General features: G+C 46.8%; 198 protein-coding genes (1 of these 198 cut by a window edge). 166 read left to right on the top strand and 32 right to left on the bottom strand.

Annotation, left to right across the window (positions count from 1 at the left end; genetic code table 11):
* The 92 genes from fliF to AC3WRW_RS03110 form a co-directional block, all read left to right on the top strand.
* Window positions 1-162, top strand: the final stretch of a protein-coding gene (gene fliF / locus AC3WRW_RS03565) for a flagellar basal-body MS-ring/collar protein FliF (RefSeq protein ID WP_492544989.1). It extends 1,425 nt beyond the left edge of the window; the window shows 162 of its 1,587 coding nt (coding positions 1,426-1,587); the start codon falls outside the window, past its left edge; its stop codon occupies window positions 160-162.
* 12 nt (window positions 163-174) lie between these two features.
* A complete protein-coding gene (gene fliG, locus AC3WRW_RS03560; RefSeq protein ID WP_167056160.1) occupies window positions 175-1,191 on the top strand; it encodes a flagellar motor switch protein FliG in 1,017 nt (338 codons plus the stop codon).
* Entirely contained in the window at window positions 1,184-2,011 is an 828-nt protein-coding gene (locus AC3WRW_RS03555) for a FliH/SctL family protein (protein ID WP_492544988.1), read from the top strand. The genes fliG and AC3WRW_RS03555 overlap by 8 nt, the downstream gene beginning before the upstream one ends.
* Window positions 2,008-3,333 carry a flagellar protein export ATPase FliI gene (gene fliI / locus AC3WRW_RS03550; RefSeq protein WP_492544987.1) on the top strand — a complete coding sequence of 442 codons (1,326 nt, stop codon included), beginning with the start codon at window positions 2,008-2,010 and terminating at the stop codon, window positions 3,331-3,333. Before AC3WRW_RS03555 ends, fliI begins: the two co-directional genes overlap by 4 nt.
* Before the next feature lie 9 nt (window positions 3,334-3,342).
* On the top strand, window positions 3,343-3,786 hold the full coding sequence (gene fliJ / locus AC3WRW_RS03545; protein WP_492544986.1) for a flagellar export protein FliJ: 444 nt from the start codon (window positions 3,343-3,345) through the stop codon (window positions 3,784-3,786).
* A gap of 23 nt (window positions 3,787-3,809) precedes the next feature.
* On the top strand, window positions 3,810-4,724 hold the full coding sequence (locus AC3WRW_RS03540) for a MotE family protein (RefSeq protein WP_492544985.1): 915 nt from the start codon (window positions 3,810-3,812) through the stop codon (window positions 4,722-4,724).
* Window positions 4,725-4,773: 49 nt separating this feature from the next.
* Window positions 4,774-6,201 (top strand): flagellar hook-length control protein FliK, encoded by a 1,428-nt coding sequence (locus AC3WRW_RS03535; protein WP_492544984.1) that lies wholly within the window; start codon window positions 4,774-4,776, stop codon window positions 6,199-6,201.
* 34 nt (window positions 6,202-6,235) lie between these two features.
* On the top strand, window positions 6,236-6,679 hold the full coding sequence (locus tag AC3WRW_RS03530; RefSeq protein WP_492544983.1) for a flagellar hook capping FlgD N-terminal domain-containing protein: 444 nt from the start codon (window positions 6,236-6,238) through the stop codon (window positions 6,677-6,679).
* Window positions 6,676-7,065, top strand: coding sequence for a TIGR02530 family flagellar biosynthesis protein (locus tag AC3WRW_RS03525; RefSeq protein WP_492544982.1), 390 nt, complete (start codon window positions 6,676-6,678; stop codon window positions 7,063-7,065). The genes AC3WRW_RS03530 and AC3WRW_RS03525 overlap by 4 nt, the downstream gene beginning before the upstream one ends.
* A 91-nt stretch (window positions 7,066-7,156) precedes the next feature.
* A complete protein-coding gene (gene flgG, locus AC3WRW_RS03520; protein ID WP_492544981.1) occupies window positions 7,157-7,978 on the top strand; it encodes a flagellar basal body rod protein FlgG in 822 nt (273 codons plus the stop codon).
* A gap of 59 nt (window positions 7,979-8,037) precedes the next feature.
* On the top strand, window positions 8,038-8,259 hold the full coding sequence (locus AC3WRW_RS03515; protein WP_171685984.1) for a flagellar FlbD family protein: 222 nt from the start codon (window positions 8,038-8,040) through the stop codon (window positions 8,257-8,259).
* Window positions 8,260-8,745, top strand: a complete 486-nt coding sequence (locus AC3WRW_RS03510) for a flagellar basal body-associated FliL family protein (protein ID WP_492544980.1) — start codon at window positions 8,260-8,262, stop codon at window positions 8,743-8,745. It begins immediately after the preceding gene.
* Between the two features lie 36 nt (window positions 8,746-8,781).
* On the top strand, window positions 8,782-9,780 hold the full coding sequence (gene fliM / locus AC3WRW_RS03505) for a flagellar motor switch protein FliM (RefSeq protein ID WP_492544979.1): 999 nt from the start codon (window positions 8,782-8,784) through the stop codon (window positions 9,778-9,780).
* Window positions 9,770-11,056, top strand: a complete 1,287-nt coding sequence (gene fliY / locus AC3WRW_RS03500) for a flagellar motor switch phosphatase FliY (protein ID WP_492544978.1) — start codon at window positions 9,770-9,772, stop codon at window positions 11,054-11,056. Before fliM ends, fliY begins: the two co-directional genes overlap by 11 nt.
* A gap of 26 nt (window positions 11,057-11,082) precedes the next feature.
* The gene (locus tag AC3WRW_RS03495) at window positions 11,083-11,445 is read left to right on the top strand and encodes a response regulator (protein WP_126144987.1); all 363 of its coding nucleotides are present in this window, start codon (window positions 11,083-11,085) and stop codon (window positions 11,443-11,445) included.
* Between the two features lie 83 nt (window positions 11,446-11,528).
* Window positions 11,529-12,122 carry a flagellar biosynthetic protein FliO gene (locus AC3WRW_RS03490; RefSeq protein ID WP_492544977.1) on the top strand — a complete coding sequence of 198 codons (594 nt, stop codon included), beginning with the start codon at window positions 11,529-11,531 and terminating at the stop codon, window positions 12,120-12,122.
* Complete coding sequence (gene fliP / locus AC3WRW_RS03485) at window positions 12,119-12,892, top strand: flagellar type III secretion system pore protein FliP (RefSeq protein ID WP_492544976.1); 774 nt, start codon at window positions 12,119-12,121, stop codon at window positions 12,890-12,892. The genes AC3WRW_RS03490 and fliP overlap by 4 nt, the downstream gene beginning before the upstream one ends.
* A 26-nt stretch (window positions 12,893-12,918) precedes the next feature.
* Window positions 12,919-13,188 (top strand): flagellar biosynthesis protein FliQ, encoded by a 270-nt coding sequence (fliQ, locus tag AC3WRW_RS03480; RefSeq protein ID WP_127451055.1) that lies wholly within the window; start codon window positions 12,919-12,921, stop codon window positions 13,186-13,188.
* 12 nt (window positions 13,189-13,200) lie between these two features.
* Window positions 13,201-13,998: a flagellar biosynthetic protein FliR gene (fliR, locus tag AC3WRW_RS03475; RefSeq protein ID WP_492544975.1), complete on the top strand. Its 798-nt coding sequence runs from the start codon at window positions 13,201-13,203 to the stop codon at window positions 13,996-13,998.
* A 14-nt stretch (window positions 13,999-14,012) separates the two neighbouring features.
* The gene (flhB, locus tag AC3WRW_RS03470) at window positions 14,013-15,107 is read left to right on the top strand and encodes a flagellar biosynthesis protein FlhB (RefSeq protein WP_492544974.1); all 1,095 of its coding nucleotides are present in this window, start codon (window positions 14,013-14,015) and stop codon (window positions 15,105-15,107) included.
* A gap of 21 nt (window positions 15,108-15,128) precedes the next feature.
* Window positions 15,129-17,162, top strand: a complete 2,034-nt coding sequence (gene flhA, locus AC3WRW_RS03465) for a flagellar biosynthesis protein FlhA (protein ID WP_492544973.1) — start codon at window positions 15,129-15,131, stop codon at window positions 17,160-17,162.
* Window positions 17,159-18,469: a flagellar biosynthesis GTPase FlhF gene (gene flhF / locus AC3WRW_RS03460; protein ID WP_492544972.1), complete on the top strand. Its 1,311-nt coding sequence runs from the start codon at window positions 17,159-17,161 to the stop codon at window positions 18,467-18,469. Before flhA ends, flhF begins: the two co-directional genes overlap by 4 nt.
* The gene (locus tag AC3WRW_RS03455) at window positions 18,466-19,335 is read left to right on the top strand and encodes a MinD/ParA family protein (RefSeq protein ID WP_492544971.1); all 870 of its coding nucleotides are present in this window, start codon (window positions 18,466-18,468) and stop codon (window positions 19,333-19,335) included. The genes flhF and AC3WRW_RS03455 overlap by 4 nt, the downstream gene beginning before the upstream one ends.
* A gap of 48 nt (window positions 19,336-19,383) precedes the next feature.
* Window positions 19,384-20,496 (top strand): protein-glutamate methylesterase/protein-glutamine glutaminase, encoded by a 1,113-nt coding sequence (locus tag AC3WRW_RS03450; protein WP_492544970.1) that lies wholly within the window; start codon window positions 19,384-19,386, stop codon window positions 20,494-20,496.
* Between the two features lie 55 nt (window positions 20,497-20,551).
* Window positions 20,552-22,624: a chemotaxis protein CheA gene (locus AC3WRW_RS03445; protein WP_492544969.1), complete on the top strand. Its 2,073-nt coding sequence runs from the start codon at window positions 20,552-20,554 to the stop codon at window positions 22,622-22,624.
* A 26-nt stretch (window positions 22,625-22,650) separates the two neighbouring features.
* On the top strand, window positions 22,651-23,112 hold the full coding sequence (locus AC3WRW_RS03440) for a chemotaxis protein CheW (RefSeq protein ID WP_492544968.1): 462 nt from the start codon (window positions 22,651-22,653) through the stop codon (window positions 23,110-23,112).
* A 36-nt stretch (window positions 23,113-23,148) separates the two neighbouring features.
* Window positions 23,149-23,736: a chemotaxis protein CheC gene (locus AC3WRW_RS03435; protein ID WP_492545025.1), complete on the top strand. Its 588-nt coding sequence runs from the start codon at window positions 23,149-23,151 to the stop codon at window positions 23,734-23,736.
* Window positions 23,733-24,227 carry a chemotaxis protein CheD gene (locus tag AC3WRW_RS03430; RefSeq protein WP_171685971.1) on the top strand — a complete coding sequence of 165 codons (495 nt, stop codon included), beginning with the start codon at window positions 23,733-23,735 and terminating at the stop codon, window positions 24,225-24,227. The genes AC3WRW_RS03435 and AC3WRW_RS03430 overlap by 4 nt, the downstream gene beginning before the upstream one ends.
* Window positions 24,227-24,661 (top strand): hypothetical protein, encoded by a 435-nt coding sequence (locus AC3WRW_RS03425; protein WP_492544967.1) that lies wholly within the window; start codon window positions 24,227-24,229, stop codon window positions 24,659-24,661. The genes AC3WRW_RS03430 and AC3WRW_RS03425 overlap by 1 nt, the downstream gene beginning before the upstream one ends.
* 19 nt (window positions 24,662-24,680) lie before the next feature.
* Window positions 24,681-25,469: a FliA/WhiG family RNA polymerase sigma factor gene (locus AC3WRW_RS03420; RefSeq protein ID WP_492544966.1), complete on the top strand. Its 789-nt coding sequence runs from the start codon at window positions 24,681-24,683 to the stop codon at window positions 25,467-25,469.
* 32 nt (window positions 25,470-25,501) lie between these two features.
* Window positions 25,502-26,911: a flagellar assembly protein A gene (locus AC3WRW_RS03415; protein WP_492544965.1), complete on the top strand. Its 1,410-nt coding sequence runs from the start codon at window positions 25,502-25,504 to the stop codon at window positions 26,909-26,911.
* Window positions 26,912-26,929: 18 nt separating this feature from the next.
* Window positions 26,930-27,253, top strand: a complete 324-nt coding sequence (locus tag AC3WRW_RS03410; protein WP_492544964.1) for a hypothetical protein — start codon at window positions 26,930-26,932, stop codon at window positions 27,251-27,253.
* Between the two features lie 41 nt (window positions 27,254-27,294).
* Entirely contained in the window at window positions 27,295-27,873 is a 579-nt protein-coding gene (locus AC3WRW_RS03405) for a hypothetical protein (protein ID WP_492544963.1), read from the top strand.
* Entirely contained in the window at window positions 27,866-28,372 is a 507-nt protein-coding gene (locus AC3WRW_RS03400) for a hypothetical protein (protein WP_492544962.1), read from the top strand. The genes AC3WRW_RS03405 and AC3WRW_RS03400 overlap by 8 nt, the downstream gene beginning before the upstream one ends.
* Before the next feature lie 249 nt (window positions 28,373-28,621).
* Entirely contained in the window at window positions 28,622-29,320 is a 699-nt protein-coding gene (gene rpsB, locus AC3WRW_RS03395) for a 30S ribosomal protein S2 (protein ID WP_171685965.1), read from the top strand.
* A 105-nt stretch (window positions 29,321-29,425) separates the two neighbouring features.
* On the top strand, window positions 29,426-30,076 hold the full coding sequence (gene tsf, locus AC3WRW_RS03390) for a translation elongation factor Ts (RefSeq protein ID WP_492544961.1): 651 nt from the start codon (window positions 29,426-29,428) through the stop codon (window positions 30,074-30,076).
* Between the two features lie 87 nt (window positions 30,077-30,163).
* A complete protein-coding gene (gene pyrH / locus AC3WRW_RS03385; protein ID WP_127451020.1) occupies window positions 30,164-30,889 on the top strand; it encodes a UMP kinase in 726 nt (241 codons plus the stop codon).
* A 3-nt stretch (window positions 30,890-30,892) separates the two neighbouring features.
* The gene (frr, locus tag AC3WRW_RS03380; RefSeq protein WP_492544960.1) at window positions 30,893-31,447 is read left to right on the top strand and encodes a ribosome recycling factor; all 555 of its coding nucleotides are present in this window, start codon (window positions 30,893-30,895) and stop codon (window positions 31,445-31,447) included.
* Window positions 31,448-31,568: 121 nt separating this feature from the next.
* Window positions 31,569-32,285, top strand: coding sequence for an undecaprenyl pyrophosphate synthase (uppS, locus tag AC3WRW_RS03375; protein WP_492545024.1), 717 nt, complete (start codon window positions 31,569-31,571; stop codon window positions 32,283-32,285).
* An 80-nt stretch (window positions 32,286-32,365) separates the two neighbouring features.
* The gene (locus AC3WRW_RS03370) at window positions 32,366-33,160 is read left to right on the top strand and encodes a phosphatidate cytidylyltransferase (RefSeq protein ID WP_492544959.1); all 795 of its coding nucleotides are present in this window, start codon (window positions 32,366-32,368) and stop codon (window positions 33,158-33,160) included.
* A 24-nt stretch (window positions 33,161-33,184) separates the two neighbouring features.
* Window positions 33,185-34,330 (top strand): 1-deoxy-D-xylulose-5-phosphate reductoisomerase, encoded by a 1,146-nt coding sequence (locus tag AC3WRW_RS03365; protein ID WP_492544958.1) that lies wholly within the window; start codon window positions 33,185-33,187, stop codon window positions 34,328-34,330.
* Window positions 34,331-34,502: 172 nt separating this feature from the next.
* Window positions 34,503-35,762 carry an RIP metalloprotease RseP gene (gene rseP, locus AC3WRW_RS03360; protein ID WP_492544957.1) on the top strand — a complete coding sequence of 420 codons (1,260 nt, stop codon included), beginning with the start codon at window positions 34,503-34,505 and terminating at the stop codon, window positions 35,760-35,762.
* A gap of 22 nt (window positions 35,763-35,784) precedes the next feature.
* Entirely contained in the window at window positions 35,785-37,233 is a 1,449-nt protein-coding gene (proS, locus tag AC3WRW_RS03355; RefSeq protein ID WP_171685960.1) for a proline--tRNA ligase, read from the top strand.
* 68 nt (window positions 37,234-37,301) lie between these two features.
* Complete coding sequence (locus tag AC3WRW_RS03350; protein WP_492544956.1) at window positions 37,302-41,609, top strand: PolC-type DNA polymerase III; 4,308 nt, start codon at window positions 37,302-37,304, stop codon at window positions 41,607-41,609.
* Window positions 41,610-41,827: 218 nt separating this feature from the next.
* Window positions 41,828-42,292, top strand: coding sequence for a ribosome maturation factor RimP (gene rimP, locus AC3WRW_RS03345; protein WP_492544955.1), 465 nt, complete (start codon window positions 41,828-41,830; stop codon window positions 42,290-42,292).
* 36 nt (window positions 42,293-42,328) lie between these two features.
* Window positions 42,329-43,426 carry a transcription termination factor NusA gene (nusA, locus tag AC3WRW_RS03340; protein WP_167056260.1) on the top strand — a complete coding sequence of 366 codons (1,098 nt, stop codon included), beginning with the start codon at window positions 42,329-42,331 and terminating at the stop codon, window positions 43,424-43,426.
* A 30-nt stretch (window positions 43,427-43,456) separates the two neighbouring features.
* The gene (gene rnpM / locus AC3WRW_RS03335) at window positions 43,457-43,771 is read left to right on the top strand and encodes an RNase P modulator RnpM (protein WP_492544954.1); all 315 of its coding nucleotides are present in this window, start codon (window positions 43,457-43,459) and stop codon (window positions 43,769-43,771) included.
* Window positions 43,761-44,090: a L7Ae/L30e/S12e/Gadd45 family ribosomal protein gene (locus AC3WRW_RS03330; protein WP_492544953.1), complete on the top strand. Its 330-nt coding sequence runs from the start codon at window positions 43,761-43,763 to the stop codon at window positions 44,088-44,090. The genes rnpM and AC3WRW_RS03330 overlap by 11 nt, the downstream gene beginning before the upstream one ends.
* Complete coding sequence (gene infB / locus AC3WRW_RS03325; RefSeq protein WP_492544952.1) at window positions 44,080-46,992, top strand: translation initiation factor IF-2; 2,913 nt, start codon at window positions 44,080-44,082, stop codon at window positions 46,990-46,992. The genes AC3WRW_RS03330 and infB overlap by 11 nt, the downstream gene beginning before the upstream one ends.
* Before the next feature lie 6 nt (window positions 46,993-46,998).
* Window positions 46,999-47,358, top strand: coding sequence for a 30S ribosome-binding factor RbfA (gene rbfA / locus AC3WRW_RS03320; protein WP_492544951.1), 360 nt, complete (start codon window positions 46,999-47,001; stop codon window positions 47,356-47,358).
* On the top strand, window positions 47,355-48,356 hold the full coding sequence (locus AC3WRW_RS03315; RefSeq protein WP_492544950.1) for a DHH family phosphoesterase: 1,002 nt from the start codon (window positions 47,355-47,357) through the stop codon (window positions 48,354-48,356). The genes rbfA and AC3WRW_RS03315 overlap by 4 nt, the downstream gene beginning before the upstream one ends.
* Window positions 48,353-49,267: a tRNA pseudouridine(55) synthase TruB gene (gene truB / locus AC3WRW_RS03310; protein ID WP_492544949.1), complete on the top strand. Its 915-nt coding sequence runs from the start codon at window positions 48,353-48,355 to the stop codon at window positions 49,265-49,267. The genes AC3WRW_RS03315 and truB overlap by 4 nt, the downstream gene beginning before the upstream one ends.
* Before the next feature lie 49 nt (window positions 49,268-49,316).
* Complete coding sequence (locus AC3WRW_RS03305; RefSeq protein WP_492544948.1) at window positions 49,317-50,264, top strand: bifunctional riboflavin kinase/FAD synthetase; 948 nt, start codon at window positions 49,317-49,319, stop codon at window positions 50,262-50,264.
* 154 nt (window positions 50,265-50,418) lie between these two features.
* Complete coding sequence (gene rpsO / locus AC3WRW_RS03300; RefSeq protein WP_029195252.1) at window positions 50,419-50,688, top strand: 30S ribosomal protein S15; 270 nt, start codon at window positions 50,419-50,421, stop codon at window positions 50,686-50,688.
* A gap of 262 nt (window positions 50,689-50,950) precedes the next feature.
* A complete protein-coding gene (pnp, locus tag AC3WRW_RS03295) occupies window positions 50,951-53,053 on the top strand; it encodes a polyribonucleotide nucleotidyltransferase (protein WP_492544947.1) in 2,103 nt (700 codons plus the stop codon).
* A 164-nt stretch (window positions 53,054-53,217) separates the two neighbouring features.
* A complete protein-coding gene (locus tag AC3WRW_RS03290; protein WP_492544946.1) occupies window positions 53,218-54,246 on the top strand; it encodes a polysaccharide deacetylase family protein in 1,029 nt (342 codons plus the stop codon).
* A 107-nt stretch (window positions 54,247-54,353) separates the two neighbouring features.
* Entirely contained in the window at window positions 54,354-55,610 is a 1,257-nt protein-coding gene (locus tag AC3WRW_RS03285) for a M16 family metallopeptidase (RefSeq protein WP_492544945.1), read from the top strand.
* Window positions 55,597-56,052, top strand: coding sequence for a dUTP diphosphatase (gene dut / locus AC3WRW_RS03280; RefSeq protein WP_492544943.1), 456 nt, complete (start codon window positions 55,597-55,599; stop codon window positions 56,050-56,052). The genes AC3WRW_RS03285 and dut overlap by 14 nt, the downstream gene beginning before the upstream one ends.
* Window positions 56,053-56,176: 124 nt before the next feature.
* Complete coding sequence (dpsA, locus tag AC3WRW_RS03275) at window positions 56,177-57,076, top strand: dipicolinate synthase subunit DpsA (protein WP_492544941.1); 900 nt, start codon at window positions 56,177-56,179, stop codon at window positions 57,074-57,076.
* Window positions 57,073-57,666 (top strand): dipicolinate synthase subunit B, encoded by a 594-nt coding sequence (locus AC3WRW_RS03270; protein WP_171685947.1) that lies wholly within the window; start codon window positions 57,073-57,075, stop codon window positions 57,664-57,666. The genes dpsA and AC3WRW_RS03270 overlap by 4 nt, the downstream gene beginning before the upstream one ends.
* Before the next feature lie 33 nt (window positions 57,667-57,699).
* On the top strand, window positions 57,700-58,737 hold the full coding sequence (locus tag AC3WRW_RS03265) for an aspartate-semialdehyde dehydrogenase (protein ID WP_492544939.1): 1,038 nt from the start codon (window positions 57,700-57,702) through the stop codon (window positions 58,735-58,737).
* Between the two features lie 43 nt (window positions 58,738-58,780).
* The gene (gene dapG, locus AC3WRW_RS03260) at window positions 58,781-59,998 is read left to right on the top strand and encodes an aspartate kinase (RefSeq protein ID WP_492544937.1); all 1,218 of its coding nucleotides are present in this window, start codon (window positions 58,781-58,783) and stop codon (window positions 59,996-59,998) included.
* Between the two features lie 26 nt (window positions 59,999-60,024).
* Window positions 60,025-60,888, top strand: coding sequence for a 4-hydroxy-tetrahydrodipicolinate synthase (gene dapA / locus AC3WRW_RS03255; protein WP_171685944.1), 864 nt, complete (start codon window positions 60,025-60,027; stop codon window positions 60,886-60,888).
* Window positions 60,889-61,056: 168 nt separating this feature from the next.
* Window positions 61,057-62,733, top strand: coding sequence for a ribonuclease J (locus tag AC3WRW_RS03250; RefSeq protein ID WP_492544935.1), 1,677 nt, complete (start codon window positions 61,057-61,059; stop codon window positions 62,731-62,733).
* A 180-nt stretch (window positions 62,734-62,913) separates the two neighbouring features.
* A complete protein-coding gene (locus tag AC3WRW_RS03245; protein ID WP_492544933.1) occupies window positions 62,914-63,648 on the top strand; it encodes a ClpP family protease in 735 nt (244 codons plus the stop codon).
* The gene (locus AC3WRW_RS03240) at window positions 63,645-63,881 is read left to right on the top strand and encodes a YlzJ-like family protein (RefSeq protein ID WP_171685941.1); all 237 of its coding nucleotides are present in this window, start codon (window positions 63,645-63,647) and stop codon (window positions 63,879-63,881) included. Before AC3WRW_RS03245 ends, AC3WRW_RS03240 begins: the two co-directional genes overlap by 4 nt.
* A gap of 64 nt (window positions 63,882-63,945) precedes the next feature.
* Window positions 63,946-66,513 carry a DNA translocase FtsK gene (locus AC3WRW_RS03235; protein WP_492544931.1) on the top strand — a complete coding sequence of 856 codons (2,568 nt, stop codon included), beginning with the start codon at window positions 63,946-63,948 and terminating at the stop codon, window positions 66,511-66,513.
* 133 nt (window positions 66,514-66,646) lie between these two features.
* Window positions 66,647-67,441 carry a spore cortex-lytic enzyme gene (sleB, locus tag AC3WRW_RS03230; protein ID WP_492544929.1) on the top strand — a complete coding sequence of 265 codons (795 nt, stop codon included), beginning with the start codon at window positions 66,647-66,649 and terminating at the stop codon, window positions 67,439-67,441.
* Between the two features lie 100 nt (window positions 67,442-67,541).
* Window positions 67,542-68,822: an EF-P 5-aminopentanol modification-associated protein YfmF gene (gene yfmF / locus AC3WRW_RS03225; protein ID WP_492544927.1), complete on the top strand. Its 1,281-nt coding sequence runs from the start codon at window positions 67,542-67,544 to the stop codon at window positions 68,820-68,822.
* 3 nt (window positions 68,823-68,825) lie between these two features.
* A complete protein-coding gene (gene yfmH, locus AC3WRW_RS03220) occupies window positions 68,826-70,115 on the top strand; it encodes an EF-P 5-aminopentanol modification-associated protein YfmH (RefSeq protein WP_492544925.1) in 1,290 nt (429 codons plus the stop codon).
* Window positions 70,112-70,867: an elongation factor P 5-aminopentanone reductase gene (gene ymfI, locus AC3WRW_RS03215; protein ID WP_492544923.1), complete on the top strand. Its 756-nt coding sequence runs from the start codon at window positions 70,112-70,114 to the stop codon at window positions 70,865-70,867. The genes yfmH and ymfI overlap by 4 nt, the downstream gene beginning before the upstream one ends.
* A gap of 97 nt (window positions 70,868-70,964) precedes the next feature.
* Window positions 70,965-71,216, top strand: a complete 252-nt coding sequence (locus AC3WRW_RS03210; RefSeq protein WP_492544921.1) for a DUF3243 domain-containing protein — start codon at window positions 70,965-70,967, stop codon at window positions 71,214-71,216.
* 91 nt (window positions 71,217-71,307) lie between these two features.
* Window positions 71,308-72,159, top strand: coding sequence for a hypothetical protein (locus tag AC3WRW_RS03205; RefSeq protein ID WP_492544919.1), 852 nt, complete (start codon window positions 71,308-71,310; stop codon window positions 72,157-72,159).
* Between the two features lie 120 nt (window positions 72,160-72,279).
* Window positions 72,280-73,023: a DUF3388 domain-containing protein gene (locus AC3WRW_RS03200; RefSeq protein WP_379171917.1), complete on the top strand. Its 744-nt coding sequence runs from the start codon at window positions 72,280-72,282 to the stop codon at window positions 73,021-73,023.
* Between the two features lie 49 nt (window positions 73,024-73,072).
* Window positions 73,073-73,945 carry a helix-turn-helix domain-containing protein gene (locus tag AC3WRW_RS03195; RefSeq protein WP_492544917.1) on the top strand — a complete coding sequence of 291 codons (873 nt, stop codon included), beginning with the start codon at window positions 73,073-73,075 and terminating at the stop codon, window positions 73,943-73,945.
* A 144-nt stretch (window positions 73,946-74,089) separates the two neighbouring features.
* Entirely contained in the window at window positions 74,090-74,581 is a 492-nt protein-coding gene (locus tag AC3WRW_RS03190; RefSeq protein ID WP_492544915.1) for a YajQ family cyclic di-GMP-binding protein, read from the top strand.
* 126 nt (window positions 74,582-74,707) lie between these two features.
* Complete coding sequence (gene rimO, locus AC3WRW_RS03185; RefSeq protein ID WP_492544913.1) at window positions 74,708-76,036, top strand: 30S ribosomal protein S12 methylthiotransferase RimO; 1,329 nt, start codon at window positions 74,708-74,710, stop codon at window positions 76,034-76,036.
* Window positions 76,033-76,620, top strand: coding sequence for a CDP-diacylglycerol--glycerol-3-phosphate 3-phosphatidyltransferase (pgsA, locus tag AC3WRW_RS03180; RefSeq protein ID WP_492544911.1), 588 nt, complete (start codon window positions 76,033-76,035; stop codon window positions 76,618-76,620). Before rimO ends, pgsA begins: the two co-directional genes overlap by 4 nt.
* Window positions 76,621-76,662: 42 nt before the next feature.
* Window positions 76,663-77,913, top strand: a complete 1,251-nt coding sequence (locus AC3WRW_RS03175) for a competence/damage-inducible protein A (RefSeq protein WP_492544909.1) — start codon at window positions 76,663-76,665, stop codon at window positions 77,911-77,913.
* 169 nt (window positions 77,914-78,082) lie between these two features.
* Window positions 78,083-79,129, top strand: a complete 1,047-nt coding sequence (gene recA, locus AC3WRW_RS03170; protein ID WP_492544907.1) for a recombinase RecA — start codon at window positions 78,083-78,085, stop codon at window positions 79,127-79,129.
* Window positions 79,130-79,207: 78 nt separating this feature from the next.
* Window positions 79,208-79,897 carry a regulatory protein RecX gene (locus AC3WRW_RS03165; RefSeq protein ID WP_492544905.1) on the top strand — a complete coding sequence of 230 codons (690 nt, stop codon included), beginning with the start codon at window positions 79,208-79,210 and terminating at the stop codon, window positions 79,895-79,897.
* Window positions 79,898-80,286: 389 nt separating this feature from the next.
* Complete coding sequence (gene rny / locus AC3WRW_RS03160; protein ID WP_171685927.1) at window positions 80,287-81,828, top strand: ribonuclease Y; 1,542 nt, start codon at window positions 80,287-80,289, stop codon at window positions 81,826-81,828.
* Between the two features lie 171 nt (window positions 81,829-81,999).
* Window positions 82,000-82,794: a TIGR00282 family metallophosphoesterase gene (locus AC3WRW_RS03155; RefSeq protein WP_492544903.1), complete on the top strand. Its 795-nt coding sequence runs from the start codon at window positions 82,000-82,002 to the stop codon at window positions 82,792-82,794.
* Window positions 82,795-82,908: 114 nt separating this feature from the next.
* A complete protein-coding gene (locus AC3WRW_RS03150; RefSeq protein WP_028558349.1) occupies window positions 82,909-83,169 on the top strand; it encodes a stage V sporulation protein S in 261 nt (86 codons plus the stop codon).
* Between the two features lie 124 nt (window positions 83,170-83,293).
* The gene (locus AC3WRW_RS03145) at window positions 83,294-84,235 is read left to right on the top strand and encodes a dipeptidase (RefSeq protein ID WP_492544901.1); all 942 of its coding nucleotides are present in this window, start codon (window positions 83,294-83,296) and stop codon (window positions 84,233-84,235) included.
* A gap of 204 nt (window positions 84,236-84,439) precedes the next feature.
* Window positions 84,440-86,188 carry a 2-oxoacid:acceptor oxidoreductase subunit alpha gene (locus tag AC3WRW_RS03140; protein ID WP_492544899.1) on the top strand — a complete coding sequence of 583 codons (1,749 nt, stop codon included), beginning with the start codon at window positions 84,440-84,442 and terminating at the stop codon, window positions 86,186-86,188.
* Window positions 86,176-87,042: a 2-oxoacid:ferredoxin oxidoreductase subunit beta gene (locus AC3WRW_RS03135; protein WP_171685923.1), complete on the top strand. Its 867-nt coding sequence runs from the start codon at window positions 86,176-86,178 to the stop codon at window positions 87,040-87,042. Before AC3WRW_RS03140 ends, AC3WRW_RS03135 begins: the two co-directional genes overlap by 13 nt.
* Before the next feature lie 94 nt (window positions 87,043-87,136).
* Entirely contained in the window at window positions 87,137-87,706 is a 570-nt protein-coding gene (gene pduL / locus AC3WRW_RS03130; protein ID WP_171685922.1) for a phosphate propanoyltransferase, read from the top strand.
* Window positions 87,707-87,839: 133 nt separating this feature from the next.
* On the top strand, window positions 87,840-89,321 hold the full coding sequence (miaB, locus tag AC3WRW_RS03125; RefSeq protein ID WP_492544897.1) for a tRNA (N6-isopentenyl adenosine(37)-C2)-methylthiotransferase MiaB: 1,482 nt from the start codon (window positions 87,840-87,842) through the stop codon (window positions 89,319-89,321).
* A 34-nt stretch (window positions 89,322-89,355) separates the two neighbouring features.
* Window positions 89,356-89,820 carry a YlbF/YmcA family competence regulator gene (locus AC3WRW_RS03120; protein ID WP_492544895.1) on the top strand — a complete coding sequence of 155 codons (465 nt, stop codon included), beginning with the start codon at window positions 89,356-89,358 and terminating at the stop codon, window positions 89,818-89,820.
* Window positions 89,821-89,919: 99 nt separating this feature from the next.
* Entirely contained in the window at window positions 89,920-90,654 is a 735-nt protein-coding gene (locus AC3WRW_RS03115; protein ID WP_492544893.1) for a phosphonate ABC transporter ATP-binding protein, read from the top strand.
* Window positions 90,651-91,136, top strand: a complete 486-nt coding sequence (locus tag AC3WRW_RS03110) for a low molecular weight protein-tyrosine-phosphatase (RefSeq protein WP_492544891.1) — start codon at window positions 90,651-90,653, stop codon at window positions 91,134-91,136. The genes AC3WRW_RS03115 and AC3WRW_RS03110 overlap by 4 nt, the downstream gene beginning before the upstream one ends.
* 62 nt (window positions 91,137-91,198) lie before the next feature.
* Here the strand turns inward: AC3WRW_RS03110 and AC3WRW_RS03105 are convergent, their stop codons facing one another.
* Together AC3WRW_RS03105 and AC3WRW_RS03100 are read right to left on the bottom strand one after the other, a co-directional pair.
* Window positions 91,199-91,597: a hypothetical protein gene (locus tag AC3WRW_RS03105; RefSeq protein ID WP_492544890.1), complete on the bottom strand. Its 399-nt coding sequence runs from the start codon at window positions 91,595-91,597 to the stop codon at window positions 91,199-91,201.
* A gap of 89 nt (window positions 91,598-91,686) precedes the next feature.
* The gene (locus AC3WRW_RS03100; RefSeq protein WP_492544888.1) at window positions 91,687-92,934 is read right to left on the bottom strand and encodes an ATP-binding protein; all 1,248 of its coding nucleotides are present in this window, start codon (window positions 92,932-92,934) and stop codon (window positions 91,687-91,689) included.
* 213 nt (window positions 92,935-93,147) lie between these two features.
* Here AC3WRW_RS03100 and AC3WRW_RS03095 point away from each other — a divergent pair, with 213 nt between their 5' ends.
* The 10 genes from AC3WRW_RS03095 to mgrA all read left to right on the top strand — a co-directional run bounded on the left by AC3WRW_RS03095 (window position 93,148) and on the right by mgrA (window position 103,593).
* Window positions 93,148-93,327 (top strand): hypothetical protein, encoded by a 180-nt coding sequence (locus tag AC3WRW_RS03095; protein WP_492544886.1) that lies wholly within the window; start codon window positions 93,148-93,150, stop codon window positions 93,325-93,327.
* A gap of 115 nt (window positions 93,328-93,442) precedes the next feature.
* Window positions 93,443-94,453 carry a 2-oxoacid:acceptor oxidoreductase family protein gene (locus AC3WRW_RS03090; RefSeq protein WP_492544884.1) on the top strand — a complete coding sequence of 337 codons (1,011 nt, stop codon included), beginning with the start codon at window positions 93,443-93,445 and terminating at the stop codon, window positions 94,451-94,453.
* Window positions 94,454-94,487: 34 nt separating this feature from the next.
* Window positions 94,488-96,791 carry a thiamine pyrophosphate-dependent enzyme gene (locus AC3WRW_RS03085; protein ID WP_492544882.1) on the top strand — a complete coding sequence of 768 codons (2,304 nt, stop codon included), beginning with the start codon at window positions 94,488-94,490 and terminating at the stop codon, window positions 96,789-96,791.
* A gap of 69 nt (window positions 96,792-96,860) precedes the next feature.
* Window positions 96,861-97,154, top strand: a complete 294-nt coding sequence (locus AC3WRW_RS03080) for a hypothetical protein (protein ID WP_492544881.1) — start codon at window positions 96,861-96,863, stop codon at window positions 97,152-97,154.
* Window positions 97,155-97,303: 149 nt separating this feature from the next.
* Window positions 97,304-98,257, top strand: coding sequence for a C40 family peptidase (locus AC3WRW_RS03075; protein ID WP_492544879.1), 954 nt, complete (start codon window positions 97,304-97,306; stop codon window positions 98,255-98,257).
* Between the two features lie 108 nt (window positions 98,258-98,365).
* Window positions 98,366-98,959, top strand: coding sequence for a ribonuclease H-like YkuK family protein (locus tag AC3WRW_RS03070; protein ID WP_492544878.1), 594 nt, complete (start codon window positions 98,366-98,368; stop codon window positions 98,957-98,959).
* 166 nt (window positions 98,960-99,125) lie between these two features.
* Window positions 99,126-99,632 carry an ADP-heptose synthase gene (locus AC3WRW_RS03065; protein ID WP_492544876.1) on the top strand — a complete coding sequence of 169 codons (507 nt, stop codon included), beginning with the start codon at window positions 99,126-99,128 and terminating at the stop codon, window positions 99,630-99,632.
* A 22-nt stretch (window positions 99,633-99,654) separates the two neighbouring features.
* On the top strand, window positions 99,655-100,698 hold the full coding sequence (locus AC3WRW_RS03060) for a phosphotransferase (RefSeq protein ID WP_492544875.1): 1,044 nt from the start codon (window positions 99,655-99,657) through the stop codon (window positions 100,696-100,698).
* 974 nt (window positions 100,699-101,672) lie between these two features.
* Window positions 101,673-102,224, top strand: coding sequence for an Rpn family recombination-promoting nuclease/putative transposase (locus AC3WRW_RS03055; protein ID WP_492545023.1), 552 nt, complete (start codon window positions 101,673-101,675; stop codon window positions 102,222-102,224).
* Between the two features lie 379 nt (window positions 102,225-102,603).
* Entirely contained in the window at window positions 102,604-103,593 is a 990-nt protein-coding gene (gene mgrA, locus AC3WRW_RS03050) for an L-glyceraldehyde 3-phosphate reductase (RefSeq protein ID WP_492544873.1), read from the top strand.
* Window positions 103,594-103,596: 3 nt separating this feature from the next.
* Here mgrA and xerS read toward each other — a convergent pair whose 3' ends face one another.
* Entirely contained in the window at window positions 103,597-104,679 is a 1,083-nt protein-coding gene (gene xerS / locus AC3WRW_RS03045) for a tyrosine recombinase XerS (protein ID WP_492544871.1), read from the bottom strand.
* A gap of 148 nt (window positions 104,680-104,827) precedes the next feature.
* Between xerS and AC3WRW_RS03040 the strand changes: the two genes are divergently transcribed.
* The 5 genes from AC3WRW_RS03040 to AC3WRW_RS03020 all read left to right on the top strand — a co-directional run bounded on the left by AC3WRW_RS03040 (window position 104,828) and on the right by AC3WRW_RS03020 (window position 108,585).
* Window positions 104,828-105,085: a hypothetical protein gene (locus AC3WRW_RS03040; protein WP_492544870.1), complete on the top strand. Its 258-nt coding sequence runs from the start codon at window positions 104,828-104,830 to the stop codon at window positions 105,083-105,085.
* Between the two features lie 225 nt (window positions 105,086-105,310).
* Window positions 105,311-106,333, top strand: a complete 1,023-nt coding sequence (locus tag AC3WRW_RS03035; protein ID WP_492545022.1) for an ABC transporter ATP-binding protein — start codon at window positions 105,311-105,313, stop codon at window positions 106,331-106,333.
* Entirely contained in the window at window positions 106,308-107,111 is an 804-nt protein-coding gene (locus AC3WRW_RS03030) for an ABC transporter permease (RefSeq protein ID WP_492544868.1), read from the top strand. The genes AC3WRW_RS03035 and AC3WRW_RS03030 overlap by 26 nt, the downstream gene beginning before the upstream one ends.
* Window positions 107,095-107,937, top strand: coding sequence for an ABC transporter permease (locus tag AC3WRW_RS03025; protein WP_492544866.1), 843 nt, complete (start codon window positions 107,095-107,097; stop codon window positions 107,935-107,937). Before AC3WRW_RS03030 ends, AC3WRW_RS03025 begins: the two co-directional genes overlap by 17 nt.
* 75 nt (window positions 107,938-108,012) lie before the next feature.
* A complete protein-coding gene (locus AC3WRW_RS03020) occupies window positions 108,013-108,585 on the top strand; it encodes a DUF3892 domain-containing protein (protein WP_492544864.1) in 573 nt (190 codons plus the stop codon).
* A 74-nt stretch (window positions 108,586-108,659) separates the two neighbouring features.
* Here the strand turns inward: AC3WRW_RS03020 and AC3WRW_RS03015 are convergent, their stop codons facing one another.
* Window positions 108,660-109,097: a hypothetical protein gene (locus AC3WRW_RS03015; protein WP_492544862.1), complete on the bottom strand. Its 438-nt coding sequence runs from the start codon at window positions 109,095-109,097 to the stop codon at window positions 108,660-108,662.
* 249 nt (window positions 109,098-109,346) lie between these two features.
* Between AC3WRW_RS03015 and AC3WRW_RS03010 the strand changes: the two genes are divergently transcribed.
* From AC3WRW_RS03010 to AC3WRW_RS02985, 6 genes are all read left to right on the top strand, one after another.
* Entirely contained in the window at window positions 109,347-111,653 is a 2,307-nt protein-coding gene (locus tag AC3WRW_RS03010; RefSeq protein WP_492544860.1) for a glycoside hydrolase family 95 protein, read from the top strand.
* Window positions 111,654-111,677: 24 nt separating this feature from the next.
* The gene (locus tag AC3WRW_RS03005; protein WP_492544858.1) at window positions 111,678-112,715 is read left to right on the top strand and encodes a glycoside hydrolase family protein; all 1,038 of its coding nucleotides are present in this window, start codon (window positions 111,678-111,680) and stop codon (window positions 112,713-112,715) included.
* 82 nt (window positions 112,716-112,797) lie between these two features.
* On the top strand, window positions 112,798-113,973 hold the full coding sequence (locus tag AC3WRW_RS03000) for an FAD-dependent oxidoreductase (RefSeq protein ID WP_492544857.1): 1,176 nt from the start codon (window positions 112,798-112,800) through the stop codon (window positions 113,971-113,973).
* A gap of 100 nt (window positions 113,974-114,073) precedes the next feature.
* The gene (locus tag AC3WRW_RS02995; protein ID WP_492544855.1) at window positions 114,074-114,769 is read left to right on the top strand and encodes a response regulator transcription factor; all 696 of its coding nucleotides are present in this window, start codon (window positions 114,074-114,076) and stop codon (window positions 114,767-114,769) included.
* Window positions 114,762-115,847 (top strand): sensor histidine kinase, encoded by a 1,086-nt coding sequence (locus tag AC3WRW_RS02990; protein ID WP_492544853.1) that lies wholly within the window; start codon window positions 114,762-114,764, stop codon window positions 115,845-115,847. The genes AC3WRW_RS02995 and AC3WRW_RS02990 overlap by 8 nt, the downstream gene beginning before the upstream one ends.
* A 94-nt stretch (window positions 115,848-115,941) precedes the next feature.
* Window positions 115,942-116,802 (top strand): M15 family metallopeptidase, encoded by an 861-nt coding sequence (locus AC3WRW_RS02985; protein ID WP_492544851.1) that lies wholly within the window; start codon window positions 115,942-115,944, stop codon window positions 116,800-116,802.
* On the opposite strand, the gene AC3WRW_RS02980 is transcribed toward AC3WRW_RS02985, so the two are convergent.
* Complete coding sequence (locus AC3WRW_RS02980; protein WP_492544849.1) at window positions 116,783-118,018, bottom strand: MFS transporter; 1,236 nt, start codon at window positions 118,016-118,018, stop codon at window positions 116,783-116,785. The genes AC3WRW_RS02985 and AC3WRW_RS02980 overlap by 20 nt on opposite strands.
* Before the next feature lie 168 nt (window positions 118,019-118,186).
* On the opposite strand from AC3WRW_RS02980, the gene AC3WRW_RS02975 reads away from it, so the two are divergent.
* Window positions 118,187-120,646, top strand: a complete 2,460-nt coding sequence (locus tag AC3WRW_RS02975) for a S9 family peptidase (RefSeq protein WP_492544847.1) — start codon at window positions 118,187-118,189, stop codon at window positions 120,644-120,646.
* Between the two features lie 156 nt (window positions 120,647-120,802).
* Window positions 120,803-122,293 (top strand): protein adenylyltransferase SelO, encoded by a 1,491-nt coding sequence (locus AC3WRW_RS02970; protein ID WP_492544845.1) that lies wholly within the window; start codon window positions 120,803-120,805, stop codon window positions 122,291-122,293.
* A 253-nt stretch (window positions 122,294-122,546) separates the two neighbouring features.
* Here AC3WRW_RS02970 and AC3WRW_RS02965 read toward each other — a convergent pair whose 3' ends face one another.
* Window positions 122,547-124,037, bottom strand: coding sequence for an MFS transporter (locus AC3WRW_RS02965; protein ID WP_492544843.1), 1,491 nt, complete (start codon window positions 124,035-124,037; stop codon window positions 122,547-122,549).
* Window positions 124,038-124,273: 236 nt separating this feature from the next.
* Between AC3WRW_RS02965 and AC3WRW_RS02960 the strand changes: the two genes are divergently transcribed.
* Window positions 124,274-124,837, top strand: a complete 564-nt coding sequence (locus AC3WRW_RS02960; RefSeq protein ID WP_492544841.1) for a TetR/AcrR family transcriptional regulator — start codon at window positions 124,274-124,276, stop codon at window positions 124,835-124,837.
* A gap of 242 nt (window positions 124,838-125,079) precedes the next feature.
* On the opposite strand, the gene AC3WRW_RS02955 is transcribed toward AC3WRW_RS02960, so the two are convergent.
* Window positions 125,080-126,474, bottom strand: coding sequence for a response regulator (locus tag AC3WRW_RS02955; protein ID WP_492544839.1), 1,395 nt, complete (start codon window positions 126,472-126,474; stop codon window positions 125,080-125,082).
* Entirely contained in the window at window positions 126,471-128,261 is a 1,791-nt protein-coding gene (locus AC3WRW_RS02950; RefSeq protein ID WP_492544837.1) for a sensor histidine kinase, read from the bottom strand. The genes AC3WRW_RS02955 and AC3WRW_RS02950 overlap by 4 nt, the downstream gene beginning before the upstream one ends.
* 122 nt (window positions 128,262-128,383) lie before the next feature.
* On the opposite strand from AC3WRW_RS02950, the gene AC3WRW_RS02945 reads away from it, so the two are divergent.
* The 4 genes from AC3WRW_RS02945 (at window position 128,384) to AC3WRW_RS02930 (ending at window position 133,086) form a co-directional block, all read left to right on the top strand.
* A complete protein-coding gene (locus tag AC3WRW_RS02945; RefSeq protein ID WP_492544835.1) occupies window positions 128,384-129,289 on the top strand; it encodes an ABC transporter permease in 906 nt (301 codons plus the stop codon).
* Window positions 129,290-129,301: 12 nt separating this feature from the next.
* Window positions 129,302-130,237, top strand: a complete 936-nt coding sequence (locus AC3WRW_RS02940) for a carbohydrate ABC transporter permease (protein ID WP_492544833.1) — start codon at window positions 129,302-129,304, stop codon at window positions 130,235-130,237.
* A 100-nt stretch (window positions 130,238-130,337) separates the two neighbouring features.
* A complete protein-coding gene (locus tag AC3WRW_RS02935) occupies window positions 130,338-132,044 on the top strand; it encodes an ABC transporter substrate-binding protein (protein ID WP_492544831.1) in 1,707 nt (568 codons plus the stop codon).
* Window positions 132,016-133,086: an asparaginase gene (locus AC3WRW_RS02930; RefSeq protein ID WP_492544829.1), complete on the top strand. Its 1,071-nt coding sequence runs from the start codon at window positions 132,016-132,018 to the stop codon at window positions 133,084-133,086. Before AC3WRW_RS02935 ends, AC3WRW_RS02930 begins: the two co-directional genes overlap by 29 nt.
* A gap of 108 nt (window positions 133,087-133,194) precedes the next feature.
* Here AC3WRW_RS02930 and AC3WRW_RS02925 read toward each other — a convergent pair whose 3' ends face one another.
* Complete coding sequence (locus AC3WRW_RS02925) at window positions 133,195-133,848, bottom strand: DUF1796 family putative cysteine peptidase (RefSeq protein ID WP_492544827.1); 654 nt, start codon at window positions 133,846-133,848, stop codon at window positions 133,195-133,197.
* A gap of 158 nt (window positions 133,849-134,006) precedes the next feature.
* On the opposite strand from AC3WRW_RS02925, the gene AC3WRW_RS02920 reads away from it, so the two are divergent.
* The 15 genes from AC3WRW_RS02920 (at window position 134,007) to gcvPB (ending at window position 156,557) form a co-directional block, all read left to right on the top strand.
* Window positions 134,007-134,660, top strand: coding sequence for a M48 family metallopeptidase (locus AC3WRW_RS02920; RefSeq protein ID WP_492544825.1), 654 nt, complete (start codon window positions 134,007-134,009; stop codon window positions 134,658-134,660).
* A gap of 122 nt (window positions 134,661-134,782) precedes the next feature.
* On the top strand, window positions 134,783-135,265 hold the full coding sequence (locus tag AC3WRW_RS02915) for a CcdC protein domain-containing protein (protein WP_492544823.1): 483 nt from the start codon (window positions 134,783-134,785) through the stop codon (window positions 135,263-135,265).
* A 268-nt stretch (window positions 135,266-135,533) separates the two neighbouring features.
* Window positions 135,534-138,332 (top strand): family 43 glycosylhydrolase, encoded by a 2,799-nt coding sequence (locus AC3WRW_RS02910; RefSeq protein WP_492544821.1) that lies wholly within the window; start codon window positions 135,534-135,536, stop codon window positions 138,330-138,332.
* 128 nt (window positions 138,333-138,460) lie between these two features.
* Entirely contained in the window at window positions 138,461-139,684 is a 1,224-nt protein-coding gene (locus tag AC3WRW_RS02905; RefSeq protein WP_492544820.1) for an MFS transporter, read from the top strand.
* A 66-nt stretch (window positions 139,685-139,750) separates the two neighbouring features.
* Window positions 139,751-141,031: an L-cysteine desulfidase family protein gene (locus AC3WRW_RS02900; RefSeq protein ID WP_492544818.1), complete on the top strand. Its 1,281-nt coding sequence runs from the start codon at window positions 139,751-139,753 to the stop codon at window positions 141,029-141,031.
* A 406-nt stretch (window positions 141,032-141,437) separates the two neighbouring features.
* Window positions 141,438-143,150, top strand: coding sequence for an amylo-alpha-1,6-glucosidase (locus tag AC3WRW_RS02895; RefSeq protein WP_492544816.1), 1,713 nt, complete (start codon window positions 141,438-141,440; stop codon window positions 143,148-143,150).
* Window positions 143,151-143,368: 218 nt separating this feature from the next.
* Window positions 143,369-145,081, top strand: coding sequence for a sensor histidine kinase (locus AC3WRW_RS02890; RefSeq protein ID WP_492544814.1), 1,713 nt, complete (start codon window positions 143,369-143,371; stop codon window positions 145,079-145,081).
* Window positions 145,059-146,282, top strand: coding sequence for a response regulator transcription factor (locus tag AC3WRW_RS02885; RefSeq protein ID WP_492544812.1), 1,224 nt, complete (start codon window positions 145,059-145,061; stop codon window positions 146,280-146,282). Before AC3WRW_RS02890 ends, AC3WRW_RS02885 begins: the two co-directional genes overlap by 23 nt.
* A gap of 119 nt (window positions 146,283-146,401) precedes the next feature.
* Window positions 146,402-147,679: an ABC transporter substrate-binding protein gene (locus AC3WRW_RS02880; RefSeq protein WP_492544810.1), complete on the top strand. Its 1,278-nt coding sequence runs from the start codon at window positions 146,402-146,404 to the stop codon at window positions 147,677-147,679.
* A gap of 75 nt (window positions 147,680-147,754) precedes the next feature.
* A complete protein-coding gene (locus AC3WRW_RS02875; RefSeq protein ID WP_492545021.1) occupies window positions 147,755-148,708 on the top strand; it encodes a carbohydrate ABC transporter permease in 954 nt (317 codons plus the stop codon).
* Complete coding sequence (locus tag AC3WRW_RS02870) at window positions 148,705-149,517, top strand: carbohydrate ABC transporter permease (RefSeq protein ID WP_492544809.1); 813 nt, start codon at window positions 148,705-148,707, stop codon at window positions 149,515-149,517. Before AC3WRW_RS02875 ends, AC3WRW_RS02870 begins: the two co-directional genes overlap by 4 nt.
* Window positions 149,518-149,561: 44 nt before the next feature.
* Window positions 149,562-152,738 carry a beta-galactosidase, LacZ type gene (gene lacZ, locus AC3WRW_RS02865; RefSeq protein ID WP_492544807.1) on the top strand — a complete coding sequence of 1,059 codons (3,177 nt, stop codon included), beginning with the start codon at window positions 149,562-149,564 and terminating at the stop codon, window positions 152,736-152,738.
* Window positions 152,731-153,513, top strand: coding sequence for an SDR family NAD(P)-dependent oxidoreductase (locus tag AC3WRW_RS02860; RefSeq protein WP_492544805.1), 783 nt, complete (start codon window positions 152,731-152,733; stop codon window positions 153,511-153,513). The genes lacZ and AC3WRW_RS02860 overlap by 8 nt, the downstream gene beginning before the upstream one ends.
* 56 nt (window positions 153,514-153,569) lie before the next feature.
* A complete protein-coding gene (gene gcvPA / locus AC3WRW_RS02855; protein WP_492544803.1) occupies window positions 153,570-154,970 on the top strand; it encodes an aminomethyl-transferring glycine dehydrogenase subunit GcvPA in 1,401 nt (466 codons plus the stop codon).
* Window positions 154,971-154,997: 27 nt separating this feature from the next.
* Window positions 154,998-156,557: an aminomethyl-transferring glycine dehydrogenase subunit GcvPB gene (gene gcvPB / locus AC3WRW_RS02850; protein WP_492544802.1), complete on the top strand. Its 1,560-nt coding sequence runs from the start codon at window positions 154,998-155,000 to the stop codon at window positions 156,555-156,557.
* A gap of 59 nt (window positions 156,558-156,616) precedes the next feature.
* Here gcvPB and AC3WRW_RS02845 read toward each other — a convergent pair whose 3' ends face one another.
* From AC3WRW_RS02845 to AC3WRW_RS02820, 6 genes are all read right to left on the bottom strand, one after another.
* Complete coding sequence (locus AC3WRW_RS02845) at window positions 156,617-157,159, bottom strand: hypothetical protein (RefSeq protein ID WP_492544800.1); 543 nt, start codon at window positions 157,157-157,159, stop codon at window positions 156,617-156,619.
* A gap of 85 nt (window positions 157,160-157,244) precedes the next feature.
* Window positions 157,245-157,721, bottom strand: a complete 477-nt coding sequence (locus AC3WRW_RS02840) for a hypothetical protein (RefSeq protein ID WP_492544798.1) — start codon at window positions 157,719-157,721, stop codon at window positions 157,245-157,247.
* Between the two features lie 65 nt (window positions 157,722-157,786).
* On the bottom strand, window positions 157,787-159,745 hold the full coding sequence (gene shc / locus AC3WRW_RS02835; RefSeq protein ID WP_492544796.1) for a squalene--hopene cyclase: 1,959 nt from the start codon (window positions 159,743-159,745) through the stop codon (window positions 157,787-157,789).
* Window positions 159,746-159,858: 113 nt separating this feature from the next.
* Complete coding sequence (locus AC3WRW_RS02830) at window positions 159,859-160,080, bottom strand: PspC domain-containing protein (RefSeq protein WP_492544794.1); 222 nt, start codon at window positions 160,078-160,080, stop codon at window positions 159,859-159,861.
* Window positions 160,081-160,323: 243 nt separating this feature from the next.
* A complete protein-coding gene (locus AC3WRW_RS02825; protein ID WP_492544793.1) occupies window positions 160,324-161,598 on the bottom strand; it encodes an MFS transporter in 1,275 nt (424 codons plus the stop codon).
* Window positions 161,598-163,934: a tetratricopeptide repeat protein gene (locus AC3WRW_RS02820; protein WP_492544791.1), complete on the bottom strand. Its 2,337-nt coding sequence runs from the start codon at window positions 163,932-163,934 to the stop codon at window positions 161,598-161,600. Before AC3WRW_RS02820 ends, AC3WRW_RS02825 begins: the two co-directional genes overlap by 1 nt.
* A 334-nt stretch (window positions 163,935-164,268) precedes the next feature.
* Here AC3WRW_RS02820 and AC3WRW_RS02815 point away from each other — a divergent pair, with 334 nt between their 5' ends.
* The 10 genes from AC3WRW_RS02815 (at window position 164,269) to AC3WRW_RS02770 (ending at window position 176,596) form a co-directional block, all read left to right on the top strand.
* Entirely contained in the window at window positions 164,269-164,625 is a 357-nt protein-coding gene (locus AC3WRW_RS02815; protein ID WP_492544789.1) for a cupin domain-containing protein, read from the top strand.
* Between the two features lie 11 nt (window positions 164,626-164,636).
* Window positions 164,637-166,712, top strand: coding sequence for a S9 family peptidase (locus tag AC3WRW_RS02810; protein ID WP_492544787.1), 2,076 nt, complete (start codon window positions 164,637-164,639; stop codon window positions 166,710-166,712).
* Window positions 166,713-166,816: 104 nt separating this feature from the next.
* Window positions 166,817-167,722 (top strand): NUDIX hydrolase, encoded by a 906-nt coding sequence (locus AC3WRW_RS02805; protein WP_492544785.1) that lies wholly within the window; start codon window positions 166,817-166,819, stop codon window positions 167,720-167,722.
* 51 nt (window positions 167,723-167,773) lie between these two features.
* Entirely contained in the window at window positions 167,774-168,448 is a 675-nt protein-coding gene (locus AC3WRW_RS02800; RefSeq protein WP_492544784.1) for a DUF4386 domain-containing protein, read from the top strand.
* A 12-nt stretch (window positions 168,449-168,460) separates the two neighbouring features.
* A complete protein-coding gene (locus tag AC3WRW_RS02795) occupies window positions 168,461-169,441 on the top strand; it encodes an NAD(P)-dependent alcohol dehydrogenase (RefSeq protein WP_492544782.1) in 981 nt (326 codons plus the stop codon).
* A 2-nt stretch (window positions 169,442-169,443) separates the two neighbouring features.
* Window positions 169,444-169,944: an LURP-one-related/scramblase family protein gene (locus AC3WRW_RS02790; protein WP_492544780.1), complete on the top strand. Its 501-nt coding sequence runs from the start codon at window positions 169,444-169,446 to the stop codon at window positions 169,942-169,944.
* Window positions 169,898-170,806, top strand: a complete 909-nt coding sequence (locus AC3WRW_RS02785; protein WP_492544778.1) for a phosphotransferase family protein — start codon at window positions 169,898-169,900, stop codon at window positions 170,804-170,806. Before AC3WRW_RS02790 ends, AC3WRW_RS02785 begins: the two co-directional genes overlap by 47 nt.
* A 120-nt stretch (window positions 170,807-170,926) precedes the next feature.
* Complete coding sequence (locus tag AC3WRW_RS02780) at window positions 170,927-171,574, top strand: MBL fold metallo-hydrolase (protein ID WP_492544776.1); 648 nt, start codon at window positions 170,927-170,929, stop codon at window positions 171,572-171,574.
* Window positions 171,575-171,814: 240 nt separating this feature from the next.
* A complete protein-coding gene (locus AC3WRW_RS02775) occupies window positions 171,815-175,777 on the top strand; it encodes a PA14 domain-containing protein (RefSeq protein WP_492544774.1) in 3,963 nt (1,320 codons plus the stop codon).
* Window positions 175,778-175,960: 183 nt separating this feature from the next.
* The gene (locus AC3WRW_RS02770; protein ID WP_492544773.1) at window positions 175,961-176,596 is read left to right on the top strand and encodes an FMN-dependent NADH-azoreductase; all 636 of its coding nucleotides are present in this window, start codon (window positions 175,961-175,963) and stop codon (window positions 176,594-176,596) included.
* Window positions 176,597-176,664: 68 nt separating this feature from the next.
* Here AC3WRW_RS02770 and AC3WRW_RS02765 read toward each other — a convergent pair whose 3' ends face one another.
* Window positions 176,665-177,183, bottom strand: coding sequence for a hypothetical protein (locus AC3WRW_RS02765; RefSeq protein WP_492544771.1), 519 nt, complete (start codon window positions 177,181-177,183; stop codon window positions 176,665-176,667).
* 137 nt (window positions 177,184-177,320) lie between these two features.
* On the opposite strand from AC3WRW_RS02765, the gene AC3WRW_RS02760 reads away from it, so the two are divergent.
* The 14 genes from AC3WRW_RS02760 to AC3WRW_RS02695 all read left to right on the top strand — a co-directional run bounded on the left by AC3WRW_RS02760 (window position 177,321) and on the right by AC3WRW_RS02695 (window position 203,095).
* Window positions 177,321-178,799 (top strand): putative glycoside hydrolase, encoded by a 1,479-nt coding sequence (locus AC3WRW_RS02760; protein WP_492544769.1) that lies wholly within the window; start codon window positions 177,321-177,323, stop codon window positions 178,797-178,799.
* 285 nt (window positions 178,800-179,084) lie between these two features.
* Window positions 179,085-182,114 (top strand): sialidase domain-containing protein, encoded by a 3,030-nt coding sequence (locus AC3WRW_RS02755; RefSeq protein ID WP_492544767.1) that lies wholly within the window; start codon window positions 179,085-179,087, stop codon window positions 182,112-182,114.
* Window positions 182,115-182,247: 133 nt separating this feature from the next.
* Window positions 182,248-182,967 carry an MOSC domain-containing protein gene (locus AC3WRW_RS02750; RefSeq protein ID WP_492544765.1) on the top strand — a complete coding sequence of 240 codons (720 nt, stop codon included), beginning with the start codon at window positions 182,248-182,250 and terminating at the stop codon, window positions 182,965-182,967.
* Between the two features lie 75 nt (window positions 182,968-183,042).
* The gene (locus AC3WRW_RS02745; RefSeq protein WP_492544763.1) at window positions 183,043-183,639 is read left to right on the top strand and encodes a manganese efflux pump; all 597 of its coding nucleotides are present in this window, start codon (window positions 183,043-183,045) and stop codon (window positions 183,637-183,639) included.
* 132 nt (window positions 183,640-183,771) lie between these two features.
* The gene (locus AC3WRW_RS02740; RefSeq protein ID WP_492544761.1) at window positions 183,772-184,359 is read left to right on the top strand and encodes a TetR/AcrR family transcriptional regulator; all 588 of its coding nucleotides are present in this window, start codon (window positions 183,772-183,774) and stop codon (window positions 184,357-184,359) included.
* Between the two features lie 21 nt (window positions 184,360-184,380).
* A complete protein-coding gene (locus AC3WRW_RS02735) occupies window positions 184,381-184,722 on the top strand; it encodes a DMT family transporter (RefSeq protein ID WP_492544760.1) in 342 nt (113 codons plus the stop codon).
* The gene (locus AC3WRW_RS02730; RefSeq protein ID WP_492544758.1) at window positions 184,722-185,036 is read left to right on the top strand and encodes a DMT family transporter; all 315 of its coding nucleotides are present in this window, start codon (window positions 184,722-184,724) and stop codon (window positions 185,034-185,036) included. Before AC3WRW_RS02735 ends, AC3WRW_RS02730 begins: the two co-directional genes overlap by 1 nt.
* A gap of 265 nt (window positions 185,037-185,301) precedes the next feature.
* Complete coding sequence (locus tag AC3WRW_RS02725) at window positions 185,302-186,915, top strand: response regulator (RefSeq protein ID WP_492544756.1); 1,614 nt, start codon at window positions 185,302-185,304, stop codon at window positions 186,913-186,915.
* 52 nt (window positions 186,916-186,967) lie between these two features.
* The gene (locus AC3WRW_RS02720) at window positions 186,968-188,770 is read left to right on the top strand and encodes a cache domain-containing sensor histidine kinase (RefSeq protein WP_492544755.1); all 1,803 of its coding nucleotides are present in this window, start codon (window positions 186,968-186,970) and stop codon (window positions 188,768-188,770) included.
* Window positions 188,771-188,932: 162 nt separating this feature from the next.
* On the top strand, window positions 188,933-190,357 hold the full coding sequence (locus AC3WRW_RS02715) for an ABC transporter substrate-binding protein (RefSeq protein WP_492544753.1): 1,425 nt from the start codon (window positions 188,933-188,935) through the stop codon (window positions 190,355-190,357).
* Window positions 190,358-190,431: 74 nt separating this feature from the next.
* Window positions 190,432-191,403: a carbohydrate ABC transporter permease gene (locus AC3WRW_RS02710; protein WP_492544751.1), complete on the top strand. Its 972-nt coding sequence runs from the start codon at window positions 190,432-190,434 to the stop codon at window positions 191,401-191,403.
* A complete protein-coding gene (locus tag AC3WRW_RS02705) occupies window positions 191,400-192,233 on the top strand; it encodes a carbohydrate ABC transporter permease (protein WP_492544749.1) in 834 nt (277 codons plus the stop codon). The genes AC3WRW_RS02710 and AC3WRW_RS02705 overlap by 4 nt, the downstream gene beginning before the upstream one ends.
* 182 nt (window positions 192,234-192,415) lie before the next feature.
* A complete protein-coding gene (locus tag AC3WRW_RS02700; RefSeq protein ID WP_492544747.1) occupies window positions 192,416-198,406 on the top strand; it encodes an Ig-like domain-containing protein in 5,991 nt (1,996 codons plus the stop codon).
* Between the two features lie 99 nt (window positions 198,407-198,505).
* Window positions 198,506-203,095, top strand: coding sequence for an alpha-L-arabinofuranosidase family protein (locus AC3WRW_RS02695; protein ID WP_492544745.1), 4,590 nt, complete (start codon window positions 198,506-198,508; stop codon window positions 203,093-203,095).
* 110 nt (window positions 203,096-203,205) lie between these two features.
* On the opposite strand, the gene AC3WRW_RS02690 is transcribed toward AC3WRW_RS02695, so the two are convergent.
* Window positions 203,206-204,099, bottom strand: a complete 894-nt coding sequence (locus AC3WRW_RS02690) for an AraC family transcriptional regulator (protein ID WP_492544744.1) — start codon at window positions 204,097-204,099, stop codon at window positions 203,206-203,208.
* Window positions 204,100-204,242: 143 nt separating this feature from the next.
* On the opposite strand from AC3WRW_RS02690, the gene AC3WRW_RS02685 reads away from it, so the two are divergent.
* Window positions 204,243-206,204 (top strand): glycoside hydrolase family 127 protein, encoded by a 1,962-nt coding sequence (locus AC3WRW_RS02685; protein ID WP_492544742.1) that lies wholly within the window; start codon window positions 204,243-204,245, stop codon window positions 206,202-206,204.
* Window positions 206,205-206,284: 80 nt separating this feature from the next.
* Here AC3WRW_RS02685 and AC3WRW_RS02680 read toward each other — a convergent pair whose 3' ends face one another.
* The 7 genes from AC3WRW_RS02680 to AC3WRW_RS02650 all read right to left on the bottom strand — a co-directional run bounded on the left by AC3WRW_RS02680 (window position 206,285) and on the right by AC3WRW_RS02650 (window position 210,325).
* The gene (locus AC3WRW_RS02680; protein ID WP_492544740.1) at window positions 206,285-206,395 is read right to left on the bottom strand and encodes a YjcZ family sporulation protein; all 111 of its coding nucleotides are present in this window, start codon (window positions 206,393-206,395) and stop codon (window positions 206,285-206,287) included.
* A 48-nt stretch (window positions 206,396-206,443) separates the two neighbouring features.
* Window positions 206,444-206,554, bottom strand: coding sequence for a YjcZ family sporulation protein (locus AC3WRW_RS02675; RefSeq protein WP_492544739.1), 111 nt, complete (start codon window positions 206,552-206,554; stop codon window positions 206,444-206,446).
* A 48-nt stretch (window positions 206,555-206,602) separates the two neighbouring features.
* Window positions 206,603-206,713, bottom strand: a complete 111-nt coding sequence (locus tag AC3WRW_RS02670) for a YjcZ family sporulation protein (protein WP_216625613.1) — start codon at window positions 206,711-206,713, stop codon at window positions 206,603-206,605.
* A 50-nt stretch (window positions 206,714-206,763) separates the two neighbouring features.
* On the bottom strand, window positions 206,764-206,865 hold the full coding sequence (locus tag AC3WRW_RS02665; RefSeq protein ID WP_492544737.1) for a YjcZ family sporulation protein: 102 nt from the start codon (window positions 206,863-206,865) through the stop codon (window positions 206,764-206,766).
* Window positions 206,866-207,047: 182 nt separating this feature from the next.
* Window positions 207,048-208,388 (bottom strand): sugar phosphate nucleotidyltransferase, encoded by a 1,341-nt coding sequence (locus tag AC3WRW_RS02660; RefSeq protein ID WP_492544736.1) that lies wholly within the window; start codon window positions 208,386-208,388, stop codon window positions 207,048-207,050.
* A 33-nt stretch (window positions 208,389-208,421) separates the two neighbouring features.
* Window positions 208,422-209,534, bottom strand: a complete 1,113-nt coding sequence (locus AC3WRW_RS02655) for a glycosyltransferase (protein WP_492544734.1) — start codon at window positions 209,532-209,534, stop codon at window positions 208,422-208,424.
* Window positions 209,531-210,325 (bottom strand): DUF6492 family protein, encoded by a 795-nt coding sequence (locus tag AC3WRW_RS02650; protein ID WP_492544732.1) that lies wholly within the window; start codon window positions 210,323-210,325, stop codon window positions 209,531-209,533. Before AC3WRW_RS02650 ends, AC3WRW_RS02655 begins: the two co-directional genes overlap by 4 nt.
* A 190-nt stretch (window positions 210,326-210,515) precedes the next feature.
* Between AC3WRW_RS02650 and AC3WRW_RS02645 the strand changes: the two genes are divergently transcribed.
* Window positions 210,516-211,931, top strand: coding sequence for a glycoside hydrolase family 18 protein (locus AC3WRW_RS02645; protein WP_492544730.1), 1,416 nt, complete (start codon window positions 210,516-210,518; stop codon window positions 211,929-211,931).
* Between the two features lie 60 nt (window positions 211,932-211,991).
* On the opposite strand, the gene AC3WRW_RS02640 is transcribed toward AC3WRW_RS02645, so the two are convergent.
* The gene (locus AC3WRW_RS02640) at window positions 211,992-212,618 is read right to left on the bottom strand and encodes a C40 family peptidase (RefSeq protein WP_492544728.1); all 627 of its coding nucleotides are present in this window, start codon (window positions 212,616-212,618) and stop codon (window positions 211,992-211,994) included.
* A gap of 340 nt (window positions 212,619-212,958) precedes the next feature.
* Here AC3WRW_RS02640 and AC3WRW_RS02635 point away from each other — a divergent pair, with 340 nt between their 5' ends.
* The 5 genes from AC3WRW_RS02635 to AC3WRW_RS02615 all read left to right on the top strand — a co-directional run bounded on the left by AC3WRW_RS02635 (window position 212,959) and on the right by AC3WRW_RS02615 (window position 224,320).
* Window positions 212,959-214,140, top strand: a complete 1,182-nt coding sequence (locus tag AC3WRW_RS02635; protein ID WP_492544726.1) for a cohesin domain-containing protein — start codon at window positions 212,959-212,961, stop codon at window positions 214,138-214,140.
* A 453-nt stretch (window positions 214,141-214,593) separates the two neighbouring features.
* Window positions 214,594-219,978: a glycoside hydrolase family 2 TIM barrel-domain containing protein gene (locus tag AC3WRW_RS02630; RefSeq protein WP_492544724.1), complete on the top strand. Its 5,385-nt coding sequence runs from the start codon at window positions 214,594-214,596 to the stop codon at window positions 219,976-219,978.
* Window positions 219,979-220,173: 195 nt separating this feature from the next.
* A complete protein-coding gene (locus AC3WRW_RS02625) occupies window positions 220,174-221,277 on the top strand; it encodes a PRK06851 family protein (RefSeq protein WP_492545020.1) in 1,104 nt (367 codons plus the stop codon).
* A 194-nt stretch (window positions 221,278-221,471) separates the two neighbouring features.
* Window positions 221,472-223,067 carry a DUF5050 domain-containing protein gene (locus tag AC3WRW_RS02620; protein WP_492544722.1) on the top strand — a complete coding sequence of 532 codons (1,596 nt, stop codon included), beginning with the start codon at window positions 221,472-221,474 and terminating at the stop codon, window positions 223,065-223,067.
* A gap of 41 nt (window positions 223,068-223,108) precedes the next feature.
* The gene (locus AC3WRW_RS02615; RefSeq protein WP_492544720.1) at window positions 223,109-224,320 is read left to right on the top strand and encodes a macrolide family glycosyltransferase; all 1,212 of its coding nucleotides are present in this window, start codon (window positions 223,109-223,111) and stop codon (window positions 224,318-224,320) included.
* Window positions 224,321-224,401: 81 nt separating this feature from the next.
* On the opposite strand, the gene gerPC is transcribed toward AC3WRW_RS02615, so the two are convergent.
* The 7 genes from gerPC to AC3WRW_RS02580 all read right to left on the bottom strand — a co-directional run bounded on the left by gerPC (window position 224,402) and on the right by AC3WRW_RS02580 (window position 230,389).
* Window positions 224,402-224,773, bottom strand: a complete 372-nt coding sequence (gene gerPC, locus AC3WRW_RS02610; RefSeq protein ID WP_492544718.1) for a spore germination protein GerPC — start codon at window positions 224,771-224,773, stop codon at window positions 224,402-224,404.
* Window positions 224,774-224,821: 48 nt separating this feature from the next.
* Window positions 224,822-225,004, bottom strand: coding sequence for a hypothetical protein (locus AC3WRW_RS02605; RefSeq protein WP_492544716.1), 183 nt, complete (start codon window positions 225,002-225,004; stop codon window positions 224,822-224,824).
* A 13-nt stretch (window positions 225,005-225,017) separates the two neighbouring features.
* Window positions 225,018-225,236, bottom strand: a complete 219-nt coding sequence (locus AC3WRW_RS02600; RefSeq protein ID WP_492544714.1) for a spore germination protein — start codon at window positions 225,234-225,236, stop codon at window positions 225,018-225,020.
* Window positions 225,237-225,405: 169 nt separating this feature from the next.
* Window positions 225,406-226,464: a Ger(x)C family spore germination protein gene (locus AC3WRW_RS02595; RefSeq protein WP_492544712.1), complete on the bottom strand. Its 1,059-nt coding sequence runs from the start codon at window positions 226,462-226,464 to the stop codon at window positions 225,406-225,408.
* Window positions 226,464-227,528, bottom strand: a complete 1,065-nt coding sequence (locus tag AC3WRW_RS02590) for a GerAB/ArcD/ProY family transporter (RefSeq protein ID WP_492544710.1) — start codon at window positions 227,526-227,528, stop codon at window positions 226,464-226,466. The genes AC3WRW_RS02595 and AC3WRW_RS02590 overlap by 1 nt, the downstream gene beginning before the upstream one ends.
* Window positions 227,521-228,837 (bottom strand): spore germination protein, encoded by a 1,317-nt coding sequence (locus AC3WRW_RS02585; protein ID WP_492544708.1) that lies wholly within the window; start codon window positions 228,835-228,837, stop codon window positions 227,521-227,523. The genes AC3WRW_RS02590 and AC3WRW_RS02585 overlap by 8 nt, the downstream gene beginning before the upstream one ends.
* Window positions 228,838-228,964: 127 nt before the next feature.
* Window positions 228,965-230,389, bottom strand: a complete 1,425-nt coding sequence (locus AC3WRW_RS02580; protein WP_492544706.1) for a DNA/RNA non-specific endonuclease — start codon at window positions 230,387-230,389, stop codon at window positions 228,965-228,967.
* Window positions 230,390-230,686: the final 297 nt, after the last annotated feature.

The raw sequence follows: 230,686 nt of genomic DNA, 5'->3' as shown, positions 1-230,686 counted from the left end.
GATCAAGATCTGAACATGGCTGCCAGCAAAGCGGAGCTTCCAACGATCGATATTGAAAATGTAACAAATGACAATCAAGTACGTAAGCAGTTGGAAACACTTGCGAAAAAGCGACCAGAGGAGTTTGTTAATCTGCTTCGCACTTGGTTAGTAGACGAATAGAGGTGCGCTTGTATGGCCAAAGCTGCTCTAAACGGGTTAACCGGACGACAAAAGGCAGCCATTCTTTTAATCAGTTTAGGCCCTGAGGTGTCCGCTCAAATATTCAAGCATTTGCGTGAAGAAGAAATTGAGCAGTTAACACTAGAGATTGCGAATGTTAGGAAAGTGGATTCCTACGAGAAAGAATCAATCTTGTCTGAGTTTCATCAAATCTGCTTAGCGCAAGAGTTCATTTCTCAAGGCGGTATTGCTTACGCCAAAGATATTTTGGAGAAAGCGCTCGGTTCACAGAAAGCGCTCGATATCATAAATCGCTTGACAGCTACGCTGCAAGTAAGGCCGTTCGACTTTGCGAGAAAAGCAGACCCTGCTCAAATTCTCAACTTTATTCAAAATGAGAATTCGCAGACGATTGCACTTGTGTTGTCTTACTTACAAGCCGATCAGGCTTCAATTATCTTGTCTTCATTGCCGCAAGAGAAACAAGCGGACGTCGCCAAACGAATTGCACTGATGGACAGCACTTCACCGGAAGTCATTAGCCAAGTGGAACGTGTGCTTGAACAGAAGCTATCGTCTACGGTTACTCAGGATTATACAAATGCCGGAGGTATTGCATCTATCGTTCAAATCTTGAATGGTGTTGACAGGGGGACAGAGCGTACGATTCTCGATTCGTTGGAAATTCAAGATCCCGAACTTGCGGAAGAAATCAAGAAACGGATGTTTGTCTTCGAAGACATTGTCAATATTGACAATCGTTCCATTCAGCGCATCATTCGTGATATCGAGAATGCCGATCTGCAGCTTGCGCTTAAAGTTGCGAGTGAGGAAGTTCGTGATGTTCTATTCAAAAATATGTCCAAACGCATGGCCGAAACGTTCAAGGAAGAAATGGAATTTATGGGTCCGGTTCGTTTGCGTGACGTTGAGGAAGCTCAAACCAGAATTGTTGCTACAATCCGCCGCCTAGAGGAATCAGGTGAAATCATCATTGCACGTGGTGGAGGAGACGATATTATTGTCTAATGTCATTAAATCATTCGCTTATTACGCCTTGGATGATAAGAAATTGGTTGAATCGACCTTGCCTGCTCATCTTCTTCCTGAGGACCATGAGTCCGGCGATCAGCTTACTCCTGAACAACAGCAGGAATTAACGGAAGCAACGAGCATGAAGGATCAAATTCTTCAAGACGCGGAAGCTTTTGCTAATGAGCAGATTCATCAGGCTATGCAGGAATGCTCGGCACTTCGCGAACAGACGCATGAAGAAATCAATGCCTGGTGGGCAACGCGCCGTGCAGAAGATGAAGAGCATGTCGCCTTATCGAGACAGTCCGGCTTCGAAGAAGGCTACCAGCAAGGTATCGCTCAAGCTGAAGAAGTGCTTAGACAGGAATACAGTGAAATGCTAACGGAAGCCCAAAGTGTTTTAGATCAAGCCTATAAGCTGAAGCAGCAAATCATTCAAGAATCGGAACCTTTCTTGATAGAGCTTAGTACGTCAATCGCTGAGAAAGTGATCGGCAGGCAGTTAACTTTGAACCCCGAATGGGTGGTAGAGTTAATTCAGAGCGTTCTATCACGCAGAAGGGAAAAAGGAATCATTGCGCTGTGCGTTGCACCGTCACAATTTGCATATATACAAGATGCTCGTGAAGAGCTCCTTACTTCGATAGATTCACAGGCTGAACTGCAAATTATTCCGGATTCCACGGTACAAGACCGCGGATGTGTCATTCGTTCTTCTTTTGGCAGCATTGATGCCAGAATCGATACGCAGCTGAAAGAGATCAAATCCGCTCTTCAGCAGTTGGCTACTCAAAGCGAGGGAATAGGAACATGAACAGTGCGCTGCCAAAAGTTGATAAGTACAAAGAGCATCTGAATGCCATTGACCCCATTCGAGTTAACGGCAAAGTGACGCAAGTTATCGGTTTGACTGTGGAGTCAGAAGGTCCGGATGTAAGCATTGGCGATCTGTGCTATATCTATCCGCACAAATCCAATAAGCCATTGAAAGCCGAAGTCGTTGGTTTCCGCAGCAATAAAGTGATTTTGATGCCTCTTGGCGATTTGGATTCGATCGGACCTGGCTGTGATGTTGTTGGAACCGGAAAGCCGCTAACCGTTCAAGTTGGACACGAGCTGCTCGGTAAAGTGCTTGACGGTTTAGGACAGCCGTTGGACGGCTCGTTCCTGCCTTCCAGGATGGCTCAATATTCAACCAATAATGTGCCGGGCAATCCGCTTACGCGTCCTAGAGTGCTCAATCCAATCTCCGTAGGCGTGCGCTGTATCGATGGTTTGTTGACGATCGGCAAAGGTCAGCGTGTGGGCATTTTCGCCGGATCCGGTGTCGGAAAAAGTACCCTGATGGGAATGATTGCCCGCAATACATCAGCGGATGTTAATGTTATTGCCCTAATCGGTGAGCGGGGCAGAGAGGTCTTGGACTTTATCGAAAGAGATCTCGGTCCTGAAGGACTTGCAAGGTCTGTCGTCATCGTGGCCACGTCAGATCAGCCTGCGCTCATACGTATTAAAGGTGCGATGATTGCAACGAGTATTGCCGAGTATTTTCGAGATCGCGGCTTAAATGTGATGATGATGATGGATTCCGTCACCCGGTTCGCGATGGCACAGCGTGAAGTCGGCCTTGCGGTTGGGGAGCCACCGGCAACGCGTGGTTACACGCCATCGGTTTTTGCCATGCTTCCGCGATTATTGGAGCGTTCCGGCACGGGGCCTAAAGGATCGATTACGGCCTTTTATACCGTGCTTGTTGACGGCGATGACATGAATGAGCCGATTGCCGATGCGGTACGGGGGATTCTCGATGGACATATTGTCCTGAACCGCAGTATCGCCAATAAAGGTCACTATCCGGCCATCGATGTTCTATCCAGTGTAAGCCGTGTGATGAAAGAAATTGTCCCTACTGAACATATGGAAGCTGCTGATCATCTAAAGCGACTTCTCTCTACATATAAAGATTCGGAAGATCTAATTAATATTGGGGCGTACCAAAAAGGTTCTAATCCGAATATTGATGTTGCCATGGATCATATTGAAGCTATTTGGGATTTCACGAAGCAAAAAACAAGTGAAAAGCTGACGTACGAAGAAGCTCAAGAGCGATTGATTCACGAATTTTATAAGGGATGAGGGTCCTGAATGCATTTTCGTTATTCTTTCCAGCAAATTGTCGATTTGAAAAACAATGAACGCACACAGGCAGAATGGATTTTGTCTGAGGCAATGGGTCAATTAAGGAATGAAGAAACGAGTTTACGCGGCTTGTTTGAGCAAAAAGAGAGTCTTCACCAAGAAATGGTGACGGCCTCCAAAGATTCGGTCTCCATTGCCAAGATGTTAATGCTGCAGACTTATATGAATCATGTTGAGCGGCAGATTGCGCGCAAGCATCAGGATGTGCAGCAAGCGAAACATGTCGTGCTCAAAAAGCAGGAGCATCTTTCCGAAAAAATGATCGATGAAAAGGTTTGGACGAAAGCCAGAGAAAAGGCATACAGCCAATTTCAATCCTTTGTTGCAAAAAAAGAGCAAGACGCTCTGGATGAGATGGCAACAAACCGTTTCAAACGACTCTCGTATTGAGAAGGTAAAGGAGGAACTAGGAGATGGCCGATACAAGCATGGAAGGTGCATCTTATAGTGCGCTGGAACGGTTTCTGATATGGTTTGTCATCCCCTTTGTGTTTACGGCTGTCCTGCTCTTCGTGTTGTTGTCGATCTTTGATTATGACATCAAGAGCAGCATTCAGAAAGCATTGCATAACACACCGGTAATTGGGGCAATCGTTCCTGCGCCTAAGGAAAAAAGCGTTGTAAGCAGCTCAGGTACGCAGACGACTCCTGAACAAAACATCAAGACCAAAGATGATGAGATTACGAAGCTTAACGCCAAAGTGGCGGACCTTCAAGCGGCCTTGCAGAAAGCAGAATCGTCTGCTGAACAAAAGGACCAATCGCTCAAAGATGCAGGGGCGAAAATCACGGAACTTGAAGACAAGCTGAAAGACAAGACGCAAACCGAAGAAGAGTATACGAATCAGATTACTCAGCTGGCCAATATGTATGCCAAAATGACCCCGAGCAAAGCCGCTCCAATCATTGAAGCACTTACACCGAAAGAAATGGTGCTTGTCTTCTCCATGATGAAGCCGGATAACCGGGGAGCTATTCTTGAAAAAATGAACGCTGCGAAAGCGGCGGAAGCTTCCATGGGACTCAAAGATGTTGTTCCTGTCCGTGATAAGGAAATCGCTGCTTTGCAAGAAAGATTAGCAACGAATGGGGGAAGCGCAGCGAAAGCAACGACCGCTGTCAGCAAATCCGATTTAGGTCAAACTTTTGCCAATATGACTCCTAAGAGTGCTTCCAATGTGCTGATCGAGATGAACAAATCGAATCCTGACAAAGTGCTGGCTATTCTAAGCGGCATGGATAATGCTTCCCGTTCCAAAGTGATGTCGGCATTATCGGACGCGAATAAGGAAATCGCTGCTTCGATCTCAGCTAAACTTGTTCAGTAACGGGGATGGTTGTCACGAAGGGAGGTGAAATATAAAGGTGGATGTACAAATGCAAACAGCACCTGCGGCAGTTTCCGCTGCATCTTCGAACAATAAAGCGGCTGCGACAGGGGGAACGTCCAAAGACGGCTTTACCCAAGTTTTGGATGGACAGATGTCTCCGACTACTTCGTCGAAAGACGGTACGAGCGCATCGGATCCGGCCCTTTCGTTAAGCATGCTGCTCCAAATGCTTCAGAGTCTGGTGGCGCCGGTGCAGGCAACTGCGGCACAGGATGTGCAACCGGAGGAACAGCCGCTCGCTGAAGTTGTTTTAGACGCGATGAACAGCAATCCGGCACTAGCTCAACAGCTATTGCAAGATCCTAAGGTTCAGAAGTGGTTTGAAGACGCAGAGCAATTGCTGCAAACGCTTGGCGGAGCTCAATCGAATCCTGCTGCTTCCTTTCCGGGCGCTTTAAAGCTTCAAGCAACCGAGGTTACGAACTTGCAAGCACAGAATACGCTGCTTTCGCTTGTTTCTTTGTCCAAACAGCAGCCTGACAATCCGATCGTGAAATTCTTGAATCAAGATTTACAGAATGTCATCGAGCCATTATTGCCTGAATTGATGACGAACTTGAAGAATCTAGCTCAAGAAGGATCAACGGTTGTTGGTGCGCTAGAAGCCGCTGAGGGGCTGCTGAAAGGAAATAAAAAGGAAGCCGTGACTGCCGACAAGTTGATGAGTCATCATAAAGCAGGCAGCAAAAAAGCGACTGAACAGAACTTTGACATGAACGCAGTGACCGTTGTACAACCTGCCAAGTCAAAGCTTGAGCTTCTTGCAATGAGGAATGTTCTTCTTACGCCGAAGGTTGATTCCATTTCTGCATCGACGGATGCATTGCCAAATTTAGTCGATTTGCCGACTGAAACTGAATCCTCTGCGAATACGGTTGTGACGATTGCTGATCTGCAGAGAGCGCAGCAAGCTCCGACAGCCGTTGATAAAACGGCCATTCCGACGATGAATGCTTCTAATTTTGCTGAAGAGATGACAGAGCATGTGCTGAAGAACATGAAAATTACCTTGGCCGACGGTTTCTCCGAAGCCAAGCTGTCCCTGTTTCCCAAAAATTTAGGGCATGTTGATGTGAAAATATCGATGCATGACGGCCAATTGGTTGCCCTGTTTGCAGCCGATTCCTTAGCGGCAAAGCAAATGTTAGAAACTCAACTGCCGCAGCTGCGACAAGCTCTTCAAACGCAAGGTTTGCAAGTTGAGAAGCTGGAGGTTACTCAGAATCAAGACATGCAATCCAGTCTGTTCCAGGAACAACGCCAACAGCAAGCATTTGGTCAATCGCAACGTCAAAACAAGAACGAGTCTGGCGGCTACGATGTGGACGCGCTTGATTTCGAACAGCAAGTTGATTCTGCTGTACAAGCAAGACCTGCCGTCCATGGCAACAGTTCCATTGATGTAACAGCTTAAGTACAGTTTATGCGAAGCGGTTGGAGGTGAAAGTATGGCAGCAAATCCGATTGTAGGCAACGTTTCTGATTTAATAAATACCGGGAAAAATACAAAAACAAAAGAAAAAGACAACAATACATTAGGGAAAGATGATTTCCTGAAAATATTGATTACCCAGCTTCAGAATCAAGATCCGACACAGCCTTTGCAAGATAAAGAATTTATCGCCCAGATGGCGCAATTCACTTCCGTAGAGCAGTTGACGAATATGGCCGGTGAAATGAAGCTGATGCGGCAATCGCTTGGATTTGTTTCAGGCTTGATCGGGAAATCGATCACTTGGGATGAAGCGGACTCTACAGGAGCAACGGTTGAAAAGTCTGGCGTTGTTGATTCCATCTCGTTCAAAGAAGGTAATCAATATGCCAATGTGAAGGGAGCGGAAATCTCTCTGGACAAACTCAAGAAAATTGAGAATGTTGGAGAAGGCCAATGACAGAGAGAATATCCATAGGACAGTTGTATCCTAATGCGGTTTCTCCTGCGTCTGCGAGACGAACGCCTGTACAGCAGCCGGCATCTGTATCCGGCAACCCGACCTTTCAAAAACTTCTTCAGGAGCAGTTTGTTCGTTTCAGTCATCATGCAGAGGTCAGGCTGAAGGAGAGAGGTATTCAGCTAAAACCGGAGCAGCTGGATAAGCTTAGCCAGGCCATCGATAAGGTTGCGGCAAAGGGAGCTAAAGATGCGCTGATGGTTATTGGCGGGAATGCATTGATTGTCAATGTTCCTAACCGGACTGTTGTGACGGCGCTTGACGGAAACGCGATGAATGAACATGTTTTCACTCAGATAGACAGTGCAATGATTATTTCTTCTTAATCAGGCTCGACCGCGTAGGAAGCCTGGAGCTGTGGAACGATGGAAGCAGCTCATGAATGATGTATTTTAATCCGATTAGGAGGCTAGTAAGATGTTAAGATCTTTATACTCTGGTGTTTCAGGTATGCGTGGTTTCCAAACGAAATTAGATGTTATCGGCAATAATATCGCAAATGTAAACACGATCGGATTTAAAGGCAGCCGTGTTATGTTCAAAGACATTCTCAGCCAAACGGTTTCCGGCGTAAGCGCAGCCGATGAGAACCGTGGCGGGGTGAATGCCCAGCAAGTTGGTTTGGGTGTGAGTTTGGCTGCGATCGACACCGTACATACTGCAGGAAGTGCGATGACTACGAATGTAGTTACGGACTTGCGCATTAACGGAGATGGATTTTTCGCTGTGGGAACTACCGAACAAACGGATGCGCCTTATTTGACAAGATCGGGTAACTTTACGTTAGACGCTTCAAGAAATCTTGTTAATGCCGAAGGGCTTCATGTTATGGGAGCTGAAGGGGCAGGGCCGATCGTCATTCCGGAAGATATCGTTTCTTTCTCCATCTCCCAAAACGGTGATATCATGGGGATTGATTCGACAGGAGCGACAGTGGCAACCGGGCAAAAAATCGGTGTCGTTAAAGTCGTTAACCCTTCGGGACTTGAGAAAATTGGCGGCAATTTGTACCGGATGACGGCAAATGCCAACCCAGAGGGCGCTTTGGCCATAGTAGCCCCAGGGGATACGACAACGGGAACAGGGACTTTGATCTCCGGTCAGCTGGAGATGTCCAACGTAGATTTGACTGGTGAATTTACAGAGATGATTATTGCGCAGCGCGGGTTCCAAGCCAATTCCCGTATTATCACAACTTCAGACGAAGTGCTTCAAGAGGTTGTAAATCTTAAACGTTAATGTTGAATAAATGATAGAGGGGAGCCTGCCTCCCCTTATCCTGATGCAGGAGGAGAAAGATGATTTCTCTCACTCGTTTAAATGGTAAAGCCATTGTCCTTAATGCGATCTTGATTGAATTGATTGAAGAGACGCCAGACACCATGATTACATTGACTACAGGCAAAAAAATCACAGTTCTTGAAAAAGCAGAGGTTGTGGTAAGCTTAGTGCGGACCTACATGCAGGAAATTGGCTCGGTGCGAGCGACAATTATGTCAAAGGATGCGGAGGGTTCGTAATTGTTTAAGAACAAAATTTTCATTCTGATTGTTTCGATTTTAATTGCAATTACGTTGATTTTGACTGCGGCTTTTGTCTTATGGAATTTCATGGAGAAGAACAATCAATCCAGCGATCCCGCGGTGAAGGCGCAAGATGCTGTGGCAAGTGTGAAACCGACGAAGCCGCCTTCCGCCGAAACGGTTAAAGCCAACACGGCAATCATCAAAGATGTTTTGACCAATTTATCAGGCAGTCAGAACTTTATTAAAATCAGTTTCGCTTTTGAATTAGAGAACTCCAAGGGCAAGACCGAATTCGACAGCTTGTTGGACTCGGCCGTGAAGGGCACAATCGTACAAACACTTGGCGATCTCACAAAGGAACAAATTGAAGGAAGCAAAGGGTCGGATACTTTAATTTCAACGCTAATGAATAAATTAAACCCGCTGCTTCACGATGGCAAGATTAAACAAATTTGGATAACTGATAAAGTGCTTCAATAAATTCGCTATTGATTTTGCTAAAAGGAGGTGACTCTAATGGTTGATGTTTTGTCGCAAAATGAGATCGATGCCTTGTTAGCGGCATTGTCCTCTGGCGAAATGGATGCGGATGAACTTAAAAAAGAAGAGACAACGAAGAAAGTAAGAGCTTATGATTTCAAGAGAGCGGTTCGTTTCTCGAAAGACCATATTCGTAGTTTAACTAGGATTCACGAAAACTTTGCACGCTTTTTAACCACTTATTTTTCAGCTCAGCTTCGCACATTCGTACAAATTAATGTAGTTCAGGTTGAACAACTGCCTTACGATGAATTTATTCGTTCGATCCCGAAAATGACCATTTTGAACATCTTTGAAGCGGAGCCTTTAGAGGGTCGAATGGTGCTTGAGGTTCATCCCAATGTTGCATTTGCGATGTTAGACCGATTGTTGGGCGGGGCTGGGACAACACCTACGAAGATAAATGCTTTAACGGAGATTGAAACGATTGTGATGGAACGCATATTTAGCCGGGCGTTCGACAGCCTTCAAGAGGCTTGGAAAACAGTTATCGATATTCAGCCTAGATTAGAGGCACTGGAAACAAATCCACAGTTCATGCAAATTGTTTCTCCCAATGAAACAATCGCACTGATCTCACTGAGTACCAAAATTGGCGATACGACAGGGATGATTAATCTATGTATTCCCCATGTCGTCATTGAACCGATTATGCCTCGACTTTCTGTGCATCATTGGTTTGTTTCGCAGAAAAAGACGAGAGCACCTGAAGAAGTGGAAGCACTTCAATCCCGCTTGGAAAAAACCAAGCTACCTCTCATTGCAGAATTGGGTTCGTCGGAAATTTCAATTCGAGATTTTCTTGGCTTAACGGTCGGCGATGTTATCCCGCTGCAAAAATCCGTCGAAGATTCGCTTCAAGTCAAAGTGGGCGAGAAGCTGAAATATCTCGGAAGCCCTGGTACCTTAAAAGGAAAGATGGCTGTACAGATTACAGATATCGTAAATGAAGGAGAAGAAGATTATGACGAATAACAGAGATTATTTGTCCCAGGAAGAGATCGATGCTTTGTTGAGACAATCTTCGGAAGATAGTTCAGCCTCTTCTTTTCAAGGGCCTCCTCAAGTTGAAGATTATTTATCTTCATTAGAACAAGACGCACTTGGTGAAATTGGTAATATTACATTTGGCAGTGCAGCTACTGCACTTTCTACTTTGCTTGGTAAAAAAGTCGATATCACGACGCCGATGGTTTCCATTATCAGTAAAGAAGAGCTGCAAGAGCAGTTTCCAAAACCGCACGTAGCTGTGCATGTCAACTATGTGGATGGCTTCGACGGCATTAACTTGCTGGTGATCAAAACGCGCGATGCCCAAGTCATTGCTGACTTAATGATGGGTGGAGACGGTACAGGCGGCGATGAAACGCTGAGCGAAATTCATATTAGCGCCGTGCAAGAAGCGATGAATCAAATGATGGGATCTTCGGCGACGTCGATGTCTACCATATTTAATCGATTTGTCAATATCTCTCCTCCAGGAATCGACATATTAAATTTGTCGAAAGGAGAAGGAAAACTACCCGACGAGGACGTATTTATAAAGATATCGTTCCGACTCATTATTGGCGACCTTATTGATTCTAATATCATGCAGTTATTGCCTGTTCCTTTCGCCAAAGAAATGGTGTCGATCCTCATGGGTGGAGATTCCGATTCTTCGATGGAAGTTGCACCTGCTGCGCAAGCACCGGCGGCTTCATCTGTTCCTAAACAGGAAGTACATACACCGCCCCCTGCTGCTGCTCAACCTATGTATGAGCAACCTATGTATCAACAACAACAACAGCAGCCTGTGTATGAACAGCCGATGTACCAGCAGCCTATGCAGCCGCCAATGCAGCCACCGATGGGACAGCCGATGTATCCGCCGCAACAACCGATGTATGGGCAGCAACCTGCTGCGTACGGCGGGATGCCTAACCGCAATGTGAATGTGCAGCCCGTTCAGTTTGGGAATTTGCAAACAGGCGGATTAGGCCATGCGGAGGATACGAACCTAAATTTACTACTGGATATACCTCTTAAGGTAACTGTAGAATTAGGCAGAACGCACAAGGTGATTAAAGATATCTTGGAATTGTCCCAGGGATCGATTATCGAATTGGATAAGCTGGCAGGTGAGCCGGTAGACATCTTAGTGAATAATAAGCTGATTGCCAAGGGTGAAGTCGTTGTCATCGATGAAAACTTTGGAGTTCGAGTAACCGACATTGTCAACCAATGGGAACGAATTCAAAAGTTACAATAATTTAATTTTTTAGGGGGACTTTATTCATGGCTAACCGTATTTTGATTGTTGATGATGCTGCATTTATGAGAATGATGATTCGAGATATTTTAACGAAAAACGGTTACGAGGTTTGTGGAGAAGCGAATGACGGCGCACAAGCGATCGAGAAATACAAAGAGTTGAAACCGGACCTGATTACAATGGATATTACAATGCCGGAGATGGACGGAATTCAAGCACTAAAAGAAATTAAAAAAATCGAACCTAACGCAAAAGTGATCATGTGTTCCGCGATGGGTCAGCAAGCGATGGTTATTGATGCGATCCAAGCCGGCGCAAAGGACTTTATCGTTAAGCCTTTCCAAGCAGACCGCGTCATTGAAGCAATTAAAAAGACTCTGGGTTAAGCCGTCTTCTTCGGTCGAGTCTTGCATAAGCCGAAAGGGAAGTGACTATGAGAAGACTCCACTCGAAACGACTGCTAACAGGTATGCTAAGTTTAACGGCTTTGTTGTATACAAAGTCCGTGAGCTTTGCTGAAACAGAACCTGGACAAGGTCTTCCAGCATCGGATTACCCGACTGCCGATCCAACGGGAACGCTTGGCATGATTTTTAAAGTCATATTTTTCTTGATTTTAATTATTCTCCTTTTCTATGTACTTATTAGATACGTGGCTAAGAAAAATAAGGGAACAATGTTCGGGAACTCGATTCGTTCTTTAGGCGGCGTTCCCTTAGGCCAAAATAAATCGATCCAAATCGTTGAAATTGGCCATTCGCTCTTCGTCGTTGGTGTCGGAGATAACATCCAACTGTTGGATAAAATCGATGACGCCGATGAAGTAGCTTACATCTCTGAGTTGATGCTAGCTTCTCAGGATGATCGAATGGGGTTCGGAACTGTTAGCAAGTGGATTAGTAAGCTGCCGATGAAAAAGAAAGACATCGAAGAAGACGTAGAGATTACTTCAACGTTTCAGCAAGTATTTCATGATAAGCTGCAGCGTGTAACAAACCGTAACCGAAATGTGGAAGAGTGGCTTTCTGATCAAAAACAAAAAGATCGGTTGAATGATGAATGAAACGAAATAAATTAGTTCTTACACTTCTGATTGTGCTGGTTTCTGTGTTCCTGCTTTCTTTAACAGCATCAGCGGCCGAGGTCGATCCTAACAATCCGATTCCAGGATTGAATGTTAATATTGGGACCGGAGGGACTGCCGGAGGATCTTCCAATACCGTAACCCTTTTGCTTCTGCTAACGGTTTTGAGCCTTGCTCCATCGTTCCTGATTCTAATGACTAGTTTTACGCGTATTGTCATCGTACTTGGTTTCGTCCGTACATCGCTGGGGACCCAGCAGATGCCGCCAAATCAGGTTCTAATCGGACTCGCTCTGTTCTTAACCTTTTTTATTATGTCTCCTACTTTAGGGGAAGTGAATCAAGCGGCGCTTCAGCCCTACTTAAAGGGGGAAATTAATCAGACCCAGGCTTTTGAGAAAGCCGCACTGCCAATGAAGCAGTTTATGTTTAAACATACGCGTCAGAAGGATTTAAAGCTATTTCTAGATTACTCCAAAGCAAAGGCACCAACAGGCGTAGAAGATATTCCGATTACTTCCTTAGTTCCAGCTTATGCGATAAGTGAATTGAAATCTGCTTTCCAAATGGGTTTTATGATATTCATTCCGTTCCTGGTCATTGACATGGTCGTTTCGAGTACGTTGATGGCAATGGGAATGATGATGCTGCCGCCTGTTATGATTTCATTACCGTTTAAGATTCTACTTTTTATTCTGGTAGATGGCTGGTATCTTGTGGTGAGATCATTACTCCTAAGCTATGGTTGACGATCAAGATATCGGAGGTTTCCTGAATGGGTTCGGAATTTGTCATTCGAATTGCCGGTGAGGCTGTTTATACGGTGCTTAAAGCGAGCGCCCCTATGCTGGTAATTGGACTTGTTGTAGGTCTGATCATTAGTATTTTTCAAGCAACAACCCAGATCCAGGAGCAAACGTTGGCTTTTGTTCCGAAAATTGTGGCCGTACTGCTTTCCATCCTTATTTTCGGACCTTGGATCATGAATACGTTGGTTGACTTTACGTTTAATTTACTCAACAACCTTTACAAATTCGTTGGATAGGTTGTGAGCGCGATGACAATGGTTTTTCAGGCTATTCCTATTTTTTTGCTTATCTTTTGTCGAATTACATCATTCTTTGTCGTAGTACCGATTTTATCTTCAAAAAATGTTCCCATGATGTTCAAAATCGGTCTATCCGTATTCATCTCATTCCTGATTTTTGCGAGCATGGGGCTGGATAAGCCCATTCCCATGGATGGTGAATATGTTCTTTTGATTATTCGTGAAATGCTCATCGGCATTTTACTTGGTTTTCTCGCCTATATCTTTTTTACCGTTGTTCAAACAGCCGGCTCTTTTATGGATATGCAGATCGGGTTCAGTATGGCAAGCGTTATTGACCCCTTGACTGGGGCTTCAACGCCGATGCTAGGTAACCTTAAGTATATGATTGCCGTTTTGTTATTTCTTTCTTTCGACGGTCATCACTATCTTCTTAGAGCCATTATGGATAGCTACAAATGGGTGCCGCTGGACAACCAGTTGTTTACCCGCATTTACAACGGTCAAATTTCAGACTTTTTGTTCCACTCATTGACCAAAATGTTTTATCTTTCTTTTCAACTCGCTGCTCCAATCGTAGCAGCTCTTTTTTTGACAGATTTAGGGCTGGGGCTCTTAACGAGGGTGGCTCCGCAATTTAACATTTTCGTCATTGGCGCGCCGCTCAAAATGATTCTCGGTTTTTTCTTGCTCGTTGTTCTGTTCCCGGAATTAATCTCGCAATTTCAATATTTATTCTCAACCATTTTCGATAACATGGAGAAGTTGCTTGGGCTAATTAGCGGAACACAGCAACCGTCTCCTTAAGCAGGAGGAAAGCCGTGTCCCAACAACTGCGTTTACAACTTGATTTGCAATGGTTTGCTGGGGAGAAGACGGAGCCTGCAACGGCCAAGAAAAGGCAGGATGCACGCAAGAAAGGGCAAGTTGCCAAAAGCATGGACTTGCCCGCGGCGCTCATTCTACTCTTTACGTTCTTATCGTTCATCATGTTTGGCGGCTTCATGAAAGAAAAGATGATCAACATTTTCAGAAATGTGTATGAGAATCAGCTGACCATGGATGTTACCGCAGGCAACGTTCAGGTTCTTTTCGTAGACCTGCTTAAACAAGGGTTGTTTATTTTAGGGCCTATTTTTCTTCTTGTTGTTCTCATCGCTTTTATCGGGAACTATGCACAGATCGGATTTATGTTTATCGGCGAACCCTTGATGATGAAATTCAACAAGATAAACCCCTTAGAGGGATTTAAGCGAATTTTTTCTCTCCGCTCGGTCATGGATTTTTTGAAGTCTACCTTGAAAATGACCATTATCGGCTATGTCGTATATACGACTTTGATGGGGGAAAAAGCGAAGCTGCTCGGCTTGGGTCATACGCCATTGGAAAGCGCGTTCTCTTTTATCGCTACGGTTACGCTAAAGTTGGGCATTAAAATAGGCGCAGTTCTAATCGTTCTTGCCATTTTTGACTATATTTATCAAAAGTATGAATACGAGAAGAGTCTTAAAATGTCAAAGCAGGACATTAAAGACGAATATAAGAAGAGCGAAGGGGATCCACTTATCAAAGGGAAGATCCGGGCCAAGCAGCGTCAGATGGCGATGCAGCGGATGATGCAGGAAGTTCCCAAAGCGGATGTCATTATTACGAATCCAACCCACTTCGCTGTCGCTCTGAAATATGATTCCGCGAATATGCAAGCTCCAACCGTCATTGCGAAAGGCGCGGACTACGTTGCTTTGAAAATCAAAGAAGTTGCCAAGCAAAACGGTGTCATGACGATGGAAAATAAACCACTTGCTCGAGCGATCTTTGCACAGGTGGAAATCGGAGAGTCCATTCCAGCCGACCTGTTCCAGGCTGTCGCAGAAGTATTGGCGTATGTATATAAAATGAAGGGCAAGACGAATTAGTAAGAAGGGAGGTACAATCTTGTGAAAGTCAAGGATTTATTCGTTCTTATCGGTATAATTGGTATCGTTTTAATGATGATTGTACCTATTCCAATCCCTTTGTTGGACTTTCTTCTAATCATTAATATCTCAATAGCTTTAATGGTTATTTTGGTTGCTATGAATACGCAAGAAGCGCTGCAATTTTCTATTTTCCCATCCTTATTGCTGATTACGACTTTGTTTCGATTGGCACTTAACGTTTCTACTACGCGAAACATTTTGTCACATGCAGAAGCAGGTGACGTGGTCAGAACGTTCGGTTCTTTCGTCGCTCAAGGCAATATCGTCGTGGGATTTGTCGTGTTTCTTATCCTTGTCTTAGTTCAATTCATCGTAATTACCAAAGGTTCTGAGCGCGTTGCCGAAGTCGCAGCAAGATTTACGCTCGATGCGATGCCGGGTAAACAAATGAGTATCGATGCCGATTTAAACGCCGGTTTAATCAATGAAGTACAAGCCCGGGAGCGCAGACAAAAGATTGAACGCGAAGCAGACTTCTATGGCGCCATGGACGGAGCGAGCAAGTTCGTAAAAGGGGATGCCATTGCAGGGATCGTCATTCTCGTCATCAATTTGATTGGCGGCTTTATTATCGGGATGACGATGAAAGGTATGGATTTCTCGAAAGCCTTGCAAACCTTCTCAATCTTGACGATTGGGGACGGGTTGGTCTCGCAAATTCCAGCGCTGCTTATTTCCACGGCTGCCGGTATTATCGTAACCAGGGCATCGTCCGAGGGCAACTTAGGCCATGATGTTACGAAGCAATTAACAGCCCAGCCTAAACTCCTATACATAGTAGCAGGCACTTTAGTTATGTTAGGCATTTTTACGCCAATTCATTGGTTTACGACGTTCCCGATTGCAGGATTACTCGTTTTTGCAGGGTACAAGATGCAAAAGAATTTGGAACGGCAAGCGATCAAGGAAGAACAATTGGTGGAAGAACAGCAAATCGAGGAAGTTCGCAGTCCGGAAAGTGTGATCTCGCTCTTGCAAGTTGATCCGATCGAGTTTGAGTTTGGTTATGGTTTGATTCCGCTGGCAGATACGCAGCAAGGCGGAGACTTGCTTGACCGAATTATTCTAATTCGGCGTCAATGCGCGCTTGAATTGGGAGTCGTCGTACCGGTTATTCGGATTCGCGACAATATTCAGCTGCGTCCGAACGAGTATATCATCAAAATCAAAGGCAACACGGTTGCTCGAGGCGAACTACTTCTCAATCATTATCTGGCCATGAGTCCGGGGATTGATGACGACTCTATTGCAGGGATTGAAACAACGGAGCCTGCATTTGGTTTACCGGCCATCTGGATAGATGAAGTGACCAAAGAGAGAGCGGAGTTGTCAGGCTACACGGTTGTTGATCCTCCGTCTGTCGTAGCTACGCATTTAACGGAAATTATTAAGAAACATACGCACGAGCTTCTCGGACGTCAAGAAACGAAGGCGCTCATCGATAATGTGCGTGAATCCTATCCAGCGCTTGTTGATGATCTTATCCCTTCCGTTCTCTCCATTGGAGACGTTCAGAAAGTGTTGGCCAAACTGCTTAAAGAGAAAATTTCAGTACGCGATCTGGTCACGATCCTTGAGACGCTTGCTGATTATGGATCCTATACGAAGGATCCTGAAATCTTGACGGAATACGTCAGACAATCTTTATCCAGACAGATCACGCAGCAATTCACATCGTTAGGGGACTCCTTGAAGGTGATCACTGTAGGGCCGTCTGTAGAGAAAAAAATCGCTGATTCCGTGCAGCAGTCCGATCAAGGAAGTTATTTAGCGCTTGACCCTTCATCGTCGCAAATTATTTATCATCGCGTGAGCGAGCAAGTTTCCAAATTAATTCAATCCGGTCAGCAGCCTGTTATTTTAACGTCGCCGACGATTCGGATGTATTTGAGACAACTTCTTGAAAGAACGCTGCAGGATATCCCTGTATTATCGTATAGCGAATTAGAACCTAGCGTTGAAATTCAGAGCATGGGGGTAGTCAATCTATGAGAGTAAAAAGATATGTTGTCGATTCCATGCCTGATGCGTTGCAGAAGATTCGTACGGATTTAGGTAAGGATGCGGTTATTTTAAATACGAAAGAAATCCGTACGGGCGGATTTCTTGGCATGTTCGGCAAGAAAAAGATTGAAGTCATTGCCGCCATTGATAACGCGAATGCGAATTCAGCTCCGCAACCGACGAGGGCGGCTCCGCAGCTGCAGCCTCAGAAGCAGCCGGTGCTTTCTCAAGTTCAGGTTTCTAAGTCTGAGCAGCATCTTTCTGACTTTCCGGAAGTTCCGGACGTGCTGGCGGCAGTGGCGGCAGCGAAAGAACCTGTCGCCGCAAGATCCGCTGCAGAGGCGCAGCCAACATTTGCCCAACCGCAGATGACGTATACGCCAGCATCCGTTAATGCAGCGAGCAGACCCAGCTATCAAAAGGATGAGCACCTCATAGAGGAAATCAAACAGATGAAAGAAATGATGCGAAAGCTAACGCAGGCATCCGAGGAGTTCACGCTCCCCGAGCCTCTGCTTAAGCTGGAGCAGCGCTTATTCGATCAAGAGGTTGATCCAAAGCTGATTCGTCAAATTATGGACGAAACGGTTGCAGACTTTCAACTTGCCGATGAACCGATCACGGATGAAAACGCAGTTCAAATCGTCAGAGCTAAACTCGGACAAATGTTTCATTCAGAAGCCAGTAAGAAAATTTCACCGGCTACGCGCGTAGTTCATTTTGTCGGTCCGACCGGTGTCGGTAAAACGACAACCATTGCAAAGCTTGCCGCCGAACAGGTGCTCAAGTATCAACGCAAGGTTGGTTTCATTACTTCAGACACTTACCGGATTGCGGCTATTGAACAATTAAAAACGTATGCCACCATTTTGAACGTTCCGCTGGAAGTCGTCTTTTCGCCGCAAGATTTAATCAAAGCTTTTCAAAACCTAGAAGATTGCGACGTCATTTTCATGGATACAGCCGGTCGCAATTTCCGAAATGAAATGTATGTCTCAGAGCTTAATTCCCTTCTTAGAACACAAGGGAACAGTGAGACCATTCTAGTTCTCAGCTTAACGACGAAGTATCGAGATATGAGAGCGATAACGAACAATTTTAACAAATTCAAGCTGGATAAAGTCATTTTCACCAAAATGGATGAAACGGATTCTTACGGTGCGATTGTGAATATCGTTCACGAATTTTCGCTTCAAATTTCGTATGTGACCAACGGTCAAAACGTACCGGATGATATTACGGAATTGAACGAGTGGCAGATCATTGATTTGTTATTGGAGGAACCGAGAACATGAAGGATCAAGCAGAAGGGTTGCGGAACCTGGTTCAACTTCAGAATGATAAAGGCACAAAATCTACCAGGATTATTACCGTGACTAGTGGAAAGGGCGGCGTAGGGAAATCGAATGTTACGCTGAACTTTGCACTGGCGCTTCAATCCCAAGGTTACAAAGTTCTTGTCTTTGATGCTGATATCGGGCTGGCCAATATTGATGTGCTTATGGGCGTTTCATCTAAGTACAATTTGTATCACTTGTTGAAAAAGGAAAAGACCATCTGGGAAATTATTCAGAAGGGCTCGAACAATCTGGATTTTATCGCCGGCGGATCCGGTTTTAACGATTTGCTGCGATTAACGGAGGAAGAGCTGGATTATTTTGCCGAGCAGGTTATGCAGCTCAACGGATATGTGGACTTCATCATTTTTGACACGGGTGCCGGGCTTTCGAAAGAAACTTTGAAATTCATTCTTGCTGCGGAGGAAACATTCGTCGTCACGACGCCGGAGCCGACTTCCATCACCGATGCCTATGCGATTATCAAAATGGTTCATTCCATGGGACATGATGTTTCCTTCAAGTTAATCATTAACCGGGTAACGGATCGGAGAGAAGGCAAGCATACTGCCGACAAAATAGCTCTCGTTGCGAATCAATTCTTGGGCATTCAGATTCCTACCTTAGGTTTTGTGGAAGACGATTCGTCGGTTTCCAAAGCTGTCAAAAAGCAAGTGCCGTTTACGTTGGCTTTCCCTAACTCGCCTGCTGCCAAAAGTCTTCATTCACTCGTCGACGATTATATCAAAGGCTATCGAGTCATTTCGACACCTTCTTCCGGGGTCAAAGGCTTTTTGAATAAAATGATGAGACTTTTGAAATAGGATTTTCGCGAGTTATGTCGAATTAGGACATAAAGGGAGGGAAACAGCATGGCACAATATAACATACTAGTGGTAGACGACTCCGTCTTTATGCGAAGAATAATAAGCGATCTGATTTCAGAAAATCCTCAATATAACATTATTGGAACGGCTAAAAACGGTCAAGAAGCCATTGAACAAGTGAAGCTTCTGCGACCGGATGCCGTAACGATGGATGTAGAAATGCCCGTAATGAACGGATTGGATGCCTTGCAGCGCATTATGGCTGAGCAGCCAACGCCGGTCATTATGCTCAGCTCCCTAACCGAGGAAGGGGCAGTTGAAACGATTAAAGCGCTTGAATGGGGTGCTGTCGACTTTATTCGAAAGCCATCAGGTTCCATTTCTTTGGACTTATATAAAGTAAAGCAGCTTCTACATGAGAAACTGCAAATGGCTGTTCGAACCAAGCTGAGATCATTCCAACCCATTGGGCAGCCACCGTTGTTAACGAAAGGGAAACAAGCGCCGCTTGCCATGAATAAAACCGGCCTCTTCAGACAGCCGGATGTGCCGAAGACGACAACGGAAGGCTCGCTGTTTTTCGATCATATTGTTGGAATCGGGACTTCTACAGGAGGACCGCGGGCACTGCACCAAGTAATCTCGAATATCCCTGCAGGATTTCCGGCTCCCATCCTGATTGTTCAGCATATGCCGCCCAATTTCACGAAGTCTTTGGCGCAGCGTTTGAATGACGTCTCTCAGATCCAAGTTGTCGAGGCAGCGGAGGGGGACGTGCTCAAGACGGCAACTGCTTATGTAGCGCCGGGAGGCTGGCATATGATTGTACATAAAGAGGCAAACAGAACGTACAAAATTAGATTGACCAAAGACGAGCCGCGTTCCGGCCACCGCCCCTCTGTGGATGTCATGTTTGAGTCCCTGCTTTGTCTGAGTGAGTTGAAGAGACACGTTGTCTTGATGACGGGCATGGGAAGCGATGGAGCCAGAGGCATGCTTTCTTTAAGGCAATCCGGTATACAGACGACCATTGCCGAGTCAGAAGAAACTTGTGTTGTTTACGGGATGCCGAGAGCTGCTGTTGAGATGCAGGCTGCCATGCATGTGCTTCCTCAGCATAATATTGCTGCTCACTTAGCGCAATGTGTAACTCCTTAATTAATCGAATGCTGCAAGCAAGTTACTTGAAAGATTCTATTGGAGGTGTGTGGTTTTGGAACTTAGTCAATATTTATCCATGTTTATCGATGAGTCGAAAGAGCACTTGCAAGCTTTGAATGAGAACTTACTAAGTTTGGAAAGCAACCCTCAAGATATTAGCATCGTACATAATATTTTTCGTTCTGCACATACGCTGAAGGGGATGTCCGCAACCATGGGGTTCGAAGATATCGCATCCCTGACGCATGAGATGGAAAACGTTCTGGACATGGTTCGGAACAGTAAAATCGAAATGGACTCCTTTATTTTCGATTGTATCTTTAAAAGTTTGGATTCTTTGGAATCTATGGTTGAAGACATCATTCAAGGGGGCACGGGGAAGGCTGACGTTTCCTCGATCGTCGCCTCTCTTCGGTCGATTGTGACCGGCGAATACAAAACGGCTCAAGCGCCTGCGGTGACTGCGGTTAAGGAGCCGGTGAAAGGCATCGAAGTAGATGAATTTCAATTTTCGATCCTTCAACAATCGATTGAGGCGGGCTTCCTTGTTTTTTATATTGAAGTTAACGTGAATGAGAACTGTGTGCTGAAAGCCGCACGCGCCTATATGGTTTTCGATGCCTTAGAGAGAATGGGCGAGATCGTCAAAGCGACTCCGTCCGTGCAAGAAATCGAGCAAGAGAAATTCGACCGCTCGTTCTCGCTCTACTTCATCTCCAAAGTGGATCAAGCAACGCTGGAAAAAGAGATTTTAAATGTTTCGGAAATTGAATCGGCTGTCATTATTACGGTGGATTCAGAGTCATTGGCCGAACTGTCCCGTCCTCGCAGTGAAGTTGAGGCTGCCAGACAAGAAATCGCAGCTGCGATTGCGGCCGTTGAAGCGCCAGTTCCTGCCGCTGCTCCGGTGAGCGCGCCGAAAGCTGCGGAACCTGCTGCGGCGCCTAAGCCGGCTGCCGGCGGAGCGCCGGTAGCAAGCCGGACGATTCGCGTTGATATTGAGCGATTGGACGCGCTGATGAATCTTTTCAGCGAATTGCTGATTGACCGCGTGCGTTTGGAACAGCTGGCTAGCGAAGTCAAGCGCAACGATTTAACGGAAACTGTTGAGCACATGTCCAGAGTCAGCAGCGATTTGCAAAATATTGTTTTGAAACTTCGCATGGTGCCTGTGGATTCCGTTTTCAACCGGTTCCCGCGCATGATCAGAGATTTGGCCAAATCGCTGGATAAGAAAGTTGATTTGATCATTACCGGAGCGGACACCGAATTAGACCGCACCGTCATCGATGAAATTGGCGACCCGCTAGTCCATTTGCTTCGTAATGCTGTGGATCACGGCATTGAATCGATCAGCGACCGTGTGGCGGCAGGCAAAAGCGAGCATGGAACGATCCAGCTTCGCGCATTCCATAGCGGCAATCATGTATTTATTGAAATCGAAGAAGATGGCCGAGGTATTTATAGAGAAAAAGTATTGAAGACTGCGCTTAAAAATGGCCTGGTCACGGCCGAACAAGCTGCAAAGCTGACGGATAAAGAAGTTTACAACTTGCTTTTCGCCTCAGGCTTCAGTACGGCAGAGAAAATTTCAGATATCTCCGGGCGCGGTGTAGGTCTCGATGTCGTGAAAACGAAAATTCAAATGTTAGGCGGACATGTTCAAGTTGACTCGAAGCCTGGCGTGGGAAGCAAGTTTTCCGTTCAGCTGCCGCTTACGCTCTCGATTATTTCAGCGATGCTAGTGCGTCTGGGCAGTGAGAAATACGCGATTCCGTTATCCTCCATCGTGGAAACTTCCGCGATCCAGAAGCAGCAAATTCGCAGCATCCATGGCAACAAAATGATCGATTACCGCAAGTCCGTTATTCCTTTGGTCTCCTTAAGCACGTTGTTTGGGGTGCCGGATTTCAATGAGGATCTGGAAGAAGAAACCGAGATTGTCGTCGTCCGCAAAGGGGACAAGCAAGTTGCTTTGATGGTGGATGAATTTATCGGCCAGCAAGAAATTGTTCTCAAAACATTAGGCAAATATTTAACAGGCCTCTTTGCCATCTCAGGCGCGACGATTCTTGGCGATGGGCAAGTGGCATTGATTATTGACCCTAACGCGTTAATTAAATAATACATAATTCTAAGGAGGGTATTACAATGGGAGAAGAAAAAAAGGTAATCGTCTTCGCACTTGGATCGGAAGAGTACGGCGTGGAAGTCGAGAAAGTCAGAACGATTGAAAGAATGCAGCCTATGACGCGTGTTCCGAAAGCACCGGCATTTATTAAAGGCGTGATCAATCTTCGCGGCGTCGTCATTCCCATTATCGATCTTCGCTCGCGCTTCGGGCTGGAAGAGAAAGCTACTACTGATGCCACTCGCATCATCATCGTATCTGCCGGTGAATTTGAAGTTGGCTTAATCGTAGACTCAGCGAATGATGTTATTGATCTGGATACGGACAACATTGACAATCCACCGGAAATTGTCGGCGGAATCAAAGCGAAGTACCTGGATGGAATTGCGCGGATCGGCGAGGAACGGTTGCTTGTTCTGCTTAATTTAGAGCAGGTTCTGGACCGCAACGAAATTCAACAGTTAGAAAGATTAGAGGACTAGCTTGTGGACGTTTTTAATCAGTTGGCGGATTTTCAAATGGATGTGCTCAAAGAGGTTGGTAATATAGGCGCGGGGCATGCTGCTACCGCCCTGTCTACCTTATTGGATAAACCGATTGACATGCTTGTACCCAAAGTAAGAATGCTGCCTTTTGAAGAAATTTGCGAAAGTGTTGGCGGGGCCGAAACGGTAGTTCTGGCTATTTTCTTACGGGTAGAGGGTGACGCTCCTGGAAATATGTTTTTTATTCTCAACTTAGATGCCGCCAAAAATATGCTGAGGGATCTGATTGGGATAAAAATTGAAGACCAAGAAGAATACTCGGAGTTAGAGTTATCCGCTTTAAATGAAATTGGCAACATCCTTGCCGGCTCGTACTTGTCTTCTCTTGCTGATTTCACAAACTTGAACATGCAGCCGACTGTTCCAGCATTGGCAATTGATATGGCAGGCGCTATTTTAAGTTATGGTTTATTGCAATTTGGTCAAATGGGCGATCAAGCGCTGCTCATCGATACCAAATTTTTGGAAGGGGATAATGAAGTACAAGGACATTTCTTCCTAATTCCTGATCCGGAATCGTTTGGCAAAATATTTTCGGCATTAGGAGTCGAGTCTTCATGACGCAGGAAAATTTGATTAAAGTTGGCATGGCAGACCTGAATGTTGCTCACCTTACAGGTGTATTGAAAACGACGGGTTTAGGTTCATGTGTGGGTGTTACCCTTTATGATAGCCGGGTTAAAGTAGCCGGAATGGCGCATGTCATGCTCCCTTCTTCGGAAATTGCCCGTGAAGGATCCTTAAACATTGCGAAATACGCGGATACGGCGATTCCTGAGCTAATTTCCCGAATGGAGAAACTGGGAGCCGCCGTTAGCAGGCTTGAGGCTAAGCTGGCCGGCGGAGCACAAATGTTTGCTTTTGCAGGAAATAATGATACGATGAGAATTGGTCCGAGAAATGTTGAATCTTGTAAAGAAATGTTGAATACATACAAAATTCCGATTCGTGCAGAGGATACAGGAGCTAATTACGGTCGAACGATAGAATTTAATAGCGAAACCGGCATTCTGGTTATTCGAAGCGTGCAATTGGGAGTGAAGGAAATCTAATGATGATCGGAACTATTCGAATTAATGTCATTGTAGCAGGTTTGGCTTGTCTATTTACTTTTGGCTTATCAATTGGCAATAATTTGTTTCTAACTTCCTGTCTCAAAGGTGTATATAGCTTTCTTATTTTATTTGTTCTTACGTTTGGCTTTCGATGGGTGCTAGGTCTAATGATTGGGGCTGAACACGCGGCAGGTGGAGCACAACTTGGGAATTCGGATTCAACTTCATCCGTAGGTCAAACGTTAGATATGACGACACCGGACGAAGACGCGGAAACGCGAGAGCTGTTGAAAGCAAACTTAGGCAATACCTCTGCGGCGCCATCAGCCGAGATGCAATTTTCACCACTCAATCCACCTAAGCTAGTCACCAAGAATAATCTGGACCCTGAACAACTGGCGGGTGCCTTAAGGCGAATGTCTGAAGACTAAGGATGGTGATACGTAAATCATGATCGAACAAAAGCAATCGCAACTAGCGAATTACGACTTATGGATGCAGTGGAAGGAGCACGGCTGGATTCCCGCTAAACAGGCACTGATTGAGAGTTACTTGCCTTTAGTCGATTATGTTTCCGGTCGTCTTGCCATTGGACTGCCCAAAAGTGTTTCGAAAGAGGACCTGTCCAGCTATGGCGTGATGGGTCTTATTGATGCCGTTGAGAAATTTGACTATGCCCGAGGTCTGCAATTTGAGACCTATGCTTCATGGCGCATTCGCGGCTCTATCATCGACGGGCTAAGACAAGGAGATTGGGTTCCGCGTTCCGTGAGGGAAAAGGCCAAGAAAGTTGAAGATGCGTACCAAAAGCTTGAACAACAGTATTTGCGTTCCGTTACGGATGCTGAGATCAGCGACTATTTGCAAGTATCCGAGCAGGATTTCCAGCAAATGCTTCAGGATATTTCCATTACGACGGTGTGCTCCATTGATGATCCTATTCGGGAGGAAGATTCGGAAACGCGGCTTTCGCTGCTTGTCGATGAAAAGGCTAAAAACCCGGAGTTTCAGGTGAATGAATTCTTTCTGAAAGATTCACTTGCCAAAGCGATTGAGCGCTTGACAGAGAAAGAACGCACGGTGGTTTCGTTGTTTTATTTCGAGGAACTCTCCTTAAGTGAGATCGCAGAGGTCATGAGCTTATCTCCTTCGCGTATTTCGCAGCTGCATTCCAAAGCGATTCTTCGTTTGAAAGGCGTGCTTAGCCGGCTTAAGAATCAGTTATTTCAAGATAATTAATATAATTTGGTGAAGTTGAAGGGTGGGATTCCATGCTTGAGAGGAACATGCCTTTAGATTATTATATCCATATTTCCATCTCAGATGATAAACTGGCAGCCTATTTGTTAATTAGCAACATAGATGATAGCTTTAAAGTAACCATTGCTCAATTGGAAGAATTAGCTCAGAAAAATCATATCGTGCATGGTTTGAATCGCCAGCTGCTTGCTCAAATCGCAAGTAATCCGAAGCCTTTTTATAATCAGAAGCTGGTTATTGCCGAAGGGACGAAAGCGGAGCCAGGCGTAAACGGCTATATTACTTATATTTTTGATTTTGATGAAAATGATAAAAAACCTCTGGAGCTGGATGACGGCAGGGTCAATTATAAAGAAGTAGTTTCCCTACATAATGTAAAAAAAGGACAACCGATCGGTCAGCGCTATTTGGCTACCGAAGGCACGCCCGGGCGGGCGGTAACCGGTGAGACGATTTTTACGAAAGCAGGGAAAGAGGCGCGTTTCAAAATAGGCAAAAATGTCATTGCTGACGCTGAACAAATGGGGCTTTATTCATTAATCGATGGGATGGTTGTTCGCACAGACCGCGATAAGATCAATGTATTTCCCGTTTACGAAGTGAATGGAAATGTAGATTATAATATCGGAAATATCGATTTTATCGGGACTGTCGTTGTCCGTGGAAACGTTTTGCCCGGCTTTAAAATTCGCGCTGCGGGCGATATTCGCGTTACTGGCGGCGTCGAGGCCGCAGAACTTGAAGCGGATGGTTCAATCGAGATTAATGCCGGCATCGTCGGCCAAAATAAAGCGCATGTCAAGGCAGGTAAAAATGTAAAAAGCTCATTTATTCAGGATGCCACGGTTGAAGTCTCCGGTGAATTGAGAGTTTCACAAAGTATCATGCATTCCACGATCAGAGCCGGTAAAGCAGTGGACTGCAACGGTGCGAAAGGTCTCATTGTCGGAGGCGTCATCCAAGCCGGGGAGCGTGTAACCGCACGTACAATCGGGAATTCGATGTCGACGGCAACCGTAGTTGAAGTGGGCGTTCTGCCAGAACTGCGTAACGAAATGATTCATTTGCGAAATCAGCTCAGAGTTTATATGGAAAATATGGATAAGACCGATAAAGCGCTCACGCTGCTGGATTCATTAGCGGCTGCTGGGCAGCTTACGCCGGATAAGGTCGCGATGCGCGTTAAGCTGAATCATACGAGAAAACAAAGCATCGAAGAGCAGAACACGATTAAGGAACGCATTCTTGAGATTGAAAAATCGTTGGAAGACTCGGAAAAGGCGAAAATCGAAGTGTTGTCCACCATATACGGGGGCACCAAAATCGTGATTGGCCGTTATACCAAATTCATCAAAGATCCAACGAACCGTATGACATTCCGTCTAGTCGACGGCGATATTTCGATGAGCGCCACTGTGTAGTGAAGGAGAGGGTAAGCGATGAGTTTGAAGGCCATCGATTTACAGTTCGCTGTTCACAAGAACGATGAGGCAGGGATTCGGCAGAATCAACTGATGCAGAAACCGCGTCAGGATGAAACCATTTTAGAGAATCAAGCCGCTCAATCCACGGAAAAGGATCGGCACCGCAGCAGCAAGCTAGAAGAAAGCGCGCGTGCGGATATCAAGGATCATGGCGGACAGAAACAGCAAATGTCTGAGCGGAAGTCCAAAGGCGGGAAACTGTCGCACTCAAACTCATCTGAACCTGATCATCTGCCGGATCACCCCTACAAAGGGCATCATATTGATCTATCCTTATAAAGCATTATCTCATTAATAGAAAAAGGTGAACACAGGTGGCCATGCAGCCGTGGATGTATGTCGTACTTTTAGGCTTAGTCTTGATTGTCTACGCGCGTTTTCTGCCGAAGGAACAAGAAGCAGCCTCCGGGAAGATGAATGTCGTTCAGGAGATTGAGGAAACGATAGAGCACTTTGCAGCGGAAATGGATGAGCAGAATCAATCGCTGCTGAACTTGTTTTCGAAGACGAAACAAGATTACGAAGTTGAGCTTGCCAAACTGGCAAACAGGCTGGAAACTTTGGAGAAGCAAAAGCAGGAGCTTTCACAAGAGTTAACGAAAGTGCATGTTAATGAACAAGTGAATGCTGCTTCTATTGCTTCTATTAATCAAGCGTTTGGTCACCAAGCTTCCGCGGCTGCATCCCCTTCCTTGGACCCTGCTGCAGCTGTCGAGCCAATCGCCGCCAAAGAGCAGCTGTATACGGGATTGAGTATGAAAAGCAGATATGCCGAGCTTTTTTCTTTGCATGATCAAGGCAAAGGCGTTGAGGCGATCGCTAAGAAACTAGGGATGAATAAAGGTGAGGTCAGTTTGATCCTCCAGCTTTCCCAACAGGAGGAGCGGACCCGTGTTTAAAAATCGTTCGTATATGTTAGGAATCGGAACTGGCATCATTGCCGGGGCTCTGCTGCTTCAACTCATGTCCGTCAGGACAAGCGCACCCGGTCCAGCGAGCTTAGCTCTCGAAGAAATGGATCCGACCAAACTGAAAGAGGAAGCCGCCAAGTATTATCAAGTTTTCGATAAAAATGCGAAGATGTATACGCAGGCAGATTTGGATGCCGCCGTTCAAAAAAAGGTGAAAGAAGAAACGGATAAGCTGGCCGCAGCCAAGGCGCAAGAACCGCCTAAAGTTGAAACCGTAAATAGAACGGTTATTTATGTGCAGCCCAATCTTGACGCAACCGCTGTCGCCGAGCTGCTTGTGAAATCCGGCCTAATCACCGACCGTAAGGCGTTCGCAACAGAGCTTCAAAAGCAAGGCGGCAACACCAAGCTGCAGGTTGGCTTTCATGTTTTTGAAGGCCAAGTAGATATGCAACAAGTCGTAACCAATTTAATTACAGCTCAATAAAAAAGCGCACAAATGGATCTTTTCCCAAAGGTCTATTTTTTATTTTTTCGCTTCCAGACGCCCCGTTATAGGGCTTAATGTCGATCTCGACAAAAGGTTGCATAGGCATTTGAGTTGTGGTATATTTATTCACGGTGTTAAAAACTCACGCCAGTCAATTTGCATAATGGTGCTTACTTCGGTAAGTTTTATGCAAAGATGCGACAGGCGGCGGATACCAAATAAACCATTTTAGAGGAGGGATTGGGGATGGCAGTTATCTCCATGAAACAGCTTTTAGAAGCTGGCGTACATTTCGGTCACCAAACACGTCGTTGGAATCCGAAAATGGACAAGTACATTTTTACAGAAAGAAACGGAATTTACATTATCGACCTACAAAAAACGGTTAAGAAAGTTGAAGAAGCATACAACTTTGTTAAATCCGTATCTGAAGATAATGGCACAATCCTTTTCGTTGGAACTAAGAAACAAGCGCAAGATTCCGTTGCTGAAGAAGCAGAGCGTTGCGGAATGTTCTTCATCAACCAACGTTGGTTGGGTGGAACGCTTACTAACTTCCAAACGATTCAAAAACGTATTGACCGTTTGAAAACTCTTGAAAGATGGGAAGAGGACGGTACATTCGAAGTTCTTCCTAAGAAAGAAGTTATCATTCTCCGTAAAGAGAAAGAGCGTCTTGAGAAATTCTTGGGCGGAATCAAAAACATGAAATCTCTGCCTAGCGCACTATTCATTATCGATCCACGTAAAGAGCGTATTGCTGTTGCAGAAGCTCGTAAATTGGGTATCCCAATCGTTGGTATCGTTGATACGAACTGTGATCCAGACGAGATCGACTACGTGATCCCAGGTAACGATGATGCGATTCGTGCGGTTAAATTGCTTACAGCGAAAATCGCTGATGCAGTTATCGAAGCACACCAAGGCGAACAAACAACAGCTTAATTTATAGGAATGTGAAAAGGGTGGTTGGAAGGTGTAACAGCCTGTCACCACCCTTTTTTTAAAAAGTGCATTACATATTAAACCACTAACGGGAGGTTTCTTTCAATGGCAGTTACAGCAGCACAAGTGAAAGAATTACGTGAAAAAACAGGCGCGGGAATGTTGGATTGCAAAAAAGCGCTTGAAGAAGCAAATGGTGATTTGACGAAAGCAGCAGAACTGCTTCGCGAGAAAGGTCTTTCTGCTGCAGCGAACAAAGCTGGACGTATCGCTACAGAGGGTGCCGTTGAATCTTACATCCACGCTGGCGGTAAAGTTGGCGTACTTGTAGAAATCAACTGCGAAACTGACTTCGTTGGTAAAACAGATCAATTCAAATCTTTCTGCAGAGACATCGCTATGCACATCGCGGCAGCAAGCCCGACTTACGTGCGTCGTGAAGAAGTTCCGACAGAAGCTTTGGACAAAGAGAAAGAAATTCTTCGCAACCAAGCTTTGAACGAAGGCAAGCCTGAGAAAATCGTTGATAAAATGGTTGAAGGCCGCATCGGCAAATACTACGAAGAGTTCTGCTTGATGGAACAATCCTTCGTTAAAGATCCGGACAAAACAATCGAGCAACTGTTGAACGAGAAAATCGCTACAATCGGCGAGAACATCTCCATCCGTCGTTTCGTACGTTTTGCTCTTGGTGAAGGCCTTGAGAAAAAACAAGAGAACTTTGCAGAAGAAGTTATGTCGCAAGTTAAACTATAATAGCTATTTCAAAAAGATGGAACACTTGGTGTTCCTTCTTTTTTAGCCAAGAAGTTTGTTCATGCATGGAAACGGAGGTTATACAAGTTGGGTCAACCTTTTTACAAAAGAATAGTGCTCAAGTTGAGCGGGGAAGCTCTGGCAGGACAGCAAGGGTATGGCATTGATTCGGAAGTCATTACCTCCATTGCCCAACAAGTGAAAGACGTTGTAGAATTAAACGTGGAAGTCGCTATCGTTGTAGGTGGCGGTAACATCTGGCGCGGAATTGCCGGCAGTGAGAAAGGCATGGATCGCGCGACAGCGGACTACATGGGAATGCTTGCGACTGTTATGAATTCATTAGCTCTGCAGGATGCATTGGAAAATATCGATGTGCCTACAAGAGTACAGTCCTCCATTACGATGCAGCAAGTAGCCGAACCTTATATTCGCAGAAAAGCGATTCGTCATTTGGAAAAGGCGAGAGTCGTTATTTTTGCGGCAGGCACAGGGAATCCGTACTTCTCCACGGATACGACAGCGGCTTTAAGAGCGGCTGAAATTGAAGCGGAAGTTATTCTCATGGCCAAAAATAAAGTGGACGGCGTTTACTCCGCAGATCCATTCAAAGATCCGACAGCTAAGAAGTTCGAAACGTTGACCTATATGGAAGTCATTAGCAACAATCTAGGTGTCATGGACTCCACCGCATCTTCCCTATGTATGGATAACAACATCCCGTTGGTGGTGTTCAACATTACAGAAAAAGGGAATATTAAACGAGTGGTCCTTGGCGAGAAAATAGGGACTACAGTTAAAGGGAGTGTCTAATCGATGCCACAGGCAGTGAAAAAGAACGCAGAAGACCGGATGGATAAAGCCATCGGCGCACTGAAAAGAGACTTGACTTCGCTTCGCGCAGGTCGTGCAACACCTTCTTTATTGGATCGTATTCAAGTGGAATATTATGGAGCAATGACACCGGTGAATCAACTGGCGAATTTAACGACACCTGATTCACGTACTTTGCTTATTCAACCATGGGACAAAAGCTCCATGTCTTCAATCGAGAAAGCGATTATGAAATCTGATTTAGGCCTGACGCCATCCAATGATGGTTCCGTTATTCGTATTGTCATCCCGGCTCTTACGGAAGAGCGCCGTACGGATCTCGTCAAAATGACGAAGAAATTCGGCGAAGAAGCCAAAGTGGCTATCCGCAACATTCGCCGCGATGCCAATGATGAGATCAAAAAGCTTGAAAAAGCCGGGATCTCTGAAGATGAGTCCCGTAAGCATCAGGAGGATATCCAGAAGTTTACGGATAAATTCGTAGCTGAAGTTGAGAAAGTTTTGGCTGCTAAAGAAAAAGAAATCATGGAAGTATAAGATAGATATGCCCCCGGGTAGTCGCTGGGGGTTTTTCATCTTTCCCTAGTTGGGAGGAACAACAGTGCTCAAGCGATTAAAGCAATGGTTTGGAATAAAGGATCAGCCGGCTTCTGGCGTCATGCCAGAAATTGAAAGAGACAAAGTGCCTGCGCATGTCGCTATCATTATGGATGGGAATGGCCGTTGGGCGAAACAAAGAGGTTTGCCTCGTGTAGCGGGACATCATTCCGGCATGAAGAACGTAAAGAAAATTACGATGGCAGCCAATGAGATCGGTGTCAAAGTATTGACGATGTACGCTTTTTCTACTGAAAATTGGAAAAGACCGAAGGAAGAAGTCGAATTTTTGATGAAGCTTCCACAAGAGTTTTTCCCTTTGGAAATCGAAGAGCTGATCGAGAATAATGTCCGCATCCAAATGACGGGGTGGAAAGAAGGCCTGCCTGACTATACGTTGAATGCGATTGAGGGAGCCATCGAACGGACGAAAAATAATACAGGACTCATTCTGAACTTTGCCTTAAATTATGGTGGACGCAAGGAAATAATCGCCGGTGTGCAGGATATGATGCGGGATGTACAAAGCGGAAAGCTGCAGGCGGATGAGTTGGATGAAGCGCGCTTTTCATCGTATATGCTTACTTCAGATTTGCCGGATCCTGATTTGTTAATTCGTACGAGCGGTGAGTTGAGACTTAGCAATTTTCTGCTTTGGCAATTGGCTTACTCAGAGCTATGGTTTACTGAGGCTTATTGGCCGGAATTCACGGAATCCTTATTTATGCAGGCCATCGCTGAATACCAACGCCGCGGGAGAAGATACGGAGGGCTGTAAGCGATCCTTCTATTCTCCCGGACGGCGATGTCAAACGCATTGCTGCCGGATTTGAAGTTGTACATCTAGGAGGATTCAACTTGAAACAAAGGATCGTCACAGGGGTCGTTGCTGGGCTTGTTTTTATTTCGTTATTAGTATTGGGCGGTTATTGGTACGCAGGTCTAATCGTATTGCTCTCGATTCTGGGATACCGGGAGTATCTGCAAATGAACGGCTACGCGAAATATAAATTAACAAGCTTCGTTGGATTAATTGCACTATTGTATATGACAATACCATGGGAATTCGTCGGGATAACCGCGCCTATTTCTACAAGTGCGATGATTTGGTTGGTTATGTTCTTACTTCTATTCATAACGGTAGCTTCCAAAAATAAAATTACGATCGATCAAGTATCGGTCATTATGTTAGGCGTCGTATATATTGCATTTGGCTTCTATTATATGATTGCTGCGCGTTTAGCAGAGCACGGCTTGTTCTGGACAATCCTCGTCTTTGTTTGTATATGGGCTTCGGATTCAGGTGCTTACTTCGTCGGTTCCAAGCTAGGCAAACACCCGCTATGGCCGCAAATTAGTCCTAAGAAATCAATTGAAGGGGCAATTGGCGGCGTTATCATTTCTATGATCGCAGCGCTCGTATTCGCTTGGTTCGCCCCGGATTTACTTGGAATGGGCAAAGCATTGGCGCTCGGCTTCATGATTGCTGTTGTCGGACAAGTTGGCGATTTAATTCAGTCTGCTTACAAACGTGTCAAAGGCATTAAAGATACAGGGACATTGCTGCCTGGTCACGGCGGTGTGCTGGATCGGATGGACAGCTGGCTCATCGTGTTTCCATTCATTTATTTAATCGGAATTGTTCCAATGTAATTGTCGCAGGCGAGGTGGAAAAGGATGAAACGAATTGCCATATTAGGGTCAACAGGGTCTATCGGTACACAAACCTTAGATATCGTTCAACATGCCCCGGAGAAATTTCAAGTCGAAGCTTTATCCGGCGGTTATAATACAAAGTTATTAATCGAGCAAACGAAGCAGTTCAACCCGAAACTCGTATCTGTTGCTACGAAGGAGCTGGCAGACGAGGTTAAGAAGAACGTGTCGTCAACTACGAAGGTTCTATATGGCCAAGAAGGACTTGTTGAGGTTGCCGCTGCAACTGACGCTGATTTAGTTGTTACGGCATTAGTAGGCAGTCAGGGGCTAAAGCCCACGCTTGCGGCAATTGAAGCCGGCAAACAGATCGGACTTGCCAATAAAGAAACGCTGGTCAGTGCGGGACATATCGTAACGGCCGCAACCCGCAGGAAGGGCGTGGCGTTACTTCCGATTGACAGCGAGCATTCGGCGATTTTTCAATGTCTGAACGGTGAGAACGCTTCGCAAGTTTCGAAAATAACGCTGACGGCTTCCGGCGGTTCCTTCCGTGACCGGTCGCGTGAGGAGTTGGAGGGCGTTACGGTTGAACAAGCCTTGCAGCATCCGAATTGGTCGATGGGCGCTAAAATTACAATCGATTCAGCGACGATGGTGAATAAGGGACTTGAGGTGATCGAGGCCCACTGGCTGTTCAATCTTTCTTATGATCAAATTGATGTCCTGATTCATCCGGAAAGCGTTATTCATTCTTACGTTGAATTTGTGGACAACAGCATTATCGCTCAGCTGGGCAACCCGGACATGCGCGTGCCTATCCAGTATGCCTTGACGTATCCTGACCGGTACGCAACACCGACGAAACGGCTTGATTTGGCTTCTATCGGCAAGCTGCATTTCCGTGAGATGGATTATGACCGGTATCCGTGTCTGCGAATGGCGTTTGAGAGCGGCCGACAAGGCGGAACAACACCGACGGTGTATAATGCTGCGAATGAAATCGCAGTGGCCCGTTTCCTCAAAGGCGAGATTACGTTTCTACAAATTGAGCAAGTGATCGAAGCTGTTTTACAGAAGCATGAGTCAATCTCGAACCCTGAGCTGGATGTCATTCATGAGCAGGATTCGTGGGCCAGGTCTTTTGCGGCGTCTATTCGATTTTAACGTGTTGGGAGCTAAAGTCAGCGAGAGTGGCTCAGCTCTTTTTTTCTCTGGTTACAGGTACGTCTAATTCAATCCCCCGGCTCGTATACTGTGCTAAACGGGCACAGCTTGTATTCAGCGGTTCAATAATGGTAATCTAAGAACATGCTGTCCATGAAGGAGGAAATACGACTTGTCAGCCATAGAAGTTGGATTGAAGGTTATTTTGTTGTTTTTCGTTCTTGTCACGATCCATGAATGGGGTCATTTTTACTTTGCAAAACGCGCAGGCATCTTAGTTAGAGAGTTTGCCATCGGTTTTGGACCCAAGATTTTCTCATATAAAAAAGGGGAAACTCGCTATACGCTTCGTTTGCTGCCTATCGGCGGTTTTGTTCGGATGGCAGGCGAAGATCCGGAAATTGTTCAGGTGAATCCCGGACAAACCGTGGCCGTTAAATTAAATAAAAATAATGAAGTCACTTCTCTGTTTCTCGATCAATTAGACCGCCGCTCCAATGTGATTCTGGGCGTCGTGGAACAAATCGACTTAGAAAAAATACTTCAAATATCTCTTGATGTGGACGGAGAGAGAGTGACCTATCCGATTGACCGCGAGGCGATCATGGTCACCAAAGGGACTGAAACACAGATAGCGCCGTATGACCGGCAATTCGGTTCCAAAACGGTCGGACAACGCGCTCTTGCTATTGTGATGGGGCCGGTCATGAACTTCCTTTTAGCGATCGTGCTGTTCCTGATCGTAGTGATTATATCCGGCGTCTTCACGAATGTTAAGCTGGATTCCGTCATTGCGGGCAAGGCTGGAGAGAAGGCGGGTCTGCATAAAGGCGATATCATCATCTCCATCGATAATCAGCCGATCGGCGATGATCGTGAGAAGCTGGTGAACACCATTCAATCATCCGCCGGCAAACCGATGACGTGGGTGATCGATCGCGCAGGAAATCCACTGACGCTACAAGTAACACCGGAGATGGAAGGCGGCTCCGGCAAGCTGGGCGTTGTTATTTCAGGGGACCGTCGCAGTGCTACCTTTAATGAAGTCATCAAAGGTACCTACCAACAAGTGGTTGGAACAACGACGATGATTGTAACAGGGCTCAAGCAGCTCGTCACGCTGCAATTCAAACTCGATGATTTAGGCGGGCCGGTAAGAACAGCCCAAGTATCTGCTCAATTTGCCCAAATGGGAATCACCGTTTTTCTCTCTTGGACAGCCACGTTAAGCTTATACCTCGGGATATTTAACCTCCTGCCGATTCCGGCGCTGGATGGCAGCAGGCTTCTGTTCATGGGGCTGGAGGCGCTTCGCGGCAAACCGATCGACCCGAACCGTGAGAGCATGGTTCATTTCGTCGGGTTTGCACTGCTCATGCTGCTTATGGTGGCAGTAACGTATAATGATATTTTGCGATTAATAAAGGGATAGTTCTCATGATCTAGGAGGGTTTATGTCAAACGATAAACAGTTTGTTAAAGAGATAACGCCACAGGGAGAAGATTTCTCCCGTTGGTACATAGATGTGATCAAGAAAGCGGATCTCATGAGCTATTCGCCGGTTCGCGGCTGTATCGTGTTCAAGCCGGACGGCTATGAAATTTGGGAAAACATTCAACGCGAGCTGGACAGCAAATTCAAGGAAACCGGCCACCGCAATGCTTATTTCCCTCTATTTATCCCAGAAAGCTTTTTCCAGAAGGAAAAGGAGCACGTAGAGGGCTTTAATCCGGAATTGCCTTGGGTTACAGAAGCAGGCGGGGAAAAGCTGGAAGAACGATTGGCGATTCGTCCAACCTCCGAAACGATGATCGGGCATATGTACTCCGAGTGGATTAACTCTTACCGGGATTTGCCGCTGCTCATCAACCAATGGGCGAACGTGGTTCGTTGGGAGAAGCGCACGCTGCCATTCCTTCGCACGACGGAATTCCTATGGCAGGAAGGTCATACGGCTCATGAGGATGAAGCGGACGCACGCCGCGAAACGATGCAAATGCTAGACGTGTACCGTCAATTTGCGGAAGATTTCTTGGCGATTCCGGTTATCGTCGGCCAAAAGACGCCTTCCGAGAAATTTGCAGGCGCAATCGATACTTTCTCCATTGAGGCAATGATGAAGGATGGTAAAGCCGTGCAAGCGGGTACTTCTCACTACTTGGGGACGAATTTTGCCGTTGCTTTCGATATCAAATTCTTGGATCGCGAGAATCAGCATCAATTTGCGCACACCACCTCATGGGGCGTAAGCACTCGTTTGATCGGGGCGCTCATCATGGTTCATGGCGATGACCGCGGTTTGGTGCTGCCGCCGAAAGTGGCGCCGACACAAGTGATTATGATTCCGATCGGTCCTCCCAAAACGCGCGATCAAGTGATTGCCAAAGTGGACGAGCTGTACGCTGAGCTTAAGAAAGCCGGTGTCCGCGTGAAAGTGGACGATCGTGCGGACCAAAGCCCAGGCTGGAAATTTAATGAATACGAAATGCGCGGCGTGCCGATACGGGTTGAATTAGGGCCTCGCGATATGGAAAATGGACAAGTTGTGCTGGTATCCCGTGTAACCGGCGAAAAGAAAACCGTGCAGCAATCGAATTTTGTCGAAGAAGTGCAGAATTTACTTGCTGAGATTCATCAGCAGATGTATGATAAAGCAAAGCAGTTCCGAGATGAGCATTATATTGCGGTCGATACCATCGATGAATTCAAAACTTTCCTGGAGACTAAACGAGGTTTTGCGTTAGCCGGATGGTGCGGTTCCAATGCTTGTGAAGAACAAGTGAAGCAAGAAACAGGTGCGACAAGCCGGAATATTCCTTTCACACCGACAGAAACGAAATCAACATGTTTGGTTTGCGGCGATGCGGCTAAGCATACGGTCGTTTTCGGACGCAGCTATTAATTACAATCATAAGGGCAAATGGAGGCAAGTATTCCATTGCCCTTCGTATTTTTATGGGGAGGCTGTTCATGAGTAATTTGGCTGATAAACGGAATCGCTTTGAGCTTCTGATGCAGCAAGCGGAGATTCCAGCCGATGTCGTGTCATCATTTTTTACAGAAGGCTATATCGATCAAGTAGAAATAAGTCGGAAGAATCGCGACTGGACTTTTTATTTGGTGAAAAATGAATTGGTGCCTCAGAACATTTACCGCTCTTTTTGTAAAATGATTCAAGAGAAATTCGCGCAAATCGCGAAGATTCGGTTTATCTGGAAATTTGAAGGAGCGGAGCCGTCTGCTTTGGTGGACGAATACTGGAGCCTTTTCATGGAATGGCTGCAGCGCGAAGTGCCCTCCATCAACGGCTGGATGGCCAAAGCCAAGTATGATGTGCAAGGCCATTCCCTTTCCCTCATCATGCTGGATGCGATCGGACTGGAGCTCGCCAAGAAAAAAAATATCGACACGTTTATTCGGGACTTTTTTCATAACTATTTCCAAACGGAGTTAACGGTCAAATATGCGATAAGCGATTCCGCTGCAGTTGAAACCGAATACGAAAAGTTCGCCAAGCAGCGGGAGCAGAGCGAGAAGACGATTACGCAAGAAATCATGATGTCGATCGACGTGGAGGAAGAAGAATCTTCTTTACCGGACGATTTGAAGCTTGTCATGGGGTATGACATCAAGGAAGTGCCGACGCCGCTGAAGGATATTCAAGAAGAAGAGAAGAAAATCACGGTTCAAGGTACTGTATTCGGTCTGGAAGTCAAGGAATTAAGAAACGGAAATACGCTGTTTACTTTCAACTTGACGGATTTTACGGATTCGATGGCGATGAAAGTTTTTGCTAAAACCAAAGATGACGTTAAGATTCTAAGCTTGCTTCAGAACGGAACTTGGATCAGGGCCAGAGGGAAGGTTGAGTATGACCGGTTCATGCAGATTCCTGAGCTCGTCATGATTCCTAATGACTTGACCGAAGTGATGGCTCCTAAGGATCGGATGGATGATGCGGCGGAGAAGCGCGTTGAATTCCATTTGCATACGACGATGAGCACGATGGACGCTTTAACGCCTATCGATCACTATGTGAAAATGGCGGCAAAGTGGGGGCACAAAGCGATTGCGGTCACGGACCACAGCAACATTCAATGTTTTCCGGATGCCGGGAAAGCAGCCAAGAAACACGGGATCAAAGTGATTTATGGCGTAGAAGCCAACGTCGTGAATGACTCTGTGCCTATCGTCATGAATGCCAAGGATATGGACTTGAAGCAAGCGACATATGTGATTTTCGACGTGGAGACGACCGGTTTATCCGTCACGAATAACCGGATTATCGAGCTTGCCGGCGTTAAGATGCAGGATGGCAAAGAAATCGGCCGTTTTGCAACGTTCATCAACCCGCATGAGAAAATTCCATATAACATTCAGCAGTTGACGAATATTACGGATGAGATGGTCGTTGATGCGCCTGACATTGAAGAAGAGCTTCCGAAGTTTGTTGACTTCATTGGCGATTCTGTTCTTGTCGCTCATAATGCGCGCTTCGATATGGGATTTCTACAAGCCAATTTGAAACGCATGGGGCTGCCTGAGGTTGCGAATTCCGTGCTGGATACGTTGGAGCTTGCCAGATTTTTGTTCCCATCCATGAAAAATCATCGCTTGAACACGTTATCGGATAAATTCAAAGTGAGCTTGGATAATCATCACCGTGCGATTGACGATTCCATTGCGTTAGGTTTTGTGCTGTATCACCTCATTAACGAGGCTAACGATCGACAAATTACGAGTCTCGCCAAGCTGAATGACTTCGTCGGTAAAGATCTGTCGAATCAACGTCCGTTCCACTGCTGTATCTATGCGCTTAACGCGGTTGGCAAAAAGAACTTATTTAAACTTATTTCCTTATCCCATACCACTTACTTGCAGAAGGGCGCCACGATTCCGAAGAGTGTGTTAGTCGAATTAAGAGAAGGGCTGCTGATTACCTCCGGCTGTGAAAAAGGGGAGTTTTTCGAAGCGGTTCTCAATAAATCGATTGAAGAAGCCGAGCAGGTTTCAGAGTTTTATGACATCCTCGAAATTCAACCGGTCAGCTATAACATGCACCTAGTAGAAAAAGGGCTCGTGGGCAGCGTTGAAGATCTTGAAAATGCCGTACGCCGCGTTTGTGAAATCGGCTATAAGACAGGCAAGCCGGTCATTGCCACAGGAAACGTTCATTACCTTCACCCAAGAGAGAAAGTGTGCCGGGACATCACCATTAACGGGATAACCGGCTTTAGTCCGCTGAAATCAATGAAAAAGCCGGACGCCCATTTCCGCACGACCAAAGAGATGCTGGAAGAGTTTAAATTTCTGGGCGAAGAGAAAGCGTTGGAAGTTGTCGTTCGCAGCACGAATGAGCTGGCCGACAGGTTCGAATCGATTGAGCTCTTCCCGGATAAACTGTTCACGCCGATTATTGAAGGGGCAGACGAAGAAATTCGCAGCACCTGTTACGCTACGGCGAAAGGCATCTACGGCGACGAACTTCCGGAGGTTATCGTTGCCCGGTTGGAGAAAGAGCTCGTCCCGATTATTAAATTCGGGTTCTCTGCGAACTACCTGATCTCCGAGCGTCTCGTTAAAAAGTCAAACAAAGACGGCTATCTCGTAGGTTCAAGGGGATCTGTCGGATCTTCCGTTGTTGCGATGATGCTGGGAATTTCCGAGGTTAATCCGCTTCCTCCGCATTATATTTGCGCATCCTGCCAGCATAGCGAATGGTTTCTGGACGGAAGCGTTCCGAGCGGATTCGATCTTCCGAATAAAGACTGCCCGAACTGCGGCGGATCTCTCAAAGGCGACGGTCATGACATCCCGTTCGAAACATTCCTTGGCTTTAAAGGGGACAAGGTTCCCGATATTGATTTGAACTTCTCCGGGGAATACCAACCTGTAGCCCATAACTATACGAAGGAAATCTTCGGTGAGAAATGCGTATTCCGTGCGGGTACCATCGGCACAGTCGCAGAGAAGACGGCCTTCGGCTTCGTCAAGAAATATGAAGAAGAGATAGGCCAGAAATGGCGGGGAGCAGAGCTCAATCGATTGGCCGCAGGCTGCACAGGGGTTAAGCGAAGCACGGGCCAGCATCCGGGGGGAATCGTCGTCGTACCGGATTACATGGAAGTCGATGACATTACGCCGGTCCAATATCCGGCAGATGATAAAAACTCAGAATGGAAAACAACGCATTTTGATTATCACGCCTTCGATGCCAACTTGCTCAAGTTGGATATTCTCGGGCACGACGATCCGACGATGATGCGGATGCTGCAGGATTTGACAGGGATCGACCCGACGACCCTTCCGATGAACGATCCTAAAGCCATGAGCATTTTCAACTCTACGGAAGCGCTTGGGGTAACCCCCGATCAGATCCGTTCGCCGGTAGCCACGTATGGGGTTCCGGAGATGGGGACGAAATTCGTTCGTCAGATGCTTCAGGAAACGCAGCCGAGCTCGTTCGCCGACTTATTGCAAATTTCCGGTCTGTCTCACGGAACGGGTGTTTGGTTAGGCAACGCCCAGGAACTGATTAAGAAAGGCATTTGCAACATTAAGACCGTTATCGGCTGTCGGGACGATATTATGCTATTCTTAATTTATAAAGCGGGCATGGATGCGGGACTTGCGTTTAAAATTACTGAGAGTGTGCGTAAAGGGAAAGGTCTCACGGATGAATGGAAAGAAGAGATGAAACGATGCAACGTGCCGGCCTGGTACATTGAATCTTGCGAACGGATTGAATACATGTTTCCAAAAGCGCATGCTGCTGCATATGTCATCTCCGCTGTTCGTACAGCGTACTTTAAGGTCTATCATCCGATTGCCTACTACGCGACATACTTTAGTGTTCGTGCGGCCGATTTTGATCTTGAACTGCTGTGCCAAGGTTATGACGCGATCTTGAAGCGATTGATCGAAATCGAAGAAAAGGGCTTCCAAGCGCTGCCGAAAGAGAAGGCGATGGTTTCCATTCTGGAGATGTCGCTGGAAATGACGTCGCGCGGCTTCAGCTTCAAGCCGATTGATATTTACCGTTCGCATGCGACGCGCTTTACGATCGATGGCACATCACTGATTCCTCCATTTGCCGCCATGTCAGGTATTGGCGAGAACGCAGCCAAAAATATTGCGGCTGCCAAGGACGAAGGCGACTTCCTCTCGATCGAGGATTTCCAGAATCGTTCCAAGGCTTCCAAAACCGTAATTGAGCTTCTAAGCTCAATGGGATGTTTCCGCGGGATGCCGGAATCGAATCAGTTGTCGCTCTTCTAGATGGCAGGGCTTGTCTTAGAAAAATTAGAGCTGTCAAGTGAAAATCATTAACAAGTTTGCTATTGTAATGCAAAGATTGGTTATGGTATAATTTTTATTGGCAATAATGAGGATATCATCTTGTGATTAAAGAGTGGGGAAACCCACTCTTTACATTTTGATATAGGACTTTTCGGTTTATGGCTGAGGGAAAGTCAATTTAGGAGGTACATTTATCTGTGGTTACACAAGCACACATCAAATCCGTCATTGAGGACATGCTGAAGGATTACATTGAACAAAATGGATTTGAACTCGTGGATATTGAATATGTCAAAGAGGGCAGCAATTGGTTCCTTCGTGTCTACGCTGACAAAGAAGGCGGAATTGATATAGATGATTGCGGCCGTATCAGTGAATACCTAAGTGTTCAATTGGATGAGAAAGATCCGATCTCTGATGCATATTTCTTGGAAGTTTCTTCGCCAGGCGCAGAGCGTCCGCTGAAGAAGACCCAAGATTATTACAAGGCTGTGAACAGTCACGTATTTGTTACGACCTATGAGCAGATCGAGGGCTCCAAGGAGTTTGAAGGATTACTCTTATCCTTTGACGAACAAGATCTCGTTATTGAAATCGGCAAGAAAAAGGTTACGATTCCGTTCACGAAGGTAGCAAGCGCTCGTCTGGCTATCGTATTTTAGTGACCGTTACTTATTGAAAGGGGGGACTCAGTTCAAATGAACACGGATTTCATCGAAGCGCTGTCGGAAATTGAACGTGAGAAGGGTATCTCTAAAGAGTTACTTATCGATGCAATTGAAGCAGCGATGATTTCAAGCTATAAACGTAATTTCAACACCGCGCAAAATGTGCGCGTAGATATCAATCGTCATACTGGCCTCATCAAGGTGTTTGCCCGTAAAACCGTAACTGAGGAAGTACTTGATCCAAGATTGGAAATTTCGGTTCACGCCTCGCGTGAAATCAACCCGAATTATCAACTGGACGATATTGTTGAAATTGAAGTAACACCTCGCGATTTTGGACGTATCGCTGCGCAAACAGCGAAACAAGTCGTGACGCAGCGCATTCGCGAAGCGGAGCGGGGCTTAATTTACAATGCATTTATTGACAAAGAGGAAGATATTGTTACGGGTATTCTCCAACGTCAAGATCAACGCAACATTTACGTCGATTTGGGTAAAGTGGAGGCCGTGCTGCCTTTAACAGAACTCATGCCGACCGATAAGTTCAAACAAGGCGATCGCATTAAAGCGTATATCACCAAAGTGGAGAATACGACAAAGGGACCGCAAATCATTTTATCCAGAACGCACCCGGGATTGCTTAAACGTCTGTTTGAGCTGGAAGTGCCGGAAATTTTTGACGGTGTCGTCGAGATTCGTTCGGTAGCCCGCGAAGCCGGTTTCCGTTCCAAAATCGCGGTTCACTCTCGCAATCCTGAAGTGGATCCGGTAGGTTCCTGCGTTGGGCCAAAAGGCTTGCGCGTTCAGACGATCGTAACGGAGCTGCGCGGCGAGAAGATTGACATCGTTCGCTGGATGGAGAGCGTGGAAGAGTACGTAGCGAATGCGTTAAGTCCTTCCAAAGTGCTTGAGGTGCAAATTCATGAAAATGAAAAAATGGCACGCGTCATCGTTCCTGACTATCAGCTTTCTCTGGCTATCGGCATCAAAGGGCAAAACGCCCGCCTTGCAGCCAAGCTGACAGGCTGGAAAATTGACATCAAGAGTGAAACACAAGCAGAACAAGAATTTGGCCGAGTGAAAACTTATACCGAAGAAATGCATCAAGATTCAGTCAGTATCGACTAAGTTTTTGTTTGGAAACAAGGGGTGATCGGAATGAAGCAGAGAAAAGTCCCTCTGAGAAAATGCGTGGCCTGCCAGGAAATGATGCCGAAGAGGGAGTTGATCCGCGTCGTCAAAACGCCTGAGGATGACATTCTCATTGATCTTAAAGGGAAAAAGTCCGGGCGCGGTGCCTACTTATGTGGTAAAGTTTCTTGTTTTAAATTGGCGAAGAAAAGCAAAGCCTTGGATCGAGCACTTAAGCATGCCGTAGGCGCCGATATTTATGATCAATTGGAGCAAGATTTCATTCGGGTTGAGGATGAGTTCCTCTCTTCGAAAGAGGAGGATTCAGAGGATGAATCCTAAATTTTTGAACCAGTTGGGATTGGCGATGCGGGCGGGAAAGCTTGTTACCGGAGATGAGGGCGTTTTTAAAGCCATTCGTTCGGGAGAGGCTAAACTTGTCATTATGGCGGAGGATGCTTCGGCTAATACACGTAAGAAATTTCAGGACAAATGCCAATTTTACGGGGTAACCCTTATGGAAATTGGATCGAAGTATGAATTGGGCCGCAGCATTGGAAAAGAGATGCGTGTCACCATAGGTGTATTGGACGGAGGCTTCGCGCAGATGCTGCAGAAAAGTCAAGTAAATCCTGCGGAGGTGGAACATATTGACCAATAAACAACAAGATAATAAAGATAAGACACGCGTATATGAATATGCTAAACAGCTTAATATGAGCAGTAAAGAGATTATTACGATTCTTAAACGATTAAATATCCCAGTTAACAATCATATGAGTGTAATGGAAAATGACGCGGTTAGTTCCGTCGAAAAATTTTTCCGTGATATAAAAGCAAATGCGGCTGCCAAACGAGCAGCTACGGACGGAGGAAATGTGAGTTCATCAACGACGAATCAGAATCCTGCAGCGCAGGCTCCAGCACAAGAGAATAAAGGTGCAGCAACGGCAGCTTCCAAGCCGGTTGCTTCTTCAGAACAATCAGCCAACAATACAAGTAACGGTGCAGTAGCACCACAGCAAACACAATCTACGCCTAATAACGCAAGTCGTCCTTCCCAACCTCAGCGCGATAGTCGCCCAAGTGGTCAAGGCTCCAGTCAAGGCGGCGGGCGCCCTAACCATCAAGGCGGTCGCACAGGTTACCAAGGCCAAGGCGGACAGCGTCCTAGCGGTCAAGGTTCCAGCCAAGGCGGACAGCGTTCCGGTTACCAAGGGTCGAACCAAGGCGGGCAGCGCCCAGCCGGTCAAGGCTACCAAGGTCAAGGTTCTTCCCAAGGCGGACAGCGTTCCGGCGACAGACCTCCTTTCCGTTCCAACGACGGACGTCCCGGCGGCTCCACAGGCGGCTATAACAGCCAACGTCCGAGCGGTCAAGGTCAAGGCGGAGCTCCGCGCGGCAACAGCAACTATGCGGGATCCCGTCCTAGTCAAGGTGCGGGCGCTTCGATGGGCGGCGGACAAAGCGCGAATAGCGGCCGTCCGCAAGGTTCGAGTCCGAACCGCAGTTCAGGGCCGAACCGTCAAAACAAGCCGTTTGACAACCGCAACAATAATCAAAGCGGAAGACCTGTGATTCAGGAAGCTAAGCCGCAGTTCCACGTCGGCGCAACAGCAGCTGAATTGGATGATGCAGCAGCGAAGGCAGGCGTGATTACAACCAAGAAATCCAAGCCAACGCCAAAACGTTTTGATGATAACCGCTCCGGCGGAAACCGCGGGCCATCCGGCAACAACCGTGGCAACCAACGCGGTAACAACCGCGGCAGATATCAGCAAGAAACCGTTAAGAAAGAAAAAATTGATAACACACCTAAGAAAATCATCGTTCGCGGCAGCATGACGGTTGGTGAAACAGCTAAATTGCTCCACAAAGATGCTTCTGAAGTGATCAAAAAATTATTGTTCCTAGGAACAATGGCAACGATCAACCAAGAGCTCGATTTGGACGCGATTCAATTGATTGCTTCTGAATTCGGTGTTGAAGTTGAAATTAAGATCAAAGTCGAAGAAGACAATTTCGAAACGATTGAAGAAGTGGATGACGAGGCAGATCTGCTTGAACGTCCGCCTGTCGTTACGATCATGGGTCACGTTGACCATGGTAAAACAACGCTTCTCGATGCGATTCGTAAAACAAGCGTTACCGAAGGCGAAGCTGGCGGTATCACGCAGCACATCGGGGCATATCAAGTCGAAGTTAACCATAAAAAGATCACGTTCTTGGATACTCCGGGTCACGAAGCATTTACAACGATGCGTGCCCGCGGTGCGCAAGTTACGGATATTACGATTATCGTTGTTGCTGCAGATGACGGTGTAATGCCTCAAACTGTAGAAGCGATTAGTCACGCTAAAGCGGCCGGCGTTCCAATTATCGTAGCTGTGAACAAAATTGATAAAGAAGGCGCAAATCCAGACCAAATCAAACAAGCTCTTACTGCTTATGAATTGGTTCCGGAGGAGTGGGGCGGCGATACGATTTTCTGCGAAATTTCCGCGAAACAGCGTATCGGACTTGAAAATCTCTTGGAGATGATCTTGCTCGTGGCGGAAGTTCAAGAGTACAAAGCCAACCCGAACAAACGTGCAAGAGGAACTGTTATCGAAGCCGAGTTGGATAAAGGAAGAGGCCCTGTGGCCCGCGTTCTGATTCAACATGGTACGCTGAAAGTAGGAGACAGCTTCGTTGCGGGCGTTCACTTCGGACGTATCCGTGCGATGGTTAACGATAAAGGCAAACGATTGAAAGAAGCAGGTCCGTCTACGCCAGTCGAGATTACAGGTCTTACCGACGTACCTCAAGCCGGAGATCCATTCTTAGTGTATGAAGATGAGCGTAAAGCAAGAGATATCGCAGATCGTCGTTCCATTGCTCTGCGTCAATCCGAGATGACGGCGAATTCGCGCGTGACGCTGGATGACCTCTTCAAACATATTAAAGACGGCGAAATCAAGGATCTTAATGTCATCATCAAAGGCGACGTTCAAGGCTCCGTTGAAGCATTGAAAAGCTCGCTCGAGAAGATCGAAGTGGAAGGCGTTCGCGTCAAAATTCTGCATAACGGCGTAGGGGCAATTACGGAGTCTGATATTATTCTTGCTTCCGCATCCAACGCGATTATTATCGGTTTCAACGTTCGTCCTGAGCCTGCGGCCAAAACGACGGCAGATCAAGAGAAAGTTGATATTCGTCTGCATAACATTATCTACAACGTCATTGAAGAAATCGAGCAAGCGATGAAAGGCATGCTGGATCCTATCTTCAAAGAAGTTGTTCTCGGTCAAGCGGAAGTACGTAACGTATTCAAAATTACGGGTTCAGGAACAATCGCCGGTTGTATGGTTATTTCGGGCAAGATTGCGCGTAATGCACAAACTCGTTTGATCCGCGGCGGCATTGTTGTCCATGAAGGTAAAATTGATTCCTTGAAACGATTCAAAGACGATCAAAAAGAAGTGGCACAAGGTTACGAATGTGGTATATCTCTGGAGCGTTATCATGATATTAAAGAGGGCGACATTATCGAAGCCTTTATCATGGAGTCCGTTGAGAGGTGATAACAAATGGCTAGAGTGCGTGTAGGTCGAGTTGGCGAGCAAATTAAGAAAGAATTAAGCCAAATCGTACAATCCGAATTGAAAGATCCGCGTATCGGTTTCTTAACCGTTACGGGGGTTGATGTAACGAATGATCTTTCCTTAGCACGCGTGTTTCTTAGCGTCATGGGCACCGACGAACAGAAAGAAGCCACGCTAAAGGCACTTTCTGCCGGTTCGGGATACATCCGTTCCGAGTTAGGCAAACGTATCCGATTGCGTAAAATTCCGGAACTGCAGTTCAAGTTCGATGCGTCTATCGATTACGGCAGTCATATCGAAAACTTGCTTCACAAGCTGAATCAGGAAGGAAATCCAAGCGTATGAGCAGCAGAATGATCCATGCCACCGAATACAGCCAGCAGCTGGAAGCAGCAGCTAAGTTTATCGAGCAGCATGATGATTTCTTGGTGGTATCTCACATCCAGCCGGATGGGGATGCCGCCAGCTCTACATACGCGATGGGGTGGCTTCTGAGCCAGCTAGGCAAAACCTTTACCCTGATCAACGAGGGCGCGATGCCTGCTAAATTCTCTTATTTATGGGGTAGCGACCTCGTGCTTGATTATGGCAAGGATATGCCGAACAGGCAGTTCCAGACTATCATAAGTGTTGATTGTGCTGATTTCTCCAGAATAGGTAGGGTCAGCACTCTTTTTGATGGACAAGCCCAGCTGCTCAATATTGACCATCATCCGACTAACGATAGATTTGGTACGTGTCATTTGATTAAGCATGATGCGGCCGCGACCGTTCAGATTCTGTATGATCTAGCCATGCATATGAATATGAACTTAGATCTGCCATTTGGTGACTGTATTTACACAGGGTTGCTAACAGATACAGGCGGCTTTCGCTATTCGAATACTTCGCCGGAAGTTATGCAGATGGGAGCGAACTTGCTCGATCTGGGTGTCCAAGGCTCCGAGATTGCTGAACAAGTATTAGAGCGAGTGACGTATTCGCAAATCGTTCTCCTGCAAAAGGCGCTGTCTACCCTTTCCTTTGCCCATGAGCGCAAACTTGCGTGGCTTGCAGTTTCTCTAGAGGACTTAGAGTTTACGGGGGCTTCTAATGAGGATTTGGATGGACTCGTCAACTATCCGCGCAATGTGGAAGGCGTCGAGGTAGGCATGCTTTTTAAAGAGAAAGCGCCCGGAATAATTAAAGTAAGTCTTCGCTCTTCAGGTCTTGTCGACGTTGCAGCGATCGCTCAATCCCTTGGCGGTGGCGGTCATGTGCGTGCATCCGGCTGTACAATCCCAGGAACGCTTGAAGAAGCAGTGGCAAGAATGGTTCAGGAAGTAGGGAGCAAGCTGATATGACGTTAGAAGGCATTTTGCCTGTTTGGAAACCGGAAGGCTTCACCTCGCATGATGTGGTAGCCAAAGTCAGAGGTATTCTTGGAATCAAACGAATCGGCCACACGGGTACGCTAGATCCGCAAGTGACGGGGGTTTTGCCGCTTTGCATCGGTCGGGCGACCCGAATGGTCGAATATATTCAGGAGCTTCCTAAGGAGTATGAGGCTAAGCTTACAATCGGACTTTCAACGGACACGGAGGACATGACCGGCAACGTATTGGAGGAAGTTTCCGAGGTTCGGTTGGATGAAGCGCTGGTCCGCGAGGTGCTGCACCGCTTTATCGGAGAGATTGAACAGACGCCGCCTATGTTTTCGGCCGTTAAGGTCGATGGGAAACGGCTCTATGAACTGGCCCGGGAAGGGAAAGAAGTGGAGCGTAAATCCCGCAAAGTGACCATTCATCAGCTGGAGATTCTTCATATGGACTTGCAGCAGAAGCATCCGGAAATTCATTTTCGGGCACTATGCTCCAAAGGCACCTATATTAGAACCTTATGCGTTGATATTGGCAAAGCTTTAGGATATCCTGCGGTTATGAAAAGCTTGATTCGGACTTCCACCGGCAGTATCCGGCAGGAACAGTGTTTGACCTTTGAGCAGATTAAAGAAATGAAGGCACTAGGCGTATTGCAAGACCGGATGATTCCTATGGACCAGGCGATTTCCCATATTCCTTCTGTTGATCTTACCGAGCAAGAAGCTGTATTTGCGCAACAGGGGAAACGGATATCGCTGTCTTCGAGCCGGATAGCGGGTGCAGCGGGTTCGCAAATCTTGCTCCGCGCATATTCTCCCGATCAACGGTTTCTTGGTCTGTTTGAATGGAAAAGCGCCAGCCAAATCCTGATTCCTTCAAAAGTATTCCTTTAACCCATTACATGCAGGGACAGGTTGAAATGGATAGGTGAAACGAACTTATATGCAAATAATACCCATATCATATCCCATTGATTTTGATTCTCCGCAAGTGTTTGTTGGAGAGCAGGTTGTGGCCATTGGTGATTTCGACGGTGTACATTTGGGACACCAAGAGGTCATCGGGCGAGCCTTGCTTACGGCTAAGAAGCTTGGTCTGCCAACGGCCATCATGACCTTCTACCCTCATCCAAGAGCGGTAATGGGGCAGGATAAGTACATGGATCTCTTGACACCAATGAAAGAGAAGATGGATATATTTGCCTCGCTGGGTGTCAGTCATGCCTACATTGTTACGTTCGATGCTTCGCTCATGCGGCTTTCTCCGGAACTGTTCGTGGATCAAGTATTGGATCAGCTTGGCGTCAACAGTGTGATTTGCGGTTTTGATTTTACATTCGGCTATCAAGGCAAAGGGAATCCGGATACGCTTTGTGAACTGAGTCATGGGAAATTTTCTGTGGAAGTGGTGAGACCCTTTCAAATGGACGGCGAAAAAGTAAGCTCCACACTCATTCGTGAATCGTTGCAGTCAGGGAATATTGACACAGTGACCAGACTTCTCGGTCGTCCCTACAGCATTAGCGGCATCGTGGTGGATGGCGAAAAGCGGGGAAGACTGTTAGGGTTCCCAACGGCTAATCTTCAATTGGATGAGGCCTATGTCATCCCGACAAATGGTGTTTATGCGATTAAAGCCTCGGTCAAAGGGGAAACGTATAAAGGTGTCATGAACATCGGCGTGAAGCCGACATTCGCAACCGGAGAGTTGAAACCTTCGTTTGAGGCCCATTTATTCGATTTTTCCGAGCAAATCTATGGCGAGCATATGAAAGTCGAAATTATTGCTTTTCTCCGTCCTGAGCGGAAGTTTTCGTCGATCGATGAGCTGATTGCGCAAATTAAGGTCGATGCAGAAACGGCAAAAAATAAACTATCTTCGCACGAATAGAAACAAGCATTTACTTCTACTGTGCGAGTATGATATACTGGTTAACGTTGCCCAAGGAACATTCCCATTGGCATGAACCTAAGCTTGGATACACGCTATCATCGGCGATTTCTAGGCTTACGGGGATACAATAGAATTTAGGAGATGAACAATCATGGCATTAACACAAGAGCGCAAAACACAACTGATTCAAACTCACAAGGTACACGACACCGATACGGGTTCACCTGAGGTACAAGTAGCAATCCTTACTGAGAACATTGTAAACCTTACGAACCACCTTCGTACGCACAAGAAAGATCACCACTCCCGTCGTGGTTTGCTTAAAATGGTTGGACAACGCCGTAAGCTGCTAGCATACGTGAAGAACAAAGATGTGAGCCGTTACAGTGCTTTGATCGAAAAGCTTGGTTTGCGTCGATAAAACCGACAATGAGAAGCAACCTGTTGCTCCTTTGCTGGGCTTGATAAAGCTTGCGCAGAGAGTGGCAACGAGGTTGCTTTTTCTTGTATTTTTAAAACGGAAAAAGAAGGAAATACTAGACACTACGCAGAAATAGAGGATGACTCCAGCTCAAGGCATTCTTTGGATACATACGGAGTCGGCATGTTGAGGTCACTGACCTTCCTTTTGTGTATGCGTATCACAACACATAACGAATATGAACATTCTTTAGGAGGATATTATGGAGAAAAGGGTACAAATGGAACTTGGCGGCAAACCGTTCATTCTTGAAACGGGCCGACTAGCCAAACAAGCCAATGCGGCAGTAACCGTTCGCTACGGCGACACGGTTGTGCTTAGTACAGTTACGGCATCCAGCGGACCGAAAGATTTGGATTTCTTTCCGTTAACCGTTAACTATGAAGAGAGACTATACTCTGTAGGTAAAATTCCAGGCGGATTTATTAAGCGTGAAGGCCGTCCGAGCGAAAAGGCTATTCTGGCCAGCCGTCTGACGGATCGCCCGATTCGTCCGCTTTTCCCGGAAGGATTCCGCAATGACGTTCAAATCGTTTCCATGGTTATGAGCGTGGATCAAGAGTGTCCGCCGGAAATTGCAGCCATGATCGGGACTTCCGCGGCGCTTGCCATTTCCGACGTTCCTTTCAACGGACCTGTCGGCGGCGTTATTGTCGGTCGTGTTGACGGCCAGTTTGTTGTCAACCCAACGGGAGAGACAGCTGAGAAAAGCGATCTGCACTTAACAGTGGCGGGTACGAAAGACGCCATCATGATGGTTGAAGCAGGCGCAAATGAAGTGTCTGAGGACGTTGTGCTGGAAGCCATTATGTTCGGACATGATGAAATCCGCAAAATTGTCGCTGTCATTGAAGAATTGGTTGAAATCGCCGGCAAGCCGAAAATGGAAGTTAAACTCCATGCGGTAGACGCTGATGTCAGCAAAGCCGTTCGCGAATTCGCACAGGCTAGATTAGTCGATGCCATCAAAATTTCCGAGAAGCATGCTAGACAAGAAGCGATTGATATTGTAAATGCAGAAGCCGTGGAACATTTTACAGCTTTGTATGCTGAGACGCCTGAGTTGTTAGGCGATGTGAAAGAAACGCTTTATGATATCGTTAAAGAAGAAGTCCGCCGCTTGATTACACACGATAAAGTAAGACCGGATGGACGTAAATTAGAGGAAATCCGTGCAATTGACTGCGATATCGATTTGCTGCCGCGTACTCACGGTTCCGGTTTGTTCACACGCGGTCAGACGCAAGCGCTAAGCGTATGTACACTAGGCGCATTAGGCGATGTTCAAATCCTGGATGGCTTGGATCTTACAGAAACGAAACGATTCATGCATCACTACAATTTCCCGCCGTTCTCCGTAGGGGAAGCAAGACCGCTTCGTCCGCCGGGTCGCCGTGAAATCGGACATGGTGCGCTTGGGGAGAGAGCTCTGGAGCCGATCATCCCGAACGAAACCGATTTCCCTTACACGATTCGTCTAGTATCAGAAGTTCTGGAATCCAACGGCTCGACATCCCAAGCAAGTATTTGCGCAAGCACATTAGCGCTTATGGATGCCGGCGTGCCGATCAAAGCACCGGTTGCGGGTATTGCGATGGGGCTGATTAAAGACGGAGACCATTTCTCCATTTTGTCCGATATTCAAGGGATGGAAGATCATCTTGGCGATATGGACTTCAAAGTTGCCGGTACGGCACAAGGTATTACAGCGCTTCAAATGGACATCAAAATCGACGGGATCGACCGCAGCATTTTGCAGCAGTCTTTGCAGCAAGCCAAAGAAGGCCGCATGCACATTCTAAGCAAAATGGTTTCCCGCATTGCTGAGCCTAAGAAAACGTTGTCCGAATACGCACCGAAAATTTTGACGATGAACATTAACCCTGATAAAATCCGTGATGTTATCGGAGCAGGCGGCAAAATCATCAACAAAATCATTGAGGAAACCGGCGTAAAAATCGATATCGAACAAGACGGCCGTGTGTTCATTGCTTCATCCAATCAAGCGATGAACGAGAAAGCGCGTTCCATCATCGAAGGCATTGTGCGTGAAGTGATTGTTGGAGAAACGTACCTCGGCACAGTGAAGCGCGTAGAGAAATTCGGAGCATTCGTTGAGATTTTGCCAGGTAAAGAAGGACTGGTTCATATTTCTCAAATCTCCACTGAACGCGTAGCGAAAGTGGAAGATGTCGTTAACGTCGGCGATCAAATCACGGTGAAAGTGACCGAGATTGACCAACAAGGACGAGTTAATCTGTCCCGCAAAGCAACATTAACTTCGCAAGTCCCGGCTCAAACTTAGAGCCGAGTGACTTGTGAAGTCCCTTTTTCATATTAGCAGCTATGGATAAAGAGTCAGATCTATCTGTCTCTTTTTTGCTTTTTCAGACAATCACGGACATGCCTCGTTCTACTCTTGTCCCTTCCTGCATACACTCAGGACATGAGGATAAGGGGGACCTGTCTATGCACTACAAGAAGTGGCTTCTTCTAGGAAGTTTTTTTGCTATGGTTATGCTTGTCTTAGATTCTATCCCTAATGTAGGTGTTTATATCCAAACCATAAAACAAGGGCAAAGTCCCTATCTAGTGGGGAAGGATTGGGAGGATCAGGAAGCGCTTCCGGTTTTCGCATCCGGGCCTATTGGAAACGATAATTTATTAGAGACGATAACCAAAGAAGCGGAAAAGCGCAAAATTGCTCCTGTCAATGCCAAATTAGATCCTGTTTGGAAAGCCATCCCCGGTTATAACGGACTTGAAGTCGATATCGAGGAAACCCTTAAGCTTGCCGAACACAGATTGACTCCAGGCAAAATTAATTATGTGATGAAAGAAGTGCCCCCTAGCATTCAGTTGGAAGATTTAGGTCCAAACCCGATCTATAAAGGCAACCCCAAAAAGCCGATGGTTTCATTCATGATCAACGTTGCATGGGGGAATGAATATATACCGAGCATTTTAGAGACGCTTCGCAAAGAAAACGTACATGCCACTTTTTTTCTGGATGGGTCATGGCTGAACAAGAACGTCGAAATGGCCAAAAAAATTCAGAGCGAAGGACACGAACTGTCCAATCATGCTTATTCGCATAAAGACATGAGGAATGTTACCCGCAGTAAAGCAGTGGAGGAAATCTCCAAAACTGAGCAGCTTCTGAAACAGCAGTTAGGCGTGAACAACACGCTTTTTGCGCCGCCATCGGGTTATTTCAAGCAAGAAACGGTTCAAGTAGCCGCTGAGTTTAAATTGAAGACAGTCCTATGGACGTTTGATACGATTGATTGGAAAAATCCGGGGGCGGATCGCATACTGCAGCGGCTATCGGCAAATGTGGAGCCAGGATCGCTCATTTTGATGCATCCAACGCCATCATCCCGAGATGCATTGCCCGGAATGATTCGAATCATCAAGAATAAAGGATTAGCCATCGGCACGGTTTCGGAAATGCTTTCATCGAAACGGGTTGCAGAGGCCGGCCAAATGGTCAACTAATGGGCGGTCATGCTGTAAAGTTGAGTCGCCCGCACATTTTTGTTAGACTGAGGAAGTATAATTTGGAAATGGGACTTTACGGGGCTTCATTTTGAGGAGGAAACTTAGTGATCAAATATCGCTTACATAATGGCTTGAGAGTGGTTATGGAACAAATCCCTACTTTTCGATCGGTTACGTTCGGAATTTGGGTGAAAACGGGCTCGCGTAATGAGTCTCAAGAACAAAACGGCATTTCGCATTTTATTGAACATATGCTGTTCAAGGGAACGGAGCGTCACTCAGCCAAAGATATTGCCGAGATCTTTGACGGAATTGGCGGGAATGTCAATGCATTTACCTCCAAAGAGTATACGTGTTACTATGCCAAAGTGCTCGATGAGCATTTGCCGCTGGCGATGGATGTGCTTTCGGATATGTTTTTCAACTCTGCTTTTGATGAAGGGGAGTTGGAGAAAGAAAAGGGAGTCATTTACGAAGAAATTTCCATGTACGAAGATACGCCTGACGATTTGGTCCATGATTTGTTGGCGAAAGCCTCTTATGGCACTCATCCGTTAGGCTATACGATTCTTGGGACCGAAGAGAATTTATCCAAGATGAATTCGGATGATCTTCGCAATTATATGAAGAAGCATTATAATACGGAAAATACAGTGCTGAGCATTGCCGGCAATATTGACGATAGCGTTCGTGAACTGATCGAGAAGCATTTTGGCGGTTTCGCTCAAGCAGGCATTGAAACCAACTACGATGCACCGGATTTCCTGGGAGAACTCATTTTCCATGCGAAAAAAACAGAGCAGAATCATATCTGTCTCTCGCTTCCCGGACTATCGCTTCAAGAGGAGAATCTGTACCCGATGGTGCTGCTGAACAACGCCATAGGCGGCGGCATGAGTTCCAGACTCTTTCAGGAAATCCGTGAGAAGCGCGGCTTAGCCTACTCCGTGTATTCCTATCACTCTTCCCATATCGATAGCGGCCTCTTTACCATTTATACCGGCACTGCCCCGAAACAAACGGAAGAAGTGCTGAAAGTTACGATGGAGCTGCTGCATGATATCGCGGTGAAAGGCATGCTGGAGTCCGAGTTGAAGAAAGGGAAAGAACAGCTGAAGGGCAGTTTGATTCTAAGCCTTGAGAGTACGAGCAGCCGCATGAACCGTTTCGGGAAAAACGAGCTGATGACTGGAAAACATTACAGTTTGGACGAAATGCTTGAGCGCATAGACAGCGTTCAAATGGAACATATTCAAGCGCTAACCAAGACATTATTCTCGACGCCTTTCGCTCTATCGATGGTCGGGAATTCAGATGACGTTATCGGCAGCTTCAGGAGGGATCAGCTTGTCTCTCTCTAAGTTTGATGTCCAAATAAAACGCGTATCCGGGCAAGAGGATATTCTCTTGCCTCAGAAAATGTCCGCGGCAGCAAGCGGGTTTGATCTTCATGCTGCTGTAAGCGAGCCTGTTGTTCTTGCTCCAGGAGAACGTCAACTTATCCCGACCGGTTTTGCCCTGAGCATGCCGCCGGAGCTGGAAGCGCAAATCAGGCCGCGAAGCGGGTTAGCCTTCAAATACGGCATTACAACGCTGAATTCGCCTGGAACGATCGATGCCGATTACAGGGGAGAAGTCAAAGTGCTGTTGATCAACCTCGGGCAGGAAGCATTCACGATCCAGCGAAATGATCGCATTGCGCAAATGGTCTTTCAGCTTGTGCCGCAAATTGAATTAACGGAAGTTGATGAACTCACGGAAACAGAGCGGGGAGCCGGCGGTTTCGGTCATACCGGTCGATAAGAAGAAGATGGAAGAACCTCTGAAAAGGGGTTCTTTTTTGTTTCTTAAAGGAGAGGCACCCATCTTTAGGCGAACGCATATTATAACGTATCGAAACGGACCGAGAAAGGGGTGTAAGCAAACAATGCTTACTGGGATTTCGGTTGCTTTCATGGGTGGAGACGCCCGGCAGCTTGAAGTAATTCAGAAATTTACTGAGCTTGATGCGTCGGTGACATTATTCGGCTTTGACAATCTCGGCAGGCAGTTTAGCGGTGTATCTAACTCCAAGCTGGATCCTGCGCTGCTTCAAGCCATTGATGTCCTTATTTTGCCGGCCGTAGGTACGGATGATTCGGGACAAGTGGAATCTATCTTCTCAAGCGAAGAGTTGAAACTAACGGACGTTCATATTTCTTCGCTCCCGAAGCATGCCAAAGTGTACACAGGAATGGCCAAAAGTTACTTGAAAAAACTTTGCGCCGCACAGGAGATAGAGGTTGTGGAATTATTCGATCGGGACGATGTCGCGATATATAATTCAATTCCGACCGCTGAGGGCGCTCTGATGATGGCGATACAGAACACAGATATTACGATCCACGGTTCTGTATGCATGGTTTTAGGCTTTGGCCGTACGGGTTTCACGATGGCCAAAACACTGCAGGGTTTAGGCGCTACCGTTAAGGTAGGGGTAAGGAAAGCGGAGCATTTTGCAAGGGCGTGGGAGATGGGTTTTCAGCCATTTTATACGAAAGACTTGTATCCGGAAGTGGGGAATATTGACTTGCTTTTTAACACAATTCCGACTATGATAGTCACAGCGCAAGTTATTACCAATATCCCACATCGCGCGCTCATCATCGATTTGGCTTCCAAACCCGGCGGAACGGATTTCCGATTTGCCGAGAAAAGAGGCATCAAAGCGATGCTCGCGCCCGGTTTACCTGGCATCGTCGCCCCCAAAACAGCTGGCCGCATCATGGCGAACACACTCAGTCAGCTGATCGAGGAAGACTTTAAAGACAGGAGCGTTGTGGAATGAATTGGGAAGGAAAAACGGTCGGCTACGCGTTAACTGGTTCTCATTGTACGCTGGAAGAAGTTATGCCTCAGATTAAGAGATTTGTAGATGCGGGTGCCCGTGTCATTCCGATTGTCTCTAATACGGTCATGACAACAGATACACGTTTCGGCAAATCGGCGGATTGGCAGCAGCAAATTAAGGAAATAACAGGCAACAACATCATCTCCACGATTGTAGATGCAGAACCGCTGGGTCCATCCAAGCTGCTTGATGTGATGGTTATTGCGCCTTGCACAGGGAATACGACTAGTAAACTTGCAAATGCAATGACGGAAAGTCCTGTATTAATGGCAGCCAAAGCGCAAATGAGGAACTTGCGTCCTCTTGTTCTTGCTATTTCAACTAATGACGGACTGGGCTTAAATGCGATGAATATTGCGAAGCTTTTGATTACGAAGAACATTTATTTTGTTCCTTTTGGTCAAGATGCGCCTGGAGCTAAGCCAAATTCGTTGGTAGCTCGTATGGACTTGATTATGGAAGCATGTGAATCCGCACTGGAAGGCAAACAGTTACAGCCCATGATTATTGAGAGATTTCAATACTAATATAGATAAATCTTGAAGGGGAGAGACCAGCTCATGTCCAACCAGAAGCTTTTTAACGTTGCCGTCGTCGGTGCTACTGGCGCAGTAGGCGAGCAAATTATCCGACTATTAGAAGAACGGAATTTCCCCATCAAGGAATTGAAATTACTTTCCTCCGCTCGTTCGGCGGGCGCGAAGATTGCATTCAAAGGTGAAGAAGTAACGGTTCAAGAAGCCGGACCCGATAGCTTTGAGGGTGTTGATATTGCTTTGTTTAGCGCTGGCGGCGACGTGTCTAAAGCGTTAGCTCCGCATGCCGTTAAAGCGGGTACGATTTGCATAGATAACACAAGTGCATACCGGATGGACGCGGATACTCCTTTGGTCGTTCCAGAAGTCAATATAGACAAAATCAACGAGCACAAGGGAATCATTGCGAATCCGAACTGCTCTACGATTCAAATGGTTGCTGCCTTGAAGCCTTTATACGACCGCTATGGCATTTCCCGTATCATCGTATCGACGTATCAAGCCGTTTCTGGAGCGGGTTCCAAAGCCATTCAAGAAATGTTAAGACAATCCCAAGAGGTACTTGCCGGAAACGATGCGAATCCGGACATTTTGCCAGTAGGCTCTTTGCCTGTGAAACACCAAATCGCATTTAATGCCATCCCGCAAATCGACAAATTTCTCGATAACGGCTTTACGAACGAAGAAATGAAAATGATTCTTGAAACGAAAAAAATTATGGGCGACGAATCCATTGAAGTGACCGCAACTTGCGTGCGTATCCCAGTTGTTTATGGGCATTCCGAGTCTGTCTACGTGGAATTGAAGGAAGATTTCGACGTAGAAGAAGTGAAGACTTTGCTTGCTGATGCTCCCGGGATCGTATTACTTGACAATCCTGCCGAGCAGCAATATCCGCTAGCGACAGATGCGGCAGGCAAGCTGGAAACCTTCGTTGGTCGCGTTCGCCGCGATTTGAGCAACCCAAAAGCACTGAATATGTGGATTGTTTCTGACAATCTCCTCAAAGGCGCTGCTTGGAATGCTGTGCAAATTGCTGAATATATTGCTATAGAACAGTAATCAGCATACTGCGATCTAGTTGCAGTTAATATGGGGGAAACCTATGCGAATCCTTGTACAGAAATTCGGAGGTACCTCGCTTTCCACCGCACAAGCCAGAGAACACGTTATTGGACATATTCAAGATGCACTAATCGATGATTACAAATTAGTCGTTGTCGTTTCAGCGATGGGACGTAAAGGGGAACCCTACGCGACTGACACGCTCCTGGACCTCGTTCGCCAGAACGGGGAGGGACTGCCGGCGCGGGAACTCGATATGCTGCTTGGCTGCGGGGAACTTATCTCTGCGGTGCATTTGTGCAGCTTATTGCAATCGAGGGGCATCCGTTCTACAGTTTTGACGGGTGGGCAAGCCGGCATTGTTACGAATGACGATCATGGCAACGCCAAGATTGTTGCCATGCAGCCTAACCGTATCTTAGAATTATTGGAACAAGATCTGGTTGTGATTGTTACCGGATTTCAAGGGAAAACAAGCGCCGATGAGTTGACGACACTGGGACGCGGAGGCAGCGATACTTCGGCGACTGCGCTGGGTGCAGCTTTGAAGGCCGATATTGTCGATATTTTCACCGATGTGAATGGGATAATGACAGCGGATCCAAGAATTGTCGAGGACGCTAAACCGCTTGTTCGCGTAAGTTTTGCCGAAATTTGCAATATGGCGCACAATGGAGCGAAAGTCATTCATCCGCGTGCCGTTGAAGTGGCGATGCACGCCAATATTCCGATTCGGGTTCGCTCTACGTTCACGAAGGAACCAGGAACTTTGGTAACGGCATCGGACAGTCTTTCGCATGAATTGAATCAAGTGAAAGACCGCTTTGTTACCGGTATTGCTCATTTCACGAATATTACGCAAATTCATGTTGCTGCCGTCGAGGGGCAGTTTGATTTGCAGCTTCGTGTTTTCAAGACGATGGCGCAAAATCAGATCAGTGTAGATTTTATTAGTGTGAATGCATCGGCCGTCGTTTATACCGTCTTCGATCACGAGGCGGAGCGCGCTGTCAAACTCCTGAGAAGTCACGGCTATGAGCCGCAAGCTTTGAGGGGATGTGCGAAAGTTTCCGTCATCGGCGGAGGCATGAACGGTGTGCCGGGAATTATGGCGCAAATTGTAGAAGCTTTAACTGTAGAGGACATACGGATCTTGCAATCAGCCGATTCGAATACGACAATTTGGGTGCTTGTTCAAGGCGAAGATATGATTAGATCGGTTAAAGCGTTACATCATAAATTTAGTTTAAATAAATGAAGTATGAAACTCAGGAGGTGCAATCGGTGGATTTTGGAAGAGTAATCACAGCCATGGTCACTCCGTTTGACGAGCAATTACAAGTCAATTGGGACCAAGTAGAACCGCTTATCAACTATTTAATCGAAGAACAGCAATCCGATAGCCTCGTAATTTGCGGAACCACCGGTGAGGCACCAACATTAACAGACGATGAAAAGCTGAAGCTTATCGAACTTTCCGTTCGCTATGCCCGTGGCCGCTGCAAAATTATTGCCGGCACTGGAAGCAACGATACGGCACATGCCATTCGTTTTTCACAAAAGGTTGAGAACCTCGGAGTAGATGCTTTGCTCATCGTTGCTCCTTACTATAACCGCCCGTCGCAAGAAGGGCTGTACGAGCATTTTAAAGCGGTGGCTGAATCCGTTAAGGTAGCTGTCATGCTTTACAATGTACCGGGACGTACAGGTGTCAATCTGGACGCCGAAACAACAATTCGTCTTTCCCGCATTCCGAATATCGTGGCAACCAAGGATTGTGCGAACACGGATCAACTGACCCGTATTCTTAATGATGCAGCCCCTGGATTCCTTGTATACAGCGGAGATGACAGCTCTGCGCTGCCAGCTCTATCCGTTGGCTGTCATGGAATTATTAGCGTTGCGAGCCACGTGATTGGAAAAGAAATGCAATCTATGGTAAAGTATTATTTAGAAGGTAACATTCAGCAAGCGGCAGAACTTCATCGCAAGCTGCACCCTGTATTTACTGGCATTTTCCGTGTACCGAGTCCTGCTCCCATTAAGCATGCTCTTGCACTGAAAGGCGTTCAAACAGGGGGCGTAAGACTTCCGTTAGTTCGCGTATCCGAGCAAGAAGGACAATTCATCCAATCACTTTTTGAATGATAACGCCTAATGAATCGGTGCTCCGGCATCGGTTTTCTTTTTTTGGGGAAGCTATTGTAATCGGTATTAACTTGTATTTGTAGTTTTTTTTCATGTATAATGGTTGCAAGTGACTAGTTCGGTTTTTCATTTAAAATTCGTCGTCCAATCTTAGAAGGAGGTATATTCTTGTCCAAAAAAAATATTGATAAACTTTTGATCTTCGCTCTTGGCGGCGTGGGCGAAATCGGAAAAAATATGTATTGCGTTCAGTATGCGAACGATATCATCGTCATTGATAGTGGTTTGAAATTTCCTGAGCAGGACATGCTCGGAATTGATATTGTCATCCCAGATATCGGATACTTAACGGAGAATCGGGATAAAGTACGCGGCATTATCATTACTCACGGCCATGAAGATCACATCGGCGGCTTGCCTTATGTACTTAAGCACCTTAATGTTCCTTTGTATGCAACTAAGCTAACAATGGGACTCATTGAGGCGAAGCTGAAGGAAGCGAATTTGCTCGGTACGACAAACCGGATCCTGATTAACGCGGATTCCGTACTTTCTCTGGGCACGATTACAGCATCATTCTTCAAAACCAACCACAGTATCCCTGATTCTGTCGGTGTCGCACTGGATACGCCGGAAGGCGTCGTTGTTCATACAGGCGATTTCAAATTTGATCAAACGCCTGTCAATGATCAATATGCAGATTTGCACCGTATGGCAGAGATCGGGAAGAAAGGCGTTCTAGCCTTGCTTTCTGACAGTACCAACGCAGAACGTCCTGGTTACACAGGCTCGGAACGCAGTGTGGGCATTGAGATTGAAGAAGTATTCCGTAAAGCGAAGCAGAGAGTCGTCATTGCAACTTTCGCATCTAACATTCACCGTGTACAACAGGTGTTTGATGCAGCGGCAGCAACGAATCGTAAAGTTACCGTCATCGGTCGAAGCATGGTGAACGTGGTATCGATTGCAAGCGAATTAGGTTACTTGAACATTCCGGATGGCATGTTGATTGAGCCAGAAGAAGTGAACAAGCTTGCTGCTGATCGGGTAGTCATTCTATCCACCGGAAGCCAAGGCGAGCCTATGTCAGCGCTGACAAGAATGGCGCGTTCCACTCACCGTAAAGTTGACATTTTACCTGGTGATACGGTCATTATTGCAGCTACGCCGATTCCGGGGAATGAACGTGACGTAGGTCGTACGGTTGATGAACTATTCCGTATCGGAGCTAACGTGATTTACGGTCCGGGTTCTGTAACCGGAGTTCACGTATCAGGTCACGGCAGTCAAGAAGAATTGAAGCTTATGCTCAATTTAATGAAGCCGAAATATTTTATCCCTATTCACGGTGAATATCGCATGCTGCGTCAACACGGTCTCCTTGCAGAGTCTGTGGGTATGGCGAAAGAAGATATTTTTATGTGCGATATCGGTGACACGGTAGAAATTCAAAATGGTGTTGCTCGCAAAGGATCTAAGGTTCAAAGCGGCAACATTCTGATTGATGGACTGGGCGTCGGAGATGTAGGCAACATTGTGTTGCGTGACCGTAAGCTGCTGTCTCAGGACGGTATTCTTGTTGTCGTCGTTACGCTCAGCAAACAAGATGGCAAAATTTTATCCGGACCGGATATCATTTCCCGCGGATTCGTTTATGTACGTGAATCAGAGGGCCTCTTGGAAGAAGCCAATCGCATCGTTACGAATACATTAACGAAATTAATGAATGAAAATGTAAATGAATGGGCATCTTTAAAAACTAACGTCAAAGATGTTCTCGGACGCTTTTTATATGAACAAACCAGAAGAAGACCAATGATCCTTCCAATTATTATGGAAGTCTAGGCTCGAACAGTCACTTGAACCTATGCAAATAGCAAAGCTCTCTCCATTACTGGAGGGAGCTTTTTTCAGTTGCTTCTTAATAGGCAACAATGCATGAAAGCAACCAAGTTTATTCATACTAGGGGAGATTATGATCTGAACATGCACAGTTTGTGAGTCAAATTTGAAGGGGGAATTATTGTGGCATCATCAACAGAGCCGAAACAGCAGGAACCGGGAATCGAAGAAGGTAAGAAAAATCCAGTCCTCGAAAATATTCAGCAGCTAGGTCAGACCAATACCATTTCGGGTGAATCGAATATTTTTTGCCTCACGATTATCGGTCAAGTGGAAGGTCATATCGTACTCCCTCCTCAGAATAAAACAACAAAGTATGAGCACTTGATTCCTCAATTGGTGGCTGCTGAGCAGAATCCCAAAATTGAAGGCGTCATGATCATTTTAAATACGGTGGGTGGCGATGTTGAGGCCGGCTTAGCCATCGCCGAGATGGTGTCGACGCTTTCGAAGCCGTCGATTGCTTTAGTACTTGGCGGAGGTCACAGTATCGGTGTCCCCATTGCGGTGTCAGCGGACTATTCCATCATTGCCGAAACGGCGACCATGACGATTCATCCTATTCGATTAAATGGCTTAATTATCGGCGTTCCGCAAACGTTTGAATATCTGGATAAAATGCAGGAGCGGGTCGTGCGATTCGTTACCAAGCATTCCAATGTGACCGAAGAGAAATTTAAAGAGCTAATGTTCAAAACCGGGGAACTGACCAGAGATATCGGGACAACGGTTATCGGGGAAGACGCTGTGAAATACGGTTTGATCGACCGGGTCGGCGGGATCGGCGATGCGATTCGGGAGCTGAATAAGCGCATAGAAGCGAAGAAGGCGGCAATGGGCGGTGGAATGGTCCAATGATCCACTATTCCGCGGTGCCGATGGACGTAATTTTTGAAGGTGCAGAAACTTATGAGCCGAAATTTATTGACATTGATCAATGGGGGGTAAAGATGCAAATCGAGCCTATTAGCGGTTTTCAAGCCCGCATTGTCAGGCTGTACAGCTGCAATCCGCAGGATTATTTAAAAGAGCAATATGCCCCCGGCACGATCATTTCATACAGTCCTGTCGCGGAGACTTCACTTACTTAAAGCGCTGTTCCTGTATCTTCCCTCAAGCCAAATATGGTATAATGTGGACTTGGGGGTGACAAAAGTGGCGAAACGCAAGAAGAAAAGTAAAGCATTAAAAACAAGTTTGTTATTCGAATTGTACGGGATTCTCATCTTGATTTTCTCCGTTGTTGCACTCGCCCATCAAGGACATGTCGGGAACTCGCTGATTTATCTTTTCCGTTTTTTTGTTGGAACGTGGTATTCGTTAGTGCCGCTCATTTTCATCTATGTAGCCTTGTATGCCATGATCAAACGCGCTTGGCCAGAAATGATAACGCCTAAGAAAGCAGGCATTTTGCTGTTTATTCTTGGACTGCTGATAAAGAATCACATTGATTTATTTGCTCAGTTATATCCGGATGGCGGTTTCACGTCAGGTAAGATCATTTCATCGACATGGGAAGCCATGTTGGAAGGACTGCATCCGACGGAAGCTGGAAGGGCTGCGCTCGAACACGGGATCGGCGGAGGAATGATCGGCGGCATTCTGTATAGCATCTTATACTTCTTGTTCGACTATTTGGGAGCGAGATTGATCCAATATGCCTTATTTGTGATAGGTTTTATTCTGGCTACCGGCATTTCTTATGTGGACATCGGAAACGTTATTCACGGCCGATTCAGCAATGTCAGCCAGAATTTCAAGGACAGAATGAAAGAGTGGCTGCAGGACCGGGAAGCGCGACAACCACGGGCCGCTGCCTCATCTTCCTCTGCGGGCGCTAACGAGAAGAAAGTGAAAAAGCCGGCTTATGTCCCGGTCGATGACGAGTTCGATGAAGAAATGTTCAAACCGGTGAAAAAGAAGAAATCGCCGCTTATTATGGAGCTGCTGCGACCGATTAAGGAAGGCCGGAAGAAGCCGGCGGCTGCTTCAGATGAAGAGAATGAAGAGTTTGTACATAATGCAGACGAAACGGATGCTTCGGAACAAGTCGTATATAAATCAAATGATGCGCAGACTGCAGCAGTTGACTCTGCTGAGGATCTGCCCGTCACGCCGATTATACGCGATTTTCAGGAGCAGGTGCTTCAAGAAGCGCAGCAATCCGTTAAACCGGCGGCTGCGCCTGCTTCTGCAAACGTGCCGCCTAAGCCTAAAGCTGCCGCGGTTGGCGATGCAGCGGCTGATGATGAGCCAGTCACTGTGGAATTTCAGGAGAACGCGCCTGTCGTTCACACGCGTCCTTACGAGATGCCTTCGCTCGATTTGCTGGCGAGGCCGGCAGTTGGCAAAGGCAGCGAAATGTCTGACTACAAAGCCAATGCCAGGAAGCTGGAAGCGACTTTAGAAAGTTTTGGCGTTCGCGCCAAAGTGCTCGAGGTTGTTAGGGGACCTGCTGTTACACGCTATGAAATTCAGCCGGATGTCGGGGTAAAAGTAAGCAGAATCGTTTCGCTAACCGATGATATTGCCTTGGCGCTCGCTGCGAAGGATATTCGGATGGAGGCGCCGATTCCAGGTAAATCTGCAATCGGCATTGAGGTTCCGAATCTGGAGGTTTCCGTCGTTACGATGCGTGAAGTTATGGAAACATCCGCTTTTCAAGAATCCAGCTCCCGGTTGTCAGTCGTGCTAGGCCGTGATATTTCCGGACAACCCATCGTAGGGAATTTGGCCAGAATGCCGCATTTACTTGTTGCTGGAGCTACGGGTTCAGGAAAATCCGTGTGTATCAACGGGATCATTACGAGTATCCTTTATAAGGCTAAGCCGAATGAAGTTAAGTTCCTGATGATCGATCCCAAAATGGTCGAATTGAATGTATACAACGGGATACCGCATCTGCTGGCGCCTGTTGTCACAGATCCTCGCCGAGCTTCGCTGGCACTGAAGAAAGTCGTCGTCGAGATGGAGAAACGCTACGAGCTATTCTCCAAGAGCGGCACGCGGAATATTGAAGGATACAACGCAATGTTAACCGAAAGCGGCACAGCGGCTCCTCTGCCTTACTACGTCGTCATTGTAGACGAGTTAGCCGATCTCATGATGGTCGCGGCTAACGATGTCGAGGATTCGATCTGCCGATTGGCACAGATGGCCCGTGCTGCAGGCATTCACTTGATTATTGCCACACAGCGTCCTTCTGTTGATGTCATCACGGGCGTTATTAAGGCGAACATCCCTTCGCGTATCGCGTTCGGCGTTTCTTCACAGGTGGATTCAAGGACGATTCTGGATATGGTTGGAGCGGAGAAGCTGCTTGGCCGTGGGGATATGCTTTATTTGCCGGTAGGCGCCTCCAAGCCGGTACGTGTGCAGGGAGCTTTCCTGTCCGATCAAGAGGTTGAACATGTCGTTGGTTTTGTACGAACGCAAGAGCAAGCCAATTACCAGGAAGAGTTAGTTCCGCAGGTGGAAGAAATGCCGGAGCAGCAGAACGAGGTTGAGGACGAGCTGTATGACCAAGCCGTTCAAATTGTATTGGAAGCGAAGCAAGCTTCCGTTTCATTGCTGCAAAGACGCATGAGAGTCGGTTATACGCGTGCAGCAAGGCTGGTTGACTCCATGGAAGCTAAAGGAGTAGTCGGCCCTTACGAAGGAAGCAAGCCTCGTGAAGTGCTGATGTCCATCGAACAATATCACCATAACCGGATTAGCTCTTAGGAAATAAACGAATTATCTGAACACTCTCCTTACGGGGAGTGTTTTTGTTTGCATAAACCGCGACCCCCTTTCTCATAATAAGCAAGAAAAGCAAGAAAAGGCTCTTATTTGAAAAGTGAGGTTGAGAAGGGGAATGAATAAACGACTAATTGTACTTACCTTTTGCATTGTTTTTGTGCTGGTTGTCGCCTTTCAATTGAAAGGAAAGTTCAATCCGCCGGCGGAAGAAACGTTCAGCAAAACTGAAATCCGATATGGAGCTACAGGCTCTGACGTCTACGAGCTGCAGGGCCGTTTGAAGTTCATTGGTTTTTATGGAGGCAATATTGACGGCGATTTCGGGTACAGAACGCTCACAGCCGTGAAACGTTTCCAAGGTGAGTTTGGAATGATTGTTGACGGCATCGTAGGGCCCAAGACTAAGCTTAGGCTCTGGGAAGCTACAAAAAATTGGAGACCTACAGCGCCTACGACCGGAGGCAATACAGGCGGAGGTGGAGGCGGTGGTGGATCGGATAATGCGGGTGCTAACCAAAAACCGCCGAATCTCGTGCCATCCAATAACCTCGGGCTCTCTGAACAAGACATTAATCTGATGGCTAATGCGGTACACGGCGAAGCTCGCGGAGAGCCGTATATCGGTCAAGTTGCCGTAGCGGCTGTCATTTTGAATCGTGTGAAGTCGGCAAGCTTCCCGAATACGGTTTCGGGTGTTATTTTTCAACCTGGCGCATTCACAGCGGTAGCCGATGGTCAAATCTGGCTGACTCCTGACGAATCCACGAAGAAAGCGGTAAGAGACGCACTGGGCGGCTGGGATCCGTCAGGCGGCTGCATTTACTACTTTAATCCGGAAACAGCGACATCCAAGTGGATCTGGTCGAGACCGCAGGTTAAAGTGATTGGCAAGCATATTTTCTGTAAATAATTTAGGAAGTGGACAAGGAGAAGGAACCTGCATCGGTTGCTTCTCCTCTTCATGTAGGAATATAATGGAACTATTACGATCTTAGAAGGGAGACAGACCTTTGAAGCATATACAATTTGAGCGCAGTACGCTGAATCATATTCGTTTGCATGTACTGCCGACAGATCGGTTCAAAACGTTTGCTATTTCCGTGTACATAGGCCGCCCCTTAGACGAAGAAGCGGTCACGTGTACGGCACTGACGCCTTTTGTTTTACGCAGAGGAACGGAATTACGACCGGAAACGAAACAATTTCGAGAGTATTTGGACGATCTGTATGGCGCAGGCTTCGGTTTTGACATTTACAAACGAGGCGATTATCAAATTGTGCAGCTGCGAATGGATATTATTAACGACCGTTTCGTAAAGTCAGCGCAGTCGCTTTTGAAACAAGGTCTCGAATTTGTCGGAGAAACGTTAACCCGGCCGGCACTTGAGGGTCAACATTTTCGCAGTAAATATGTAGATTCCGAAAAACAGACGCTCCAGAAACGGATTGAATCCGTTATTAATGATAAAATCCGTTACGCTGCTGAGCGTTGTATCGAGGAAATGTGCAGCGACGATCCGTATCGCCTTCATCCATTGGGTAAAATAGATGATCTTGACCGTATCAATCCGGAACAGCTCTACGAACAATATAGACAGTGGCTTCAATCGCAGCCTATTGATATTTACGTAGTTGGAAATACGACGCTGGCCGAAGTTGAAGGCATCGTTTCAACCGCGTTCAAGATTGAACGGAAATCAGATGTCGGTTACGTTGCAACGGCTCCGCGAGGGGCATCAGGCGAGATCAAGACAATCGTTGAGAAATTGGACGTTAACCAAGGCAAGCTGAACATGGGGCTGCGTACGAACATTTCATACGGCGATGAGCTATATCCAGTAGCTCTTATGTATAACGGAGTTTTGGGCGGATATCCGCACTCCAAGCTGTTTATCAATGTACGTGAGAAAGCAAGCCTCGCTTATTACGCATCTTCTCGATTCGATGGGCACAAAGGAATTCTAACGATTCAATCCGGTATCGAAATGGCGAATTACGAGAAAGCGGTCGATATTATTCGCAAGCAGTTAGCGGCTATGGAACAGGGAGATATCAATGATATCGAACTAAGCCAAACCCGTGCTATGATCGCGAATCAGCTTCGTGAAATTCAGGATTCCGCTTTCGAATTAATTTCTTTTGATTTTAATGCGATTTTATCCGGCAAAGAACGTACAGTAACAGGTTTGATCGAGTCTGTGGAACAGATCGATATTCCCGCGATCGCTGAAGCGGCTAAACGTGTGCAGCTGGATACGATTTACTTTTTGCGGGATCAGAAGGGAGAGTAGGCCATGAAAGTTATTCCATATCCACATTTGGGTGAAACGATTTACCACGAAGTGCTTGATAATGGGCTTCATGTGTTTGTTCTGCCCAAAGAAGGTTTCCAGAAAACGTATGCGACGTTCACAACACAATACGGGTCCATCGATAATGATTTCCAAGTGGAAGGCAAAGCCGCCGTTCAAGTGCCGGATGGCATCGCCCATTTTCTTGAGCACAAAATGTTCGAAGAGCCTGAAGGCGATATTTTCGCCACCTTTGCTTCGAACGGAGCTTCGGCGAACGCTTTTACAAGCTTTGACCGGACCGCTTATTTGTTCTCGTCTACAGACAACTATTTGACAAATTTAACGACATTAATTAACTTTGTGCAAAATCCTTATTTTACAGATGAAAATGTGGAAAAGGAAAAAGGTATTATCGGGCAAGAGATTAAAATGTACGAAGACAATGCAGACTGGAGAAGCTATTACGGATTAATCGAATCTTTGTATGCCAAGCATCCGATTCATATTGATATCGCGGGAACAGTGGCATCCATTTCTGAAATTACCAAAGAAACGTTATATGAATGCTACAACACGTTTTATCATCCCAGCAATATGAGCTTGTTCGTCGTTGGCGGCGTGGATGCCGAAGAGGTAATCGCGCTTGTCAAAGAAAATCAAGCCGGCAAAACGTTTCCTCCCCAAGGGGATATCAAACGATTTTTCCCGGAAGAGCCGCTAGAGGTTAAGGAAGCGCGCAGAGTTACCCTTCTTCCGGTGTCGATGCCCAAATGCTTAATCGGTTTCAAGGAACAAGCGCCTTCCGTGAAAGGGAAAGAGCTGTTGGTCCGGGAACTGACGACGAAATTAATGCTGGATATTTTGTTCAGCTCCAGTTCCGAGATTTATCAAGCGCTTTATGATGAACAGCTCATTTCGGATAATTTTGGCCATGAATATAATTGCAGCGACGGGTATGCCTTCTCTATTCTCGGCGGAGATACCAAAGACCCTGATCAACTTGTCGCGCGCATCCGTGAAGAAGTTAAAAAGCGGAAGAGTCCGGGACTCGATGAGGTTACCTTTGAACGCAGCCGCAAAAAGAAAATCGGCAATTTCTTGCGGATGATGAATTCGCCGGAATCGATAGCCAATGAGTTTACGAAATACCGATTCAAAGGCATTGACTTGTTCGACATTTTGCCGGTCTATGAGCAGATTACCCTTAACGATGTTAATCAGCGCTTTAGAGAGCATTTTGACTGGAGCAAGCTTGCTGTCTCGATCGTACAAAGTCGTGAGAAGTCGTGACCTTCTCCAAACCATTCAGCGAACAAACCGTGCTCGTTACGGGAGCTAGCAGGGGGATAGGAGCAGCCATTGCCGAGCGCTTCGCCGCGGTAGGGATGAAAGTGGTCATTCACTACCGCAACTCCCACGAGGCGGCTAACGAAGTCGCCAGATCCTGCATGAAGCATGGCGCTAAGGTATTGACAGTGTCTGCGGATGTCAAATCCCGCGAACAAATACTGGCCATGCGGGATAAGCTGGAACAAAAAGAAATGGTGCCCGATATTATCGTGAACAATGCCGGCATTGCCCATTACGGCATGCTTTCGGACGTTAGCGAAGAAGAATGGGATTCCGTTATGAACGTTAATCTCAAAGGAGCTTTTCTTTGTTCGCAAACGTTTATGCAAGCAATGATTTCGCAGAAGTATGGGCGAATTATTAATGTGTCCTCCATTTGGGGCATCTCCGGGGCTTCCTGTGAAGTTGTTTACTCAACGGCCAAAGGAGGGCTGAATGCCTTCACCAAGGCGCTGGCCAAAGAGCTTGCTCCCTCCGGAGTTACGGTGAATGCCGTAGCGCCTGGCGCAGTAGAAACCGAGATGATGGCCGGCTTTCAAACCGAGGAGCGGGATGCCATTGCCAGCGAGATTCCGGTAGGCCGGTTTGCTATGCCTCATGAAGTCGCTTCGCTCGTTTATTTCCTGGCCCTTCCGGAGTCGGGTTATATTACCGGTCAAATCATAAGCCCCAATGGCGGATGGTTGACGTAGTCGCCATTTGTAAGAACGCCGCGCATAATTCCAAACGGAGAAGCGAATATTACTTATGTAATGACCATTTCTCTCAACTCAAAGGAGGCTTCTTACAATGGCTACCGTACTTAAAGCATTTGATAAGTGGAAAGAGTTTCTGGCTGAGCGTGTCAGTCAAGCCGGACAAGCGGGGATGAGCGACGAAACCATCTCCAAGCTCGCTTTTCAAATCGGCGAATTTCTAGCAGATAAAGTTGACCCGGAAAATGAGCAGGAACGTGTGCTCAAAGAGCTGTGGGATGCAGGGGACGAGCAGGAGAAACGCACGCTTGCCCGCCTCATGGTAAAATTAGTAGACAAAGGTTAATAACCGTTTTACAATTCAATAAGGTACTATGTGAAAGCCTCCTCTTTCGGAGGCTTTTGCACGCTTTTTAGGTGGAAAGGAATCGAATTCAATGAAGATCAAACGTTCTATGCTGGTGATTTTGCTCTTATCTTTCCTTGTATCAGGCTGCGGAAATCGAGGTATTCCTGTCATAAAGCAGGAGTTAATGGAGAAGAAATTGTCTGTCTTGATGCTCTCAAGCGCTAATCTGTCCGATCCTTCCAAACAAGCAATTGGCTCGGCTCTTCAAAAGTGGAGGGATGTCAATTTCATAGCTTACGATTGGATCAACGATTTGAGCGCGCTTGACGATCGTGTGCTTACGAAGTTGAAAACAAGCTCGTACGACTACATATATGTTATCGGCAACGATTTGTTCCCATCGGCGAATGGAGTGATTCAGCAAGGGCTCAATGCGGGTAAATGGACTTTGTTACAAAGTCAGCTTGATGTGAACGGAACGGCCAGCACGGCGGTTGACCAGGCAGCTATTCTGCAAATCGATGCCCAGCAGATTGAAGCGTTGAAATCGAAGTGGATTCAAGAACTGTTAGCTCAGAATGTGAGCGTGGAGTGGGTGACGCGAAGCGACCGCCCGATTCCTTCCGAATGGGCGCCTTCCGAAGAGGCGGATCACATTGTTTTGCTTGACAATAATGAACAGTGGTTCCAACAGTTATCGTTTCAAACGAGACAGCATTTTGCGAAATGGATCATTTTCTATTCCCCGGCGACAGAGGCGCAATTGCAGAAAGCAAAAACACTCGGCGTATCCGTGATGGATATCTCCAACTCTTTATCGGCTGAACTGAACTGGCCGCAAATCTTAGATGACCGGCTTCTTGCTATGACAAGTGTGTCATGGCATAAAGGTCCTATGAATTACAATGCAACAGAGCTTACCGAACTAAAAATGAAATAAATTTCATGCGTTTTTGAGAAGGAACTTAGCGAAAATTGTAGAATTTATTTGATGAGATGACAAATTGAACGTTACAGATACAGCGATGAGGTGGAAGGATTGGACGTTAAAGAATGGTATATGGAGTATAAGATTCACAAAAACCGTCCCGGACTCCTAGGGGATATTGCTTCCTTGATGGGGATGCTGGACATTAATATTGTAACCATTAACGGCGTTGAAGACCGGACGCGCGGCATGCTTCTTCAAACGAATGACGAAGAAAAAATTGACTTAATGGGTAAAATGTTGAAAAAAGTAGATAATATTACTATTACGGCGCTGCGGCCGCCCAAATTGGTTGATATTTTGGCCGTGCGCCACGGGCGATATATTGAACGCGATTCCGATGACCGCAAAACGTTTCGTTTTACCCGCGATGAGTTGGGTCTCTTGGTCGATTTCTTGGGCGAGGTGTTCAAACGGGAGGGCAACCACGTGATCGGACTTCGCGGCATGCCGCGCGTTGGCAAAACAGAGTCCATCATCGCAGGCAGCGTTTGCGCTAATAAGCGTTGGACCTTTGTCTCTTCGACATTGCTTAGACAAACGGTTCGCAGTCAACTATCCGAAGATGAAATGACCCCTAACAACGTGTTCATTATCGACGGCATCGTCTCCACGATTCGTTCGAATGAGAAGCATCACAGCCTGCTGCAGGACATTATGGCGATGCCTTCGACGAAGGTCATTGAGCACCCGGATATATTTATTCGCGAATCCGAATACACATATAATCACTTTGATTATATTATTGAACTTCGCAACAGCCCGGACGAGGAAATCAATTACGATTCTTTTACGTACACTTCCGAACCTTTTTAAGGTTTGTAACGTCATTAACTAATAGGATTCCCGCGAGGAGGTGACCATAATGTCTGATCTTGGATACATTTTACGTAAAACACGATTGGAAAAGAAAATTTCGCTTGATGATTTGCAGGAAGTTACAAAAATTCGCAAACGCTACCTTGAAGCCATTGAGGAAGGAAACTATAAAGTGCTGCCTGGAAGCTTCTATGTGCGGGCTTTCATTAAAAGCTACGCGGAAGCGGTAGGACTGGATCCAACTGAAGTGCTGAATATGTACGAAACAACGAATCCTTCTCCAGTCGTGGAAAAGCCGGTTGTAGAAACGATTCGCACGAATAGAACGAGTGTTCGCAATACGGAGAAAATGAGCCGGTGGGCTTCCAGCGTTATGTTTATTTGTTTTATTTTGCTCATTTTCGGAATCGTGTACTATTATACATATAAGAATTACAAGGGAACGCCGGCAGGGGATAAGTCTTCTCAAACGCAGTCGCCGAGAATAACGAATTCCACGAATCCTGGGGCAGGCGCGACGCCGACTACATCAACGTATGCGTCCAGTGAAGGTAAAGTGGTGCCTCTTCCGACCCCGACGCTGACACCACCGCCACCGGCCGTACAAGTTAAATTCAGCAGTAATGAAAAAGGTGTAGACAACTATACGATTACAGGCACTGCACATTTGAATATCCAGATGAAAATTACCGGCTCCTGCTGGATTCGAGTTGATGCTCTTTCAGACGGAGGCGCTAAGGAAATGCTTAGACAGAAGCTGTACAAAGAGGGCGATACGGACACCTTCGATTTAACCAGTTCAGCCTATTTGAACGTTGGTGCGGCGAGTGCGCTGGAGCTTAACGTTAATGGCACCGTAGTTCCTGTCGGCGATACGCCTAATCCGAAGCGGGTGCAGCTAAATTTGCAGAAAAGCTAGCATTTTGGCGTTTCCTGCGCTTTCCCGGGCAATGAATCATTTCCCCAGAGACATCCTGCGCCGTGGAGCTGCGGGATGTTTCTTTTTAGAAGACTTCTTGCTATAATGCTAATGTAATTTGATGGAAAGGGTGTTTGGTCGAAGATGAGTTCAGAAAGCTCGTTTGATATTGTATCCAAGGTGGATATGCAGGAATTAAATAACGCCATTGTGCAGGCGGAAAAAGAGATATTGACCCGCTTTGATTTTAAAGGCAGCAAAAGCAGCATTAAATTAGATAAGGATCAACTGGTCGTTACCTCCGATGATGAATTCAAGCTGCAGAACGTATTGGACATCCTGCATGCGAAAATGACGAAACGCGGGATTTCAATCAAAAATCTCGATTACAGTAAAGTAGAACCGGCTGCCGGCTCAACCGTGAGACAGAAAATCAGCATGAAGCAAGGTGTCGATCAAGAAAATTCGAAGAAAATTAATATCCTTATTCGCGACTCCAAGCTCAAGGTGAAAACACAAGTTCAAGGCGATCAAATTCGGGTTACCGGGAAAAGCAGAGATGATTTGCAAGCTGTCATCGCGCTGCTCCGCAAGGCAGACATTCCTCTTGATTTGCAATTTGTAAACCTAAAATAGGCATACATACGACGTTTTTGAAAGAGAATCCCCCTGTATCTAGGGGGTTTTTACTTTTGACACCCTATAGGGCTTGTATTATACTTGTAGGGAGCGTTTTTAGGACTATTGGAGGTTGTTTCTTTCATGACAGAAAAGGTTAAAGTAGTAACCCTCGGATGCGAGAAAAACATGGTCGATTCCGAGATTATGGCAGGATTAATACATGGACGTGGTTTTCAACTTGTAGAGAACAAGGAAGATGCCACTGTCATTATCGTGAACACTTGCGGGTTCATCGATGCGGCGAAAGAAGAATCCGTGAATACAATTTTGGATATGGCAGAACTGAAAGAAACAGCGAATCTGAAGGCGCTTATCGTTTCAGGCTGCTTAACGCAACGTTACAAGAAACAGCTGCTGGACGAAATGCCGGAGATTGACGGAATCGTGGGAACGGGAGATTTTGATAAAATCAATCATATCGTAGATGAAGCTCTGCGCGGAAAAAGACCGGTTCTCGTCGGGAATCCGGTGTTTAATTATGATGCGGACCTGCCAAGGCTCGTTACGACCCCTAGATACACGGCGTATGTGAAGATTGCCGAAGGCTGCGATAATGCGTGTACATTTTGCAGTATCCCGATCATGCGGGGCAGCTTTAAGAGCAGAAGCATGGAGTCCATTGTAGCGGAAGTGGCTAACTTGGCTTCACAAGGCGTGAAAGAAATTAGCTTGATCGCGCAGGATTCTACGAATTATGGAACCGATCTTTACGATAGCTTCATGCTGCCTACCCTTCTCAATAAAGTGAGCGAGGTGGAAGGTATTGAATGGGTGCGTCTGCACTATGCTTACCCTGGTTTCTTTAGCGATGAGCTGATTGAAGTTATGGCGACGAATCCGAAGGTATGCAAGTACATCGACATGCCGCTTCAACACAGCGAAGATTCGATTCTTAAGCGCATGCGCAGACCTGGACGCCAAAAGGATACTCGCGAGCTGGTTCGCAAAATTCGCGAATCGATCCCGGATGTCGCCCTGCGTACTTCATTGATTGTCGGCTTCCCTGGCGAAACGGAAGAGGATTTCGAGAACTTGAAGCAGTTTGTTCGCGATGTGCAGTTCGATCGTCTCGGTGTGTTCGCCTATTCCAAAGAAGACGATACGCCGGCAGCCCGTCTGCCGAATCAAGTCCCTGACGATGTGAAAGAGTACCGTGCGAATGCGATTATGGAAATTCAACGTGAAATTTCGAATATCCGCGGCGGACGCCGCATCGGTCAAGAAATCGACGTGTTAATCGAGCGTTACGATGGCAGAAGCGATGTTTACATCGGGCGTTCTCAATTTGATGCTCCGGAAATCGATGGTGAAGTATTCGTATCCAACGGTAAGCTGACGATCGGCGAGCTTGCTAAAGTGCGCATTACCCACTCCTATGAGTTTGACCTATCCGGGGAGGTAATTGCATGAACCTGGCCAACCGCATCACCGTTGCGAGGATTTTACTAGTACCGATCATCATGTTTTTTCTGTTGATCAAGGTCAAATTCCCTCATATACGGATTGAGGAATTTAGCATAACGTATAATCAAATTATTGCTGCTCTAATTTTCATTATTGCAGCGAGCACAGATAGTTTAGACGGTTACATTGCCAGAAAACGCAATCTTGTAACCAATTTGGGCAAGCTGCTTGATCCGCTCGCGGATAAGCTGCTTGTTACGGCTGTGCTCGTTTCGTTAGTGGAAATGGGTAAAGTAGATGCATGGATTGTCATTGTCATTATCAGCAGAGAATGGGCGGTTACAGGTCTTCGCCAAATTGCTCTCCTGGAAGGCACCGTGATGGCGGCTAGCAAATGGGGAAAAGCGAAGACGGCAGCTCAGATCACAGCCATCATTGCACTGCTTATCAATAATTTTCCGTTTACGTTTTTGAACATTCCCTTTGATGTCATAGCAAGTTGGGCAGCGGCCATTATTACGGTCTACTCAGGAATCGAGTATTTTGTTAAAAATAAGCATGTCATAGATTTTACAGAAAAGACACAATAGGGCAACCTATTGGTTTTTTTCTATTTAGAGGAGGAAGCTTGGATGAAAGCAGAAATTATTGCTGTTGGAACAGAGCTCTTGCTTGGTCAAATTGTAAATACGAACGCCCAATTCCTTTCCAGGGAATGTGCCGCGATCGGCGTTGACATGTATTTCCAGACGGTAGTCGGCGATAATGAACAGCGATTGTTGGAAAGCTTCAAATTAGCCGCTTCCAGGGCGGATGTCGTCATTTGTACAGGCGGGCTTGGTCCAACCCAGGACGACCTGACCAAAGATGTCCTAGCGGCGCATACAGGCCGTCAGCTGGTCATTCATGAGCCATCCATGCAAGCAATTACAGAAATGTTCCATTCACGCGGAATCCATATGGTTGAAAGCAACAGACGCCAAGCGCTAATGCTTGAAGGCAGCGATCCGTTACATAACGAAACAGGGCTTGCAGTTGGCGTTGCCCTCACCTATGAGGGGACGCATTTCATCCTGCTTCCGGGACCTCCGAAAGAAATGAAGCCCATGTTCACGAAGCATGCGGTTCCTTGGCTGCGTACGGTCATGAAAGATGAAGTTCCGTTATATTCCAAAATGCTCAAATTTGCCGGCATCGGCGAATCCAATTTAGAGTATCAACTGCTTGATTTGATACAAGCCCAGTCCGATCCAACCATTGCCCCTTATGCCAAAGAAGGTGAAGTGACGATTCGTTTAACGACGCGTGCGCACTCCATCCAAGAAGGCGAGAGCAAATTATTCGCAACCGAGCAAGAGATTAGAAACCGCTTAGGCCAGCATATTTATGCGGACCAAGATGTTCCGATTGAAACGATCGTGCTGAAAATGCTTGATGAGCGCAAGTTGACACTGGCTGTTGCTGAAAGCTGCACAGGGGGCTTGCTTAGCGATTTAATTACGTCGATCCCGGGAAGCTCGAACTCTTTCCTCGGCGGAATTATTTGCTATTCCAATGCGCTAAAGCATAAGCTGCTAGGCGTTCCTATGGAGGTGCTGGAAGGCGAAGAGGCTCCAGGAGCTGTGAGCCGCGAAACGGCTGCCATTCTGGCGGACAACTTGATGACGGAGGCCGGAAGCGACTTTGCCATCTCCGTTACGGGAGTAGCCGGTCCAGGCACTTCCGAAGGCAAGCCGGTGGGTCTGGTTTACATAGGTTTTGCTCAGAAGAATGCCCAAACCGAAGTGATTGCTCTGCAGCTTTCCGGAAACCGGGAGTCCATTAAACACAGGTCGGCGAAGAGCGCGCTCTATCATTTATGGAAACAGTTGAAAGAAATATAGAGTTCGCATATAATTAAAGGAGTTAACGGAAGAACCGTAGCAAAGCGATAACTTTGTTACGGTTTTTTGTTTGTTCGCGAAAAAGTCGAATGTATGTTCGAAAAAATGCTTGGCAAACACCTCGAAACAAGTTATCATATACCTATAATGATAGAAGGAAGTGAGTGTTTTGACAGATCGTCGCGCAGCACTTGATAATGCATTACGACAAATTGAGAAACAATTCGGAAAAGGCTCCATCATGAAGCTTGGAGAATCAACTCATATGCAAGTTGAAACAATTTCAAGCGGAGCGCTAGCCCTTGATATTGCACTTGGCATAGGTGGATTCCCACGCGGAAGAATTATCGAAGTATACGGACCAGAATCCTCAGGTAAAACAACAGTAGCTTTACATGCTATCGCTGAAGTCCAAAAGGTTGGCGGACAAGCTGCATTTATCGATGCGGAGCACGCTTTGGACCCTTCTTATGCAAGTAAGCTCGGCATTAACATAGATGAGTTGCTGCTTTCCCAGCCGGATACGGGCGAGCAAGCGCTAGAGATCGCAGAAGCGCTTGTAAGAAGCGGTGCTGTAGATATTATCGTAATCGACTCCGTCGCGGCGCTCGTGCCTAAAGCAGAGATTGAGGGCGAGATGGGGGATTCCCATGTGGGTCTGCAAGCCCGTCTTATGTCACAAGCACTTCGTAAGCTTTCCGGAGCGATCAACAAATCGAAGGTTATTGCGATTTTCATTAACCAATTGCGTGAGAAAGTTGGCGTTATGTTCGGTAATCCCGAGACAACTCCCGGCGGCCGTGCGCTGAAATTCTACTCATCTGTTCGACTGGATGTTCGACGCGTAGAAACAATCAAACAAGGTAATGACATGGTGGGTAACCGCACGAGAATTAAGGTCGTTAAGAATAAAGTAGCTCCTCCGTTCAAACAAGCGGAAGTGGATATTATGTACGGTGAAGGAATTTCGCGCGAAGGCAGTATCATTGATATCGGGACAGAGATGGATATCGTGAACAAAAGCGGAGCTTGGTATTCCTATGAAGGCGAACGTCTGGGCCAAGGTCGTGAGAATGCGAAGCAGTTTTTGAAAGAGAACAAAGCAATGTCCGAAACCATTGAGCAAAAAATTCGCGAGAACAGCAACTTGATTATCGCAATTGGGCCAAATGTTGACGATGAAGATGATGAAGAACTAGAAGAGGCTATCGACTAAAGTTCAACTAGATCATGCCACGAAAGCACCTTAAACCTCGGGTTAAGGTGCTTTCGTTTATTAAAAGGAGTTGAGAGGTTGGAGCAGGAAGAACAACAGACGTCCATAATCACGATGGTGGAGAAACAGAAGCGGGGCAAGCACCGCTATAATATATTTTTGAATGAAGAGTACGCTTTTTCCGTTCATGAAGACATTTTAATTAAACATCGTTTAGCCAAAGGGGAAACCGTAAATCAGGAAGAAATAGAACGCATTATTCAAGACGAAGAGCGGAACAACGCCTATATGAAGGCTTTGCGCGTAATCGGCCGACGTCCGCATTCAACCAGCGAGTTGAAACGCAAGCTCAAAGAAACAGGCTATGAACCGCCGGTTATCGAGTGGGTCATAGAGAAATTAGCCTCGCAGAAGTACCTCAATGATGAGGAATTTGCGAAGATGTGGACGGACAGCCGTATCATATCTCAAAAAAAAGGTCGTAATCTGGTGCGTCAAGAGCTTCAGCAGAAAGGCATCCATAAAGAGCTTGTTAAACATGCGATGGAAAACATTAATCCGGAGGATGAGTTCGCAGGTGCCATGAAGCTTGCCCAAACGAAATGGAAGCAAACTTCCGGCGAAACATTCGATAAGAAAAGAAAAACAGCCGCGTTTCTGATGCGCAGAGGGTATACAGGAGCAATCGTAAATAAGGTGCTCGGACAATTAAGCAGTGAGCCGAGCGAGGATGAATTCGAGATCTTAGACGAGACTTTTGATTATTAATGGCATTAAATAGTTGCTGAAATTCATTCATGGCATGAACCTTTTTGGTGACATTTGGCAGATCAAGATGATGTTCTCATGGAACATCGCTTGACAAGCTTCTTCGACAAAAGATAAAATAACAGTGTATATTTTCATAATGTATTCAAAATCATACTAATTTCATTGATTTTGAGAGGACAGCTGTAAAAACCGCCAATTTTTACACTGTTGATTATGGATTATTAGCACTAATGTGCCTCTAACGCACAGTGCGCATTCATTTAAAAGCCATACTCTTTTTTAACTTAGGGGTATGTATGACTAGTCAAACAATTAAAAATCGGATTAAAAAACCGAACGGAATCCCAGGCTAACACCTTGGAGAAACCAACGAGGAGGTGAACAAGATGATGACTTTCATCTGGATCGCGATCATTCTCATTGTTGGAGCTGCATGCTTAGGGATTGGTTATTTTATCCGTAAATCTCTTGCAGAAGCGAAAATTTCCAGTGCTGAAACAGCCGCTGAGCAGATTAGAGAAGCTGCTAAGAAAGAAGCAGAAGCACTGAAGAAGGAAACGGTTCTGGAAGCAAAGGACGAAGTGCATAAGCTTAGGTCCGAAGCTGAAAAAGACATTCGTGAGCGTCGGAATGAAATTCAACGACAAGAAAGACGATTGTTGCAAAAAGAGGAATCGCTGGATAAAAAATTAGAATCTCTCGAGCGTAAAGAAGAGCAAGTTGCCAACAAAGAGAAGCGGATCGAGGATACCCAAAATCAAATTGATCAGCTTTATAAAAGCCAGGTTTCGGAGTTAGAACGTATCTCAGGTCTTACTATGGAAGAAGCGAAGAGCATTATTCTTACGAATGTAGAACAGGAAGTACGTCACGAAACCGCACAGCTTATTAAAGAAATTGAAACGCAGGCCAAAGAAGACGGCGATAAGAAAGCACGTGAAATCATCACGCTTGCCATTCAGCGTTGCGCTGCAGATCATGTTGCTGAAACGACCGTTTCTGTTGTTTCATTGCCAAATGAAGAAATGAAAGGCCGCATCATCGGTCGTGAGGGACGCAATATCCGTGCACTGGAAACATTAACGGGTATTGATCTTATTATTGATGATACGCCGGAAGCCGTTATTTTATCTGGATTTGATCCAATCAGACGTGAAATTGCTCGTACCTCTTTAGAGAAGCTAGTTGCTGATGGAAGAATTCATCCTGCTCGCATCGAAGAGATGGTTGAGAAATCCCGTAAAGAAGTGGACGAGCGTATCCGCGAATATGGGGAGCAAGCCACGTTCGAGGTGGGCGTTCACGGATTGCATCCTGATTTGATCAAGATTTTAGGTCGACTGAAATTTAGAACAAGTTATGGTCAGAACGTGTTGAAGCATTCCATGGAGGTAGCTTATCTGGCTGGACTGATGGCCGGGGAGCTCGGGGTAGACGTAACTTTGGCGAAACGTGCCGGGCTGCTTCATGACATCGGTAAGGCGCTTGACCACGAGGTTGAAGGATCTCATGTCGAAATCGGTGTTGAGATTGGTAAGAAATACAAAGAGCATCCAGTCGTCATTAACAGTATTGCTTCGCATCACGGCGATGTGGAGGCAACATCCGTTATCGCGATGTTAGTCGGAGCAGCAGATGCCTTATCCGCGGCTAGACCTGGAGCACGCAGGGAAACGCTCGAAACCTATATTAAGCGTTTGGAAAAGCTCGAAGAAATATCGGAATCTTTTGAAGGTGTTGAGAAATCATACGCCATTCAAGCAGGCCGTGAAGTACGCGTTATGGTTCAACCGGAGAAAGTGGATGATACCGAAGCATTCCGTCTGGCCCGCGATATTACCAAAAAAATCGAGGGTGAACTCGATTATCCAGGACATATTAAGGTTACGGTCATTCGTGAAACACGAGCAGTTGAATACGCTAAATAAGAGTAACCAATGCGAAAAGTGGCTGATACAGCCACTTTTCCTTATTTTCAGGAGGGAAGCTGCCGCTGCCATTGCCGTTACCGTTACCGTTACCGTTACCGTTACCGTTACTAGTGCCAGTGGAGCTTATCCATCCCGTATCTATGTTTATAAAGGAGCTATCTATTTGTTATGAAAATTGTATTCATTGGAGATATTGTTGGATCTGTCGGACGAAAAGCGTTGAAAAGCATCATGCCACGATTAAAGCAATTGCATCCTCACGCCGTCTTCATTGCCAACGGGGAGAACGCGGCTGCCGGCAAAGGGATTACGTCAGCCATCGCGAAAGAAATCTATGAGATGGGCATTCAGGCGCTTACAATGGGCAATCATACATGGGATCAGAAAGAAATCTTTGATTTTATTGACCGGGACGAGAAAATGGTACGGCCGGCCAACTTTCCACCCGGAACACCGGGAAGGGGACATACGGTCATTAAGGTCAAGGATCAGGAGCTGCTTATCATTAACTTGCAAGGACGCACATTCTTGCCGCCAATCGATTGTCCGTTTCGAAAAGTGGATGAGATTCTTGAAGGAGATAAAAAGAAACATAAATTTGTTTTTGTCGATTTCCATGCGGAAGCGACTTCCGAGAAAATTGCCATGGGTTGGCATTTAGATGGGAAAGTGTCTGCCGTAGTCGGCACGCATACCCATGTGCAAACCAATGACAACCGTGTATTGCCGCAGGGCACGGCCTATGTAACGGATGTAGGGATGGTAGGCCCGCGCGATGGGATCCTGGGTGTCGAGCGAAATGCCGTGCTGCAGAAGTTTAAAACGCAGCTGCCTGTTCGTTTCGTGACCGATGAAGGGAAATGGCATTTCCATGCGGTCGTTATTGAATTGGACGATCAAACGGGTCTGTCCAAAGGAATACAGCTCATTCGCTACGATGAAGATCAAGTTTTCATGGATTAGTCTATGATTCAGATAATTGCGAATATTTGATTGTTAGCGGCAAGTCATGTTTAGGCAGCCTCGAGAATATGATGGTTAATGGAACTATCCATCATTCCCGAGGAGGTACTATTCATGGATGTATTAAAAGTTTCAGCAAAATCCAACCCAAACTCCGTTGCAGGTGCATTGGCAGGTGTTTTGCGCGAGCGCGGGGCGGCAGAGCTCCAAGCCATCGGTGCAGGCGCCCTAAACCAAGCCATCAAAGCAGTAGCGATCGCAAGAGGATTTGTGGCGCCCAGCGGAGTTGACTTAATTTGTGTACCAGCCTTCACAGATATCGTGATTGACGGGGAAGATCGGACGGCCATTAAACTCATTGTAGAGCCGAGGTAATCAGCGGTACCATACATAATGCATGCAGCCTGTTTACCCTGTAGACAGGTTTTTTATTCTTTGCCAAAAACCTCTGTGCAAGAGGTTTTTGTCTTGTTTAGCGATAGATGAGGAGGCTAAAGGGATGAAAATCATGGATGGTCACTGCGATGCGCTTACGAAACTGTATGCGAACCCTAAACTAGATTTCGGCAAGGAAGAACAGGACTTGGATGTCAGTTATCCGAGGCTGCGGCAGGCGGGAATTAAGGTGCAATGTTTTGCCATCTACTTATCGGATGCGACCCAGCAGCCTGCTTTCGAGCATATTCTGCAGATGGTTGATCTATTTCACCGTAAAATCGTTGGCCATCCCGGCATGCGTTTCATTCAAAATGTGCAAGATTGGCACGATGTGGAAGCGGGAGAGCAAGTAGGCGCTATTCTGACTCTAGAAGGTGTAGATGCGTTAGCAGGCAATCTCACTCATTTGCGAATCCTATACCACCTTGGAGTAAGGAGTATAGGACTTACTTGGAACTACGCGAATTGGGCCGCTGACGGGGTTATGGAGCCTAGGAAAGGGGGGTTCACAAGAAAAGGGAAACTGATGTTAAGAGAATTCGAAACTATGGGTATAATAGCAGATGTGTCGCACTTATCGCAGGCGGCATTCTGGGAATTGGTCGAGATCTATCAGAAACCTTTTATCGCTTCCCACTCGAATGCGCAGAAAATATGTCCCCATCCAAGAAATTTATCAGACGATCAAGTGAAAGCTATCATTCAATGTCAGGGACTGATGGGCATCACATTTGTTCCTTACTTTGTCGAAAGCGTGAATCCGGTTGTTCCAATCCCGGCCCTGCTCAAACATATTGATTACGTCTGCTCATTGGGGGGAGAGAGGCATATCGGTTTCGGATCTGATTTTGACGGCATTGAACAATGGGTCAAAGGGCTGAGACATGCCGGACAATACGAAAACCTAATTGAAGCCCTTTGCAAGAACTACAGGGAAGCGCAAGTTGAAGCGTTTTTGTTCGAAAATTGGCGTAATTTCATGCTGGCAAACCTGCCGAAATGAAAATTGCGAATCAATCTAATATTGATATAGGTTCGATCTAAAAACTCTATCTGTTAGATTTGTTTGTACCCCTTGCATTTTACTCCGTAAAGGCATAGAATTTGGTTGACAGTGAAAGATTTTTTTTATTGCATCATCTTTTTTTACTTACAAAATAGCTTTTAATGTCTTCGAGCAGCTACAATCAAAAGGAGTGGACGTACGGTGATTAGTCAGTTATCTTGGAAAATCGGAGGTCAACAGGGTGAAGGGGTCGAAAGTACTGACCGTATCTTCTCTACTGCATTGAACCGTCTCGGTTACTATTTGTATGGGTACCGTCATTTCTCTTCACGGATTAAGGGGGGACATACAAATAACAAGATTCGCATCAGCACCAAACCGATTCGCGCAATTTCAGATGATTTGGACATTCTGGTAGCTTTTGACCAAGAAAGTATCGATTTCAATGCTCACGAGCTTCGTGACAACGGAGTAATCGTTGCAGATGCCAAATTTAACCCGGTATTACCTGAAGGAATTAAAGCACGTCTGTTTCCGGTTCCGATTACTGCAATTGCAGAAGAACTAGGAACATCCCTATTTAAGAACATGGCCGCATCTGGTGCATCTTGGGCGCTGCTCGGTTTGCCGCTTGATGTGTTTAATAAAGCTGTAGAAGAAGAGTTCGGACGTAAAGGCGCGGCTGTCGTTGAGAAAAACGTTGAAGCTGTACGCAAAGGTGCTGAATCCGTTCTGGAATTGGCAGGCGGCCCTATCGCTGACTTCCAATTAGAGCCGGCTGACGGCAAGCAAAAATTGTTCATGATCGGTAACGATGCAATCGCTCTTGGAGCTGTAGCTGCCGGCTGCCGTTTCATGCCTGCCTATCCGATTACACCGGCTTCCGAGGTAATGGAATATTTGATCAAAGCGCTTCCTAAATTCGGCGGTACCGTTATCCAAACGGAAGATGAGATCGCAGCTTGCACAATGGCCATTGGCGCTAACTACGCTGGTGCGCGTGCTCTGACAGCTTCCGCTGGTCCTGGTCTTTCCTTGATGATGGAAGCTATTGGCTTGGCTGGTATGACAGAAACACCGGTTGTTATCGTTGATACACAGCGCGGCGGTCCAAGTACAGGTCTTCCAACGAAACAAGAACAATCCGATTTGAACGCAATGGTATACGGTACGCACGGTGAAATTCCGAAAATCGTATTGTCTCCTAGCACAATTGAAGAGTGCTTCTACGACACGATTGAAGCTTTCAACTTGGCTGAGAAATACCAATGCCCAGTCATTCTGATGACGGACCTTCAGCTTTCCTTGGGTAAACAATCCGCTGAAATGCTGGACTACAACCGCATCGTGATCGACCGCGGAAACTTGGTAACAGAAGCTCCTGAGCTTGCTGCCAACGAATTGTTCAAACGTTATGAGTTCACAGCGAACGGTGTGTCTCCACGTGTAATTCCAGGCGTGAAACATGGTCTTCACCACGTAACAGGGGTTGAGCACGACCAAACAGGCCGTCCGTCCGAGAGCACGGAAAACCGTCAAAAAATGATGGATAAACGTCTTGAGAAGTTGAAACACATTCAAGTAACTGACGCCATCAAAGCGGATGCTCCTTACGAGAACCCGGATCTTCTGATCATCGGCATGGGCTCCACTGGCGGTACAATTGACGAAGCAAGACGCCGCGTTGAACAAACAGGCATCAAAACAAATCACGCGACAGTTCGTTTGATTCATCCATTCCCGGCTGAGCAGTTGAGACCGCTTGTTGAAAAAGCAAAACAAGTTATCGTTGTTGAGAACAACGCAACTGGTCAACTAGCAGATCAAATTAAACTGCATGTCGGTCATGCAGATAAAATTATTAACGTATTGAAATACAACGGTAATCCGTTCCTTCCAGCAGAGATCGAACAAAAATGTAAGGAGTTGACTTTAGCATGGCAACATTAAAAGACTTTCGTAACAATGTAAAGCCGAATTGGTGTCCAGGATGCGGAGACTTCTCCGTACAAGCGGCTATTCAACGCGCAGCGGCTAATGTTGGTTTAGAGCCTGAAGGTTTGGCTATCGTATCGGGTATTGGTTGTTCCGGTCGTATCTCCGGTTATATCAATGCTTATGGCTTCCATGGTATTCACGGCAGATCGCTGCCGATCGCACAAGGTGTGAAAATGGCTAACCGCGACTTGACAGTTATCGCTTCCGGAGGTGACGGAGACGGTTTCGCAATCGGTATGGGTCACACGGTACACGCAATTCGCCGTAACATCGATGTAACTTACATCGTAATGGATAACCAAATTTACGGTTTGACAAAAGGTCAAGCATCCCCGCGTAGTGCGGAAGGCTTCAAAACGAAAAGCACGCCGCTTGGAACAATCGAGTCCGCTATTTCTCCGTTAGAAGTAGCTATGGCTGCAGGCGCAACTTTCGTAGCACAATCGTTCTCCAGCAACTTGAAACAGTTAACAGCTGTTATCGAAGCTGGTCTGAACCACAAAGGATTCTCCTTGATCAACGTTTTCAGCCCATGCGTAACTTTCAATAAAGTGAACACGTATGACTGGTTCAAAGAAAACATCGTAGATCTTGATGAAATTCCTGATTACGACTACACAAATCGCGTAATGGCAATGACCAAGATCATGGAAACCAACTCCATGCTGACAGGTATCATTTACCAAAACAAAGATAAAAAGAGTTATGAAGATTCTATTCCTAGCTTCGCAAAAGAAGGACTGTCGAAACAAAATCTTCAAATTTCAGAAGCAGACTTCAACAAAATGCTCACTGAATTCAAATAATCGTTGTACGTTGAGGGCATATGGAGATACTCCGTATGCCCTTTTTGCTGGGCGGCCATACTGACAACTATACTCTTTTAAAGGATGATACATAATGAAAACAGTTCCCGTTGGAGTCTCTGCTAGACATATTCATCTATCTCCGGCTCATATTGAAATCTTATTCGGACAAGGCTATGAATTAAAGCATTTCAAAGATCTTTCGCAACCCGGCCAATTTGCCGCGCAAGAAACGGTAACGATTGTTGGACCGAAAAATAAGATTGAAAAAGTAAGGATTCTGGGACCGGCACGTCCTTTTACACAAATCGAAGTATCACGGACCGACGCGTTCTCTTTAGGCGTAAATCCTCCTGTGCGTGAATCAGGTCATATCGATCAAACACCGGGTCTCCGTGTCGTAGGTCCTGCAGGCGAAGTTGACCTGGAACAAGGCGTGATCGTCGCCGCCAGACATATTCATTTTCACACTTCAGATGCGGAGAAATGGGGCATTCAGGATAAACAGTTGCTGCGCGTCAAAGTGAATGGCGAAAGGCCTTTGATTTTTGAAGACGTGATTGCCCGTGTATCCGAGCAATTTGCCTTGGATATGCACATCGACACGGATGAAGGGAATGCGGCCGGCGTAAAAACAGGCGATATGGCCGAGATCCTTGAATAGACAAAACAGCGTCATTTTCACCGTTATGCCAATTTCCTTTTGATCTGAATAGGCATGTGATGTTATAATTAAAGTTGCGTAATTATTTGTATTACGTAAGTTTTACCAACGCAAACTCGTAGGAGGAACGAAAGTGGCTAACCAAGTGAAATCCGACAAGGATTATTCCCAATATTTTCAGCCTCCTTCACTGACAGATGCTAAGAAGCGCGGAAAAGAAGAAATCGCCGTTCACTATGACTTTCATATCCCTGAGGACATGCAGGGGTTCGGCAAAGATAAATATTATTTGATTCGCACTTACGGATGCCAGATGAATGAGCATGATACAGAAGTTATGAGAGGCTTGCTTGAACAGATGGGTTATCAGACAACGGAGGACAAGTATCAAGCAGATGTTATTTTGCTGAACACTTGCGCCATCCGGGAAAATGCTGAGGACAAAGTGTTCGGCGAGCTTGGACATCTGAAGGCGCTCAAAGCGCAGAAGCCAGGCCTTGTTCTTGGCGTATGCGGTTGTATGTCGCAGGAAGAAGCGGTTGTGAACCGGATCATGCAGAAGCATGCTTTTGTTGATTTGATTTTTGGGACACATAATATTCATCGTCTGCCGGCATTATTGAAGGATGCTTTTTATAACAAAGAAATGGTCGTTGAAGTATGGTCCAAAGAAGGCGACATCGTTGAAAATTTACCGAAGAAACGGGAAGGCATCCGTGCTTGGGTGAACATTATGTTCGGATGCGATAAGTTCTGCACGTACTGTATCGTTCCTTATACACGCGGCAAAGAGAGAAGCCGGAGACCGCAGGATGTGCTTGCCGAAGTAAGAGATCTGGCTCGTCAAGGATTCCAGGAAATTACGCTGCTTGGACAAAACGTCAATGCTTACGGCAAAGACTTTGAAGATATTACGTATTCTTTCGCTAATTTGATGGATGACATTCGTAAAATCGACGTACCGAGAGTTCGGTTTACAACCTCGCATCCACGCGACTTTGATGACGACTTGATTGAAGTGTTAGGTCAAGGAGGCAATCTGGTCGAGCATATCCATCTTCCTGTTCAGTCGGGCAATACCGAAGTTTTGAAACGGATGAGCAGGAAGTATTCCAGAGATCATTATTTGCAGCTTGCCCGCAAGATTAAAGCAACGATGCCTGATGTCGTACTAACGACGGATATTATTGTCGGTTTTCCGGGTGAGACAGACGAGCAATTCGAAGAAACAATGTCGCTCTATGAGGAAGTAGGCTTTGATTTCGCGTTTACCTTTATTTATTCGCCGCGAGAAGGGACGCCTGCCGCCGGCATGGAAGACAATGTTCCGATGGAAGTGAAGAAACAGCGATTGTATCGCTTGAATGAGCTTGTGAACGCTCACAGTAAAGCAAGCAACGAGAAGCTGCTGGGGGAAACAGTTGAAGTACTGGTCGAAGGCGAAAGTAAAAATAATGCCGATGTACTTGCTGGGCGCACGCGTACGAATAAGCTGATTCATTTTACCGGCTCTAAAGAGCTGATCGGACAAATGATAGACGTTAAAGTGACGCATGCGCAAACCTGGATTTTGAAGGGTGAAATCGTCTCCAAACCGATGAAATTGTCCATGTAAGTCGTTGTTAATATAGATAGGAGTGTGTATGAGAATGTCCCAATGTGATCATCAACATAACGATAATCAGCCTCATGCTTTCAAAGTGGAGGAGTTTACGAATACGGAAATGATCGTTCGTGAAGATATTTTGGATAAAGCCAAGGAACTGGCCAATTTGTTGACGACTTCGAATGAAGTGCAATTTTATCAAAAGGCCGAGAAACAAATTGCCAATAACCCGGATATTCAGGTGTTGATCAGTTCGATTAAAAAGAAGCAAAAAGAAATCGTCGCGTTCCAAACATTCAAAAATGAGAAAATGGTTCAAAAAATTGAGAATGAAATCGAAGTTCTGCAAGATGAACTGGATGGCATTCCGATTGTAAGCGAATTTAAACAAACACAAGACGATATCAATTATTTGTTGCAGCTTGTGATGTCGGTCATCCGTGATACAATCTCCGACAAAATCAATGTAGAAGCAGGAACTGCTGAAGCGCCGACATCTTGTGACTAAGAGGCTTCCTGCGGGGAATGGAGAATCGCCGTCTTATCAGGCTCCAGCTTGATGTGAGGGCGATTTTTTCCAAAATCAACATAATGAAGGAGGGATGTCATGCTGACCGTACGCAATCTAAGTAAAGTATATCCGCCGGACAATCAAGTGCTTTCTCAAATCAGCTTTCAAGTGGATGAGGGCGAGTTTATCGCAGTCATTGGAAGCAGCGGGAGCGGCAAAACCACCTTACTGCGCTGTATCAGTCATCAAGAAAAGTGGACAAGCGGCCAACTCATCTATCAATCCAACGATATCTCAAAGCCAGGTCCGTGGGAGCGTTTCAAACTAGGCAAAGACTTCGCCTTTCTTGAAGAAAAACCTGCGCTCAACCGAAATAAAAGCGCTGTCAAAAATGTGATGATGGGAAGAGTATTCCAAACGCCTTTGCGAGTACTAACAGGCCTGACATCCCGAGATGAGCATGTGGACAGCATGGACTATTTGGAAAAAGTGGGCCTGCTTGATAAAGGCGACAAGAAGGTCGGTCAGCTAAGCGGCGGCGAGCAGCAGCGTGTCGCGATTGCCAAAGCATTGATTCTAGGACCTAAAGTGCTGGTTGCCGATGAACCGGTATCAGGACTGGACCCGAAATCAACGGAATATATTCTTCAGGATTTGAAATCATTATGCAAAGACAGGAATATGAGCGTAATCGCGACCCTGCACAAGGTAGAATTAGCGGAGCGGTTTGCAACACGCATTTGGGGAATATCCGAAGGCAAAATTGTCCTCGATATCCCCGCCAGAGCGTTAACGATGCGTGAGAAAAAGCTTGTATTTGGTGAAGTATGATCCAGGTCTTATTCGTTTGTTTAGGAAATATTTGCCGCTCTCCCATGGCGGAAGCCGTGTTTCGACACCAAGTCAAGCAGGCGGGGCTTGCTCATGTCATAGCGATCGATTCAGCTGGCACCGGGGACTGGCACATCGGGCATCCGCCGCATCAAGGAACCAGAGACATTTTGGATAAAAATCAGATAGATTACAAAGGGATGCAAGCGAGACAAGTCACATCGGATGATTTCATGCAGTTTACATACATTGTGGCGATGGATGAGAGCAATGTCCGTAATTTGGCTGGATTTGCTCCGAAACCGGCTGCCGGCGAGAAGCGGGCTTCCATTCATAAGTTGTTGGATTTTGCGCCTGGGCGTATGAATAAAGATGTGCCTGACCCGTATTATACCGGGAATTTTCAAGAGGTTTACGAGATGGTGGAAGAGAGCTGCGCACGATTACTCGCTTTTATTATCGAAAAGGAACAGGTGTCCTAACCATACATACAAAAAAAGCAAAGGTGAGAGAAAATGTTCTCAGCCTTTGCTTTTTTGTCGTATTAGAAGACGGTCAGTCCCTTGCGCTGCAGGCATTCAGAAATAGCTTTCAGCATGATTGGATAAATAGGGAGAATGATATCAATCGGTCCTATTTCAAACAAACCACTGCGGTTATGGACCGTAGCGCCTTGTACATAAATGCGGAAGTGCTCAGAGCCAGGAGCCAGATGGGTGGATTCTTGGTTAGAAGAGCGGGCATTGACGAATGTAATGGTTTTGAGCGTTGAATTATCATACGGAACAATAGAGATGATCTGGTCAAGTTTGAAATAATAATTCACATGCGGTTTGTGAAAGATCAGTTCTTTGGTTGTGACGGTCAGACCGTAGTCCTTTTTTTTATGAGACATCTTCAAGTCGCCTTCCAGCGATTTGATCTGAATGAAATCGGAATGCATGGCAAAGCCCTCCTTCACGTATCATGATGAATGCTTGTCATAACAGAATAACACAGATCATCTTCGATGTTAATGGAGGGTCTTGGCACCTATTTTTGTTGAAACAGGATTGAGCATTCCGTGCCTTGATTCAAGGAGCTGCTGAAAGAAATGGTTCCGTTCATCATTTTGATAATGCTCATGACGACAACAATTCCAAGCCCGGTTCCTTGTTCTTTGGTCGTATAGAACGGCATTCCGAGCGAATTAATTTGCTCTTGCGTCATTCCAACGCCTGTATCGGTAATTAAAATCTGAACGGCACCCGGCAGTTTGCAGGTTCGCATGGAAATGAGGCCGCCGTTAGGCATGGATTCGATGGCGTTTTTAACCAAATTCATCAAGCATTGGCGGAGTTTTTTGGATTCTCCAAGGATGTAGAGAGGGACCTCGTTATCGTGCGTAATTTCAATTACAACCTCATGATCTGTCGCATAAGGAGAGATGAATCGAAGCGTTGCTTCCAATTCCTTTCTGATATCCAATTGTTCCTGCAGCCCTGTAGACGGCTTGGCGTAGTTCAAATAATCGTTGAGGATGGTGTTTGCCTGATCCACGCCGGAAAGCGCCAGCTCAATATACCGCTTCTGATCATACATAGAAAGTTCTTTCTGATCCAAAAGCTGCAGGAAGCCACGGATAGAAGTTAACGGATTTCGAATCTCATGAGAGATCGTGGCCGCCAATTGGCCGACCATGCGATCCTTTTCTAAGGTGACGAGCCGCTCCCTAATAAATTGGTGTCTTTTTAGATGAAAGATGACGATGATCAATACCAAGAGTGAAACAAAAGTAAACAAAATGGTGTATAAAACATACAGTGAGAAGTAAGTTTGGATAGGGGTCGCAAGCAGCACATACAATATTTCGTATACGCTAAGCAAACCCGCTGCATAACATAACTTGGTTTTGAGCTTCATCTGATTGACTTTATGTCTAACAAAATAGCTGCCAAACAAAATAAATGCGCTGCTAAGCAATGCCGGTTGCCAATAGTAATTCAAAACAAGGTAGCAGCCTATATTAAAACAGATCCATGTCATCGCAGCAGGGATAAATCCGGCAAATAGGATGATCGCCGTCAACGATAGCGGCAACAAGTGGAGCGAATAGATGAGAGGGTCGATCTCTTCAAACTGCCAGTAAACATTCATTAAGATGACGAGGAGAAGCCCAAATAATAAATTTCGCTGATGCTCTTTGTAAATGAATATAGGGGTAAGAACCAGATGGATTAATGCAGCACTGAAGAGGTAGAAGAGTCCATGCAGTTCATGGGAAATGATTGAATGGAGCAAAATCGTGCCATCCTTTCCAAATGTCCGACATTATCTTTGTTATTTCTACATTATCTCACAGAAATAGACCTAATCAAGAGAAAGGGCCTATTTTGAATGCTAAAGATTTGATAAAGACTTATGGTGTTATCGCTATAAACGGCTGTATAATAGGAGATACAATGAATGCAAGCGTTTACAAATTCGAGGGATTTGAAACGGGGAGAGATGAGGATGAGGGCGTGCTCACAAGTTTGCGGTGTTGTCTTTAATCCGATTGAGGATGATTTTGTCAACGTATGTGAAGAGTGCGAAGAGGCTGACAAGGGCTGTAATGAAGATGAAGCGGAGAGAGAAGCGGCATCAAGCTTCTATTTGGGAAAGTGCGGCCTTATTATCGATTATTTGCTGTGAGGGGCTCCGAGTTAAAAAAAGGTTGATTACCAGCGATTTCTTGTTACAATGATAGTAGATTTACTATTCATACTATTCATTCTTTATGCAGTTCATTTTTGAAAGGAGACCTTGCATGGTAACTTTACCTAAATTGAACGATCTCGGATTTTTCGAGATAAGGCTGGAATCCATCGGCGGTCTCGGCGCCAATCTGGCAGGCAAGATGCTGGCGGAGGCAGGAGTTGTCGGGGTTGGATTGAACGGAGTTAGTTTTTCTTCTTATGGTTCTGAGAAGAAAGGATCGGCAGTGAAAGCACATATCCGGTTTTGTGACATGGATACGCAAATACGGGATACATCGCCCGTAGAACGACCGCATGTTGTTGGTGTTTTTCATGAATCGCTTTCCAAAACTGTAAACGTTATCAGTGGCATCTATGAGGATAGTACCGTATTAGTAAATTCAACCAAAACGCCTGATGAGCTCAAGGAAAAGATGAAGCTCAGAGGCGGCACGATCGCCGTGATCGATGCGATCGGCATCTCGCTGGAGGAGAAGAACCGCGTTAACATGGCGATGCTTGGCGCGCTGTTCCGGTTGTGCGACTTCCTTGATCCGGAAGTCATGAGAGGCGTTATTCGCAAATCGTTGGAGAAGAAATATCCGCTGGCTGTTGCACCTGCCTTACGGACGTTCGACCGCGGCTATAACGAGGTTCAATTCCAATCGTATGCGCTTCCAGAAGGGGAGACGATGCCTGATTTCGTCCGCTTCGATACGCCTGTGCTCGGGTACGAGACGCAAACGATCGGCGGAGTCATTTCAAATCCAGGCAACAGTATTCTGAAGGATTTAAGTATTTCCCGTGCGGGGATGATGCCGCATTTCCATGAAGATAAATGTATTCACTGTGCTTCTTGCGATAATGTTTGCCCGGATTTCTGCTTTGTGTGGGATGAGCTCCCTGACAAAAAAGGGCGTCCGCAAATGTTTTTGCAGGGCATTGACTATCAATATTGCAAAGGCTGCCTCAAATGTGTACAGGCTTGTCCGACCGAAGCGCTCACAGACGAGCGGGAAGTAGACGGTTATGCCGATAATCACCGTATGCCACATCGCTTCAATCTAGCTGTAAACTCTTAGAGAGTATTTATGGGAGAAGGGTGGAACTACTCGTATGTCCATTGATATTAAGAAGGAATTAGGGCAGGCCAAGGTAGAGCAACGCATTGTATACGAATCAGGCAACGAGATGGCTGCTTATGCAGCTCATCAAATTAATTATCATGTCATGGGATATTTCCCGATTTCTCCATCTACGGAAGTAGCCCAATTTCTAGATCTTATGAAGTCCAACGGACAACATGATATTGTGCTTATCCCGGCTGACGGCGAGCACGGATCTGCAGGTATATGCTATGGCGCTTCAACTGCTGGCGGCCGCGTATTTAACGCGACAAGCGCCAACGGTTATTTGTATATGTTGGAACAAATGCCGGTACAATCCGGTACACGCTTCCCAATGGTGATGAACCTGGTATGCCGGTCCGTTTCCGGTCCCTTGAACATTCACGGGGATCACTCGGATTTGTACTATGCCTTGAATACGGGATGGCCCATTGTGATGTGCCGTGACCCCCAATCCGTCTACGATATGAACATTATCGCGTTAAAACTGGCGGAAGATCCGGCGGTGCGCTTGCCGGTATTGGTCGCTTCGGACGGCTATTTCACGTCCCACCAGAAGCGCAGAGTGCAAACGTTTGCACATCGCGATGATGTCCACGCTTTTCTCGGCGAGCAGCCGAAAGGCTTCCCGGATACGTTGGATCGAAACAACCCGATCACGGTCGGTCCTTATATGAATGAACCGGATTACATTAATAACTGTTACCAGCAGTCAATGGCGATGTACAACGCCGAAGGGGTATACGACCGCATTCGGCAGGAATATGCCGAATTAACCGGTCGTGACTATCCGATTCTCGAGCTGTATCGGATGGAGGACGCGGAAGTCGCGGTGTTCCTGATGAATTCGGCCTCCGAAATCATCAAAGACGTCGTCGACCAGCTCCGCGAGAAGGGCATTAAAGCGGGATCCATCGCACCGAATATGATCCGTCCTTTCCCGGCCAAGCAGATTGCGGATGCTTTGCAGAACGTGAAAGCGATCACCGTAGGCGATCGCGCGGATTCATACGGCGGCCATGGCGGCAATATGGTCAACGAAATTAAAGCGGCCCTGTTCACGCACGGGAACAGAGATACGCTTGTGATAAGCCGCATCTACGGCTTAGGCGGCAAGGACTTTTATGCCGAAGACGGGCATAATCTGTTCCAATTTGCCATTGACGCTGTGCAAAGCGGCAAGGTGGAAGTGCCCTTCGATTACTACGGTCACACGCCGGGCGACCCGGCCAAAGCGCCGAAGCGGGTACTTACGCCGATGAAGTATGAGGATTTGAAGACAGGACTCATTACGGTGACGCCGGATGAGACTTCAGGCAAGCTGAACGTTCGCATCCCGCCGCTGCGCGCGCTGACCAAAAAGCCGAAACGTATCGCTCCGGGGCATGGCGCCTGTCCGGGCTGCGGCATTTTCTCGGGGTTGGAGCTATTTTTCAAAGGCATCGAGGGCGATATCGTATCGATCTTTCATACCGGCTGTGCGATGGTCGTCACGACGGGCTATCCGTACTCAGCCCACAAGGCGACCTATATCCACAACCTGTTCCAGAACGGTGCCGCAACGCTGTCAGGGGTTGTTGAGATGTTCTGGGAGCGCAAGCGGCGCGGAGAGCTCGATCATCTGGGCTTGAAGGACGACTTCACTTTCGTCATGATTACCGGCGACGGCGGGATGGATATCGGCATGGGGCCGGCCATTGGCGCTGCACTGCGCAACCATAAAATGATTATCCTCGAGTACGATAACGAGGGATACATGAATACCGGCGCCCAGCTGTCCTATTCCACACCGATGGGCCACCGCACGTCGACTTCGAATGTCGGGAAGCATCAAGGCGGTAAAGTGTTCCACCATAAGGATACCGCGCAAATTATGGCGGCCACGCATATTCCATATGTGTTTACCGGATCTGAGGCTTACCCGCAGGATCTTGTGAAAAAGGCGGCGAAAGCGCAGTGGTACGCCCAGAACGAAGGCTTGGTGTACGGCAAAATTCTGATTGCCTGCCCGCTCAACTGGTTGTCCGACGATCAAGAGGGATCGAACATTGTAGGCGCTGCGGTTGATTCCTGCTTCTTCCCGCTGTACGAAGTAGAGCACGGGATAACGACCCTCACCTACAACCCGGAGGATAAGAACAAGAAAATTCCTTTGGCCGACTGGCTGAAAACGATGGGGAAAACGAAGCATATGACGAAGCCGGAATATGAGGGCTCTCTCAAATCGTTCGAGGTCGAAGTTGAGCGTCGCTGGAATCGATTGAAAGCAAAGCACGAGAACGCTTATTTGTAATTGCAATACTATGAACCAGGCACGTTCACCCTGTGCGGTGAATGTGCCTTTTTAATGGAGGAAGCCCTGATGCCATTTGTTATGCAGAACAAAAGAACCGATCAGCTCTATACATGCACGCTGGTCAACCATTATGGACTTGCTTATTATGGCGTGAAATATTGGTCCGAGCAAGAGGAAGCGGAGGAGCAAGCGCATGCTTTTATTCTCTCCGTTGAAGGGTTAGATGCCGAGGAATGGCAAGTTATCGAGCTTGAGGAAAGGGAGATGAAGCTTTGCAACGTGAAGCTGAAGAATGACGACAGTTACGCGCTGTTTTGGCTTTCTATACGAAAACCGGAGGTCCGTAAAGTGGAAAATTAAACCGCATCGTCAATAGGTACGCAGCCATGCAGCAACAGAATGCAATCGACAAAAAACGCAACCATTCGCCTATATTCGCTCATCACGCAATGAACCTATAATTAGGGTATGAACGAAAAATATGACAGCATGGGAGAGCGGTTGAGGCGATGAAAAAATGGACGATGGTTTTCAGCATGATGGCTTTAGTGCTTAGTTTTGTTTTCCCGGCGGCAATTTCAGCAGCTGAGGGCGTTACAACCAAGGCGCAAATCGTTTCGGGCGTAAGTTTTAGAACTCAGCCGAACACGTCAAGCACTGTCATCCGTTTGCTGAAAGCAAATGAAAAAGTTACTGTAACGAATTATGTCTCTTCAAATTGGTATAAAATCAAAGATGCTCAGGGCGTAAGCGGTTATGTATCTACGAACAGTAAATACATAAAAATCATCAGCAATGCACAAATCATTTATGGCGTTAACTTTCGCACGCTTCCTTCTTCCGATAGCGGATCCAAAGTGATTCGGATGCTAAGCAAAGGGGAAGAAGTGCTAGTCACGGATAAAGTCAATGACAGTTGGTACAAAATTCAGGATGCAAACGGTACAAGCGGTTACGTTAGCTCGAGCAGCAAATACATCATAACTGATTTCTCTGTTGCAGTGCCTAATATGCCGCTGGCCGATGAGATTGAAGCAGTTATTGCAACAGGCAATAGTTATTTAGGGACACCGTACGAGTATGGTTCCGACCGAAACGACCCGACGACGTTCGACTGCTCGGATTTCGTACAAACGATGTTCTGGGATGCTTTACGCTTCTCCGTACCGAGCGATTCCGCGTCACAAGGCACGTTTGTTCGCTCTTTAGGTCCTGTCACCACAGATTGGACGCAATTAAAACGGGGCGATTTGATGTTCTTCAGCTCCTACAAAGGCAGCAAAGCTTCTGACTATGCCAATATGAATGCTTTTAAAGAACCAATTACGCATGTTGCGCTTTATTTAGGAGATGGAAACATCCTGCACACGTACTCCGTAGAATCCGGCGGCGTGCGGGTCGATACGATCGAAGGAAAGCAATGGGAGAACCGCTTTTTATACGGCGGAAGCGTTTTACGATAAGTGATGGTTCGATCAGAGGAGTTTTGCCATATACTATAGATAGGGGCGGATGCATGAGGCCAGCATCCGCTTCTTCCTGATTCTACGGAGAAAGGAAGAACCTTATCTTTGAAAACTTCGAAAGCAAACCACCCACTGGAATTTCGGAACACGACGGAAAGAGGACTAAACCTGGATACGGTTCATGAGCGAATTTTGCATTTCATGCGGCTAGACCCTGCAGCTATCTACAAATTCATTATCGGTACGGATTGTCAGGTACACCCGGGCCACACCAAATTCATAACAGGTGTAGTGATCCAGCGTTGTGGTAAAGGAGCGTGGGCGTGCTATCGTCAAGTGATTGTCCATCGGGCCATGCATTCGATTAAAGAAAAGCTCTCGATGGAAACTGCGCTCAGTGAAGAGATCGCGACATACTTTGACGAGGCTAAACGACAGGATATGGAAAATATCGTTCTTCCTCATCTGTATCAAGGAGCCTCTCTCGATATGTATATCCATATTGATGCAGGGGATGATGAGACGAAGAACCGAACGGCCAAATTCGTCCAAGAGATGGTGCGGCGAGTAGCATCTGTCGGGATGGTTCCAGTCATTAAGCCGGATTGTTATGTAGCGTCGGCCTATGCGAATCGATTTTCAAAGAAACCTTATCTTCCGGTGTATGAGGATCGTGAGGCTGTCGATGGGAGCTTATAATATGATTTTGAACCGTTTGTTCGAGTGATCAGTGAGATCGCTGGAGCTGACGGTTTTTTGTTATAGCGGTTGAGCCGAGGCTAATTTGCCTTTTGAAAAAAGGATTTCTAATGCTTTCTAGCGAAATAATGCTGGTGCAACCTTAGAGGAAGGAGAATGATTAAACATGAGCAAAACGTTTATTATAGAGGCAGTCATGCTCGCCGTACACGGTCAGTTGATGCTGCCCGGGCAGCCTGTTACTTACTTAATCCCTTATACGAGCATTCAAGAATTATATGAGCTGCAGGCCGGCAGCGAGCCGATTATGCTGGAGGAAGAAGACGACGGATTCGTTAAGCAAATGATTGGCGAGCTGATCGCGTTCTTCGAGGAATCTTTTAATAAGAAAAAAATAGAAAAAGCGCTTGCTGTTCCATGGCGCAAAAGCCCTCCGCTTCCGATCAACGAGCATGTGACCCTGATGGTTGTATTTGCCATTGATAACGAAGCGTATGGCGAACAATTCGACCCGATTGAAACCGAGTTAATTCTGACTGCGATCAAGGAGCAAGCGGCCTTATTGACGGATCAGTTCGATTTTATCGAAAGGCTGATTGGAGCGGGCATTCCAGTTCAGGCTTTTGATGTAGAGGACTTCGAATTTGCGGTGGAAGGCGACAATCAGGTTTAGTGAAAGAGAGCTGACGAATACAATGATGCGCGTAAAAGATTTGGAGGAGCAATTAGCCTTATTGCCTGCATACTGGTTCCCTGGTCAAACCTGGACGATGCGAACAGGTGCGGGGGGAATGAATAATACAACGCGGTTTGTCGAGGTGGCCGGCAGCACCTATGTGATGCGGCTATACGAAACACACCGGGATATCGATAAAATCATGTTTGAGCATCGCATCCTGTTGGCGCTTCATAAACGCAAAAATCAGCTGCCGTATCGCATCCCGGTACCGATCGAGCTGCCGGACGGCGGAACCGTCGTACAGTTGGATCAAAGTCAAGGGAAGCTCGCCGCTTTGTTTACATTTACAGACGGGATGAATCCAACATGGATGAATGCCGAGCAAATCTTACAATTTGGAGCGGCTGTCGGCCAGCTCTCTGCCGTTCTCGCAGCGGTATCTGTCGATCTAAAGCCTGTGTATCCGCCGTACTATGAGATTGACAACATTCATCCCCGCTGCACGCCGGATGCGATTCATGAGTTCTGTTTGCATCCTCCGGAAACGTTCTCTGCACTGCGTGAGGAGCTAACATACATTTTTGAACGGTTTTCAGCCTTTTATCAAGCGATTCCCGCATTGCGAAAACTGCCTCACCAGCTTGTCCATGGGGACATTAACGGATCGAACATGCTCGTTGATGGGGACGGACGAATTACCGCCGTGCTTGATTTTGAGTTTGTAACCAGAGATCTTCGCGTTATGGAAATCGCCGTCTGCTTGTCGGATCTGATTGATCCGGCGCTTTCCAGAGATGAGCTGAAACGTAATTGTGCGGCTTTTTATGAGGGTTACGGGCAGTCTGTTGCGTTAAAAGAGGCGGAACTTCAAGTGCTTCCGCTGTTGATTGAGCTTCGGAGACTGGATGTTTTTATTCATTTTTTGGGACGATATGCAGATGGCGTCGATCCGCAAGGCGTGCTGATCGATATCATTCAAAATACATTTGAAAAAACGAAATGGCTGCAGGAACACGGCATGGAACTTGTGCTTGCATTGCAAAATAAGCAAAAAGTTTAGCTGAATCGTACAACCGTAACCAGGAGCGCAGGAATACCTTATAGTACCAAAGGAAAAGGCGGTGCTTGAGGTATGCAAAAAAGCGCTTATCTCGGAAATGTAAGTGCAGTACCGAACTGCGGACGATATTGCCGCAATGTCTGTACACGGTTGTTCGTCGTTGGCCGAAACCAATGTATTGCCGACTGTTTGCGTTGTGCCGGAATACGCGGGACTGCGAAATCCACAGTGTTGCTTACCAAAAAAGAAATTTATAAGCCAAAACGCAAATGCAATTGCGGCTGCGGCAAATGTAAGTAGATCTGAAAGCTGCCGGGGAGACTCGGCAGTTTTTTTGATTTATGGAACTCCGGGAGGATAGGGAGAACTACAGGGCGTTATTCTGTTGAAAACACCATTTTGGACGAGGGAAGGGGATCTGGGGTCCGCTATTTCGTCAGGACTTGTTCTGTCCTCGCTGGCGGACAAGGAGGCCCTTATTCAGTGGAAAAGGACACCTTCGCACATGTAACGGACACTATCGCTGTTATATGCTCACTTGGAGACTGGTTTCGCCCCGGAATCGGCAAATAAGGACTCTGGTGTCCATTGGCAGTGAGAGGTGACGCTTTTCGACGATATAACGGCGGCTGTGTCCGAAACTTGATGAGACATAGGATTTGGTGCGGACGTCGACCTTCCTCAGCGAAAGAAGAGCGACTACTCAACAATCAGCGCAGTTGAGAAATTAAGAGCAAACTGGAGTTTGTCCAACTACTGAGGGCGATTCGAGAGGAGGTGGTGCAGAGCAGTGACCGACAAAAATTGATCGCGCCGACAACGGCAACAATCGAGCTATCTGTTTACGCGGCGAGGAGCAGCAGGCATTGTTCCCGTCTACGCCCTCCCTTTTTTGTGGTATAATGAAAATAGTAAAATCGCTGGAAATTGCATGCCGTTTGGAGTTGAGACGATGACTGAGCAACTATTAAGGCCTGGAAGGCAAGCTCTACACGACCTTGCAAAAAGTCATTTCGATCAACATCTTGACCTTTAACTACATTCCGAATGATCGTTTTCATAATATTTTTCACATGAGAGAAGACCATACAGGCGAACTGCTTATCGATGACATTGAAATCCACTTTATGGAGCTGTCGAAGCTGGGTATCAAAGCCCACGAGATGGACCGCCGACTCGTAAATTGGCTGATGTTCATTAATGGTACTAATCAGGACCGATGGGAGGAATTAGCGATGGATACTCCAGGTTTGAAAAAAGCGATGACGACGCTGGAGTTTTTGAGTCAAGACAAAGAAGCACGGATGCTGTACGAGGCGCGGAAAAAAGCGCTGCTGGATGAGCAGTCTGCATTGGACTATGTGGAGTCCAGGGGCAGAGAGGAAGGAAGACTTGAAGGCAAGGCGGAAAGGGATAAGGAAGTTGTGGCAGGCATGCTGAAAGAAGGTTTGTCGGTTTCGGCAATTTCGAGAATAACCGGTCTGTCCGAAGCTGAAATTACGGAGTTAAGCAAGCAAGTGCATTAATGAGCTATGGGCAACTGGCTTGTCCGAAACGGAAATCGAAGTACTTAAAAATCCGCAACAATAAATTCCATACTGTTGTCCACGAGGATCAGAGCTGCCGCTCTGGTCTTCTTTGTTGTGCATTTGAGGGCGATCAGACTCTGAAAGCTCCACCAGTTAGTCAAAGAACACGGAATCAGCGAATTGCTGAGCCAAGTCACATCACCGTATATGGCATGCAGCAGGCACACTCACCTCAAGGTAAGTAAGACACGTTTTTTTCAGTTCTTTTTTTGTTGTCGAGGTTCGCCTATACTGTACTTAGAAACCATTAATTGGTGAAATATTAATAGATGTCTACACCGTAAGTTTTTCTACGGACATTTGAAGGAGGAAGAACATGGTTTATCAGGCAAGTTCAACTCGTTATGCAGAAATGAAATATAATCGTTCCGGCAAGTCCGGACTTAAGCTCCCGGCGATTTCATTAGGGCTGTGGCACAATTTCGGCGGATTGGACATTCATGAGAATGGACGAGCCATGCTGCTGCGTTCGTTTGATCTGGGGATTACACATTTTGACTTGGCGAATAACTATGGGCCGCCTCCGGGATCGGCTGAAGAAATGTTCGGCAAAGTGCTGAAGAGCGATCTAGGCGCGTACCGCGATGAAATGATCATTTCGACGAAGGCGGGCTACTACATGTGGGAAGGTCCATATGGGGAGTGGGGCTCTAAGAAATACTTGGTATCCTCGCTGGATCAAAGCTTGAAACGGATGGGACTGGAGTACGTCGATATTTTCTATTCGCACAGACCAGATCCGAACACGCCTTTTGAAGAAACCATGGCAGCGCTTGATCAAATTGTTCGTCAAGGGAAAGCCTTGTATGTGGGACTTTCCAACTATACGGCAGAACAAACGAAGGAAGCGGCTGCGATTCTAAAAGGTCTTGGAACGCCGCTATTGATTCATCAACCTTCTTACAGTATGTTGAATCGTTGGATCGAGGGCGGACTTCAGGATGTTCTGGATGATTTCGGAGTGGGCAGTATTGCGTTTTGTCCGCTTGCGCAAGGTTTGCTGACGAATAAATATGTGAGCGGTGTTCCGAGTGATTCGAGGGCTGGCGGGAAAAGCCAATTCTTGAATACGAAGGACATCACAGAAGAGAAGCTGAACCAAATTATTCAGCTGAACGAGTTTGCAGCAAGCCGTGGTCAAAGCTTAGCGCAAATGGCTCTGGCTTGGGTGCTTCGCGGCGGACGCGTCACTTCAGCGCTGATCGGGGCAAGCCGCGTTTCGCAAATTGAAGAAAACGTCGCAGCTCTGAAAAATCTGGAATTCGCTCCGGAAGAATTGGAACAAATCGAAAAAATCCTGAAGTAAGCTTCAGGATTCCAATCGTTTATCAATCGCTTCGGACATGGTTCGATCCGTAAGATGGGCATAAATTTGCGTCGTTTCCGGCGAAGCATGACCGAGCTGCTCTTGCGTTTTGTACAAATCGTTCTGCAAGTAGTAATCTGTGGCGAACGAGTGCCGCAGCTTGTGAACGGACAAGTAGGGCTTGCCGAATCGCTTCGCGTATTTGATCACAAGCTCTTGAATAGCCCTCTTGGTCATACGGACGCCTTCTTTTTTGCCATTTGCAATGGCGAGGAAGAGGGCTTTTTCTTTTTTGACCGGTTTATACTGGGTTTGCCGAATAGCCATATAGTCCGTTAGCGCTTGAATGGCTTCCTGGCGGAAATAGACCGGGGTTTTGAACGTATCGTCGTTTTTCCCTTTGCGATATACATGGGTCAGCTTTTTCTTGAGATCAATATCATCCATGTTTAGATTGAAAACCTCCGAAACGCGCAAACCGGAATTCAAAATCAGCGTTATGATGCAAATATCCCTTGTTTTGTTGCGTTCGTAGGAGTAAATGGCTTGCTTGTTCGAAGCGACGTCATGCTCGTAGCCGTTCCGGACATAGTCGATAAACTGGGCAATTTCCTCTTCCTGCAGCAGCTTTCCCTCAAGCTTGGCAGCAGTGTCTTTAGGTCGGTGGGAGCGCTTAATCTCCACTTTGGCCATGACATTTCGCTTAAGAAGCGGGTAGAAATTGTCGTCTTCCGCAATTTGGCTTAAATAATGAAACAGGGAGCGTAGTGCGGACAGCTTACGGTTAATGGTCGTTTTTACGTTCGCTTGTTCTTTCCGGGTAGCAAGGAACATGCGGAAGTTATCTACGCTGTCCATATGCAATTTCTCCAAATCTTCCAGCGGAACTTGATTCATAGCCGGGGCCGCGCTTAATCCTTCTGCCAAGAGCCAAGAAAGGAAAATTTCGTAATCGCGCACATATTCCAGCAAGGAGGAAGGGGAAAGATCGGGCAGCTTGTAGTTGATGAATTTCTCTATATACCATGGCATAGAGGGGATTCTTTTGTCTAATTCGTGCCGGTCCTTGACTTTAATGATGTTCATAGGCAATAGTCACCTCTTTGACGTTTACATGCTGTAAGTATAGCAGTGAAAGCAGGAAATTGGTAGAAGTGAGGTCATTCTGAGAATAAGATCGGTCCATTTTACTAAAATTAATCCTGTATGGAAAATTCGAGCAGGGGGTTTCTTTATGCCACAAGAAGATCAACAAAGTCAAGATGAAAATAAGCAAAACATCGAACAAATTAAACAGTTTGCACAACAAGCGGAGCAGGCTGCGGAACAAACCCTGCAGGTAGCTCAAGAGCTTCACTCGCAGGCTACCGCGGCTGCACTGTCGGAGGCGGAGGAGGAAATCCATGAGCTTCAGAACCAAATTGAGAATGCTCAGCAAAAATCGGCTGTGCTCAAAGAAGAACTTGATTCCCTTCAGCAGTCTGAAAATTGATTGTAAAAAGTATTGTCTGTACATGACATGATGTGTTAAGATGTGGAAAATAAACGGAAGGGCTTCTAGGGATCCGAATCCATGCGGATGGCGAACCAAGCGAAGCCGGCACGGATCGAGACGTGTTACACCGTAAGGGATAAAAGACCTTCGGAAAGTTCCGCCTGCATAGGCGAAACGGACCGAGAGGTCTTTTTTGCTGCAGCGAATGAAAGGACGGTAGACATGGAGACGTCGATACGCGCACAGCAGTTAGGGAAATCTTTTCGCATGAAGAAAAAAGAGGAAGGATTCACAGGAAGCGTGAAAGCGCTGATAAGGCCGCAATACGTGGAAAAGTCAGCCGTTGAAGGCATTACATTCTCCGCTATGCAAGGGGAGACACTTGCCTTTCTCGGGCCAAACGGTGCCGGTAAATCAACAACGATCAAAATGTTGACAGGGATTCTGCATCCGTCAACCGGCGAAGCGGAAGTGCTCGGCTGTTGTCCGTGGAAAGAACGCAACAAGCTCAGTTATCGTATTGGCTCTGTGTTCGGACAAAAGTCGCAGTTGTGGTATCACCTGCCGCCTATCGATACATTTGAGCTTATGAGCCGAATATACGAGCTGCGGCGAAGTGACTATATCAAGCGTCGCGACAATCTTATCGAGCGATTTGAGCTTGGGCCTTATTTGCACACAACTGTTCGGAAGCTTTCGCTAGGCGAGCGGATGCGCTGTGAAATTGCCGCCTCCCTGCTGCATCGTCCTCAGGTGTTATTTCTGGATGAACCGACCATTGGGCTGGATGTCGTCGTAAAACAGCGTATTCGAGAGCTCATCCTTGAGCTAAAACGCGAAGAAGGAACGACGATATTCCTCACTTCGCACGATGCCGGGGACATTGAGCGGCTATGTGACAGGGCAATCGTCATCAATCATGGCCGCATCGTATTCGATGATCGCGTAGATGTGATGAAGCAGTGCTTCATGACCCACAAGACGGTACGCCTTGTGCTTGAGGATGAACCTGGCCGGATGGAGCTCGAAGGCGTGAGTGTGCTAGAAAAGAGCGGAGCCCGGCTTTCGCTTTCGGTCGATACGGGAGTCACCACGATTGAAGCGGCGCTGTCCCGGATCATGGCGGCTCACCGGATCGTCGACGTCACCGTAGAGGACCCGCCCATGGAGGAGATCATCACGCTTATGTACGGGGAGTACGGCAAGGGAGGGAAGGAACATGAACTCCTGGAGCAAATCCGTTAAATATGCTTTTATCGGAAAAATCACGCTGCGCAATCAACTTGCCTATGTGGCTGATTTTCTTATTCGCTCTTTGTTTCTGCTCTTGATTCTTTATATATTTCTTCAGTTATGGCAGACGACGTTTCAAGGGGAAGGAACAAACACGATAGCCGGTTATAGCTTCAAGCAAATCATGTGGTATCTGGTCATTACGGAATCGATGATCCTCGCTTGTCCGAGCTTGTGTACCCGTGTTGAAGAGGAAGTGAAGAGCGGGGATATCGTTTTTAAATTTGTTCGGCCGGTCAATTTTGTCGTGTTTCACTATGTGGAGTATATGAGTGAAGCGGCGGTGCGATTTATCGTTAATGCAGCGCTCGGCGCCATTTTGGGACTGATCATCATTGGCCCCCCGCACTTCGGCTTTGGCCTGTTATGGCTCCCGTTCATTGCGTTGTGCGGCTTTACCGTCAACTTTTTGTTAAACATGGTGCTGGCGCTTTGTGCCTTTTGGGTCGAGGAGACGCGGGGACTTGAATTTGTGTATAACAAATTTTTATTTACTATAGGCGGAATGCTGATGCCCCTTGAGCTATTCCCAGACGTTCTACAAAGAATTGGTCATTGGCTTCCTTTTCAAGCTATCGTGTATTTGCCAGCCAAAACAACTGTAGCTTTCGATATGTCCAACATGTTAGGCGTGCTTGGGACACAGCTCATTTGGATGCTTGTGATTGGCGTTATCGTGTCCTGGGTGTACCAGAAAGGAGTGACAAAGCTCAATGTTAACGGTGGATAGCAAATCGGCATCAATCAGTGAAATGGGGCAGCCCGGCAAGTTCAAGCGTTTGCTTCGTTTTGTTTGGGAATGCTGGAAGTTGAATCTGGCGGGAGCGATGGAGTTTCGATTGAGCTTTCTCCTTACAGCCGGCATGATGATTGTCAATAATGTGGTTTGGATCGTATTTTGGGGGATTTATTTTGGCCGGTTCCAGGTTTTGAACGGATGGGAGCTTCAAGATGTGATGATGCTTTGGGCGATAGCGGCCGGGGGTTTTGGTACGATGGCTGCTTTCTTCGGCAATGCGATGCGGATATCGAATCTGATTGCGACTGGACAGCTGGATATTTATTTAACGCAGCCGAAACCGGTTCTGCTGCATGTTCTCATAAGCCGCATGTCGGTAAGTGCGATAGGTGATGTGCTCTTCGCACTATTCATCTATATCGCTTTCGGCGATAAGTCGGGGTTAGGCTTTATGAAATTCGGGCTGGCGATGGTGCTTTCGACGTTGATATTCTTGTTTTTTACGGTGATTGTGAACTGTCTTGCTTTTTGGTTAGGCAGCACGGAAGGGTTGAGTTTTCAATTGTATAATGCACTTCTTACTTTTACAACGTATCCAACCAGCATTTTCCGCGGTCTAGGCAAAATTGTTCTATTCACGGTCCTGCCAGCAGGATTTATCAGCTACTTGCCGATCGGATTGTTACGGGAAGCAGACGTACCTTTTATTTTGGGAGCTATAGGTGTGACGCTTCTGCTTTGCGCTGGGGGCATCGGTGTATTTTATGGAGGACTAAGAAGGTATGCTTCCGGAAATATGATGGGCTTGCGCCGATAGAGGCATAGGATTCGCGTGTGTGACGCATGCTAGTTAGGTGGCAGCCATATAACGAAAACAAAGGAGTCGATACGAATGTCGAGACGCCGACGTGTGCCAGAACCTAATCCGAATATGCAAAGCCAGCCTTATGGCATGATGCAGCCGACGTATCAACCAAGCGGTCAACAAACGTCCATACCGCAAGCACGTAACGATGTTAATCCATATCAGACGTATCAGGGCGGAATGCCTGTGCCAGGCTCTTCCGGCAACCTGAATGCGCCATACGGTCAGCGAAATACAGGGATCAATCATGCCGATGCGCGCAACGTGGGCTTCCAAGGCGGGTATACAGGCTATGGGCCCAATGGTCAGCCTACGCAGTACGGTACATTTATGCGAGATGGCACGCAATACGGTGCAGGTCCGCATACCATCGATCCGAACAAGGCGATCATTCAAGCCGTTCATTATGGAGATGGCGGTATCAGTGCGGTCCAATTCCAAGACGGCAGAGTTGTCGGTATTGCGGATGCGATTGCGATGACGGAGGCCGGATTAATTGAGGATGTGAACACCGGAAGAAATCGCGAAGGGGAAAAGACGCTGCGTTCTTACCCGGACGGGGATCCGAGCAACAATTTATCCAATTTACCACGGTTTTAAAAAAGGACGGGAAAAGCGGTTTGCCTTCGGGCAAGCCGCTTTTTTGATCATGATGGCCGGTTTCTGAATTAATTTCAGAAGCCGTTTTTAGGCGTATGGATAAAAATTTTGCGACGCCGGATGAAAAATCTCACTGCCTCTTTGATGAATAACATCCAGATGGGTTTTTTCCTGTGTGAAGGATGACGAAGGGAGCGTGGCGCTAGTGCGTTGTGAGGGAGCACGTACGCAGTTTCATTGCACATTTCGATTGCAGGTACAGGTTCGATGTGGACCGCTACTTCCAAAGTGCTGGCAATTTCAGCTTTTGTTTGGAGATGATGCTCCAGTTTAAGCTCGTATTCGGTTACCCGGTTGGATAGAACGATATTTTCTTCCTTGAGTTTTTTGATAAGTTCAAGTAGCAGTTTCATGGTGAGCTTCGGTTTCTCGGTTAAGTTCGTTTCCGGGTTATCGTCAATGGGGGACAGCAGCAACAGCAGTTCTTCATCACTGACAACTTTGTGTGCCACGATAAGTCCTCCTTCTATATTGGATAGGAATTTGCTCTAGTAAATTCCTTTTTCATAGAATAACGGATATGACGTAAAATGTTGCTCGAAAACCGTTGTCGTTTTGTAACCATTAATGATGAAGTTTGTTTTCTGCGGATAGATGGTGAAAAAATCGTTTATTGACAAGAAATTATATAGACATACAATAGAGTTATCGATAACCTTATGGTTGCGTGGTGAGGCAGCAGATGAAGGAGGACGCCATGAATGGAAAGTTCGAATGTGAAGCTATGGTATGATCGACCTGCAAAAACGTGGGTCCAAGCAATCCCAATCGGCAATGGAAGACTAGGCGGGATGGTTTTTGGTCAAGTCAAACAGGAAAGAATTCAACTGAATGAGGACTCTGTTTGGTATGGCGGTCCTGGGCAGCGCGACAATCCCGAAGCTCTAAAGCATCTGAATGAAATTCGCAGCCTATTGTTCGAAGGCCGACCGCAAGAAGCGGAGCGGCTGGCAAAGCTGTCAATGACATCAGTCCCGCAACATTTCGCGCCATATCAGCCTCTCGGCGATCTTACGCTGCTTTTTGAGGGTATGGACGGGGAAATAACCGATTATTACCGTGAGCTTGATTTGGAAAGCGGTATCATGTCTGTCAGCTACACTTGTCAAGGCATTTCGTATCACAGAGAAATGTTTGCCAGTGCGGTCGATCAAGCGATTGTGATTCGTATGTATGCAAGCGAGCCTGCAAGTTTGACGTTGGATGGGAGTCTCAACCGTCGTCCATTCGATGGACGGATGGAAGTCCTTGGCGGCGACACCTTGGTCATGTCAGGCCAGTGCGGCCCGGATGGCATCACGTATTGCGCTATGCTCAAAGCTGTCGCCGAAGGCGGAAGCCTGCGGATGCATGGCGGCTACCTGTCCGTGAACGGCGCGGATTCGGTGACGCTGCTTTTGACAGCGCAAACAACATTCCGGCACGCGGATCCTAAGGCGGAATGCTTGAAGCAAGCGGAGCGAGCCGCTCGTTTAGGATACGCCGCGCTACGCGCGAACCACGCGGAAGATCACCGCTCGATGTTCAAGCGGGTTGAGCTTGACCTGCATGATTCGCACGTCAGCAGCCTCGCCAATCTGCCCACGGACGAACGCCTTCGGCGGATAACGGAAGGCGGGGAGGACCCCGGGATGGCAGCGCTATTTTTCCAGTACGGACGGTATTTGCTCATGGCCAGCTCAAGACCTGGAACGCTTCCGGCCAATCTGCAGGGCATATGGAATGAGAGCCATACACCCCCATGGGAAGCGGATTATCATACGAACATTAATTTGCAAATGAATTATTGGCCGGCGGAATCCGCTAATCTTGCCGAGTGCCATGAGCCGTTGTTCGATTTCCTGGACAGGCTCGTGGTCAACGGTCGGCGCACCGCTCAGACGGTATACGGAGCACGCGGATTTGTCGTCCATCATGCGAGCGATATTTGGGCGGATACCGCGATTCAAGGAACGTACATGCCTGCCGTTATTTGGCCGATGGGGGGCGCATGGCTGGCTTTGCATCTTTGGGATCATTACAGATTTGGCCAGAATCGCAGCTTCCTTGCGGAGCGCGCCTACCCCGTCATGAAGGAAGCCGCCGAATTTTTCCTCGATTATCTGGTAGAGGATGATCAAGGCAGGCTGGTTACGGCGCCGTCTCTTTCTCCGGAGAACAGCTACCAGCTGCCAAATGGCAACATCGGGCACCTCTGCATGGGGCCTTCTATGGATACGCAGCTGATTTTCGCCTTGTTCAGCGGCTGCGTGGATGCAAGCCAGCTGCTTGGAATTGACGATGCCTTCCGGGAAGAGCTGGTTAGAGCGATAAGCAGGCTGCCTGAGCCGCAAATCGGTCAGCACGGTCAACTGATGGAATGGTCGGTCGATTATGACGAGCCGGAGCCTGGACACCGGCATATTTCTCATTTGTTTGCGCTCCATCCAGGGGAGCAAATTTCTAAGCGCGGTACGCCGGTGCTTGCGGAAGCGGCCAAAGTATCCCTGCAGCGCAGGCTGCAGCACGGTGGCGGCCATACCGGCTGGAGCCGGGCATGGATTATTAATTTCTGGGCAAGGCTGGAGGATGGCGAGCAAGCTTACGCCAATTTCCAAGAGCTGCTAAGTCATGCGGTACACCCGAATTTATTCGGCGATCATCCGCCCTTTCAGATCGACGCCAACTTCGGCGCAGCGGCAGCTATTGCGGAAATGCTGCTGCAATCGCACGCCGGGGCCATTCGGCTGCTGCCGGCTTTGCCGACTGCATGGCCAAGCGGACGCGTAAGCGGGCTGCGGGCGAGAGGCGGATTCGAGGTCGATCTCATATGGGACAACGGCCAGCTGACAGAGGCTGTGATCCGTTCAATCAGCGGAGGGCACTGTAAAATTGAAAGCGATTTAGGGCTCACGGTCACGGGAGAGTCAGGCATGCAGGACGCCGGCTCTGAAGCAGGAATTGAATTCGCGACTCAAGCCGGCCAGACGTACGTGCTTCGTCCAACTCGGAATACTATTTTTTCATAAATCTTTGACAAAAGGGTGAGATAGATGACAAAACAACATCGAAGCTTATATGACAGGCTGCTGCCAGCCCCGAGAGACGGCGGATTTCGCATGGAAGGTTATTGGGTATGGTGCGGCTCTGTCGTGAAAGGCGAGGACGGACGCTTTCATATGTTTGCATCCCGTTGGCCCAAACATATGCCGATGCATCCGGGCTGGCTTGTTCACTCCGAAGTCGTAAGGGCGGTTTCGGATACGCCGGAAGGACCCTATACGTTCGAGGAGATTGTGTTCTCGGCACGCGGAGCACAATATTGGGACGGCCGCAGCACTCATAATCCGCATATTACAAAACACGGAGACACCTATGTGCTCTATTACATGGGTTCTACACACCCTTTGGAAGACGTAAAGCCAGGAGAAGAATTCGGCCTTACGGACCCGCGCTGTATCGTTGCCCGCGCCAACAAGCGAGTTGGTCTGGCGACTTCCAAAAGCGTCTTCGGCCCTTGGGAACGAAGGGATGCTCCGATTCTACCTACTCGGCCAGGGCGGTTTGACAGCTTCTTGACCTCTAATCCCGCACCTTGCATTCATGAGGATGGCTCCGTACTGCTAATTTACAAAGCGCGTCAGTATGAAGGGAATGTGCATGGTCAAATGATGATCGGCGCGGCGCGAGCAGAACGATTCGACGGTTCCTACCGCGTGGTCAGCGAAGATCCAGTATTTCCGCCTGCACAATTTCATCTGGAAGATCCGTTTGTATGGCATACGGGCGAGCGCTATGAGCTCATTGCCAAAGATATGGACGGCCGCATCTGCGGGGAGCTACATGCAGGTATCCATGCTTATTCCGAAGACGGATTGACTTGGCAGCTATCCCATCGTCCTAAAGCATATTCCAGGAAAATTAAATGGGATGACGGCTCTGAGACGATGATGGGCAGCTTTGAGCGGCCATTCATTTTGTTCCAGGACGGGAAGCCGACGCACTTGTTCGCTGCAACGGCGGATGGAGAAGGAGGCTTCGCCAGAGCCGCCAATACGTGGAACATGGTCGTGCCGATCGCACCGGAATAATTCATCGTTAATATTCAGTTTAAATCCCCATCGTATACTCTCGGTAGTCGAAAAAATAAAATCCAAATCCGAGGTGTCGATTATGAATCAAACAACAAAAGCACACGAACAACGCATTGCCATCGTAGGGGCTGGCCCCGGTGGGCTGACGCTGGCGCGAATCCTTCAGCAGCATGGCTTAAAAACCGTCGTCTATGAACGCGAATCATCCCCTAGTAGTCGCAAGCAGGGCGGTTCCCTAGATATTCATGAAGATTCCGGGCAAAGAGCGCTCCGCGAGGCGGGATTAATCGAACAATTCGAAGCGCTTGCCCGGTATGAGGGACAAGATTTCCGGCTGCTGGACAAAACCGGCAAAGTTTACATGGACGAAGTAGCTGAGCTCCACGAGGGGGATCGGCCGGAGATCGATCGCGGTACGCTGCGCGAACTGCTGCTGAATTCCGTGGACCCTGCAGGCATTCACTGGGGATATGAGCTGGTTCAAGCGATCCCTTTGGCCAATGGCATGCATGAACTGCACTTTGACAACGGGCATGTGGATACTGTCCACCTGGTTGTGGCTGCGGACGGGGCCTTCTCCCGCATTCGTCCGCTGCTGACCGATTCCGTGCCTGTCTACAGCGGACTAAGCATGGTCGAGGTTTATCTGGATAATGTCGCTGCGGCTCATCCGGACATCGCTGCTTTTAACAGACGCGGCAAATTGTTCGCCCTTGATGACCATAAAGGCATTCTGGGACAGCTGAATGGGGACGGACGTCTCTGCGTTTATTTAGCGTTCCAAGCTGAACGCGAGTGGCTGGACACCTGCGGCATTCCGTTCGATCAGCCCGAAGAGGCAAAGCAGCAGCTTCTGCAGCATTTTGACGATTGGGACGAATCGTTGAGAAATTATATCCGAGCCATTGATGGCCCTATGACTCCGAGACGTATTTATACGCTGCCTGTCGGTCTCAAATGGGCTCACAAACCAGGCGTTACGCTAATCGGCGATGCGGCGCATCTGATGTCTCCTTTTGCAGGGGAAGGTGTGAACTTAGCCATGCAGGATGCCGCGGAGCTCGCGCTGTCCATTACCCAGCATGGGGACGTTAACGAGGCGGTCCGCCTCTACGAGGAGAAAATGTTCGCCTATTCGTCCGTCTCTGCTCAAGAATCTTTTGACAATCTTGAACTATGCTTCTCCGACGATGCCGCGGCCAAATTGACGACGCTGATGAACCACTATCATGAAGCTGCGGATATGCAGCGTTAATTCGGAGAAAATGGGCGAAAGAGGCAAATTAGGGTAGAATAAGAAGGAACGGATACCGATTGAAGATCCGGTTTACTATCCTAATAGGAGCGAAATCTCGATGAAGCCTACAACGATATTGATTGCGGATGACGAAGCGGAGATTGCAGATCTGATTGCTTTGCATTTAGAAAAAGAAGGGTACCATTTGATCAAAGTATCGGATGGGCAAGAGGCCATTCGGGCCACTCAGTCGCACTCGATTGATTTGGCGATCTTAGATATTATGATGCCTAAGCTGGATGGTTATGAAGTAACGCGTCAAATCCGGGAACAACATCATATGCCGATTATTTTTTTGAGTGCCAAATCGTCGGATTTGGATAAAATCACGGGCTTGGTGATGGGGGCTGACGACTATATGACCAAACCTTTCAATCCTATGGAGCTTGTTGCCCGCGTGAATGCTCAGCTGCGCAGATCTATGCAATTGAACATGCCAGCGGCAGCAAGCAAATCTGTCATTGAAGCGGGTGGATTGACGATTGATCCAGACCGGCGGACCGTCATTCAGTATGGTGAAATCATCGAACTAACGCCGAAAGAGTTCGATATTCTGTATTTGTTGGCATCTCACGCCAAGAAAGTGTTTAGTGTGGAAAACATTTTCCGGCAAGTTTGGGGCGAAGCCTACTATGAGGGCGGCAATACGGTTATGGTGCATATTCGAACCCTGCGCAAAAAACTGGGCGAAGATCACAATAAAAACAAATGGATCAAAACCGTTTGGGGTGTAGGATACACATTCAATGGCTAACATGATGCGAAGTTTTCGTTTTAAAATGATCGTATTATTAGGTCTTAGCATGCTGTTCTCAGGCATCATTACGTTCATACTCTATAAAGTGCTGCAACTTTATTATATGGGTGTGCGGGCCGAAGATCCTTTAGCCAAATTTCGTCACCTGATTTACAAATTCGGAGATCTTAATTTCTTTTTAATCGTCTTTATCCCGCTTGCTATTTTATTTTTCTTTTTCCTCACCAAGCCTTATGCGACCTATTTCAATGAGATTTCGGCAGGTATTCATCGTCTTGCGAGCGGTGACTTCCAGAGCCGTGTATTCATTTCATCGAATGACGAATTCAAGGAGATTGCGGAAGATATCAATATGGCTAGTGTAAAGCTGCAGAAAGCGGTGGAGAGAGGCGATTTCGCAGAAAGCAGCAAAGATCAGTTAGTCTTGAATTTAGCCCATGATTTGCGTACCCCGCTGACTTCGGTTTTAGGTTATTTGGATTTTATTCTTCATGACAAAGAGTTGACTGCGGAACAAATTAAACATTATACGACCATTGCTTTTACCAAGTCAAAAAGGTTGGAAAAGCTGATTGATGAACTGTTTGAACTCACCAGAATGAATTACGGGATGCTGACCATTGAAAAAAAGCACATCGATTTAAGCGATCTTCTCAACCAACTCAGTGAAGAGCTGTATCCTGTTTTTGAGAAAAGTCAGTTGTCAGTCAGATTACAGGTTACTCCGCAATTGAAAATTTGGGGTGACGGCGAGTTGTTGGCACGTGTATTTGAAAATCTGCTGACGAATGCCAATCGATATGGAAGAGATGGTCAATTCGTAGATATCCACTGTTATACGGATGCCAGCGATGTCGTCGTCCAAATCATCAATTATGGCAATCGCATTCCGGAAGAAGAACTGCCCTATCTCTTTGATATGTTTTATACCGGGGATCAAGCTCGAACGCATCAAGGAGGGAGTACCGGCTTAGGGTTGTTTATTGCGAAAAATATTGTGGAGCAGCATCAAGGAACGATTTCCGTTCAAAGCAATAGGATTCGAACGCTTTTTGAAGTGCGTTTGCCGCAATGACCGGTTGAATTTAAGAAAAATTTTATATTTGCCCCACTTCTTTTTTAAACAGTTTGTCCTATCCTGTACGCATGCAAGTTAAGGAGGGAACAAAATGAAGAAGTGGGTTTTTTGGCTTGTCATCATCGTGCTGCTCGGCTATCAAGCCTTTCACCAGGAACCGGACGCCGCGAACGGCGATCAAGGGAAGGAAAACAATGAAGCCTATGCGATGAATGCCAGAAGGAACGATCTTACGTTAACAATCACAAAAGATCAAATTTACCAAGGGGATCTAGTCCTGATTAATAAAGAGTATCCTGTCCATCAAGCGGGAATGCAAAGAGATGTGGTCAATCTGTTTCAGCATAAGGAGTTGGTAAAGGGGTTCGGTTTGTTGGATCATACCGTTCAATTGTCGCAGCGGGTGGTGCAAGCCTTCTCGACAATGGTTGCAGCAGCCGACGAAGAAGGTGTAAGTCATTTTATGATCAACAGCGGTTATCGAACCAATAAGGAACAAAGTCAGCTTTATAAAGAAATGGGGCCGGACTATGCTTTGCCGGCGGGCTACAGCGAACATAACTTAGGTTTGGCACTGGATATCGGATCTTCGCAAAAGGAGATGAGTCAAGCTCCTGAGGGCATTTGGCTTACGAAAAATGCATGGACGTACGGGTTTATTTTACGCTATCCCAAAGACAAAACGGCCGTCACCGGCATCCAATATGAACCTTGGCATTTCCGATATGTTGGTTTGCCTCACAGCGTGATTATGCAGCAGAAGAATTTAAGTTTGGAACAATACTTGGCATATTTGAAAGAACAAAAGACGGTTTCGACTACTGTTCAAGGCGTGAAGTATGAGATTTCTTATTATCCGGTTTCTAAAAACACGACCATTCAAGTTCCGGGAGATCGTCACTATGAGATTTCAGGCAACAATATGGATGGCATCATTGTGACTTTCCGTTAACCGATTCGTCCGGGTCAGTTCCTTTCGTTTCTTTGCCGAAAAACAACAGCGTTAGCGCTCCGAATAAGATGGCGACGAAGAAGATGATGAAAATCGAGGTGATGCTGTGCCCTTTAGCTACGAGCAAACCGACGAGGTACGGACCGATGATGCCGCCGATACGTCCGAATGCTGCGGCAAAACCTACGCCCGTCGAGCGGACGCCGGTAGGATACAATTCTGGCGTGTAGGCATACATAGCGCCCCATGCGCCGAGATTGAAGAACGACAGGCTAATGCCTGCTGCAATCAGATTTCCTTCCGTACCGGCCGTACTGAACCATAATGCGCTCACAGCTGTCAGCAGTAAATAAGTAACAAGCACAAATTTGCGACCAAACCTCTCAATAAAGTAAGCTGCCGTGAAATAGCCGGGTAGCTGCGCTAAGGTCATGATCAAAACATATTGAAAGCTTTTTACGAGACTAAAGCCTTTCAAAACCATAACCGTTGGCAGCCACAGAAACATACCGTAATAGGAAAAAACCACAATGAACCAAAGCACCCAAAGCGTGCCGGTCGATTTGCGGTATTTGGCTGACCAAACCGAGACGATGCGCTCTTTGAATGTCAGCTTGTGACCGCCATGCGCGATAAATCGCGGTGAATCTTGAATAGCTCTTCTTAGATAAATCGCATACAAAGCGGGCAGTGCGCCTATGAGAAAGGCAGTTCTCCAACCGTAGACAGGTATGACGAAATAGGCAATCAATGCCGCGACAATCCATCCGCACGCCCAAAAGCTTTCCAGCAGCACGACGGCGCGTCCCCTGTCTTTTGCAGAGAACGATTCGGAAACAAGTGTGGAAGCAACGGGAAGCTCGCCGCCAAGACCGAACCCGGTTATGAAGCGCAGAAGACAAAGCATCATAAAGCTTGTTGCTAACGCAGAGAGTCCGCTTGCCGCAGAAAAAATAAGCAGCGTCGCCAGAAGGACGGCACGACGTCCGTAGCGGTCGGCAGTTGCGCCTGCAATTGCAGCGCCAACCGCCATTCCGATTGAATTGATGGCAGCCAGGAAGCCAATTTGCTGTGCCCCTAATTTCCATTCGACGGCCAGCGCGGCTACGATAAAGGAAATAATCCCTACATCCATCGCGTCGAAGAGCCAGCTTATTCCCGCGCTGAACAGCAATTTTCGTTGAGACGGTTCACGCAGCAATGATGTTATGCTCATGTTGATTGCTTCTCCCATCCGCGAACTTTTACCCTATTTTCCACCGATCCGCCTTTTTCATGCATACATGCTGAAATCTACTCTCGCAGTCTATTCAATCATGAATTCCTGGTATATAATGGGATGCGTTCCGTTTTATTGTTGCATATATGATACAGGAGGGTGTGTATGAAGATTTCTTTTCAAAGAGGGGTAGTTTCGATTTTGGCGGCGGTATGGATTGCGACGGTTGCGCTGCCGATCGGCGCTCAAGCGAGCAGCGATCCGGCTGCCTATCCAGACGTACCCGGAGATTATTATGCGAGTCAAGAAATCGCCCTTCTGAAGCAGAAAGGCATTATTGATGCAGAGGAAGACGGCAGCTTTCACCCGGATGATGCCGTAACGCGCGGGGATGCCGCAGAATGGCTCAGTAAGGCGTTAAAGCTGAACAAGCCGAAATCGCTGAATGCATTTAAAGACGTAGCGGAAACCAGCCCGTATGCGGAGGCGGTTAATGCTTTGAAAGAACAAAACATCGTCCAGGGCAATGACGGGCTGTATCAGCCGGATGCGCTTCTGACGCGGGAACAGATGGCGAGCTTGCTGGTGCGTGCTTTTCAGCTTAAGGATAACGGTATCCAGGCTTGGCTGAAGGATGAAGCCGTCATTTCCAAAGTTCATCATGACGATGTCATAAAGCTGAAGCAAAATTTTATAACGGATCAGCTTTCGTTTATGCCGCAGAATCAGGTGACCCGAGCACAGCTGGTATTATTTATCTATCGTACGATTTCTCAGAAGGAAGAGACGGCGCAAGGTTCCTACACTCTGGATGACTTCTTGCAGCTGCCGAATAAAGCGGCAATGCGGCTATCGCCTGACGGCAAAACGCTGGCCTACCTGCAGCCATGGGAAAACCGGATGAACCTGTATGTTCAAAAGGTCGGAGAGACGCAAAGCACCCGGCTGACGAGCTCCAAAGATGAAAATATCGGTCACATGTATTGGATTACCGATAAGGTGATCGTCTATTCGATCGATAGCGGCGGGACGGAAAACACGCATATCCGGGCTGTTAAAGTCGACGGTTCCGGCGACAGCGATCTGACTCCTTATCCGAATGTAAAGGCGGAGCTTCTCGATGTTGTGCCTGCCGAGAATGAAAGCGATCTAGAGCTCTTGCTGACAATGAATAAGCGAGACCCCAAAGTTATGGACGTATACAGGGTTAAGCTGAGCAGCGGAGAAACGAACATGCATGCGCAGAATCCCGGAAACGTTAAATTGTGGGCGACAGACAATTGGGGAAGAGTTCGGGCGGCGCTCGCCAGAGACGGCGAAAAGACAAGCCTGCTCTATCGGGAAGACGAGAACAAAGCCTTTGAGAAAATTGACACGTTTAACGCGAGTGATACCTTTGTTCCTGCAATGTTCACCTTTAATAACGAGCAAATCTACGCGGCTTCCAATGTTGGAAGAGATAAGATGGCTTTAGTGAAATATGATCCGAATACGAGGAAAGAGACGGAAGTTGTTTATGTGAATAACGATGTGGACATTAATGACATCATCGTTTCCTATAAGAAGCAGTCCATTCTGGCCGTCTCGTATGAAACGGATGACATGCAAATGCATTATTTGGACAAAGAGTTTGAAACGCTGTCCCATACCATCGAAGAAAAGCTGAAAACCCGCCATTGGGGCCTGATCGGATCGCCGGACAGGGACGTGCTGCTTTTGTACTCGGGAAGCGATAAATCTTACGGCAGCTATTATTTGTATGACCGCAAGACAGATAAGCTCGACAAAATTGCCGATATTCAGCCGAAGATCGATGAGAAGAAGATGGCGGACATGCAGCCGATTTCTTATAAAAGCAGGGACGGATTGACGATCCATGGCTATTTAACGCTTCCCAAAGGCGCTGCCGCCTCTAAACTGCCCCTTGTCGTCAATCCGCACGGGGGACCGTGGGATCGCAATTCTTGGGGCTATAATATGGAAGCGCAGCTGCTTGCCAACCAAGGATATGCCGTGCTGCAGCTGAATTTCCGCGGTTCCGCCGGCTATGGAAAAGCATTTCTGCATGCCGGGGACAAGCAATGGGGCAAAGCCATGCAGAACGATATTACCGACGGTGTGAACTGGCTGATCCAACGGGGGACGGCAGATCCTGAGCGCATTGCCATATACGGGGCCTCTTATGGCGGATATGCGACACTGGCAGGCATGACGTTTACACCTGATTTGTACGCGGCCGGCGTAGATTATGTGGGGCCGTCTAGTCTCCTTACTTTTATGAAGACTACGCCTCCGTATTGGGAACTCGATCTTCCGATGATGTATCTGCAGGTCGGCGATCCGGTGAAAGATAAGAAGCTGCTGGAAGACGTGTCGCCGCTGCTGCATGTCGATCAAATTAAAGCGCCGCTGATGATTGCCCAAGGTGTGAACGATCCTCGCGTGAATAAAGCGGAATCGGACCAAATCGTCGCAGCGCTGCGCAAGTTAGATGTAGACGTTCCCTATATGCTCAAGAAAAACGAGGGACACGGTTTTAACAAGCTGGAAAACGAACGCGATTTTTATCAAGCACTCATTCATTTCCTTAATAAGAACGTGAAAAACAAGAAAAAATCAGCCTGATGATTGATATGCCAAGAAAACCTGATGTGACGAGGTTTCTTGGCACTTTTTTTTGCCGCCGGACGAAGTTCGTTTCCAGATTTGCTGGAGAAGATATCGGATGATATGATTAGTGAACTGATCAAAAGCGTTATGCGATGATAGAAGGAGGGCATTATGGATCACATTTCAATTCAAGAAAGCGAAAGTAATAAGAAAATCGGTTGGCATTTCGACAACAGTTATGCGCGTCTGCCGAAATTATTTTATAGCCGTCTGCACCCGACTCCTGTGAGTTCTCCGGAAATCGTCATCTTAAATGGACCGTTGGCAGCATCACTCGGCTTGGACGCTCAGGCTTTGCAAAGCTTTGAAGGCGCAGGGCAGCTTGCCGGCAACGAGATTCCCGAAGGCGCTTTGCCGCTTGCACAAGCCTATGCCGGTCATCAATTCGGGTACTTTAACATGTTGGGGGACGGTCGGGCGAATCTGTTGGGAGAGCATCTTACTCCTCAAGGCGTGCGTGCCGATATCCAGCTAAAAGGCTCCGGGCGGACGATTTACTCCCGCGGAGGCGATGGCCGGGCGGCGCTCGGACCGATGCTGCGTGAATACATCATTAGCGAAGCGATGCAAGCGCTCGGCATTCCGACAACACGCAGCCTGGCGGTGGTCGCCACCGGTGAGACGGTGTATCGCGAAACGGAGCAGCCGGGTGCGATTCTTACCCGCGTAGCCGCGAGTCATCTGCGCGTTGGCACCTTCCAATTCGCTGCCAAGTTTGGCACCGAGGAAGATCTGCGGGCATTGGCCGACTACACCTTGCAAAGACATTTTCCAGAAGTAGATCAAGATGAGAACAAGTACCTGATGCTGCTTAAGGAAGTCATTAAGCGTCAAGCCGCGCTGATCGCCAAATGGCAGCTCGTTGGCTTCATTCATGGCGTGATGAACACTGACAATATGGCGATCAGCGGGGAAACCATTGATTATGGTCCTTGCGCGTTCATGGATGCCTATGACCCAGCTACGGTTTTCAGCTCTATCGATTCACAAGGCCGCTACGCTTATGGCAATCAGCCGCGCATTGCCGCGTGGAATCTGGCGAGATTTGCAGAAACTTTATTGCCGCTATTGAATGAAAATGAAGAACAGGCCATTCAGATCGCTGAAGCCGCGCTTGCCGATTTTTCCGACATGTATCACCGGAACTGGCTTTCGGGAATGAGAGCGAAATTGGGCCTCTTTAATGAAGTGCAGGAAGATATGTCTCTGATCGATGACCTGCTCGGTATGATGAAGCAATATGGAGAAGACTACACGAATACTTTTCTTGCTTTGACTTTTGATAAAAAGGAAGAGATCTTCTTGTGCGGCACTACCGAATTTGCGCATTGGCATGAGCGCTGGCAGGCAAGGCTTAGCAGGCAGGATGAACCGCAATCTGCTTCGCAGGAGTTGATGCGAAGCAGCAACCCTGCTGTCATACCGCGGAACCACCGGGTAGAAGCGGCACTGGAAGCCGCAGCGAAGCATGGGGATTACAGTGTCATGGAAAAGTTGTTGGCAGTTCTTGCGAACCCCTATGCGCATACCCCCGAACAGGCTGAGTATGCAGCACTGCCGGCGCAATCATCCGGTCCTTACCGAACTTTTTGCGGGACATGAGATTGCAGGTTGGAGCAAGGAATAGGTAGGCGAAGGATGTAGCAGGAAGATCTCCCTCTAAATTGCTCGTAGGATGAGCTTATAGGGAATATAAAAGGAAAACCTCCCGATAATTTGACCGGATTTCGTAGATTTTCACGAATCGGTGCAAATAGCGGGAGGTTTTCCAGTTAAATGGGATCTAACAAGCTTCTGTAGTGAATTAGATGGAACTTTTCCCTTTTTTTAACCATAGAAGCATTGCTGCTGGAGTTTAAATTTGTTTCGCTTCTTGTGCGTTTGGCTCGAGCTGACCCCTGGTGCGATCGTCGAGAGGTTTCTTGCGAATCAGGACAATAATGGCTATCAGAGCAAGTAGTAGGAAAATGACGGATCCTGTGATGGATGCTGCGGAGGCATGAGCCAATATATACTGAGCCTGCTTGTGCGGCGCTGCTCCGATAAGCGGATGATCAGCGGCGGAGCGGCTGGCCGAGCCGAACACGGTAATCAGGATGGCAAGCCCCAAGGAAGCGCCCATTTGATGCGCGACATTGACCAGACCGGAAGCTGCCCCTGAATCGCCGCGCTCAACACCGGCTATTCCCGATGATGTAAGAGGGATAAAAACAACCCCGGCGCCGATGCCTAGAATGACTAGTGGAATCGCGATATTTGGAAAATAGGACGTGTCAAGCGTGATACGGCTTAGCCAGGTCATACCTGCAAGGGCAATGATTACACCGCCGATCAGCAATTTGGTGCTGCCAAAGCGGGACATCAAGCCAGGTACGGCGTAGACCATGCCAAACATGACGCCTGTCATCGGAATAAACGCGATTCCTGCAACGAGAGGATTAAAATCGGTAACGCCTTGCAAAAATTGCGTCAGGAAAAAGAACATGGCAGACATGCCGCCTACAAACAGCAATCGAGCTATATACGCACCGGTACGTTCACGGCTGGCAAACAAACGCAGTGGCGTGATCGGTTGTTCGGCTCTCTTTTCAATACGGATGAACATGGCGAGCAGTACAGCTCCGGCAAGGAAGGACACGATGGTTCCACTATTGCTCCAGCCGTCAGCGGCGGCCCGGACGAAGCCGTACACAATGGATGTCATGCCAAGCGTCGAGGTCACGGCGCCGATAATATCGAAGCGCCCTTTGAGCCGCGGTGTTTCCATCAAATAGCGGGGAGCCAGCAGCATAATCACGATGCCAATGGGGACATTGATGAACATCCCCCAGCGCCAAGAGATCAGGTCGGTTAAGATGCCGCCCAGCACAAGACCGACACTTCCGCCTGCGCCGGAGACAGCGCTGTACAAGGAGATGGCACGCATCCGCTCCTTGCCTTCCGGGAAGCTTACCATGAGTAAGGCAAGCGTAGCCGGTGCAGCAAATGCGGCAGCTAACCCTTGAATCGAGCGGGCAATTAACAAGCTCTCTGCGGAATGGGCCAATCCGGCAATCAACGAAGCCAGTGTGAATAAGCCGATACCCATCATGAAGATGCGTCTGCGGCCCAATAAATCTCCGGCTCGCGCGCCAAGCAGCAGAAGTCCGCCGAAGGTCAACGAGTAAGCATTTTGTACCCAGGATAAGTCTGTTGCGGATAAGTGCAGGCTGCGCCCGATTTCAGGCAGCGACGTGATAACAATCGAACCGTCCAAAATAATCATAAGCTGGCAGGCAAGTATGAGGGCCAGAACGATCCGTGAGGAGATGGAGCGTCCGGTTAATTCGGTCGTAGATGAAGACATCTGGGAATCTTCCTTTCAGGTTTGGAATGTTTATTCCAAGTTATCATACTGCCTGAAGGGAATGGAGTCAACACTTTTTTGGAATATTCATTCCAAGGTGAGGGGTGGAATCGTGAGAATCCAGCTAATTAACGTGGGAAAAGACGCCTAAATTCAAAAAAACGGAGAATAAATATTCGGAATACTTGACGAGCCTAGCTGCACATACTAAAGTTGGGTTTAACGAGGTGTGTACAATGAGCAAACGCGACGATATTTTGAACGCGACGTTGGATTTGATCGACGAAGAGGGGCTGCAATCCGTAACTTTTGCCAAAATTATGAAGAGGGCGAATGTCGGATCTGGAACTGTCTTTAATTATTTCAGCAATAAGGAAGAGCTGGTGAATGAGCTGTACCGGGCATCCCGCAAACTTCTTGGCGAGAAATTGATGATGGGTTTCGACCCCGAGTTAAGTTTGTATGAGCGCTATAAATGTTTGCAATCGAACAGGATTCGGTTTGCGATGGATTTTCCCAAGCATTTCCGCTTTATCGATGCGTATTCCTATTCGCCTTGCATTAAACCTGAACTGCGTAAAATGGATGATGACAGCGCGTCCAGAGAAGTCGTTTTGTCCCTGATCAAAGAAGGGCAAAAAAACGGCGTCATCCGGGAAATGGATGTGAACATTTGCCATTCCATTATGCACGGCATCGTGACGGCCATTGTCAAAGGCTTTTACGTTAACAAATATGAGTTAACCGATATACAAATTCAGCAGACACTCGAAGCGTCATGGAAAGCTGTTTTAGTTTAAGTTTTGGAATGCATATTCCATTTGATCGATTAAGCTAGCAGGAAGAAAGGGGAAACTACAGGGGGCTATTTTGCTAGAATAGCCATTGTGGACGAGGTTGAGGATACTAGGGTCCACTATTTCACCTTTGGGAGCAGCTAGTGACAGCTTTAATGTGAAATAAGACCCTATTGTCCCCTCCGGTCACCCGAAAATCCGCTTTCCGCGGAAATAAGGGAATAGAGTTCCCACAACAGGCGGATTCAAGTTGAGCCGGTACCATTCCCGAGCCGGAATTGCCCCGGCGTGGTGTTCTCGAACTTTTTAAACACTTTGAAAAAATGCCGCGGATTTTCATAGCCTACGAGCTCGGCGATGGTGTTGATCGGCCACTCCGGGTGATCTTGCATGAATTGTTTGGCTTTGGCAAGCCGGAACGTATGCAAGTAATGAAGAAACGTAAGGCCTATTTCTTTGCGAAATAGCATGGAGATGTAATTGGGATGCATGTGTACATGATCGGCGACTGTATCCAGCGATAAATCCAGTTTGTAATTTTGTTCGACAAAAGTAATGATTTTATCGATAGCTTGGATGTGCGGTTGGTGGTGTTCCTGGTGTTCTTGGCGGCGCTCAAACGGAAGGAGCTTTCCGGAGATTGCGGATACGTGCGCATCTTCCAGCCCAGCGGGGCAGTGTGTGCCTATGCAGTGAAGAAACTGCTCGCGAAGTTGAGTATGGCAGTCAGCGTCTCCTGAAAAAAGAAGATGGAAGGACTGCATATCCTTTTCGATTTGCTCGTAAGAAAGCGCATTGTCCATGGATCGATCCAACGAAAAGTAGCGATTGCACAACATAGCAGCCATTGCTTTAATGTACAGTTCGCGCAAACTTTCCTTATCCTTCTCATTTCCGCTTACTCCGATATGGTATCCCGCGCACTGCGAGCCGGCACTCCAGTAAAGATCGCCGCAGGCCATCTGGATTTCGTCATCCGGAAGTCCATCCTTGCCATTAACAAGGAGAACGGCCTGTCGCAAAAATCGGGATTGGAGGATGTAGGCCTTCCTATTCATTTGCATGAGAGCATGACAAATCGCTTCGAGTCGTTCGGTGGTCAGCAGAGGAGTGCCTCCGTACGCTTGAATGACAACGATCATCGTATAGGGGTCAGGAAGCATGGTCTGCAGCAGCTCCGGCTTGAGGGGCATGTCCTCCCAGGGCGTATTGTAGAGAATATGTTCTTTGAGCAGCAAAAGGTCATGCTTTTCAGACTGCTGACGTTCTATGCGAATGTCCTGTTCGATTTTCCGCAATGTGCCCAGCAGCTCATCTTTATTAATCGGTTTTAAAAGATAGTCCATAACATGATAGCGCAACGCTTGTCTGGCATAAGCAAAGTCGCCATAGCCGGTAATGATGACGAAGCGGTCACATAGGTTTTGAACTTGTATTTCTTTAATAAGCGCAAGCCCGTCCATTTCCGGCATATGAATGTCGGTAAGGATCAAATCGGGTTGAAAGAGCGTCAGCTTGTGCAGGGCATCAATACCGTCAGCAGCGCCAACGATTTCGGTAAAAGAGGTATTCTCTTTCTCGATCATGCGGATGATACCGTTCAAAATGATAGGCTCGTCATCGACAACCATCAGTTTCATTGTGTTGCCCCCTTACTTAATTTGAGCAGACATGTCGTTCCCTCGTTAAGCTTACTCTCCATTTGAATGCCCGAACCTTCGCCAAAAAACATTTTTACGCGCTCGTTTACATTCATCATACCGATGCCTCCGTCGCTGATCTGCAAAGCTTGCGGATCTAATGTGCCATTCAATACGCGCTGAATAAGCTTAAGCCTATCTTCCGCTATGCCTGCACCTGTATCGCTAACCTCAATGAACATAAAGGTGTAATCTTCCCAGATGCGGATGGAGAGAGAAACTTGTTTTCTTACACTCGCGATGCCGTGAACGATACTGTTTTCAATGATGGGCTGCAACATATAATGCGGACAAACAAAGTTATTGATAACAGCGTCTATCGTGAAAGATACCTGCATCCGGTCGCCCAGTCTGATTTGCTGAATTTTGATATAATCTTTGACATTTTCCAGTTCTTCCTGCAAATGAGTTCCGCTTTTCGTTCCCGACAAACTGTAGCGGAACAGCTTGCCGAGCGTATAGGACATCTCCGCCGCTTCCGGGTCATCGTTGGCTTCCGCAATCATGCGGATAGATTCCAGCGTGTTGTAAAGGAAATGAGGCTTAATTTGCGCTTGCATCATTTGATAAGCCGATTCTTTCCTGAGCATTTCCGACCGGTGCACGGTGTTGACCAACTCGTCCATCCGCCGGATCATTGCATTATAGGAGGAGGTCAGATGTCCGACTTCGTCTTTGTTAATTTCTCCATGATACAGTGGGAAATAGTTTTCGTCGACCTGCCGCATATGCTTGGAAAGTTTCAAAATGCGTTTCGTAATTGAACTGGCGATGAGATAGTACATGCCGGAAAGAAGCAATAGCAGGGTAGCGACCATCAAAACGAGCACATATTTGTTCTTTTTGATCCCGCTAAAGACATCGTCTACTTGCTCCATCATGACAAAATGCAGCTTAATATTGTCGGCATAAAACGATTCAATCAGCATTTTATTTCCGGCAACATTTTGATACGAATATTTAGCGTTTGATAGGAAGGCATCGGCTAACAGGTTTTTTTCCGCATCCTTGGTAAAGTGGATTTTTTCAACACGGGAGACGACCTGCCGGTCTTGGTCAAGCACATACAAATTGCTCTTGCTATTGAAATTGAGCGATTCGTATAAAGGTTTAATTAATTTCGAAGTGACTTTAATATCAAGCAGACCGATGTCCTGTTCGAAATTGCGGTTGCCGATTTTGTGTACATAATGGAGGTCGATGTTCGGATCGGACACGTTATTCACCGTTACCCATTTACCGACGCCAAGCGGGAGCTTCTGAATGCTCTCGTCCAGTTTAAACTCGTCCATCTTCGCCATTTCGGGACGAAAAATCATGCCGTTCTGCTGCTCCATATAAATGGTCATACCGTCAATCATGCTATTCGACGAAAGAATATAAGAGAATAAGGGCCTGATATAGGTCAAGAAATTGGATACTTGTTCAAAATCGGTCCGGTAGTTCCCACTTAAATAGGCGATTGTATTCGAATTATTTTGGAATAATTGATAGGCCGATTCAATGTGTGCGGTGCTAATATTTATGTTGTTCAGCACTTGATTCACGATTTTTTGTCTGCCTTGCGCGTATTCTTCAAGAAAGCTGTTGTAGTTCTGGTTATAAAGGAACAGGCCGAACGAAATGATCGGAATAAAGATGATGAAGATGTAGCCAATCGCCATTTTTTTAACAATGGACAAGTTCTGGAAGTTAAAAGCAGGTTTCTTCGGAATAAGTTTCACCACCTTATAAATGGACAGTTCAGCTTAAAAATGATCCCTATAAATTTGGTTACCAGTCCTTTATGATAAAACTTGTAAGCGCTTAATTATGGCGGATAAGCAAATGCAGCGTGGAGGGGAGTACCATGAGTATAGCATTTCGGATGGTAAAGAAAAACTGGCAGCTCTATCTGATTATTTTGCCGTCGCTCCTTTATTTAATTGTGTTTAAATATGTGCCGATGGCCGGCGTGCAGATTGCGTTCAAAAATTATATGGTAACGAAAGGGATATGGGGGAGCGATTGGATCGGTTTTAAGCATTTTATTGAATTTTTCAAGCTTCCTATTTTCTGGAGAATTATCAAAAACACAGCATTGCTCAGCCTTTACTCACTTCTAGTCGGCTTTCCGGCGCCTATCATTCTTGCGTTAGCCTTAAATGAATTGAAAAACGGAGTTTTTAAGCGGACGGTACAGCTCGTCACTTTCGCTCCCTACTTTATTTCAACCGTGATCATGGTTTCGATCATTATGTTATTCCTGTCGCCGCAGCTGGGCTTCGTCCATCTCCTGGCGGATAAGTTCGGATTTCCAGCGGAAAATATTATGTCGAAGCCGGAATATTTCAAAACGGTCTATGTGCTTTCCGATGTTTGGCAGTTTACGGGTTATGCCTCGGTCATTTACATCGCCGCTCTGGCAGGGGTGGATCCGCATCTGTATGAGGCGGCTAAAGTGGACGGCGCATCGCGCTTCCAACGGATGCTGCATATCGATTTGCCGAGTCTCCTGCCAACGGCTGTCATTTTGCTCATTCTGAATGCAGGGCAAATCATGAACGTAGGGTTCGAAAAGGTGTACTTGATGCAAAATGCCATCAACGTTGGAGCATCCGAAGTCATATCCACTTATGTTTACAAAATGGGCTTGGTCGGAGCGAATTTCAGCTTCTCTGCAGCGGTCGGACTCTTTAACGCCGTTGTCAACTTGCTGCTGCTCATTGGTGTAAACTATGTGGCCAGGAAAAATTCTGAAACGAGTTTGTGGTAGGAGGTCGAACCTATGGTTAATGCTGAACAGACATTGTCGCTAGAAAGGCGCACATCGCCTACCCGCGTGCTCGAAAGCCGAATTGACCGCGTGTATTTATTCTTCGTCTACTTGTTTTTGGTCATTTGCTTAGTCATCGTTGCGTATCCGCTTATTTATATTATAAGCTCGTCATTTAGTTCATCGTCAGCCGTTATCTCGGGAAAAGTTTGGCTGCTTCCGGTTGAGCCTACGCTTCGTGGCTATAAAGCGGTGTTTCAAAATCCGCAAATTTTGACTGGGTATGGCAATTCGTTATTCTATCTGTTCTTCGGCACGCTGCTAAGCGTTTCATTGACGATTACGGCGGCTTACCCACTTTCTCGAAAAAACTTTTACGGACGCAATGTGATAACGGCCTTATTCGTTTTTACGATGCTGTTCAGTGGGGGATTAATCCCTTATTATTTGACCGTTAAAGGACTGGGCATGCTCGATACGAGATGGGCTATGATTATTCCGGGCGCAATTTCCGTTTGGCAAGTCATTCTAGCCAGAACGTTCTTCCAGACATCGATTCCATCGGAATTGACGGAGGCCGCACATCTGGATGGATGCAGCGACTTCAAGTTTTTGATGCAGATCGTCATCCCGCTGTCCAAACCGATCATTGCTGTTCTCGTGCTTATGTATGCGATCGGCTACTGGAATTCGTACTTTGAAGCTTTAATTTTTTTGAAAAGCGCCAATTTGTATCCGCTGCAGCTTATTTTACGGAACATACTCATCCTAAACTCGATTGACCCTACGATGATTAAAGATGTCAGGGAGCTTGCGGAAAGACAGGGCTTGAAGGAGCTGCTGAAATATTCGCTGATTGTCGTCGCAAGCGCGCCTGTTCTTATTTTATATCCATTTGTTCAAAAGCATTTTGTGAAAGGATTGTTGATTGGTTCACTGAAAGGCTAAATTCAAAGCCGCAATGAAAGGCGGGATGCGAGGCAGCGGAACAGCTCGGGTTTGCCCCCAAGGGATGAATGAGCGAAGACAAACAAGGAGGGTTTTGAGTATGGGGATTCTAAGTACCAGAAGAACATGGAAATCGGTAGCCCTGATCGTATTCATTACTACGTTTGTAGTCGGCTGCACATCGGGCAGCGATGATCCGAATGGCAGCGCTAGCCCTAAGGGGAGCGGAGGCGCAGACGGGGGGAGCAGCGTGAATGCAACGGGCTTTCCCATCGCCAAAAATAAAATTGCAATGAGCGCTTTCGCGCCGCAATCGGCTAATATTGCTGATCTGAATACGAATTGGTTTACCAAATATTTGGAAGAAAAAACGAACATTCACTTGAACTGGCAGCTTGTACCGGGCGAAGCGGCCGCCTTGAAAGAGAAAAAGCAGTTGCTGCTCGCAAGTGGCGACTATCCGGATATTTTCATGTCAGGGGATCTGACGAAAGAGGAGCAGCTGCTGTACGGTCAACAAGGCGTTCTGCTCCCGCTAAACAAGTTGATCGATCAATATGCGCCGAATATTAAGAAAGCGTTCAAGGATATTTCCTATCTGGAAAAAGCGATTACGGCGCCGGATGGCAACATCTATGCGATTCCTTCCGTAAATGAATGCTATCACTGCCAGTTTTCGGCCAAAATGTGGGTGAACACGAAATGGCTGCAAAAGCTTGGGCTTAGCGCTCCAAAGACGACGGATGATTTTTATAACATGTTAAAAGCGTTCAAGGAGAAAGATCCGAACGGCAACGGCAAAGCGGATGAAATTGCGTTCACCGGCTCGCCTACGGGATGGCATACGGATATTGAAACGTTCGTCATGAATGCGTTCGTCTATTTCAATGCCGATAACAATTATTTCGTGTTGAATGGCGGCAAGCTTGGAACGGCCGTTGATCAGCCAGGCTTCAAAAAAGGTTTGCAATATTTGAATAAGCTGTACTCGGAAGGCTTGATCGATAAGGAAGCGTTTACGCAAAAGTCGGATGCGCTTTCTCAAAAGGGGAACAGTCCGGACACGGCCATTGCCGGGGCGATTCCGGCAGGCTGGTTCGGTGAATTCACTGATGCGTCGCCAACCGCAACACGCCACAAAGACTATGATCCGATTGCGCCGCTTACGGGACCGGATGGCGTCTCGTACACAGCTCACTACATCGGGATCGGGAATTCTGTATTTGCCATTACGAACAAAAACAAAAATCCGGAAGCCGCCATTCGCTTGGCTGACTATCTCTACTCGGACGAGGGTACAACGTTGTCCAACTTCGGGGAAGAAGGCCGCAACTGGGTGAAGGCGGACGCGAACAATAAGAACACACGCGGAACCGCAGCCAAATTCAAAGTGAAAGAAACCTCTTACGGCGTAGGCCAAGTGCAGAACGACCATTGGAATCAAATGGGGCCGAACCTGCGTTCGTCCGAATATCGCGAAACGGCCTATGCGGCAAGCCAGGACATTTACACAATGGATGGTTTGGAGACCCGTTTGTACAAAGCGACAAAGGAATTGTACGAAGGGCATCAGCCGAAGGAAGAGTTTCCGACGGACATCTTCTTGACCAACGAACAGGCGAATCAGGTCAAGCAATTAAAGCCGATTATTACGGATTATGTGAAGCAGTCCATGCTGCAGTTCATCATGGGGGCCAAAAGCATTGACAAAGATTGGGATGCTTACTTAAAAGGGCTCAAAGATTCCGGTATGGATCAATTTATTAAGATTTATCAGGATGCGTACGACAAAGGATATAAAAAATAACGGCATACAAGTTGAGAAAGGAAATCGGAAGATGCAGCGCATTTTGGTTGAAGAATACCGCGGTGATGTGCTCGAATGCACGCATGCCGGCCATATTTGCGGTGTCGATGACACGGGGCGCATTCGGTATTCGGCCGGCAATCCGCTTCACATGACGTACTTGCGTTCGGCGGCTAAACCGTTTCAGGCGATTCCGGTTCTCCAGCATGGCATTGAGCAGCTTTATGGGTTTACCGGCAAGGAGACGGCGGTTATCGCCGGATCGCACCGGGGTGAACCGTTCCATATAGCAGCCGTCGAATCTATGCTTCACAAAATTGGCATCGGCGAAGAGAGGCTGCTCTGCGCTTCGACGTATCCCTTAAACGCAGACGCCAGGGATGACGCCGTACGTCATAACCTGCCGAAACGGCGGGTGTACCATAACTGCTCCGGCAAGCATTCCGGGATATTGGCGCTGTGCAAAGGAGGAGGCTATGACATCGCATCCTATTGCGATCCCGTCCATCCCGTCCAAAAGCAAATCTTGCATACACTTGCTTCGCTCTCCGAGGTACTGGAAGCGGATATTCCGATCGGGACGGACGGGTGCGGATTTCCCGTCTTCGCCCTTCCGCTCGACGGATTAGCCAGAGCTTACCTGAAGCTGGCTTGCCCGGACTTGATCGCTGATCCGCAAGTCAGGTCCGCCGTTGAGAAACTGACTGCGCTGATGAGCGAGCACAGTGAAATGATTGCCGGCACAGATTTTATATGCTCCGTCCTGCTAAGGGATGCGAACATCGTCGCAAAGGGAGGCGCCAAAGGCGTTTACTGCTTCAGTTTGAAGAACGAACGCTTGGCTTTCGCGTTGAAGGTGCTGGACGGTTCCGAGGAGGAATGGCCGCTCATTGTCGCTGCGATTCTGGAGCAGATCGGTTATACGAACCGTGCGACGATAGACGACTTGTACCGGATTTCTCAGTTGAAGATCAGGAACGACGCCAACCGGATCGTTGGAAACAGCAAGGCGGTATTCGATCTTACCACGGATCAGGAATAAAATGTAACGGACCCCAAGGCAACTATTCATGTAATCAGCTTGAAATTGAGCTGACAACTTGTCTAGTAACGACTCTGGGGTCCGTTTATTCATGTGATTTAGGGCCATTTAACTTTTTGTTAACTGTATCCCATTCAATACATAATCCCATGTTGCATTTCGATTCGGATCACTAGGAACTTCTAAGGAACAGACTTTGTCTATTCCCCAATCCAAAAGAGAAACCACTTGGGACTCTTCTGCCGGCTTGAGGATCAGAATCGTAAACTGACCCTTTACAATTTCAGATAAAACCGCTTGTAATTCGACCGCTTGCTCATAGCTGGCGTTCCATCTCACAAACAAAATGCTTTGGCTCGTTGTCATCTTTTCATATAGTCGATCGATTCGACGATTCATTTTATCTTTGTACGCGGAGTACGTCATTGTCCAGTGTTCATTGGGTACGATTGGAAAATCATGAACGGAAAGAATATTGTAGGTAGTATCTTTGATAAAGTGCGACTTTACTGATTGTATCGGGACACCATCATCTAGCAAGTGAGCAGACCCATCGATTACACACATATTTCTGAGAACCATAAAGTTATCGAACGAATTTTTCAATAATCGGCTTACGTCTGAAAGGGATAGAGAGACATGCCAATCAAGCGGCCCGGAAAACGTACGTAATTGTAAACGCTTTAATTGTATCGATGGATTACACGCACTGCCTAAACTGACGATGTCGTCATAGGAGCCTTTCATTTCTTGTAATTTCAAGATAGTATCCTCCTCTGTAGAGATCTTTCTATAGGAGATGTCCGAACGTACTCATTTGATTGGACAACTTGAATCTGAGGAAGGCAAAGGGGCGCACAAATTATTTTTTATGGTAAAATGTTGAATACGACAGGGAAAGCGAAAGGGTCGATATTCACGTGAAAATCGAATTTGATAATGTGACGATAGCATTTGATGTGCAATATGGCGTTAGAAAAAAATTATCCATCGAGATGGATGCGATGGGGTTCATAACCGTTAAAGCTCCTAATGGCACAAGTCAGGAGATTGTTATAAGCGTCGTGAAACAGCATGGGAAGCGGATCGTGGAGAAATTAAACGCCATTGCGAAATCGCGGGAAATACCTAAGCTAAAGGAGTACCAGGACCAAGGCAAGTTCCTTCATCTCGGCAACTATTATTTTCTCCACGAGCTAATCGAAACTGGGGGACTTAGTGAGGAAGAACTGAAAGTGAGCCTCAAGAAGTTTTATTTCTCAAGCTGTAAAAAGGTCATAGGCGAACGAATTAAAATGTATCAAACGCAATTGAAGGTAAAACCAAAATCGTTTGAGGTCGAGGAGTCCGCAACGAAATGGGGAAGCTGCTCCTCGGATAAGAAGCTAACCTTTAATTATCGCTTAGCGATGGCGCCGATTGACGTTATTGATTATGTCATTATCCATGAACTCTGTCATCTTACACATATGAATCATGATCGCTCGTTTTGGAGACGTGTAGGGAGTATTATGCCGGATTACAAAGTGAAAGAAGAGTTTCTGGCAAAGTACGGGCTTGCGATGACACTGTAGATGCTTGATACCGGTGCGATTATGACGTTTGTCACCTTGAACCGATGACTTGATTCACTTTTGAAAAACTCCTTTAAAGATGATAATAAAAGTATAAAATCCTTTAAGGGAGTGTTCAAACTATGAGTTCAACAGCATCTCTAATGATTTCAGCCTTAATTTTCTTTTTCATCCTGCGCGGACAATTAAGCGGCATGCAGCAGCCGCTCAAAAAATCGGGAATCACTTTGCTGCTGCCTATCTTATATATTTCTACTTCGCTTACGCAATTATTAGATCCGAAGCTTCATATTCGTGAAGATCAAGTGATCATTGCTTTGTTGATCGGTATGGTCGTCTCGATTCCACTTATTATGACGACCAACTTCGAAGTGAGAGATAACGGCAATACATTTATTAAGCGCAACAAAACGGTCTTTGTGCTGCTGATTGTGGTATTCGCCCTGCGTTTCCTGGCGATTGCGACCATAAAATCAATCGATCCCGGCACGCTCAGCTTTATGTGCAACCTGGTCACTTTTGGCTACATCGCGACTTGGCGGATCGTTAGTTTTATTAAATTCAGAAGCGTCAGTTCTTCGAAACTAGTTGATCTGAATGCGTAATAGTTGAAATGTAAGAGGAGCTAAGCGGCTTATGCGCTTAGCTCCTTTGCTTTTTTGCGTGCCTGACTTAAAAAGGAAAGATAATTGCACAAAAGATCGGGATATTGCAAATATAAAATTTGAAAAATATGTTAAGTTGAAATCACGCAGAGGCAAGGGAAGGAGGAAGCGTTATCTGCCCAAAAAGGCAGCGAGTTTGTTATCCAATAAGCTCAGCGTTATCAGATTGCGCGCGGAATAGAATGAATAAAAGAATAGGAGATAACCGATGAAAAAAGTGATAGGAATAGTTATGGCAATCATTTTATTTGCGTGTACGATCAATTTGCCTATGAATGCCCGCGCTGCGGACCCGACGATGGATGGCCACGGATTAATGGGCGATTTCTTTAAATGTGTGCCAAACCCTAATAATCGGACAGATATTACGGTATTCAATTTTGATGATTTCCGAGGATCGCGGGCTGTTGGAAACTTAAACGGGGATTCTTTTGAAAGCATTTTCAATCAATTGTCAGGCACACCGGATTATAATACGGCACGTTTTACAGGTACTATCGTTCCAAAATACACAGAAGATTATACGTTCCATATGGTAGGCGATGATGGGTTCAGATTATGGATTAATGGGCAGCTGATCATTGACTTTTGGCAGCAAGTTTGGGAGAAACCGCAAGTCAGTACGCCAATCTCGCTGGAAGCGGGCAAGCATTACGACATCAAAGTTGAATATTTGCAAGGCTGGGGCGGTACTTGGCTTCGTATGGAATGGGAAAGCGCTAACCAGAAAAGGGAGATCGTGCCTGAATCAGCTCTATATTTGCCGGCAGATCGCTCGATTGCAACCAAAAAAGGCGAATTGACCGCAGAAATTCAAAAGCTGGATTATTTAACAGAAAACTTTGCGAATCTAGTAACGGAAAGTACATTGAACAATCTGCATGCGGTAAAAATGACGGCCGAGGAATTGCTGAATACGATTGATGGCAAAGCAATGAATGATCGCGATAAAGTGGATGTATTGATAAAAGGGATTGAAGCTGTATCCGTTGCGCGATCCGATTTTATGAAAGAAATGGGTGTTACAAGCTCATCCGTTTCCAATAAGTTCAACAATCCGCTGTATCAAGGTCAGGACCCTTTTGTTACATACAAAGATGGCTTTTACTACTTTGTTTCTTCTAGTAATTTGGACTCTAACAATAAAGTTTATGTATCCAAATCCCGTACATTGACGGACCAAGGTGAAAAGATACAAGTTTTTGATTCGCAAGGCACACAGACGCGTATTTTTGCTCCGGAAATCTTCTTCCTTGACGGCAAATGGTACATTTATTACTGCGCCGATCTGCAGGCTTACGGGTACAAACATATGGCAACAGTTTTAGAATCCGTAACGGATGATCCTCAAGGGGCTTATATCGATAAAGGCGCCTTATATGCCGGAGAAAATGGCGTGTATAAGCAGGCAAATGACTTTACGGTATTTGAAAATAAAGGGAAACTGTATGCCGTTTGGGGTACACTAGGTTCAGGTGAACCCATTGGTCCGGCCATTGCGCCCATGGATAACCCTTATACGATTACAGCGGATCGCTCTTTCTTGCCGGGGGACGGCGGAGAAGGTCCTCGCGTTTTACAAAAGGATGGCAAAGTATTTATCACCATGTCGGAAGGCGACTATGCATCGGACGGCTATCGTTTATCTTATTATATGAATACGGATGGAAATTTCCTGAATCCAGGTTCTTGGACGCGCAAAAATAATGTTTTCGTTTCTACCGGTGATGTATCCGGGCCTGCAAGAGCAGGTTTTGTCAAATCGGTCGATGGCCAAGAAGACTGGATGATCTATCATTCACGGGTTTATAAAGATACGGGACGAAATTGGTGGCGGCAGGTCAATATTAAGAAATTCGGCTGGAACGAAGATGGCACGCCTAACTTTGGCAAACCGGTATCTCCGAATGAATGGCAGGATCTGCCTTCCGGTGATTTAGGGCAAGGCGAGATGTATCAAGCGGAAAATGGTATTCTCTTAGGGGATATTACCAAAGAAAGCAGCCATTTGAATTATCAAGGAACAGGCTACATTCACTTGCCCAAAAAAGCCGGGGCTGAAGCAAATTTTGTTGTCCAAGCGGCTGAAGAAGGCGATTATATCGTGGGCGTAAGATATGCTTACGGAGAGCAAGTGAATGGGGAATCTACCAATAATCCAACGGTACAATTGCCGGCAAGAGCCAAAATCAATGTCTATGTCAATGGCAAGCATGTCAAAACCATTGCGCCAGATAAAACCGCTGTCTCTTGGAATGAATGGTTTACAGGTTCTGAACGCTTAGCTTTAAAAGCAGGCAAAAACGTAATCTCTTACCGGATTGATGAAGGCTGTATCGGAAATGTGAATGTGGATTATATAACGATGTATAAAGCAGATGTTCCAAATTCAATCGGACCCACATCATTATCCGGCACGCTAACGGGTGTGTCGCAAATCCCATCAGGAAGCAACTTCGAACTGAATTACGGATTAACCCATGTACCTGGCAGCGCAAACGATGCCATCTATGCTCAAGACTTAACATTCAGCTATGATCCTAGTACGATTAATTTCGTATCGGCACAATCGCTGAAAGACGGACTAGTAGTCGTCGACGTGAAGAAAGATGTCCCAGGTCAAGTCCGCATTTTGCTTGCAAGTCTAGGAGCAAATCATGCCGTGACAACGGATGGCGGATTGCTTAAATTAACATGGAATGCGGTCAAAGAATCAGCTCTTACAAGTCTGACACTTTCCCAAGGCAAAGTTGCCAACGCAATGGGTGCGGAAAGTTCCTTGGAAGCTGTCACGCATCACGTTCAAGTCACTGGCGTGAATGTTTTGTTGGGAGACATCAATGGAGACGGCAAAGTGACCGTCGGCGATATTGCGATCGCTGCTGCCGCTTACGGCAAAAACACAACGAGCCCAGACTGGAGTTCGGTCCAAAAAGCCGATCTCAACCATGATGGCGTCATTGATATTGCCGATTTGGCGATTATCGCAAATGCTATTTTGCAATAACGAATAACGTTCGTGAAGGAGCTTGCCTTATGGCGGCTCCTTTTCGGTTTATCAAAGTATTGGCATGTGCGAACATACGTGCTAACATAGAGGGACTGCGCGTATAACTTAAAGACTGGAGAAAAGAAATGAACTCTTCATTGCTGCGAAATCGAACTTTTATTTTTATGATGATTGGAGAAGCCATTCAAGGCGGAGGCATTTGGACAAGCATCATCGCCAATTTGCAATTCATGCAGAGCCATGTCCCGTCGGATTTAGGCAAAAGTTTGATCCTGATGTGCGGTTTATTTCTTGGCGTTCTCATTTCGCCGCAAGCCGGCGTGTGGGCAGACCGTTACGATAAGAAGAAAATATTGCTTATCTCAGGATTTGTGCGTTGCCTGGCACCGGTTTGTATGTTTGCTGCCTTGCACTATCAATCCGTTGCCATCATGCTGCTATCCGTCATTATTATGCAATTAGCGGCGACCGTTTATATGCCTACGGTGCAAGCTGCGCTGCCTTCCGTCGTTCCTGCTTCCGATTTGATGAGAGCGAACAGCATTAATTTTAACGTGACTACGATAGCTAGAATCGGTGGTACTGCTGTGGCAGGAATTCTGGTATCCGTCATGAATTTGTATACAGTCTATGCGCTGTCGCTTGTTTTTTACATCATCCTCGTCATGCTTATTACACAGCTTAAGATTCCAAATACGACGGATTCCTCCGGCTCGAAGAAGCAGGAAAAAATCCGGTTCTCGGAAATGTTTCCGCTCATCCGGCAAGAACCGTCTATCCTTATCGCACTTATCAACAGCGGAATTATTACCTTGTTTCTTGGCGGCTTTAATCTGCTTGTACTGAAGTTTAGTCAAATCCAGCATAAGCCTGAGTTGATGGGATGGATCTATTCCATCGAGGGTGCTAGTATTTTGGTTGTAGGTTTATTCGCAAAGCGGGTCATTGGCATGCGGAATCTGGTAACCAGCTCCACGCTGTTCATGCTATTGTTTGCACTTTCCTTTGCCGGGATGTCCTTTAGCGAGAGCAGTTTTGCTGTGCTCGGCTCTTTTGTATTGTTCGGCTGTGCTGTCGCATTCTTCTTCCCGATGATTTCTACCTTATTTCAAATCAAAGTGCCGAAAGAAGTGCAGGGCCGTTTTTTCTCGTTCCGAGGAATGGTTGATCGCGTCATGTTTCAGGTCGCTCTGCTTGCGACCGGCGCATGTCTAGATTGGTTCGGAATCTCTACCTTTCTATTGACACTGGCTGTAATTACAGTTTTAAGCGGTATAGGGACGATGTTCTTTGCCAAGCGAAAGTCAGTGGACGTCCGGCAGCCCATCGCCCGGGACACGGCAAGTTGAAATTCGTTTAACAACTATAGTATATTTGATAGATTATTCAGAAGTTCGGTGTTAAGGGGGTACATCATGAAGACGGAGACATTTATAAATATCCTTAAAAACGAACTCGTTATTGCGCTTGGCTGCACGGAGCCGGTAGCCATTGCTTTGGCTGCAGCGAAGGCTAGGACCTATGTGGGCGGAAAAATCAACAAAATTACGGTTTATGCAAGCGCAGGCATCATCAAGAATGCACTTGCAGTCGGCATACCCGGTACTGGCTTAACGGGAATTGATTTTGTAGCTGCTTTAGGGGCAATTGCCGGAAACGCGGAGAAACAGCTGGAAGTACTCGCTGATATTACGCAGAAGGATGTTTCTGCGGCCCAGCGAATGGTTGAAGAAGGTGTTTCTGTCGTCCATCTCGCAGATACGCCAAGGAAACTATATATCGAGGTTGTTATCAAAGCAGAGCAAAGATATGCTAGGGTCGTCATTACGGATAATCATACGAATATCACGTTGGTAGAAGTTGACGGGAAAGTCGTTGACACCGGAGGCTGCGCTAACGCGAGCTTTAAGAGCTCGCAGGAAGAGCGGGGCGAATTAACGATTGATTCGATTGTGGAATTCGTAAATTCCGTTGATCTGGAAGAGCTTACCCTGGTTAAGCAGAGTATTGAATTGAATCGTAAGGCAGGACTAGACGGCTTAACGAATGCATACGGTCTCGAGGTTGGCAGGACGATTAAAGAAAATGTGCAAATGGGGATTTTGTCAGACGATTTAATCTCCCATGCGATGGCTCTTGCGGCAGCTGGATCGGATGCGCGCATGGCGGGTTCGCCGATGCCTGTCATGGCGAATTCAGGAAGCGGCAATCAAGGCATTGCTGCGACAAACCCTGTTGTGGCGGCTGCGGAAAGGCTTGGTGCCTCGGAGGAAAAACTCGTTCGCGCCGTAGCTTTGAGCCATTTAGTCACGATTCATATCAAATCCAAGTTTGGACGATTATCCGCATTATGCGGAGTCACGGTATCCGGCACAGGTGCAAGCTGCGGGATTACTTATTTGCTTGGCGGAGGCCATAAGGAGATCAAAGCCGCGATCCAAAACATGCTCGGCAATGTGACCGGGATGATGTGCGATGGCGCCAAAGGCGGGTGCGCCATGAAAGTGGCGACCTGCACAAGTGCCGCGGTACAATCTGCGCTGCTCGCCGCCAAAGGGAAAACCATCGCCTCGACAAACGGCTTTATCGAGAATGACGCCGAGAAGACGATCGATAACTTTTGCCGTATCGGGAATGAAGCAACATCCGAGATTGACAAACTCATACTCGAAATGATGCTAAATAAAGACATATAAGACGATGCTTGAGATAGCTTTACGTAAAAGCGAGGATGAATAACTGGAAAATCTCCATCTATTTGGCTCGAACGATGACCTTTCAGGGTATTTAGCAGGAAAAGCCCCCGTTAATTTGACCGGTTTTCGTAGATTCTCACGAAATCTGTGCAAATAGAGGGGGTTTTTCAGGCTAAATGGCTCTGATAAGCATCTGCAGTCCATATAGAGGAAATTTTCCTTTTATTTTGACCACGGAGTGATTCAAACAAATGGACGAAAAACTCCGAACAAAATGCCACCTGTCCGCCAAATTTACCCCAAAAGGCAACAAATTGCCTCCCCATCACAAACAACTGTCGGTTCTACCACAGATCGTCCTTGGTTACAATGAAAGCGCATTCTGCTTTCGAAAAGGAGAGATCTTATGAACTTTGACCTGAACGTTGTACCTTTCAGCCGGAGAGAGTCTTTCTTGGCGATTTCGATTCTTCCTGAAGCTGCAGATCGAGCTCCAGGCTTGTATCTGCGTACTGTGCGCGGCGGCGACGATAAATTCGGCGAGGCGTTTCGAATTGAAATGCTGGATGAAACGGGTCAATCCGTGCCATTTCAGGCAATAGCTTTCCCTGAGATGATTCAGCTTGTTTCAACGAGGACGGGCTTGACTGCGGAGATCTGTATTTCCGATCGTCGAACATGCCGGTTTCGGTCACAAGGATGCGGAATTCGCTTAACGTTTCGTACGGCAGCTTATGATTATGCTTACCAAGCTTCTCTGAAGAGCTGGGAAGTAAACAGCTTCACGCATGAATGCAGATTTATGCTGACAGCGCTCGTAGGCGATTTGAAAATGGAAGTGCCATGGGACAAAATCAAAAGTTCCTACGTCATCGCAGACTTTCTACCTGGGGCTGACTCCGGCATTTCCGAGTTTGCTATCGAGGAATTTCGTACGGTATGGGAGCCGCGCGTCGAATGGGAAACCTTCAATGACGCTGTAAGTCAGGTGAAAGTGGAATTTGCCGAATGGGTGAATCGCACCCTGCCTTTGCCGGAACGTTGGCAAGAAAGCCGGGAACTGGCGGCTTATATTACGTGGTCCTGCCTTGTTCCGGCAGAGGGGTGCTTGACGCGTACAGCGATGTATATGTCCAAAAACTGGATGACGAATATTTGGAGCTGGGATCACTGTTTCAATGCGATGGCGCTCGTTCGTCATGATCCGAAATTGGCGTGGGATCAATTTATGATTTTCTTTGACCGTCAGGATGAGAGCGGTTTGATTCCCGATTTCATAAACGACAAGTATGAGTTCTGGAACTGCAACAAGCCGCCAATTCACGGATGGACGCTGGCTTGGATGATGGCCAGAACGGACTATATTCAAGCAGCTCAGCTTCGGGAAGTTTACCAACCGCTCTCCAAATGGACGAGATGGTGGTTCCGGTATCGCGACGGGGATGGCGATGGCATCCCTCAGTACAATCACGGCAATGATTCCGGATGGGATAACAGCACCGCATTCAATAATGGCATTCCGGTGGAAAGCCCGGATTTAGCGGCTTTTCTCATTCTTCAAAGCGAGGTGCTTGCCGAGATTGCAGGCATACTTGGGTTTGAGGATGAAAAGCTCGAATGGCTTAAGCTTGCAGAGGACACACTGGAGAAGATGCTGCTGCATTTCTGGAAAGATAGCCGCTTTGTGGCCTGTCGCTCCGGTACGCACGAGTTTTCCGACGGTGACAGCCTTCTTATGTTCGTTCCGATTCTGCTTGGCAAACGGCTGCCCGATCCGATCCGCACCGCTTTGCTTAATGGGTTGAGAGAGGAAGGACGTTTTCTAACCGTAAATGGTTGGGCGACAGAAAGTGTGAAGAGTTCGTATTACCAGCCGGACGGCTATTGGCGAGGCCCGATCTGGGCGCCGTCGACCATGCTGCTTATCGAAGGAGCCGCCGCAGCGGGGGACCGTGAACTGGCTGAAGAGGTTGCACGCCGATTCTGTGCGATGCTGGACCGCAGCGGGATGGCGGAAAATTTTGATGCGATTACGGGTCAAGGGCTGCGGGATCGAGCTTTTACATGGACATCAAGCGTGTTCTTGATTCTAGGTCATGAGTATACAATCAATGAATGAATAACTGCACTTCACCCTGCCCTTGTCTGGCAGAAGGGAGGTGCTTTTCCCGTTTTGTCCGGAAGTGCGGAACGATCGTCGTTCACCGCCACTCTCAAAGGTGGCTGCATTGTTCACTGAATATGTTCCATGCTACACTGCAAGAGTGTGATGAATCTGAGTAAGCTGGAGGAGGGGCGATCATCAAAGGTTACTGGCATAAAAAGCTCAACATCCGCTTGTTATTCGGCTCTTATCGGAGCATTCGTACGAAGCTGCTTTTCTATTTTCTCATTGTGACCATTATTCCGCTGCTCTCACTTGGCGCCTTGTCCTATTATCAGTCCGCGAAGGTGATTAACTCACAGTTCGGGAAGTACGGCGAGAATGCCGTGGCGCAGTTGGAGCAGCAAACGAGTTCTTATTTGAACCGGATGAATCAAACGACGGAGACGGTTTACTCCTATTTGCTTGATCCGGCTAGAGTGGATCTGGGAAACCAGGTTCCCACGACGTATAAAGAGATTATGGACAAGGATGATTTTGAAGTTCTTCTGAAAGCGCTTAAAACCGATCGGACGACTGGTATTTATATTATTACGAACTCAGGCTACTACTATGGGGAAAATAATTTGGATATAACGAAGCTCAGTCTGATCCCTGCGTGGCGAGCCATGCCGGATACGTATATAGGGAAGTATTGGCTAGGATTTTATCCGCAGAATCATGAGATGAAACAAACCGAACAATCGGGAATGCCCGTACTCGGGTTGGTTGTACCGATTAACAATCCTTACGGCGCACTGCGCGGCAGCAAGATTCTGATTGAGGAAAATGCGGAAGATTTGCTTCATATGTTCAAGCTGTTCGAGAACGACACAAAGGCGCATCTTCGCATATCGGATCCTCAGGGGCGAATGATATATGAGACAGAAGCGGCCTTCACTTCGCAAACAAGTGATATTGTGTGGAACAAGAAGCTCGCGGTGAATCAGTGGACGATCGAGGCCAGACAGCCTGCCAGTGCGTTCTATCGCTCATCCAGCATTATAAGATCAAATACGATCATGGTTGCAGTTGCTTCATGTCTGCTGGCGTTCGGGTTTGCTTACTTTTTCTCCTCCCGGTTCACAGCACGGATTCGCCGCCTGAAGGATGCGATGCAGAAGGTCGGTTTCGGCAAGCTGCATACGAGGACACAGGTCGAAGCGAGGGATGAGCTGGGCAGTTTGGATTCAAGCTTTAACAATATGGTGCGGGGCTTTCAAACATTAATTGGCGAGGTTGAGCAAAGTGAGCGGCTGAAGAAGGAAGCCGAGCTGAAAGCTTTCCATTATCAGATCAACCCGCATTTACTTTTTAACACGCTCAATTCGATTCAATGGAAAGCCAGGCTGCAGGGCGCGGAGGATATCCGCCAAATGCTTTATCATCTTACCATGGTTCTCGAAGGCAATCTGGACATCTCTCAGGAGTTGATTCCGCTTGGCCGGGAGCTGCGAATGATTGAGCATTTTCTGAAAATTCAAGAGGTCCGTTATGGCCCAGTATTCACGTATGAGTTAACCTGCGATGAGACGTATAAGCATTATTTGATTCCCCGCATGACGCTTCAGCCGTTGTTTGAAAACATTTTTTTTCACGGCTTTGAGGACGGCGAAGGGGTGATTTCCTTACACGTTCGGGAGGAAGGCAGTCATTTGGTGCTTCAGTTAACCGATAATGGAGCCGGGATTCCTGCGGATAAATTGAAGCGGCTGCTGCTCCCAAATGAGCCGAAGCGCAAGGGCAGGGGAGGTCTCGGCGTGCAAAATGCCGATCAGAAATTCAAGCTGCATTTTGGCCTGCGATATGGGCTAAAGGTACAATCCGTTCATGGAGAAGGAACCACGATCATCATCGAATGGCCGAAGAAGGAGGAGAGTCCGCATGGAAACAAGGAAGAACATTAGAGTGATCATCGCAGATGACGAAAGCATCGTTCGAAAAGGGCTTCGTTCTACGGTACCATGGGAAAGGTACGGGATGGAAGTGGTTGCGGACGCGCCGAATGGCCGGAAAGCTTGGGAAGCTTTCCAAGAGCATAAGCCGCAAGTGGTCATTACCGATATCGTCATGCCTGAAATGGATGGCATTGAATTGTCACGTCTGGTAAAGGAAGCCGCTCCCGATACCAAAATTATTCTGCTCAGCTGTCATCGGGATTTCGAATACGCCCAGCAAGGAATAAAGCTCGGAGCAGCCGGTTATTTGCTTAAGACTGCCTTTGAGGATGAAGAATTAGAAGGCATGCTGGCGAAATTTCAACATGAGCTGTCTGTGGCGAGAGCGACGCCAGCTCTCTATCAGGAAGCGGTCAGTGAGAATGAAACAGAGCGGCTTAGCACTTTGCTCTATGCTTGGCTGAGCGGCCATAATGACAAACTCGTTGGAGAGATGCAGAAACGGACTAGCGAGGAGTGGTCTTTTCATGGAGAGCCGGTCTATCTGTATTTGATTAAAACTTCCGGATGCGACGCGGTTTGGCCGGATCTCATGGAAGCAGCAGCCCGGGAAGATAGCCGGTTACGCAAGGGAGCCGTCATACCGTATGGCGAGGATCGCACCTACTATATGGTGCCTGAATCGCTCCTGCCTGCCGTGGAGAGTCTGCTGGTTGAACATAAAAGCCAAAATCCGAAGTTGAAATGGTCAAAAAAGGGACCGTTGACAAGCGCGGAAGAACGGCTTGAAGCGATATTGGCTTTGCATAAAGCAGCGGAATTGGACAAAATCTATGATGTGACCGGGGAGGACTGGCCCGAGCCCATCTGGAAAGCGGTTAAGCTCCTGCATGAGAATCCGTCAGCGGAGTGGTCTGTCAGCGATGTGGCGGGACAAGTTGGCCTAAGCCGGAGCCACTTTTCCATTTTGTTTAAGAAAGCGGTAGGGGACAGTTTCGTCGCTTTTCAATATAAACGCAAGCTGAAGTTGGCTTATGGATTGTTAAAGGACACTGCGCTGACGATGCAAGATATTGCCGAGCGCACGGGGCTTGGCGACAGCAAATATTTCAGCAAATGGTTTAAGCGATGCACAGGTCAAACGCCTAGTCAGTACCGCAGCCAACAGAAAGACGACATGGTCCGAACAAATGGACACCAGCCTCGGTGAATCGAACAAAAAAGCGCTAACATTCGAATAGTTATCGGTTTTGAACCGCTTTCATTTTAGTTATGATGAAAGCGGTTCAATTATTATGTACCTCACTAAGTGGTAGGGGAGCTGACAGAATGAAAAAGAAACTTTCACTCATTGTTGTTGCGACTGCAATGACAATAACGCTTACAGCATGCGCCGGTAGTAATGAGGGTGCGACTGGCAAGACGGCACAACCGACTGACGGCAACCCGTCAAGCAATGTGAAAACGCTGCGGTTTGCCACTTGGGATACCGGAGATGCCCTGAAGATCGAGCAGGATATCGCGAAGAAATTCGAGGCGCTTCATCCAGGGACGAATGTTCAAGTAGAAGCCTATGCCGACGGTTTCGACCAGAAGCTTGCTGCAGGTTTCGGTGCTACGAATCCTCCGGATGTCATGTATATGTGGGATTTTCCAACGTACCACCAATCGCTTGAGCCGCTCAGCAGCTATGCTGACAAAGACAAGGATTTGAACAAGGATGACTTCTACAAAGGATTATTCAATTACGCAACGATTGATAACAAGCTCTATGGCATTCCAGCAGGCTTCACCACTCGTGTGGTTTATTACAACAAAAAATTGTTTGACGAAGCAAAGATTCCTTACCCGAAAGACGGATGGACTTGGGATGACTTCCAAGAGATCTCTAAAAAGCTGACAGATAAAGCTAAGAAACAGTACGGGTTCGGTGTTCGCGCTGAAAATGATACGTACGATCTGCAAGGTTTTGTATGGAGTAACGGCGGTTCTTATATCTCTGATGACGGTAAAACGATAAATGGCTACATGAACAGCAAGGCAACAGCCGGGGCCATTCAAATTTTTGGCGATATGGTCAAAAACGGCTCGGCGGTACTGGCCGGAGGCAAAGGCCAGCAAAGCGGCGAGGATATTTTCAAAGGTGGAAAGATCGCCATGTGGGAAAGCGGCATCTGGCCGTTGGAATCATTCAAGGAAGCGGGTATCGATGTAGGGACTGTTGAGATGCCTGCGTTTGCCGGAAAACCGGTTAAAGGCGTAGTAGCAGAATCTGCTCTCTCGATTGCGAAAGATTCGAAGCAGAAAGATTTGGCTTGGGAGTTTATCAAATATTACGTTTCCAATGAAGCGATCAAAATGCGCGTCGCGGATTTGCCTGTCAGAGTCAGCGTCGTCAACGAGCTGAAGAAGGATCAGGATCCTCTGTACAAGCCGTTCTATACGATGCTTCAGCGCTCGGATAATTCGCCGGCCTTCCTGCTCAATGCCAAATGGAATGAAATAAACCGCCAACTATCTGCCGCTGTAGAAGCTGTCGTACATGGCAGCAATGCACAGGAGGCGCTGGACCAGGCTGTGAAAGATAGCGAACGTTATTTGAAATAACATAATCCGTTATTGCAGAAAGAAGGTTAGGAGATGGCTCAAACCTACCCGCAGCAAGCAAAAGCAGGGAAATCAATGGCCAGCCTCATGCCTGGAAGGAAACGCAGTTGGGGTGGGGGAATTCCCTACCTCTTCATTTTCCCATGGATCTTCGGGTTCCTCGTGTTCACTTTAGGGCCATTGCTATTCTCGCTCATTATTTCATTTTTCGACTGGCCGATTGTAGGCAAAGTAAGGTTTATCGGTTTTGGCAATTATGTGGATATGTTTACGGACGATCCTCTGTTCTGGAAGTCTTTCGGAGTGACGATCAAATTCGCGGCTCTGTTCGTGCCGCTGAATATTGCGGTTGCCCTTGGCCTAGCGATTTTGCTCAATCAGAAAATGCGCGGCAGCGCGATATTCCGAACCGCATTTTATCTGCCTTCTGTTATTTCCGGCGTTGCCCTCGCGATGATTTGGTCTTGGGTGTACAGCGGGGATTACGGCATACTGAATTATTTTCTTTCGACAATCGGTGTGCAAGGTCCGGACTGGTTGAATCATACACGTTGGTCCCTCGTCGCGATGGTTGTAGCGAGTCTATGGGGGCAAGGTTCGATGATGCTCATCTTCCTCGCCGGCCTCAAAGGGATTCCGAAGGATTTGTATGAATCCGCTTCTATGGATGGAGCGGGCAAGCTTAAACAATTTTTCAATGTGACGATACCTATGCTCAGCCCGACCATTATTTTCAATCTTATCACATCGATCATTGCAGCGTTCCAGCAGTTGACGCTTGCGCTTCTCCTTACGGGAGGAGGACCTATGAAATCAACGTACTTCTACGCGATGTATATGTATGAAAATGCTTTCAAGTTTTTTAAAATGGGTTATTCTGCAGCAAACGCATGGTTCATGTTCCTTATTGTGCTCAGTCTGACATTCCTTGTTTTCAAGTCGTCGGAAGCTTGGGCGTACTATGAAGGCGAAATGAAGCGCAAGCCTCAGAAGAAATCGAAGTCCAGCGGAAGGAGGCAGCCGGAATGAAACGGATCATCGTTTATGCCATGCTGATTGTTTGCTCACTGCTGTTCATCGCACCGCTGTTCTGGGCGTTGACAACGGCGCTGAAATCGCCAACGGAGCTGTATCTTTTTCCTCCCAAATGGATTCCTTCCGTGTGGAAATTCAGCAATTTCGCCGATGCCTGGACGATTCAGCCATTTAACTTATTTCTGAAAAACACCGTCATCGTGACGTTGATGTCAACGCTTGGCCAGCTGATCTCCTGTACGCTCGTTGCCTATGGATTTGCGAGATTTGAGTTCAAAGGGCGCGATCTCTTGTTCCTGATTGTGCTTGCAACGATGATGATTCCATGGGAAGTCACCATGATCCCGCAGTATATGGAGTTTAATTACCTCGGGTGGATAAATACGCTCAAACCGCTTATTGTACCATCGTGGTTTGGTTCGGCCTACTTTATTTTCTTGCTCAGACAGTTTATTTTGACGCTTCCCCGTGAATTGGATGAGGCGGCAACGATTGACGGAGCTAACAAATTTACGATTCTTATGCGGATTATTGTTCCTCTCATGGGACCGTCGCTTATTTTAGTCGGCGTATTTCAGATCATGAGCTGCTGGAATGATTATCTGGGACCGCTTATTTTCCTTAATGACCAGTCCAAATATACATTGACGCTTGGACTAGCGCAGTTCAAAGGGATGTTTGGCGTAGATATGCAGTCCATTATGGCGATCACCTGCTTGATTTCTATTCCGCCGCTGGCTGTATTCTTCTTCGCGCAGCGCTATATTGTCGGTGGAATCGCAGGTACGGGAATAAAAGGATAGAAATGCAAAGAGATAAAGATCGTGATTCGAGAGGAGAAGCAGCTATGCCTAACAAGAAAGTGGAACGCGATTGGGATAATCTCACCGTGCTGGAGCGCAATCGCGCCAAGAGCCGGGCTTATTTCATCCCGTTTTCCGATGAAGCCGGAGCTTTGAGCTATGACAGGGGGAGCTCCCCTTGGTTTCAATCGCTGAACGGCAATTGGAAGTTTCATTGGGCGAAGGGGCCTGAATGGGCGCCGGAACATTTTTACGAAGAGAATTATGATTTGTCAGGTTGGGATGATATTCAAGTACCTAGTCATTGGCAGTTGAAAGGTTACGGTCACCCGCATTATACGGATTTATACTATCCGTTCCCGGTAGATCCTCCGCATGTGCCTAACGATAATCCGACGGGGAGCTATGTAAGGGAGTTTGAGCTTCCGCCCTATTGGGAAGGCCGACATTTGTCCGTGAAGTTTGATGGCGTTGATAGCAGCTTTCATGTATGGGTCAATGGGACATTCGTTGGTTACAGTCAAGGAAGCCGGTTGACGTCGGAATTTGATTTGACACCGTACGTAAAGCAAGGAATCAACCGGTTGGCTGTACGTGTGTATCAATGGTCGGATGGCAGCTATTTGGAAGACCAGGACATGTGGTACATGAGCGGTATTTTCCGGGATGTGTATTTGATTTCCGAACCTGGCTCGCTTCGTATATCGGATTATCGGATCGTTACGGAATTGGATGCGGACTACCGCGATGCGGATTTATGGGTCCACGTTGAATTGCAAGGGCATGATTTGGAGGGAGAACTGCAGCTGCAGCTGCTGGATAGGGCAGGTCAAACCATTGCTGAGAGTAAACAGCAAATCTCTTTGGCTGCTGCAGAAACAATGCTTTCTGCTTCAATGCCAGTCTCGAAGCCTGCACTTTGGAGTGCTGAAGCTCCAAATTTGTATCATTTGATCATCTCTCTGGTGGATCAGAATGGTCAGATGGTGGAGGCAGTTGCTCAGCGAGTCGGGTTTCGCAAGATTGAAGTGAAGGACGGTCAGTTTTTAGTGAACGGCAAGGCAATCATGCTGAAGGGCGTCAACCGTCACGATCATCATCCGGACTCGGGACGAACAGTGACGCTCTCGACGATGAGGCAAGATGTGATGATGATGAAGCAGCATAACATGAATGCGGTCAGAACGGCGCATTATCCGAATGATCCCCGGTTTTACGATCTTTGCGATGAGTATGGCTTATATGTTATGGAAGAAACGGATTTGGAAACACACGGCTTTGAGCCGCTGGGCAATATTTCACGGCTAAGCGATGATCCTGCTTGGCAGGAAGCGTATGTCGACCGTATTCGCCGCATGGTGGAGCGCGATAAGAATCATCCATCCGTCCTATTTTGGTCCCTTGGCAATGAATCCGGCTTCGGCTGCAATTTCCGGGCGATGTCGGCCTGGTGCAAGCAAGCAGATCCAACCCGGCTCATCCACTATGAGGAAGATCGCGAAGCGGAAGTGTGCGATATTGTGAGCACGATGTATTCGTCCCCCGAGAAAATGGCAGGCTTCGGCCAACTTGTCGATCACCCGAAACCGCATATTTTATGCGAGTTCGCCCATGCCATGGGGAATGGGCCAGGCGGGCTGAAGCTCTATTTCGATACTTTCGATGCTTACAGAAGGCTGCAGGGCGGCTTTGTCTGGGAATGGATCGATCACGGTATCCGCAGGAAGACGGCTGATGGCAAGGACGATTACGCATATGGCGGCGACTATGGCGATGTGCCGAACAATAGCAATTTCGTGATTGACGGTCTTGTTCGACCGGATCGGACACCGTCCCCAGGTCTTATTGAATATAAGAAAATTATTGAGCCTGTCAGGGTCAACTATATAGAAAATGATCGCATTCGCATCACCAACCGCTATGATTTTGTGACACTCGATCACCTCCATGCAGATTGGAGTGTGACCATAGACGGACAGACCATCCAAAGCGGTGTGCTTGCTCTGCCGCGGATTGGCCCTGGCGAAAGCACGGAAGTGCAAGCTCCTGTAAGAGCAGATGTGCAGCAAACTTTGCCAGATCCCCGTGCGGAGCGTTGGTTGAATATCGGGTTTACCCTTGCGGCAGATTGCATGTGGGGTGAACAAGGTCATGAAGTAGCTTGGGCACAGTTTGCTCTAGCAGCAAGCGGGAACAGCGAGCACATACGAAATGCGGGAAGCAGCACCAATGCTTCATCAGCTTATGCAGCCGTTGGTCAACCGAATCGAAGCTTATCCTGCACAGCGGTGGATCGTCAGCTCATTCTAGGAAACGATGTATTTCAGATGACATTCGACACACGGCTGCCGGGTTTCCGTTCACTGCGAATGAACGGCCAAGAGTTGGTGAACAAGGGGCCTCGGCTCAACTTCTGGCGAGCTCCGATCGATAACGACATGTACGTCCTTCCTGATTGGCGCAAAGCCTATCTCGACAGGCTCAGCGAACGAATCGATGATTGCCGTTGGGAGAGGTTGGATGAGGGATCGATTCGGATAACGTTCGCGTCACGCATCGCTCCTCCGGTATTCGACTGGGGATTCCGGTGTGAAACGACTTACACCGTCATGGGATCAGGTCTGATCGTTATCGACGTGCAGGGCGTTCCCGAAGGCAAGCCGCCTGCGATGCTTCCGAAGATTGGTTTTCAAATGGAGCTTCCTGAACAAATGGATGCCGTTCAATGGTACGGACGCGGTCCAGGAGAGAATTATTCCGACAGTAAGGAAGCTGGCCGTTTTGGCGTATACCGGATGAATGTCGATGAACTGTTCACGCCATATGTTTATCCGCAGGAAAACGGCAACCGCACGGATGTCAGATGGGTTTCTGTAACGGACGGTGCCGGAATCGGCCTTCTGGCCGCAGGAGCGCCGACACTTGAATTCAGCGCACGGCGCTATAGCGACGCAGATATAGAAGCCGCCAAACATGCGAGTGACCTTATCCCGCGTGATTTCATTACACTTAACTTAGATTACAAGCAGAATGGTTTAGGCAGCAACAGCTGTGGACCTGCACAGTCGGCGGAGAATACCGTCACCTCGGAAGCTTTCCGCTTCCAAATGCTGCTCAAGCCCTATCTCTCGGAAGATACCCTACCTGCAAGGCTAAGCCGTCAAATGAGACTAGAAATGGAAATGAAGCAAAGACAACAGGAGGAAATAAACCATGCCTAACACACAAGATATGCTCAATTTAACGGGAAAAATAGCGGTTGTGACCGGCGGAGCTTCCGGGATCGGCTTTGCGACCGCGGAGCTGCTGGCCAGCTTTGGGGCGCATTCCATCCTTCTTGACATTAACGAAGCGCAAGGCGAACAGGCTGTGGCGGCGATCACAAAGCAGGGAGGTCAAGCAAGTTTTTACCGCTGTGATGTGTCCTCTGCGGCTGATTGCGAGCGAGTTGCAGGCGAAATCGATCAAGCGCATGGACGAGTTGATATTCTGTTCAACAATGCGGGGATCATTCGGCGTAAAACAGTCGTAGAGTTGGAAGAACGCGACTGGGATCTCGTCATTGATGTTTCCTTAAAAGGAGTTTACATGCTTTCTAAGTATATGATTCCCATCATGGAACGAGTGGGTGGGGGCAGCATTATTAATTCCGGTTCCGGCTGGGGATTAAAAGGAGGAGACCGCGCTGCTGCGTACTGCGCAGCCAAAGCAGGCGTTGTGAATTTAACGCGTGCTATGGCTATCGATCATGGCGCTGCGAACATACGGGTGAACTGCGTATCGCCAGGCGACACGGACACGCCGCTGCTGCGGGACGAAGCAAAGCAGCTTCAGCAAAACGAAGCTGAATTTCTCGTAGCTTCTGCCAGCGGCCGACCGCTCGAGAGATTAGGAACACCGCGAGATATTGCCAATGCCGTTCTGTTCCTTGCAAGCGACATGTCTTCATGGGTAACGGGAAGTGTGCTCGTTGTAGATGGCGGGGGCATTGCTTAAGAGCTGGTGTGGATTGAAAATTTATGCGTACACAACGATGAATGGAGGCGTTACCTTTGCCTAATAACAGAACTTATGCCCATCCTTATATACCGAATACCGTACCAGAGGTTCGTGATGCCATGTTGAAAGAAATCGGACTGTCCTCGATGGATCAACTGCATGACGCCATTCCGGGTAGTTTGAAGCTAGACAGGGAGATGAACCTTCCTCCAGCTATGAACGAATATGAACTGCGCCGGCATATAGAGAGCGTGCTCGCCAAGAACAAGCATGGCGCAGCTTACTTGAATTTTCTCGGAGCGGGCTGCTGGCAGCACTTTATTCCTGCGATTTGTGATGAAGTCAACCAGCGTTCCGAATTCGTTACAGCGTATGCCGGCGAACCCTATGAAGATCATGGCCGATTCCAAACGCTTTTCGAGTATCAAAGCCTGATGGCAGAGCTGGTGGATATGGACGTTGTGAATGTCCCGACGTTTGACTGGGCTCAAGCCGCTTCAACGGCGATTCGGATGGCAGGCCGTATGACAGGCCGCCGTGTAGCATTGCTTCCGAAATCAGTGGATCCTGACAAAGTTATGATTATTCATAACTACTGCACACCTGTGATGGAACTGCGTTTTGTTGAAATTGACGAGGCTACGGGCAAGATGGACTTGGATGATTTGCGAAACAAACTATCCAGCGACATAGCTGCGGTATACTTCGAAAATCCTGGATATCTGGGCATTATTGAAGATCAAGGCCAGCAAATAGCGGATCTGGCACACGATGTGAATGCCATCTGTATCGTTGGCGTAGACCCAATCTCCTTGGGCGTACTTCAGCCGCCAAGCCAATATGGCGCAGATATCGTCTGTGGAGATTTGCAACCGCTAGGGATGCACATGAACTATGGCGGCGGGCAAGCCGGATTTATTGCGACGCGCGACGAAGAGGCCTATGTCATGGAATACCCTTCCAGGCTGTTCGGCATTGTGCCGACGGAGGTTGAAGGCGAATATGGATTCGGCGATGTGGCCTACGAACGCACATCCTTCGCACTGCGTGAGAAAGGGAAAGAGTCCGTAGGTACTCAGACAGCCTTATGGGGAATTACCGCAGGTGTCTATTTGGCCTTGATGGGTCCAGCTGGCATGCAGGAGGTTGGCGAGACGATTATGCAGAAATCGCAATACGCGGCTAAGCTGCTCTCAGCCATTCCCGGCCTATCTCTCCGATTCGAAGGGACCGCTTTCTTCAAGGAATTCATCGTTGATTTCAACGAAACGGGACTAACTGTCGCTCAAATTAATGCTAGCTTGTTAGAAGCGGGAATTTTCGGCGGCAAAGATTTGTCGGCAGCTTTCCCGTCATGGGGACAATGTGCCCTCTACTGCGTCACTGAAATTCATGCGCAGGCGGATCTTGACCGTCTGGCAGACGCCATTCAAACCATCGTTCGTAAACCATGATCTTATAGAGAGAAAGGACGGAACGCCATGAAACGAATTCGCAGAGATCATAAAGTTCGTAATTTTCATCAAGCCAAATGGGATGAGCCCGTCATATTTGAGCTTCACCGCCAAGGGGAGCGCGGCGTCATTCCGCCACGTACGGAAGCTGGAATTGCCGCCAAGGTAGGAGACGGTATCGGGCGGATCCCAGCTTCAATGAAGCGAAGCAAGGCGCCTGCTTTGCCTGAAATCGGGCAAGCCAAAGTGCTTCGCCATTATTTACGTCTCTCCCAAGAGACGCTGGGCTCCGATTTGAATGTTGAGATCGGGCAAGGGACTTGTACGATGAAGTATATTCCGCGTATCAACGAAATGCTTATCCGTACGCCGCATATGATGGAACTGCATCCCCTGCAGGATGCGGATTCCGTTCAGGGCATGCTGGAGATTTTCTATAAGCTGGACCTTGCCATGCGTGAGATTAGCGGAATGGATGCCTTCTCCTTCCAGCCGAGCAGCGGCACGCAGGCCTTGCTTGCGATGGCCTCGATCGTTCGGGCCTATCATGACTCGCGGGGGGAAGGCGAGCAGCGGGACGAGATCATTACAACGATTTTTTCGCATCCCTCACAAGCTGCTACGGCCGCGGTCAAGGGCTACAAAATCATTACGCTGCACCCTGACGAAGACGGTTTCCCGGACATCGAGAAATTGAAGGGCGCAATCTCGGAGCGGACAGCAGGCTTTGTAGTCGCGAACCCGGAAGATACAGGCATCTATAACCACCGAATCCGTGAGTTCACCGACCTTGTTCACGAAGCTGGCGGAGTTTGCTTCTACGATCAAGCCAATGCGAATGGCTTGCTTGGTATCACGAGAGCGAAGGAAGCAGGCTTCGACATGTGCTTCTTCAATCTGCATAAGACTTTTGCAGCTCCTCATATGTGCGGCGGACCCGCTACAGGCGCTCTTGGTGTCAGCGAGGAGCTCAAGCGTTTCTTGCCGGGACCGCTCGTCGATTACGATGGAAGCCGTTATCGGTTAGTCGGCCAGCAGGAAGACAGTATCGGCAAGGTCCGCAGCTTCCATGGCGTAGCGCAGACTGTACTCCGTTCCTATGCTTGGATATTAAGCCTCGGTCCGGATGGCCTGAAAGATGTCGCACAAATTGCCGTCCTGAACAACAATTATCTCTATCACAAAATTTTGCAAATCCGCGGAGCGAGCGCACCCTATATCAAAGGACGCCGCCTGGAACAGGTTCGCTACAGCTGGAAGCAGCTTACAGAGGAGACGGGTGTCACAACCGAGGATATTACCCGCCGCATGTGCGATTTCGGCTTGCACTACTGGACATCCCATCATCCGTATATCGTTAAGCAGCCTTTTACCTTGGAGCCGACGGAATCATACTCCAAAGAGGATCTGGATGAATACATTCAAGCCTTGGAGCATATCTCACATGAAGCCTACACACAGCCTGAAATTGTGCGGTCAGCTCCGCATAACAGTACCGTTCACCGGAACGATGAATCATCCCTTGATGATCCGGCGAAGTGGTGTATCACATGGCGTGCGTATTTGAAAAAAACACAACCCGAATAATGCCATTCTTTATGATTTGTAACAGAAAAGCTCCGTAAGGAGCTTTTTCTGTTATCGGGTTATCGTCTCATCATTCTTCGGCCCGCAATCCAAATGGTTAAGCCTGTTCCCCATAAGATCAGAGCTGAGCCAAAGCCAACCACGAGCCACCATGTGATGATTTGCCGGTTCTCCAGCATGATGCTTTCTGGAACAAACAGGAGTGTGAATATCGAAAGTAAACAGAGGAGCAAACCGGTTACGTAGTGGGTTTTGACTTGAAAAAGGGGAGAGAGCGGAATGAAATGAATCCCAACGATGATTGCCATTACAGGAAAAAACAGATCAAAGCGATCGGTGGCGCTGCAGATGGCGCTAGCGGCCCCAATTGCCGCACCTTCTATCGTGAAGACGATGCCAAACCAGAGCCTAGCCCGTTTCCACCGGCGAGCATCTGCTTCTGTCATTTGATTGAATAGACGCTGTGCCGATGCGAGTAGGGAGATGCCGCACGAAAGCAGGATGAGCCCAATGATAACAGCAGCAATCAATACCCAAGGGGAACCCAAGCCATGCAGTCCGCCAATGCCAATACTTGCCCACAGCGTGCCGAAAAACGCCATGAAGAGGACACCCCAAGCAGCACCTCGCACCGCGCCTCTGGGAATACGTGATGATTGATGTTCCATGAGTGAGAAGTTCCTTTCATCATGCGAATCCTACGGGAAGCGAATCCACTTTGATAAAGTGAATCTGTAACGAGCCGAAAAATACTTTTCCTTGATTGTAACGAAGCTCACATTTGTACCCATATGTTTGGGAAATGGACTGCAGCTCTTTAAAACTAGGAAGCTTAGTAACCAATGAGGTAATCTGTGCGATGACGTGATTGGGCAGTTTGGTGAACATCCTTGTGTGAATGCCATCGACAACCGAAATAAAGCTGGGAAATGTAGATTGGCGAAAATGCGACAGATTGACACTGTCCTGGGCTATTTCTAGTATCTCCTTGTTTAGACGATTCAAGTTAATGGTGATATTTTTATAAAAGTAGATGCCGAATCCGATTCTGTTCGTTAGGGGATTCAGCCTTTTTTTCCATTTTAACACGGTTGCTTCCAAATATGTTTCCATCTGTTCATGGAATGTTGGCCAATGTAATAGGGATTTGAAAAATTTTTTCATGAGAGTTCTCCTTCGTTTAGCAAGTTGCCCTTGTTTTGACGCAGGAGTGCTCTGTATTGTTCATTTTACATGCTCTTGCTCGCATATTTCTCCTTATAGTGATTCAACGTGATGAAGGGCCAAATATACCGGTAACTGTGATAATGGGAATAAAAGCTGCCAGGCAGCCCGGAACCGGTCGGATAACGCGTCGTCCAATCCTCGTTGCGCAGCAGAAGAAGCAGCTGCCGGATGCCCCGCTCGATAGCAGGCAAAGGTTTTGCAGAAACAGCGATAAGAGCGTCCAGCGCCCATGCGGTTTGGGAGGGAGTACTTGCACCGAGCGGTACATAGCGCTTGAGATGATCGCTGCTGCAGGATTCGCCCCAGCCTCCGTCTTCGTTCTGGATGCTCAACAGCCACTCGGCGGCTTTCTTCACAGCAGGATGATCGGGATCGGCGCGAACGGCCATCAGGCCAGTCAAGGCGGCCCAAGTGCCATAAATGTAGCATATCCCCCAACGTCCGTACCATGAACCGTCCTCTTCTTGGTTCGAGAGCAACCAATCGGCTCCTCTGCGGATGAAAGCGCGCTTGACGTCAAAGCCTGCGGTTGTGCCGAGAAATTCCAGCGTCCTGCCTGTCAAATCTGCTGTAGAGGGATCGATGGCAGCTGCCGAAGCCCCGTCAATCGGGAACAGGGTGAGGAGCTTGTTGGTGACGCCTCTCTCGAAAGCCGGCCATCCGCCGTCTTTATTTTGCATGGCCAACACCCAGTTTAACCCGCGGTCCCATGCATCTTGGCGAGCGGGATCGCTCCGCGTAGTTGAGCGAATGGCGCGCAGAGCCGCTGTCGCATCGTCCACATCAGGGTTTATCGTATTGGACTCGGAAAAGCCCCAACCGCCCGGAACAGGATGAGAAACATGAAGGCTCCAATCGCCTAACTTGGTATGCTGCATGCCAAACAAATAATGGACGGCCTTTTTAACGGTGGGATGTTCCTTGGAAACCCCGGCTTGCTGCATAGCTGTGGCCAGCAGCGCGGTATCCCAGATCGTGGAAGGGGAGTTTTGGAGGTGAACTTTTCCCTCCAGCTTCCACAACATTGAGGAGAGTCCCTTTAGTGCAGCGGTAATCGTAGGATGCTTCTTATCATAACCGAGCGAAGTTAGCGCCATAATCATGAGTAGAGTGCTTGTCGAGTAGCTGTAAAGTGTTCCGTCTGCTTCAATGCGCTCAAGCATATAAGTTTCTGCAGCGTGTACAGCCCGTTTGTGGAGTTGTCCCGGCAGGCTGCCTAACTGTTTGATACCGCTGTGAAGCTCAGTTAACAGCTGTTGGAACCCGCGGAGCAGTTCGGGATCTTCTGTCACCAGGCGGTTTTGTGGCTGGGAAGCCGGCAGGGATGTCATATCAGCGCTTTGGAGCAAATGGGATAAGTCCGGTGTCGCGGCAGTTTTCCTGAGGAATTTGAGGTCAGCCATGATGAGAATAGGCGCAAAATGGACGCGGGCAAAACCGGAGAAGTCAAAAAAGCTGATAGGAGCGGTAGGTGGCAGTAAAAGAAACTCCAGTGGAATCGTCAGCGAGGAAGGCCATGCGTACTGCCCTGCGATCGCCAAAAAAACTTTCGTGAGGACGGTCTTTACCTGGAAGAGTCCTCCTTTCGAAGCAATGAAGCGCGCCGCTTTCTTCATCGGTTCGTCTGATTTCCGGCTGTATCCCGAATAGAGTAAGGCAAAGTAGGCATTTACGGTGGCATCCAGATTGCCCTCCAACTCATCGTGATACACTTTCCAGGCGCCATTCGCTTCCTGATGGGCTGCAATATGATCGTGGAGCTGTTTGATCAACTCTTCTTCGGGAATTTCAAGCGTCCTTAGGACAATAATCAGGTAGGCATCGGTTAACAGACTATTTTCAAAGCAAAATCGCCAAGAACCGTCTTCCTGCTGCAGCTTCTCCAGCAAGTGGGTCAAGCGGCGAATTTCGTCATTCACTTCGCTCATGATAGGCATACGCAAACCTCCTGCCGCTTTCAAACAAATTAAATGGATCTTTACATGATATGAGCTTTGTAAGTTTTTAAGATAAATAAAAACCGTCAGTTGCCAATTTCCAACTGACGGCTTTTTATTTTTTCTTGGCACTAAGTTTAATTGTGATAAGGGTGGGTGACATCATAGTGATGAAGCGGCGTTTTCGGAACAAGCATGGCGCCAATGATATAGATAAGCACGACGGTTCCAAAGCTGCTTAAAGCGGCGATGATGACCAACAAGCGAATAAGGGTGGCATTGAATCCAAGCCATTCTGCCAGTCCTCCGCAAAGTCCTGTTAGTTTGCTGTCTGCTCTCGAACGGAATAATTTGTTCATGATTATATGGCTCCTCTCTATTTTGCAATAAGGTTGAATTGGCATTGTTTCGTTCTATGTCTTTATTGTAGCTTCTATATCAATGTGCGAAAACGGACCTATGGCGGTTTGTGAAGCCGGACTAAAGACGGGGAAGGTCCACAACCTAAGGCAAGCGGAGAAGGCTGCCGGGAATAACCCCGCTAATTCAAAGACGAACAGCCCGCAAGACCTTCTTGTATCAAGGAGGCATCGGGGCTGCTTTTAGTTAGACAGATTACGGGTTTCGGTGTCGTTTCGAGACGGCAGACTCTGACGTTTCTTATATTCGTGTACGGAAATGATGATACATGCAATCAGACTGAACCCTCCGCATACCTGTATGAATAAAGAGAAAGGCTCCGTTTGAATGGTTGGAAAGGAAAGGGAAAACAAACCTGCGTTAACCGCTACGCCAAAGAAAGTACTGGACATAAATAGTCCAGCTGCCCGGCCGGCTTGTTCCGGCCGATGGGAAGTAAGCAGGAATGAATGGGCGACCACGCCAAAGATTTGACCGGACATGAGCATACAAGAGCTGACAGCCACAGAGAATGAAAAGGAAGGGAACCAGCTCATGGCAAACAAGGAGACCGCGATCAAGAAGCTGGAGGCGGCAAGAAGCGGGAAATCGGGAATTTTCTTGCGCAGCCGGCCGATAAGCATCGTTCCCGCGAAGGCGCTTAATCCATTTACAAGATAAAACAGGCTTAGCCCTGCCTGATCCATATGGTAAATACTTCGGACCGCCGCCGCTGGGAACAGGTTAATGACTCCGGCACCAAGATTGAGGAAGAACACAGAGACCAGCAGGACCCGCTTCACCTTTAAATCGCCTAAGGAAGGGGGAGAACTTTCCGAATCTTTATGCGGGTCCTCCGCAATTGACGTAACTTTAGGTCGCAGCCAAGCAGCCAAGATGCCCATTGATAGGACAAAACTAATAATATCCATCAGAACGATGATTCGAAAAGAGAGCAAGACTAGCAGCAGCGATCCGAACATTGTTCCAAGGATGTGGGTTGCCCATGTTAGGTTGGAAAGCAGGGACATGGCCGGTACCACTTGTTCCGGCTTTAATCGGCGAAACATGCTCGATTGGGCCGCGGTAAACAAGGGGTTTAACAGGCTTAAGCCTGTAATCACGCCAAGGGCTATCATGACATGAGATCTATCGCCCATATTCCCCCATATCATTAACGGAACTAATAATAGCGAGCAAATAACATCCAACATGATCAGGAGGGGGACACTTTTGAATCGGTCCGACAAAGGAGCCAGCCATTTTCCCCCGATCATGATGGGCACATACACGCACAGGATCGTCCAGCCGAGCAATGAACCGGCACCGCCCTGCTTGTCGAAGATATCGTATACAGCGCATGCGCGGAACATCCAGTTCCCAAGCTGACTGAGCCCATATGCTAAATATAGTGGCCATAAAGATTTGAGCACCTCCAGGGAGCTGGAGGATGGTGCCGAAGATTTGGCAGAGGTCATTAGGAAACAAGCTCTCCTTCAATTTCTAATCGTAAACGGTCCATCGCTTCCCAAGCGCCGAACTGTTCTTTAGCTGTGCGGAGCTGTTCCAGAGCCTCTTGCAGCTGACCTTGTTTGCGGTAAAGCATGCTAAGATTCAAGTAAATATCAGGATCCTTCAGGAGTTCAAGCGAACATTCCAGATCCTTCTGACATTCTTCGTACCTTTCCTCGTTGAAATACAAAATAGCTCTGTTGTTATAAGCTTCGCTTAATTTAGGATTCAACAGAATGGCCTGATCCAGATCTTGTGCTGCTTCTTGCAGGCGTTCGATTTCCTGGAAAACAAGAGCCCGATTATTATAGGCTTGCGCGTCCTTAGGCTGGTGGTAAAGGGTGTGGTTGAGCATTTCCAGCGATTCGTCATAGCGTCCCTCTTGGTAGTACAGGACACCGAGACCTGACGAGGCGATAGCGGCATCGGGCTTTAGGACGAGTGCGCGCTGATAGTCCGCTTCGGCATCCGCGATTATGCCCATTTTCTCGTACAAATCCGCGCGATTGATATGCGCTTCATAATAAGGCGGACATAGTTCGATGGCTTTGCCGTAATACGCCAACGCTTCCGTGAACTTTCCTGCTTTCTTAAGCAAATTGGCCATATCATTGTAGTACTCTCCGTAATTCGGATCGAGCGCAATGGCATGTTGATAGGTTTCATAAGCTTTATCAAAATCGCCTATCAATTCATATACTTGCCCTGTGTTGTAAACCAAGATGGATTGGTGCAGCGCATATTTCTCATTTCCGTAAATTTCATCCATTCGGCCCAAACCTTTTGTACACAGCTCAATGGCTTCTGCAAAACGGCCTTGGCGGGCCCGGATATAGGCAAGCGCATTCTCGGCAAAGACCATGATGTAATCATATTTCGGATGGTTAAGGAACAGTTTATCTATCTTTTCCAAGTTCAAGAGGGCATAGTATTCGGCTTTCGCCAGATCCACCGGAATTTGATAGCGTCCGTAAGTCATGCTCTGAGAGTACAGAATCATCGGGACCGCGTGGCTCTCAGGAAATTGATGATAAAACATTTCCAAATAGGGAATGGATAAACGCGATAATCCGAGCGAGTACAAAATGAACGACATCCGGATGAATACCGAATTATGAGGCTGCTCGCCGTCCGGAAGAACGCGAAGGTGACTGGAAGTATAGTACGGAGAAAACATGTCAAACCAGGTATCATAAAGGCCAATTTCCTGCAATTGGATGGAGATGGGAGCCAGAGCCTCCAATTGTTCCGCTTGCGTAAGCAAAGACATGGCATGCACCGGGTGCAGCAAATTGTCCCAAGGACCCTCCTCACGGAGTTTCTCGATCTGCTCCCTATGCAGTCGCGCCCGTGTTTCGGGATGAAAGGTCGCATAATTACGCATGGTCATCGGATCATCGCAGGCGCAATTTCCTTCAATGAAATCTTTCAGCATCGCATAGCGCGATTTTTCGCCTTTCAGCTGAAGACAGAAATCAAGATAAGCATGAAAAGGCAAATAGGGATTCACTTCCATGCCGGTCGCTATTCCGTCCAGAAGCGCATCAAGCTTGGCCAGATTCCCGCCGGACGCTTCATAGAGAAGATCGATTTGTTTGGACGGCATACCGATCCCTTGAGGCAAGCGGAGCAGCCAGTGTCTGAACTCCTCTCGGTCCATACGCGGAAAGGAAAGGATCACCGAGGCTGCTTCCATATCAGGGTCGAGCGGTTGATCGCAAAGCAGCACAATCCGCACGGACTTGGACAGTTGACGACGGCGGTGGAGGATGCGTAAAAACGACTTAACCGTTTGGGAAAGCTCACCCGCATGATGAATGACAATCTTGAACTGCCGGCCTGTGATAGAAACAGCATCCAGCAAGCACTCGTATATCCCATGGAGCAGCTTCTCCTGATATTCATGATGGTAGAAACGTGTGCGTTCGTCAGGGGACGCTAAATTGGTCAGATCCTTTTCTAAGGCAAAATAGTTGGCGGGCAGGTAAGGGAAGAGCCGCTTCAGGGACTGTTCGTGCTTGTGAATGAACTCGGGGGAGGTCTCGTGCATGTCTTGCAAAATGGTATGTATAAGAACATCCAAACCGGCAAAATAGCCATTGGAGGAAGATCTGCCGTCAGAGTGGATGAGCGTATCCTGTGTGAATTTTGCTTCCATCCAATATTTAACAGTATCTTTTTTGCCGATCCCGGATTCTCCATAGATACATAGATAGCTCTTTTCTTGCTTCTCTAGTATTTCCCATGCAGAATCCAGTTTAGCATATAGCGTCTCACGCGTTCTCGATAAATGGTTGATCATCATAAATCCCTCCAAATGGAATGAAAATGAATGGCGGTAATGGAAAGAAGAGACCTAAAGTTAATCTTTAGGTCTCTTCTCCTAGTAAGTATTAGTTCGCGATGTAAGGAGTAGTCGTGCGGATGGCAGCAGACTTCTTGGAAGTTTTTTTAATCATTTTCATTCACCTCCCTTCCCAATATATTCGTAGACAGATATAATGGAAATTATAAGATTTTCCTTATTTATCCATTTGCCTACTAAAGTCAGTTTACATTTTTTGGGACTATTTGGCAATACTTTTCTTTTTACTTGTTAATTAACTTTACACTTTCATTCATTAGGAGGTCGTAGTATGCATACTAATCCATCGATTTGCAAAGGAAATCTGACATCGCTGCACCAACAGGTAACCTCTCACTATCAGAATTTCATCATCGGTACTGTCAATGAAAGCTGCTTAAGGCTGGCCGTGTTTACAGGGACTTACCCGTGGCATTCTCATCCCGATTCCGATGAGCTGTTCCTCGTTCTGGAAGGAGAGCTGATTATTGAGCTGCAAGATAAGGAATCCATTGTATTGGCTCCCAATGAGTATGTGACCATCCCTGCCGGCGTTCTGCATCGAACGCGTTCCGAGGTGCGAACAGTGAATGTATGCTTCGAGCATACGGATGCGAATACGGTGTTTGTTGAGGAAGCGGGCGAATGAGAAGGCGGAGGATGACGTTTAGGGATCTGGAGGATATTGCGGAATACAAAGAGACGGCTGTCACGGCCGACGGAAGATATACGGCTTTCCTCTCGGCGATGTGGAACTTGGAAGCGGATGAATTTGTATATACGCTCCATTTGTGCTCTTTCGGTGAAAAAGAGGCGATAAATCTGCTATGGAAGGTCTGCCCCGGAGCAGGGGCAAGAGAACTCCAGTTTTCTCCGAGCGGACAGGAACTAGCCATCATTCAGAGCGGGGAAGAAGGGGATCGCATTGTTATCTACTCGGTTGCAGATGGAACAACAAGAGTTATCCCTCAGCTGTTCTCTAATGCTTCATCGCTACTGTGGGATAAGGCTGGCAAAGGCTTTTATCTTGTCTGCGATGCACCTCCTGCGGCAGACTCACCTCCGTATAGCGATTACTGGCATATCACGAAGATTCCTGAGCGATGGGAATGGTGGCGTAAGAGGAGGGTTGTTGTGCATGTGCCGGCATGTTTTTCCGGGAATGAGCCGCTCGATGTCGTTCGGCTTGCCGGTCCCGGTTATGAATTCAATCATAGCTTTCTCTCCCCTCATGGCGATACCCTGTACTTCGTCGATCAAGTCAATGTTATCGGTACATATCCGCAAGTTCGGTTAAGGCGTATTCACTTGGAAACAAAGGTGGAAGGGGAACCTATACCGCTGCCTCACATCTTTATGAGCACTCCGGTTTCCTCTCCCTCTGGGCGTTATCTGGCCTATATAGCATCTAGATCGACGCAAACGGAGGCTTCGCCTGTTTGTATTCGCTCATTTCATCATGAAACGATGAATCCGGAATGTTTTCTGCTCAACGCCTATGACACCCGGTTGTATGTACTTGATCTGGAAGAAGAGACGCTTTGCGAATACGGTTCACAAGAGGCATTAAGTGCCGGAACTCCGGTGGGCATGGCGGCAGCGAAACAAGAAGTGTTTTGGAGGAATGAGGCATCCCTTTCGTTCCTTGCAGCAAGAGGGCATCAGACGGTATTAGCGCAAGTACATAGAGATGAATCGTCCAAACTGCAGATCGAAGTTTTGGGGCACGGGGCTTCCCGCTGCCACAGTATGGCTTCGGATGGAAAGGTTATTTGTGTGCATTCGGATAACGGCATGCCTTTCGTTCCTGCTGTCTTTCATGTCCAGCGGCCGGTTTTGAGGCTCTACCCTGATCTTCTAACGGGCACAGGATCCTTAGAGATCTTATGGGCTCCGGCTCGAACGCTAGGCCAAGTACCTGCTCCCGGAGCATGGCTTTATGAGCCAGAAGGGATGGCAGAGGCATTGCCAGGGACCGTCCCGCTCATTGTTTACTTGTACGGAGGAGCCGTCCAACTCAGCATGGCTTACGAAGATACTCACCAACTTCTTGCAAGTAACGGATATGCCGTATTGGTCATCAATTCTACCGGTACCGCCGGGTATGGACGCGAGCTGTCAGATCGCCATGTTGATGACTGGGGGATGCTCGCGATTCCTGAGATTTTAGAAACGGTATCGTGCGTATTGCAGCGGTATAAAGCTCTTGATCCGACCCGTGTTGGCGTATATGGCGGAAGTTTTGGTGGTTTTCTGGCCATGAGGTGCCTGACGGATTCCAAACTGTTTCAAGCCGCAAGTTCCATGGCAGGCATCAGCAATTTGGCATCGTATTGGGGAGCTGGCGTGTACGGGTATCAGTATGGGCTTAGCTCTCTTCGTGATAAAACAAGACCGTGGAGCGATCCGGAACGTTTCGTCCGTTCATCGCCTCTCTTTCTTGCGGATAAAGTGAATTCTCCGCTGCTGCTCATGCATGGCGAATTTGATGCCATCGTACCTGCGGCGGAGTCTGAGCAAATGTTCACAGCACTCACTTCGATGGGCAAAGAAGTTTCGCTGCTTCTTTTCCATGGGGAGGATCATGGCATCAGAAGCCGCCCAAGAGTGAAATTGCAGGTTAGGCGAATGCTCTTGGCCTGGTTTGACAAACATTTGCGAGGAGATGAACAGGCGTGGAATCGGTATACGTCTGGAGATGTGGACGAGGCCATTCTTGTTGATGATCAAAGGTAAAAAACCATTGACAATGAGTGGATTTGAGGGTTTAATGATTATAACACCATGATAATAACATTTTGTTTATAACAATAACATTTTAACTAAACTAGGGGATCTACATGGATAAGGAGCTGCTTAAAGATAAGGATGGACTAACGGAAGCTGAGTTTTTACAGAGGTATGATGTCAGTATGTACGAAAGACCCTCTGTTACCGTAGATATGTTAATTTTCACTGTCACTAGCGAAGAGAAAGAGAACTATAGAAAATTACCGGAAAAGTCATTGAAACTGCTTCTGGTCAAAAGAGGAGTCCATCCATACATCGGGCAATGGGCATTGCCTGGAGGATTTGTAACGAATGACGAGAGCTTGGATGAAGCCGCATTGCGAGAGCTGAAGAGCGAAACGAATATTGATGAAGTCTATATGGAACAGCTTTACACATGGGGAGATGTCCAAAGGGATCCGCGGACGCGAGTAGTCAGTTGTTCGTATATGGCACTTGTTGATTCCCAATCGCTAGAAGTGAAAGCGGGGGATGATGCTGACGAGGCGCGGTGGTTTAACGTGAGATACAGTGTGGTAGAAGAGAAGAAAACGATGCTGGAGAAGGATTTTATTTTTGAAAAGACGGTAAAAATTACGCTCTCAAACGATAAGGACATCCTGGAGGGCGTTATTAAAGTCATTGAAAAGTATGCAGGAAAAGCCGTAAAAGCTGTACGCGAGGTTCTCGTTTCAGATGGCATTGCATTCGATCATGCGGAAATGATCCAATATGCCATTGAGAGACTCAGGAATAAAGTTGAGTACACGGATATAGCTTTCAACTTGATGCCGGAGCATTTTACATTGTCGGAGCTTCAACAAGTTTATGAGGTTACGCTGGGGAAGGAGCTGCTTTCTGCTGCATTTCGAAGGAAAATAGCGAACATGGTTGAGGAAACGAATCAGTTTACGAAAGATGCAGGGCACAGGCCGGCAAAGCTGTTCAGATTTAACCCGAATTGGCGATATGTATAGCTTGAAAATGATGTGCGCGATAACTTGAAATTACTAGCTGGAGGTTTAAAAATGAATGCAAACCTTAACTCTGCAAGAATGGCAGGAGTATTGTTTCTAGTTGCAACGGTAACGTACATGGCAGGCAAGGGATTCATTGACTCCATTCTAAATGAGCCAAACTATCTAATTCATGTTTATCCGAATCGAACGCAAATGATCACAGGAGTGCTTCTTGAACTGGTGAATTCCGTCGCCGTTGTCGGTATTGCCGTATTCCTGTTTCCTATCCTAAAGAAATACAATGAAAAGATTGCTCTTGGATACGTTGCCTTCAGAGTAATTGAGGCTGTGATCCTTATTATAGGCGCAATCTCCCCGCTATTACTAATCCAATTCAGTCAGGCATATATAGATACAGGAGCGCCGGCCGATTCCTATTATCAAGCGGTAAGTATGCTTGTTATCCAAGGAAATTATTATGCCTTTCAGTTGGCGATGATCGTTCTTGGTCTGTATAGTTTGTTGTTTTGCTATTTCCTGTTGCAATCCAGACTCATTCCACGCTTGCTCTCCGTCTTGGGGCTTATTGGTTATGCATCATTGTTAACCAGCGCTATATTAGAGCTTTTCGGCTACAGTTCAGGCATGATTTTATTTATTCCGGGAGCTTTGTTTGAACTCCTATTTCCGATCTGGCTCATAATTAAAGGATTTAACACCTCTACAATGGAACCAAAACAGTAAGGAGCAGTCTTTATGAAGGCAGTGGTTTATAGCAAATACGGAACTAAAGACGTTCTTAAGCTAAAAGAGGTTGAAAAACCGACTCCCAAGGATAATGAAGTACTCGTTAGAGTCCATGCAGCCTCCGTAAATTCATGGGACTGGGACCTTCTGAGAGGTATGCCGTTCTTGGTTCGTCTTGGCGGATTTCTCAAACCCAAATACAACATACTCGGAGCTGACGTGGCGGGACGAGTCGAAGCTGTGGGCAAACATGTCAAACAGTTTCGTCCTGGCGATGAGGTGTTCGGGGACATTTCCGGATGCGGTTGGGGCGGGTTTGCGGAATATGTCTGTGCCCGCGAAGATGCGTTAACGGAGAAGCCTGCCGGAATGACATTCGACGAGGCGGCGGCTACCCCGCAAGCGGCCGTCCTCGCATTGCAAGGGCTTCGTGTTCAAGGCGAGATCCAAAAAGGACAACGAGTTTTAATCAACGGTGCGGGCGGGGGCGTAGGCACGTTCGCCGTGCAAATGGCCAAATCCTTCGGGGGAGAAGTTACTGGCGTGGATCGCACGCATAAATTGACTATGCTGAAATCAATTGGTGCGGATCATGTTATTGATTACACGCAAACGGATTTCACCCAAAGCGGGCAGCGCTACGATCTCATTCTTGATGTTATCGGAACCCGGTCGATATTCGATTGCAAGCGGGCATTAAGTCCTCAAGGCACTTATGTTATGGTCGGAGGTTCTATGGCCAGAATCTTTCAGCTGCTGCTGCTGGGACCTTTGATTTCACGAATTAGCAAGGTGAACATGGAGATTCTCATTCACAAACCAAACCAAGAAGATTTAAGTATCATGAATGAGCTTTTCGAGGCTGACAAAGTCGTACCTGTAATCGATCGGCGTTATGCATTAAGTGAAGTGGCAGACGCCCTGCAGTATCTGGGAGATGGCTATCCGCAGGGAAAAGTTGTTATTGTTGTCGAACAGGGAGGCGATTGACTGTGAAACTTTATTTTCGGGATAATTTTTTTAATGCCGGCGTGACAGAAATACTGAACGAACAGGAAGAAGAAATCGGTCATCTCGATTTAAAGAGTGCTTTTGGATCCGCAATCGATGTATATGGGCCCAAAAGCGAACTGCTGTGCAAAGGTGGTTTTCCCTTTTTCTCGAACAGATGGGAGGTTACCGGCGCCAATGGGGAGGAGTTAGGTGTCTTAAGAAGCAGATTTGCTTTTTTCACTAAGAAATTTACGTATGAAACGGATAGAAGGGGCAGCTTTGAGATCATTTCCCCCGCATTTTCGAAGGAGTATGAGATAACCGACGATTCCGGGGCGCTTGTTGCTCAATTCGAACAAGTGAACGGCTGGTTTGCTTCAGGGGCTTTTCTACTGAGCAATCAGAGTCAAGATTTGGACTCTTACGAGCTCGCGGCCGTCATTATGGGCATGCATGCGATTCAGAAAAGGCAGCGCTCTGCCGCAAATCACCCAACCTAGAAGGATTGTGAACGGACAGGCAGATGAATCTTTGAAAGGGGTACAGCGAATGAAGCGGATTGGCGAGGGCAGGACGGCAGAAATTTTCGAGCAAACGGATGAAAAGGTGCTAAAGCTTTATTATTCCGGATTTTCGAAGGAAGCAATATTGTACGAATATAAAGTAAATACGTTTATAGCTTCACTTGGCATTCCAGTGCCTAAAGTTTATGAGCTCATTGAAGTTGAAGATCGAATCGGTATCCTTTTTCAATATATAAAAGGTAGTTCGCTAATCCATAAGACAGTTCAGAATCCCCATGAGTTAAAGCGTTACGCCAAAATGCTGGCTGAGCTGCACGTCCTCATACATACACATGAAATAAATATTGGCGATCATAGCAACCAGATTCGCCAACAAAAAGAAGTATTGGCACATAACATTCAACAAGCCATACTCCTTTCGGATTCTGAAAAAATGGCGATTATTGAGCAGTTGGAGAAGCTGCCGAACGGTCGCACACTTTGTCATGGAGATTTTCACCCGGATAATGCAATGGTCGGCGAACAGCATTGGATCATCGATTGGATGAATGGCATGATTGGCCAACCCGCCGGGGATGTCGCGCGTACGCTGCTCTTATTTCGTTATGGCACGATGCCTGAGGGTATTCCGGAGCATTTCAAGGAAGTTCTTCATCAAATGAGGGACAATATGGGGGAAACGTATCTAGACCACTATCTTTCATGTACGAACCTTCTTCTTGAAGAAATCGATCAGTGGTACTTGCCTGTTGCCGCAGCAAGATTAACAGAAGGAATTCCCAATGAAGAAAAAGAGGCGCTGCTTATTTTCATCAGAGAGCGCTTGCAATCAAAATGAATGGAAAATACGTATATTTCGGGAAGAACGCATTAAGAACGGTACCCGTTCTTGGGACAGTCTCGTATTGGCTGCGGTATTCAAGCGTTCTTCAGGCGTAACTCAAAGGAGATCGATGAGATGTCAATCAAACAAATTTCTGAGCATATTTGGAGCGTGAGAACATGGATGATTATCCCTGTTCATGTTTGGGCAGTCGTGGATCACGATGGCGTTACGCTCGTCGATGCGGGTGTTCCATGGATGGCTAAGAGCATCTTGCGACTCATCGGTAAACTTGGACCGCTGAAACAAATTGTGCTAACGCACGGACATGGTGATCATGTCGGCACTCTGAAGCGAATCCAGCAAGTTCATTCTGTACCTGTATTTGCTCATCGAATAGAAATCCCTTTTGTAGAAGGGAGAACCCCTTATCCGGGCAGAAGCAAAGCTGTCGCTCAAGTCGCTACAGGTGTCTTGCAACCGTTGCCGGAGGACGGGCACGGGCGGCTTTCACCGATCGGCGGGCTTACGCCGTACTTCACGCCAGGTCATTCACCGGGTCATGTCGTCTATTATCATGAAAAAGACGATGTATTGCTTACGGGTGATTTATTCAACTCTAAAAAAGGAAAGCTCCTCATGGCGCGGTTTACACCAGACCCTGATGAAGCTCTGCGCAGCAGCGCAATCGTCAAGCAGCTTAATCCTAAACGACTGGAAGTATGTCACGGCGATACGGTTTTTCAACCGGCGAAGCAGCTGGATGCGTTAATGAAAAGGTAAAAGATAGCAGTGTCAAAGGTTCTAAACCTTGACGCTGCTATTTTTTTTATAGAAATGGCGTGCAGACCGCATTTGAAAAACAATAGCAAAAAACAACAAAAAAAGGCTGATAAACATAAATACAAAAGAATAGAAGGACATATATGCTTGTCATACACTCGTATCATTTTTGTGCGGAAGGAGGCTCGGATCGAAAAACAACAAATCTGCAAGTAATAAAAAAAGAGGAGAGTTATACAAATGAAACTGACTAAAAGGTTTGTGCAACTGCTTATCTTTTCTATGCTTCTCTGCATTCTTTTTTCGTATAACCGATCCATCAGCCACGCAGCAGAATCCTTACCCAACGGAACTAATTATGGATTGAAGGCGGAGTATTACAAGAACTCAGGACCAAGTGAGTTTAGATTTGAACAATTAGTAACGACGGTCATTGATCCGTACATTCAATTCAGTTCGTTGGAAGGCGCTTTCAAGACGCTGGTCGGTCAGACAGATCATGTAAATGTAAGATGGACAGGACAGATTACACCGGGATACTCGGAAAATTATACGTTTTGGATGATAGGCGATAACGGGTTCAGGCTGTGGATTGACAACAAGCTAGTCATCGACCATTGGGTGGACGATTGGGATAAGGAACAAACGAGCAATCCGATTCCACTCGCTGCAGGGCAGAAATATGACATTAAAATTGAATATTTCCAGAATACCGGCGGTTCGAATTTGTTTTTACGCTGGGGAAGCCAAAGCGTGCCGAAGCAAATCGTACCGGCGGAAGCGTTCACTTTACCCGTCGATTTTGAAAATAACGGTCCGGTCTCCGGTTCGGTCTTGCCCGACGGTCTGCATGCAGAATTTACATTTGCAGAGGCATTAGCGGAGCTGGGGAGTAGTGCGCGGGAGCAGCTTTCAGCCAAAGTGTCAGGGATCAATTGGCCGATTAAATCGGCGGCACTGAAATCAGGCGACCCGAAGACGGTCCAAATGGAGTTTGACTATCCGATGTATCACCAAGATGCCCCTATGGCGAATATCGGATATACAGGCGGCGGCGCCCTTATGTACGCTGGAAGCGGCAAGCCTGTGAAAGATTTTTATTTTGCCATTAAAAATAATTCCACCTATCAGATCGAAACCCCGTGGGCAAACGATGTAGATGAGAGCAATCCGCTGCCGGAATATCCGCGACCACAGATGGTTCGCGATCAATGGCTAAACCTGAATGGGAAATGGGAATTCCAGCCTGCCAAACAGGGGGATGCGCTTCCAACGGGCCAGAAGCTGAAAGAGTACATAACTGTACCGTTTGCAGTGGAATCTAAACTATCGGGCATTCAGCGCCAAGAACAGCTCATGTGGTATAAACGAAGCTTTACGGTGCCCCAAAATTGGAACGGACAGCATGTGAAATTGAATTTTGGCGCAGTCGATTATGAATCGGACGTATATGTGAACGGAACTAAGGTCGGAATTCATAAAGGCGGATATACCGCATTCAGTTTTGATATTACAGATCAATTGCAGCCAGGCGAGAATGAATTGATCGTTCATGTCGTCGATTATACGGATACAAAGGGAGATCAAATCAAAGGGAAGCAAACGGTTATGCAGCCGGGAGGCATTTGGTATACGTCCGTGTCAGGCATCTGGCAAACGGTGTGGCTCGAACCGGTCGCTGCCGCAAGCATTGAGCGGATGAATATGGTGCCTGATATTTGGAATGGCCAATTAAAGCTATCCGTCGATACGGTCAATGGAGCAGGCAAAACAGTAGAAGCCGTAGCTTTAAAGAATGGCGTTGAAGTAGGCCGTATTAGCGGAAATCCCGGTGCGGAATTGCTGCTTCCTGTTCCGGATGCGAGATGGTGGACACCGGATGATCCGTTCCTCTACGATCTACAAGTATCATTGAAAGACGGGGAAACGGTCGTCGATAAAATAGACAGCTATTTCGGGATGAGAGAAATAAAGCTCGGGAAAGTTGACGGCATCCAGCGGCCTTTGTTGAATGGGAAATTCGTCTTTCAGATGGGAACTTTGGATCAGGGATACTGGCCGGACGGCCTCTATACGGCGCCAACAGACGCAGCATTGAGATTTGACATCGAAGCTGAAAAACGTATGGATATGAACATGATTCGCAAACATATTAAAATTGAACCGGCCCGCTGGTATTACTGGGCGGATAAGCTGGGGCTGCTTGTGTGGCAGGACATGCCTAGCGGAACCAGCAGGGATGTTGCGGCGCAGCCGCAATTTTACAAAGAATTCGATGAGATGATCAAACAGTTGCAAAATTCACCTTCCATTGTGGTATATGTTGTCTTTAACGAAGGGTGGGGTCAATTCGACAATGGAGGGAATTATACGAGAGAGGCTATCGCACATGCTTTAAAAGCAGATCCGACTCGTCTCATTAACGGTGTCACCGGATGGTATGATGCGGGAGGCGGAGATAACGAGTCGAAAGCCGGGCATTTCCTGGATTGGCACAAGTATCCTGCGCCGGATTCTCCGACCCCCTCGGAATACCGGGCAGCCACGCTTGGCGAATACGGCGGCTTAGGCCTTCGCGTGCCCGGGCATGAATTCAGTCCGTTGATCGTCTATGCTGAACTATTGATGAACAGCAAGGAAGAGTTGACGGACAAGTATATCAGCTATATTCAGACGCTCAAAAGATTAAAAGACAAACCCGGACTCAGCGCGGCCGTATACACGCAAATCTCGGATGTCGAGTACGAAATCAACGGATTGTTAAGCTATGACCGCAAAGTGGAAAAGGTTGACTTCGCACGCGTTGCCGCAGCAAACAGAGAGTTAATCGGGAACAGGAATAAATCCGATCTGTTGAATAGCATTCATGCCGCAGCACAAATGCGTGATAAAGCAATAGTTGGCGATGGACCGGGGCAATATAAGCAGGTAGTCATCGATCATTTCTCAGCGGCTATCGCAACCGCCCAAGCAGTGTATGATAATGCTCAAGCCACTGCGGATGGAATTAAGGAAGCAATCTCTTCTTTAGATGCGGCCGTCAAGCAATTTCGCGCTAAAATCAACAAGCCTCTGCCTTTTCTAGCTAACTTTGACGATGGGAACGCTGATGGCTGGACGACGTATGGCGGCGTGTGGAGCGCTGCCAGCGGTGTTTACACGGTGATCAACGGAGAAGGCTATAAAGCGGTTGCTAACGATACCCATTTCCAAAACTTCACGTATGAAGCCGATGTTTCGATGAGCGCCAGCCCCGATTTAGCCAATGCGGGGGTTATTTTCAGAGTGAACAATCCGACCGTCGGAATAGATAATCTGCAGGGATACTATGCAGGCATTTCGCTCGCTGGACGAGTTCAGCTAGGCAGGCTGGATAACAATTGGACCGAACTGGCCAATAAGGCTCTGCCTTCGGTCAGCGTAGACACGGTTTATCGCTTGAAAGTGGTTGCCGCGGGACCCAAAATTGATGTTTATGTCAATAACGTTCTTGTGGCAAGTGCCGTTGACAGTACCTTTACAGAAGGTGCTATCGGAGTTCGCACATACAAGGCTAATGCAACTTTTGACAATATTCGTGTGACGGAAACGGAAGATGAAGATATTCCGAACGCTCATATGACATTGGAAGGCGCAAGCAGCGTAACGGAAGGTTCGACGTTTAGCGTAAAGCTAGGGGTGTCGAACGTAACGAACACCGTGTATGCTTCTGATATTACGTTGAACTATCAAGCTGATTTATTCGAGCTTCAGGAGGTTCAATCATCGGCTGACGGGATTGTCGTTCTAAAATACGTCGATGATCACAAAGGCCGTGTGCGCATGCTGCTGGCGAACATTGGCAAAGAGCTTCAAAACAAGCAAGAGATCCCATTCGTTACTATCAAATTTGCAGCGAAAGGTTCTCCGAATACTTCGGGTAAAATCTCGGTAATCAAAGCCGTCATCGCCGATGAGGGTGGCGTGGAGACAGAAGCTGCAGCGGCTGAGCTTGCTGTTAGCATTATGGGCATCGTTTCAGACGGAGATATGAACCATGACGGTAAATTCTCCATTGGCGATGTCGCGATGATTGCCAGCCACTACGGCAAGGACAGCAGCAGTCCGGACTGGAACGTCGCAAAAGCAGCCGACTTGAATGGCGATGGCAAGGTGGATATTGTAGACCTTGCGATGATAGCGCAAAAGGTTTTGAACCAGTAGTCTCCATGCAACATACGAGTTTAGACAAGGACCTAGCCGCAGGCTGGGTCTTTTTATCGTCACTTACTATTGGTTTACAATTGTCTGAAAAGTAGATAAATTACTTTTAGCTTGCAACTTATTAAAAATAAGTTTATAATCAAAATTGTAACAAATACAATTACAGAATGTGAGAGTGAGATCATGGCAACTGTACTTTATATTACTGCAAATCCAAATGACCACCAAACTTCATACAGCTTAGCGGTCGGTAAAGAATTCGTAGATGCCTATCGCGAAGCAAATCCTGGTGACGAAGTGATTCATCTTGATCTATTCAAAATGAACATTCCGCACATTGACGCCGATGTATTCAGCGGTTGGGGAAAACTGCAATCCGGCGCTGATTTCAGCACGCTAACAGGAGATGAGCAGGCGAAAGTTGCCCGTCTGGGTGAACTTGTTGACCAATACGTTGCCGCTGACAAGTATGTCTACGTTTCTCCAATGTGGAACTTCTCGTTCCCGCCAGTTATGAAAGCATACATTGATGCGATTTGCGCAGCCGGCAAAACGTTCAAATACACAGAGCAAGGTCCTGTAGGCTTGCTTACAACTAAAAAAGCGCTCCACATTCAAGCATCCGGCGGCGTATACTCCGAAGGTCCTGCTGCAGGCTTCGAGAGCGGACACAGCTACTTGAAAAAAGTGATGCAATTCACTGGCGTACCTAGCTTCGAAGGCATTTTCGTTGAAGGTATGGCCGCTATGCCAGCTAAAGCTCAAGAAATTAAAGCGAACGCAATTGCAAATGCGAAAGAAGTTGCAAAACGCTTCTAAGAAGGGTCGGCAAAAAGACCGCATCAGGCCATATGGCTTGAGCGGTCTTTTTTTAGATTAATGCGGCTTTAATCCATCTCAATATGAACAAAGTCATGTGGATTATTCCGAATAAATGAACCGATGATTTGATGTGTTTTCAATGAGGCTTGGCAAAGGTCATCATACAATGGAGTTATAGAAGTCATCAATTCCGGATCATTATTCAAATCATAGAACGATACCTTGAAATTTTCTAAGCACATGGCGTGATTTCTTTGGTGGAGAATCTTTTCCATACTTTCTAATACATGTAATGCCGCATGATCGCCGAAGAAATGCAATCCGTTCTTGAGCCCTGCCCATCGCTCTGGTTGTGCAATAAAATAGGCACTCCACCAATAAAAATCGGCAGCAGATTTCAGTGCGTGATTATAATAGGCCCGAAAAACGAACAATGCTTGCTGTCCCCGCGAAAGCTCCTTGAAAAGACCTGATTTGAAGTCACCGCCTCGCGTCAGAATGTCCTTATAAGCTTTAATGATCGGATCCACACAAGCGACCTCGATTGCTCCATCAGCTAATGCTTCGAAAGCTTCTTGCCTCATTTTAACTATCAATACTTGATCACCCTTTCGAAAACTATTATACATTATTTGGAAAATGGATGGAATATCTAAATAAAATAAGTTTTGGCAGCATAGTTTATCCCCATCACGAATATTCCAATTATTGAGGCATAGAAATGATGAGTTATTTGGGAAAAGGGGAGAACAGCGTGAATCAATACGGCCGTTTATGTATGATGCTTATTTTCATACTCTCGTTGTCAGCCTGCACGTCAGCCAATGTCGCTTTGAACACGCCGGACCCGTCCGTACAACCAACGGCCGCTGTGCCGGAGATGACCACCACGCCAGCGCCTTCCGTTTCACCCATTGCAGCTACCCCTAGCCCCTCACCCATGGCAAGCAGCACGCCGGCATTCGATCCTCCGGTACACTTCAGCTATCCGGATGCCGTACGCGGGATCTATGTAACCGGGTGGTCAGCCGGCGGGCAACGAATGGCGAAGCTGCTTTCACTCGTTGATAGTACCGACCTCAATGCCATGGTAATTGATATCAAGGATGACGACGGTTACCTCACATTTAAACCGGAGGGAAAACTTGCTGAGTTTGGCCAGCCGTACATCAAAGATCCACAAACACTTATGAAAACACTTGAGCAGCATCACATTTATCCCATCGCCCGCATCGTTTCTTTTAAAGATACGGTATTGGCGAAAAAACGTCCCGATCTTTCATTTATAGACGGCAGCAGCACTTGGCGTAATTCAAACGGTGACGGGTTTATCAATCCGTTCCTTAAGGAATCATGGGATCATAACGTAGAAGCAGCCAAATTAGCCGCCGAGCTTGGATTTAAAGAAATCCAGTTCGACTATGTCCGGTTTCCGGAAGGTTTTGAAAGCAGGGACCAGGTTTTGAAATATTCCATGGGGGATTACAAAGATAGAAAGCCTGCGAAATTCATACAAGAAGAAAATGTTTATAACGAAGCTTCCAAGAAATATGAAGACGAATTGTCTGCCTTGCAGCTCAAAGTGACGGATGCCGCTAATACTTACCATGCAGCACAAACCGACGAAAATAAAAAAGCGATGGAAGATGCGCAAAAAAGTGTGTCCAGCTTGAAAAAACCTCAAGCGCCGGATTTCAGCGATAAAGCGCGTATGACACAACTTCGCGTTGATGCTGTCAGCGATTTTGTGGCTTATGCCAAGGAACAATTAAAACCGTATGGCGTGCATGTCTCTGTAGATATCTTCGGATATTCCGCTACATTGCCGGAAGCGCCGGGTATCGGCCAGAATTTTAACCGTATTGCCGGTTCGGTTGATGTCATTTCGTCGATGATTTATCCAAGTCACTGGTCCAATGGTTATTTCGGGATTGCTAAACCGGATAAAGAGCCCTATCAGCTTGTTACGGCATATATGAAAGCGGAAAAAGAAAAGTTTGCTCTCCTTATGACGCCTCCGATCTCACGTCCGTGGATTCAAGATTTTACGGCAAGCTGGTTAGGCGCCGGCAATTATATCCCCTATGGGAAGGCAGAGGTAGATGCTCAAATCAAAGCTTTGAAAGATGCCGATGTTCATGAATACCTCATCTGGAATGCTAACAATTCCTACTCAGAAGGTGTAACTTATATGCCTTAGGAAAGAGATCTCTCCAGCCAAGTTGGCTGGGGGGATTTTTGACGTTTGGAAAGAAGTCAAGTTACGACTATACAAAGTAAAATGTAAGGGATACCGAAGTGAGAATAGAAGTTTTACAATTAAACATGTAGGAAGGGGGAGGGACAGTTTTATTTGCGTAGATACAAAATGTATCAAATGGTGCGGTTGTACGATTTTAATGAAAATGGAAGTATCGACATCACAGATCTCGCTTTCGCAGCCAATCCTATTAACGATTAACTAATGACAGAGGAGATGTATCGCTTGAGAAAATGGACTCTATTTCTTATTGTGGCAATGCTGCTTTTTTCGCTTCCCGCCAATATGATGGCCAGCGAGGCGACTGTGGCAGAGGCAGCGGATCCAAGTTTGGTTCTTAGAGTGGACAATCAACATATCGTCAGCGGCGGCTCAACCAATTTGAACGATAAAGTAAACGCGCTGAAGGTATTGGACGAAGGAACGATCATTGTAAGATTTCGCTATACGCCAGGATCGAGCATTATGTCTCTGTTCTCGCTGAGCAACAATACGACGGCAAATGGACATTTCCATCTTTATATTTCGCCTACCGCCATCGGCAGCGAGAACCGCTATGCTGAGCCCGGGCAAACGCAAGTCAACACGCATGTCAAAACGGATGCTCTCGTTCTTAAAGAGAACGAAGTTCATACCGTGGCAATGGTCATGGATAAAGCCAAGGGATACAAGTACTTCCTGGATGGCGTAATGGTGAAGCAGGATACTACGTCTGCCCGCAAATTTCTGAGCAATATCTATGCTCCGAACAGCGCCAAATTAGGGCTTACTGAAAGACCGGCCGGCTCCAACCAATACCCTTTTACTGGGGATATTGACTTTGCTGAAGTGTACAGCAAACCTATTGCCGATCAAGAGTTGGTCAGCATGACCGGGGTTACGAACACGGTGCCTGTCGTTAATCCAATGCCGGATGGTGCGAAAATTACGGCGCCACTAAACGTATTCACTCCCGGTTTCATGAATTCCAGCTACTACCGGATTCCCGCGCTTCTTCAAACGAAGAAAGGAACATTACTTGCGGGCATCGATCGCCGAAATACCAGCGGGGCAGATTCACCCAACAATATTGACGCTGTCGTAAGAAGAAGCTTCGATCAAGGCACAACGTGGGAAACGAACGGAATCGTCATCAACGATTACCCAGATCAAGCATCGAATATCGATATGTCGCTCATGCAGGACCAAAGCACTGGGAGAATATTTTCTCTCGTTGACGGCTTCCCTCATGGCGGAGGGCTCGGGGGCGGATTTGGCACTAACGCCTATAAAGGTACCGGATTTAAAACAATAAACGGCAAATCCTATATGTTCCTGACCGACTCTGCCGCTAAAGAATATACGATAAGAGAAGAAGGCAAGGTCTACGATGCCGCTGGAGCGATAACCAATTATACGGTTGATATGAGGCGGAACCTATATTTGAACGGAGTTAAGATCGATAATGTTTTTGGCCAAAACTCGCCGTTGAAAGCTTATAAAACTTCATATCTTGAGCTGTACTATAGCGATGACGAGGGGGCGACATGGACCGGTCCTATCGATTTGAATGGTCAGACCAAAGAAGAATGGATGATTTTCCTCGGTACGGGCCCTGGATCGGGCATTCAGTTAACGCAGGGAATTCATAAAGACAGACTCGTATTTCCCGTGTATTTCTTGAACGATAACAACAAACAGGCAAGCGCAGTCATCTACAGCGATGATCATGGCCAAACTTGGCATCGCGGCGAATCTCCGAATGAAGGACGCGACGTTGGCGGCGGGGTCATCATTCACGAGAAAGATTTTACGAATTCATCCTATGAGCTGACGGAATCGCAAGTTGTCGAAATGCCGGACGGGCAGCTGAAGCTATTCAATCGCAACTACTCCGGCTACGCCCAAATAGCGACAAGCTTCGATGGCGGCGAAACCTGGGATTCGACAGTCGTGACGGAAAATGCGCTTATTGCCGCATATTGTCAAATGACGGCGATTCGTTACAACGGCAAGATTGATGGCAAAGACGCCGTTATTTTCGCCTCTCCCGGCAATTCGTCCAGCCGCATTAACGGTACAGTCCGAGTCGGGCTAATCAATGAAAACGGAACATACCCAAATGGCAGAACACGGTATGCGTTCGATTGGAAATATTCGCAATTAGTTAAAGACGGTACTTATGCGTATTCCAGCCTTGCTAACTTGTCTAATGGCGAAATAGGGCTTTTCTACGAGGGAACGGACAATACGAACATGAGTTATATCAAATTCAATGTCGAATATTTGAAATGGCAGCGTCAAGCTGTCAGCCCTGCGCCAAAGCTTTCGTCCATCTCTCTTGAAGCTTTACAGCCAAACGGCTATGCGTCAGGCGATAAGCTGCGAATAAAAGCCGTATTCAACAGCTACGTCATGCTGAGCGGGAACAGAGCTTTGACAGGGACAATCGGAGGGAAAAATGTTCTTTTCCAATTGGCCAGCCAAAATTCGGCGGGTACCGAATTCGTCTTTGAAGGCTCGTTCCCTGAGCTTACTGCAGGTTCCTACCCCATTGAAGCCGCTTTTGCGTCGGACTTAAACATTTATAACTCCTACGGGAATACGCTTTCGAAACAAGCGGATGAGAACAAATTAACAGGCACGATCAAAGCGCAGTCTGCTGCTGTCGAGGACTATGCGGCAACGCATTTAACCGGGGAAAGCGCTGTTCAAGCAGGCAAAGAGTTCGCTGTGCGCTTCGAGTTAAGCGGCTTGACACAGAACGTGTTCGCGCAGGATATTTCTTTGACCTTCGATGGGGCTGCCTTTGATTTCGTGTCAGCGAAATCATTGATTCCTGGTGTTGATGTGGTTGCGAGTGTCAATCAAACGCCTGGCAAATTGCGGTTTATCGTTGCCAGCGAAGGACCTGAGCATGCCGTAACCGGGCATGCACAGGTGCTGGAATTGATCTTTAAATCTAAAGATACTCAGCAGACAGTGAACGCTGTAATATCTGTTGCTAACGCAACGATGGGCGATGAGCACGGTGCTGAAACAAGTGCAGCTCCTTCCATGTTAAGTGTTGAAGTGACACCGGCAGCTCCAGGCATCCCAGGCGATTTCAACAACGACGGCAAAGTTAGCATCGGGGATCTTGCCATTATCGCAGCCCACTATGGCAAAGATGCTTCAAGTCCGGATTGGGAGCAAGTGAAACAGTACGACTTGGATCATAATGGAAGCATCGACATTAACGATCTAGCGGCCGTTGCCAGCAAAATTTTAGAATAAAGGAAGAAGAAACGGGATCGTTTGGCGAAATAACTTCGCTGACCGGTCCTGTTTTACTTTCTCGGCAATCCCGGGTAAATTAATAAGAGAGCAATAGTCTGGTAAGGTATGTAAGAAGGAGATGTAGTCAACGATGACAGAACTTATTGGAGAAATACGAACCATACATCGGTTTCCTGTTAAATCATTTGCGGGAGAGGATTTGAAAGTTGTTGCGATTGAGTCGTATGGCTTATACGGGGATCGGTTTTGCGCCTTTTTTGACGGGAAGAAGAAAGGTTGGGACAGCTTTTTCACAGCCAGAGAGATACCGAAGATGCTCACTTACAAGGCAGCGCTTGTCGAAGATCGCATCCATGTTCTAACTCCGGATGGACGAACCTTGGGCTGGACTGAGGAGCTGTTAGCGGAAATTCAAACCTACTCCAAAAAAGAAATGTCGATGGCAAGCTATAAAGCGCCTAACCCCGATAGCCCGGATTTGATGTCAGTCGATAGTGCATCAGTTTTGATCATCACCGATGGAAGTTTGCGAAAAATGGAGGCAATCTGGGGCAAACAGTTAGATCCACGCCGTTTTAGAGCCAACTTCATAATCGCATTACATGACGACAGCATCCACGAAAAAGACTGGATCGGAAAGCGGTTGTCAGTTGGCGGCGCAGAGTTTCAAGTCGACTCGTCGTGTGAACGCTGTACGCTGATTACGATCGATCCGAATACACTTGAGCGTGACGTGTCTCTTCTGAAAAAAGTAAACGAAGAAGCTGATTTAAAATTCGGCGTCTACGCCTCCGTGAAGAGAACGGGGAAGATTCATGTCGGGGACAAAGTTTATCTGGAAAGCCGTTAAAGGAGGAGAGCGGAGAACGAAACTTTTGGGCGCATGGTGCATATCTTATCATCTAGATACGGAGGAGGTAGTGATATGCACTGGGTTTCAATGATCGGAATTGCACTTGCGGCGAATTTGGATAATCTGGGCATTGGTGTTTCGTTTGGCGCACGAGCTACGCGTGTTCCATTTGTATCCAACTTAGTTATTGCCATTCTTTCCATGATTGCGGCTTATCTGTCCATCACTTTAGGTATGGTGATTTCGCAATATATTCCCAGCAATTATGCCAACTTGGGCGGAGGGACATTGATCATCCTGATTGGGATTTATGCCGTTATATCCGATTATAAAAGCAACGCTAACCTACGCGATGAAAATGGGATTACCTCATATATTCACAGTCCCGATAAAGCTGACAAAGACGGTAATAAAGTGATTTCATGGAAAGAGTCGCTGACACTTGGCGTTGCGCTGGCGCTCAATTGCGTTGTTGGAGGATTTGGAGCCGGGGTGACAGGACTTTCTCCGATCATGACGACGATATTCATTGGCTTGTTTTCTCTGCTGACCGTCGATATTGGCGTCCGTGCCGGACAGCAAATTGCAAAGACGTTGGTTGGCAAATGGTTCAATTTACTTGGCGGCGTTCTTTTAATTTGCATAGGATTGTATGAAATGTTTGTGTAATTGGCATAGTCGAGAATACACGGCGAAAACAGCCTTTCCGTCTGAGGACGAGAGGGGGCTGTTTTTTTGTTTGCGATCAGTTGCTCTTGGCAGGAGAACGTGATACAATCATCCTGACGAACGTTCGGAAGGATGATGAACATGACGGCCACGAGAATTAAAGAGGTTGCCTTGAGACAGTTTGCCAAGAACGGATATGAAGGTGCTTCGCTAGCGGATATCGCAGCTGAAGTCGGCATTAAGAAGCAGTCCATCTATACGCATTTCAAAGGGAAGGATGAACTTTTCCTGGCGCTGCTTGGCGACGCGCTGGATAAAGAATTAAGGTTTGCGGTAGATTATTTTGGTCGCAATAAAGACCTTGCTATAGATCAGCTTCTTTATGGCTTTCTTCTCCAATACCACGATTGCTACGAAAAAGACGATAACACCAAATTTTTCTTGCGGGTGGCCTTTTTCCCGCCTTCGCATCTCTATGACATCATTGTCAAAGAAGGTTATCGTTATTTAGATACGCTGGAAGCCATGTTAATTCCGGTACTCGATCAAGCAATTGAAGCAGGGAACCTTAGTCCTGAAATTAAAAGTGAAATGGCGACAATCGCTTTTCTTGCTGTGCTTGACGGCATGTTTGTAGAATTGCTGTTCGGCGGAGCTGAACGATCGCTCAAAAGAATCGAGGCTTCGTGGTTCATCTATTGGCGCGGCATCAAAAAGTAAATCAGCAGGAGGAACATACACATGAATCGTAATTGGCTTTATATATTTATTGGCGCTTTTTTTGAAGTTTTGTGGGTCACAGGTTTAAAACATTCGAGTACGGCCTTGATGTGGGCTGGCACCATCATTGCGATGTATATTTCATTTCATCTGGTAATTAGCGCTTCGACCAAGCTCCCTGTGGGGACCGTGTACGCCGTCTTCACCGGCATGGGGACAGCAGGTACTGTATTAGTGGAAATGCTGCTGTTCGGAGAACCGTTCAGGATTCTTAAAGTATGCCTCATTCTTCTTCTTTTATCCGGCGTATTTGGTTTAAAATTCGTAACGAAAGAGCATAATACGAAGGGAGCTGCAGTCTGATGGGTTGGATTTTTCTCCTTTTTGCCGGGATCTTTGAAGTCGTAGGCGTTGTGGGAATGAATCAAATTAATAAGGCAAAAAACTTCCGTTCGTTCAGTATATTTATCGTAGGCATTGTCATGAGTTTCGGGCTCTTGAGCCTGGCGATGAAAAGCTTGCCGATGGGTACCTCTTACGCAATTTGGACAGGGATCGGCACAGTTGGCGGAGCCGTCGTGGGGATGTTGTTCTATGGCGAATCCAAGGATTGGAAACGAATTATGTTCATCATGATGGTATTGGGTGCTGCAGTTGGTTTGAAATTAATGGCTTAACCACATAAATTTCTCTTGTTAATAAAACCTCTCCATGTCGGAGAGGTTTTTGCATTTTACAAATTTTTACATAAAAGTACACTCCTAATCGGCTTATATGTATGCTGTAAAAACAGTTTTTTGTAACTTTTTGAATTATCAAAGGAACCTTTGTCGAAAGAAAATGGATTAGCAGGAAGTGTCGCCTTTTTGGTGAAATTGTTGCTTGTGGGCCTTATTTTAGAGATTTCCTATGGGATTAAATAAATAAAAGGGGGGTAGTTCAATGTACAATCTTTTAATTGTAGATGATGAACCCAGGCATAGGGATGGACTTGCGAACCTGATCAGTAAATTAAAACCGAATTATCAAGTGTTTAAAGCCAAAAACGGGAACGATGCGCTTACGATACTGGCAGACAATCGAATCGACATTGTTTTTAGCGATATCCGCATGCCCCAAATGGACGGGTTACAGCTTCTTGAACGACTTGAATCTTACGATAAGCCGCCAATTCTCGTTATTCTTAGTGGTTACAGACAATTTGAGTATGCCCAAAAGGCTATAAGTCTAGGGGTATGTGAATATTTACTCAAACCTGTGGACGTTACAACGATGGAACATACCTTGGATAAAATCGAAAAAGCGATACTGGCGAATCAAACCCAGCTGCAAGAAAATGAATATACAATGACCAAGCTGAATCAAACGCTCCCCATTTACAACGATCACTTGATGAATCAATGGATAGCAGGACATCTGGAGGGAAACCGTCTATTAGAAGTTGAGAAGCTGCTTCCTCCTATTATCGGAAAAGGCACCGTTCTGCTGACAGAAATCAATGCGGCCAAATCAAGCTCAAGGACCGATGAATCCCAGATGCGACAAATGGTTAAGGAGAAAGTGGAACAATCCCTGGGGCCTTTAACCCGGTCGGTTTCCTTTTTTTTGGAGGATAAAAGAACCATTCTTGTTACCGTAGTTTCAACCCAAACAGTCGATATTCGTTCAACAGAAACTCTCGATAACATGCAAGCATGCATCCGAAGTATGAAAAAATTCGATTTGGAATTGACGATGGCGCTCGGAAGCGAATGCGAGGACGTCTTAAAACGAATCAATCCGTCATTTGAAGATGCCAAAAAAGCGTTATCTTATCAGTTTTTCCTCGGAAGCGCGATTGTTATTTCATTGGAAGATATTATCCCGGCAGCAAGCGATCGTGTTCTTACGAAATACCGGGAAGAGGAAGAACTACAGGATGCTGTCCGAGAATCGGATAAAGAGAAAGCCGTTCGCTTGATTCATGCGATTTTCGATAAACAGATAAGCAATGGGCTGCCATTGCCTGATGCTTTTAAAGATTTTATGCTGCGCATGATTTTGCACCTGATTCATCATTTTAAAGATGTGATGTCAGAAGATTATTACAAAGAGCTGTTGAAAAAATCCGAAGAAACGATGAAAAACAGTTCGTTCTTTTCAACGATGCGAAATACGGTAAGCGAGCTGTTAAACGAAATGATCGATAACATTTTAAATACAAGAAATTGGAAAAAGGAAATGATCATCAAGACATGCTTGCAATATATCGAGGAAAATTACGCAGAAGATCTGTTTTTGGAGTCAATGGCGAGCAAGTTTTATTTTAACACAAGTTATTTTAGTCATTATTTCAAAGTCAACACGGGAATTTCGTTCAGCCAATACTTGCTTCGGACACGTTTAAGAAAAGGGAAGGAGTTTCTGGAGGAATCGGATTTTAAAATTTATGAAATTTCCAAGCGAATCGGATTTAAAGATACGAAATATTTCAATCGGGTATTTAAAAAGGAATTCGGGGTAACACCGGAGGAATACCGAAGAATTGCTTTGAACATGTCCAGTGCGAATAAATGATGAAGGAAGTTGATGCACAGTGAGGCCAAGCGTTAAATTCCTAGGCAGATTCATGAATAAGCTCAGGTTCAGGGACAAATTAACGATTTCCTATATTTTGCTTATTACGGTTCCATCGATCGTGATCGGTTTGAAATTTTACAGCACAAGCTCTCAAATCATTCTGGAAAATGCCAGTAAACATATTTATGAAATTGTTAAGAAAGATAATCAAATTATTGATAATAAGCTTTACAAATTACAAGAAAGTACATTATCCACGATTTCCAATGTCGAATTGTATGCACTCTTGAAGGCTATGAAAAAAGAGGATGACATTCAATTACTCCAAAGCGATAAGCGAATTAAGGAAATTTTAAATCAATATTTTATTGAAAACGGGGATATTTATTCCGCTAATCTATTAACGAGCTATTTCACTTTCGGAAGCACCAATGTTTCCATTTCCCAAGAAAAAGTGCTTGATTCCAGTGTATATAATAAAGCAAAGCTGTCGCAGGGCGGGCTCGTTTGGATTCCCAATTACGAAGTGTCCGAAATCGTGAAAAGCGGAGAAATATTGAAGAACGACGAATACAGTTTGTTTGCTGCTGCCCGCACGATTAACAGCACGTATTTCCAAAACGGGTCCATCCATTATATGGATGAAAGCATTGAACGGCCTGTCCTTTTAATCAATGTGAAGGCGGACTTGTTTCATAGCGTGTTTGCCGACAGCCTTCCTGTCACTGGGGCATATACCTATGTACTGTCTGGGGAAGGAAGAGTCATCTCGCCATCGCAATCCAATCATATCAAATCCTACATCGATTCCAAATGGTTCAAAGATGCCGAACTGCAAAATAGCGGCTCGCTGATCAGCATGGTTGGCGGAAGAAAAATGCTGGTCTGTTTTGACCGCATGCAAACAACCGGCTGGATGACGGCTGCCTTCGTGCCGTATGACCAATTAATTGTGAATTTGTCGAATTTGCGGACATATACATTGTATCTAAGCATATTCCTAATGGTTTTATCGATTATTATCGCCTATTTGCTAGCTGGCTGGTTAACGAATCCGATCAAGAAATTGTTAGTGGCTACTCACTTGATTGGGTTTGGGAAATTCACAACCAAAATGCCGGAACTGTCGGATAAGGAGTTCGGATTTCTATTCAGCAAATTTAATCAAATGAATGAAAAAATACAACAATTGATTACCGAGAATTATGAGGTGAAATTGCGGGAAAAAGAGGCGGAAATTATGGCCTTGAATCTGCAGCTCAATCCTCATTTTCTTTACAATACGTTAAATATTATCAACTGGATGGCGATAGACAAAAATCAGGAAGACATTAGCCGAATGATTATTAGCCTATCTACGATGCTGGAATATACCGTGCATAATAAAAAAGAAGCCGTCTCCCTTTTAGAAGATATGAAATGGTTGAAAGGCTATTTGCATATTATGAGCACTCGCTATGAGGGCATATTTGGCGTTCACTATGATATGGATCCCCTCTTAAATAATTGTACGGTGCCTAAGCTTTTTCTTCAGCCGATTATCGAAAACTCGATTATTCACGGATTTGACACGTTGGAAAAAGGCGGGATGATTCGTATTATCGGCAGGAAAAACGAAACGACCGTGCATTTTACTGTGCAGGACAACGGAAAGGGAATTAGCAGCGCACAAATGAAAAAGATGATGGAGAACGATTCGGAGCACGTAGGGATTAGTAATATCGATAAACGTATAAAGCTTTTGTTTGGCCAGGAGTATGGAGTCTCCTTTGACTCCCAAGTTGGCGTTGGCACGAACGTTCATATTGTGTTTCCGTATCGCATTATCGAGAGCGATGTGGATATTTTTTAGCGTAGAGACATTTATGATGAAAATATAAGAATAATCCACTAAACCAAAAACTTTCGAATATCAAGATGTAAGCGCATTCGATATATTGTAATTACATAAGCGAAACCTTATGAAGAACTTAGAGTGATAAGGGAGGAAAACAAATTGCAACAGAAAAAAAGAATGATGAAACGCTCTCTCGTTGTTTTATTCGCATCCATGATGACGCTTACCGGCTGTACAACCAGTACCAAAGAGGCGCAAACATCACCGTCACCTGCGGCAACAACCTTGCCTGGGCCAAGCAAAGAAGCGGCTGCATCGCCTGAGGCGAAGAAAGACCCCGTCAAATTAAAGTACACGTATTGGGGAAGCCCGCAAGAAAAGACAGCGATCGAGAATGCCACGAAAAAATTTACTCAGAAATACCCATGGATTACGGTCGATCCTGTGTTCATTCCGGAATCGGATTATGATGCGAAAATTACGGCCATGGTAGCTGGCAACGAAGCCCCCGATGCCGGTTATATGCACTCGGAATTAGGGGAAGCATGGCAAAACGAAGAGAAGTTTGTTAACTTCAACGATCTGTTTGCAACGGATAAAGAATTGAAGAAATCAGATTTTCTCGATTACATATGGTTCAACGGCACAAAACCTAATTATACGTATGCGATAAGTACGGCAGCAGAGTCCTTTGCCATTTTCTACAATAAAGATTTGTTTGCCGAGGCAAAAGTGGACGTACCGCCGGCTAAAGCTGAAAATGCGTGGACATGGGAGCAATTTGTCGCCACAGCTCAAAAATTAACACTCGATAAAAATGGCAAAAATGCGGCTGACCCGAATTTTGACCCGAATAACATCAAACAATTCGGCGTTTCCTTCGAAAGCTGGTGGGGACCGATTATGGCTCAAGTCGTCAATAACGGCGGCGACATCATTTCGAAAGATGGGAAAACTTTCGCGCTCGACCAACCGGAAGCGGTTGAAGCCGTTCAAAGACTCGCCGATTTAATTACGAAATATCATGTGGCTCCGTCACCTACGCAAATGAAGTCGATTCCATCCCAGGCGGTTGCCCTGCAATCCAAAATTGTAGCGATGAGCATGCATGGACAATGGATAAACCTTGACCTTGGAGCGGCAAAAGTTAACTATGGCATTGGCGCATTGCCGAAGATGAAACGAAGCATTGCGATGGGAATTAGCGGTGCAAGCGTCATTTATAAATCGACCAAGCATTTGGAAGAAACATGGATGCTGACTAAGTTTTTAGCGGATCCAGCGGGTGCCATTGACTTGTACAAAGACGGTTTGTGGATGCCGACGATGAAAAAATGGTATACCGATCCTGCCTTGGTGTCACAATGGGCTGAAAATAATCCTGCGCATCCGGAAGGCTTCAAAGATGCATTTATGAACAACTTATTGAATAACGGCGTTGCAAGCCCAGGTTATTATTTGATGAACTTCGGGAAAGTGACGGATATGACGTTCTCGGCACTTGATCCGGTTTGGTTGGGGAAATCAACTGCAGAAAAAGCGCTAAAAGATCTTGCACCGAAAGTTCAACCGGAAATAAAGGGCAGATTTGGTTCTAACTAATCAACGTTAACGGACAGCAAAGCGTGATAGACATGATTAGCCGGCAAATCTGGCGTTGCCGGCTAATCAGATAAATGAGTGCAGGAGAGATCGCGATGGAGATTGGTGTTGAACAAAATCAAGTCATTACCTCATCTACAAAGATGGTCAAGAAACGGGCTGTACGTGAACTGATAAGCGGACTTTTGTTCGCTTCACCTGTCCTGTTAGGATTTCTCATATTTGTCATTGGGCCAATATTGTACACGGTTTACCTCAGTTTTACGAAGTATAATATTGTCTCTGCTCCGCAATGGGTCGGGTTCGACAATTACATGCATTTGCTTTCTGGCAAGGACGCTTTCTACTATCCGGCCGTCAAGGCGACATTTTATTATGTCATGGTCAGCGTGCCGGCCGGCATTGTATTCTCATTTTTCATTGCCATTTTGTTAAACATGAAAATAAGAGGACGAACCCTTTTTCGTGCCATTTTTTATTTGCCTGTTATTATCCCGCTCGCAGCTTCCTCTATCATCTGGCTGTGGTTATTGCAGCCGAATTTCGGTATTGTCAACTATTTGCTTAACACATTGCATTTGCCGACTTCCTTGTGGTTGTCCTCGGACGCCACGGTTATCCCTACGTTAATCCTGGTCAGCTTATGGACTACCGGCAATATGATCGTTATTTTTCTAGCCGGTCTTCAGAATATTCCTACTCACCTTTATGAAGCATTGGAAGTGGATGGCGGGAACAGTTTTCAAAAGCTGTTTTACATTACAGTTCCGATGAGCTCTTCCATCATATTTTTCAATACGGTAATCGGTTTCATTAACGCATTTCAAACGTTCGTTCAACCTTATGTCATGACACAAGGGGGACCGAATAAGGCAAGCTACTTATATGTGCTGTACTTATTTAGAGAAGGGTTTCAATTCTCTAACTTCGGAACTTCAAGCGCGAGTGCAGTTCTCTTGTTTTTGATCATTTTATTGTTCACTTGGATTTTCTTTAAATTTTCAAAATCGCTTGTGTACTACGAAGGGCAGGAAGACCGCAAATGAAAAAAATGATGACATTAAAGTTAGCTTTTGTTTACGGGATCTTAATCATCGGCAGTGTGATTTGCCTCTTTCCCTTCTATTGGATGGTAAGAACGGCAGTCGTCGATATGGGGGAGGTTTTTAAAAATCCTCCGATTTTTTTTCCAAGCTCGATGTATTGGGAGAATTTCAAAACGGCTCTCAGCAGCCACCCGTTCCCTCAATATTTTCTCAACAGCACGATTGTAACAGGATTATCCATTATCGGTGTGTTATTAAGCAGCTCGCTCTGCGCATATAGTTTTTCCAGAATTAACTGGATGGGCAGAGACCGTGTTTTTGGCGTGATTTTAACCGGATTGATGCTGCCGTTCTTCGTTGTCATGATTCCTCATTTCATCGGTTGGAAAATGTTAAATCTAACGGACACTTTCGTGCCGTTAATTGCACCGGCATGGTTTGGCGGCGGCGTGTTTAACATTTTCTTACTTCGGCAATTTTTCATGTCGATTCCGAAAGAGATGGATGAAGCGGCGAAGATCGATGGAGCGGGCCATTTGTTAACGTATTGGAAGATTATTTTACCGATTGGCAAACAATCGATGATTGTAGTCGGTTTGTTGACGTTTCTTGCGAGTTGGAACGATTATTTGGGCCCGCTCGTTTTTATAACATCAGAGAAAAACTACACGTTAATGCTTGGATTGACGTTGTTCCAAGGTACGTACTCTGCGCAGTGGAATTATATGATGGCAGCGACAAGCGTCGTTGTATTGCCGTCTTTAGTCTTATTCCTCATAGCGCAAAAACATTTGGTAGAAGGCATCGCGATGACAGGCGTAAAAGGGTAATCGTTATTGCCTGGTGCCGTTCGATCGCCATTTAACTACCTTAAGGGGGTGGTCAAAAATTAGCGGAATGTTCCCTGTATCTGCAACAGGGGGTTCATTCCGCTAGGAAGATGTTCAATGGGCAGCAATTAACAAGGGGTAAGAAATGGCCAGATAACTCAGCACTCAATAGGAGGTAACAAATGAGTAAGTTCAAAAAATCAATTGGCAGGAAAATTTTGACGACAACTTTGGTATTCTCATTAGTGTCAGGATTTAGCACAACGGTTTTTGCAGCAGATCCTACTTTTGTACACAATAATGATCCTGGGATGCCTGTGTTCACGAATGCAGCCGGGAATGTGGTGGTCCCGCCTGAACCAGCCGCTTTCGATGCCGGCAGAAGCATGATGATGGACATGTATCAAGCCGATCTTGCAGCAGGAGGCACTTCGTACTGGATGGATCGCATCCTCACCAGAAGAGGGAACGATCCTACAGGAACCTATTTGATGACACGGGGCAAAGCTTTGTATATGTATACGAACTCTGCCACGGTCATCGGTTTTGGCAGCAATATCGCTTATTTTGATTTGCTGAATCAAAAGGGCTACTCGGTTCAAATTCCCGGCGTGACCTTCACGCAGGATGCGACGAAAAGAATACAGACGCCAAGTTACTGGTCAGCCTTCTATAATGCGACCGGTTACACGCTCGAAGAAACCAAATTCATCACAGACAACAACGTCGCTATCGACAATGTAACGATTACGAATACAGGCACAACGTCCAAAACGTTCGATCTAACGGCTGATTCTCCTTTTGCCAAAACAGCTTCCGAAGATGGCACTGAGCTTACAGGGACGTTTGATGTGAGAAACAATTTGACCAAAGTGTATCCACGGTTCAGTGGAACAGGAATGAAAGCCAGCAACGGCATTCTGACCAGGTCCATCACTTTGGCGCCAAATCAAAAGATTACGCTTAAATTCCAAATGGGTTTCATCACGGATGAAATCCCGGATTCGCTCGTCGATTATAAACGGTACAAAGACTATGATGCGAATACCGCTTACCTAACTCAGATGCGCGAGTATAACAAATGGTGGGCAGACAACGTTCCATATATGGATGTTGCAGACGAAAATATTAAGAAAATTATTTATTACAGATGGTGGTTGAGCCGGTTTAACTTCCTCGATGCCAACATTCCGGGGAATGATTACCAGTTCCCGATCTCCGTAGAAGGTGCTTTAGGCTATAATAATGCCATCGTTTTAACGCAGCCGATGCATATGCAGGACCTCAAATATTTCAGAAGTCCGATCTATTCGTATGGCGATTGGGTATCAGCCGGCGAAACTTCGAGAGACAGTCTGTTTACAGATAATCCGGGGAAACCGTCCAACTGGAATAACAGCTATTCCCAATACATTGGGGATTCCGCCTTCCAAACGTATGAAGTGCATGGCGGTCAGCCGAAAATTTTGAATAACTTGGCGCGGTATGCGGAGAAAGATGCGAAAGGTCAATTAGATCGGTTCGATACGAACAAAGACGGCGTCATTAACTATGATTGGGGCTCCCTGACAGGAAATGATGCGGATGGAAACGCGTTCCACTATTACGAAAAAAGAGGAAACATCGATCAGAACCGAACTGAAAGCGCTTTCGTATACGGTAACGCGATGGCTTCCGCAAAAGCCTACCAGTTAGTCGGCAATACAGCGAAAGCCACTGAAATGTTCGCTTTTGCAGATAAGCTGAAGACGGCCTTCTTATCCATTATGTGGGACGATTCAACAAAAATGTTTTTGCAGAAGGACTTATTAACCAATACATTTATTCCTTGGAAAGAAGCTAACAATTACTACGCCTTCCAAATGGACGGACTGGTACCTAAAGACGATCCTAAGTATTTGGAGTCACTTCGCTATTGGGCAGATAAGGATGAATTCCCTGTATTCCCATTCTATACGGCAAACCAGAAGGATAAAGCTCTTTCCGTTGCGGCAGGAGTTGGCGGTTCCAATAACTTTGCCAATCTGAACGCTTCAGGAAATATTAGGCTCTTTACGGAAGTGCTCAGGAAATATCCAAACCAGCCTTACATAACAGCGGATATGTACAAGAAGCTGATGTACTGGCTTGGATGGGCCACCGCTTATCAAGGCAATATTAACTATTTGGACAACAACGAGTATTGGTACAACTGGAATCCGACGACGAAGCAAATTGGCGGAAGATCCGGGATTCACCACAATATCCTCGGCAATTACAATTATTCCGTTATCGAGGATATTATGGGACTTGTGCCCCGGACAGATGCAACGGTTGAATTATGGCCGATTGACATCGGTTGGGACCACTTCGCATTGAACAACCTGCGTTATCATGGCAATGACATCACGATTATCTGGGATAAACCAGGGGACGGAACCAAGTATTATCCGAATGTTCAAGAAGGATATTCGATGTATGTGAATGGTTCGCTCGTTTTTAGAACGGATAAGCTGGCTCATTTGGAATGGAATTCGGCTTCAGGTGTCGTATCGATCTTAGACGGCAGCGGGGCAACTGTAGCGGTACAGAACAGCAATACGCAAATGAAAAGCGCTATGGAAGTTGATTTGAATACGTATAACAGAGCTGCTGATTTGTTCCAGAAGGCTGGTGTGGATTTAACACCGGAAACTGGCAGTGCTGTAAACTTGGCTTTGAATTCAACAATGACAGCTTCTTATACGCATCCTCAAACATCAGCATCCAATGCGAAAACAGGATTTACAATAAGCGGAAACTTCTTTACCTCCGGTTCTTTCACCGCGAATCCGCCAATTTGGGGATCAAGAGGGTCGACAAACGCGCAAGATTGGCTGCAAGCAGACTTTGGAACACCGAAAACATTCGATGATGTCAAGATCTACTATTACAATGATAAACCGCAAACTTACTACAGAGAGCCATCGATGTATACGGTTCAATACTACGATGAATCAACATCGTCTTGGCTTGCGATTCCGAAACAATACAAAACGCCAACACTGGCAAACTATAATCATATCCAATTCCCTGCGATTACTGCGCAGAAGATAAGAGTTATGATGACTCCTAAGCCTGGGTCCAATGTCGGCGTCAAGGAACTCCAAGTATTCAATACGGGCGTGAAAGCTCCGGATGCAGTCAATACGCCGCCGGTTGTGACTGTGCAGCAAGATACAACAGCGAAAATTCCTTTGAAAGCGAAATTGCTGGTAAATATGTCGGACGATGGTCTGCCATTCGGTACGCTGGATACCAGCTGGGCTGTGAAAAGCGGAGTTCAAGGCGGCCAAGCGGTCTTCACCAAAGATGCAGCCGGCAATACGATTGCTACGTTCAACAGAGCAGGGAACTATGTGCTAACACTCACAGCTACAGATGGTGAATTGTCTACGATTGTAGATATCGCCGTTACGGTAGATCCTCTTCCGAATGCCGTGAATGTGGCCTTAACGGCAACGCCGTCGACTTCCTTTGTGTCAACTTGGGAAAATCTGAATGCGATCAATGACGGTTATGATCCGACAAGCTCAACCGATAAAACAGGCGGCGCATACGGAAACTGGAACAGCTCCCCTAAAACGCAGTGGGTCGAATACACGTGGGGAACACCGGTGAACATCTCGAAATCGGATGTGTATTGGTGGACGGATAACGGAGGTATTCTGGCACCAACAGATAGTAAGCTGCAATATTGGAACGGCACAGACTACGTGGATGTTCCGAACGCAGTTGGCAATGGCGTTGCGCTCAATAAGTACAATACAACAACTTTCTCGCCAATCACGACAACTAAATTGCGCATGACGATCACCAGAGGGACACAGTGGACGGGAATTTTGGAATGGAAAGTTTACGCGACACCGACATCCAGTGTTAAACCTGTAAAAGTAAGCACACTGCATGATGTGCTGCCTGTCCTGCCGCCAACCGTGACCAAAGTTTTCGAAGATGGCTCGACGGCCGCTGCTAATGTCATCTGGGATGCCGTAACGCTAAGTCAAGTGGCAACTCCAGGAAGTTTTGTAGTAAAAGGTACAGTGGACGGAACTAATATTGAGGCTGAAGCTACGGTCTTTGTACGGGTAACGAACGATGTAACGATTAACAGCATTCAAGATGAGAACATTTCGATCACAGCCGGCAAACCTCTAGTGCTGCCAACGATCATCGAAGCCTATTATAACGATGGTTCCATGGATAATATCAACATTAAAGTAACATGGGATGCTTATGATCCTAATTTATTGAACCAACCGGGAACATTCACCATCCTTGGTCATGTGGCAGGCACTTCCGTATTGGCCAAAGTCAATGTGACTGTATATCCGAGAACGATTACATCCATTGCAAATTCAACCAGTTCCACTGTCGCTGGTGTAGCGCCGGTATTGCCGCCTACGGTAACAGCGCAATACGATAACGGTACATCCGGACCTGTAAACGTCGTATGGAGCATAGCTCCGGAGCAATATGCTGCCGCAGGTACAATTACGATTAATGGTACGGTTGCGGGTACATCGATTGTCGCGAAATTGACATTAACGGTAACCGCTAAAGCAATTGCTAGCTTTGCTCCGGTAAATGTAACGACGAATCCGGGAGTAGCGCCAGTATTGCCGAATACCGTCAATGCGACATATAACGATACGACAACGTCGCCTGTCAATGTCACATGGGCTGCGATTGATCCAGCGAAGTATGCTGCCGTCGGTACGTTCAGTGTGAGTGGTACAGTTGCGGGCACTACGATTAAACCAGTAGCCAACGTAACCGTCGTAGCGGCACAAGCCGTAATCACAAGCATTAATCCTGTTGATGTATCAACAACCGCTGGTGTAGCGCCACAATTGCCGGCTGTTGTAACCGTGAACTATAACGATTCGACTACAGCATCGCTAGATGTCGTTTGGGATGCAATGAACCCTGCGCAGTATGCTGCGGCCGGTACGTTTAGTGTAAACGGTACGGTTGCAGGCACAACGATCAAGGCAGTTGCCAATGTGACAGTAAGAAATCCGATTGTAACTACATCGACATTAATTGGTCCTGAAGCTGTGAATCAAGCACAACCGTTTGATTTGACTGTTGGTGTGAGCAGTCTGCAATCCAGCTTTACGACAATGGATGTCATTGTGAAATTCGACCCATCCAAACTGGAATTCGATACGGTTTCGAATGGTAATGTCGTCTCCTTAGCGAACAGTGCGCTTAGCACGCTGAGAGACAATTTTAGTGTCTTGGGTACAGCCGTTAAGGCTCAAAAAGGTGAAATTCGCATCATCTTGTCCAGTATCGGCGCGAACAATGCGATAAGCAAACCGGGTGACTTGTTAACGCTGCATGCCAAAACGAAAGCCGGTGCAGAGCCGGGAATCACAACCGTATCGTTAATTGACTTTAATGTTTCGAACGAAGGTTCAGCAATACAAGTACCTGGCGTATCGCTCAACATTCAAATTAACGTTGTCGATAAAGCGGAGTTGAATGCGGCAATTGCTGCTGCACAAACGAAGCATGACAATGCGAGCGAAGGCACACAAGTCGGACAATATCCGGCCGGTTCGAAAGCAGCCTTGTTAACAGCGATTAACAGCGCAATCGCAGTAAGCAATAATGCGGCATCGACACAAACGGAAGTAGCAAACGCATTAAGCGCTTTGAATGCTGCCGTGACAACATTCAGCAACTCCGTGATTACGGAAACGGATCCAGAACCAGGTACAGTTAATAAAACTGAACTAGCCGAAACCGTTCTCAGCGCGCAAAGCAAGTATGATGCAGCGATTGAAGGCGACAAACTCGGCAAGTACGAGGTTGGTTCCAAAGCGACACTGCTTGCTGCTATTACAAGCGCCAAAGATGTACTGGAAAAATCATCTTCCAGACAGCCGCAAGTGGATGCAGCGAAAGACGCGCTGCAAGCTGCCCTGCAAACATTCGCGACACAGTTCATTACCCTGGTTCCTGGCGAGACGAAAATCTCGATTAAAGACCTGTCCATCATTGCCAAGTACTACGGTACGAAGTCAACGGACGCAAACTGGAATCTAATTGAGAAAGCGGATATTTACAACACAGGCACAATTGATATTCAAGTCTTGGCAACTGTTGCCAGAATGATTATCGACGATTGGATGTTGGAAAACTAATTGCTTGATAGGGGGAGACGGTGGACTGTCAGCCATCTTCCCCTTTTTTTTGGAATAGGACGTATGGCGATTCGAACAAAAACAGAAAGGTGATGCAGCGTGAAACTTTTTTCGAAAGTATGTTCGGCTTTCATGTCCGTTGTGATTGCGGTTCCCTTTATCGCCTCTTCCGGAACGGCGTTGGCAGCGGATCCTGTCGATTACCAGCTGGATGTTAATGCGGCGCAGCGGGGAGCTACCATCAGTCCAAATTTAAACGGAATATTTTTGGAGGATATTAACTACGCAGGGGATGGGGGCCTGTATGCCGAGCTTGTTGAGAACCGTTCTTTCGAATTCTTGTCAGCTACCGGAAGCACGGCTAACTCCACTGCCGCCCCGCTGTTTGCTTGGAAATTAGTACAAACCGGCACGGGAACAGGTACGATAACGGCGCTGAAAACAAATCCTCTAAATGCGAAAAACCCAACCTACCTGCAATTAAATGTGACTGCACCTGGCAATGGCGTCGGATTCTCAAATGACGGATACGACGGAATGGCGGTAAAGAAAGGGGACAGTTACGATTTTTCCGTCTATGTGCGAAGCAGCGATAAGTTAACCGAGCCGATTACGGTCAGTGTCATGGATCCGAATGGGACTCAGTCCTACGGTCAGGTTGACATTGCAGCTTCGGATATTACGAGCACATGGAAAAAAGTGACGGGAACTATACAGGCCAGCGATTCAGCGGTGAATGCAAAGCTGTTTATTAAGACGAAAAATGTAGGCAAAATCGATTTTGACATGGTGTCGCTTTTCCCGCAAAAAACATGGAAAAATCGCCCCGGCGGTCTTAGGGCAGATCTTGTTCAGATGCTTGCCGACATGAATCCAAAATTTTTAAGATTTCCAGGCGGCGCGATCGTTGGCGGTAAAAATATGGCCAATGCGTACAATTGGAAAAACACGATTGGCGATGTAGCGGAGAGACCCAATAACATCAATTTCTGGTCAACGGCCAACCGTGGCGAGAAAGGAGCTGCGCCTACCCAAAATCAATCTGGCGGTCTAGGCTTCTATGAGTATTTCTTGTTGGCCGAAGATCTGGGCTCGGAGCCGCTGCCGGTAGTCAATGTCGGGATGGTGGAGCAGTTTTTGGTTGGCGGTCCGAACACGCCTTTAAATCAAATTCAACCGTATATTCAGGACGCTCTTGATTTAATTGAATATGCCAATGGAGATATCACGACAGAATGGGGCGCTAAGCGTGCTGCTGCCGGTCACCCGGCACCGTTTAATCTGAAATATATGAGTCTCGGCAACGAGCATTGGGGGCAGGATTATTACGACCGGTATCCATTGTTCTACGATGCAATCAAAGCGAAATATCCGTATATGAACCTCATTTTTTCAACGGGTGGAAGTGCTGACGTTGCCGCAGGCTGGAATTGGATCAATGATCCTGGCAAAGGGAAGGGCAGAGCGGAAGTCATGGATGAGCATTATTACACCAATGCCTCCTTTATGCTTAACAATACAAATCGGTACGATAGTTATGATCGCAATTCCAAACAGGTGTTTGTTGGCGAATATGCCGTGAAAAACGATGCGGGATCGGCTAACAATGGAGATGGCAACACAGGCAACTCGATGAAGGGAGCGCTTGCCGAAGCAGCTTACATGACGGGATTAGAGCGAAATGGCGATATTGTCAAATTCGCCTCCTATGCGCCAACTTTTGCTAAGTTAGGAAGTGCAGGAGGCAATACGTACACACAATGGTGGCCTGATCTCATCTTCTTTAATAACTCGCAGGTGTACGGTACGACGTCTTACCAAGTGCAGAAGCTGTTCAGCAGTAATACAAGCAAAAGTTCTTACATTTTGCCGAGTACATTAACGAAACCAAATTCAGGCGCGCAGCAGGGCGTATACTCCGTTGTAAGCAAGGACCTCTCTAACGGGGACATTGTTGTGAAACTGGTCAATAACTCCAACGCTGCTCAGAACACTCGCATTAATTTGAGCGGAATCAATACTGCCAATTTGGCATCGGAAGGGACGGCGATCGAACTTGCAGCTAACGCTCTGACCGATGAAAACTCGTTAGCGAACCCAACGAAAGTAGCGCCAAAAACGAAGACGATTTCCAATGTCGGCACGCAGTTCGATTATAGTCTGTCCAAATATTCTGTGACGGTATTGCGGCTGCACACAACAGGCGATAATCCGTTAGATATTCTTAGTATTCCTTGTATCACAGTGGATGCCGTCGTTAATAAATCACCAAAACTGCCGACTTCCGTGACAGCGATTCTGAAGAATGGCAGTACAACGAAAGTAGCTGTTACTTGGGATCCAATTGATAAAAGCAAATACGCAACAATAGGGAATATGTTTATAGTAAATGGCGTAGTTCCAAGTACATCTGAAAAAGCAATGGCTATCGTCACGGTTATCGATACCCCGACTATAACAAGTATTGACCCCGTAAATGTCTCCACAAGAGCAACAGTCGCGCCATTCCTTCCAAGTATTGTGAAGACTAATTTCTCGGATCAGAGCAGTGATTATCTACAAGTAACATGGGACGTACCGGATGCAGCGAAGTATGCGCAAGCGGGAACCTTCACGGTGGAGGGTATCGTTGCGGGTACAACCCTAAAAGCAAAAGCCAATGTAACCGTCACTCCTGGGCCTGCGCCAGGGACTGACTTGATGCTCTGGTACAAATTTAACGAAGGCAGCGGTACGACGGTAGCGGATTCTTCCGGTAAAGGGAATAACGGAACTTTGAAAACGACCACAGGAGGATCGGCGACTTGGGTTGCAGCGGGTCATGAAGGGTCGGCCATCAACATGAATGGCGGTAAAATTGATGCCGGAACCAGCCGGGATCTGCAGCCTGCGGATATCACCGTTTCCTTCTGGTTTAAGCGAACGGCCAGTATTAGCGGCGAACAAGTCGTCGCATGGTTCAAACCTAATGGCAATTATGCCGGCCAAGGCTGGTACATTACCTTGAATGGCGCGATTATCATGATGATTGACGGAACAAACCTGTTCAAAGTCGCTCAAACGCCAAATAACTTTTTCACGTTAAATGAATGGACGCATGTAGCCTTCACCTTTAATTCGGTTACCAAACAAGGCGCTATTTACAAAAATGGGGTTGCTCAGGACGTGGTGGTCGAAGGAGCGCTCAATAGCATTACGGCGACCAGCGATCCTAAATTAATCGGCGTCAGCGGTTATTCGGATGGTGCACCTCTAAAAGCCGGTGTATTGGATGACTTCCAAGTGTACAATCTGGATAAGAGTCCGACGGAAGTTCGCACCATTTATCAAGGGAAGCAAATTACAAGCATTAACGAGGTATCTGTAACAACGGAACAGGGTTCGGCACCTGTATTGCCGGCTGTTGTTACGGCTTTATACAATGATACGACGACAGAAGCTGTAAATGTAGTTTGGGAAGCCATTGACGCATCCAAATATGCACAGCCCGGCACGTTTACGGTCAATGGTACTGTTGCAGGTACCAGCATAAAGGCCAAAGCGAATGTCACCGTCGTTTCAACAGCGGCAACGGCTGCAACCATTACAGGGCCAACTTCTGTTGAAAGCTCACAACCGATTGATTTGAGTATTGGTGTGAGCCATCTTCGTACCAGCTTCACAACGCTCAGCATGGTGCTGAACTACGATCCGAGCAAGCTGCAATTTGCTACAAAAACGAACAGCAATGGTACTCTTTCCTTGGCAGATCAAGCTTTAAGTTCCCTGAAGCCTAATTTCCGGGTTTTGGATACCGGTGTTAAATCCGATAAAGGTCAAATTCTGGTGCTTATGGTCAGCGAGGGCGCGAGTCATGAAGTCAAGGAAGCGGGTCCATTGTTAAGCGTTCACGCATCCGCCAAAAAGGTTAGCGAGACGGTTGCAACAAGCGTGTATGTGACCAACTTTGAAATTTCCAAAGATGGTGCAGGTACGCTAATTGAAGGCGCTTCGCATAGCCTTGAAATCAAAGCTGCGGCTCCGACCGTTGATAAATCAGTGTTGAGCACGACAATTGCGAATGCGCAAAGCAAATATGCATCGGCCGTTGAAGGTTCGCAGCCTGGTCAATATCCAGTGGGATCGAAGGCTATTTTGCTCACGGCCATTAACAGCGCAGCAGCCGTAAACGATAACCCGGCAGCAACACAAGCGCAAGTGGATACGGCAGCATCAGCCTTGAGTAATGCCTTGGCCCTGTTTAATAGCTCAATCATCACGGAAAGTGCAGACAAAACAGCGCTGAATACAGAGATTGAAAAAGCACAAGGTAAACTCGACGCTACCAAAGAGGGCACAAGAATAGGTTCGTATCCGGCTGCAGCAAGAACAGCACTGAAAGCAGCCATCAGCAGCGCGCAAGCCGTCTATAGTTCATCGACTTCACAAAGTCAAGTGGATGAAGCGGTAAGTACGTTGAATGCTGCGGTACAAACCTACTTGGGAGCATTGATTACTTTAATTCCTGGAGAAACAAGTGTGACAGTGAATGATTTGTCCATGATTGCCAAGTACTACGGAACGAAGTCAACGGATGCCAATTGGAGTCTGATTGAAAAAGCGGATATCAATAATAAAGGCGTTATCGACATTGAGGTTCTGGCAGCCGTGGCCAGAATGATTCTCGATGACTGGCTGCTTCAACGATAGTCTTCAACAATAGTTAGATCGCATACCCAAAGGGGCTGTCCACAAGGTCGAAGAGACCTGCTGGATAGCCCCTTTGGCGGCTATGGGAAAATGCAAACCATCGGCATATATTACGTAGATCTAATAAACTTCTTCCGAAAGTTAAGCGGCGAGATCCCTTCATGATTGGAGAAACAGGATGAGAAGTAGGACCCATACTGGAAACCAACCTCCTCAGCAATGCGTGTCATTGACCAATTCGTTTGGATCAGGAGCTTTTTCGCTTGTTCGATGCGGTACTGGAATAGGTAATCCATCGGTGTGACCCCATACACTTTGAGCATACATTTGGCCAAATAATTGGGGTGATAGTTGAGTTCCTGCTGCAATACGGGATTCGTGATTTTCTGGGCGAAGTTTTGGCGAATAAACAGTTCGACTTTCTCGGCTAGATGAATCGCCGTGACATCGGATGCCAAAGCCAGATCCCGGTCGATCAGCTGCATGAATTGCTGAAAGACGGTTTGCCTTTTCCAATTGCGCAGCGATCGCGGCTCCTCATCCAATAAGAAAAACTGATCCAGGATGTCCAACGCTTTTTGTGACAGCTTCATAAACTTCGGAATAAAGATCGAGCATACCTCACTGTGATGCAAATAAGCATTGTGCTTATGGTCGTTGATGAGCGTATTCCGATTTTCCAGACATACCTTCATACTGCTGCATTCTTCCCAGGCGCCGAAGGTCTGGAAATGAATCCAGATGATACGCGATTCGCTTTGACACGGCAGCGTGCCGTAGTGGTTCGCGTCAGGCCTTAAGATGAGCGCATCCCCGCTTTGAAGCGTCCATTCTTGTGATCCTTCGCCTACATGCAAGGTACCGTCCGTCACGACGATCAAATCAAATACGCCGATTCGGTTCCTATGAATGTGCTGTTCACCTTGATGATAAATAGCTACTCCGCAATCCAGAAAATAGGGAACGGGCGGTGAAATAAAGTGAAGAAGGGGTGAAATGTTCATTGGCTAACCATCCTGTGATAAGGTTGTAATTTTTAAAAAACTGGTTGTAATAGGCTATATAATTACCATTTTACACCATGTATGATATTCATGAAAGCGCTGCTCAAAGCGAGCTTATTCCTACAGTAAAGGGGATTTAATTCATGAGTACATCCATCTCCAGACCGTTATCTTTGAAAGATGTGCACATTACAGATGATTTTTGGTCGGCTTATATTCGATTGGTTCGAGAAGTCGTCGTGCCCTATCAATGGGAAGCTTTAAATGACCGGGTAGAAGGAGCGGCGCCTAGCCACGCGATTAAAAATTTTAAAATTGCGGCCGGTTTGGAAAGCGGTGAATTTTACGGCATGGTTTTTCAGGACAGCGATGTCTCGAAATGGCTCGAAGCGGTGGGCTATTTATTGGAGACCGGAGCCGATCCCGAGCTCGAACAATTGGCCGACGAGGTCATCGATATTATCGATAAGGCGCAGCATAAGGATGGTTACTTGAACACGTATTTCACACTTAAAGAGCCTGAAAGCCGCTGGACGAATCTGGCGGAATGCCATGAGCTTTATTGTGCGGGCCACTTTATCGAAGCAGCTGTGGCGTATTACAAGGCGACAGGAAAACGAAAAGTGCTTGACGTGGCCTGCCGTCTTGGCGATTGCATTGATCAAGCATTTGGCAATGGACCTGATCAAATCAACGGTTACGACGGGCATCAAGAAATTGAGCTAGCGCTTGTCAAGCTGTACAATGTCACGCAAAATGAGAAATATTTGAGACTTAGTCAGTTTTTTCTGGACGAAAGAGGGAAAGAGCCGAGCTTTTATGAGAAGGAATTCCATAAACGCAATAGGAAGGTACACTTTCCGATGTTGGACATCGTTCATGACCGAGCTTACAGTCAAGCGCATGTACCGGTTCGGGAACAACAAGCGGCAGAGGGTCACGCGGTACGCGCTGTGTACATGTGTACGGGAATGGCCGATGTCGCTGCGGCAACAGGGGATGCCGAGCTTCTCGAGGCTTGCCGCAGATTGTGGAGAAACATGGTCAGCAAACGCATGTACATTACAGGAGCCATAGGCTCTATGGAACATGGCGAAGCGTTCTCGCTCGATTACGATCTGCCCAACGATACCGCGTATGCGGAGACTTGCGCCTCGATCGGATTGATTTTCTTCGCCCAGCGCATGCTGCAAATCGAAGCGAATAGCGAGTATGCCGACGTCATGGAGCAGGCTTTATACAACACAGTTATCTCTGGCATGTCGCGGGACGGCAAGCGGTTTTTCTATGTAAACCCGCTGGAAGTGTGGCCCGAGGCAATTGGCAAAAACCACACGGTGAATCATGTGAAGGCAGAGCGGCAAGGATGGTTCGGGTGTGCCTGCTGCCCGCCGAATATTGCTCGTTTGCTCGCCTCGTTAGGCCATTATATTTACAACGTCCAAGGCCGCACCGTTTACGCAAACCTATATATTGGAAACCAAGCATCCGTGGATATCGAGGGGCAGCAGGTGAAACTCGTTCAGCAATCCCAATTTCCTTGGGAAGGTCTTATCCAATTTCAAATTGAGACTGAGAAGGAAGCGGCATTTACGCTCGCTTTGCGTATCCCGAACTGGTGCCGGGAAGCGAAGCTGCTTGTGCAGGGGGAAACGGTATCACTTCCGGAGATTTGTACGAATGGCTACGCGTATATCAACAGAACATGGCAGTCGGGAGATCGCGTAGAGCTTGTTCTGCCCATGAAAGTCGGGAGGATGTCAGGGCATCCTAACGTTCGTGCCAACATCGGAAAAGTTGCGCTGCAGCGCGGACCGTTGGTATATTGCTTGGAAGAGGCGGATAATGGTCCGTCCCTGCACCGCGTATTTGTAGAGCGGAAGACAGAGTCTGAGGATGAGACGACATTCGAAGATGGGCTGTTGGGAGGCATTCAGACCATCAACGTGCGAGGAAAACGGTTGGAGTCAAGCGGTTGGGGAGAGCACCTGTATAGGGATAATGCGGAGACTTCGATGAACAAAGTCGCTCTGAAGTTTATACCTTACTATGCATGGGCGAATCGCGGGCGCGGTGAAATGACCGTTTGGGTAAAAGAGGAGTAAATTAGCCAAAGCCCTCAACCGTCTACGGACGAGAGAGGGCTTTATTCTTACCGCATGAATCAGAAGGTAAGGTTAATCCATTACCAAGCAAATGTCATCGTAATAATCACTAATAAAATAAAGAGAACCAAGACTGCAGCAGCATTCGAACCGCCGTATCCTACGCCTGTTGTTTCGACACCAACGCCCATATTCAAATCCTCCCTTCTCACAACGTAATCCATTCCCATCAGCCAAATTCACCAAGCAAAGGTCATTGTAATAATCACTAATAAAATAAATAGAACCAAAACTGCAGCAGCATTCGTACCGCCATATCCTACGCCTGTTGTTCCGACATCAGCGCCCATCGTCAGCTCCCCCTTTCATAAACCGTAGTCACTTTACAGAACCCGCATTTACCAAGCAAATGTCATCGTAATAATGACTAATAGGATGAAAAGAACCAAAACTGCAGCAGCATTCGTACCGCCATACCCTACGCCTGTTGTTCCGACACCAACGCCCATATTCATATCCCTCTCTTCATTTAGGTTGTTTTCCTATCATTTTCAGTTCATTAAAAACTAAACGCCGTTAAAACAATCACTAATAAGATGAAAAGAACAAGAACAATTGCCGTAGAAGAATAGCCTACCCCACAACCAGCCGTGTAGCTCATTCACATGACCTCCTCTTCAAAATGTGATGACTATATACAGTACGAACCTATTCAATTAAATGCTTGGACGAACTAATCAGATCCTTTAACCTAATTGCTCGACAAGGCGATCATCTGATCAGCTTCTGCAGCCAAATTTGAGGGGGAAATTCCCTTTATTTTAAAGGCAGAGACATAATATTCTACCAATTTACTGCAAAACGAACCGTATCTTCTTGCGCGAGCTCATGCCCTAACTGGACTTCCAGCAATTCAAGATTAGTTACGGCCTTGATGCCATGTTTGAGTCCTGCTGGTATTTGTAAAACATCGCCCGCGAGCAGCCGATACCATTTTTCCTCCATAAGGATCTCGGCCGTGCCCGATAAAATCGTTAACATTTCTTTTCGCTGGAGATGCTGGTGATAGCTTGTAGACTTTCCTTGGGTGAACGTCACCATCTTGATCATGGATTCGATTCCCATCTCATCTTTCCAATATTTCAGGATACGATAAGAACCCCAACTTTTCTCTACGTACATTGGAATCTGTGAGGCTTGCGCGATCCTTTCCTTAATCTGATTGGCTTTATCCTTGTTAGCGATTAAAATGCCATCATCGTTCGCCGCAACAATAATATCCGGGATACCAATAATTTCAATGGGGTAGGGGAGCTCATTAATCAGATGGGTATTGGCAGAATCGTCCGAGATACGTCCTGATCCGATCACACTTTCCTCAAAATGAACGCTTAGCGCCGTCCAACTCCCCAGATCGCTCCAGTTTCCTTCATACCTCATCACAACCGTAGGCTTCGTGAGCTCCACGACTTCCCGATCGAAGCTCAAATTGGCAAGATGTTCGTAAGCAGCAAGCCATTTCTCCACTTGAACAGGATGTCCCTTATCCTTCAAGAACGCCATCATGAATTTCAAAGAGAATGCAAAAACACCGCAGTTCCACATCGCTTGCTCTTCGATTAAGCGGTTGGCGGTCTGCTCATCCGGCTTTTCTATGAACTGCTGGACGAAACAATATTCGTCATTCTCCTTGGACTGAACCGGAACGATATAGCCGAATTGATTGGATGGTGCCATAGGCTTGGTTCCGAGGAGAGCAAGATCCGCTTTAGAATGTTCAAGGACACCGGGAAAGCGGTGAAGCATCCGGAAGAACGCGGTATCTACATACGTATCCACCGGAAGAATACAAATCGTTTCATTCGGATCCACTGCCATGTTCTCGTGAAGATAGCTTGCAGCTAAGGCGATGGCAGAGAAAGTCCCCCTTTTGTAAGGCTCGCATAGGATCGGGATGCTTTCCCCAACATAGTTCCGCGTAATTTCCAATTGACTTTGATGAGTCACGATACAAGTGGATTGAAGGAGACCCACTTCATCCAATTGTCTGCATATTCGTTCAATCATCGACTCAGGGACACCGTCTTCGGATTTCAAGAGCTTCAGAAACACTTTAGAGCGAATCTCGTTGGAAAACGGCCAAAGCCTTTTTCCAGATCCCCCGCACAATAGTACAATACGCAAGCCAAATACTCCTTTCTTGGGAAACATCCCCTTTCATCTTTCTTTCTTGGATCGAATGACACGTTCTAAGGCGTGCTTCATTAACGCCCCGGCACGATCCCATGATTGACGAGACATATCGGATCTCCCTTGGCGTCCTTTTGCCTTGCAAAGCCCGGGATTCTCGTACGCTTTCCTCATAATCTTTCTCAAGCTGGGCAGATCCGGTTCCGCCCATTGCTGTCCTTTTTGTGCAAACAGATGGCTGAACTTTCTAGCGATGGCATGCGAACTGTTCATGCTTACTGACGTACTCTTCAGCCGGTAAGGAATGAGGAACGAATTGCTGTTTGTGAGGAAATCCATTTGCCCGCCCCAACCTGTCGCGATAACCGGCACGCCGCTCGCCAGCGCTTCTAGAAAAGGCAATCCGACACCCTCGCCGCGGGTAGGGAGGACGAAAGCGTCACCGAGCGTATATAGCCCTTTCAACTGGCTTTCTTTGAGCCGTTTGCCGATAACGACCACAGGGGCTGTATCTTTGCGGATACCAAGTCTTTTTTTGTATTGCGATATTTTTTGTTTAATCCATTTCTCATTCTCATAAGAGGCGTATCCGTTTGTTTTGATAACAAGAATAACGTTATCTTTAGATGAAAATTCTTCCCAATAGGCCCTTAGCAAGCCTTCTGGATTTTTGCGATGCTGGAAGGCGAAGACGGACACGAACGTGAACTTGCCCGCCGCATTCGGGACATGAAACTTTTTGTTCTTCGGATGAAACTCCTTGGTGTTTATGCCATGTGGAACAATATAAATCGGGACTTTGACGCCGCTATGCTTGAGCGCTTTTTTATTATGCTGAGAGGGTACAAAAACCGCATCGAATTTATTCATATGAGGAAGCCAATCTTTAGGAGTCTTGCTAGTTTCCCAAACGGTGTTCAACAGGATAGGGTCATAATGGCTTCGCTCGCTCTTCCATTTCATACTGTTAGGAAGGTATTGATAAATAAGCGCCTTCTTGCCTTTGGAGGGATGCCTTGAAGCGCCTACGCTAACCGCAACACCCTGCCGTTTTAATGATCGGATATAAGATCTGCTTGCACGGCCGAGACCGCTTGTTCTGTGTACGGGTCCTTTCCAGACAACATGATAAGGTTTCATTTGGGCATCGGCTTAACGGACTTAAGATAGCCTTTACGTTTATGCAAGGAAATGGACCTGTATGTTTTTGCCAGAGAAGACATCTTTGCAGGCGAGATTTGGTTCGTGCTTAAATGTAAGCTTTTATTCATTGCAGGCTTCAAAATCATTTTGCCAGGCGCAGATGCATAGAGGAAGTTTCCATACGTTTCAAATTCAGAGAAAGCAAATTGTTTCGATTTATCCATGCATCTCATGATCGCGGAGTACCAGCTTCGGTTATGTTTGGACTCAATCGTTTGTTTCAACTGCTTTACTTTGGATTTCTCGAACAGCATGTAATGGGTCACGAAGGATAACCGGGCTGAGCGGTTTCTTCCCATCAGCTTTCTGTACGTGTTGAAATATTCGCTTTGGCTCCAATTTCTGCAGTAAAACACGGTCTTGTTGCCCACCTTGAAGACGTGCGGACGAATGAGGACGGTATCGGCATCTATGACCATATAGTACTTTGACGAGCACAACTTATCGCCGCCTAGCTTCAGCAGCTGCTGGTAAAGCCAGCCAGACCGATCCCAGGACTTGGATTCATAGTGAATGTCTTTTTTCGTTATCGGGAGAACCGTATCTTCATGAACGAATCGGCATCCTTTTCTCGAACAAAGATCAATAATTCTTTGCTTCCAAGGAGCCACAATAATGATTTCTCGAATTGGATGCTTCACATGTTTCCTGACTGCATCAATAACAAGCGGGAGTGTTCCAAGATCCTTCTCAATCGCTGGGATTAACACATCAATAGGGGTTGTCATTTGCTCATCTCCACAAATTAAATGTATGGATTATCTTATGTCAGGAGATTGAAAAGGAATGGGTTCAATGTGATTAAAAAAAATACAGAAGTAAGCCCGGAAGGCATAAGAAGTGACATTCGCCTAGTTCGCTATAGACATTAGCGGAATATTGTAACTATAGAAATTAATGTGAGAGCGAGGTAAAACCGTGCAAATCCATGTGGTGCAAAAAGGAGAAAATCTGTGGCAGATTTCGGAGCGGTATGGGGTTTCAATCCAACGAGTGATTGCAATTAACGGGTTGGAGGACCCTAATCATTTGGTCATCGGCTTAGCGTTGCTTATTCCGGAGCCTTATCCTGAGTATATGGTGCAGTCAGGAGATACTCTGGGGACGATTGCCGGCCGCTATGGCATAAGCGTAGAGGCTCTTGCCCAGGCAAATTCAATAAGCGATGCCGGGCAGCTGAGACCGGGTCAAGTATTAGTGATTCCAGTCTTGCGCCATACCGTACGGCCAGGCGAGACGCTATGGGCCATCGCTCACCGCTACGGCGTTTCGATGCAGGCCATTTCACAAGCCAATGGAATTACGAATGCAAATCTGATTTCGCCAGGGCAAATTTTGAAAATTCCGGAAAAGCAGAAAATGACCATCGATGTCAATGCTTATACGAACGTTTTTGGAGAAACTGCTGCAAGGCAAGTACGGGAGGACGGGGAACATTTAACATACGTATGTCCCTTTGGGTACCGCATGAAGGATGATGGGACGCTGGAACCGGCAGATGATCAGGCGCTTATTGCAGCCGCGTACGATAAACGTGTTGTACCGGTCATGTCGATCACCAACTTTTCCGCAACCGAAACCGGCTCGAAGCTGGCTCACACGATTTTGTCCAGCACAGAGCTTCAGAATAAGCTGCTGACCAATATCATTACGATCATGGAAACTAAAGGTTACCGCGGTTTAAATGTTGATTTTGAGAATGTGTTTCCTAGCGACCGTGAGTCCTATAATGAATTTCTTCGACTGGCTGTCCGCAGGCTCCATGAGAAAGGTTTTTTCGTCTCAACTGCGCTAGCCCCCAAAACTAGCTCTGAACAGAAGGGGCTGCTATACGAAGCCCACGATTATGCAGCGCATGGAGAGATTGTGGATTTTGTCGTCCTCATGACGTACGAGTGGGGCTACCGGTTCGGTCCTCCTCAGGCTATATCGCCGATTAACGAAATACGTCGCGTTCTCGACTACGCTGTCACGGTCATTCCAAGAAAGAAAATATTTATGGGATTCCAGCTTTACGCACGCGATTGGCTGCTCCCCCACGTTAAGGGACAGCAGGCTGAAACGTTCAGTATGCAAGAAGCTGTGCGTCGCGCCATCCAACATGGAGCGGAGATCAAATACGATCAAGTGTCGCAAACTCCTTACTATCGATATGCCGACGATAAGCAGCGGACACACGAAGTTTGGTTTGAGGATGCGAGAAGCACACAAGCCAAGTTCAACCTCATTACGTCCTACAACTTAAGAGGAGTAAGCTATTGGGTTCTGGGGTATCCGTTCCCGCAAAACTGGCCGCTGCTCGAAGATAATTTTCATGTTCGCAAGCTCTTATGACGCAGGCGTGAAAACAGCCCTATCCAATTTACTTGGAAGGGCTGTTTGGCTTATCGATAGTTATTGAATGAGACGGCGAGCGCCCCAATAATGCGAATCATAATAAGGGGTGCCGAACAACGTACTTACTTTGACTTCTCTCGTTCCGATCGTGCCTGCTTGAAGGATTTTGTTATCGCCAAGATAAATCGCTACATGGGAAACACCGCTGGTATAGGTCCCTTCCAGGAAAACAAGGTCTCCTTTGCGCAGGTCGTCTTTAGCAACGGGCGTACCCATCTGACTCATTAGCGCTGCGGAATGAAGCAGATTAAAGCCGTTTTGGTTGAAGGCATATTGCACAAAACCGGAGCAGTCAAAAGCGACGCCTGGCGTACTGCCGCCAAAAACATACGGTGTTCCGAGCTGCTTCATGCCGGTTGCGATAATCGCATCCGCCTTGACCTCCCAGCTTTGCTTCTGCGAAGCGGCAGCAGGAAGCTGAATAACAAGTCCTTGATAAATATTCGTCGGATTAACTTGCGGATTGGCTGCTATAAGTGCTGTAATGTTAACGTTGGTTTTTTGGGAAATTGTCCAAAATGTATCTGCATCCGTGGCTATGTAAGTATTGGATGGCGCCGCATAAGCGATTCCTCCGAATAAACAGCTAGCCGCGATTACTGATGTAAGAATAACTTTTTTCATTCGTTACCTCCTGGAAGATTTCGTTCGTCTGAAGTTGTTTCTTGCACCGCGCCTTTAATTCTAGCAGAATCGTCATACTAGAGAATACGGGTAAATTATGGATGCTTATGAGCGCATAGAAATCTAGTAGAGTAGGGAATGTAAACGCTGTAGTGACATTCCGTAAATCTCGTGATACAATACGTAGCATATAGTAAATTATATGTTACACCTTGTCACTTGATCAGCAATGTGCAACGGTAAAGGAGGTACTAACTTTCGAAAATTAAGGATGCTATGAATCTTTCACGCTGGAAATGAGAACGCCCAAACACAAAGGTTTGTAAGGAGTTGAAAACATATGAAAAAAATCGGATTGGCCATTATTGCTCTTTTTGTGTTCCTCAATCTAATTTCGAGTCCAAAATCCGCGGAAGCCGCTGGCATTGATGTCAGTGTTGTTCTGCGGGTAGGGGATACGATCAACTTAGCAGCCGGTTATCCGAAGGTGAATTGGTCGGTAACGGAATTGAACGGAAGCGCTACGGATAAAGCAGCCGTTAGTAACACGGGTGTCGTAACTGCACTTAAGCCGGGCATCGTTAAAGTTATTGCAACTGCTTCGGATGGCACCACGTATACAGGTGAAATCCTCATTACGATTCTCGGCAATGTTGAAGAGAAGCCTGCAGCCGTCTTGAACGGAAATGCAACCGTCTCTCCGGGCGGATCTTTCGATTTGACGTATGGTTTGAGATTCGTTGCAGCAGGGATCTATGCACAGGATATTACATTAACCTTTGATTCGGAAAAGCTGGAGTTTGATTCAGCCGTTTCACTCAAAGAGAACAAAATTTCCGTTGTCGACATCTCCAAGCAAACAGGTAAAGTTCGCATCCTTGCAGCTTCTCTTGGAGAAGAGAATGCCAATGCGGCTAATGGAGATTTGATCAAGCTGCGCTGGAAAGTGAAAGCTACTGCACAGCCTGGAACAACTGCCGTTCAATTAACGAACGTAGTCGTTTCTAACGGCGAAGGGGTAGAGACTTCCTTGAACGCTGAAAATCATAGTCAAATCGTGATTCAAAGCGCTCCAGTAAATAAACAACCTTTACTTGATCTGATTGCCCAAGCGCAAACTAAGCATGACGGAGCAGTGGAAGGCACACTTCCAGGCCAATACAAAGCCGGTTCGAAAGCTGCGTTGCTTACAGCTATTGAAGCTGCTAAAGCGGTTGCGGACAGCTCGTCGAGCACACAAGCTAACGTGGATGCTGCGGTAACTGCGCTTACGACAGCACTGGAAACATTTGCGAGTGCGGTCAATCCGGACAAACCAAGCATTCCAGGAGATGTGAACGGCGATGAGAAAGTAAGCATTGGCGATATTGCCCTTGTCGCAGCGGCTTATGGCAAAACAGACAAGGACCCGGATTGGAATGAGTACAAAGCTCGTGACATTAACGGGGATGGAGTTATCGACATCCTTGACTTGGCTGCTCTGGCCCGCATCATCTTGGATGAGTATGTAGCTGCAAACTAGGAACGAATAGGTGTTCATAAAATCCTGATCACGAGCTAAGCGCAAATTTGCTCTTAACGTGATCGGGATTTTTTGCTATTGATTCTCGTCAAGACGGTGCAAATGATCGCGGTGTAACTGATGATACATGCAGTATCGGAGTAGCCGTTATCGATAGCACAATAGTTTGGTCTCTATTATCATGGAAATATGAGGATTTTCAAGGTTTATAGGAGTATTCTTAAGTAGGTTCTGGATTTTATTGTGTTATTATGAAGTTGATTGATATTATTTTACTTCAGCAATCATCTTTTGGAAGGGAGGTGTCCGAGGATGAGTGAATAGTGGATGTCTGCATTGATACATTTTGTTTCGCAATTCTGTTTTTGTAAGCGCCGTCAACCACTTAGACAACATAAGTTATCCCCTCGAAGAGACGGATAAATTCTAATGAAATCGATTTGGAGGACATCTATGAAGTGGAAAAAGAAAATATCGTTGACGCTTATGCTCCTTTTGGCGGTCAACAGTTTTAGCGCTTTAGGCGCATCTGCTGCCCCTGCAAACGGTTATCCGGAATGGAATAACAATCCGGATATTTTCCAAGTGAACCGCGAGCCTGCACATGCTTCGTTTATCCCGTATGGCGATGTGCCTTCCGCCTTGCAGGGAGCGGACATGATCTCTGCGATGACGGAGTATCTGTCCCCTTTTTACCAAACGCTCAACGGTCAATGGAAATTTAATTTTGCGAAAAACCCGGATGCCCGTCCTGTGGACTTCTACAAGGATAGCTATGATACGAAGTCTTGGAATGAGATTAAAGTACCTGGCGAATGGCAAATGCAAGGCTATGATTTTCCTATTTATACGAATATTACGTATCCATTCTGGGGCAATGGCAACTCTACGAATGTTCAACCGCCAATCGCTCCTACGGAATATAATCCGGTGGGTTCGTATAAACGTACATTCACGGTTCCGGATAATTGGTCCGGTCGGCAAACGTTTATTTCTTTTCAGGGAGTGGAAAGCGCTTTCTACGTCTGGGTTAACGGCCAAAAAGTCGGGTACAGCGAAGATAGCTATTCACCGAAAGACTTTAACATTACCCCGTATCTGAAGGCTGGCGAGAATACTCTCGCGGTTGAAGTCTATCGCTGGTCGGACGGCAGTTGGCTCGAAGATCAGGATGCGATGCGGCTAAGCGGTATTTTACGCGATGTGTTTCTGTTCAGCACGCCTTCCGTACATATACGGGATTTTGGCGTCGTTACGGACTTGGATTCTACGTATCAGGATGCTGCGCTGAATCTGAAAGTAAACGTCAGAAATTATGTCAACGGTACTACACCGGCGAATCATACGGTAGAGGCGATGCTGTATGACGCCAACAATCAACCGGTATTTAACGAGCCTGTCAAAATGGAAACAGCGTTCGGCGCCAACTCCGAAGTTCAGGTCAACGCTTCCAAGTTAGTCGCCAATCCTAAGAAATGGTCGGCTGAAAATCCGAACCTGTATACGCTTGTCCTGAGCTTGAAAGATTCTTCCGGCAAATTAATCGAAACGGCGGGTACACGCGTCGGTTTCCGGAAATTTGAACTGAAGACGATGTCCGATGGCAGCGGCAAGCAGCAAATGATCCTCAACGGCAAGCCGATTATGATCAAAGGCGCTAATCGTCACGAATCAAGTCCCGATACAGGCCATGCGATCGGTCTGGATCTTATGATCAAAGATATCGAATTAATGAAGCAAAACAACATCAATTCGGTTCGTACCTCTCACTATCCGAACCATCCGTTCTGGTACGATCTGGCGAACAAATACGGTCTCTATGTGCTCGATGAGGTCAATTTGGAAACGCATGGCGTCAGAGATACCGTTCCGACCAACAAGCCTGAATGGTTGGAAAACATCAAGGATCGCGCTAACAGCATGGTTCAAAGGGATAAAAATCATCCTTCTGTCATCATTTGGTCATTAGGCAATGAAGCGGGCTCAGGCAGCGATTTTAAAGCCGAATCCGATTTTATCCGCAGTCTCGATCCTACCCGCCCGATTCATTATGAGGGCTACAACGATAAGACCGTAACGGATATGGTCAGCAACATGTATCCGGCTGTCTCGACCTTGGAAACGTATGCTAAGAGCAGTGATCCAAGACCTTATATCATGTGTGAGTATGCCCACTCCATGGGGAACAGTACCGGCAATTTGCAGGAATACTGGGATATGATCAAAAAGTATCCGAATCTCCAGGGCGGATTCATCTGGGATTGGGTCGATCAAGCGGTGCGCATGAAATCGCCAGCCGAGAAATTGTATTTGACCGATGCAGGTGAAACCTATAAGGCTGATTACACAGGAAACATCATTGACAATGATGGTGCGGTAAGCGGCGTGCTTCAGCCGAAGGATGTAGGAAGCGCTACCGTAACGATGCCGAACGATGCGAAATACAATATCACCGGACAGTTCACATTAGAAGCCTGGGTTAAACCGTTGTCGAATATTTCGGACAGTCCGATCATTGCCAAAGGCGATACGCAGTTCGCGTTGAAAATGGCTGGGGCGACCAAATTGGAAATATTCGTTTATAAAAGCGGCACCTGGACATCGGCGAGCGCAAATTTGCCTGCGAACTGGGTGAATAACTGGCATCATGTTGCCGGTACGTATGACGGAGCGAACTTAAAGCTTTATGTGGACGGCGCTGTCGTCGCAACGAAAGCTTTCACAGGCAGCTTCGGCTCCAACAACTACCCGCTTACGATCGGCACGGATAAGGAGAAAGGCCGCACGTCCAGAATGAGCTTCGACAAAGTCCGCGTTTACAATCGCGCCTTATCGTTGACAGAGCTGAATGACGATGCGCGCAACGCGGATGCATCCGCCGTCTTGTGGCAGGATTTCAATAAAGAGAATGCCAAATCCACTCCTCTGGAGCAGCACGAATTCATGGGCTACGGCGGAGACTTCGGGGATAGTCCGAATGATGGCGACTTTAGTGCTGACGGTCTTCTCCTGGCAGACCGCACGCCGAAGCCGCAGCTTACCGAAGTGAAGCATGTATATCAAAACATTCTCGTGAAAGCCGCTGATCTTACGAAAGGCAAAGTCGATATCCGAAACGAATTCCTGTTCACCAATGTTAACGCTTACGAGGCAAATTGGGAATTGCGGGCGGATAACAAGGTCATTCAGCAAGGTACTTTGGACAATTTGGATATACCGGCTTTGACGACGAAACAAATCTCGGTTCCGTACACCCTCCCGACAGCTCAGCCTGGCGTTGAATACTGGTTGAATTTCAGCTTCAAATTGAAGTCGGATACGCTGTGGGCGAAGAAAGGTCACGAAGTTGCGAGTCAGCAGCTAAGCCTTGCGCTGAATACTCCTAACCAACCGTCCGTCGATCTTTCTACATTGCCGGCGTTGGATGTGCAGGAGCAAGGAACGCAAGTAACGATTAACACGTCCGATATGCAGATCAAATTTAACAAATCAACCGGCACTCTCGATACGTTCAAGTATCAAGGGAAAGACTTGATTAAACAAGGTCCGACACCTAACTTCTGGAGAGCGCCAACGGCTAACGATAAAGGAAACGGCATGCCTTCCAGAGCCGCAACCTGGAAAAATGCCGGTAAAAACAGAAGCGTAACCAAAGCGACCGTCACCCCGATCGGAGATAAAATTGTACGCATCGATGTGGAAGGAACGCTGCCAACGACGACGGTTTCCTCCTATAAAACGTCTTATACCATCTTCGGCAACGGCGACATCACCGTGTCCAACTATTTGAAGCCGGGTGCCAAATCGCTTCCGGAAATTCCTGAAATCGGAAACATGCTGACGATTCCGCAAGAATTTGAGCATATTACCTGGTACGGCCGCGGACCGGTTGAAAACTATCAGGACAGAAATACCGGATCCGATGTCGGGTTGTACAGCAGCACCGTAGAAGCGCAATTTTTCCCTTATATCAAGCCTTCGGAAACAGGCAATAAAACCGATGTGCGTTGGGTAACGCTGACGAATGATGACGGATCGGGTCTGATGGCAATCGGAGCTCCGGTCATTGAGGCTAACGCGCTGCACTACACGCCGGACGATTTGGATGGACCGGCGCATCCTTATCAAGCGACACATCGCGATGACATCACGCTTCGCGTCAACTACAAGCAAATGGGCGTTGGCGGTGACGACAGTTGGGGAGCCAAGCCACATGCGCCTTACATGCTGCTGTCGGATAAGGACTATAGTTATAGCTATACGCTCAGACCGATTGCCGCTCATACGACGGATTTGATGAAGCTGAGCAAAACCGTGACGACGATCAATCTGGTGAAATCCATCCAAGTTAACGGTAAAGCGTTGGACGGATTCGATCCGGAGAAAACAAGCTACACGTACAATATTTTGCGCGGCAATAACAAAGTGCCGACGGTTGACGTGCAAACATCCAACAACACGGTAAAAGTGCAGGTGACTCCTGCAGCAGATGTAAACGGCAAAACGGTTATTACTGTAACGTCTGCAGACGGTCTTATCACCAAGACATATGAGATTCAATTCAATGTGGTCGATCATTATTTGAGCAACATGGATTGGATCAGCGCAACTGTCGGTTGGTCCTCAATCAAGAAGGATTTGAGCATCGACGGCAATCCGATTCGTTTGAGAGGTCCGTCAGGAACGGTCACCTATGCGAAAGGGATCGGCACGCACGCGAATTCCGAAATCATTTATAACTTGGCAGGCAAAAATTATGAAACCTTCCAGGCGGTCGTTGGCGTTGACCAGGAGGTAAGCGGTACAGGAACGAACAACACGATTGTGTTCCAAGTGTTCCTGGATGGCGTCAAGGCTTTCGATAGCGGTTTGATGAGAGCTACGACGGTTTCCAAAGCGATTAACCTGGATGTGAAAGGCGTGAAAGAACTGAAGCTGGTCGTCGGTGATAATGGCGACGGCAACGCGGAGGATCATGGAGACTGGGCGGATGCCAAGCTCATTCCAGGCAAAGACCCATTTGCTGTTCTTAGCGGTGCAAGCTCGGTAAAAGCGAACCAGCCGTTTGACCTTGCATTGCGATTGGACAATGTGACACAAAACGTGTATGCGCTTGACTTTACCGTCAATTACAATCCGCAGCAGGTTCAACTCGATAATGTTGCCTCCAAGCTGGATCACGTAGACATCGTTGCGAAGAAAGAGCTGGAGCCAGGCAAGCTCAGAGTGTTGGCGGCAGCCCTTGGCACTGGCATTCCGTCTGGCGAGGATTTGCTCAAACTAGCGTTCACAGCTAAAGATCAATCGGTTACGCAAGCAACATACACGGATATTTCTGTAAGCGGCTTAGTCATTGCCGACAATCTAGGAGCAGAAGCGAACGTTATTGGCAATCAGTATAGAGTCCAAATTGAACAGATTCACAAAGATGGTCTAATCTCAGCGATTGCCGGGGCACAAGCCAAATACGACGCGGCTGTCGTAGGCGGTAGCGCCGGACAATATCCGGCTGCGGCGAAAGAGGCGTTACTGGCTGCGATCCAGAAGGCTAGCAGTGTCGCGAACGATGCGAATGCCGACCAGACGCAAGTGGATCAGGCATCGAATGACTTGGCGGCGGCAGTCCGAGTTTTCGAAGCGTCCGTCAATACTAGCCTTCCAGGCGATATAAACGGTGACGGCAAATTCTCAATCGGTGACCTCGCTATGGTCGCCAAAGCGTACGGCAAAACGTCCGCTGATCCGGATTGGGATCTCTACAAATATGCGGATCTCGTACCGGACGGCAAGATTGATATCTTAGATTTGGCCTACATCGCAAGAAAAATTATGGAGTAGTTGTAAGAAAGGGACCCGCAACCTCGGTTGTCGGGTTTCTTTTTTCTTAAGTAAAATCAAGTAACACCTTTAACCACAACCTGGAATATACAGAAGCATAGGCATTTATCCCACATCTGCTTATTCTGACCAACTTCGTGGAATTCGTGAATTTTGCGTTTTGCGTTAAGAATAGGCACAAAGGAGTGTTTCAGGTTGATAGAACAAGCATCTCATTACTTTGCCCGCGGCAACACTGCTCATGGAGCCCATTTCTTGTATAGTTCCGCCTTTCAAGGACTGAAAAAGTTATTTGTTCTCATGGGTCCCCCCGGTACGGGAAAATCAACGGTTATTCGCAGTTTGGCGGATAATCTGCAGGAAAAAGGCCATCACGTACAATGCTTTCACTCTCCGCTTCGTTCTGATGAACTGGATGGAATCATCGCAACGGAATGGAAGGTTGGTGTTGTCGATGGGCGAGTCAGCGAGGGAATTCCGAAGAACGAGGAAGGCGAAATCGTCTTTATCGATTTTGGTGAGGCTCTTGACAACCGCCTTATTTTTCCTGAGCATCAGTTGAAAATTGAAGACCTTAGCGGCAAACTTGATGATGCCTATTCAAATGCCTATGAAACGTTCTTAACCGCATTGCGGATTCATGACGAGTGGGAAAAATATTATATCGAAAGCATGGATTTCATCAAGGCAGACGAGATTACGCAGGATTTGATTCAACAATTATTCGCTGGTAATGAAAACGATGCACAAACCATTGGTCGTCATTTGTTTTTTGGAGCTGCGACACCGAAGGGGGCTTTCGATTTTATTCAAAGCTTGACGGCTCAGTTGGAGCGGCGGATTTTCATCAAAGGCAGACCGGGGTCCGGCAAATCGACATTGCTAAAAAAGCTAGCCGCCGCAGCCGAAAAGAATGGAATCGAAGTTCAAGTATTTCATTGCGGATTCGATCCAAACAGCCTTGATATGTTGATTTTCCCAAAACTCAGCACAGCGATCTTCGACAGCACCGCCCCTCATGAATATTTCCCTAATCGAGACGGGGATGAAATTATGGATATGTATACGCTCACAATGACCCCTGGTACAGATGAAGCTTATGCCACTGAAATAGCTGCTATTAAAGAACGTTATTCGGCTAAAATGAAGGAGGCCACTTCCCATTTGGCGTTGGCTGAGGCTATTGATTCTCAAATTAAGGCCATCTACGCAGCGGCGACGAATTTTTCGGTGGTAGAGAAACTCCAAGTGCAAATACAGCTGGCATTGAATGAACTGGTTGCCCCTAGCAGCAAGTAACAAAAGAAATTCCGGTGGTTATCGCGATTGAAAACGATAGTTCCTATAAAGCGGCAGTCTGGGACTTTTATTGTCCGAGGCTGCTGCTGTTTCTTTTATGGGGGGACATCTTTTGCCCATGAGATGCCGCAACTTTCCCGCTCCGAAAATCGTCCAATATTTGTAATACTTGATGTGGCGGAGGTGGAGTGGGAATGAAGAAGAAATGGGCTGTATTAGCACTAACCGGGCCGCTAAGTTTGGCAATGCTGGCTCAAGCCGGGCAGGTGCACGCCAATGTTTCGGATGTAAAGGTTACGATTCCAGCATTTAAGGTGAAACTCAATGGACATTTGGTGGAAAACGCTTACCGCGAGTACCCGTTGTTGGTGTATAAGGATATTACGTACTTTCCAATGACCTGGTACGATTCTCGACTCCTGGGGCTGGAAGCCAGTTGGGCTCAGCAGGAGGGGCTGCGGATTTCTCAGGGGCTGGTAGCGTCGGAGTATGCACCTTATAAGTCGGATCACCGTAATGCGTCTTCTTACCGCGCAGAGGTGCCGGCGTCGGCTATTACCGTAAACGGTCAGACCATCGACAACGCTAAGGAGGAGTATCCGCTCCTCAGCTTCCGGGACGTGACGTATTTCCCCCTGACCTGGAGGTTCGCGCATGACCAGTTTAGCTGGGATTACAAATGGGATCCGGCGGATGGCCTGTCCATTCAGTCCCATAACCCACAGATGCAATCGGTCGGCTTACCTGCATATGTCACAGAGAATGATGTTGCCCTATTCAAGGAGTACTATTATTTTGTCCAAACGACGGAAACGACGAACCACGTCTATCGGGCTCCTGTGCAGAAGCCGTCTGACAAGGAAGAGATTTATGCGTATAACATCAAAACCTCAGAGGGGTTGCAAAAGCAGTTATCGTTTCAAATCCGTGGAAGCAAGCTGTGGTTTACCTATCATCTCGGGGGAGGCATTATGGGTCACGACGAGTTCGTGCAAATCGGTGACGACGGGAAAGCGGAGCTGTTGCATCAAGGGTATCTCGATTTCCGCGATACGCCGTACGGAACATTAATCATCTCTCTAGGCGCTTCGGCGTTCGAAGGCGGCAACCTGTATGTGTCGTCCTCAGGTCAGGATAGTACGAACGGAAAGCGTATAGGCGACCCTGATTTGATGTACGCTGTTACGTTCAGCAGTACCTCGTCAGGAGCGCGAAATGACGCGTCTAATTCCCTCGCCGTTATGGGAGACGATGTGTTTGTGCTCGCTTCACGCAGCAGCTCTGACGCCAACAAAATTTACAAAATCAGCTTGAAAACAAATAAAACCGATACAATCGTCAACTCGAGCGTTAGCGGGTTCCGGGTTGCTGATAACAAGCTATACTATGTAAAAGACGTGGACAACGCACTATATTCCTCCCTACTAGACGGGACTGGTGAAATGAAACTTTCCGACCATGCGGTGTCATGGTTTGACAGTATCGACGGCAATGTATATTATACATCCAAAAGCGAAACGAACCATTTCGATCTGTACCAGGCAGATCCAAAAAGAGAAGACCCGCGCGTATGGACCACGCCAGTCGCTGAAGTGCAGGTGTTAAACAAACAACTCGTCTGCCGCCTTGGCGAAAACGAAGACTACGGCGTCGTCGTGCTGGACGGTTCAGGCCGGCTGCTGCTAAAAGTGGCGGATCCGGTCTCGCGCGTATTCACGTCCGACGACGGGATTCTCGCAGCCGCTTCCAGCGGAAATGTCATCCAGACAATATCATTGAGGGACAAATAAGCGGTGAACGAGTACCACGAGTAACGAAGGGAGCGGCAGAAATGGCACGTGTTTTATTCATTAACGGCGGATCAGAGGGGCATATCAATCCAACGCTTGGCGTGGTGCAAGAGCTTGTTTCGCGAGGAGAAGAGGTCGTGTACTTTTCTATAGAGGCTTATAGGGAACGTATGGAGAAGACGGGGGCTTCCGTCCGAACATTTGACGATCAAAAGTTTATTAAAGCCTTCATCTCAGGTGGAAGAGATTATTTGCTCCAACGAATCAACGGTCTTTTGCTAACGGCAGATATCGTCATACCTAGCGTTCTTGAACAGATCAAAGATGAGCATTTTGATTACGTCATCCATGACGCTATGTTTGGTTGTGGACGCTTGATTGCTCAATTGCTTAAGCTTCCTGCAATCAACTCTTGTACTTCTTTTGCGCAGACCGAAGAATCGCTAGATGCCATTCTGGAGCAATTTTTTGAAACAATCCCTAATGAAATAGGTAAGCCTATACTCGATAAATTTCATAGCCTAACAGAAAGGGTGAAGGAAAAATATGAGATGGAGATCCTTTCTCCATATGAAGTGTTTTGCAATCCTGCACCGCTTACAATCGTTTATACAACGAGGGAGTTTCAACCTTATGGGGAAGCCTTCGACCAAACGTATAAATTTGTAGGGCCATCGATCGCACCGCGATTAACGCAAGATAACTTTGACTATACGGCGGCAATGAATGGGAAAAAACCAATTTACATTTCGCTAGGTACAGTCTTTAACCAAGCCATTGATTTCTATAAGCTTTGTTTGGAGGCATTGGGGGACACGGATCATACGATTGTCATGTCGGTGGGGAATAGAACCCAAATTGCTGATTTAGGCGAAATTCCTCAAAACTTTATCGTGAAAAATTATGTTCCACAAACGGATATTCTGCAAAACGCAAAATTGTTTATTACACATGGAGGCATGAACAGTGTTCATGAAGGTCTCTATTACGGGGTTCCGCTGCTTGTCATTCCGCAAAGCGCGGATCAGCCGGTCATTGCCGGGCAAGTTGCCAATCTGGGAGCTGGCCTGACACTCCATATGCAGAGATTGACCGCCAATCAACTGCGTGATGCCGTAAATCACGTATTGAGTCATTCATCTTATCAGATAGCCGCTTCCAATATCAGGGAATCTCTTCGAGGATCGGGCGGGTTTCATCAAGCCGTTGACGAGATTTTCGCATTTAAGAAGGCTGCCGGCATAAATAAATAAATAAATAAAACCCGTTCTCTTACCCCGATAAAAGGAGTCTGATGTCTCACCACGCTTCGGACACAGCGGCCGTTATGACGTTCACACTTGCTTGTCAGGGGATTCCGTATCCTGTGAAAAAAATATATTTTCAGCCGTATGTCCCTGATCGGTTTTCAGCTTCTCGATCATGCTGTGCAATTGTTCGGGAGAGGCCGTGGAGGTCAGACCGATGTTCAGCGTACCTTTCAGTTCGTTGACATGCAGTTCCTGAATTTTGTAGGTGATATTCGGAGGCGGTGTTTGCTTCTGGTCGGCCGTCTTATCGTTCTGCTTCTCTTTGAGCTGTTTATCGAGCTGATCTTTCAAGCGTTGATTTTCCGCCTCAAGCTCGTGTTGCTTAGACTCCAGCATGGCGATCCTTTGCTCGAAACGGCATATCCAGGAGTGCATATATGCATTTGCATCATACATGATGCCCGCCTCCTTTCAGGTTGCAAGGATTAACTTATCTCCCCCGACTCATTGGACTACAGGGTGCGGGGGCGGCACGAGCTCTTCTTCTGGAACCACGGGGGTCGTTTTCTCATGAACGCCTTCCGCAATCTCCGTCGCCTTGTTTTCCGACAAAATGTTGCAGCCGATATTGAGAGAACCCAGGTTGGCGATGGAGTTGATTTTAATCTGGTTAATATAAAAGTTCATCGCTAACGCTCTCCTATATGAGGTTGCTGTTTCCTTGATCGATGATATCCGGATCCAGAACGCTGTTTCGGTCCGTATTCACGGAAGATGTGCAGTCCCCGATGACCGTGTTGCCGCCGACTGCTTTGGAATTCGCCGCATTTCCGCGCAGCAGGTTGTCTCCGAAATTGACGACTCCGCCAGTTGCAACTTCGTTGATCCTGATGTTAAAAATGTTAAACACGTTTGGCATAAAGCTCATCCTTTGGGCAGTGTAAACGCAAAGCTGCGAATTGGACGCGATCTTTCGTCCAAATCCGATGCCCACTCCCTTTCATTTACTCTTCGTGATGTAGTGTATTCATTTGCCTGGGCATCTGTGTCTCGAATTGCTCCGGGATATTTGCATCCGGGCTCGATAGCTATTTGATCTTTTCTTTGAAGTCGATGTTGTCACGCACATTCACTGTGATGTTAACTTGCTGTTCGCTCTGCGGAAACCACGTGTTTTTCCAATCTTTTAGCTGTTGTTCGGACATCCATGGTCTGAAATGCTGACCGTTTCCGAGAATGTCTGCCTTTAACAATCGAATTTTTTTGAAAAGGGTTATCGAACGGTCTTCCAGCAATTTCTCAATATCTTTGGCAACCTCGTCGTTGGTCTGCTCTTCTTTATTCTCGACGATCAAGACATCCAGATGGAGGTTGCTCGTTAATTTGGGGCCTGAAGCAGGCCACTGCGTCCGAGAGCGAAGGGTTGCTTTTTTAATTTCAACACTTGCGTATTTGGATATTTCAATCGTTCCTCCCGTATACTTTTCGCGAAAAATGTTGTTTAAAAGCGTTTCGTCCCGCGAAAGAGTGCCGACCATCCGATCCCGGCTCATAATGGCCGATCCTCGAAATGTGAACAGCGTATCCGTCCCTGCTTCAAGAAGCGGTATAACAAAGTCCTCGGTATACGAATGAGCGCTGCGGTACGCTTCCCATAAACGATTAATCGACACATTGGGCGTCCAGCCGGCTTCTTCACTAAAATAGTCGTAGGACGATACCTCCGGAGTCGGTTTAATTTCATGATAAAGCGTTTTCTCAAAGTCCCCGCTAACAATCGCTACCATACTTTTAACCGATATTTCATTACTTCCAACCGCATAATCGATAATTTCCTTAATGCCTCCTTCTGCTGTGTGCTGGCTGATTAGAAATAACCTAAGATGCATCAAATCAACACTTTTCTCCGCGTTCGTCCGAACCAAGTCAACAGCCTTGCTAATCGTACGAGCTTCCCCTTCCAAAATATGAGTTTCCCCTTTGGTTGTAGGCACTTGGAAGATGATCTTGTAAGAACCGTTTTCCTTCTTATCAATCCCCATCACAACAGGCAAGAAACGTTTGTTAATATCCCTAACATCCCAACAACCACTAAGGACAGCAAGAGATACAATCAGGATGAGAAGGCGAATCATTGGACGAGACATCAGCTGATACGCCTCCTTTGCCATAAACCTGCCAGAAACGTTGCCAAAGGAATAATAATTATGCTGTACAAGGAAAACAGTGTGTTTACCGAATCGTATCGATTCAGCGTGTGCAGATTAGGAATCATTAAACTTAAAGCATAGACAGTGGCTCCCAAAATAATCACAAGCCATTTTTCTTGAAACGGATAGAACAGTCTCCGAATCAAGAACATCAACATCCAGAAAGTGACGGCAGCATCTGGGATGCCTAGCGCAGAGGCAGAGACGATGAAAAAGGTTGGCAGCCAATCAAACACGACCCATTCAATGTCAATGGAGTCCGATGCAATGAGAGCGGGATGTTCAAGCAGCAAAGCAGTTTCGTGTCCGAATATGAACAGAGGGACGTAGACAACAGCTAAGAAAAAAAGCAGGAGTATGCCTAGTACAGGCCATAATTCTTTCATTGTAAGCGGCTTATCCAAGGAGAGCATGCCCAAAAATAAAAAGCCGGTGAACGCAAACATACTCGTATAAAAAGACGGATGCATAAAAAAGGTAAACTTGGAATCCCAGATTGGAAATGCATTAAAAACATCAAAGTTCTTATAACTAATCACTAGAGAGAAAAGAACGAATGGAATATAGAGGATACATATCGCCGCACTCATGCGAATGATCACTGAAATGCCTTTGTATGCGGCATAGCAAGGCAGAATCGTATAGATCAGCGATGTCGCCCATAAAGGGGTTTGTTCGAGCACGATAATGTTGATTTCGAAAATTTGGTGGCGAACGAGCAAGATCCCATGAAAAATAAGAAATAGAAGGAAAGGGAAGAGGAGCAACCGTGTCCCCCATCTCCTCAGCATTCCTTGCAGGATGTCGACCAAATCTTTTCCTCTGGAGAAGGATAACCCTTTCAGGTACACCCACACTAGAATTGCTTCCAACAGACAGCCGGCTGCGATAGGTTCCCAATGCCCTTTTTGGGTTGACTCTATAATTTTAATCGCGTAATAAGACATCGCGGCCATGAGATGAACTTGCAGAAATAATAGGAGAACCACACGTCTACTCATTGATGCCTTTTCCTTTCAAACTAAGACTCATGTACGGGATCGATGATGATTGGAGTCCTGCAAAGTAGATGCAGATCCAAATGATAGCCGCTTCGAGTCCGTATATACCAAAAGCTGTACTCAGAAATAAGGAGATATATTTGAACATGCGGATTCCAATCGTATTTAAATACCCCGTTATTGTAAAATTAGCGATCGTAGAAGCGGCCAAAACGATGATCAGCAAGTTGCTCACCAGATGAGCTTCAACGATGGCTTGTCCAAGGATGATGCCCCCAACCATTGTAATTGTAGGGCCAATGCCTTTAGGCAGACGTATCGTTGCTTCAATGACCATTTCCATGAGAAGGAGCATTAGACAAACTTCGACAATAGAAGGGTAGGGGATACCTTCTCTGCTTTTGGCCACAGAAAGCGCTAATTGTATGCGGAGAAGTTCCGGGTTGACAGTGCTCATGATAATGTACAAACTAGGTGTGACAACAGCGAAAAGGATTCCAGCAATTCTTATAAAATGATAAAAACCTCTAAATAACGGAGGATAATTCAAATCTGATCTGATCGACCATAGATCTTTAATAATGGCAGGAAAAACCAAAGCAAAGGGGAATTCGTCCAAAAAGATGATCACTTTGCCTTCAAGCAGGTTTTTTGCAGCTTCTTCAGGCAGCTCCGTAGATAGATGCATGGGCACAAGTGAATACTTCGGCTGTTCTAACATTTTCAATAAATCTTCTACGTTATGTATATCGTTAGAGCCATTTTTTCGAAGTTTTTCTTTTATATAGGTAATCACATTCGGATTTCCCTCACCATTTAGATAAATGAAGGAGAGATCTCTTCGAAAACTGGAGCCAGATGTATAAGATTCTACAGACAAGTTTATTTTTTTTATTTTTCTTCGAAGTAATCCAATATTGATATTGAGATCTTCTGTAAAGGAGTCAAAGGCTGTTTGAAGCGGGTGTTCATTTTGGGCTGATGTGACCTGACGGTGAAGCTGCAGTTCTTTCGGCGTTATAACGCTCGGAATATCGGAATTCGCTTGGCTTACAAGGATTTGTCCGGATAGCAGAGTAAAGCCTAGTTCAGTTAACGATGCTTCGACATTTGTTGATTTTTCCATCAACGGTTCCATAATAGCAAGAGTTTCTGTTAGATCTACTAGTGACTTTAGGTAGTAAAGAGTCGTTGGCTGTCCCCTATATGATACATTGGCGATTGAAAAATCAGCGTTGGCTCCCATTTGATCCGCGAGTTCTTTTTCCCAATTGTTTATCCCCTCATTCAATGCACTCACCTCTACCATAGATTGCATCAAATGGCAAAAAAATATGTATGTAAAAATGGAAAAGGACCGATGGCATATATGCCACCGATCCTTTAGGCAGTCTACTAATCTAAAAGTTTAATTATGTAGTAGGGCATTTTTCATATTAACTGGTAGGTCCATTATCCACTTTGGCTTCAATGACACTTTGGATGCTAGTTGGTACGTTAGAAAGGAAATCATAGCCAGTCAGAGCTTCAATATCTTTTACACTTACGCGGTAGTAGCCCCATGGCTGACTATTAACCGTTTGATCGTTTGGCATGATAACAGAGATTACTCGGGTTGAAGTTGTTATTCGGCTAATATCGTTATTTCCGTTAGGCAATACTACGACGATCTTCCACACCTTTGATGGTACGACAACACCGTTTCCTACTGTAGTTTTGTATCCATTGGATCCCGTACCGCCGCTTCCGTAACCTCCGGAAATAATGTATAACTCGTTGCCGGCCGTAACAAGGGAGCGTGAATAATTTTCCAAGTTAGCCCAAGTAATTTCGTTGTTATTTGGCGCTTGTGGAATCATATTATCCATTAGGAATGTAGCTGAATTGTTGGCAATAGAAGATGTGCGGTCGGCGGAAGGCGTCATATGTCCTCTGTCAAATCCAGAACCCGAAAATTCATTCGCGGTAACCTGATACCATCCTGTCGGCAATGTTGTGTCTGCGCGGAAATCATCTTGTCTTGGAGCACTGCCAAGATCAGACGCTCCCACATGCCAACTGGTCCAGTTAGGTTCGTGTTTGCTGTTGTTGTAAGAAAAAGCATATTGCGGTTTAATCATCAAATAATTATTGGAATTGGATATAACACTGGTTGCACCGCTTGGATTGCCTAATGCCATATTATCATCATCGCTAGGTGGCGGCGATAATGGCGGCTCCGCGCTGTTTGAGGAATTTTGAGGATTTATGCTGCTTGTAATGTAGAGGTCGATTGCATTATTGTTGGTGTCCCAACCGCTGCCCTGGCCTTGAGTTGTTCCGCCGTTAAGATCTTTGCGTGCTGCGCTTGTCGTATTGGAAAGTGTGCCGATTGGGGAAGTTTCTGAATCATTTACAGAACCGTAGCCAATAAAATCCACAACATTTGAATCCGTTGATCCGGATACAGCGGTCGTAACTTTCGCCAATGCAACTTTTCCGGAGGTCGCGCTTAAGTTAATCGTGCCTGTAATATCAGGAGTGGGCAGGTTAACCGTGCCACTGCCACCACTTGCTTCAGCGATTAAAAAGTATTGATGAGCGCCAATGCTGCCCGATAAATTGGTGATATTGCTAAACGAGCCAGTTCCGGAAGCGTACTGAACCGACCAACCAGACAAATTTACACTGGAATCCGTAGGATTGTAGATTTCAATAAAATCATTTTTGTATGACGCACCGCTATTGCCGCCACCGCCATAAACTTCACTGATAACAACATGCGATGTAGCAGCAGCCTGTACAGGCGTGGTGAAGAAATTTCCTGCCGCACAGAAAAATGCAAAACACACAGATAACAAAATTGCAATTTTTTTGTTCATTAATCCCATTCTCCTTTTAATAAATTTGTCAAACAATAACATTTCTTGCTTTGAACCCAGCCTTTAATCAATTACGGATCTTGAGTAGCGGCAATGCATCCCCCCTAGATACAATTTACAAGAAGCAAAATTTCTGCCGTAGTTTGGTAAACGCTTTCAAGACGGATCACCAACAGTGCGAAAAGTTGAATCTTTGTAAATATGTACTTTGACATTTGCTATACTTTCACAATATAAACGATATTATATTCGGTGTAAAATATTTTTTTTTTTGTTAATATTCCATTGTGAGAATGG

Source organism: Paenibacillus sp. FW126-R14 (genome assembly GCF_058789495.1).
The sequence above is the reverse complement of the archived record's forward strand: the minus strand, read 5'-3'. Positions and strand labels throughout refer to the sequence as shown.

What these genes read in the sequence shown, in the direction of transcription:
- fliG (WP_167056160.1), top strand. Translation starts at nt 175, where the DNA reads ATGGCCAAAGCTGCTCTAAACGGGTTAACCGGACGACAAAAGGCAGCC.
- fliI (WP_492544987.1), top strand. Translation starts at nt 2,008, where the DNA reads ATGAACAGTGCGCTGCCAAAAGTTGATAAGTACAAAGAGCATCTGAAT.
- fliJ (WP_492544986.1), top strand. Translation starts at nt 3,343, where the DNA reads ATGCATTTTCGTTATTCTTTCCAGCAAATTGTCGATTTGAAAAACAAT.
- AC3WRW_RS03540 (WP_492544985.1), top strand. Translation starts at nt 3,810, where the DNA reads ATGGCCGATACAAGCATGGAAGGTGCATCTTATAGTGCGCTGGAACGG.
- AC3WRW_RS03535 (WP_492544984.1), top strand. Translation starts at nt 4,774, where the DNA reads ATGCAAACAGCACCTGCGGCAGTTTCCGCTGCATCTTCGAACAATAAA.
- AC3WRW_RS03530 (WP_492544983.1), top strand. Translation starts at nt 6,236, where the DNA reads ATGGCAGCAAATCCGATTGTAGGCAACGTTTCTGATTTAATAAATACC.
- AC3WRW_RS03525 (WP_492544982.1), top strand. Translation starts at nt 6,676, where the DNA reads ATGACAGAGAGAATATCCATAGGACAGTTGTATCCTAATGCGGTTTCT.
- flgG (WP_492544981.1), top strand. Translation starts at nt 7,157, where the DNA reads ATGTTAAGATCTTTATACTCTGGTGTTTCAGGTATGCGTGGTTTCCAA.
- AC3WRW_RS03515 (WP_171685984.1), top strand. Translation starts at nt 8,038, where the DNA reads ATGATTTCTCTCACTCGTTTAAATGGTAAAGCCATTGTCCTTAATGCG.
- fliM (WP_492544979.1), top strand. Translation starts at nt 8,782, where the DNA reads ATGGTTGATGTTTTGTCGCAAAATGAGATCGATGCCTTGTTAGCGGCA.
- fliY (WP_492544978.1), top strand. Translation starts at nt 9,770, where the DNA reads ATGACGAATAACAGAGATTATTTGTCCCAGGAAGAGATCGATGCTTTG.
- AC3WRW_RS03495 (WP_126144987.1), top strand. Translation starts at nt 11,083, where the DNA reads ATGGCTAACCGTATTTTGATTGTTGATGATGCTGCATTTATGAGAATG.
- AC3WRW_RS03490 (WP_492544977.1), top strand. Translation starts at nt 11,529, where the DNA reads ATGCTAAGTTTAACGGCTTTGTTGTATACAAAGTCCGTGAGCTTTGCT.
- fliP (WP_492544976.1), top strand. Translation starts at nt 12,119, where the DNA reads ATGAAACGAAATAAATTAGTTCTTACACTTCTGATTGTGCTGGTTTCT.
- fliQ (WP_127451055.1), top strand. Translation starts at nt 12,919, where the DNA reads ATGGGTTCGGAATTTGTCATTCGAATTGCCGGTGAGGCTGTTTATACG.
- fliR (WP_492544975.1), top strand. Translation starts at nt 13,201, where the DNA reads ATGACAATGGTTTTTCAGGCTATTCCTATTTTTTTGCTTATCTTTTGT.
- flhF (WP_492544972.1), top strand. Translation starts at nt 17,159, where the DNA reads ATGAGAGTAAAAAGATATGTTGTCGATTCCATGCCTGATGCGTTGCAG.
- AC3WRW_RS03455 (WP_492544971.1), top strand. Translation starts at nt 18,466, where the DNA reads ATGAAGGATCAAGCAGAAGGGTTGCGGAACCTGGTTCAACTTCAGAAT.
- AC3WRW_RS03450 (WP_492544970.1), top strand. Translation starts at nt 19,384, where the DNA reads ATGGCACAATATAACATACTAGTGGTAGACGACTCCGTCTTTATGCGA.
- AC3WRW_RS03440 (WP_492544968.1), top strand. Translation starts at nt 22,651, where the DNA reads ATGGGAGAAGAAAAAAAGGTAATCGTCTTCGCACTTGGATCGGAAGAG.
- AC3WRW_RS03435 (WP_492545025.1), top strand. Translation starts at nt 23,149, where the DNA reads ATGGATGTGCTCAAAGAGGTTGGTAATATAGGCGCGGGGCATGCTGCT.
- AC3WRW_RS03430 (WP_171685971.1), top strand. Translation starts at nt 23,733, where the DNA reads ATGACGCAGGAAAATTTGATTAAAGTTGGCATGGCAGACCTGAATGTT.
- AC3WRW_RS03425 (WP_492544967.1), top strand. Translation starts at nt 24,227, where the DNA reads ATGATGATCGGAACTATTCGAATTAATGTCATTGTAGCAGGTTTGGCT.
- AC3WRW_RS03420 (WP_492544966.1), top strand. Translation starts at nt 24,681, where the DNA reads ATGATCGAACAAAAGCAATCGCAACTAGCGAATTACGACTTATGGATG.
- AC3WRW_RS03415 (WP_492544965.1), top strand. Translation starts at nt 25,502, where the DNA reads ATGCTTGAGAGGAACATGCCTTTAGATTATTATATCCATATTTCCATC.
- AC3WRW_RS03410 (WP_492544964.1), top strand. Translation starts at nt 26,930, where the DNA reads ATGAGTTTGAAGGCCATCGATTTACAGTTCGCTGTTCACAAGAACGAT.
- AC3WRW_RS03405 (WP_492544963.1), top strand. Translation starts at nt 27,295, where the DNA reads ATGCAGCCGTGGATGTATGTCGTACTTTTAGGCTTAGTCTTGATTGTC.
- rpsB (WP_171685965.1), top strand. Translation starts at nt 28,622, where the DNA reads ATGGCAGTTATCTCCATGAAACAGCTTTTAGAAGCTGGCGTACATTTC.
- tsf (WP_492544961.1), top strand. Translation starts at nt 29,426, where the DNA reads ATGGCAGTTACAGCAGCACAAGTGAAAGAATTACGTGAAAAAACAGGC.
- frr (WP_492544960.1), top strand. Translation starts at nt 30,893, where the DNA reads ATGCCACAGGCAGTGAAAAAGAACGCAGAAGACCGGATGGATAAAGCC.
- uppS (WP_492545024.1), top strand. Translation starts at nt 31,569, where the DNA reads ATGCCAGAAATTGAAAGAGACAAAGTGCCTGCGCATGTCGCTATCATT.
- AC3WRW_RS03365 (WP_492544958.1), top strand. Translation starts at nt 33,185, where the DNA reads ATGAAACGAATTGCCATATTAGGGTCAACAGGGTCTATCGGTACACAA.
- proS (WP_171685960.1), top strand. Translation starts at nt 35,785, where the DNA reads ATGTCAAACGATAAACAGTTTGTTAAAGAGATAACGCCACAGGGAGAA.
- AC3WRW_RS03350 (WP_492544956.1), top strand. Translation starts at nt 37,302, where the DNA reads ATGAGTAATTTGGCTGATAAACGGAATCGCTTTGAGCTTCTGATGCAG.
- nusA (WP_167056260.1), top strand. Translation starts at nt 42,329, where the DNA reads ATGAACACGGATTTCATCGAAGCGCTGTCGGAAATTGAACGTGAGAAG.
- rnpM (WP_492544954.1), top strand. Translation starts at nt 43,457, where the DNA reads ATGAAGCAGAGAAAAGTCCCTCTGAGAAAATGCGTGGCCTGCCAGGAA.
- AC3WRW_RS03330 (WP_492544953.1), top strand. Translation starts at nt 43,761, where the DNA reads ATGAATCCTAAATTTTTGAACCAGTTGGGATTGGCGATGCGGGCGGGA.
- rbfA (WP_492544951.1), top strand. Translation starts at nt 46,999, where the DNA reads ATGGCTAGAGTGCGTGTAGGTCGAGTTGGCGAGCAAATTAAGAAAGAA.
- AC3WRW_RS03315 (WP_492544950.1), top strand. Translation starts at nt 47,355, where the DNA reads ATGAGCAGCAGAATGATCCATGCCACCGAATACAGCCAGCAGCTGGAA.
- truB (WP_492544949.1), top strand. Translation starts at nt 48,353, where the DNA reads ATGACGTTAGAAGGCATTTTGCCTGTTTGGAAACCGGAAGGCTTCACC.
- AC3WRW_RS03305 (WP_492544948.1), top strand. Translation starts at nt 49,317, where the DNA reads ATGCAAATAATACCCATATCATATCCCATTGATTTTGATTCTCCGCAA.
- rpsO (WP_029195252.1), top strand. Translation starts at nt 50,419, where the DNA reads ATGGCATTAACACAAGAGCGCAAAACACAACTGATTCAAACTCACAAG.
- pnp (WP_492544947.1), top strand. Translation starts at nt 50,951, where the DNA reads ATGGAGAAAAGGGTACAAATGGAACTTGGCGGCAAACCGTTCATTCTT.
- AC3WRW_RS03290 (WP_492544946.1), top strand. Translation starts at nt 53,218, where the DNA reads ATGCACTACAAGAAGTGGCTTCTTCTAGGAAGTTTTTTTGCTATGGTT.
- dpsA (WP_492544941.1), top strand. Translation starts at nt 56,177, where the DNA reads ATGCTTACTGGGATTTCGGTTGCTTTCATGGGTGGAGACGCCCGGCAG.
- AC3WRW_RS03270 (WP_171685947.1), top strand. Translation starts at nt 57,073, where the DNA reads ATGAATTGGGAAGGAAAAACGGTCGGCTACGCGTTAACTGGTTCTCAT.
- AC3WRW_RS03265 (WP_492544939.1), top strand. Translation starts at nt 57,700, where the DNA reads ATGTCCAACCAGAAGCTTTTTAACGTTGCCGTCGTCGGTGCTACTGGC.
- dapG (WP_492544937.1), top strand. Translation starts at nt 58,781, where the DNA reads ATGCGAATCCTTGTACAGAAATTCGGAGGTACCTCGCTTTCCACCGCA.
- AC3WRW_RS03240 (WP_171685941.1), top strand. Translation starts at nt 63,645, where the DNA reads ATGATCCACTATTCCGCGGTGCCGATGGACGTAATTTTTGAAGGTGCA.
- sleB (WP_492544929.1), top strand. Translation starts at nt 66,647, where the DNA reads ATGAATAAACGACTAATTGTACTTACCTTTTGCATTGTTTTTGTGCTG.
- yfmH (WP_492544925.1), top strand. Translation starts at nt 68,826, where the DNA reads ATGAAAGTTATTCCATATCCACATTTGGGTGAAACGATTTACCACGAA.
- AC3WRW_RS03210 (WP_492544921.1), top strand. Translation starts at nt 70,965, where the DNA reads ATGGCTACCGTACTTAAAGCATTTGATAAGTGGAAAGAGTTTCTGGCT.
- AC3WRW_RS03205 (WP_492544919.1), top strand. Translation starts at nt 71,308, where the DNA reads ATGAAGATCAAACGTTCTATGCTGGTGATTTTGCTCTTATCTTTCCTT.
- AC3WRW_RS03200 (WP_379171917.1), top strand. Translation starts at nt 72,280, where the DNA reads ATGGAGTATAAGATTCACAAAAACCGTCCCGGACTCCTAGGGGATATT.
- AC3WRW_RS03195 (WP_492544917.1), top strand. Translation starts at nt 73,073, where the DNA reads ATGTCTGATCTTGGATACATTTTACGTAAAACACGATTGGAAAAGAAA.
- AC3WRW_RS03190 (WP_492544915.1), top strand. Translation starts at nt 74,090, where the DNA reads ATGAGTTCAGAAAGCTCGTTTGATATTGTATCCAAGGTGGATATGCAG.
- rimO (WP_492544913.1), top strand. Translation starts at nt 74,708, where the DNA reads ATGACAGAAAAGGTTAAAGTAGTAACCCTCGGATGCGAGAAAAACATG.
- pgsA (WP_492544911.1), top strand. Translation starts at nt 76,033, where the DNA reads ATGAACCTGGCCAACCGCATCACCGTTGCGAGGATTTTACTAGTACCG.
- AC3WRW_RS03175 (WP_492544909.1), top strand. Translation starts at nt 76,663, where the DNA reads ATGAAAGCAGAAATTATTGCTGTTGGAACAGAGCTCTTGCTTGGTCAA.
- rny (WP_171685927.1), top strand. Translation starts at nt 80,287, where the DNA reads ATGATGACTTTCATCTGGATCGCGATCATTCTCATTGTTGGAGCTGCA.
- AC3WRW_RS03155 (WP_492544903.1), top strand. Translation starts at nt 82,000, where the DNA reads ATGAAAATTGTATTCATTGGAGATATTGTTGGATCTGTCGGACGAAAA.
- AC3WRW_RS03150 (WP_028558349.1), top strand. Translation starts at nt 82,909, where the DNA reads ATGGATGTATTAAAAGTTTCAGCAAAATCCAACCCAAACTCCGTTGCA.
- AC3WRW_RS03145 (WP_492544901.1), top strand. Translation starts at nt 83,294, where the DNA reads ATGAAAATCATGGATGGTCACTGCGATGCGCTTACGAAACTGTATGCG.
- AC3WRW_RS03135 (WP_171685923.1), top strand. Translation starts at nt 86,176, where the DNA reads ATGGCAACATTAAAAGACTTTCGTAACAATGTAAAGCCGAATTGGTGT.
- pduL (WP_171685922.1), top strand. Translation starts at nt 87,137, where the DNA reads ATGAAAACAGTTCCCGTTGGAGTCTCTGCTAGACATATTCATCTATCT.
- AC3WRW_RS03120 (WP_492544895.1), top strand. Translation starts at nt 89,356, where the DNA reads ATGTCCCAATGTGATCATCAACATAACGATAATCAGCCTCATGCTTTC.
- AC3WRW_RS03115 (WP_492544893.1), top strand. Translation starts at nt 89,920, where the DNA reads ATGCTGACCGTACGCAATCTAAGTAAAGTATATCCGCCGGACAATCAA.
- AC3WRW_RS03110 (WP_492544891.1), top strand. Translation starts at nt 90,651, where the DNA reads ATGATCCAGGTCTTATTCGTTTGTTTAGGAAATATTTGCCGCTCTCCC.
- AC3WRW_RS03105 (WP_492544890.1), bottom strand. Translation starts at nt 91,597, where the DNA reads ATGCATTCCGATTTCATTCAGATCAAATCGCTGGAAGGCGACTTGAAG.
- AC3WRW_RS03095 (WP_492544886.1), top strand. Translation starts at nt 93,148, where the DNA reads ATGAGGGCGTGCTCACAAGTTTGCGGTGTTGTCTTTAATCCGATTGAG.
- AC3WRW_RS03090 (WP_492544884.1), top strand. Translation starts at nt 93,443, where the DNA reads ATGGTAACTTTACCTAAATTGAACGATCTCGGATTTTTCGAGATAAGG.
- AC3WRW_RS03085 (WP_492544882.1), top strand. Translation starts at nt 94,488, where the DNA reads ATGTCCATTGATATTAAGAAGGAATTAGGGCAGGCCAAGGTAGAGCAA.
- AC3WRW_RS03080 (WP_492544881.1), top strand. Translation starts at nt 96,861, where the DNA reads ATGCCATTTGTTATGCAGAACAAAAGAACCGATCAGCTCTATACATGC.
- AC3WRW_RS03075 (WP_492544879.1), top strand. Translation starts at nt 97,304, where the DNA reads ATGAAAAAATGGACGATGGTTTTCAGCATGATGGCTTTAGTGCTTAGT.
- AC3WRW_RS03065 (WP_492544876.1), top strand. Translation starts at nt 99,126, where the DNA reads ATGAGCAAAACGTTTATTATAGAGGCAGTCATGCTCGCCGTACACGGT.
- AC3WRW_RS03060 (WP_492544875.1), top strand. Translation starts at nt 99,655, where the DNA reads ATGATGCGCGTAAAAGATTTGGAGGAGCAATTAGCCTTATTGCCTGCA.
- mgrA (WP_492544873.1), top strand. Translation starts at nt 102,604, where the DNA reads ATGGTTTATCAGGCAAGTTCAACTCGTTATGCAGAAATGAAATATAAT.
- xerS (WP_492544871.1), bottom strand. Translation starts at nt 104,679, where the DNA reads ATGAACATCATTAAAGTCAAGGACCGGCACGAATTAGACAAAAGAATC.
- AC3WRW_RS03040 (WP_492544870.1), top strand. Translation starts at nt 104,828, where the DNA reads ATGCCACAAGAAGATCAACAAAGTCAAGATGAAAATAAGCAAAACATC.
- AC3WRW_RS03035 (WP_492545022.1), top strand. Translation starts at nt 105,311, where the DNA reads ATGGAGACGTCGATACGCGCACAGCAGTTAGGGAAATCTTTTCGCATG.
- AC3WRW_RS03030 (WP_492544868.1), top strand. Translation starts at nt 106,308, where the DNA reads ATGAACTCCTGGAGCAAATCCGTTAAATATGCTTTTATCGGAAAAATC.
- AC3WRW_RS03025 (WP_492544866.1), top strand. Translation starts at nt 107,095, where the DNA reads ATGTTAACGGTGGATAGCAAATCGGCATCAATCAGTGAAATGGGGCAG.
- AC3WRW_RS03020 (WP_492544864.1), top strand. Translation starts at nt 108,013, where the DNA reads ATGTCGAGACGCCGACGTGTGCCAGAACCTAATCCGAATATGCAAAGC.
- AC3WRW_RS03010 (WP_492544860.1), top strand. Translation starts at nt 109,347, where the DNA reads ATGGAAAGTTCGAATGTGAAGCTATGGTATGATCGACCTGCAAAAACG.
- AC3WRW_RS03005 (WP_492544858.1), top strand. Translation starts at nt 111,678, where the DNA reads ATGACAAAACAACATCGAAGCTTATATGACAGGCTGCTGCCAGCCCCG.
- AC3WRW_RS03000 (WP_492544857.1), top strand. Translation starts at nt 112,798, where the DNA reads ATGAATCAAACAACAAAAGCACACGAACAACGCATTGCCATCGTAGGG.
- AC3WRW_RS02995 (WP_492544855.1), top strand. Translation starts at nt 114,074, where the DNA reads ATGAAGCCTACAACGATATTGATTGCGGATGACGAAGCGGAGATTGCA.
- AC3WRW_RS02990 (WP_492544853.1), top strand. Translation starts at nt 114,762, where the DNA reads ATGGCTAACATGATGCGAAGTTTTCGTTTTAAAATGATCGTATTATTA.
- AC3WRW_RS02985 (WP_492544851.1), top strand. Translation starts at nt 115,942, where the DNA reads ATGAAGAAGTGGGTTTTTTGGCTTGTCATCATCGTGCTGCTCGGCTAT.
- AC3WRW_RS02980 (WP_492544849.1), bottom strand. Translation starts at nt 118,018, where the DNA reads ATGAGCATAACATCATTGCTGCGTGAACCGTCTCAACGAAAATTGCTG.
- AC3WRW_RS02975 (WP_492544847.1), top strand. Translation starts at nt 118,187, where the DNA reads ATGAAGATTTCTTTTCAAAGAGGGGTAGTTTCGATTTTGGCGGCGGTA.
- AC3WRW_RS02970 (WP_492544845.1), top strand. Translation starts at nt 120,803, where the DNA reads ATGGATCACATTTCAATTCAAGAAAGCGAAAGTAATAAGAAAATCGGT.
- AC3WRW_RS02965 (WP_492544843.1), bottom strand. Translation starts at nt 124,037, where the DNA reads ATGTCTTCATCTACGACCGAATTAACCGGACGCTCCATCTCCTCACGG.
- AC3WRW_RS02960 (WP_492544841.1), top strand. Translation starts at nt 124,274, where the DNA reads ATGAGCAAACGCGACGATATTTTGAACGCGACGTTGGATTTGATCGAC.
- AC3WRW_RS02955 (WP_492544839.1), bottom strand. Translation starts at nt 126,474, where the DNA reads ATGAAACTGATGGTTGTCGATGACGAGCCTATCATTTTGAACGGTATC.
- AC3WRW_RS02945 (WP_492544835.1), top strand. Translation starts at nt 128,384, where the DNA reads ATGAGTATAGCATTTCGGATGGTAAAGAAAAACTGGCAGCTCTATCTG.
- AC3WRW_RS02940 (WP_492544833.1), top strand. Translation starts at nt 129,302, where the DNA reads ATGGTTAATGCTGAACAGACATTGTCGCTAGAAAGGCGCACATCGCCT.
- AC3WRW_RS02935 (WP_492544831.1), top strand. Translation starts at nt 130,338, where the DNA reads ATGGGGATTCTAAGTACCAGAAGAACATGGAAATCGGTAGCCCTGATC.
- AC3WRW_RS02930 (WP_492544829.1), top strand. Translation starts at nt 132,016, where the DNA reads ATGCGTACGACAAAGGATATAAAAAATAACGGCATACAAGTTGAGAAA.
- AC3WRW_RS02915 (WP_492544823.1), top strand. Translation starts at nt 134,783, where the DNA reads ATGAGTTCAACAGCATCTCTAATGATTTCAGCCTTAATTTTCTTTTTC.
- AC3WRW_RS02910 (WP_492544821.1), top strand. Translation starts at nt 135,534, where the DNA reads ATGAAAAAAGTGATAGGAATAGTTATGGCAATCATTTTATTTGCGTGT.
- AC3WRW_RS02905 (WP_492544820.1), top strand. Translation starts at nt 138,461, where the DNA reads ATGAACTCTTCATTGCTGCGAAATCGAACTTTTATTTTTATGATGATT.
- AC3WRW_RS02900 (WP_492544818.1), top strand. Translation starts at nt 139,751, where the DNA reads ATGAAGACGGAGACATTTATAAATATCCTTAAAAACGAACTCGTTATT.
- AC3WRW_RS02895 (WP_492544816.1), top strand. Translation starts at nt 141,438, where the DNA reads ATGAACTTTGACCTGAACGTTGTACCTTTCAGCCGGAGAGAGTCTTTC.
- AC3WRW_RS02885 (WP_492544812.1), top strand. Translation starts at nt 145,059, where the DNA reads ATGGAAACAAGGAAGAACATTAGAGTGATCATCGCAGATGACGAAAGC.
- AC3WRW_RS02880 (WP_492544810.1), top strand. Translation starts at nt 146,402, where the DNA reads ATGAAAAAGAAACTTTCACTCATTGTTGTTGCGACTGCAATGACAATA.
- AC3WRW_RS02875 (WP_492545021.1), top strand. Translation starts at nt 147,755, where the DNA reads ATGGCCAGCCTCATGCCTGGAAGGAAACGCAGTTGGGGTGGGGGAATT.
- AC3WRW_RS02870 (WP_492544809.1), top strand. Translation starts at nt 148,705, where the DNA reads ATGAAACGGATCATCGTTTATGCCATGCTGATTGTTTGCTCACTGCTG.
- lacZ (WP_492544807.1), top strand. Translation starts at nt 149,562, where the DNA reads ATGCCTAACAAGAAAGTGGAACGCGATTGGGATAATCTCACCGTGCTG.
- AC3WRW_RS02860 (WP_492544805.1), top strand. Translation starts at nt 152,731, where the DNA reads ATGCCTAACACACAAGATATGCTCAATTTAACGGGAAAAATAGCGGTT.
- gcvPB (WP_492544802.1), top strand. Translation starts at nt 154,998, where the DNA reads ATGAAACGAATTCGCAGAGATCATAAAGTTCGTAATTTTCATCAAGCC.
- AC3WRW_RS02845 (WP_492544800.1), bottom strand. Translation starts at nt 157,159, where the DNA reads ATGGCGTTTTTCGGCACGCTGTGGGCAAGTATTGGCATTGGCGGACTG.
- AC3WRW_RS02840 (WP_492544798.1), bottom strand. Translation starts at nt 157,721, where the DNA reads ATGAAAAAATTTTTCAAATCCCTATTACATTGGCCAACATTCCATGAA.
- AC3WRW_RS02830 (WP_492544794.1), bottom strand. Translation starts at nt 160,080, where the DNA reads ATGAACAAATTATTCCGTTCGAGAGCAGACAGCAAACTAACAGGACTT.
- AC3WRW_RS02825 (WP_492544793.1), bottom strand. Translation starts at nt 161,598, where the DNA reads ATGACCTCTGCCAAATCTTCGGCACCATCCTCCAGCTCCCTGGAGGTG.
- AC3WRW_RS02820 (WP_492544791.1), bottom strand. Translation starts at nt 163,934, where the DNA reads ATGATCAACCATTTATCGAGAACGCGTGAGACGCTATATGCTAAACTG.
- AC3WRW_RS02815 (WP_492544789.1), top strand. Translation starts at nt 164,269, where the DNA reads ATGCATACTAATCCATCGATTTGCAAAGGAAATCTGACATCGCTGCAC.
- AC3WRW_RS02810 (WP_492544787.1), top strand. Translation starts at nt 164,637, where the DNA reads ATGACGTTTAGGGATCTGGAGGATATTGCGGAATACAAAGAGACGGCT.
- AC3WRW_RS02805 (WP_492544785.1), top strand. Translation starts at nt 166,817, where the DNA reads ATGGATAAGGAGCTGCTTAAAGATAAGGATGGACTAACGGAAGCTGAG.
- AC3WRW_RS02800 (WP_492544784.1), top strand. Translation starts at nt 167,774, where the DNA reads ATGAATGCAAACCTTAACTCTGCAAGAATGGCAGGAGTATTGTTTCTA.
- AC3WRW_RS02795 (WP_492544782.1), top strand. Translation starts at nt 168,461, where the DNA reads ATGAAGGCAGTGGTTTATAGCAAATACGGAACTAAAGACGTTCTTAAG.
- AC3WRW_RS02785 (WP_492544778.1), top strand. Translation starts at nt 169,898, where the DNA reads ATGCGATTCAGAAAAGGCAGCGCTCTGCCGCAAATCACCCAACCTAGA.
- AC3WRW_RS02780 (WP_492544776.1), top strand. Translation starts at nt 170,927, where the DNA reads ATGTCAATCAAACAAATTTCTGAGCATATTTGGAGCGTGAGAACATGG.
- AC3WRW_RS02775 (WP_492544774.1), top strand. Translation starts at nt 171,815, where the DNA reads ATGAAACTGACTAAAAGGTTTGTGCAACTGCTTATCTTTTCTATGCTT.
- AC3WRW_RS02770 (WP_492544773.1), top strand. Translation starts at nt 175,961, where the DNA reads ATGGCAACTGTACTTTATATTACTGCAAATCCAAATGACCACCAAACT.
- AC3WRW_RS02765 (WP_492544771.1), bottom strand. Translation starts at nt 177,183, where the DNA reads ATGAGGCAAGAAGCTTTCGAAGCATTAGCTGATGGAGCAATCGAGGTC.
- AC3WRW_RS02760 (WP_492544769.1), top strand. Translation starts at nt 177,321, where the DNA reads ATGATGAGTTATTTGGGAAAAGGGGAGAACAGCGTGAATCAATACGGC.
- AC3WRW_RS02750 (WP_492544765.1), top strand. Translation starts at nt 182,248, where the DNA reads ATGACAGAACTTATTGGAGAAATACGAACCATACATCGGTTTCCTGTT.
- AC3WRW_RS02745 (WP_492544763.1), top strand. Translation starts at nt 183,043, where the DNA reads ATGCACTGGGTTTCAATGATCGGAATTGCACTTGCGGCGAATTTGGAT.
- AC3WRW_RS02740 (WP_492544761.1), top strand. Translation starts at nt 183,772, where the DNA reads ATGATGAACATGACGGCCACGAGAATTAAAGAGGTTGCCTTGAGACAG.
- AC3WRW_RS02735 (WP_492544760.1), top strand. Translation starts at nt 184,381, where the DNA reads ATGAATCGTAATTGGCTTTATATATTTATTGGCGCTTTTTTTGAAGTT.
- AC3WRW_RS02730 (WP_492544758.1), top strand. Translation starts at nt 184,722, where the DNA reads ATGGGTTGGATTTTTCTCCTTTTTGCCGGGATCTTTGAAGTCGTAGGC.
- AC3WRW_RS02725 (WP_492544756.1), top strand. Translation starts at nt 185,302, where the DNA reads ATGTACAATCTTTTAATTGTAGATGATGAACCCAGGCATAGGGATGGA.
- AC3WRW_RS02720 (WP_492544755.1), top strand. Translation starts at nt 186,968, where the DNA reads ATGAATAAGCTCAGGTTCAGGGACAAATTAACGATTTCCTATATTTTG.
- AC3WRW_RS02715 (WP_492544753.1), top strand. Translation starts at nt 188,933, where the DNA reads ATGATGAAACGCTCTCTCGTTGTTTTATTCGCATCCATGATGACGCTT.
- AC3WRW_RS02710 (WP_492544751.1), top strand. Translation starts at nt 190,432, where the DNA reads ATGAGTGCAGGAGAGATCGCGATGGAGATTGGTGTTGAACAAAATCAA.
- AC3WRW_RS02705 (WP_492544749.1), top strand. Translation starts at nt 191,400, where the DNA reads ATGAAAAAAATGATGACATTAAAGTTAGCTTTTGTTTACGGGATCTTA.
- AC3WRW_RS02700 (WP_492544747.1), top strand. Translation starts at nt 192,416, where the DNA reads ATGAGTAAGTTCAAAAAATCAATTGGCAGGAAAATTTTGACGACAACT.
- AC3WRW_RS02690 (WP_492544744.1), bottom strand. Translation starts at nt 204,099, where the DNA reads ATGAACATTTCACCCCTTCTTCACTTTATTTCACCGCCCGTTCCCTAT.
- AC3WRW_RS02685 (WP_492544742.1), top strand. Translation starts at nt 204,243, where the DNA reads ATGAGTACATCCATCTCCAGACCGTTATCTTTGAAAGATGTGCACATT.
- AC3WRW_RS02680 (WP_492544740.1), bottom strand. Translation starts at nt 206,395, where the DNA reads ATGGGCGTTGGTGTCGAAACAACAGGCGTAGGATACGGCGGTTCGAAT.
- AC3WRW_RS02675 (WP_492544739.1), bottom strand. Translation starts at nt 206,554, where the DNA reads ATGGGCGCTGATGTCGGAACAACAGGCGTAGGATATGGCGGTACGAAT.
- AC3WRW_RS02670 (WP_216625613.1), bottom strand. Translation starts at nt 206,713, where the DNA reads ATGGGCGTTGGTGTCGGAACAACAGGCGTAGGGTATGGCGGTACGAAT.
- AC3WRW_RS02665 (WP_492544737.1), bottom strand. Translation starts at nt 206,865, where the DNA reads ATGAGCTACACGGCTGGTTGTGGGGTAGGCTATTCTTCTACGGCAATT.
- AC3WRW_RS02655 (WP_492544734.1), bottom strand. Translation starts at nt 209,534, where the DNA reads ATGAAACCTTATCATGTTGTCTGGAAAGGACCCGTACACAGAACAAGC.
- AC3WRW_RS02650 (WP_492544732.1), bottom strand. Translation starts at nt 210,325, where the DNA reads ATGACAACCCCTATTGATGTGTTAATCCCAGCGATTGAGAAGGATCTT.
- AC3WRW_RS02640 (WP_492544728.1), bottom strand. Translation starts at nt 212,618, where the DNA reads ATGAAAAAAGTTATTCTTACATCAGTAATCGCGGCTAGCTGTTTATTC.
- AC3WRW_RS02635 (WP_492544726.1), top strand. Translation starts at nt 212,959, where the DNA reads ATGAAAAAAATCGGATTGGCCATTATTGCTCTTTTTGTGTTCCTCAAT.
- AC3WRW_RS02630 (WP_492544724.1), top strand. Translation starts at nt 214,594, where the DNA reads ATGAAGTGGAAAAAGAAAATATCGTTGACGCTTATGCTCCTTTTGGCG.
- AC3WRW_RS02620 (WP_492544722.1), top strand. Translation starts at nt 221,472, where the DNA reads ATGAAGAAGAAATGGGCTGTATTAGCACTAACCGGGCCGCTAAGTTTG.
- AC3WRW_RS02615 (WP_492544720.1), top strand. Translation starts at nt 223,109, where the DNA reads ATGGCACGTGTTTTATTCATTAACGGCGGATCAGAGGGGCATATCAAT.
- gerPC (WP_492544718.1), bottom strand. Translation starts at nt 224,773, where the DNA reads ATGTATGATGCAAATGCATATATGCACTCCTGGATATGCCGTTTCGAG.
- AC3WRW_RS02605 (WP_492544716.1), bottom strand. Translation starts at nt 225,004, where the DNA reads ATGAACTTTTATATTAACCAGATTAAAATCAACTCCATCGCCAACCTG.
- AC3WRW_RS02600 (WP_492544714.1), bottom strand. Translation starts at nt 225,236, where the DNA reads ATGCCAAACGTGTTTAACATTTTTAACATCAGGATCAACGAAGTTGCA.
- AC3WRW_RS02595 (WP_492544712.1), bottom strand. Translation starts at nt 226,464, where the DNA reads ATGTCTCGTCCAATGATTCGCCTTCTCATCCTGATTGTATCTCTTGCT.
- AC3WRW_RS02590 (WP_492544710.1), bottom strand. Translation starts at nt 227,528, where the DNA reads ATGAGTAGACGTGTGGTTCTCCTATTATTTCTGCAAGTTCATCTCATG.
- AC3WRW_RS02585 (WP_492544708.1), bottom strand. Translation starts at nt 228,837, where the DNA reads ATGGTAGAGGTGAGTGCATTGAATGAGGGGATAAACAATTGGGAAAAA.
- AC3WRW_RS02580 (WP_492544706.1), bottom strand. Translation starts at nt 230,389, where the DNA reads ATGAACAAAAAAATTGCAATTTTGTTATCTGTGTGTTTTGCATTTTTC.